This is a genomic window from Methylobacterium sp. C1 (assembly GCF_001854385.1).
GTDB classification, from domain to species: Bacteria; Pseudomonadota; Alphaproteobacteria; order Rhizobiales; family Beijerinckiaceae; genus Methylobacterium; species Methylobacterium radiotolerans.
The window spans coordinates 4,224,563-4,448,138 of record NZ_CP017640.1 but is presented as its reverse complement, the minus strand read 5'-3'; the positions used below and the strand labels follow the sequence as shown (position 1 = coordinate 4,448,138).

Here is a 223,576-nt window from a genome sequence, read left to right as displayed (position 1 = left end):
GAAGAGGAACATGCTGGTGAGCGGCGCCAGCCCCAGCTTCGGGAGCGCCCGGCGCGGGTGGAGCGCCGCGGTGACGGCGATCCGGGCCGGATCGCCGGGCGCGATCTCGAACCGGTAGGCGCCGGCCACGCTCGGGCTGTCGAGGAGCGAGAGCACCGTGAGCGTGCGCGCCTCCGGCTCCGGCTCGCAGATCCAGTGCGCGACGAAGTCGGGAAATTCCTCGCCCTCCGGCGCGCCGGTGCCGATGGCGAGGCCCCGGGCCGAGAGCCCGTATTCCTGGTTGGCCGCGCGCAGGCGGAAGTAGGAAGCGCCCAGGAAGACGAGGAACTCCTCCTGGAAGCCCTTCGGCCGCCAGGCCGGGGTGCCCGGGAAGGCGTAGTGCAGGCGGAAGCCCGCGAAGCCGAGATCCGCCGGGAAGCTCTGGCCGGCGAGCCGCGTGCCCAGGTCGAACAGCTGCGTGTCGTAGGGGATCGGGCGCGCGGGCCCCCGGAGCGGCTGGAGGTGGAGCGCCACGCGCCTGCGCTGCAGGAAGCCGCGGTGGAACAGCTGCGCGCTGAAATGCGCGCCGAGCCGCAGGCTCGCGGCCGGCCGGAAGGTGATCGCCCGGTAGCCGTCGTAATCGAGGGCAGCGAGCGCCGGCGGCAGATCCTCGGGCGGTGCGGCGTAGGGCGCGGCGGCGCGGCGCGCCGCCTCGGCCGAGAGCGTCTCGAAGGTCATCGCGTCGCCCTGCGGCTGAAGCGCCGGCCCGGCCCACGTTCTGGACCCATTCAGATCAGTCGCGCTAGGTAGAACCGTGCCGGCAGCCGCGGCCACGACTGTTCGAAGAACGCGGCGTCGGGAGGGGGGATTGATCCGTTCGGCTTCCGGCGGCCTGGGCTGCCGGGTCGGCTCCGTATCCTCGCCCCGCACATCGGTATCCACGGTCATCGGTTCCCGGCCCCGGACGGCCGGGCGGCCGGCAGCCTTCCACGGTCGAGTTCCTCGCGCCATGTCGTCACGCGTCACCTCCTCCGCCGAGCGGTCGCACCGGAACGCGGCTCCCGCCATACCCGATCCGTCGGAGAGCGCATCCTGTCGCGAGGTCTGGACCGGCGCACCCCGCGGCGCCCTGCGCGCCCGTCGCCTCGCCCTGGCCGTCCCGAGCCTCGCCGCCGCGGGCGGCCTCGCGTGGCTCGCCGCGCTCGCCTACCCGGCGGGCGTCAGCCCGCTGGCCTGGGCGGTCCTGGTGCTGTTCGCCCTGGTGATGGGCTGGCAGGCCTTCGTCGCCTGCCAGTACGTCTACGGGTTCGTCGCGGCCCTCCTGGGGGACCGGGCGAAATCCGCGCTGGAGCGCCGCGCGGAGCAGGCGGCCGCCGTGCCGGCCGAGGTGGGACGCACCGCCGCCGTGGTGGCGATCCACGCCGAGGACGCGGTCGCGGTCTTCGCCCGCCTGCGGGTGATGGCGCGGTCGCTCGCCCGCGCCGAGGCGCGGGGCATCGACATCTTCGTCCTCTCCGACACCCGGGACGGCGCCATCGCCGCCGTCGAGGAGCACGAGTACGCCCGCATCCAGGCCTGGGCGGCGTCCGACCCGGCGCTGCCGCGGATCCGCTACCGGCGCCGGACGGAGAATGTCGGCCGCAAGGCCGGCAACATCGGCGAGTTCTGCCGCACCTACGGCGGCGAGTACGCGTTCATGATCGTGCTGGACGCCGACAGCCTGATGACCGGCGCGGCCATGGGCCGGCTCGTCGGGCTGATGCAGGCGAGCCCGCGCACCGGCCTGATCCAGACCGTCTCGTACGCCGCCGGCCGGGACACGCTCTTCGCCCGCATCCAGCAATTCGCCGTCCGGCTCTACGCGCCGCTGGCCCTGCGCTGCCTGGAGACCTGGCAGGGTCCCGAGGGCAGCTACTGGGGCCACAACGCGATCCTGCGGGTCGAGGCCTTCGCGGAGAACGCGCAGCTCCCGAAGCTCCCGGGCCGGGAGCCGCTCGGCGGCGAGATCCTGTGCCACGACATCGTCGAGGGCGCGCTGATGGTGCGCGCCGGCTGGGAGGTGCGGCTGCTGCCCGAGATGGGCGGCACCTGGGAGGAGATGCCTACCAACCTCGTCGACCTGCTCGGCCGCGAGCGCCGCTGGTGCCAGGGCAATCTCCAGCACCTGCGGGTGCTGCCCTGGGCCGGCCTGCGCGCGGCGAGCCGCTGGCACCTCCTCGTCGGGATCCTCTCCTACGGGGTGCTCCCCCTCTGGATCGCCTTCCTGGGGCTCGCCGCGTGGCAGGCCGCCCGGACCGGCGATCTGGGCCTCCTGGCCTACGGCCTGACCGGGCAGGGCGCCGCCGCCCACGCGCTCGCCGCCCTCAGCGTCGCCGTGCTGGCGCTGCCGAAGCTCCTGAGCCTCGGCCACGTCCTCGCCTCCGCCGAGCGCCGGGCCGCCTTCGGCGGCACGCGGGCGCTGCTCGCGAGCGCCGCCCTGGAGCAGGCGGTGTGGGTGGTCCTGTGGCCGGTCCTGACGCTGTTCACTGCCGGCGCCGTGGTCTCGACCTTCTTCGGCCGGGTGGTCCGCTGGGAGACGCAGGACCGGGACGACCGGCAGGTGTCCTGGGCGGAGGCCTTCCGGCTCCAGGCCGACGCCGTGGTGGTCGGCGCGCTGATGGTGTTCGCCCTGGTCCTCGTCGGGAGCCCGTGGCTCGCCCTCTGGCTGGCGCCGGTCGCCCTGGCGCTGCTCACGAGCCCGGCCCAGAGCGTCTGGACCAGCCGGGCCGATCTCGGCCGCGCCGCCCGTGCCCGGGGCCTGTTCCTGAACGCCGACGACACCGCGCAGGCGCCGGAACTCGCCGAACTCGCCCAGCTGCGCGGCCTGCCCGCCGCGCCGGCCCCGCTCCGCCCGGTCCCGCGCGAGCCGGCCATCTGGCTCGCCGCCGACGAGGCCTGACGCGGCTCCGCGTCGACTGTCCGGGGCGGTGCGGGACGGCCTCCGCGCCGCCCGCGGAACCGGCCGCGGATCCGGGCGGCGAGGGTCTAGACCCGAGCCTGTCATCCCGGTTCTTACGGCCAAGCTGCCACAGTGTTGCCATCGAGTCACGGGCGGGCGGAACCGCCCGGGCGGGGCGGTTTCTGGCTTGGATTTGAGGCGCGAGCGTTTACCCCTTGGCGAGGATCGGCACGGCATCGTGCCGCGGTCTTCGCCGCGTTCCCGCCATAGTCCGCGCCTGCCCCGAGAGGCTTTGATGCGTCGTTTTCTCCCCGCCCTGATCGGGCTTCTCGGCGCGGCCGCCTGCGCCGCGCCGGCTCTGGCCTACGAGATCGACCCGCTGACCCGCCAGCCGCTGAACGACGCGCTCACCGTCCGCGTCCGCCCGCAGGCCGTCGAGACCGTCGCGGTGCCGGTGGCCAACGCCGCGCTGAACCCCGCCGACCCGCTGAACGCCGACGCGGCGGTGCCGCAGATGTCGGCGATCCCGCGCGAGACGGTGGCCTATAACGGTCCCTACGGCGCCGGCACGATCGTCGTCTCCACTGCCGAGCGGCGGCTCTACTACGTGCTGGGCGGCGGTCAGGCCCTGCGCTACGGCGTCGGCGTCGGCCGGCCGGGCTTCACCTGGGGCGGCGTGCAGACCATCACGATGAAGCGCGAGTGGCCGGATTGGCGCCCGCCGGCGACCATGCTGAAGCGCCGGCCCGACCTGCCGCGCTACATGAAGGGCGGTCTCGAGAACCCGCTCGGCGCCCGCGCCATGTATCTCGGCGGCTCGATCTACCGCATCCACGGCTCCAACGAGCCGGAGACGATCGGCACGGCCGTCTCGTCGGGCTGCATCCGCATGACCAACGACGACGTGACGGACCTGTACACCCGCGCCAAGGTCGGCACGAAGGTCATCGTCCAGCGCTGATTGTCCGGGGCTTCCGGGGGAAGGGCCGGCCGCGAGGCCGGCCCTTCCGCGTTCAGGCCGCCGGCAGCGTGACCAGGGCGTCCGGGCGCTTCACCTCGATCTCGATGAACGCGATCGGGTGGTCGGACCCGTTCATCACGTCGTGCCGGATGCCCGCGGGACGCATGTAGGATTGCCCGGCCGCGAGCGCCGTCTCGCTGACCGCCGCGCCGTCGTGGACGCGCAGGATCCCGTCCACCAGCATCACCACGAAATACGGCCAGCCGTGCTCGTGCCAGCCGGTCACGCCGCCGGGCGGGAAGTCCCAGCGCGTGATGCGCACGGCGGCATCGTCCTGCTGGACGGTGGGCGTGGCGGGGATGGTGCAGGCGAAGGCCATGGCGGCTCCAAGATAGGCGGGCGCAGATGCCCGCGCGACGGGATGCAAGCCTCCGGCCTCCACGCCGCGATTCGACCCGCGCCGTCGTCGCGAGCGCAGCGAAGCGAGCCGGGGACGCGCGACCTCCGAGATCGTGGCGCCGCCGGGTCGCTTCGCTCCGCGCGCGATCACGAGGCTCGGGGCCGGACTAAGCTGGAGCGCCTGCCCTCAATGGCAGCCGCACGAGCCCGACCCGCAACCCCCGCCCTGCTTCACCGGGGCGGTGCGCGCGGTCTCACGGTCCAGCCCCCGCTCGGCGAGCTCGCCGAGATAGGTGTTCCAGCGGCTCTCGTACTCGCGGCCGAGGGTGTGCAGATAGCCCCAGCCGTAGATGCCGGTGTCGTGCATGTCGTCGAAGCCGAGCTTCACCGCGTAGTTGCCGACCGGCTCCACCGCCAGGATGGCCACGGCGCGCTTGCCGCCGATCACCTTCCGCTCCAGCGGCGAGTGGCCCTGCACCTCGGCCGAGGGGCTCGACACCCGCAGGTACTCGGCCGGGAGGGCGTAGCGCGCCCCGTCCTCGAAGGCGACGTTGAGCACCCGCCGGTCGGCCGACAGGCGGATCTCGGTCGGCCACAGATCCTCGGTCACGGGCCACACTCCTCACGCAATCTGGGGCTGCGGCGCGGGACCTGCTTGCCCGCGACCGCCGGTGGCATCATATGCCGGACGATGCTCGATGACAGCTCCCTGACGCCACAGGCGTCCGCGGTCGATGCCCACGCCGGGCCGGCGCCGCTGATCGACCCGTTCCAGCGGGCGATCTCGTACCTGCGCATCTCGGTGACGGATCGCTGCGACCTGCGCTGCGCCTACTGCATGTCCGAGCACATGGAGTTCCTGCCCAAGCGCGACCTGCTGACCCTGGAGGAGCTGGACCGGCTCTGCGGCGTGTTCATCGCCCGCGGCGTGCGCAAGCTCCGCATCACCGGCGGCGAGCCGCTCGTGCGCCGCGACATCATGCACCTGTTCCGCCGGCTCTCGCGCCACCTCGATTCGGGGGCGCTGGAGGAGCTGACGCTCACCACCAACGGCACGCAGCTCACCCGCTACGCCGACGAGCTGGCGAGCCTCGGCGTGCGCCGGATCAACGTCTCGCTCGACACCCTCGACCCGGACAAGTTCCGGGAGATCACCCGCCGCGGCGACCTCAAGGTGGTGCTCGACGGCATCGCGGCGGCCCGCGCCGCCGGGATGAAGGTGAAGATCAACGCGGTGGCGCTGCGCGACGTCAACGCCGACGAGATCCCCGACATGATCGCCTGGGCCCACGGGCTCGGCATGGACATGACGCTGATCGAGGTCATGCCGCTCGGCGAGATCGAGGCGGATCGGACCGACCAGTTCCTGCCCCTGTCGGTCGCTCGGCAGCGGCTGGAGACCCGCTACACCCTCACACCCCTCCCCGACCGCACCGGCGGCCCGGCGCGCTACGTCCGCGTCGAGGAGACCGGCGGCAAGCTCGGCTTCATCACGCCGCTGACCCACAATTTCTGCGAGAGCTGCAACCGGGTCCGCCTGACCTGCACGGGCCAGCTCTACATGTGCCTGGGCCAGGAGGATTCGGCCGACCTGCGCGCGGTCCTGCGCGCCTCCCAGGACGATTCGGTGCTGGCCGCGGCGGTGGTCGAGGCGATCACCCGCAAGCCCAAGGGCCACGACTTCGTCATCGAGCGCCAGCGCCCGGCCGCCGTGCCGCGGCACATGAGCGTGACGGGGGGGTAGGCGCCTCGACTGTCCCTGCGAGCGCGGCGAAGCAATCCAGGGCACCGGTCCCTTACGGGCGTAGCGCATCCCTGGGTCGCTTCGCCGCGCTGGCAAAGACGGACGCGCTCACATCTCCTCGTCGGCGTAGCGGGCCGGCTGCCGCCCGCGCTGGCCGGAGCCCCGCCGCGGCGCGCCCGCGCTGATCCCCGCCACCAGGTCGGCGATGTGGCGCAGCGTCTCGACCGCCAGCGCCTTCTCGCCCTCGCCGCGACCCTGCGGGATCAGCGCCTTGGCGAAGCCGAGCTTCTGCGCCTCCTTCAGCCGGGAGCCCGCCTGCGCCACGGGCCGGATCGCCCCCGACAGGCCGATCTCGCCGAAATAGACCGTCTCGGGCGGCAGCACGGCCCCCGACAGCGACGAGACCAGGGCGGCCGCCACCGCGAGGTCCGCCGCCGGCTCGGTGATGCGCAGGCCCCCCGCCACGTTCAGGTAGACGTCGTGGCTCCCGAGCCGGATGCCGCCGTGGGCCTCCAGCACGGCGAGCACCATCGACAGCCGGTTCGGGTCCCAGCCGACCACGGCGCGCCGGGGCATGCCGAGAGAGGATGGGGCGACGAGCGCCTGGATCTCCACCAGAAGCGGCCGCGTCCCCTCCATCCCGGCGAAGACCGCGGTGCCCGCCGCCTGATGGTCGCGGCCGGCCAGGAACAGCGCCGACGGGTTCGGCACCTCGCTGAGCCCCGAATCGGTCATCTCGAACACGCCGATCTCGTCGGTCGGCCCGAACCGGTTCTTCACGGCGCGCAGGATGCGGAAATGGTGGCCCTGGTCGCCCTCGAAGGAGGCGACCGCGTCGACCATGTGCTCCACCACCCGGGGGCCGGCGATCTGCCCGTCCTTGGTGACGTGGCCGACCAGGATCACCGCCGTGCCGGTGGTCTTGGCGAAGCGGATCAGCGCCTGGGCCGAGGAGCGCACCTGCGTGACCGTGCCGGGGGCGGATTCCACCGTCTCGGTCCACATGGTCTGGATCGAGTCGATGATCGCCAGCGCGGGCGGGCGCCCCTGGCTCAGGGTCTCGACGATGTCCTCGACGTTGGTCTCGGCGGCGAGCTGGACCGGGCGGGCGCTCAGGCCCAGCCGCTCGGCCCGCAGGCGCACCTGCCCGACCGCCTCCTCGCCCGAGATGTAGGCGACCCGCTCGCCCGTGCCCGCCATGGCGGCGGAGGCCTGCATCAGCAGGGTCGACTTGCCGATGCCGGGATCGCCGCCGAGCAGGATCACCGAACCGCGCACGAAGCCGCCGCCGGTCACCCGGTCGAGCTCGCCGATCCCCGAGGGGATGCGCGGCGCCTCCTTGGCCTCGCCGGTCAGGCCCTCGAGGGGAAAGACCCGGCCGCGGTTGCGCGACGGCCGGGTCGCGGCGGGACCCGACTGGCCGGGGGCCGAGGGCGCCTCCTCGACGATCGTGTTCCAGCCGTTGCAGGCCTCGCAGCGCCCGCGCCAGCGGTTGTAGACCGCCCCGCAGGACTGGCAGACGAAGGTCTGGTGGATCTTGGCCATTCGAGTCCGCGCGCCGGCCGTCCGGCCTTCCGGTCAGGGGAGGGAGCTACCCTACATAGGTTCGAACATAACGAGAACCCAGTCCCGTGAGGATCTCGTAGCCGATCGTGCCGGCGGCGCGACCGACCGTGTCGATGTCGAGGCGGTCGCCGATCAGTACCGCGGCGGCGCCGCGCCGGGCCGCGGGCGCCGCCGTGACGTCGAGGATGATCAGGTCCATCGAGACGGAGCCCAGGATCGGGCACGGGACGCCCCCGACCAGCGCCTGGCCGCGCCCGCTGATCGACCGGGGGAAGCCGTCGGCGTAACCGAGCGAGAGCGTCGCCAGGCGGCTGGGCGCGGTGGCGGTCCAGCGGCCGTTATAGCCCGCGGTGGCGCCGGCCGCGACGCCGCGCACCTGCGCGATCGTCGCCTCCAGCCGCACCACCGGCCGCATCGGGTTCGCGGCGCCCGGCGTCGGGTTGCCGCCGAACAGGGCGTAGCCCGGCCGCAGGAGGTCGTGCCGGGCCCCGTCGAGGAAGATTCCCGACGAGTTCGCCAGCGAGGCCCGGAGTCCGGGATAGGCGGCCCGAACCCGAGCGAAATCGGCGATCTGCCGGGCGTTGACCGGGTCGTCTGGCGTCTCGGCGCTGACGAAGTGGCTGAGGAGGAGGTCGATCCCGGCCTCCGCGATCCGCGCGTCCCCGGCGAGATCCAGCGCCTCGGGCACCGACAGGCCGAGCCGGTTCATGCCGGTATCGACGTGGAGCGCCGCGGGCGGGCGGTTCCCCGCGAACGCCGCCCAGTCCGACAGCTCCTCGGCGCTGCCGAGCACCGGGCGTAGCCCGTGGGCCGCGAAGGCCGCCGCGGCGCCCAAGGGCAGGCCGTTCAGCACGTAGATCGCGGCCTCCGGCAGGGCGGCCCGGGCGGCGACGCCCTCGGACAGGTGCGCGACGAAGAAGGTCCGGCAGCCCGCGGCCCACAGGGCCGGTCCGACCCGGCCGATGCCGCAACCGTAGGCGTCGGCCTTCACCACGGCGGCGCAGTCGGCGCCGGCGCCGCGGGCGGCCAGGATCCGCCAGTTGGCGGCGATCGCTCCGAGGTCGATCGTGAGCCGGGCGCCGTGAGCGCCGATCTCCGTCACAGGTCCGGTCTCGGCCACGCAGACCGCCTCCATCTGTTCGCCACCGGGGTCGCGGAAGCACAGGCCGGACCCATAGCATCCGGACGGCGCCCGGGGGCAGCACGGGCCGTCGTTTACACCGGACGCGCCCCGGCGCGCGGCGCGGCTGATGCACGGACGGCACAGCCGCGTGATCAGGCGGGCACGCCAGGGTGACGGCCGAGGTCGGGCTTGGTATAAATCCAGCGCGGTCCGGGGGAGCCGCACGGCCGACGCGCTATCCCCGCGGGTACCAAAAAGCTCAACGATGCCGTTTACCGTTCTGGATCTCGCCGTGCTCGGCATCGTCGCGGTCTCCGCGCTGCTCGCGGCCGTGCGTGGTGTGACCCGCGAGGTCCTGGCGATCGTCGCCTGGGTGGCGGCCGCCGCCGTCGCGTGGACGCTGCATCCCATGCTGCTGCCGACCGTGAAGCAGCACGTGAACAGCGACACCGTGGCGCTCGTCGCCTCGATCGCGGCGATCTTCCTCGGCACCCTGATCGTCGTGTCGATCATCACGGTGAAGATCTCCGACGTCGTGCTCGACTCGCGGATCGGCGCGGTCGACCGCTCCCTCGGCTTCCTGTTCGGCGCGGCCCGCGGCTTCCTGATCTGCGTGATCGGCTGGGTGTTCCTGTCCTGGCTGGTGCAGGGCAAGGTGCCGGACTGGGCCGCCCAGGCCCGCACGCGCCCGATGCTGGAGAAGTCCGGCGACGCCCTGGTGGCGCAGCTGCCGGAGAATCCGGAAGGCTTCCTCAAGCAGTTCAAGAAGCCGAAGACCGGCGCGCCGCCCAACGAGTCCGCCGACGCCCCGGCCGAGACCGACGCGGCGCCGCAGCGCCGGACCGAGACCGCGCCGACCCCGACGCGACGCTGATCTGCGGTATTCGCCGTAGGTCTCATCGCGCGGAACGCCTAGATAGCGGTTCCGGTGGTGTACGGATTGCTTCCGCGACGACCGGCGCGCCGGCCCGTCGCCGCCGGGATCTGTGAGTGATCGACAGCCCCATGTCACACGCCGCCGCCTCCACCGACACCTTCGATCTCGATCTCGACGGCGACACGCTGCGCGAGGAATGCGGGGTCTTCGGCATCTTCGGCCATCCGGACGCCTCGGCGATCGTCGCGCTGGGCCTCCACGCCCTGCAGCACCGGGGCCAGGAGGCGGCCGGCATCGTCTCGTTCGACGGCTCGGTGTTCCATTCCGAGCGCCGCCCCGGCCTCGTGGGCGATTCCTTCTCGGACGGCGACACGATCGCGCGCCTCAAGGGCCGCGCCGCCATCGGCCACGTGCGCTACTCGACCACCGGCGGCACGATCCTGCGCAACGTCCAGCCGCTCTTCGCGGAGCTCGCCAGCGGCGGCCTCGCGGTCGCCCACAACGGCAACCTCACCAACGCCCTGTCGATCCGCCGCGACCTCGTGCGCGACGGCGCGATCACGCAGTCGACCTCCGACACCGAGGTGATCCTGCACCTCGCGGCCCGCTCGCGGAAGCCCCGGATCATCGAGCGCTTCATCGACGCCCTGCAGGCGATCCAGGGCGCCTACGCGATCGTGGCGCTGACCAACAAGAAGCTGATCGGCGCCCGCGACCCGCTGGGCATCCGCCCCCTGGTGCTGGGCGAGCTCGACGGCCGCTACATGCTGGCCTCCGAGACCTGCGCGCTCGACATCATCGGCGCCCGGTTCGTGCGCGACATCGAGAACGGCGAGATCGTGGTGATCTCCGAGGAGGGGATCGAGTCGATCCGCTTCGCCGACGCCGTGCCGATGCGGCCCTGCATCTTCGAGTACATCTACTTCGCCCGGCCGGATTCGGTGGTGAACGGCAAGAGCGTCTACGCGGTGCGCAAGGCGATCGGCCGGGAGCTCGCCCGCGAGGCCTCGGTCGCGGCCGACATCGTCGTGCCGGTGCCGGATTCCGGCGTGCCGGCGGCGCTCGGCTTCTCGCAGGAGACCGGGATCCCGTTCGAGATGGGGATCATCCGCAACCACTACGTTGGCCGGACCTTCATCCAGCCGACCCAGTCGGTGCGCGAGCTCGGCGTGCGCATGAAGCACTCGGCCAACCGCGCGGCGATCGAGGGCAAGAGCATCGTCCTCGTGGACGACAGCCTCGTGCGCGGCACGACCTCGGTGAAGATCGTCCGGATGATGCGCGAGGCCGGCGCCGCGGAGGTCCATTTCCGGATCGCGTCGCCGCCGATCACCTACCCGGACTTCTACGGGATCGACACGCCCGAGCGGGAGAAGCTGCTCGCCGCGACCCACGATCTCGAGGCCATGCGCAAGTATATCGACGCCGATTCGCTGGCCTTCCTGTCGATCCCCGGCCTCTACCGGGCGATGGGCGAGGAGGCGCGGAACGCGGCCTGCCCGCAATACACCGACCACTGCTTCACGGGCGACTACCCGACCGGCCTGACCGACCTGTCCATCGCCGGCCCGAAGCGCTTCGCCATGCTGGCCGAGGCCGACTGACAGGATCCGGCCGTTGCGCGCGAACGGGCATCCCCTGTGCGCGGAAATGCGCTAGGTCCTCGCCATGGCTGAGTCTCAGAGAACCCTGGAAGGCCGCGTCGCGGTCGTCACCGGCGCATCGCGCGGCATCGGGCGCGCCGCCGCCCTGGCTTTGGCCGGGGCCGGCGCGCACGTCATCGCGGTGGCCCGGACCGTGGGCGCCCTGGAGGAGCTCGACGACGCGATCCGCGCCGCCGGCTCCAGCGCCACCCTCGTGCCGTTCGACCTCGCCGATTACGACGCGATCGACCGCCTCGGCGCGGCGATCAACGAGCGCTGGAAGCGCCTCGACATCCTGGTCGCCAATGCCGGGATCCTGGGCGCGCTCATGCCGATCGGCCACATCACCCCGAAGATCTGGGGGCAGGTGATGGACGTGAACGTCACCGCCAACTGGCGCCTGATCCGCTCCCTCGACCCGCTGCTGCGCATGTCGGACGCGGGTCGCGCGATCTTCGTCTCGTCGGGAGCGGCCTCGAAATGCCGGCCCTACTGGGGACCCTACTCGGTCTCCAAGGCGGCGCTGGAGGCCCTGGTGCGGACCTACGCGGCCGAGAACGAGACCACGGCGATCCGGGCCATGCTGCTCAATCCGGGCCCCCTGCGGACCGGCATGCGCCGCTCGGCCATGCCGGGCGAGGACCCCGAGACCCTCCGGACGCCCGAGGACCTCGCCCCCCATTTCGTGCGGCTCGCCGCGCCGGACTGGGCCGAGACCGGGAAGCTCTACGATTTCCCCACCGACCGGGTGCTGCGTTTCCGCGCGCCCGAGTAAAGGGGTCCGGGGCCTGCGGCCCCGGCGGGTGGCGGGCGGAGCCCGCCGGGTTTGGGATTTGCGATGATCGACGTCCGCTGCATCTGCGCGATCGGCCTGCGGGGCCAGCTCGGCCTCAACGGCCACCTGCCCTGGGAGGGCAACACCGACCCGCTCTTCGTGGAGGACGTCACGCGCTTCTTCGCCCTGACCATGGGCCACGTGCTGATCGCCGGGCCGAAGACGGTGGCCTCGGTGCCCGAATTCGCCTTCAAGGACCGCACCATCGACGTGATCCGCAGCCACGAGGATCCGGAGGCGGTGCTCAAGCGCTATCCCGGGCGGCGGATCTTCGTCGGCGGCGGGATCGCGGTGTGGAACGTCTACGCGCGGTACATCCAGCACTGGGACATCACGCGCCTGCCCTACGACGGCGAGGCCGACCGCTGGTTCGACCCGGCCTGGCTGGTCGGCGGGCCGCTGCGGACGCCCTGAGCGGCACCTTCCTGCAATCCGGCGCGTTGGCGCGCACGCGTCGCGTTTTCCGGAGACCACGATGAGCGCCCCGAGCTACCGCTTCGGCATCGAGGAGGAGTACTTCCTGGCCGATGCCGAGACCCGCGGGACGCCGCGGGGCGACCTCGCCGCGTTCCACGCGCGGGTGGAGGCGGAGCTGCCCGAGACGGGCCGCGAGCTGGTCGCCGCGCAGGTCGAGCTCTGCACGCCGCCGCTCACCGACGCGGCGGCCGCCCGGGAGAATCTCGGCGGCCAGCGGCGGCAGCTCGCCGGCATCGCCGCCGAGAGCGGCCTGCGGCTGCTGGCCTGCGGCACGCACCCCCTCGCCCGCTGGTCGCGCCAGACCGCCACCGACGGCGCGCGCTACAAGGGCATCCTGTCGGATGTCGGCATCGCGGCGCGGCGGGCGCTGATCTGCGGGATGCACGTCCACGTCGAGGTGCCGGACCCCGAGGCCCGCGTCGACCTGATGAACCGGCTGCTGCCGTTCCAGCCGCTGCTGCTCGCGCTGTCGGCCTCCTCGCCGTTCTGGCAGGGCGAGGCGACGGGCCTGCGGGCCTACCGGCTCAGCGTCTTCGGGGAATTGCCGCGCACCGGCCTGCCGGAACTCTTCGCCGACGCCGCCGCCCACGCGCGGTTCGTCGCCATCATGACCCGGTCGGGCGCGATCGCGGACGCGAGCTTCCTGTGGTGGTCGCTGCGCCCCTCCATCAAGTTCCCGACGCTGGAGCTGCGCATCGCCGACGCCTGCACGCGCCTCGACGATTCGCTCTGCATCGCCGCCCTGTTCCGCTGCCTCGTGCGCCTGTGCGTGCGCCGGCCGGAGCTCCACGCCGGCCTCGACGGCGTCTCGCGGGCGCTGGCCTCGGAGAACCTCTGGCGGGCCCAGCACAGCGGCGTGGCCGCGTCCCTGATCGACGAGGCGCGCGGCGAGGCCGTGCCGTTCGCCGAGGCGCTGGAGGCGATGCTCACGCTCGTCGCCGAGGACGCGGACGCCCTCGGCTGCGCGGCGGACGTGGCCCGCGCCCGGGCGATCGTGGCCGAGGGGACCAGCGCCGACGGGCAGGTCGCGGCCTACGAGGCCGCGCTCACCGCGGGTCAGGACGAGCGCGCCGCGCTGGCGGCCGCGGTGGACTGGATCGCCGACGCGGCGCGCTGAGGGCTGCGCAGGGCTGCCGCATCGCCTCCGTCATCACGAGCGGAGGTTGGATCAGCCCTTGTCGAACGGGTTCTGCGAGGTCCGCAGGGACAGGCGGATCGGCGTGCCCGGCAGGTCGAACGCCTCGCGCAGGCCGTTCACGAGGTAGCGCGTGTAGGATTTCGGCAGGGCGTTGAGCTGGTTGCCGAACAGCGCGAAGTGGGGCGGCCGGCTCTTCACCTGGGTGGCGTAGCGGATCTTGATCCGCCGCCCCGATACCGCGGGGGGCGGGTTGCGGGAGGTCGCCTCGTTCAGCCAGTCGTTGATGCGCGAGGTGGAGACGCGCCGGTCCCAGACCTCGGCGGCCTGCACCACCGCCTGCATCAGCTTGTCGACGCCGTCGCCGGCGAGGCCGGAGAGCGGCACGACCGCGACGCCGCGCACCTGCGGCAGCAGCCGGGTGCAATCCTCGCGCAGCTGCTTGAGCAGGCCCGGCTGGTCGGCGACCAGGTCCCACTTGTTGAGGCCGATCACCAGGGCGCGGCCCTCGCTCTCGACGAGGTCGACGATCGTCAGGTCCTGCTTCTCGAACGGGATCGTCGCGTCGAGGAGCACCACCACGACCTCGGCGAAGCGCACGGCGCGCAACCCGTCCGAGATCGCGAGCTTCTCCAGCTTGTCGTCGATCCGGGCGCGGCGGCGCATCCCGGCCGTGTCGTGCAGCTTGATCCGCCGCCCGCGCCACTCCCAGTCCAGGGAGATCGAGTCCCGGGTGATGCCGGCCTCGGGGCCGACGAGCAGCCGGTCCTCGCCGAGCATGCGGTTGATCAGGGTCGACTTGCCGGCATTCGGGCGGCCGACGATCGCGACCTTCAGGGCCCGGCCGCCGGGGGCGTCGTCCGGATCCTCGTCCGCGTCGCGCTGGGGCAGGGCGCCCTTGAGCGCCTCGTGCAGCTCGCCCAGACCCTCGCCGTGCTCGGCGGAGAACGGGATCGGGTCGCCGAGCCCGAGGGTGAAGGCCTCGTAGGCCCCGGCGAGGCCGGCGCCGCCCTCGGCCTTGTTGGCGATCAGGATCACCGGGCAGCCGGCGCGGCGCACCAGCTCGGCGAAGGGCTGGTCGGCCGGCAGCACGCCGGCGCGGGCGTCGATCACGAACAGCACCACGTCGGCGGCGAGGATCGCCGCCTCGGTCTGCATGCGCATCCGGCCGGTGAGGCTCGCGGCGTCGGCCTCTTCCAGGCCGGCGGTGTCGATCACCCGGAACTCGAGGCCGCCGAACGCGACGTCGCCCTCGCGCCGGTCGCGGGTCACGCCCGGGCGGTCGTCGACCAGCGCGAGCTTCTTGCCCACGAGGCGGTTGAACAGGGTCGACTTGCCGACGTTCGGCCTCCCGACGATCGCGACGGTCGGCATATCCATGGTGGTTCTCGAAACAGTCCGGACGAAGGATCAGCGCGTGATCGGCGGGGGCGGCGCGGCGGGCTCGGGCTTGGCGGCGGTCACCGTCACGGGACCGCCCGCGACGATCGCCGCGTAGACCTCGATCCGCTCGCGCAGGTTCCGCGGCGTGTCGGGATCGGCCACGATCTGGTCGAACCAGCGGCTGGCGTCCTCGTAATCGCCCTTCTTCAGGGCGGCGAGGCCCAGCATCTCGCGGGCGGTGTGGCGGAACGGCGTCCCGGCGGCGAGGCCCTGGAGGTTGGCGAGCGCCGGGTCCGGGTTCGGCCCGTCGAGGCGCAGCAGCGCGGCGCGCAGGCGCGCGAGGTCGCGCAGGCCGTCGCCGAGGCCGGTATCGTCGGCGAGCTTGTCGAACTCCGCCGCCCCGGCCGCCGGATCGCGCTTGCCGGTCTCGGCCGCCGCCCGGAACCGGGCGAGCAGCCGGTAGCCCGCCGGGCCCTGCGCCTCCAGCGTCTCGAAGGCCTTGTCGGCCTCCGCGACCTTGCCGTCCTTGGCGAGGCGGTTGGCGTCGTCGAACTGCACCGAGGCGACCTCGGCCGCCGCGCGCTGCTGGGCCTGCCAGTAGCGCCAGCCCGCCACACCCGCCACCACGAGCACGGCGAGCGCGATGATCACGCCGCTGTAGCGCTTCCAGATCTGGAGGATCCGGTCGCGGCGGTAATCCTCGTCGACCTCGCGAAGGAACTCGTTGTTCTCGGCCATTCTATCCCGGCCCGCATGATTTCAGCGGACCACCTCGTCTCGTTCGGGCCCCGCGCCTAACACACGGGCGCCGGGTTGGCGACAGGCCATGTCTCAGGTGCCGCCGCGGGTGCCGGCTCAGGCCGCGCTGCCCGGCCAGACCGGAACGCCGATCACCGGGTAGTGCAGGTAGCGGGCGAAGACGAACCACGCGGCCGTGCCGACCACCAGGGCCAGGACGTCGTTGCGCCAGCCCAGGGGCGCCGCCGCCGGACCGCCGTGCTGGGCCGCGACCGCCCCGGGGGCGAGGCCCCGGCGCTTGGCGCTGATCCGGGCGGTCACCGCCCAGGCGAGGAAGCCGCCGAACAGGAGCATGGAGCCGAGATCGCCGTTGGCGAGCAGGTGCGCCGTCGCCCAGATCTTCACGGCGAGCAGCATCGGGTGCTTGGCCTTGGCGCGGATATGGCCCGGCAGGTAGGCGGCCGCGAGGCACACGAAGGCGAGCCAGACCAGCGTCAGGGCGAGGTGGCGTGTCCAGACGGGCGGGTCCCAGACCGGGATGTAGCCGGCGAGCCGATAGTCGTGGAAGCCGATCCCGATCAGCACGAGCCCGAGCAGCGACAGGGCGGTGTAGCCGAGCTTGTAGCGGCCCTCGCCGATCCGGCCGACGATCGCGGCGCGCCGGGTGCGGGCCATCGAGAAGGCGTGCGTGCCGAGGAACAGCACCAGCCCGAGGATCAGGAGAACCATGGATGACTTTCGGTCGGGCCGCGCGGGTCCGGTCGGCGGCAAGCACTCTGTAATGGTTCTCAAGCGAATCTCCGCCTGTTTGTCCAGGCGCGGCCGGGACGCAGCCGAGTGGCGACCATGGGTTGGGCGGATCGGATCGCCGGACGAGCGCGCGCCGCGTGCCGCCTCGGAGCCGGAGCGGCCGCGCGGCGGATCCTCCCGGCGCTCCTCCTGGCGCTCCTCCTGGCGCTCTTGCCGCTCCTCCCGCACAGAGCCGCGGCCGCGCCGGAGCCGCCGCTCTCGGCCCTGACCCTGGTCGGGCCGCCCGCGCTCGTCTTCAAGGCGGGGCGCGACGCCTGCGACGGCGCCGACGTGCCCGACGCGCCGGCGCGCGCCTTCCGGGACGCGTCGGGCTCGGTGGCGCTCTACGGGATGCACTACCGCAACCGGGCGCTGCGCGGCCCCGACCTCGGCCATCTCAAGCTCGACTGCGCGGTGGTGCTCGATTCGGGCGAGAAGCCCGATCCCGCGGCCTACGACGACCGCTCCTGGATCACCGCGACCTGGACCGAGGACGGGACCCGCGTGGCCGCGCTCCTCCACCACGAGTACCAGGCGAACGAGCATCCCGGCCGCTGCCCGGCCGCCAACTACATGGCCTGCTGGTACAACACGATCACGGCCGCCGCCTCGACGGATGGCGGCCGCAGCTTCCGGCGGCAGAGCCCGCCCGCCGTGGTCGCCGGGGCGCCGTTCCGGCAGGAGGTCGACCAGGGCCGCCACCGCGGCTTCTTCAACCCGTCGAATATCGTGGCCGACGGGACGTGGCGCTACTTCCTCGCCTCGACGACCGGCTGGACCCGACCGGGCAGCGATCAGGAGGCGGGGGTCTGCCTGTTCCGCAGCGACGACCCGGCCGACCCGACCCGCTGGCGGGCCTGGACCGGCACCGGCTTCACCGCCGCCTTCCCGGATCCCTACCGCGCCGCCCGCCCGAACACGGCCACCTGCCGGCCGGTCGGGCCGTTCCCGGGCCCGGTCGGCGCCGTCGTCCGGCACCGCGGCACGGGCGCCTGGATCGCCGTGTTCATGGCGAAGGCGGGGGAGGGCTTTCCCCGGTCCGGCTTCTACTGGACGACCTCCCGGGACCTGATCACCTGGGACAGCCCGCGCCTGCTCCTCGAGGGCGCGACCCTCTACGAAGACCCCTGCGCGGCGACGGCGCCGCTCCTGGCCTACCCGTCGCTCCTCGACCCGGACGCGCGGGGCCGCAATTTCGACGATGTCGGCGACCGGGCGCTCCTGACCTACGCGAGCCTGCGCACCGAGGGCTGCACGATCACCTCCGACCGCGACCTGCTGCGCCGCCCGGTGGCGATCCGCGTCTGGCCCTGATGCCGCTCGACCGGCGCGTCGCGCGCGACACGTTCCCGAGCCCCGGCCGCATCCGGTCCGGCCGGACCGCGGCGGCCGACGTGGCGGAGGCCGAGGCGACGATCGCCGGGTCCTACCGGGCCCGGCTCTCCTGAGCGGGCTGGCCGAGCGCCACCGTGTAGGACGGGCCGGCCGCGACGGAGCGCCCCGGGACGCCGATCCGCTGCCAGAGCACGGTGCCGAGGGTCACGCTGAGCATCAGCGCGGTCGCGGAGAGCAGGAGCGTGGTCGCCCGGGCGTAGGCGCGACCGGCATGGATCAGCAGGCAGCCGAACGCGAAGATCGCGACGGCCTGGAACAGGTGCTGCACGGGCGACGTCCTCTCTGGCGGCGGACGCGCGGTCCGGGCCGGCCGGGATCGACGCCATCGTGCCCGGGCGGCGTGAAAACGCGGTTAACGTCGGGTATAGCTGGCTCCGCCATCGCCCGCTCGGAGAGGAAGCCGCATGTCGCGTTCGAGGGTCCCGGAGACGGAGAGCCGCCCCGACGGGACGGGGGTGATTCCGTCCCCCGACACAGCAATCCTGGGATCGGGCGCCGTCGGCGCGGGGGCGATCGGGGCGTCGGCCCTGGGCGCGCTGGCCCTCGGGGCCGCGGCCCTCGGCGTCGTGGCGGTCGGCGCCTTCGCGATCGGCCGCCTCTCGGTGGGCCGCGCCCGGGTCGGCGCCCTGGAGGTCGGCTCGCTGGAGATCGACACGCTCACGGTGCGGTCGGTGCGGATGCCGGAGCGCGGCTGAGCCGCGGCGCCGGAGACCGCACCCGGAGACATGCGAGGAGGGGAGCGATGACCGATCGGAAACCGCCCTTCCGGCCCGCGGACGCGGTCGACGCCCTCGGCGAGGTCGAGGGCGATTTCGTCCTGCCGCTCTGCCTGCCCGGATCCAACCTGCTGATCGGCGAGGATCTCGCCATGCTGGTCCTCGACACGATCCACGGGCAGCGGGTCGGCCTGCCGCTGAGCCCGCAGGGCGCGGCCGACCTCCACGCGGTCCTGGGTGAGGCCCTGCGGCTGCTGCAGGCGCGGGACCGCGGCCCCATCCAGTAGGCGCGCGCCGGCGAAAGGCTTCGTTGAGGCGGCCGGGATAGACAGGTCCCGGTTCCTCTCCGTGGCGGCCGATGCGCGCTCCGTTGCTACTCCTGCTGCTGGCCTGCGCCGCCCCCGCGCAGGCCCGGCCCGCCACCTTCCTGGCGGTGCACGCCGTCGGCATGGCCTCGCTGCCGCCCGTCCCGCCCGCGCCCGCGGCCGCACCGGTCGCCGCCGACGCGCGCGCCCGCTTCCTGCCGCTCATCGCCCGCGAGACCGCCGGCACCGGCCTGCCCCTCGCGGTCGCCGACGCCGTCGCGCGGATCGAGAGCGGCTACGATCCCACCGTGGTCGGCAGCGTCGGCGAGGTCGGGCTGATGCAGGTCCGCCCGACCACCGCGGCGATGCTCGGCTTCCGCGGCACGGTCGCCGAGCTGGCGTCGCCGGAGATCAACGTCCGCTACGGCGTCCGCTACCTCGCCGAGGCCTGGCGCCGGGCCGACGGCGACCTCTGCCGCGCGCTGATGAAGTACCGGGCCGGCCACGGCGCCGAGTCGATGTCGCCCCTGTCGCAGCTCTACTGCGCCCGCGCCCAGGCGATCCTCGGCGACCCGGAGGCGCGCGCTGTCCGGGCGAGCGCCCGCGCGGCCGCGCCGGACCGCCTCGCCGCGCGGCCGGCGGGCCCCGTCCACCGGACGCGCGTCGCCGCCGTTCCGGCGAGGCCGCTGTCGTTCTGGGAGGCGCACCGGGCGCGCATCGCCCGGCTCAACGCCGCCGTGGTGGCGCGCTGGCGGGCCCGCGGCTGGTCGGCCGCGCCCAACGGGGCCTCGGGTGAGCCGGCCGGCGGCTAGCGCCGTTCCCGATCGGGTCGGGACGGGGGCGATCGCCGTGTCCGTGCCGAGCGAGGCGCGGGTCCCCTCTCCCGCACGGGAGAGGGACAGGGTGAGGGATGCGACTGATCCGGAAGGACCTGATCCCTCACCCCAACCCTCTCCCGCACGGGAGAGGGGGCCTGGCGCGGCTATCTCAACCGGAGTCATCGTCCTTCCAAATCGTCGCAACACGATCGGGAACGGCCCTGGCGCCGCCTACGCCTCGGGTTCGGCCTCCGGCCCGTCCGACCGGGCGCCGCGGGCGACCTCGCGCATCGCGGCGTCCGGGAGCGGGCGCTGGAGCCGCAGCGCCTCCGCGGTCGGCGCCTCCAGCCAGGTCGCCCACTCCTCCGGCTTCGTGAGCAGGACCGGCATCGCCTTGGGATGGACCGGCCCGACGACGCCGTTCGCCTCCGTGGTCAGGAAGGCGAAGAGCCGGTGCTCCTCGGCGACCCGGTCGGGGTTCTCGCGCTTCGTGCCCCGCACGCCGGTCCAGGGCCGCCAGATCCCCGCGAAGGCGAAGAGCGGCCGGTCCTCGTCGAGGGCGAACCAGACCGGCGTCTTGCGCGGCTTCGTGTCGGCGTACTCGCTGAAGGCGTTGACCGGCACGAGGCAGCGATGGGCGACCCCGAGCCAGGGCCGCCAGTGCGGGCTCGCGACGTTGCGCACGTTGGTGATCGGATGCTCGCCGAACGCCTTGGGCCCCGGCATGCCCCAGCGCATCATCGCGAGGTCCCGGCCGGTCGCGCCGTTCAGGACCACCGGCGCCAGCTGATCGGGAAAGATAGCCGGCAACAGCGGAAGGTTTCCGGTGCGATCCTCCGCGATCCCGAAGGCCCGGCGCAGGTCCGCAGGGCCGGTCCGCAGGCTGTAGAGGTTGCACATGGATGTCCCGGACGGTTGGTGAGCACGGCGCCGGCTCTACACGCGTCCGGGACGCCGCGACCAGCCGGGCGGAGGGAATGCCCCGGCCGGTCCGTGGCCGGGGCGCCGTCGCCTCAGTTCAGGTGGAACACCACCTTCACGCAGCCGTCCTTCTTGTCGCGGAAGGTCTTGTAGAGGTCTGGCCCCTCCGCGAGGTTCTGCGAGCGGTGTGTGATCAGGGAGGTCATGTCGATCTTGCCCTCCTGGATCAGCTTGGTCAGCGGCTCGAGGTAGCGCTTCACGTGGGTCTGGCCGCTCTTGAGGGTCAGGCCCTTCTGGACGATCGAGCCCATGTTGACCGGGATCGGCCCGCCGTAGACGCCGGGCACCGAGACGATCCCGCAGGGTCGGACCGCCTTGATGGCCTCGGCCAGCGCGTAGGGCCGCTCGGTGGCGGTGAGCTTCTCCTGCACCGTCGACAGCATGCCGGTGAGGCCGCCGTGGCCGGCGCTCGCCTCCATGCCGACGCAGTCGATCACGCCGTCGGCGCCCTGGCCCTTGGTGATCTCCTTGATCCGCTCGAACACGTCCTCGTTCATGAAGTCGATGACGTCGGTGGCGCCGGCCTTGCGGGCGAGGGCGATCCGCTCGGGCACGGTCTCGATGGCGATGATCCGCTCGGCTCCCATGATCTTCGCCGACTGGATCGCGAAGATGCCGACAGGGCCGGTGCCCCAGACCGCGATCGTCTCGCCGCCCCGGATCTCGCAGTGCTCCGCGCCCTGCCAGCCGGTCGGCAGGATGTCGGTGAGGAACAGGACGGACTCGTCGTCCATGCCGTCCGGCACCTTCATGGGCGCGACGTCCGCCATGGGCACGCGCACGTACTCGGCCTGACCGCCCGCGTAGCCGCCGGTGAGGTGCGAGTAGCCGAACAGGCCGGCCGTCGTGTAGCCGAACTGCGCGGCCGCCATCTCGGCGTTGCGGTTCGAGCGCTCGCAGACCGAGTAGTTGCCGAGCTTGCACTGGCGGCACGCGCCGCAATTGATGTTGAAGGGCACGACGATCCGGTCGCCCTTCTTGAACTTGGTGAAGCCCTGTCCGACCTCGACGACCTCGCCCATGAACTCGTGGCCGAGGACGTCGCCGCTCTTCATGGTCGGCATCAGGCCGTCCATCAGGTGCAGGTCCGAGCCGCAGATCGCGCAGCTCGTGACCTTGATGATGACGTCGCGGGAATCCTCGATGACCGGATCTGGGACCGTGTCGCAGCGGATGTCGTTGCGGCCGTGCCAGCACAGTGCCTTCATGCGTCGTGTCTCCGGAAGCTCTCGGGGTCGCGGCCAACTCGGCCGTTCTCCCGTAAAGCCCGCTTCGGCACGGCCAAGTTCCGGCGGCGGCGCGCCCCGCCTCGGGGCGAAGGGGTTTACGAATGTTTCACGTGAAACAGACCCGTTTACCGCCGCTTCACGAGTCGCGCGGGCACGGCCAGGGTCAGGCGACGCCGTCGATGCCGATCCGCAGCTGCTCGGGCCCCCGGAGCGACGCGCCCGGCCGGTAGGGCGGCGGATCGACCGCGAGCCGCGGGGCGACGAGGCGGCGGCTGAGCGCAATCAGGGCGATCTCGGCCTCGAGCCGCGCCAGGGGTGCGCCGACGCAGTAGTGCAGGCCCCCGCCGAAGCCGAAATGCTCGATGTCGCCCCGGTCGGGATCGAAACGGTCGGGCGCCGCGAACCGGTCGGGATCGCGGTTCGCGGCCGCGAACATCAGGATGACGGGCGCGCCCTTGGGAATCATCTCGCCGGCCACCGCGATCGCGCCGAGGGCCTTGCGGGTCCGGAAATGCACCGGCGGCTCGTAGCGCAGGACCTCCTCGATCAGCCGCGGGGCCCGCTCGGGATCGGCCTTGAGCCGCTCCAGCTCCGCGGGATGCCGGAGCAGGGTCAGCATGGCGTTGGTGATGAGGTTCACGGTGGTCTCGTGACCCGCGACCAGCAGCAGGACCGCCGTCGACAGCAGGTCGAAGTCGCTCATCTGCTTCCGGCCGTCCGGGCCGGGGGCGGCGAGGCCGCTCAGCATGTCGTCCGCCGGGCGGCGGCGCTTCTCGCGGATGAGGTCGCGCATGTAGGCGGCGATCTCGTCGAAGGCGCCGACGATCTGGCGCCGGGTCCCGTCGTCGTGGCGCGCGTCCGGCTCCACGGCGGTGGCGAGCTGCGTCGCCCAGGCCTGGAACCGCGGCTCGTCCGCGCGCGGCACGCCGAGCAGCTCGCAGATCACCGTCACCGGCAGCGGGTAGGACAGGTCGCTCACGAGGCAGACCTCCCGCCGCTCCCGGCACGCGTCGATCAGGCCGTCCACCTCCCGGGCGATCCGCGGCCGCAGCGCCTGCACCCGCGCGATCGAGAATTCCCGCATCACCAGGCTGCGCAGGCGGTCGTGGTCCGGGGGGTCGCGGAAGATGAACGGGCGGTGCGTGGCGCTGATGCGGTTCTTGATCGGGTTGAGGATCAGGTCCTTGAGCGGGTTGCCGGTGCGGGGCCGCCGGGGCGGCGGCAGGTCCTCGGAGCTGAGCCGCGGGTCGAACAGCAGGCTGCGGATCGCCGCGTGCGTGGAGACGACGTAGCTGCCGTCGCGCTGGCGCGAGACCGGCTGCTGCCGCATCCGTCGATAGAGCGGGTACGGGTCGGCCCGGTTGGCCGGATCCATCACGGCGGCGAACAGCGCGTCGTCAGACATGGACGGTCTCGGCGGAAGGCCGCGCCCGGGCGGCTCGGTGCGGCGGGAAGCCCGGGACCGCCATCTCGACGCGCGGCCGGTCGGTGGCGTCGGTGATCGGCGGGAACGGATCGCCGGCCGTGATCGCCTCCGCGTAGGCCGGCAGCCAGCGGGCCTGATCGAACGAGACGGCCGCGATGCTGCGCCCGGCGCGGCCGTACACGGCGAGGAAGCGCCGGGAGGCCCGCGAACCCTGCACCACCGCCACGGAATCGGCCCCTTCGGGGAGGCCGACCAGCTTGATGTTGATCCCGAACTGGCTCGACCAGAAGGCCGGCAGGTGACCGTAGGGGCGCTGGTCGCCGGGCCCGGCCAGCATGTTGCGCGCGGCGTGGGCGGCCTGCTCGACGGCGTTGCCCCAGTGCTCCACGGCGATCAGGCGGTTGCCGTAGAGCGGGATCGGCCACCGGGCGACGTCGCCCGCGGCGTAGATGTCCGGGCAGGGCACCCCGTCGGCGTCGAGGACCCGGCAGGCCGCGTCGCAGGTCACGCCGCTGGCATCCGCGCGCAGGCCCGCACCCCGCAGCCAGCCCGTCGCCCGGGTCGCCCCCAGGGCGACGATGACCAGGTTGGTCTCGATGGTGCTGCCGTCCGCCAGGCGGGCCCGGGCGATGTGCCCGGACGCGTCGCCCTCGAACGCCCGCACCGTCGCGCCGGGACGGAACGTGGCGCCGGACGCGCGCACGCACTCGGCGATCACGCTGCCGACGAAGGTCCCGAGACCCCGGGCCAGGGGCGCGGCGTTCGGGTCGACCAGGGTCACGGGCAGGCCCAGATCGCACAGGCAGGAGGCCGCCTCGCAGCCGATCAGGCCGCCGCCCACGATCAGCACCTGCCGCGGGCGCGCCACCAGGGCGTCCCGCAGGGCGGCCGCGTCGTCGCGCCCGCGCAGGGTGAAGATGCCGGCGAGCCCGCCACCGGTCTCGGCCGGCCAGGGCCGGGCCTCGGCGCCGGTGGCGATGAGCAGGGACTCGTAGGCGAGCGTCGACCCGTCGGCGAGCCGGAGCGTGCGGGCCGCCCGGTCGAGGGCGACGGCCGGGCTCCCGAGACGCCAGCGGGCGCGGAGCTCGGCCAGTTCTGGCAGCCGGGTCGCGTCGGCGGCGAGCTCCCCGGCGAGCACGTGCTTCGACAGGGGCGGGCGGTCGTAGGGGCGGTGCGGCTCGGCGCCGACCAGGGTGAGCGGCCCGTCGTAGCCGCCCCGCCGCAGCGCCTCGGCACCGCGCAGGCCGGCGAGGGAGGCCCCGACCACGACGATGCCGGCGGGTTCGGGAGTCACGGCGCGCCCCCGTCGTCCGGGCCGGCCTGGAGGCTGATGGCGCGGACCGGGCAGGCCTGCAGCGCCCGCTCGATGGCGCCGCGCCGCTCGGCCGGCGGCGCGGGATCGTAGAACAGGATCTCGTGGCCGCGGAGCGCGAAGGCGTCCGGCGCGGCGTAGCAGCACTGGGCGTAGCCCTGGCAGCGGTTGAGATCCACGACGACCCGGAGCGCCGCGGTGTCGGAGGCCGGCTTCATGCCGACCTCGCGAGCGGGCGCGCGGCCCCGTTATCGGCCTTGCCCCGGGCGCGCGCGAGATCGTCCACCGCGGTCAGGATCGACGCCATGGCGTCCCGCGCCGCGAAGGCGTCCCGCATCGCGCCGGCGCGCGCGCGGAAGTCGGGCTCGTCGAGCACGCGCGCCACCGCGGCGCCGACCGCCTCCGGGGTCGGCGCGTTGGTTCCGAGGTTGATCCCGACGCCGGACCAGCCGATGCGCGCGTTCACCTCCGCCTTGTCCTCCGTCAGGCCGGCCGAGACGATCGGCACCCCGGCGGCGAGCGCCTGCGAGACGCTCCCGTAGCCGCCGTTGGTCACGAGCACGCTCACCCGCGGCAGCAATTCGCGGAACGGCAGGAAGCACGACACCCGGGCATTGGCCGGGACCGGAACCGCCAGCGCGTCCACGGGCCGACCGCCGGTGGTGGCCAGGACCAGCAGATCGTCCCGGTCGGCCAGGGCGGTCAGGGTCGGCTCGACCAGCTCGCCGAGATCCGCGTTGGCCAGCGTGCCCTGGGTGACCAGCACGACGGGCCGGCCCGCCGCGTTCGCCGCCTCCAGCGCCGGCCACCACTCCGGCAGCGGCGCGGGCGGCGTCGGCGGCTGGAGCAGGCCGATGAAGCGCAGGCCCGGCGGCAGGGTGCCGTAATCGTACTCGAAGCCCGGCACGGTCGGCTGCAGGAACAGGTCCGGCAGGATCACGATGGAGTGGGGCAGGGAGGCCGGCAGGGGCGGCAGGCCGAGCGCCGCGAGCTTCGCGTCCGTGTAGGCCCGGACCGGGTTGACGAAGGCCGCATCCATGCCGGCCTTCAGGGTGGCGTAGCGGACCAGGTCGTCCCGGTCGCGGGCCGGTGGCAGGCCGAGGCCCACGGGGGCGTGGTCGGGCCGGTCGAGGAACAGGATGCTGACGTTGACGGTCACGATCGGCGGCCGCGGCGCGCTGTCGAGGAGTAGCGGCAGCGCGCCCAGGAACATGCTGCCGGCCAGGATTACGTCGGGGGCCTCGGCCGCGATCAGCGCCCGCAGGGCGGCGGCCTGGACCGGCATGGGATCCACGAACCGGCGCTCGAACTCGCGGCGATAGCGCTCCGGGCCGGCCGGCAGGTCGGTCTCGCGGTACTCGGCCGCGTGATCGTCGGCGTAGGGCGTGAAGCGCAGGCCCGCCGCCTCGACCTTCGGCCGGAAGGTCGGGTCGGTGAGCACGAGGACGTCGTCGCCCCGGGCGGCCGCCGTCCGCCCGATGGCGAGGAGCGGATTCACGTGGCCGGTGAGCGGCGTCGCGGCGATCAGGATCTTCATCACGGCCTCCTCGAGCGCCGCCGGTCGGGCCGGCGTCGCCCCTGCTCGGGTGCCGACGCCTTCATCCGCGGGCGCCCCGTGGCCCCCGGCGCGCCGGACTCACAGGGGAAATCGCGGCCGGTCCAGCGCAGTTACACAACCGGAGGGTGCTTCGTGCGGCGCCGCACCATGGCATCCGGTTGAAGTCCGACGCAATATCGGAGTGTCACAGGCCACAGCCATCGTGCGTGCCGCCGGCACGCGGCGCGTCCTCCGTCCGGACGATGGCTGACGGCACCCGGCCGCGACGGTCGGGGCGCCGTCAGTCGACCACGACGACCCGGTTCGGCAGCTCGTCGGGGTCGCCCGGACCCGCCGGGAGATGCTCCGCCAGGCAGGCTCCGACGCGCGCGACCGCCGTCGTCAGGCCGTCCTCGATCGCGCCGCGCCCGAGGGCCGGCATCAGCTCGGCGAGGATCCCGTCCCAGGCGGCCGGCGGGATCTCCCGCAGGACGCCGAGGTCGCTGACGATCTCGGCGTGCCGCTCGGCGAGCGACAGGTAGAGCAGGACCCCGGTGCGCCGGCGCGTCAGGCTCAGGCCGCGCGACCAGAAGGCCCGCCGGGCCGCCTCGCGGGCGCGGGCGCGGCGCAGGCGGCGCGGCACCAGGGCCATGCGCAGCCGCTCGTTCTGGCTCGCCACCAGGATCGCCGCCACGACGCCCGCCTGCGCCAGCAGGATCGACGCGGCGGTCCAGGCGGTCAGGGCGATCAGCGGCCAGGGCAGGACCAGCGCCGCGACGAGCGCGGTGAGCAGCACGATCGAGCGGTAGGCGCCGGCGCGCCGGCTCACCATCACGACGATCTCGCCGGAGGTCCCGGCCTCCGCGTGCCCGACCGCGCGGGCGAGCCGGTCCCGCGCCTCCGGAGTCAGCACGGCCGCGCGTCTACCAGTCACCGGAGGCCCCTCCGCCGCCCGACGAGCCGCCGCCGCCGGAAAATCCACCGTCGAAACCGCCCGAGGAGCCGCCCGAGCCGCCGTCCGAGAAGCCGCCGCCCCACCCGCCCGAGCCGGGCCCCGGCAGGATGACGAGGCCGCCGGGCCTCGACCGGCCGCCCCGGCTCATGCGCCACGCGACGAAGAGCACGATCAGGAACAGGGCGACGAAGACCGCCACCTGGGCGGGATCGACCTCGTCGGCCCGCACCTGCGGCTTGCGCTGCCACTCCTGCGCGTCGCCGGCCAGGATCGACAGGATGCCGTCGACGCCGGCGTCGAGGCCGCCGAAATAGTCGCCGGTCTTGAAGCGCGGCGTGATGGCGCCCGCGATGATCACCTTGGACAGGGCGTCGGTCAGCGCCCCCTCCAGGCCGTAGCCGACCTCGATCCGGACCTTCCGCTCGCTCGGCGCCACCAGCAGCAGGACGCCGTTGTCGGTCTTGGCCTGCCCGAGCTTCCAGTCCCGGAACAGGCGGTTGGCGTAGTCCTCGACGGTCGTGCCCTGCAGGTTCGGCACCGTGGCGACGACCACCTGGTCCGAGGTCTTGTCCTCGTGGGCCTTGAGCTTGGCCTCGAGGGTGCCGCGCTGCTCCGGCGTCAGGATGCCGGCCGCGTCGACCACGCGGCCGGTCAGCGCCGGGAAGGTCAGCTCGGCCGCCAGCGCTCCGATCGCGGTGATCGTCAGGCAGGCTGCCAGGACGGCGAGCGACAGGGCGTGCCGCCCCCGGACGGGCATGGCCCGGCACACGGTCCGGCCCATATGCGCCACCCTAGAACTTCACGTTCGGCGGCCGGTCGGCGTTCGGCGTCGCCGTGAAGGTCTCCATCGGCTTGGCGTCGGGATACAGGATCGCCGCGATCCAGCGGCCCGGGATCGTGCGCACCTCGGTGTTGTAGGCCTGCACGGCCGTGATGTAGTCGCGCCGCGCGACCGCGATGCGGTTCTCGGTGCCCTCCAGCTGGGATTGCAGGGCGAGGAAGTTCTGGTTCGACTTGAGGTCGGGGTACTTCTCCACCGTCACCAGCAGGCGTCCGAGCGCGCCCGAGAGCTGGTTCTGGGCGTCCTGGTACTCCTTGAACTTCTGCGGATCGCTGACCGTGGAGGCGTCGACCTTCACGCTGGACGCCTTGGCGCGCGCCTCGGTGACGCCGATCAGCACGTCCTTCTCCTGCTGGGCGTAGCCCTTCACGGTCTCGACGAGGTTGGGGATCAGGTCGGCCCGGCGCTGGTACTGGTTCTGCACCTCGCTCCACGAGGATTTGGCCTGCTCCTGCAGCGTCGGCACCCGGTTGACCGCCCCGCAGCCGGAGAGACCCGCGGCCACCAGGATCACCGAGAGCACGCCGAGGAGGCGCGCCGCGGGCGATGTCCGGCGCACCGCGCCGGCCGTCAGCGTCGTTCCCATATCGTCCCCCATCTGCCGGCCGAGACTCGGCCGCTTGATCACGAGTCCGAGAGATAAGGGCCGGAACCGCTAAGGTAAGGCCCCGGCTCGCCCGGCCTTGAAGGTTTGTGCCGCGGCCCGCTAAGGCGTCGGCAACGGACCGCGCCGGCGGACGTTCGGACCCTCGAGCCGAGGATCGGCGCGGCGCCGCGGAGGCCGGGAATGGATGCAGCACTCGCCGACCATGTCAGGGCCGCCAGCGCCGACGCGCGGCGCCACGCCCGGGCGTACCGGGCGCCGGCCGGCAAGGACGCGCTGCCCTGGTCGGTCATCGAGACGTTCGACGCCCGCGTCCGGGGCCACCTCGCCCGCGATCCGCGGATCGAGGACGAGCGCGACCGCGTCCTGATCGCCGCCGTGAAGCTCGCCGAGACGCCGGTCGAGGAGGGGGACGAGAGCATCGCCGAGGCGCGCGCCCATCTCGTCGACGCGATCGACTACCTGGAGCAGGCGGTGCTGCGGTTCGGCCTCGTCAACCGCGAGGGGGCCAAGGCCGGCCTCGGCACCTACGGCCAGCCGGTCGGCTCCCGCGACTGACGGCCCGCCCGCACCGCGCCGCCGGATGTCCGCCGACCTGCCCGCGGCCGCGACCCTCAGCCGCCTCGACCTGAAGACGCTCCGGCTGTTCGCGGCCATCTGCGCGGAGGGGACGCTGAACGGCGCGGCCCGCCGCGCGGCGATCGCGCCCTCGGCGGTCAGCAAGCGCCTCGCCGAACTGGAGCACGCGCTGGGCTGCACCTTGCTCACCCGCGAGCCGCGCGGCATGCGGCTCACGCCGGCCGGCGAGACCCTGCTGCACCACACGCGCCGGATGCTGGCGAGCGCCGAGCAGATCGCCCTGGAACTCGCCGAGCACGCCCGGGGCGTGCGCGGCTTCGTGCGGGTGCTCGCCAACCTCTCGGCCATCGTGGAGTTCCTGCCCGAGGACCTGCAGGCCTTCCTGGCCGCGCAGGACGGGATCCGGGTCGACCTCGAGGAGCGCCCGAGCGGCGGCGTCGTCGCCGGCGTCGAGGAGGGGTTCGCCGATCTCGGCCTCTGCGCGGACAACACCGACACCCGCGGCCTCACCGCCTACCCGTACCGGAGCGACCGCCTCGTCCTGGTGATGCCGGCCGGGCATCCCCTGAGCGGCCGCGGCGCCGTCGCGCTGGCCGACAGCCTCGACTACGACCATGTCGGGCTGCACGCGGAGAGCTCGATCTACGCCGCCCTGCGCGACGAGGCCCGGCGCCTCGGCCGGCCGCTGCGGCTGCGGATGCACGTGCCGAGCTTCGACGCGATCTGCCGCATGGCGCAGGTCGGCCTGGGGCTCGGCACCGTGCCGGAGCGCGTCTACGCCCTGCTCGGGCCGCCGATGCGCCTCACGGCGGTGCCGCTCACCGATCCCTGGGCCGCGCGCACGCTGCGCCTCGTGGTCCGCCCGGGCGCCCTGCCGCCCGCGGCCGCCCTCCTGCTGGAGCATCTCCGGGCCGCCGGTCGCTGAGCGTGCGTTCTCCGGCGGCGAACGCACGGTGGTGCATGGCGTTTGGACTTGGCCACCGGAAGGGCCCTATCTCCGGGGCAACAAACGATGGAGGAAAGCCGTGTCCGGTCCGCTCAGCGGTATCCGCGTTCTCGAGCTCGGTCAGCTGATCGCCGCGCCCTTCGCGACGCGGCTGATGGCCGAGTTCGGCGCCGAGGTGATCAAGGTCGAGGCCCCGGGCGAGGGCGACCCGCTCCGGAAGTGGCGCAAGATGCACGAGGGCACCTCGCTCTGGTGGTACCTGCAGTCGCGCAACAAGAAGTCGATCGCCGTCAATCTGAAGTCGCCCGAGGGGCTCGACATCGTCAAGCAGCTCGCCGCGAGCGCCGACGTGGTGGTCGAGAACTTCCGTCCCGGCGGCCTGGAGAAGCTCGGCCTCGGCTGGGACGTGCTCTCCGCCCTCAACCCGAACCTCGTGATGGTCCGGATCTCGGGCTACGGCCAGACCGGCCCCTACCGCGACCGGCCCGGCTTCGGGGCCATCGGCGAGTCGATGGGCGGCATCCGCTTCACCACCGGCAGCCCGGATTCCCCGCCGGCCCGGGTCGGCGTCAGCATCGGCGACACCCTGGCCTCGCTCCACGGCGTCATCGGCGCGCTGATGGCCCTGCTGCGCGTGAAGACCGGGCAGGGCGCCGGTCAGGTCATCGACGTCTCCCTCGTCGAGAGCGTGTTCAACGTCATGGAGAGCCTCGTCCCGGAGTACGACCTGCTGGGCGAGGTCCGCACCCGCACCGGCGGCGCCCTGCCGGGCATCACCCCGTCGAACACCTACCCGACGCGGGACGGCGGCTACGTGGTCATCGCCGGCAACAGCGACCCGATCTTCCGCCGCCTGATGACGGCGATCGGCCGTCCCGACCTCGCGGACGACCCGGCCCTGCGCAACAACGAGGGCCGCTCCAAGCAGTCGGCCATGCTGGACGGCACCATCGCCGACTGGTCGAAGACGAAGAGTGTGGAGGAGGCGCTCGCCGTCCTCGACGCCGCCGACGTGCCCGCCGGCCGCATCTACTCGGTCGCCGACATCGTGGCCGATCCGCATTATCAGGCGCGCGACATGATCCTGCAGGCGGAGCTGCCCGGCGGGACGGCCGTGAAGATGCCCGGCATCGTGCCGAAGCTCTCCGACACGCCCGGCGAAGTCCGCTGGCAGGGGCCGGCCCTCGGCGCCCACACCGATTCCGTGCTCGCCGAGCTCGGTCTCGACCCGGCGCGCATCGCCGCGCTGCGCGAGAAGGGAGCCGTGGCATGAGCGGCGACGCGCTGATCGTCCAGGAGGTCGCGACCCGCGACGGCTTCCAGATCGAGCCGGTCTTCGTGCCGACGGCGGAGAAGATCCGCCTGATCGACGCCCTGGCGGAGGCCGGCTTCCGCCGGATCGAGGTCTCCTCCTTCGTCTCGCCGAAGGCGGTGCCGGCCCTCGCCGACGCGGCCGAGGTCTTTTCCGGGATCCGGCGCCGGCCCGGGACCGTCTACGTCGCCCTGGTGCCGAACCCCAAGGGCGCCGAGCGGGCGCTCGCCGCCAGGGTCGACGAGATCAACCTCGTCGCCTCTGTGAGCGAGACCCACAACCGCGCCAACATGGGCATGAGTCCGGCCGACTCGATCGCCGGCTTCGCGCGGATCATGGATTCGGTGCGCGGCGCCCCCGTCAGCACCAACGCCACGGTGGCGACGGCTTTCGGCTGCCCGTTCGAGGGCGACCAGTCCGCCGACACGGTCGTCGCGCAGGTGGAGCGCTACCTGTCGCTGGGCGTCGACGGCGTGACGCTGGCCGACACGACCGGCATGGCCAATCCCCGGCAGGTGAGCCGCCTCGTCGCGCGGGTCCTGCCCCTCGTCGGTCCCGGCCGCCTGACGCTCCACTTCCACAACACCCGCGGCCTCGGCCTCGCCAACGTGCTGGCGGCCTACGACGCGGGCGCCCGCCGCTTCGACGCGGCGCTCGGCGGCCTGGGCGGCTGCCCGTTCGCGCCCGGCGCCACCGGCAACATCTGCACCGAGGACCTCGTCAGCATGGCCCACGAGATGGGCGTGCCGACGGGCCTCGACCTCCCGGCGCTGATCGGCCTGTCGCGGGACCTGCCGCGCCTCGTCGGCCACGACGTGCCCGGCCAAGTCGCCAAGGCCGGACGGCCCTGCGACCTGCATCCGGCCCCCGCCCGGGCGGCCTGAGCCGGAGACGGAGAGGGACGGCCTTACAATGGCCCGCCCCACGCGTCGGACGCGACGCGCTCCCTCTCCCGAACGGGAGAGGGGACCCGCGCCTCGTCCGGCGAAGGCGGCATCGCCGTCGTGTGCCGTGAGCTGCGCCCGAACCTGACTTCGCGGAAAGCCGCCCGTCCGAAGGCGGCACCGCCCAAGACACGTCCCTCAAGAACACACCACGGAGGAAACCATGACCGCAGCCCTGTCCGGGTCGCCGGCCGCCGCCGAGACCGGCGCGGTGACGGAGACCGGCGTCGTCCGCAAGGTCGCGTGGCGGCTCATGCCGCTGATCATGATCTGCTACATGTTCGCGTTCTTCGACCGCATCAACATCAGCTTCGCCAAGTTCCAGCTCCAGAGCGACCTCGGCTTCAGCAACGTCGCCTACGGACTCGGCGCGAGCATGTTCGTGGTCGGCTACGTGATCTTCGAGGTGCCCTCGAACCTGTTCCTCTACCGGGTCGGGGCGCGGCGCTGGATCGCCCGGATCATGATCTCCTGGGGCATCGCCACCGCGCTGATGATCTTCATCCGCAGCGAGTGGCACTTCTACGCCCTGCGCTTCCTGATCGGCGCGATGGAGGCGGGCTTCGCCCCCGGCATCCTCTACTACCTGACCATCTGGTTCCCGGCCTCGCATCGCGGCCGCATCACCTCGTTCATGTTCGTGGCCTCGGCCTTCTCGGGGATCTTCGGCGCGCCGGTGGCGGGCCTGATCCTCGGCGGCCTCAACGGCGTCGGGGGCCTCGCCGGCTGGCAATGGCTGTTCCTGGCCGGCGGCCTGCCCTGCCTCGTGCTCGGAATGCTCGTGCTGACGCGCCTCGACGACCGGATCGCCGACGCCCGCTGGCTGTCCGAGCCCGAGAAGGCGCTCCTGTCGAGCCGGATCGCCCACCACAACCGGGATATCGGCGACCACTCGCTGATCGGGGCGATCAAGCAGCCGGGCTTCCTGCTGATCGCGCTGATCTACTTCCTGCTCCAGATCGGCTCCTACGGGCTGAACTTCTGGGGGCCGGACCTGATCAAGACCGCGAGCGGCGGGCAGGCGGCCTCGGTGGGTTTCCTGACGGCGATTCCCTACATCTGCGGGGCGATCAGCATGGTGGTGATCGGACGCCTGTCCGACGCCTCGGGCGAGCGGCCGAAATTCGTCGCCGGCCTCGCCATCGCGGCGGCGCTCGGCTTCTTCGGCGCCGGCCTGTTCGACAAGCACATCGTGCCGCTGATGTTCGCCCTGGCGCTGCTGGGGGCCGGCATCGTCGCGTCGATCCCGACCTTCTGGACGCTGCCGGCCAAGCTCGTCACCGGCGTCGGCGCGGCCGGCGGGATCGCGCTGATCAACACGCTCGGGCAGTTCGGCGGCATCGTCAGCCCGGTGATGGTCGGCTGGGTGAAGGATCTCACCGGCTCGACGACGCCCGCGCTCTACGGGATCGGCGTGCTCTGCCTCGTCGCCGCCGGGCTGGCGCTCTTCGCCATGCCGGCGAGCCTGCGCCGGAGCGACCGCGCGGCGTGAGACGGCCCGCCGCCCCGGCGTAGCCGGGGTGGCGGATCTCGGGCGGCGGCGCGGGCCGCCAGCGGTCGTCGCGGGGCTTCAGGCCGCGACGGACCTTGAAGCGGCGGGCGGTGTGGGCGTGGCTGGCGATGCCGCGCGCCTCGGCCGAGGCACGGACCGGCCGGCGCGGCGACAGGTCCACCGGGGCGGGTCGAGGTCGGGATCGCCGCGGTCGGCCGCACCACAGGCCCTCGCCCGCGGGACCGCGCCGCTGCCGCGGATCGGCCGGGGCACCTCCCGGGCCATCCGCCCGGCGAGACCGGCGACGCGCAGGTCCAACCCGATCTCCGCCACGGGTGCGGCCCTGTCCGCCGGCGGTCGAGACCGAAGTCCGCATGGACCCGATCCCGCGACAGCCCGCTGGGACCGAGACGCGAGGCCCACCGCGCGCCCGGCGCAGGGACCGGCCGAGGCGGGCGGGACGGCCCGAGCGGGCGCGACGCGGGACCGCCGATGCCGAAGTCGAGTTCGGGCACCGATCTCGGCGGCCGAAAACAGTGAACACATCAGTAACCATGGCCGGAATGCCGTCCGTTGCGCGGTGGAGCAAAAAACCTCGCGCCGTCGGACAAACCGCGGTCCGCTCATATTGTATATTATCTGCAACCTCAAGAAACGGAGAGAAATCAACTTGAGGTAGAAATGTCCCGCCGGCTGAACCGTTGCTCAGCCTTCCTCCGCGCGACACCCGGTGCGAGCCGGCCGCTCGGGGACGAGGCCCGAATGGTGGGACGCCCTCGAACAGCGATGTCTCAGATGGACCACCTTACCGACCACCGTTCAACTTTCATGCTGGAGAAGGTCGGCGCGATCGTCGCGGCCTACGTCTCGCGCAACGCGATCGAGGTCACGGCGCTGCCGGCGCTGATCGACCAAGTGCACGCGGCGATCGCGGTGCTCCGCCGCGCGCCGTCCGATTTCGGCGGGGTCGGGCTGAGCCAGCCGCAGGTCGAAGCGTCGATCCAGGACACGGGCCTGATCAGCTTCATCGACGGCCGGTCCTACCAGACCCTGAAGCGCCACCTCACCGCGCACGGCCTCACCCCCGAGCGCTACCGGGCGAAGTACGGCCTGCCGGCCGACTACCCGATGGTGGCACCGGGCTACGCCGCGCGGCGCTCGGAGATCGCCCGGGCGATCCAGCTCGGCCACAAGGCGGCCTGAGCGATGGCGCCCGACGCTTCCGCGGATCCGGCCCGAACCCGCACGCCGTCCCCGGAGACGGCGCGCGCCAGCGACGCCCTGAGCCGCATCGCCGGCATCCTCGACGTGCCGGTGGCGAGCTTCTACCCGGATGCCGACCGGCCCGACGCGGCCATGACCCAGGCGGCCGACCTCGTGTCGGCGTTCGTGACGATCGACAGTCCGGCGGCGCGCCGGACCTGCCTGGCCTTCGTGCGGGCGATGGCGAGTTCCTGAAGCGTCGGGGGGCGCTGCAGGAAGCCGGAGACCGGGCCGCCTCGTCGGAGGCGGACCGCGGTCTCCGGCCCGCCCGGGCCGAGCCCGCGTCAGAACACGTGGCGCAGGATGAAGAACAGCACGGCCGCGAGGGTGATGGCCGCCGGCAGGGTCAGGACCCAGGCGAGCGCCATGTTGCGCACCGTGGACATCTGGAGTCCCGAGCCGTTGGCCGCCATGGTGCCGGCGACGCCGGAGGACAGGATGTGGGTCGTCGAGACCGGCAGGCCGTAGAGTTCGGCCAGCCCGATCGTGCCGGCGGCGACGATCTCGGCCGAGGCGCCCTGCGCGTAGGTCAGGTGGGTCTTGCCGATCTTCTCGCCCACCGTGACGACGATGCGCTTCCATCCGACCATGGTGCCGAGACCCAGCGCCAGGGCGACGCAGACCTTCACCCAGCCCGGGATGTAGCGCGTGCCGTCGTTCAGCAGGCCCGCGTAGCGTTTCAGGTCCGCCTTGTCGGTCTCCGAGAAGTCGGCCCCGGCGCTCGGCAGCACGCGCACCGCGTCGGCGGCGAGATACATGTCGCTGCGCAGGTTCTGGGTCTGGGCGGCCGGCACCGTCCGGATCGCCCCGTAATTCTTGACGCTGGCGGCGATGTCGTCGGAGAGCGCCGCCAGGGCCGCGTAGACGGGCGGCGTGTTCAGCGCCTTGGTCTTGAGCGCCTCCGTCACCGTCCGGCGCGCGGCGGCGGCGTCCGGAACCGCCGCGCCGGGGGCGCGGGCGGAGAACACCGCGCTCGCCGCCGTCGAGGCCTGCACGAAGGCGGGCGTCGTGTCGTCCGCCATGGTGCGGTTGAGCGCGTAGGCGGTGGGGGCGGCGCCGATCAGGATCAGCATGATCAGGCCCATGCCCTTCTGCCCGTCATTGCCGCCGTGGAAGAACGAGACCAGCGTGCAGGTGAGGATCAGCAGGCCGCGGATCCACAGGGGCGGGGGCGCGTCGCCCTCGGGCGCCTCGTAGAGGTCCCTGCGGCGCACCGTGAATTTCAGGGCGAGCAGCAGCAGCGCCGCGAGCACGAAGCCGCAGACCGGCGAGAACAGCAGCGCCTTGAAGACGTTGAGCGCCTGGGTCCAGTCGACGCCCGCGGTACCGTCGTCGCCGTTCATCAGCTGGTTGGCGAGGCCGACGCCGAGCACCGAGCCGATCAGCGCGTGGGACGACGAGTTCGGCAGCCCGAAGGCCCAGGTCCCGAGGTTCCAGATGATGGCCGCCAGCAGGAGCGCGAAGATCATCGCGTAGCCCGCGTGCGAGCCGACGTTGAGGATCAGCTCGACGGGCAGCAGCGTCACGATCGCGTAGGCCACCGCGCCCGAGGACAGCATCACGCCCAGGAAGTTGAAGGCACCCGACCAGATCACCGCGACGAGCGGCGGCATCGAGTGGGTGTAGATCACCGTGGCGACCGCGTTGGCGGTGTCGTGGAAGCCGTTCACGAACTCGAAGGCGAGGGCGATCAGCAGGGCGAGGCCGAGCAGCGCGAAGGCGCCGTAGGCCAGGGGCGCCTCGCCGACCGCGTTCATGTCGGCGACGAGGCTCACCACCGCGTAGCCGAGGCCCGCCACCAGGACGAGGAGGAACGCGACCACCCCGCCGAGATGCGTCCCGTGGTCGAGGCGCGGACCGCCCGCCCGCCGGCCTCCCACCGCCCCCGACGGCATCACGGCGGAATCGGACATGAACCCTCGCGGAATTCTACGTGGTGGTGAGCCGGGATTAAGATGGAGCGGTGACGGTTGGGTGACGGGCGACGGCAGGCCCGTGACGGCCCGTGACGGCCCGCGACGCGACGCGCCGCGTCGGTGACCGGGACCGGGAGCGCCGGGCGGCGCTGTCACACGCCTGACGCGGTCGAGCCGCTAGCGGACCGGACCGCTCGCCCGATCGCACGAGGGATCCGCATGATTGACGCCACGGTGCCGGCCCTGTCCCTCGGCGCGCTCCTGGCCCTCGTCCAGGCCGGCAGCATCGCCGTCGCGGCCCGGCGCCTCGGCCGGAACCACGGCCCGTCGCAATTCCCCGCCGGCGCGCCCGTCTCCCTGGTCCGGCCGCTGCGCGGGGTCGAGGCGTACAGCGAGGAGATGCTCGTCCGCAGCTTCCGCCTCGACTACCCGGCCTACGAGCTGATCTTCTGCGTGGCCGACCCGGCCGACCCGATCGTGCCGATGGTGGAGCGCCTGATCGAGGCCCACCCGCAGGTGCCGGCCCGCCTGATCAGCGGCGACGAGCGCGTCAGCGCGAACCCGAAGCTCAACAACTGCCTGCGCGGCTGGCGCGCCGCCGCCCACGACTGGGTGGTGCTCGCCGATTCCAACGTGGCCATGCCGCCGGACTACCTCCAGCGGCTCCAGGCGGCGTGGCGCGACGATACCGGCCTCGTCTGCTCCACCCCGGCCGGCGCCCGCCCGGGCAGCTTCATGGCGGAGGTGGAGTGCGCCTTCCTGAACACCCTCCAGGCGCGCTGGCAATACGCCGCCGAGGCCTTCGGCCTGGGCTTCGCGCAGGGCAAGAGCATGCTCTGGCACAAGCCCTTCCTGGAGGCGCAGGGCGGGCTCCAGGCGCTCGCCGCCGAGATCGCGGAGGACGCGGCCGCCACCAAGCTCGTGCGCGCCGCCGGCAAGCGCGTCCACCTCGTGGCGAGCCCGTTCGAGCAGCCGCTCGGCCCGCGCGGCTTCCGGGAGGTCTGGGCGCGGCAGCTGCGCTGGGCGCGCCTGCGCCGCGTGACCTTCCCGCTGTTCTTCGCCCCCGAGATCGGCAGCGGCGTCCTGCTGCCGGCGCTCCTCGTCGCCCTCTGGGCCGGCAGCCTCGCGGGCCTCGCCGGCGCTGCCGGCCTCGCCGCCCTGTGCTATGCCGCCGAGCACCGGCTCGCGGTCCGCGCGGGTTGGCACCGTTCGCCCCGCACGCTGGCGGCCTTCCTGGCGCGCGACGCCCTGATCCCGGCGATCTGGCTCGGCGCCTGGATGCGGAGCGCCATCGTGTGGCGGGGCAACGCCATGGACGTGCGCCCCCGGCGGGCCGCCGGCGCGCGCTCCTACGCGCCGACGGCCTGACCGCCCGGCGATCGGAGGCCCTGACGTGTCGCGCCGCTACGCCCTCTACTGGCTGCCCACCCCGGGATCCCGCCTCGAAGCCTTCGGGCGCGCGGTCCTCGGCACCGACAACGTCTCCGGGCTGCCGGTCGCGCACCCGGAGGGGCTCGGTGATCTCGCGGCGGTCACGGCGGGCGCGCGGGTCTACGGGTTCCACGCCACCCTCAAGGCGCCGCTGCGCCTCGCCCCGTGCGCCGCGGAGGCCGACCTCGTCGCCGCCGCCCGCGACCTCGCGGCCGCGCACCCGCCGGTGGCGGTGGGCCCGCTCCGGGTCGCCGCCCTCGGACCGTTCCTCGCCCTGGTGCCGGAGGCCCCGCCGCCGGAGCTGGGGCTGCTGGCGGCCGAATGCGTCGCCGCCCTGGACCCGTTCCGGGCGCCGCTCACGGAGGCCGAGCGCGCCAAGCGCCGCCCGGAGCGCCTCGACGCGCGCGGCCGCGCGCTCCTCGCGCGCTGGGGCTACCCGTACGTGTTCGAGGCCTTCCGCTTCCACATGACCCTGACCGACGCCCTGCCGGAGGCGGATCGCGATTCCTGGCACCGGCGCCTGTCCGAAGCCTACGGCGCCGCGGGGCCGGAGCCCCTGCGGATCGACGCCGTCAGCCTCCTGATCCAGGACGGGTCGGAGCCGTTCCGGCTCCTGGCGCGCCTGCCCTTCGGAGAAGCCCGTGGTTGACCGCCCCCTCGGCCTCGAACCCGCGCTCGATCCGAGCGCCCGGGTCGTCGACAGCCGCCTCGGCCGCTACACCGAGGTCGGCGCCCGCACCCGGCTCACCGAGACAATCCTCGACGACTATTCCTACATCGGTGAGGACGGCGAGGTGATCTACACCGCGATCGGCAAGTTCTGCTCGATCGCCGCCAGCGTGCGGATCAATCCCGGCAATCACCCGATGGAGCGCGCCTCCCAGGCGCACTTCACCTACCGGGCGCGGGCCTACTGGCCGGACGAATCGGACGAGCCCGCCTTCTTCGACCGGCGCCGGGCGAGCCCGGTGGCGATCGGCCACGATGTCTGGATCGGCCACGGCGCGGTCGTCCTGCCGGGGCGCACGATCGGCACCGGCGCGGTGGTGGGAGCGGGCGCCATCGTCACCCGCGACGTCGAGCCCTACACGATCGTCGTCGGCAATCCCGCCCGGCCGGTCCGGCGCCGCTTCCCCGAGGCGATCGCCGCCCGCCTGATGCGCCTCGCCTGGTGGGACTGGGACCACGAGCGCCTGCGCCGGGCGCTGCCGGATTTCCGCGGCCTGCCGATCGAGGCGTTCCTGGAGCGCTGCGAAGATTAAGTCGGCTATCGAAATAACCGAGATGTTGCGCCGGCAAATATAATCGTTCCGAATACGTCATCCAATCGTCGTGAAACCGGCGTTTACGTGCGGCCACTCCGCGGCGGATGGTTGCATGCTGGTTATCGAGGATCTCACGCGCCAGTACGGCGACCGGCGCGCCGTCGACGGCGTGTCGCTCCGGATCGAGCCCGGCAGCTTCGTCGGGGTGATCGGCCGGTCGGGCGCCGGCAAGTCGACGCTCCTGCGCCTCATCAATCGGCTGGCGGACCCGAGTTCGGGGCGCATCCTCCACGAGGGCCGCGAGGTGACGACCCTGCGCGGCCGTCCCCTGCGGGAATGGCGCACCCGCTGCGCCATGATCTTCCAGCAGTTCAACCTCGTCGGCCGCCTCGACGTGATGACGAACGTGCTGATGGGGCGCCTCAGCCACGTGCCGACCTATCGCTCCCTGCTCCGGCAATGGTCCGCCGAGGACCGGGCCATGGCCCTCGCCGCCCTGGAGAGCTTCGACATGGGCGAGTTCGCCGGCCAGCGGGCCGACGGCCTGTCGGGCGGGCAGCAGCAGCGGGTCGCCATCGCCCGCGCCCTCGTGCAGGAGCCCGAGATCCTGCTCGCCGACGAGCCGGTCGCCTCCCTCGACCCGCGCAACACCCGCCTGGTGATGGACGCGCTGGCCGAGGTGAACCGGCGCTACGGCATCACCGTGCTGTGCAACCTGCACTCCCTCGACCTCGCCCGCGCCTACTGCGACCGCCTCGTCGGCCTCGCGGCCGGGCGGGTCGTGTTCGAGGGCGGCCCCTTCGACCTGACCGAGGACGTGGCACGCCGGCTCTACGGCCTGGAGGCCGGCGAGGTGCTGGACGATTCCGCGCAGCGGGAGGCGGAGCAGCGGGCCGCGATGCCGGGCCGGCCCGGTCTCGTGCCGGCCCGGCCGGTCCGCGAGGCCGCCCTCGGCGCCTGATCCGGGCCCCGGGCCCCAACGAACACCGCCAACGAGCACTGCCAACGAGCACTGCCAACGAGCACCGCTCTGGAAACGCCCGACCGGCCCTTGGCCGGCCGAACCTCGCCGACGCCGCCACGAAGGACGACCCGATGATCACCCGACGCACCCTCGCTGCCGCCGCGGCCCTCGCCCTCCTCGGCCTGCCGGCCGCCGCCCAGGACTGGAAGGCCCAGTATCCGGAGCTGACGCTCGGCGTGATCCCGGCGGAGAACGCCTCGGGCACCGCCGACCGGTGGGCGCCGCTCACCGCCTACCTGACCAAGACGCTCGGCGTGCCGGTGAAGCTGCGGGTGGCGAGCGACTACGCCGCCGTGATCGAGGGCCAGCGGGCCGGCAACATCCAGATCGCGTGGTACGGGCCGGCCTCCTTCGCGCGGGCCGTGATGACCGGCGTGAAGATCGAGCCGATCGTCAACCAGAAGCACGAGACCGGCGCCTCGGGCTACTATTCGGTGGTCTACGTGCTGGCCTCCAGCCCCTACAAGACCGTCGAGGATCTGAAGGGCAAGAACCTCGCACTGGTCGATCCGAACTCGACCTCGGGCAACCAGGCGCCGCGCTTCTTCCTGAAGCGGGCCGGCTACGACGTGGAGAAGTTCTTCGGCAAGACCTTCTACGCCGGCAGCCACGAGAACGCCGTGCTGGCGCTCACCCAGGGCACCGCCGACGCCGCCGCCAACCTGTGGAATTCCGAGACCGACACGATGGTCACCCGCATGGCCGCCAAGGGCATGCTCAAGAAGCCCGACGGCACTCCGATGCAGCAGTCGGACTTCCGCGTCGTGTTCAAGTCCGACTTCCTGCCGGAGGGGCCATTCGCCGTGCTGGCGAGCCTGCCGGACGACCTGAAGGCCAAGATCCGCGACGCCTTCGTGGCCCTGCCGAAGGCCGACAAGGCCGCGTTCGACCGGCTCTCCGACGGCAAGGACCAGGATCTCACGCCGGTGACCCTCAAGGATTACCAGCCGATCATCGACATGCTGCGCTTCAACGACGAGCAGCGCCGGAAGTCCTGATCCGGAGCCGCCCGCCTTGCGCGGTCTGACACCCCTGTCGCCGGAGCGGGCAGCCGCCCTCTCCGGCCTCTACGCGGCGGCGACCGGGGAAGCCCGCCGCCGCACGCTGGCGGGCTTCGCCCTGGTGGCGGCGCTCGCCGTGGTCGCCGGGCTGATCGCCGAGGTGCGGCCGCTGGTCCTCGCCGAGAACATCGGCAAGTTCACCGCCTACATCCAGCAGATCCTGCCGCCGATCGGCCTCGATCACCCGCTGGAGGACGTCCGCGCCTGGTACTGGGGCCTGCCCAAATGGCTGGGCCTGCTGGGCGAGACCCTGCTCATGGCCTATCTCGGGACGCTGCTCGGGGGGCTCGGGGGCTTCGCCCTCAGCTTCGTGGCCGCCGCCAACCTCGTGCGGTCGCGCGCGCTGCGCGTCGGCGCCAAGCGCCTCCTGGAACTGTGCCGCACCGTCCCCGAGGTGGTGTTCGCGCTGATCTTCGTGATCGCCTTCGGCCTCGGCCCGATGGTGGGCGTGCTCGCCATCGCGATCCACACCACGGGGGCGCTGGGCAAGCTGTTCTCCGAGGTGGTCGAGAACATCGACATGCGCCCCGTCGAGGGCCTGTCGGCCTCGGGCGCGACCTGGGTCCAGACGGTGCGCTTCGCGGTGCTGCCGCAGGTCCTGTCGAACTTCGCCTCCTACGCGCTGCTGCGCTTCGAGATCAACGTGCGCGGGGCCGGGGTGATGGGCTTCGTCGGCGCCGGCGGCATCGGCCAGGAATTCCTCGTGGCGATCCGCAACTTCTACTACGCTGACGTGAGCGCGATCCTCGTGCTGATCATCCTGACCGTCTTCTGCATCGACCTCGTCACCGAGCGGGTCCGCCACCGCCTGATCGGCGCGGAGCAGGCCCGATGAGCGCGCGTCCCGAGGCCCTGCGGGCGGCGGCCCGGGCCGACCTCGCCCGCCTGCGCGCGCGCTACCCCGCGCAGTTCCGCACCGACTGGCCGGGGCGGGCGCGGCTCGCCGCCCTGCTCGTCGTCCTGGTGGGGCTCGCGGCGCTCGGCGCCTGGCGCCTCGACTTCTCGGTGGCGCGGATCCTCCACGGTCTCGGGCGGCTCGGCACCTTCGCGGTGCTGATGCTGCCGCCGTCGCCGGAGGGCCAGTTCTGGACCTTCCTGCACGCGCTGGGCGAGACCCTCGGCATCGCCTTCCTGGGCACGCTGACGGCGGCGATCCTCGCCTTCCCGGTGGCGTTCCTGGCGGCGCGGAACGTCGTGCCCAACCCGTTCGCGCGGTTCGCGGTCCGCCGCGGCCTCGACGTGATGCGCTCGGTCGACGTCCTGATCTGGGCGCTGATCTGGATCAACGTCGTCGGCCTCGGCCCGTTCGCGGGGGCGCTCGCGATCGCGTGCTCGGATTTCGGGGCGCTCGGCAAGCTGTTCTCCGAGGCGATCGAGACCTGCGACCGACGCGCCGGCGAGGGCGTCGTCGCCTCGGGCGGCTCGGCGCTCCACCGCATCCGCTTCGGGCTGATCCCCGGGGTGCTGCCGGTGCTGGCGAGCCAGGTCCTGTACTTCTTCGAGTCGAACACCCGCTCGGCGACGATCATCGGCATCGTCGGCGCGGGCGGCATCGGCCAGTACCTCACCGAGCTGATCCGCGTGCTGGAGCTGCAGCAGGTCGCCTTCCTGGTGCTGATGATCCTCGTGACCGTGGCGGCGATCGACTGGATCTCGACCCGTCTGCGCCGGGCGATCATCGGGCCGGCGGCGCGCTGAAGGAGGCCGCGCAGCGGGCGGTCCGTCCCATCCACCCCCTCATCCTGAGGTGCGGCCTGAGGTGCGGCGCGGCCGCCTCGAAGGAGGGCTCGAGCCACCGCGCGCCAGCTGGAGCCCTCCTTCGAGGCCTCCGCTGCGCTCCGGCACCTCGGGATGACAGGATGGCCCGGACGGCTCGTATCGTACGGCGTCCGGTTCGCGCGCTCGGGTGACGGACCCTCGTCGTCATCGCTTCGCTCCGCTCGCGAGGACGCTGTGCCGAGGCCGTCGCGCGGACACCGCATCACCCCCCGATCACCAGCTCCACCCGGTCGGCCGCGAACAGGGTGCGGTTCGCCTGGATCGGCACGCCGGCGGGATCGATGTTGACGCTCGACACCACCAGCACGACCCGCCCCGGCGCGATGTCGAGGCGCTGCGCCTCCGCGGAATCCGCGGGACGGGCCCGGATCCGCGTCGAGAGCCGGGTGTAGTCGTGGACGCCGCAGGTCGCGAAAGCCCGGGTGATCGAGCCCCGCTCGGCGTAGGCCTCGGCGAAGCCCGCGAAGCGCGGCAGCGGCAGCCAGGTCAGCGCCGTCGAGAGCGGGGCGCTGTCCGCCCGGTGGACGGTCAGCAGCTCCAGGATCGGCGCGCCGGGGGCGAGGGCCAGGGAGGCCGCCTGCTCGGGTCCGGCCGGGACCGTGGCCGAGGCGACGAGGTCGCCCCAGGCCTCGCGCCCGGCCCCGGCGACGATCTCGGAGAAGCGTGTCCGCGGCCCGATCGGGTAGGCGAGGGGCGCCTCCTCCACGAAGGTGCCCCGACCCTGGCTGGCGCGCACGAGGCCGCCCTCCGCGAGCGCCGCGAGGGCGCGCCGCACCGTGTGCCGGTTCACCGCGAACCGCGCCGCCAGGGCGGCCTCGGCGGGCAGTTGCTGCCCCGGCGCGTAGCGCCCCGCCGCGATCTCGGCCGTCAGCGCGTCGGCGATCTGCCGCCACGCCGTCAGCCCCTCGCCCCGGACGAGGCCGGCCGCCTGCTCCTGCGCATCCATGCTGTCATCCAAACTTCATTTGTGCGGCGCACGCCAGTTGTCTATACACCTATACAACCGAGCGACGAAGGGATTCGCGATGACGACGACCCCGAGACAGGCCGGATCCGAGGGCGAGACCGCGGCGCGCCAGACGGTCATGGCCCTCTGCGCCGAGGCGAGCCGCGCGGATCTGGAGGCGGCCCTGTCGGGCCTGGATGCGCCCGCGGCCGCGGATCTGCGCGTGCCGGAGACAGGCCTCGTGATGGCTTCGGGCCGGATCGGCGGCGACGGGCGGCCGTTCAACCTCGGCGAGGTCAGCGTGACCCGGGCCGCCATCCGCCTCGCGGACGGCCCGGCCGGCTTCGCCTACCATCTCGGACGCGACCGCACGAAGGCGCGGCTCGCCGCGATCCTCGACGCCCTCTGGCAGGATCCGGGCCGGCGCGCCCGGGTCGAGGCCGCCCTGGAGCCCGCCGCCCGGCGGCTCGCGGAGTCCCGAGCGCGGGCGGCCCGGCGCACGGCCGCCACCCGCGTCGATTTCCTGACCCTCGCCCGCGGAGAGGATTGAGCATGCTCGCCCCCGGCTTCGCCGATCCGGTCCACGACGCGCAGGGCACCTTCCGCGCCGTCATGGACGCGCTCGCCCGTCCCGGACGCGTCCGGGCGCTCGTCGCCGACCTCGCGCCGCCCGCGCCGCTGACGCCGGAACTGGCCGCCGTCGCGCTGACGCTCACCGACGCCGACACGCCGGTCTGGCTCGATCCGGTCCTCGCCGCGGCGCCGGAGGTCGCGGAATTCCTGCGCTTCCACACCGGCGCGCCGCTCACCGGCGACCCGGCCGCGGCCGCCTTCGCGCTGGTCCGCGAGCCCGCGCGGTGCCCGCCGCTGAGCCGGTTCGCCCCCGGCACGCCGGCCTATCCCGACACCGCCACGACGCTGGTGCTCGCCCTCGACGCGGTCGCCGAGGGGGAGGGGCTGCACCTGTCCGGTCCCGGCATCCGGGGCACCGCCCGGATCGCGCCGGCGCCGCTGCCGGACGGCTTCGCGGCGCAACTCGCCGAGAACCGGGCGGCCTTCCCCCTCGGCGTCGACCTGATCCTGACGGCGCCCGGCCGCGTGGCCGGTCTCCCGCGCTCCACGACGGTCACAGAGGCCTGACCCATGTACGTGGCCGTGAAGGGCGGCGAGGCCGCCATCGACAACGCCCACCGGCTCCTCGCCGAGACGCGCCGGGGCGACCCCGCATTGCCCGAACTCTCCGTGGCGCAGATCCGGGAGCAGATGGCGCTGCTCGTCGACCGGGTCATGACCGAGGGCTCGCTCTACGATCCGGACCTCGCGGCGCTGGCGCTGAAGCAGGCGCGGGGCGACATGGTCGAGGCGGTGTTCCTCGTCCGCGCCTACCGGACGACGCTGCCGCGCTTCGGCGCCTCCGCGCCGGTCGACACCGGGGCCATGGCGGTCGAGCGCCGGATCTCCGCGACCTTCAAGGACCTTCCGGGCGGGCAGGTGCTCGGGCCGACCTTCGACTACACCCACCGGCTGGTCGACTTCGCGCTCGCCGCCGAGACCGCGTCCGAGACCGCGTCCGAGCCCGCCGCCGAGGCCGAGCCGCGCCCCGATGCCGGCACCTGCCCGCGGGTCACCGACCTGCTGGCCCGGGACGGCCTGATCGAGCCCTCGCCCCCGGAGGACGGCGCCCCCGCGGGCGACCTCACCCGCGAGCCGGTGGATTATCCCGCCGACCGGGCCCTGCGCCTCCAGGCGCTCGCCCGGGGCGACGAGGGCTTCGTGCTCGGCCTCGCCTACTCGACGCAGCGCGGCTACGGCCGCACCCACCCGTTCGTCGGCGAGATCCGGGTCGGCGAGGTCGCGGTCGAGTTCGTGCCCGAGGAGCTGGGCTTCGCGGTGCCGCTCGGCCGCGTGCGGCTCACCGAGTGCCAGATGGTCAACCAGTTCAAGGGCACGGGGACGGCGCCGCCGCAATTCACCCGCGGCTACGGGCTGAGCTTCGGGCAGAGCGAGCGCAAGGCCATGGCGATGGCGCTCGTGGATCGGGCGCTGCGCGCGGAGGAGCTGGGCGAGCCGGTGGCGAGCCCGGCCCAGGACCAGGAATTCGTCCTGGCCCACTGCGACAGTCTCCAGGCGACCGGCTTCGTCGAGCACCTGAAGCTGCCCCACTACGTCGATTTCCAGGCCGAGCTGGAACTTGTTCGCCGGCTACGCGCCGAGTTCGAGCGCGCGTCCGACGCCGTCGAGATGCAGGAGGCCGCCGAATGAGCGCCGCGATCGCGCACCGCCCGGAGAGCGAACCGGGCTACAACTTCGCCTATCTCGACGAGGGCACGAAGCGGATGATCCGCCGGGCCATCCTCAAGGCCATCGCGGTGCCGGGCTATCAGGTGCCCTTCGCCTCCCGCGAGATGCCGATGCCGTACGGCTGGGGCACCGGCGGCGTGCAGGTCACGGCCGCGATCCTCGGCCGCTCGGACGTGCTCAAGGTCATCGACCAGGGCGCCGACGACACCACCAACGCGGTCTCGATCCGCCGCTTCTTCGCCAAGACCTCCGGGGTGGCCACCACGACCCGCACCGCGGAGGCGACGGTCATCCAGACCCGCCACCGCATCCCCGAGACGCCGCTCACCGAGGGGCAGACGCTGGTCTACCAAGTGCCGATCCCTGAGCCCCTGCGCTTCCTCGAGCCCCGCGAGACCGAGACGCGCCAGCTCCACGCGCTGGCCGAGTACGGCGCCATGCACGTGAAGCTCTACGAGGACATCAGCCGCCACGGCCACATCGCCACCACCTACGCGTACCCGGTGGAGGTGGCGGGCCGCTACGTGATGGACCCGTCGCCGACGCCGAAATTCGACAACCCCAAGATGGACGACTGCCCGGCGCTCCAGCTCTTCGGCGCGGGCCGCGAGCGGCGGATCTACGCGGTGCCGCCCCACACGCGGGTGCGCAGCCTCGACTTCGAGGACCACCCGTTCCGGGTGCAGCACTTCGACCAGCCCTGCGCCCTGTGCGGCGCCGAGGGCGTCTATCTCGACGAGGTGCTGCTCGACGATGCGGGCCGGCGAATGTTCGTCTGCTCGGACACCGACCATTGCGAGGGGCGCCGCGCGGACGGCCATGTCGGCGCGGGGGACGCGGCATGAGTGGCGATGTGAGGCGCGGCATGAGCGAATTCACGGTCCGCCGGGCCGGGAAACCGGACCTGCCCGCGATCCTCGACCTCTACGCCGAGCTGAACGGCGGGCGGGTGACGACCCTGGAGCGGGCCGGGGCGCTGCTCGACCGACTCACGACGGCCTATCCCGATTACGGGCTCTACGTGGCTGAACGCGACGGCGCGGTCGTCGGCACCTTCTGCCTCGTCATCCTCGACAACATCGCCCACTGGGGCACGCCCTCGGCCCTCGTCGAGAGCGTCGTGGTCGCGTCCCGGCACCGCGGCGGCGGTCTCGGCCGGGCGATGATGCGCGCGGCGGCCCGGCTCGCCGAGGCGCGGGGCTGCTACAAGCTCGCCCTGTCGTCGAACGTCGACGCCAAGCCGGCCCACGCCTTCTACGAGAGCCTCGGCTTCGAGCGCTACGGCTACAGCTTCCGCCTCGATCCCCCCTTCCTGCCCGACGCCGCGGAGGCGACCCGATGAGCGAATCCCTGCTGCAGGTCCGCGGCCTGACCAAGCGCTACGGCGCCCGCCTCGCCTGCGCCGACGTGTCGTTCGACCTCGTGCCCGGCGAGGTGCTGGCGATCGTGGGCGAATCCGGGTCCGGCAAGTCGACGCTGCTCTCCCTCATCGCCACCGAGCTGGCGCCCGATTCCGGGACGGTCGCCTACCGGACGCGCGACGGTACGCTGCGCGACCTCGGCACCTTGAGCGAGGCCGGGCGCCGGGCGCTGATGCGCACCGAGTGGGGGTTCGTCCGCCAGGACGCGGCCCAGGGCCTGCGCATGGCGGTCTCGGCCGGCGGCAATGTCGGCGAGCGTCTGATGGGGCTCGGCGAGCGCCACTACGGGCGGATCCGCGCCCAGGCCCTCGACTGGCTCGGCCGGGTCGAGATCGCCGCCGACCGGATCGACGACCCGCCGACGCGCTTCTCCGGCGGCATGCGCCAGCGCCTGCAGATCGCCCGCAACCTCGTCACCGGGCCCCGCCTGGTGCTGATGGACGAGCCGACCTCCGGCCTCGACGTCTCGGTCCAGGCGCGGCTCCTCGACCTGATCCGCCGGCTCTCGGCCGAGCTGGGGCTCGCGGTGATCATCGTCACCCACGACCTCGCGGTGGCGCGGCTCCTCTCGCACCGGATCATGGTCATGCGCGCCGGCCGGGTGATCGAGACCGGCCTCACCGACCGGGTGCTCGACGATCCCGAGCACGCCTACACCCAGCTCCTCGTCGCCTCGGTGCTCGCCGCATGACCGCGCTCCTGACCTTCGAGAACGTCGCCAAGAGCTTCACCCTGCACCTGCGCGGCGGCGTCGTGCTGCCGGTGGTGGGCGGCGTGAGCCTGTCCGTGGAACCCGGCGAGTGCGTGGTGCTCGGCGGCCCGTCCGGCGCGGGGAAATCCTCGCTGCTGAAGATGGCCTACGGCAATTACCGCTGCGACGGCGGCGCGATCCTCGTCCGCGATGGCGCGACGGTCGTGGACGTCGTCCGCGCCGATCCGCGGGCGGTCCTGGCGCTGCGGGCGCGGGTCATCGCCTACGTGTCGCAGTTCCTGCGGGTGATCCCGCGGGTCCCGGCCCTCGACGTCGTCGAGGCTGCCGGCCGCGAGGGCGGATTGTCCGAGGAGGCGGCGCGCGCGCGGGCCGAGACCCTGCTCGCCCGGCTCAACCTGCCCGAGCGGCTCTGGGGCCTGCCGCCCGCGACCTTCTCGGGCGGCGAGCAGCAGCGGGTCAACATCGCCCGGGGCCTGATCGCCGACCGGCCGCTCCTGCTCCTCGACGAGCCCACCGCCTCCCTGGACGCGGAGAACCGCGCCGTCGTGGCCGAGCTCGTCCGCGAGAAGCTCCGGGCGGGGGCCGGCGTGCTCGGCATCTTCCACGACAGCGAGATGCGCGACGCTGTGGCGACCCGGGTGGTCGATGTCACCCGCTTCGCGCCGCGCGCCCGGGCAGCCTGAGGATCTTCACGATGGACGACTTCATCCTCGAGAACGCGACCCTGGTCCTGCCGGACCGGGTGCAGCGCGGCTGGCTCGCCGTGTCGGACGGGGCGATCGCCGAGATCGGCGAGGGGCGCCCGCCCGCGCGCGGCCTCGACCTCGGCGGCGACCACCTGATTCCCGGCCTGATCGAGCTGCACACCGACCATCTGGAGAGTCATTTCGCGCCGCGCCCGAAGGTGCGCTGGCACCCCCTCGGCGCCGTCCTGGCCTACGACGCGCAGATCACCGCCTCGGGAATCACCACCGTGTTCGATTCGCTGCGTGCCGGCAGCGACCCGGACGGCAGCGGCCTCGGCTCCGAGCTGGAGCAGCTCGCCGGCGCCATCGCCGCCGCGCGGGCCGGGGACCTGTTCCGGGCCGAGCACTTCACGCACCTGCGCTGCGAGCTGCCCTCCCTCGACGTGCTCGACACGGTGGCGACCTTCACGGCCCGCTACCCGGTGGGGCTGATCTCGCTGATGGACCACACGCCCGGCCAGCGGCAGTTCCGCGACATGGAGAAGTACTACACCTACGCCACCCGCGGCGGCCGGCCCATGGAGGAGATCCGCGCCAACACCGAGCGCAAGGTCCGCGACGGACGGGCGCTCAACGCGAAGAACCGGCCGGCCCTGGTCCAGTTCGCCCGCGAGATGGGCATCCCGCTCGCGAGCCACGACGACACGACCCTGGCCGACGTCGACCTCGCGGTCGGCGAGGGCGTGCGGCTGGCCGAGTTCCCCACCACCCTGGAGGCGGCCGAGGCCGCGCACCGGCAGGGCCTCACCGTGATGATGGGCGCGCCGAACCTGATCCGCGGCGGCTCGCATTCCGGCAACGTCGCCGCCCTGGCGCTGGCCGAGGCCGGGCACCTCGACATCCTGTCCTCGGACTACGTGCCGGCGAGCCTGCTGATGGCGGCCTTCCTGCTGCCCGAGCAGGCGCCCGCGATCACGCTGCCCGAGGCGCTCGCCACCGTCACGGCCAACCCCGCCCGCGCCACCGGCCTGACCGATCGCGGCGCCCTGGCGCCCGGGCTGCGGGCCGATCTCGTGCGCGTGCAGCGGGCCGAGGGGGTTCCGGTGGTCCGCGAGGTCTGGCGCGCCGGGCGGCGCGTCGCCTGATGCCGGGCTGCCTCGTCCTCGTGGTCGGCCCGAGCGGGGCCGGCAAGGATACGCTGCTCCGGCTCGCCCGGGCGACCCTGGCCGGCGACCCGCGCTACGTCTTCCCGCGCCGCCTCGTCACCCGGCCGCCCTCGGCCGACGAGGACAACGACGAGCTCGACGAGGCCGCCTTCGCCGAGGGCTGCGCGGCCGGGCGCTTCACCCTGAGCTGGCGCGCCCACGGTCTCGGCTACGCGCTGCCGGAGGCGGTCGGCCGGCGGGTCGCGGAAGGCCACGTGGTGGTCTGCAACGTCTCGCGCCGCGTCGTCGCGGGCGCGCGGGAGTCTGGCCGGCGGGTGAGCGTCGTCGAGATCACGGCGCCGCCCGCGATCCTGGCGCGGCGCATCGCCGCCCGCGGCCGCGCGCAGGACGGCGACCTGGCCGCGCGTCTCGCCCGCGAGGGCGGCGTCACCGCGGACCTGACGATCCTCAACACCGGCGCCGCGGACGAGGCGGCCGCGCGGCTGGTCGCGCATCTGCGCGCCTGCTGACGGGGCTAGCGCGCGGCGGTCCGCGCGGACGCGCCGGCCGCACGGTGCGTGAGCCACGAAAAAGGGCGGGCGCCGACACCGGCACCCGCCCTCGCTCGGATCCGCCGGGGAGCCCCCGGCGTCGACTGACTCAGAGGCCGCCGAACTTGTAGTTGAAGCCGGCGCGGACGATGCTGCCCTCGGTGCGGAAGCGCGAGATGTACGCGCCGTTGCCCACGCCCGGGACCGCGCCGACGAGCACGTTCTGGCTGCCGAGGTCGTAGTGCAGGTACTCGGCCTTCACCGTGATGGCGTCGTACTTGATGCCGATGTAACGGCCGAGCGCGAAGGTGTTCAGGAAGCTGTCGGTGGGCAGCGCGAACTCGATGCCGCCGCCGTAGGCGAAGCCGGTCTTGAAGTCGTCGTAGCGGCCGGCGAACTGCAGGCGGCCGCCCGGGGTGTAGAAGTTGGCGTCGTGGAACACGTTGCCGTAGGCGAGGCCGCCCATCCCGTAGACCAGGACGCGGTCGAAGGCGTAGCCGACGCGGCCGGTGAGGGTGCCGAGCCAGTCGAGGCTCTGGCGGAACTGGCTGATGTTCGGCGGGCCGCCGGCGACGTTGCCGGTGCCGAGCACGACCCGGTTCTTGGTGATGTCCGTCCAGTCGATGCTGTTGGCGATACCGACGACGATGCCGGCGCCCGGCGTGAACTGGTAGTTGTAGCCGGCGGTGCCGCCGATGTTGGCGAAGCCGTCCTGCGTGGTCGAGGTCGCGAACGGGCGGCGGCCGAGGGCGACGTTGGTGGCGTTGCCGGGCTGGACGCCGACGGTCGTGATGCGCTCACGGTCGGTGAAGGTGTAGGCCGACTCGAGACCGGCGTAGAAGCCCGTCCAGGTGAAGACCGGCACCGGCGTGAAGACCGGCGGCGGCGCGGCGCGACGCGGCAGGTCGGCGGCGGAGGCGGCCGTCGTGACCAGGGCCGTCGCGGCGGTGGCGAGGAGGAGCTTCTTCATCATGGCGGGGGTCCGAGGTGACGCGTTGTTGTCGCCACTTAAGCTCGGCCGCACGGATCCCGCTATGCCCGCGAAGCCACACTGTGGCGCGAAAGCGGCGCCGATACTGCCTGTGATTGATGTTTCGACGTTCAAGACTCGTCGCCGTGGCTTGACAGCGGGGCCGTCGGCGGGCCCCCGCGCGTCGCGGAGCTTGATCCCTGGCGGCCGACCCTCTAAGCGGACCGCGTTTTTCGCCCCTGTCGGAACTTCGGGGCGGCTGACCAGGATTCGGGGCCCTTGCGTGGTCCCCGCCGCAGGAATGGGAATCATGGGCAAGGAAAAGTTCTCCCGCACCAAGCCGCACTGCAACATTGGCACGATCGGCCACGTCGATCACGGCAAGACGTCTCTGACGGCGGCGATCACGAAGGTTCTGGCCGAGACGGGCGGGGCGACGTTCACGGCCTACGATCAGATCGACAAGGCGCCTGAGGAGAAGGCGCGCGGGATCACGATCTCGACGGCGCACGTGGAGTACGAGACGCAGAACCGTCACTACGCGCACGTCGACTGCCCCGGCCACGCCGACTACGTGAAGAACATGATCACGGGCGCGGCGCAGATGGACGGCGCGATCCTGGTTGTGTCGGCGGCCGACGGCCCGATGCCGCAGACCCGCGAGCACATCCTGCTGGCCCGCCAGGTCGGCGTGCCGGCGCTGGTGGTGTTCCTCAACAAGGTCGACATGGTCGACGACGAGGAGCTGCTGGAGCTGGTCGAGCTCGAGGTGCGCGAGCTGCTGTCGAAGTACGACTTCCCCGGCGACGACATCCCGATCACCAAGGGCTCGGCGCTGATGGCGCTCGAGGACAAGGAGCCGAAGATCGGCAAGGAGGCGGTCCTGGCGCTGATGGCGACCGTGGACGCCTACATCCCGCAGCCGGAGCGTCCGATCGACATGCCGTTCCTGATGCCGATCGAGGACGTGTTCTCGATCTCGGGCCGCGGCACGGTGGTGACGGGTCGCGTCGAGCGCGGCATCGTGAAGGTGGGCGAGGAAGTCGAGATCGTCGGCATCCGGGCGACCACCAAGACGACGGTGACCGGCGTCGAGATGTTCCGCAAGCTGCTCGACCAGGGCCAGGCGGGCGACAACGTCGGCGTGCTGCTGCGCGGCACGAAGCGCGAGGACGTGGAGCGCGGCCAGGTGGTGTGCAAGCCGGGTTCGGTGAAGCCGCACTCGAAGTTCAAGGCCGAGGCGTACATCCTGACCAAGGAGGAGGGCGGCCGCCACACGCCGTTCTTCACCAACTACCGGCCGCAGTTCTACTTCCGGACCACGGACGTGACCGGGATCTGCACGCTCCCCGAGGGCACCGAGATGGTGATGCCGGGCGACAACGTGACCATGGACGTGGCGCTGATCGTGCCGGTGGCCATGGAGGAGAAGCTGCGCTTCGCCATCCGCGAGGGCGGCCGCACCGTCGGCGCCGGCGTCGTCGCCGCCATCAACGACTGAGCCCGCTGCCGGGGCGGCGCGCGCCGCCCCGCCTCTCCGGCGCCGGTCCCCGTCTCGACGGGGGCCGGCGTCGTCGTTTCGGGGGGCAGAGCCGATCGGCGTCGCTTCCCGGCCGCTTCCCTGCCGCTCCCCGCCCCCTTCCCGGCCACTTCCCGCGCGCGACCCCTTGCAAGCCGCGCCGCGATGGGGCATTGGGCGGTGCGCTAGGAGTGTAGCTCAACTGGTCAGAGCGCCGGTCTCCAAAACCGGAGGTTGCGGGTTCGAGTCCCTCCACTCCTGCCAGACATTCAGCCCGATCCCGCGCGGTGGCCCGGTCGACAAGCCGGGGGAGTTGCGCTAGAGCGGGCGCAATCCGAGATCTGAAGCGACCGTCGGTGCGGGCCCATCCGGGTCCTCGGCGCCGACGTTCGCATTCCCGGATGCGGTCTCTGCCTCGGGGCCGAACACGCACAGATACTGGCGCCATGGCATCGAACGAAGCGACCAAGAAGGTGGACCTGGTGCGCGGCGCGGCCCGCGGTCCCGCGAATCCGCCGCCCGCCCGGCCCGCGACCCCCGCCCGCGCGCCGCAGAAGCGCGCCACGCCGGGCGAGTTCTTCGCCCAGGTGCGCGACGAGGCCCGCAAGGTCACGTGGCCGACCCGCCGGGAGACCACGATCACGACGATCATGGTGTTCGTCATGGTCGTGGCCGCGAGCCTGTTCTTCACGGTCGTGGACCAGGCCCTGCGCTTCGTGGTCGGCCTGATCCTGGGCGTCTGAGGGCGGCTCGCCGCCGAACGGGGGTGACCCCGGGGACTTGTCGGAGTTGAACGGAACCGTGTCGAAGCGCTGGTACATCGTCCACGCCTACTCGAACTTCGAGAACAAGGTCGCCCAGTCCATCAAGGACCAGGCGGCCCAGCGCGGGCTGACCGAGCTGTTCGACGAGGTGATGGTCCCGACCGAGAAGGTCGTGGAGGTGCGCCGCGGCCGGAAGGTCGACGCCGAGCGCAAGTTCTTCCCCGGCTACGTGCTGGTGAAGTGCGACCTCACCGACGAGGTCTACCACCTGATCAAGAACACCCCGAAGGTCACGGGCTTCCTCGGCGCCGACAAGTCGAAGCCGGTGCCGATCCCGGACGCCGAGGCCGAGCGGATCAAGGGCCAGGTCGCCGAGGGCGTCGACCGGCCGAAGCCCTCGATCTCCTTCGAGATCGGCGAGACCGTCCGTGTCGCCGACGGCCCGTTCGCCAGCTTCAACGGCACCGTCGAGGAGATCGACGACGCCCGCTCCCGCCTCAAGGTGGCGGTGTCGATCTTCGGCCGCGCCACGCCGGTCGAGCTCGAATACGCCCAGGTCGAGAAGGCCTGAGCCTCCTGATCGCGGCGGCTCTCCGGCCGCCCGCCCGTTCCGGCCGTCGCCCCGCGGCGGCCGCGAAACCGCCGCATCCCGGTGAGGATGCGGCACCATCCGCGGGAGAACCGCCCGGCTTCGCCTCCGGGATCCACGGCTCGCACCGCGACCTGCAACCGTCCGACCCGCCGCGCTTCAGGCCGCGTGGGGGCGGATTCTCATTGGGAGCAGTCCCATGGCGAAGAAGATCACGGGCTACGTGAAGCTTCAGGTCCCGGCCGGCGCCGCCAACCCGTCGCCGCCGATCGGCCCCGCGCTCGGTCAGCGCGGCCTCAACATCATGGAATTCTGCAAGGCCTTCAACGCGAAGACCGCGCAGATGGAGAAGGGCACCCCGATCCCGGTGATCATCACCGCGTATCAGGACCGCTCCTTCACCTTCGAGATGAAGCAGCCCCCGGTCACCTTCTTCCTGAAGAAGGCCGCCGGCCTGAAGCTCGGCAAGAAGCCGGCCTCCGGCTCCAAGACCCCGGGCAAGGGCCCGACGGTCGGCAAGATCTCGGAAGCGCAGCTCCGCGAGATCGCCGAGAAGAAGATGCCCGACCTCAACTGCGACACGGTCGAATCGGCCGTCGCGATGATCCGTGGCTCCGCGCGGGCCATGGGCCTCGAAGTCGTCGCGTAAGGGAGGGCAGCATGGCTAAGGAAGGCAAGCGCATCCGCGCCGCCCGCGAGGGCATCGAGGCGACCAAGCTCTACGCCCTCGACGAGGCGATCAAGCTGGTGAAGGAGCGGGCGACCGCGAAGTTCGACGAGACCGTCGAGGTCTCGATGAACCTCGGCGTCGATCCCCGCCACGCCGACCAGATGGTCCGCGGCGTCTGCAACCTGCCGAACGGCTCCGGCCGGACGGTGCGCGTGGCGGTCTTCGCCCGCGGCGCGAAGGCGGACGACGCCCGCGCGGCCGGTGCCGACATCGTCGGTGCCGAGGATCTCCTCGAGATCGTGCAGGGCGGCAAGATCGAGTTCGATCGCTGCATCGCGACCCCCGACATGATGCCGCTGGTCGGCCGTCTCGGTAAGGTGCTGGGCCCGCGCGGCCTGATGCCGAACCCGAAGGTCGGCACCGTCACCATGGACGTGAAGGGCGCCGTCGCCGGCGCCAAGGGCGGCTCGGTCGAGTTCCGCGTCGAGAAGGCCGGCATCGTCCACGCCGGCGTCGGCAAGGTCTCGTTCGACGCCGACAAGCTCGTCGAGAACATCAAGGCCTTCGCGGACGCCGTCGCCAAGGCGAAGCCCGCGGGCGCCAAGGGCACCTACGTCCAGCGCATCGCCGTCACCTCGACGATGGGCCCGGGCGTGAAGGTCGAGCCGAACACCGTTCTGACCGCCTGAGGCGAGGCACAGCGTCCACGCTGCGGAGCGCCCGGCCGGGAACGGCCGGGCGTTCTCCGTTCGTGGGGGGGCTCGCACCGGATCCCGGAGCGGGTCCCGCCGAGACCCCCCGCCGCCCCGGAGCGGGGCGGTGTCGCACCGCGCGTATCCCCGTCGCGGGTACGAAGGGCGCCGGCGCGATACGGCCCGGGCCTCGGCAGGAAGACAAGCCGCGGTGGCCGCCACCGGGCCCGCGCTCCTCACGCCATTCTTAACCGCCGAGGGGGGCGCCAACGGCCGCGGCTGTGCTAGATAGGGCGCCATGCGATGCACCCTGACGGTCACCTCCAAGCGACGCATCCTGTGCGTCTTTCCCGCCTACACGCCGTCCTTCGGGACATTCTCCCACGCCTACCCGCTGATGGGCGGGGTGAAGGCGTTCATGCCGCCGCAGGGGCTGCTGCTGATCGCGGCCTACATGCCCGAGGCGTGGGAATGCCGGTTCATCGATGAGAATATCCGCCGCGCCGGCCCGGCCGACTTCGCCTGGGCCGACGCGGTCTTCGTCTCCGGGATGCACATCCAGGAGCCGCAAATCCACGACATCCGCGACCGCGCCCGCGCCGCCGGCAAGGTCACGGTGCTGGGCGGCCCCTCGGTCTCGGGCGCCCCGGAGAAGTACGGCGACTTCGACTACCTCCATATCGGCGAGATCGGCGACGCCACCGACCAGCTCGTCGCGCGCCTCGACGGCGACGTCACCCCACCGCCCGACCAGGTGGTGCTGGAGACGAAGGACCGCCTCGCGCTCGCCGACTTCCCGGCCCCGGCCTACGAGCACGCGCCGCTCAAGCGCTACCTGATCGGCTCGCTGCAGTTCTCCTCGGGCTGCCCCTACCGCTGCGAGTTCTGCGACATCCCGCAGCTCTACGGCCGCCAGCCCCGCCTGAAGAGTCCCGAGCAGATGTGCGCCGAACTCGACGCCATCGTCAGCCAGCCGGGCCATCCGGCGGTGGTCTACTTCGTCGACGACAATTTCATCGGCAACCGCAAGGCGACGCGCGAGATGCTGCCGCACCTCGTCGCGTGGCAGAAGAAGAACAACTACCCGCTCCAGTTCGCCTGCGAGGCGACGCTGAACATGGCCAAGCAGCCCGAGATCCTCGAGCTGATGCGGCAGGCCAACTTCATGACGGTGTTCGTCGGCATCGAGACGCCGGAGGCGGAGGCGCTCAAGGGCATCGACAAGACCCACAACGCCGCCGTGCCGATGTACGAGGCGATCGAGACCCTCAATTCCTACGGCCTGGAGGTGACCTCCGGCATCATCCTCGGTCTCGACTCCGACACCGACAAGTCCGAGCAGAACCTGATCGACTTCATCGACCGCTCGGCCATCCCTGTCCTGACCATCAACCTGCTCCAGGCGCTGCCCAAGACCCCGCTCTGGGACCGGCTGGAGCGCGAGGGTCGGCTGCTGCACGACGCCAGCCTCGAGTCGAACGTGCTGTTCAAGCGGCCCCACGATTCGGTGGTGAGCAGCTGGCGCCGGGCGATCGCGCACGCCTACGAGCCCGAGAAGATCTTCGAGCGGTTCAAGCACCAGTGCGCGGTGACCTACCCGAACCGGATCACCACGCCGACGGCCGGCAAGCTGACCTTCACCAACCTGCGCCGCGGCCTGATCCTGGGCTTCAACATCATCACCCGGGTCGGGATCTTCTCCGACTACCGCAAGCCGTTCTGGAGCGCGGCCGGCTACGCGCTGAAGCGCGGGCAGATCGAGGCGGTGTTCAACATGGGCTTCGTGGCCCACCACCTGATCCGCTTCACCCGCGAGGCCCTGCGCGGCGAGCACAACGCCTCGTTCTACGCCGCGAAGGCCGCGGAGGCGAAGGCCGCCCGCGACCGGAGCTGGTGGGAGGCGGCGCGGCGCAAGCTCGTGCCGGAGCGCGAGGCGGCGTAGCCCGGGTCCCGGGCCCGTCGGAGCGATGCAGCAGCGGCAGGGCTCCCGAGCAAGTCCTTGCCTGCGGCGGAAAAGTCGCGTTCCGGCCCTTGGCAGGCGGCTTGCTAGGCTCTATACACCGCGCCTCACGCATTTCATCCTCACGGAAGGAGAACGGCCGATCGGCCGGTTTCCGCTCGAAATGTCGCCCGGGCAACCGGGTGGCACTGGCCGGAAGGATCCCAGGGGCGACGAGCCCCGCGGAGCCTTGTCCGGCCATGTCCTGTCCGAGACTGCAGGTGCCGGTTCGCCGGCTTAATCCGCCAGCCTGCACAGACGGGGAAGACCGAATTCGTAAAGCCTCGCCCGGCCCCGGCCGCGGAGGGGTGTCGGTTTGAACCAACTCGCCCGAGGCGGCCCGGAAGGGTGCGCGCGGGGACAGGGCCGCGAAGCGTCGTTCGGACGTTCCCGGTCTTCCTTAAGGCCGAGACCACGTCCGGGCGGCATGTGCAACCGGCGGACCCGAGACCGGGTTCCGCCAACCGGAGAGAGCCCAGTGGACCGGACAGCTAAAGCTGATCTCGTCTCGACGCTCAACGGCGTGTTCAATGAGAGCGCCGTCGTCGTCGTGGCCCACTACAAGGGCCTCACGGTCGCCGACATGCAGAAGCTGCGCGCGCAGATGAAGCAGGCCGGCGCCACCGTGAAGGTCGCCAAGAACAGCCTCGCCGGCATCGCACTCGATGGCACGGACGTCGCCTCCATCAAGCCGCTCCTGAAGGGCCCGACCCTGCTCGCCTATTCCGGCGATCCGGTCGCTGCCGCGAAGGTCGCGGTCGATTTCGCCAAGGCTAACGACAAGCTCGTGATCCTCGGCGGCGCGATGGGGAAGACCGCCCTGAACCCGGACGGCGTGAAGGCGCTCGCCTCGCTCCCGTCCCTCGACGAACTGCGCGCCAAGATCGTGGGCCTCGTGCAGGCGCCCGCGACGAAGATCGCTCAGGTCGTCAACGCGCCGGCTTCCAAGCTCGCCCGCGTGTTCGGGGCCTATGCCAAGAAGGACGAGGCCGCCTGAGGCCCTTCAAAATCCATCCATTCAAACCGATATCTGAGAGGAATTCAAAATGGCTGATCTCGCCAAGCTCGTCGACGACCTGTCCTCGCTGACCGTGCTCGAGGCCGCTGACCTGGCCAAGATGCTCGAGGAGAAGTGGGGCGTCTCGGCCGCCGCTGCCGTCGCCGTCGCCGCCGGCCCGGCCGCCGGTGGTGCCGCCGCCGCCGTCGAGGAGCAGACCGAGTTCACGGTCGTCCTCGCCTCCGCGGGCGACAAGAAGATCGAGGTCATCAAGGAGGTCCGCGCGATCACCGGCCTCGGCCTCAAGGAGGCCAAGGACCTGGTCGAGGGCGCGCCGAAGCCGGTCAAGGAAGGCGTCGCCAAGGACGAGGCCGAGAAGCTCAAGGCCCAGCTCGAGAAGGCCGGCGCCAAGATCGAGCTCAAGTAAGTCGACGATGGGCCGGTCCCGGCCCATCACCCCACGGAGGCTCCGCGCGAGCCTGTCGTGACCGGAGCCCGCGGGTCAGCGCCCGCGGGCTTTAGGCCGCTTCGGCGGATGGTCCCGCGAGGGACCGGCAAGAGATTCGGATCGGTGGCGCGGCTCGGCGGGGCGCGCGTCACGGCCCGGTGCGGGAGGTCCCTTTCGGGAACGCTTCCCCGGGCGCGAGGCACGCGGGTAGGAGCGAGGTCACATGGCCAACACGCTGGTCGGTCGCAAGCGCATTCGGAAGTTCTTCGGCAAGATCAAGGAAGTTGCCGAGATGCCGAACCTCATCGAGGTTCAGAAGGCGTCCTACGACCAGTTCCTGATGGTCGACGAGCCCGAGGGCGGGCGCGCCGACGAGGGGCTGCAGAGCGTGTTCAAGTCGGTGTTCCCGATCTCCGACTTCGCCTCCACGGCGCTCCTGGAGTTCGTGCGCTACACCTTCGAGGCGCCCAAGTACGACGTGGACGAGTGCCGCCAGCGCGGCATCACCTTCGCGGCGCCGCTGAAGGTCACGCTGCGCCTCATCGTGTTCGATGTCGATCCCGACACCCAGGCCAAGTCGGTCAAGGACATCAAGGAGCAGGACGTCTACATGGGCGACATGCCCCTGATGACGGAGAACGGCACCTTCATCGTCAACGGCACCGAGCGCGTCATCGTCTCGCAGATGCACCGCTCGCCGGGCGTGTTCTTCGACCACGACAAGGGCAAGACCCACTCCTCGGGCAAGCTCCTGTTCGCCGCCCGCATCATCCCGTACCGGGGCTCCTGGCTCGACGTCGAGTTCGACGCCAAGGACATCGTGCACGTCCGCATCGACCGGAAGCGCAAGCTGCCGGCGACGTCGCTGCTCTACGCGCTCGGCCTCGACGGCGAGGAGATCCTGTCGACCTTCTACAACAAGGTCGTCTACGACCGGGACGGCGCCGACTGGCGCGTGCCGTTCGACGCCGAGCGCATGAAGGGCATGAAGGCCACCGTCGACCTGATCGACGCCGATTCCGGCGAGGTCGTGCTCGAGGCCGGCAAGAAGCTCAACGCCCGCAACGCCCGCCAGATCACCGAGAAGGGCACCAAGTTCCTCAAGGCGACCGACGAGGATCTCGTCGGCCAGTACGTCGCCGAGGACCTCGTCAACGCCCAGACCGGTGAGATCTGGGCCGAGGCCGGCGAGGAGGTCACCGACAAGCTCCTGAAGAGCCTGGAGGAGGTCGGGATCACCGAGCTGCCGGTGCTCGACATCGACCACGTCAACATCGGCCCGTACATCCGCAACACGCTGGCGGTGGACAAGAATTCCAACCGCGAGGGCGCGCTGTTCGACATCTACCGGGTCATGCGCCCGGGCGAGCCGCCGACCCTCGAGACCGCCGAGGCGATGTTCCACTCGCTGTTCTTCGATTCCGAGCGCTACGACCTCTCGGCGGTCGGCCGCGTGAAGATGAACATGCGTCTCGACCTCGACGCCGCCGACACCGTGCGCACGCTCCGCAAGGAGGACATGCTGGCGGTGGTCAAGGCGCTCGTGGAGCTGCGCGACGGCAAGGGCGAGGTCGACGACATCGACCACCTCGGCAACCGCCGCGTCCGCTCGGTGGGCGAGCTCATGGAGAACCAGTACCGCCTGGGCCTCCTGCGCATGGAGCGCGCCATCCGCGAGCGCATGAGCCAGGTCGACATCGACACGGTCATGCCGCAGGACCTGATCAACGCGAAGCCCGCGGCCGCGGCCGTGCGCGAGTTCTTCGGCTCGTCGCAGCTGTCGCAGTTCATGGACCAGACCAACCCGCTGTCCGAGGTGACGCACAAGCGCCGCCTCTCGGCCCTCGGCCCGGGCGGTCTGACCCGCGAGCGCGCCGGCTTCGAGGTGCGCGACGTGCACCCGACGCACTACGGCCGCATCTGCCCGATCGAGACGCCGGAAGGCCCGAACATCGGCCTGATCAACTCGCTCGCGACCTTCGCGCGGGTGAACAAGTACGGCTTCATCGAGACCCCGTTCCGGCGCGTGCGCGACGGCGTGGTCACCGACGAGGTCGCCTACCTCTCGGCCATGGAGGAGGCGAAGTACTACGTCGCCCAGGCGAACGCCCAGATGGACGAGAACCGCAAGCTCACGGAGGACCTCGTGGTCTGCCGCCGGGCCGGCGAGGTGATCGTCGTGGGTCCCGAGCGCGTCGACCTCATGGACGTGTCGCCGAAGCAGCTCGTCTCGGTGGCCGCGGCGCTGATCCCGTTCCTCGAGAACGACGACGCCAACCGCGCGCTCATGGGCTCGAACATGCAGCGCCAGGCGGTGCCGCTGGTCCGCGCCGACGCCCCGTTCGTGGGCACCGGCATGGAGGCGGTGGTCGCCCGGGATTCCGGCGCCGCCATCGCGGCCCGCCGGGCCGGCATCATCGATCAGGTGGACGCCACCCGTATCGTCATCCGCGCCACCGAGGAGGCCGACGCCAACAAGCCCGGCGTCGACATCTACCGCCTGCAGAAGTTCCAGCGCTCCAACCAGTCGACCTGCATCACGCAGAAGCCGCTGGTCCGCGTCGGCGAGTTCGTGAAGAAGGGCGAGATCATCGCCGACGGTCCCTCGACCGAGTTCGGCGAGCTGGCGCTCGGCCGGAACGTGCTCGTCGCGTTCATGCCGTGGAACGGCTACAACTTCGAGGACTCGATCCTGCTCTCCGAGCGGATCGTGAAGGATGACGTGTTCACCTCGATCCACATCGAGGAGTTCGAGGTGATGGCCCGCGACACCAAGCTCGGGCCGGAGGAGATCACCCGCGACATCCCGAACGTCTCCGAGGAGGCGCTCAAGAACCTCGACGAGGCCGGCATCGTCTACATCGGTGCCGAGGTGAATGCCGGCGACATCCTCGTCGGCAAGATCACCCCGAAGGGCGAGAGCCCGATGACGCCGGAGGAGAAGCTGCTCCGCGCCATCTTCGGCGAGAAGGCCTCGGACGTGCGCGACACCTCGCTGCGGGTGCCGCCGGGCGTCACCGGCACGATCGTCGAGGTCCGGGTGTTCAACCGCCACGGCGTCGACAAGGACGAGCGCGCCCAGGCGATCGAGCGCGAGGAGATCGAGCGGCTCGCCAAGGACCGCGACGACGAGCAGGCGATCCTCGACCGCAACACCTACGCCCGCCTGGCGGACGTGCTGATCGGTCAGGCGCCGGTGGCCGGCCCGAAGGGCTTCAAGAAGGACACCACGCTCACCCGCGAGCTGATCAACGACTACCCGCGCTCGCAGTGGTGGCAGTTCGCCGTCATCGACGACCGTCTCATGACCGAGATGGAGGCGATGCAGAAGCAGTACGACGAGTCGAAGAAGCGCCTCGAGCAGCGCTTCCTCGACAAGGTCGAGAAGCTGCAGCGCGGCGACGAGCTGCCCCCCGGCGTCATGAAGATGGTCAAGGTCTTCGTGGCGGTGAAGCGCAAGATCCAGCCGGGCGACAAGATGGCCGGCCGTCACGGCAACAAGGGTGTCGTGTCGCGGATCGTGCCGATCGAGGACATGCCGTTCCTGGAGGACGGGACGCACGCCGACATCGTGCTCAACCCGCTGGGCGTGCCCTCGCGCATGAACGTCGGGCAGATCCTGGAGACGCACCTGGGCTGGGCGGCTGCGGGCCTGGGTCGCAAGGTGTCGAAGGCGGTGGATGCCTATCTGAAGACCCAGGACATCGCGCCGCTGCGGGAGGAGATGAAGGCGATCTACTCCCCCGGCGAGCTCGACGGCCTGACGGACGAGGAGCTGGCCGAGGCCGGCAACAACGTCCGCCGCGGCGTGCCGATGGCCACCCCGGTCTTCAACGGCGCCAAGGAGGCCGACATCGAGCAGATGCTGGAGATGGCCGGGCTGGACCGCTCGGCGCAGTCGACGCTCTACGACGGGCGCACCGGCGAGCCCTTCGACCGCAAGGTCACCATGGGCTACATCTACATGCTGAAGCTCCACCACCTCGTGGACGACAAGATCCACGCGCGCTCGATCGGCCCGTACTCGCTCGTCACCCAGCAGCCGCTGGGCGGCAAGGCGCAGTTCGGCGGCCAGCGCTTCGGCGAGATGGAGGTCTGGGCGCTCGAGGCCTACGGCGCGGCCTACACGCTGCAGGAGATGCTCACGGTGAAGTCGGACGACGTGGCCGGCCGCACCAAGGTCTACGAGGCGATCGTCCGCGGCGACGACACGTTCGAGGCCGGCATCCCCGAGTCGTTCAACGTGCTCGTCAAGGAGATGCGCTCGCTCGGCCTCAACGTCGAGCTCACCTCCTCCAAGAAGGCGGCCAACGACCAGCTGGAGCCGCCGGCGGACGCGGCCGAGTAAGAGAGAACCACACCTCCCGTGGCGGCGGGTCACCGCCGCCACGGTCGAGCGGGGAGGGGAGGGGCCTTCCGAGGTTGGACGACGGTGAGCAGCGCCCGCGCGGGGCGCGGCGCCGGATCTTTTTCAGGACGCGGTGGCCCGGCGCGGGGCTGCCGGCGTCAACAAGGAGCGGATCATGAACCAAGAGGTCATGAACCTTTTCAACCAGCAGGCCCAGCCGGTCAGCTTCGACCAGATCAAGATCTCGATCTCGTCCCCGGAGAAGATCCTCTCCTGGTCGTACGGCGAGATCAAGAAGCCCGAGACCATCAACTACCGGACCTTCAAGCCCGAGCGCGACGGCCTGTTCTGCGCGCGCATCTTCGGACCGATCAAGGACTACGAGTGCTTGTGCGGCAAGTACAAGCGCATGAAGTACAAGGGCGTCATCTGCGAGAAGTGCGGCGTCGAGGTCACCCTCGCGCGCGTCCGGCGCGACCGCATGGGCCACATCGAGCTGGCCGCCCCCGTCGCGCACATCTGGTTCCTGAAGTCGCTGCCGAGCCGCATCGGCCTGCTGCTCGACATGGCGCTCAAGGACCTCGAGCGGATCCTGTACTTCGAGTCGTACTGCGTCATCGAGCCGGGCCTCACCCCCCTGAAGGAGCGTCAGCTCCTGTCGGAGGAGGAGTACCTGCGCGCGCAGGAGGAGTACGGCGAGGATAGCTTCACGGCCATGATCGGCGCCGAGGCCATCCGGCGCATCCTGCAGGAGCTCGACCTCGACAAGATCGCCAACGACCTGCGCGAGGAGATCGCGGTCACCACCTCGGAGCTGAAGCCCAAGAAGCTCCTGAAGCGGCTCAAGATCATCGAGGCCTTCCAGATGTCCGGCAACAAGCCGGAATGGATGATCCTGACGGTCGTGCCGGTGATCCCGCCGGACCTGCGCCCGCTGGTCCCGCTGGACGGCGGCCGCTTCGCGACCTCCGACCTCAACGATCTGTACCGCCGCGTCATCAACCGCAACAACCGCCTGAAGCGGCTGATCGAGCTGCGCGCGCCCGACATCATCATCCGCAACGAGAAGCGGATGCTGCAGGAGGCGGTCGACGCCCTGTTCGACAACGGCCGCCGCGGCCGCGTCATCACGGGCGCCAACAAGCGCCCGCTGAAGTCGCTCGCCGACATGCTGAAGGGCAAGCAGGGCCGGTTCCGCCAGAACCTGCTCGGCAAGCGCGTCGACTACTCGGGCCGCTCGGTCATCGTGGTCGGCCCGGAGCTGAAGCTGCACCAGTGCGGCCTGCCCAAGAAGATGGCGCTGGAGCTGTTCAAGCCGTTCATCTACGCGCGGCTCGACGCCAAGGGGTTCTCGGCCACCGTCAAGCAGGCCAAGAAGCTCGTCGAGAAGGAGAAGCCGGAGGTCTGGGACATCCTCGATGAGGTGATCCGCGAGCATCCGGTGATGCTGAACCGCGCGCCGACGCTGCACCGCCTCGGCATCCAGGCCTTCGAGCCGAAGCTGATCGAGGGCAAGGCGATCCAGCTGCACCCGCTGGTCTGCGCCGCGTTCAACGCCGACTTCGACGGCGACCAGATGGCCGTGCACGTCCCGCTGTCGCTCGAGGCGCAGCTGGAAGCGCGCGTCCTGATGATGTCGACCAACAACATCCTGCACCCGGCCAACGGTCAGCCGATCATCGTGCCGTCGCAGGACATCGTGCTCGGCCTGTACTACCTGTCGATCGTGGCCGAGGGCGCGCCGGGCGAGTACAAGCCCGACAACGCCAAGAACCCGATGCAGGGCGTCTACGGCGACATGGGCGAGCTCGAGCACGCCCTGGCCGCCAAGGCCGTGTCGCTGCACTCGAAGATCAAGTGGCGCTGGACCGGCATCGGCCCGGACGGCGAGCCCCTGACCAAGACCTACGAGACCACCCCCGGCCGCGTGATCCTCTCCGGCGCCCTGCCGAAGCACGCCAAGGTGCCCTTCGACGTCGTCAACAAGCTGATGACCAAGAAGGAGATCTCGGCGATGATCGACACCGTCTACCGCCACTGCGGTCAGAAGGAGTCGGTGATCTTCTGTGACCGGATCATGGCGCTCGGCTTCAACCACGCGTTCAAGGCCGGCATTTCGTTCGGCAAGGACGACATGGTCGTGCCGGAGAACAAGTGGTCGATCGTCGACACGACCCGCGCGCTCGTGAAGGATTACGAGCAGCAGTACAACGACGGCCTGATCACCCAGGGCGAGAAGTACAACAAGGTGGTCGACGCCTGGGCCAAGTGCTCGGACAAGCTGGCCGCCGAGATGATGGGCCGCATCTCCAGCGTCCAGAAGGACGAGAAGGGTGCGGACAAGCAGGTCAACTCGATCTACATGATGAGCCACTCGGGTGCCCGTGGCTCGCCTGCCCAGATGAAGCAGCTCGCGGCGATGCGCGGCCTCATGGCCAAGCCGTCGGGCGAGATCATCGAGACCCCGATCATCTCGAACTTCAAGGAAGGCCTGGACGTGCTGGAGTACTTCAACTCCACGCACGGTGCCCGTAAGGGCCTCGCCGACACCGCGCTGAAGACCGCCAACTCCGGCTACCTGACCCGCCGCCTCGTCGACGTGGCGCAGGACGCGGTCATCCGCGAGGTGGATTGCGGCACGACGAGCGGCATCAAGATGCGCGCCATCGTGGATGCCGGCCAGGTCGTGGCGACGCTCGCCACCCGCATCCTCGGCCGCGCCACGGCGGAGGATCTGGTGGCCGCCGACGGCACGGTGATCGTCAAGACCGGCGAGACCATCGAGGAGCGGCACCTGCCGGCGATCAACGCCGCCGGCATCCAGGAGGTGAAGATCCGCTCGGTGCTGGTCTGCGCCACCAAGAGCGGCGTCTGCGCCACCTGCTACGGGCGCGACCTCGCCCGCGGCACGCCCGTCAACATGGGCGAGGCCGTCGGCGTCATCGCGGCGCAGTCGATCGGCGAGCCGGGCACGCAGCTCACGATGCGCACCTTCCACATCGGTGGTGCGGCCCAGATCGCCGACTCGTCCTTCATCGAGTCGAGCTTCGAGGGCACGATCAAGATCCGCAACCGGGCCGTGGCCAAGAACACGGACGGGGATCTGATCGCCACCGGCCGCAACGTGGCGGTCGTCATCGTCGGGTCGGACGGGGTCGAGCGGGCGGTTCACCGCCTGCAGTACGGCGCCAAGCTCCGGGTCGACGAGGGTGACAAGATCAAGCGCGGGCAGCGGATCGCCGAGTGGGATCCCTACACCCGTCCGATCCTCACCGAGGTGGACGGCATCGTGGCCTACGAGGATCTGGTCGACGGCCAGTCCATGACCGAGACCACCGACGAGTCGACCGGCATCGCCAAGCGCGTCGTGGTCGACTGGCGCGGCTCGGCCCGGACCTCGGACCTGAAGCCCGCGATGGTCGTGGTCGACCGGGACGGCAAGGCGCTCAAGCTGCCGCGCGGCTCGGACGCCCGCTACTTCCTGCCGGTCGACGCCATCATCGGCTTCGACCCGGGCGCGACGGTCAAGGCCGGCGACATCCTCGCCCGCGTCTCGACCGACTCGGCCAAGACCCGCGACATCACCGGCGGTCTGCCGCGGGTGGCGGAGCTGTTCGAGGCGCGGCGCCCGAAGGACGCGGCGATCATCGCTGAGAAGTCGGGCACCATCGCGTTCGGCCGCGACTACAAGAACAAGCGTCGGCTCACGCTGACGCCGCATGACGGCTCGGAGGCGGTCGAGTACCTGATCCCGAAGGGCAAGCACATCCACCTGCAGGACGGGGACGTGGTCGAGCTCGGCGATTACATCGTTGACGGAAACCCGGCGCCGCACGACATCCTGGCGATCAAGGGCGTGGAGGAACTCGCGGCCTACCTCGTCAACGAGATCCAGGAGGTCTACCGGCTGCAGGGCGTGTCGATCAACGACAAGCACATCGAGGTGATCGTCCGTCAGATGCTGCAGAAGGTCGAGGTGACCGACGGCGGCGACTCGGACATCCTCTCGGGCGACCAGATCGATCGCACGGAGCTGACCGACTACAACGAGAAGCTGCTCGCCGAGGGCAAGAAGCCGATCCAGGGCGTCCCGGTCCTGCTCGGCATCACCAAGGCGTCGCTGCAGACGAAGTCGTTCATCTCGGCGGCCTCGTTCCAGGAGACCACCCGCGTCCTCACCGAGGCGGCGGTCAACGGAAAGGTCGACACGCTGGAAGGCCTGAAGGAGAACGTCATCGTCGGCTCGCTCATCCCGGCCGGCACGGGCTCGATGGTGGCGGACATCCGCTCCATCGCCCGCCGCCGCGACGCGATGATCCTGCAGCAGAAGCAGGCCGAGAGCGGCGCGATGCCGGTCGAGGAGCTTCCGCCGGCCGCTGCCGAGTAAGATCACGGGTCGGACTGAGACGAGAGAGGGCGGCCTGCGGGCCGCCCTTTCCTTTTGTGGCGCGCCTTTCTCGGCGCGGCCGACTTTGCGGGCGCCGCGAAGCGATCCAGGGCGGCACCGCGCGTCCCGACGTCCCGCTGCCCTGGGCCCCATCGCTCCGCCCAGGGTGACGGTGAGGGCCGCGTCGACGGCAGCCGCCAACCCGAGCGCGGATCGAGACACCCGCAACCGTGCGGCCTTAACGGCGGCTCAACCATACCGCGCGATAAATCCCGTGCGGCCGCAGAAACACCCTGGAAACGGGGAGGATCGGGCCGGTTCGGGTGCGTGAGTGCGGGTCTGGCGTCGTGGGCACGAGACGAGGACGGGAATCGAGCCTGCGCTGGCTCTCGGCGGCCCTGACGCCCTGGATGGTCGGGCTGGGCCTCCTGGTGTCGTTCACCGCCGATGCCGGCACGGAGAATGCCATCGGGGCGAGCCGGCTCGGCGTGATCGACGCCGGCACGGTCCCGCCGCTGCCGCCCGGCACCGTGCTGATCGGATCGGCGCTGCGCCGCCTCGGGGACGAGCCGCCGCAGGCCGTCTTCAAGACCGGCGCGCACGTCTTCCCGGTGGTGCAGCGGGCCGGCAAGGGCGACCCCGCCCGGCCGCCGGCCGAGAGCTTCGCCCGCCGGGCGGCCAACCTGCGCGAGGCCGGCGGCGCCCTGGTCTTCGGCGACGTCACCGGCAGCGTCACCGGCGTGCTGACGCAGGGCTCCGCCGTCTGGGATCCGGAGTCCGAGCCGGAGGCCGCCTTCGTCCCCGTGCCGGATCTCGGCCTCACCACCGGCAGCGGCACCGCCGCCTCCACGGGAGAGGGGACGGCCGACCTCACCGAGGACGGCGGCCCCGAGCGCTTCGACGGCTCGACTCCGCCGGTGCCCCGCGCCATCGCGCTGTCCTCCACGACGCCGGCACCCGCGGACGCCATCCCGGTCGAGATCGCCGCGGCGAGCCTCGCGCTCCCCGATTTCGCGATCCGCACCGAGCGCCCGGACAATGCCCAGCCGGTGCCCGAGGACGCGCGCCGGCGCTACGCCGACCTGATCGACCCGAACGCCCTCGACAAGGAGCAGCGCTGCCTCTCGGAGGCGGTCTATTTCGAGGCCCGGAGCGAGCCCGAGGCCGGCCAGGCCGCCGTCGCCCAGGTGGTGCTCAACCGGGTGAAGAGCGGCCTCTACCCGGCGAGCGTCTGCGGCGTCGTCTACCAGAACCGGCACCACTACATGGGCTGCCAGTTCTCCTTCGCCTGCGAGGGCAAGTCCCTGCGCATCACCGACGCCGGCGCCTGGGAGAGCGCCACCCGCATCGCCCGCTCGGTGATCGAGGGCCGGACCTACCTCGCCGAGGTCGGCGCCGCGACCCACTACCACGCCGACTACGTGCGCCCGGGCTGGGCCCGCCGCCTGCGCAAGATGGACGTGATCGGCCGGCACATCTTCTACCAGCTCCGGGCCGGCCAGACCTGACCCCGGCCGGATCCGGCTTCGTAAGAGAGACTGTGGAAGATCCGAACAATCCTACCTAGGTAGGCGACGCCTAAGCAGTCGAAACCAAGGGTTAATTTTACCTTCGTTCCCGATAATGCTTGCGCGCCGGGCAACGAGTCTGGCCTCTGGTACGTCGAGACGAGCGCCGCGTCCGCGCCGCGTCTCGTAGTAATGCGTATCAGAGGACTCCCATGACCGCGCCGGTCGCTCGCACCGCTCTCCTCGCCGCCGCCCTCGGCGGCGCGCTCCTCGCTGCACCCGCCCAGGCCGGCGGCTGCTACGGCTCCGAATGCTATCGCCGCGTCGTCACGCCGCCGGTCTACGACACCGTGCAGGAGAACGTGCTGGTGCGTCCGCCCCGCACGGTCTACCGCACCACGCCGCCGGTCTACGACACGGTGTCGGAGCGCGTGATGGTCTCGCCCGGCGGCCGCTACTGGCAGACCAGCCGCGGCCCCGGCGGCGAGCTGATCGGCTGCTGGGTGACCGCGCCGCCGCGCTTCGCCGTCCGCACCCGGACCGTGCTGATCCGCCCGGCGCAGACGATCCCCGAGACGATCCCGCCGGAATACGCCAGCGTCAGCCGCCGCGTCCTCGTGGCGCCCGCCCGGGCCGGCTGGGCGCCGATCGGCGGCGGCTACGGCTACCGGCCCGCGGCCTACGGTGGCCCGCTGGTCGGCTCGATCCCGGACGCTCTCGGCATCACCGGGGCCAGTTCGTCGGATATCGGCGTCGGTCTCGGCTTCTACACGGGCAGCCGGTACGAGGGATACTGAGCCGGCAGCGACCGCCGTCGCCTTGATTCCGGGCGGCCCGGCCACACCTCACCGCGCAGCACGGGAGGTGACGATGGGGACGTTCAAGGCCTGGGTGGTCGAGAAGAACGAGGCCGGCCAGAGCCTCGCCTTCAGGGATTTCGACGACGCCGACCTGATGGACGGCGACGTCACCGTGCGGGTGACGCACTCGACCCTGAACTACAAGGACGGCCTCGCGCTCACCGGCAAGTCGCCGGTGGTGCGCCGCTTCCCGATGATCCCCGGCATCGACTTCTCGGGCATCGTCGAGACCTCGGACCATCCGGAGTACCGGCCGGGCGACGCGGTCGTGCTCACCGGCTGGGGCGTCGGCGAGACGCATCTCGGCGCCTACGCGCAGCGCGCCCGGGTCAGGGGCGACTGGCTGGTGCCGCTGCCCCGGGGACTCACGGCCGAGCAGGCCATGGCGGTGGGCACCGCCGGCTACACGGCGATGCTGTGCTGCATGGCGCTGGACGCCCACGGCGTGAGGCCCGAGCACGGCCCGGTCATCGTCACCGGCGCCTCGGGCGGCGTCGGCTCCGTCGCGGTGGCGCTCCTCGCCCGGGCGGGCTGGCACGTGATCGCCTCCACCGGCCGGGACGGCGAGTCCGACTACCTGAGAGGGCTCGGCGCCGCCGAGATCCTCGACCGGGCCGAACTGTCCAAGCCCGGAAAGCCGCTGGGCAAGGAGCGCTGGGCCGCGGGCGTCGACGCCGTGGGCTCCACGACCCTCGCCAACGTCCTCGCCATGACCCGAGCGGACGGCGCCGTCGCGGCCTGCGGGCTGGCGCAGGGCATGGACCTGCCGACCTCGGTGGCACCCTTCATCCTCCGCGGCGTCTCGCTGCTCGGCATCAACAGCGTGACGACCCCGCAGAAGAAGCGGCGCGAGGCCTGGGCGCGCCTCGCCCGGGAACTCGACCTCGGCAAGCTCGCCGCCATGACCAGCAGGGTCCGTCTGGAGGAGGTCGGCCGGCTCGGCGACGAGATCCTGGCCGGCAAGGTCCGGGGCCGGACCGTGGTGACGGTGGCGTAGGGCCGGCGCCCGTCAGGCGGCTTTCCGGGCCTGCAGCAGGTAGCTCATCGGCAGGAGCCGGTCGGCGGCGAGCACGTCGCAGGCCGTCGTGCTGATGTTGTCCGGAAACTCCCGGAACCGCTCGATCGCGAGGCCCGCACCGATCAGGGTCTCGATCAGCGCCCCGAGGGGGTGGGCGAACCAGTAATGCGGTCCGACCCGCGGGGCCGGGCCGTCCCCGTACACGATGGCGTCCTCGCCCACGAACGGCGCCGTGCGGAAATAGGAGTGCCGAATCAGGAGCGGCTGCTCCGCCCGCGGCTCGAACATGTTCACGACGGGATGCTCCTCGTGGATGAGGATCCGGCCGCCCGACCGCAGGAGGCGCGCCGCCACGGCGAGGAAGCGCGGCAGGTCGGGCATCCAGCCCAGCACGCCGATGGTGATCACCGCGAGGTCGTAGGCCCCGTCGTGCTCCGCGTCGATCGCGTGCACGTCGCCCGCGACGAAGCGGCAGTCGCGCCCGGCGATGCGGGCGAGGTCCCTGGCCTGGGCGAGGAACGCCTCCGACTGGTCGAAGCCGGTCGCCGACCGGGCGCCGAGATTCATCAGCGACACCGTCTCCCGGCCGTTGTTGCAGCAGAGTTGCGCGACTGAGGCCCCGGCGAGCCCGACCGCCCGCAGGGCCGCCTCCATCGGGGGATCGAAGCAGGAGAAGCCGGGATCCTGCGCGAAGTGCTGCGTCAGCCGATGCCACGACGGGTCGCTCCGGTGCAGGGGCGCCGAGGCATCCCAGGCCTGGCGGTTGGCGGCGACGACCTCGGCGGCGGACAGGGACGACATCGTTGGCTCCGCGTGAATCGCCGGAGAATCTAGCGAGCGGTGCCCGGGTCGCGCCACGGCGAAAACACCGGGCGGGCCGAGCACCCGTCGCGGGAACCTTTGCCGTACCTCGCGTGTTGGCGTCTTCATGAGCGTCGCATTCGTCAAAGAGCCCGAGGGTGGGGAAGCGTTCGAGAATCTGCCGGATCGGCCGATCTCGCCGCACACGAACTTCGTCACGCCGGAGGGCCTCGCGCAGATCGAGGCGGAGGTCGCGCGCCTCGAGAAGGAGGTCGCCTCGCTGGATCCCGCCGACAAGGCGGAGGATTCCCGCATCGGGCGCGACCTGCGCTACTGGGCGGCCCGGAAGAACACCGCGCAGCTCGTGGAGCCCAAGGGCGGCGACACCGTGCAGTTCGGGTCCACCGTCACGGTGGTCCGCGAGGACGAGTCCGGCAAGGAGAGCCGACAGACCTTCCGGATCGTCGGCGAGGACGAGGCCGACCCGCACAAGGGCTCGATCTCGTACGTGGCGCCCCTCGCCCGGGCGATCACCGGCAAGACGATCGGCGACGTGGTCGAGGTGAACGGCCACGAGGTCGAGGTGCTCGAGATCCGCTGAGCCGGATCAGCGGCCCTCGAAGCGCGCCCGCAGCGGCAGCAGCGCCTCGGCGACGTGCTCCATGAAGGCCCGGACACGCGCCGCGTGGCGCAGGTCCGGATGCGTCAGGATCCAGAGGTCCGCCCCGAGTTCGGGGTGCGGCCCGGACAGGCGGCGCAGCGCCGGGTTCACGTCGGCCGTGAAGCAGGGGAGCGGGCCGATGCCGAGGCCGGCCTCGACCGCCGCCTCCAGGCCCGGCACCGCGTTGATCCGCAGGCGGACACGGTCGGACGGCGCCCGCGCCTCCACGAACCGCGTGAGCGAGCCCCCCGCCACCAGCGGCCCCGGGCTGATCCAGGCCTCCCGGGCCAGGTCGCCGTAGGCGCGATCGGCGCGGCCGTAGACCGCCCACGCGGTGAGGGCCAGTCGACGCCCGACCAGGGTCTCGCTCGGTTCCCGGCTGATCCGGATCGCCACGTCGGCGTCGCGCCGGGAGAGGTTGAGGGTCGCCTCCGCGAGGATGAGCTCGATCCGGATCTCCGGGTAGCGCTCCGCGAAGCTCGCCAGCATCGGCATCAGCAGCTCGGCGGCGAAGCCCGCCGGTGCGGTCACCCGCAGCTCGCCGGACGGCGTCTCGCCCTGTCCCGCCACCGCGCGGGCGAACCGCGTCACGTCCGCCTCGATGCGCCCGGCCGCGTCGACCATCGCCTGCCCGGCCGCGGTCGGCACGTAGCCCGTGCGCAGCCGCTCGAACAGGCGCGTGCCGAGCCGCGCCTCCAGGGCGGCGAGACGCCGGAATGCCGTCGAGTGGTTGATACCGAGCTCGGCCGACGCCGCGGTCAGGCCGCCCCGGTCGGCCACCGCCTTCACGAACCGGAAATCGTCCCAGTCGAGCTCCACGCCGGATCCTTGCATCTGCGCAAGGTTAGTCTTGCATGTCGGGGCATTCTTGCAAGACGGCAAATGCGCGATGCAGGGGCCAGCCGCCGGCCGACGATTCGGCCGGACGTCCGACAGGCAGGAGAGACCACACATGGCGAAGGTTCTGGTGCTGTACTACTCGACCTACGGTCACGTGGAGCAGATGGCCTACGCCGTCGCCGAGGGCGCCCGCGAGACGGGGGCCGAGGTCGTCGTGAAGCGCGTGCCCGAGCTGGTGCCGGAGGAGGTCGCCCGGCAGAACCACTTCAAGCTGGATCAGGCGGCGCCGGTCGCGACCGTCGCCGAGCTCGCCGACTACGACGCGATCATCTTCGGCACGCCGACCCGCTACGGCAACATGGCCTCGCAGATGAAGCAGTTCATCGACCAGACCGGCGGGCTCTGGATGAAGGGCGCGCTCGTCGGCAAGGTCGGCTCGGTCTTCACCTCCACGGCCTCGCAGCACGGTGGCCAGGAGACGACGCTGACGAGCTTCCACACGGTCCTGTTCCACCATGGCATGGTTGTGGTCGGCCTGCCCTACAGCTTCCAGGGACAGGCGGGCGTCGAGGCGGTGAAGGGCAACACGCCCTACGGCGCCAGCACGATCGCGGACGGCGACGGGTCGCGCCAGCCGAGCGCCGTCGAGCTGGAGGGCGCGCGGTTCCAGGGGCGCCACGTGGCCGGCATCGCGGCCAAGCTGGCCCGGGACTGAGGAGCCAAGAAAAAAGGCTCGGATTGCTCCGAGCCTGAAAGGAAAAAGGCCATTGGGGGCTGAGAAGGCCTTCGTGATCAGTAAACGGGTCAGGCCGAACTCTGTTCCGCTGCCGGCGAAAATTTCTCCGCCGTCAGCGGGGCGCCGCCGCCCGGGCGAGGCGATCCCGGATCGCCTCGCCGAGGCCGTCCTCGGGGATCGGCGCCACCGCGATGGTCTCGGCCCCCGAGGCGTCGAGGTCGCGCAGGGCGCCGAACAGCCGGGCAGCGGCCTCCGCGGGATCGCCCGCCGGGCTCAGGTTGAGACTGGCCCGCGCGGTCTCGTGACCGGCCGGGGGGCGGGGCCCGAACAGCAGGGCCGCCTCGCCGGGCTCGACCCGCACCGCGTCGAGGCGGACCCGCGCCCGCGGCGCGTAGTGCGAGGCGAGCATGCCCGGGCCCGCCGGCCGGTCGGCATCCGCCGCCTCGGGCGCCTCCGGATCGAGACCGAGCACGTCGCGGAGCGCCGCCCGGGTGATACCGCCGGGCCGCAGCAGCCGCGGCGGGCCGCCGAGGCAGGCCACCACCGTCGATTCGACGCCAACCGGCGTGTCACCGCCGTCGAGCACCGCGGAGATCCGGCCGGCGAGATCGTCGAGGACGTGGGCGGCCCGGGTCGGGCTCACCCGCCCCGACCGGTTGGCCGAGGGCGCCGCGACCGGCCGCCCGACCTCCGCCAGGAGGTCCCGCGCGAGCGGGTGCGCCGGGACCCGTAGCGCGAGGCTCGGCAGGCCGGCGCGGGCGAGATCGCAGACCCGCGTGCCCGTGTGCGCCGGGACCACCAGGGTCAGGGGGCCGGGCCAGAAGGCCTCCGCGAGGCGGCGCGCCGGCGCGTCGAAGACCCCCTCCGCCAGGGCCGCCGCCGCGTCGGGCAGGTGCGAGATCAGCGGGTTGAAGCGCGGCCGCGCCTTGGCGGCGAAGATGCCCGTCACCGCGGCGGGGTCGGTGGCGTCCGCCCCGAGCCCGTAGACGGTCTCGGTGGGGAAGGCGACGAGACGGCCCGCCCGCAGGAGGGCGGCGGCCTCCGCGAGGCCGGCCGCGTCGGCGGGAAGCCGCCGGGTCGCGGACGGGACCGTTGACCCGGGATCATTCATGCGGGAAGCCGTCTCCGAGGTCATGGCCGCGCGAGCCCCGCGCGCCTATCCTCGCCCCGCCCTAGCGCCGGTGCGCGGGCGCGGTCAAACCCGCCCCGGACCGAACGAGCGGGCGGGCCGCCACACGGGAGGATCGTATGAGTTACCGCGCCCCGGTCCCCGAGATGCTCTTCACGCTGCGGCACGTGGCCGGGCTCGACGCGGTCGATCCCGACGACGCCGAGGCGATCCTGACCGAGGCCGGCCGGATCGCCGCCGGCGTGATCGCGCCGCTCAACCGGGTCGGCGACCGGCACGGCACCCCCTTCGCGGACGGGCAGGTCACCACGCCGCCGGGCTGGCGCGAGGCGTACCGCACCTTCACGGAGGGCGGCTGGAACGGGCTCTCGGCCGAGGCCGATCACGGCGGCCAGGGCCTGCCGAAGCTGATCGAGGCCGCCTGCACCGAGATGTGGAACGGTGCCAACCTCGCCTTCGGCCTCTGCCCGCTCCTGACCCAGGGCGGCATCGAGGCGCTCGCCGCCCACGGCTCCGACGACCTGAAGGCGCGCTACCTCGAGAAGCTGGTCTCGGGCGCGTGGCCCGCCACCATGAACCTGACCGAGCCGCAGGCGGGCTCCGACCTCGCCCTGCTGCGCACCCGGGCCGTGCCGGCGGGCGACGGCACCTACCGGATCACCGGCAACAAGATCTACATCACCTACGGCGAGCACGACCTCGCCGACAACATCGTCCACCTCGTCCTGGCCCGGCTGCCCGACGCGCCCGCCGGCACGCGGGGCATCTCGCTGTTCCTCGTGCCGAAGGTGCTGCCGGACGGGACCCGCAACGACCTGCGCTGCTCCGGCATCGAGCACAAGCTCGGCATCCACGCCTCGCCGACCTGCTCCATGGCGTTCGGCGACCAGGGCGGCGCGACCGGCTGGCTGATCGGCCAGGAGAACAAGGGGCTGGCCTGCATGTTCACGATGATGAACGCGGCCCGGCTCAATGTCGGCCTGCAGGGCGTCGGCGTCGCCGAGGCCGCGACCCAGCGCGCGCTCGCCTACGCGCAGGAGCGCCGCCAGGGCAAGGCCGTCGGCGCCGCCGAGGCGACGAGCCCGATCGCCGCCCATCCGGACGTGCAGCGCATGCTGCTCACCATGAAGGCCTCGACGGCGGCCGCCCGCGCCATCTGCTACCTCACCGCCGCGGCCCTCGACGCCGCGAAGGGGCCGGAGGGGCAGGCCGCCCTGGACCGCGCCTCGCTGCTGACCCCGGTGGCGAAGGCCTTCGCCACCGACCTCGCCAACGAGGTGACCTCGCTCGGCGTGCAGGTCCACGGCGGCATGGGCTTCGTGGAGGAGACCGGGGCGGCGCAGCTCATGCGCGACGCCCGGATCCTCGGCATCTACGAGGGGACCAACGGCATCCAGGCCATCGACCTCACCGCCCGCAAGCTGCCGCTGAACGGCGGGGGCACCGCGCGGTCGCAGATCGCCTGGATTCGCCGGGCCGCGGAGGGGCTGCTCAAGGCCGGCGACCCGGCCTTCGGCCACATGGCGGCGCGGCTGCGCGACGGGATCGGCAGCCTCGACCGGGCGACGAGCCACCAGCTCGCCGCGCTGAGCTCGAACCGCCCCGAGGCGGCGCTCGCCGGCGCGACGCCGTACCTGCGCCTGTTCGGCCTGACGCTGGGCGCCGCCTGCCTCGCGCGCAGCGCGCTCGCCGCGAGCGCCGCCCGGAAGGCGGGCGAGACGGACCCGGCGCACGCGGCCCGCATCGCGCTCGCCCGGTTCTACGCCGAGAACCTCCTGGTGGCCGCGTCCGGCCTGGAGCAGGCGGTGGTCGAGGGCGGCGCCTTCACGGACGACGCCGCCCTGGCGCTGGCGGTTTGAGGAGCGGACCATGGCCGAACCCGTCACGATCGACGACCTCGCGGGCGGCGTCCGCCTGATCACCCTGAACCGTCCGGAGAAGAAGAACGCCCTCACGGGCGCCATGTACGACGCGATGCGCGCGGGCCTGGCGGAGGCCGACGCGTCGGACGCGGTCGGCGCCGTGGTCTTCGCCGGGCAGCCCGGCATGTTCAGCGCCGGCAACGACCTCGCCGACTTCATGGGGCATGCCGGTGATGGATTCAGCACCTCGCCGGCGCTGGCCTTCATCCGCCAGCTCGCCCGCACCCGCACCCCGATGGTGGCGGCGGTCGACGGGATCGCGGTCGGCATCGGCGCGACCCTCTGCCTGCACTGCGACCTCGTCTACGCGAGCCCGGCGGCGCGCCTGCGCATGCCCTTCGTCGAGCTCGGCCTCGTGCCGGAGGCGGCGTCGAGCTACCTGCTGCCCCTGCGGGTCGGCCGGCTCAGGGCCACCGAGCTGCTGCTCCTGTCGCGGCCGCTCGAGGCCGACGAGGCGCAGGCGCTGGGTCTCGTCAACGCGGTGCTGCCGGCCGACATGCTGGTCGAGCAGGCGATCGCGCAGGCGGCGCGCCTCGCCGCCCTGCCGCGCGGGGCGCTGACGGCGTCCCGGGCGCTGATCCGGGGTGACCAGGCGCAGGTCGAGGCGGCCCTGGAGGCCGAGGCCAAGGCCTTCGACGCCCAGCTGCGCTCGCCCGAATCCCAGGAGCGGCTCGCCGCCTTCCTGTCGCGGTCGAAGCCCGCCGCCTCGGCGTGAGCCCGCTCGACCTCTCCGAGAAGATCTGCCTCGTCGCGGGCGCGTCGCGGGGTGTCGGCCGGGGACTCGCCCGGGCGCTGGGCGAGGCGGGGGCCACGGTGATCGTCACGGCCCGCTCCAGCGAGACCGGCCCGCGCACCGAGATGCGCGCGGAGGCGATCGAGGACACGGCCCGCGCGGTCGACGCGGCCGGCGGGCGCGGGCACCATTACCTGTGCGACCACCGCTCCGAGCGCGCCACCGACGCGCTGATGCACTGGGCGCTCCGCCGGTTCGGGCGGATCGACGTCGCGGCCTGCAGCGTGTGGAGCGGCAACGAGGGCTACGACGGCGAGCGCTACCCGGACGGCGCCGGCTGGGGCACGCCGTTCTGGCGCCGCTCGGCGGAGCCGTATCTCGGCCTCCTCGAGGCCGGGCCCCTGCCGGCCCTGCTGCTCGCCCGCGCGGTCGCCCCCGCCATGGTGGCGGCGCGGGCCGGGCTGCTGGCGCTCGTCTCCTTCGGGACCGAGGATTACCTCGGCGACGTGTTCTACGATTCCGCCAAGGCCGCGACCAACCGGCTGACCCTGGCCTTCGCGCGGGAGCTCGCGCCCCACGGCGTCACCGCCCTCGGCCTCTCGCCGGGCTTCGTCGCCACCGAGCGGGCGCGCGACCTCGGCCACGCGCAGCACGCCACCGAGAGCCCGCTCTATGCCGGCCGGGCGCTGGCGGCGCTCGCCGCCGACCCCGGCATCGCCGCGCGGGCGGGCGCCGTGCTGCATGCCGGCGACCTCGCGCGGGTCTACGGCTTCACCGACGCCGACGGGACGCGGCCGGAGCGGTTCCGCGTCGGGCCGTGACGGTTCCGGCTGGACCTGTCGCCCGAATGGCGCAGCCCCGCGGCAAACGGGCCGGATCTGCCCCATGACCCGCCGGCGGGGTTGATTCACCGGGTCCGGGCGCGCGTCCTGTCGGGATCGGCGGCTCCGATTGCTGCGGGAGCGAAAAACGGCCTTAATTCGCCCGCAGGTCAGGGGTCGATCCTGTGCCCGTTCCGATCTCCGGTCGGGCCGGGACCGCGCGTGTGAACGAGGGAAACTGGCATGTCGGAAGCGAACACGGCCCCGCGCGTGCTGATGGTGTTCCCGAAGTTCTACGAGAACTCCATGTGGAACTTCAAAGAGGCCATGGAGCTGCAGGGCGCCCGCGCGCCCGCGCCGCCGCTCGGCCTGATCACGCTGGCTGCGATGCTGCCGCCGGCCTGGCAGGTGACGCTGGTCAACCGCAACTGCGAAGAGCTGACGGACGCGCAGATCCAGGCGGCCGACCTCGTGATGACCGGCGGCATGCTGCCCCAGGAGCCGGACTGCCTCGTGGTCATCGACCGCTGCGTGGCGCTCGGAACCCCGGTCTGCGTCGGCGGCCCGGCCCCGACCTCGACGCCGGAGGTCTACGACAAGGCCGACTTCCTGGTGCTGGGCGAGGCCGAGGGCATCCTCGACAAGTTCGTGGCCGCCTGGGAGGCGGGCGAGCGCCGCGGCCGGCTCACGGCCGAGAAGTTCAAGGCCGACGTCACCAAGAGCCCGATCCCGCGCTTCGACCTGCTGACCTTCAGCCACTACCTCTATATCGGCGTCCAGTTCTCGCGCGGCTGCCCGTTCACCTGCGAGTTCTGCGACATCATCGAGCTCTACGGCCGCGCCCCGCGGACCAAGACCACGCCGCAGATGCTGGCCGAGCTCGACCGGCTCTACGGCCTCGGCTACCGCGGCCATGTCGACTTCGTCGACGACAACCTGATCGGCAACAAGAAGGCGATCAAGCTGTTCCTGCCGCACCTGATCCAGTGGCAGGAAGCGCACGGCTACCCGTTCAAGTTCTCCACCGAGGCCTCGCTGAACCTCGCGGACGACGACGAACTGCTCGGGATGATGCGGGACGCGAACTTCTTCGCCCTGTTCACCGGGATCGAGACGCCCGACGAGGCGACGCTGATCCAGACGCAGAAGAAGCAGAACACCAAGCGCTCGATCGCCGACAGCGTGCACAAGCTCTACGAGCACGGCATGTTCGTCACGGCCGGCTTCATCGTCGGCTTCGACACCGAGAAGGACAGCATCAGCAAGGCGATGTCGCTGTGCATCGGCCAGACCGGCATCCCGATCGCCATGGTCGGCCTGCTGTTCGCGCTGCCGAACACGCAGCTCTCGCGCCGCCTGCGCAAGGAGGGCCGCCTCTACGAGAACTACGCGGCGACCACGGCCGACCAGGGCGACCAGTGCACGCAGGGCATCAACTTCGTGACCCTGCGCCCGCAGCGCGACGTGCTCGCCGACTACCGCGACGTCCTCCAGGAGATTTACGACCCGCCGAACTTCTTCGACCGGGTGCGGGTGGTGGCGCGGCGGGTGAAGCGGCCGAGATTCGCCGCGCAGAAGCTCAACTGGCGCCACGTCGCCCACGATCTCTACTCGCTGCTGCGCGTGTGCTGGCGGATGACCGTGCGGCGTCCGGAACTCGCCAAGCACTTCTGGAGCGTGTTCCTGGAGACCGCCCGCCGCAACCCGGCCGCCCTGGAGGCCGTGGTCACCAACATGGTGATCTACCTGCACGTCTACCCGTTCTCGCGCTACGTCATCCGCGAGATCAACGGCCGGATCGCCGACCTCGACGCCGGCCGCTGGGTGCAGCCGCCCGTCCTGGCGCCCGAGGCCGAGACCTGCAAGGCGCCGCCGGTCGGCAAGGTGGTGGCCAAGGCCGAGGTCAAGCACCTCGCGGCCGTGGCCTGACGGGTCGCCCGTTCAGCGCATCCCGCCGGCGCCCTCATCCTGTGGGGCCGGAGCGCAGCGGAGGCCTCGAAGGAGGGCTCCAGCAGCCGCCCCGATCCCTGGAGCCCTCCGTCGAGGCCGCTGACGCGGCACCTCAGGATGGGGATGGTTCGTGGGATGTGATGCCGCCGCGCTTGCGGGCTTGGCCGATCATCGCTAGCTGACCCGCCGCGAGGCCACGTCCTCCCCCCGTCGCGCGGGGCACAAGTCCGGGACGGCCCGGCCCTTTCCGGAGGGCCGCCATGGCCTGGATCTATCTCGTCATCGCGGGCCTGCTGGAGGTCGTCTGGGCCTTCGCGATGAAGCAGTCGGACGGCTTCACGCGCGTCTGGCCGACCGCCATCATGGCCGTATCGATGGCCGGCAGCGTCGGCTTCCTGGCGCTGGCCATGCGCACGCTGCCGCTGGGAACCGCCTACACGGTCTGGACCGGCATCGGCGCGGTCGGCGCCTTCCTGGTCGGCATTGCCGTCCTCGGGGAGCAGGCGAGCGCCGGCCGCATCCTCGCCGCCGGCCTGATCGGCTCCGGGCTCGTCCTGATGAAGCTGTCGAGCCCCGGCTGAGCGTCAGGCGGCGCGCACCGTGTGCAGGAAGGCGTCGATCTCCCGGCGCAGCTCGGCGGCTTCCTCCGAGAGGCTCGACGCCGAGGCCAGCATCCGCGTGGCGGCCGTGCCCGTGTCGTCGGCCGCCCGCGCCACCGCGTCGATCGTGCCGGTGACGGCGCCGGTCCCGGACGCCGCCTCGGCGACGTTCCGGGCGATCTCCCGGGTGGCCGCGCCCTGCTGCTCGACGGCGGCCGCGATCGAGGTCGCCACTCCGTCGATCTCGCGGATGCGCGCCGCGATCCCGTCGATCGCGTCCACGGTCTGCCCGGTCGCCCCCTGGATCCGGCCGACCTGACCGGCGATCTCCTCGGTGGCCCGAGCGGTCTGGGCGGCGAGCTGCTTCACCTCGCTGGCGACCACCGCGAAGCCGCGCCCCGCGTCGCCGGCGCGGGCCGCCTCGATCGTGGCGTTGAGCGCCAGCAGGTTCGTCTGGCCGGCGATGTCGGTGATGAGGCGCACGACGTCGCCGATCCGGCCCGCGGCATTGCTCAGCTCCTGCACGAGGCCGGCCGTGTCGCCGGCCTGGACCACCGCGCTCCGGGCGAGTTCGGCCGACCCGTCGACCTGGCGGCCGATCTCCTGCACCGAGGCGCCGAGTTCCTCCGCGGCCGCCGCGACCGTGCCGACGTGCTGGGCGGCCTCCTGCGCGGCCCCCGCCACCGTGGCCGAGCGCTCGGCCGTGTGCGTCGCCGTGCCGCTCATCGCCTCGGCATCGGCCCGCAGGCCGAGGGCGGCGTCCGCCACCCGGGCCAGCACGCCGCCGACTGCGGCCTCGAAGGACTCGGCCATGGCGTGGACCGCGCGCCGGCGCTGCACCTCGGCGCCCTCGCGCGCCAGGGCGGTCTCGCGCTCCAGGGCGCGGGTGTGGATCAGGTTGTCCTTGAAGACCTGCACGGCCGCGGCCATCGCGCCGATCTCGTCGCGGCGTCCCGTATGCGGGACCGGCACGGTCTCGTCGCCCTCGGCGAGGCGGCCCATCGCCCCGGTCATGCGCTGGATCGGCCGCGCGATCCCGAACAGGGCGAACAGCATCGCGGCCGCCGCGACCGCGAGGCCGACCACGGTGGCGATCATGGCGATCAGCTTGGCCCGCGTCGCCGCCTGCACTGTCTGGGTGACGTTGGCCACGGTCTGGCCCCGGGCCGCCGCGATCGACTCGGTCAGGCTGGCCACCGCGGCGTCGTTCTGCGCGCCCGTCGCGGGGTCCAGCACGAGCGCGAGGGCGCCCGGCTGATCGCCCGCGATCATCAGCTCGACCACCTGCAGCTGGACGTTCTGGTAGGCGTTCCACGCGTTGGTGAAGCGCTCGTAGATCGCGCGGGCCTCCGGGCTCGTCAGGCGCTCCTGATAGGCCTGCCGGAGCCCGGACAAGTCGCCGAGGGCGTCGGTCAGCGCCGCCTGGTTCCTGTCGAGGGCCGCCGCGTCGGGCGAGGCCACCGCGAGTCGGTAGAGCCGCAGGCGCGCGTCCCGCACGGCCGTTCCGATGGCCTCCGCCTGGTTCTGCGCCGGCAGGGCCTGCTCCGAGATGGCCGCGGCGTTCCGCTCGATCTCCGACAGGCTCACGACGCTGGCGATCCCCTGGCCGACGGCGGCGAGGGCGAGCAGGCCGATGGCACCGGCGAGGACCGTCTTGAGGGAGAAGCGCATGGGAGATTCCGTCCTCGCGGCCGCGCCGCGCCTTCAGGCCCCACCATGCTCCCGCAGAGGTCTTAAAATTCTATCGGCTCTAGACCAGCATTTGTTGTCAGAGCCACTTCTTCCAACGGAAGAAGAAGTAGGGGAATACGGCGGCCACGACCATCATGATCAGCGCCATCGGGTATCCGAATGCGAAATCTAGTTCCGGTATGGACTTAAAATTCATGCCGTAGATCGACGCGATCAGGGTCGGCGGCATGAAGACGACGGCCATGACCGAGAACAGCTTGATGATGTTGTTCTGCTCGAGGTTGACGAGCCCGAGGGTCGCGTCGAGCAGGAACTGGATCTTCGTCGACAGGAAGGTCGCGTGCTCCTCCAGGGACTGGAGATCCCGCAGGGTCGAGCGCACATCCTCGCGCAGGTCGCGCGGGGCCTTGTTGGTCCGGTAGGTCGCCGACAGCGAGAGCAGGATCCGCTCCATGGAGACGAGACTTTCCCGCTGCTTGGAGATGAGATCGCCGTGCCGGCCGAGGGCGCGCAACGTGTCCTGCAGCGCTGTGTTGCGCGCGGAGGGGTCCTCCTGCACTTCGAAGATCTTGCCCGACAGGCGGTCGATGCGCTCGCCCTGGAGCTGCAGCACGTCGGCGGCCCGGTCGATCACCGCCTCGATCAGCCCGGCCAGGATCGACTCGCCCGAGGGCGTCGACGCGCCGCCGTTGCCCATCGAGCGCCCGGCGCGCTGCGTGTACATGCGGAAGGCCTGCGGCTCCTCGTGGCGCACGGTCACCAGCCGGTTGCCGCGCAGGATGAAGGTGATGCCGGCCAGCCCCGGCTCCTCGGCGTCGCTGACCTTCGAGAGCACCCGGCCGGTCATGTAGCGGGCGCCGTCCTCGACGTAGAGCAGCTCCGAGGGCTCGATGTCCTTCATCTCCTCGCGGGTCGGCACCTCGATGCCCGCGAACGACTCGACCTTCAGTTCCTCCTCGCGGCTCGGGCGGATCAGGTCGAGCCAGACCGTGTCCTCGGGGATCGTGTCCTGGAGATCGATGACGCGGCGCTCAAGCAGCGTGGCTCCGGCGCCGACGGCGGGCTGGTGGATGAAGATCACGTACGGGTCTCGGATGCGGGTCGGTCACGGGACAGCGCGGGGCCGCAGCCCGCATCCGGCACCACGGTGGCCGATGCAAGCTGTGCCGCGGATGTGGCGCTGTTTTCTGACGCTTCCGTGACGCCCCGCGCCCGCCCCGCGGGTGGACCGGCGCGCGGCACGTCGCGCGCGCATTCACGGTGTGCCGGGTCGGAGGCCGGGCACCGGGCTCCGACCCGGCGGTCGGCGCCGGTCCGATCTCAGTTGCAGCCGTCGCAGATGCTGCCTTCGATCTTGTCGGTCAGGGCGCGCTCGCGCCGCCGCTGCTCGCGGGTCGGCACTTCGCCGGGGCCGAGGGACGTGCCGGGCGGCTTGGTCACGCCGAGGCTGTTGGTGTTCGGCGCCGTGATGGTCGAGGCCGGGCCGCTGCCGGTCCCGGTCTGGTCGGGCGCCAGCGTCTGCGCCGCGAGCGGGGTGGCGAGGGCGAGGCTCAGTGCGCCGAGCGTCGCGGGGCGAAGGATTCCGCGGATCATGATAGCTCTCCGGTCGCCGGGAGAACGTGAAACTTGACCGCAGGTTGCTTGGCTTAGCGCCGCCGTGCCGGCTCGCGCCGGAACACCCCGACCATCTCGACATGGCCCGAATGGCGGAACTGATCGACCGGCGTCACGGTCTCCAGCCGGTACCCGCCGGCGACCAGGGTCGCCGCGTCCCGCGCGAAGGTTCCGGCATCGCAGGCGACGCCGATCACGAGGGGAACGCGCGCCGCGGCGATCTGGCGGGCCTGGGCCTCCGCGCCGGCCCGGGGCGGGTCGAACACCACCGCGTCGAAGGGATCGAGTTCGGTGGGGAGCAGGGGCCGCCGGAACAGGTCGCGGCGCTCGCTGGTGATCCTGCGCAGGCCCGATGCGGCGCGCGCGGCGCGGTCGAGGCCCGCGAGGGCGGCGGCGTCGGACTCGACCGCGTGGACCGCGGCCGTCCGGGCGATCGCCAGGGTCAGCGGCCCGCAGCCCGCGAACAGGTCGGCGACGCGCCGGACGCGGGGTCCCAGGGCCGCCAGGGTCAGGTCGCAGAGCGTCGCCTGCCCGGCCGCGGTCGCCTGCAGGAAGCCGCCGGGGGCCGGGTAGAGGCGCGCGGCGCCGGAGGTGCCGCCGGCGGGATCGCCCGCCGTGACCGAGACCGGCTCGGCCTCCATCAGGCGCTCGCCGTGCAGCGACAGCCGGGCGAGGCCGAGCTCGCCGGCGATCCGCACCAGCGCGGCGCCGACGCCGGCGCTCACCGGTCCGTGGCCGCGCAGGTCGACGTCCAGGCCCTGGTCGGTGGCCGTCACGGCCACGTCGAGGGGCTTGCGCCCGTGGCCCAGCGGGGCGGCGAGGCGGCGCGCGACCTCGGGGGCCGGGTGCAGCGCCGGCACGGTGATCGGGCAATGGTCGATCGGCACCAGCGCGTGGCTGCGCGCCGCCATCAGCCCGGCCTCGGCCCGGCCGCCGATCTCCCGCACATGCAGGGTGAGGCGGCGGCGTCCCGCCCCGTGGGCGTCGAGGGTCGGGCCTGGCGTGACGTCGAGGCGCGCCTGGGACAGGGCCTGGGCGACGAGGTCGCGCTTCCAGGCGAGTTCCGCGGGCCGCGCGAGGTGCTGAGTGCGGCAGCCGCCGCAGCGCATGTAGTACGGGCAGAACGGCTCGACCCGGTCGGGCGAGGCCTGCGCGACGCCGAGCAGGACGCCGCGCCGCGCCTCCCGGCGGATCTCCGCGCGCTCCCCGGGCAGCGTGTAGGGTACCAGAGTCCCGTCCTCGGCGATCCCGTCGCCGCGGGCGCCGAGCGCCCGGATCGTGACCGTCTCGCTATCCGCTGGCTCGCTCACGGGAACCTCGCACCGATCAGGAACTCGGCATTGCCGTCGCCGCCCGGCACCGGCGAGTCGATCAGGCCCAGGATCGTGGCCCCGAGCCCCTCCAGGGTTTCGCGGACGGCCGCGCAGACCTCCGCGTGGACTGCCGGGTCGCGCACGAGGCCGCCGCGGCCGACCCGGGCGCGGCCGGCCTCGAATTGCGGCTTGATCAGCGCGACGATCGCCGATGCCGGCCTCAGCAGGACCGGGAGGACCGGCAGCACGAGGCGCAGGCCGATGAAGCTCACGTCCACGCTCGCGAGGTCGGGCGGCGGGACGAGGGTGTCCGCGCCGAGGCCGCGAATGTCGGTGCCCTCGCGGTTGGTCACGCGCGGGTCCCCGGCGAGGCGCGGATGGAGTTGGCCCCGGCCCACGTCGAGGGCGTGGACGTGGCGCGCGCCGCGGGCGAGCAGCACGTCGGTGAAGCCGCCCGTCGAGGCGCCGACGTCGAGGGCGACCCGGCCGGCCGGATCGACGCCGAACGCGTCCAGCGCGGCGGCGAGCTTGAGGCCGCCGCGGGAGGCGTAGGGATGCTCGGGTTCCGCCTCGACCCGGGCCCCGGGGGCGATCGAGTCCGAGGGGCGCGCGAGCGGCCGCCCGTCGACCCGCACGAGTCCGGCACGGATCGCCGCCTGGGCGCGGGCCCGGCTCTCGAAATGGCCGTGCTCCACGAGATACAGGTCGGCGCGTCGCGGACCAGGGGCGTCCACGGGGTCGTCCGCGGGGGCCGCGCGGTCCGGGCTGGTCCGGTCTCGGGTCATCGGGGCTTCGTGCGGTTCCGGCAGGTCTGCGGCGGAGGTTTCGGGCCGCCGCCCTGTCGAAGGCCGGCGCGCTCCCTAACTAGACCGGGCCGGAAAGGAGAGCCACCGCATGACCCGCACCCTGCCGCTGCTCGCATTGCTCGGGACCGCCGCCGCCGGCGGCGCCCTGGCGCAGGAGCCTCCCAAGGAGGCGGCCAAACCGGCAGAGACCTACACGGCGCCGATCAAGAACGCGAAGGGCGACCCGATCGGAACGCTGGCGATCCGCGACGGGGCGAATACCCTGGTCCTGCGCGTGACGATCCAGCCCGGCGGACTGCCGCCCGGCTGGCACGGGATGCATTTCCACGCCGTGGGCGACTGCTCGGACCCGAAGTTCATGAACTCCAAGGCCCACGTGAACCACGACCAGAGCAAGCACGGGCTGCTCAACGCGGAGGGGCCCGACGAGGGCGACCTGCCGAACCTCTACGCGGCGCAGGACGGCTCGGCCAACGCCGAGGTCTCGAGCGAGACCCCGCTGAACGGCGAGGGCGGTCTGAAGGACGGCGACGGCGCGGCGCTGATCATCCACGCCAACGAGGACGACCACAACACCCAGCCGATCGGCGGTGCCGGCGACCGCATCGCCTGCGGGGTGATCAAGTAGCCGTCGCGGAGGGGGACGGCACGGCCGGCGGGATCGGCCGCGGCCGGCCGTCCTCGTCGATGGCCACGAAGGTGAAGGTGGCCTGCGTGACCCGCTCGCGGACCTGGGTGCAGAACCGCCGCGCCCAGGCCTCGACCTCGATCTTCATTGAGGTCCGGCCGACATGCGAGACCCGGGTGTAGACGCACAGCACGTCGCCGACCCGGACTGGCCGGATGAAGGTCATCGATTCCAGCGCCACGGTGACCACCCGGCCCTGGGCCCGGTCGACGCCCGCGATGCCGCCGGCCTGATCCATCTGCGAGAGCACCCAGCCGCCGAAGATGTCGCCGTTGGCGTTGGTGTCGGCCGGCATCGCGATGGTGCGGACCGTGAGGTCGCCCTTCGGCAGATCGACTTCCGCGGGCGACGGCGCGCTTCCGGCCGGTGAGAGTGCGACGTGCTGCATGCCGTCCATCCGCCCCCGCGCGCCGTCAGGACATCAGGCCGGCGAGCTTGAGCCCCGCCGCCAGCAGAACGGCGACCGCACTCAGGATGCATTCGAGCGGGATGGATTGCCAGAGGTCCGGCGTCGCCGCCGCGGGCTCGGCGGGTTGCGCAATATCGTTCATCGGGCTTCCTCTCGGGCGCGCCGATCTGCCGTCGACGGTCCCGTTCCCGGCACGATAAAGCAAGGCTCGCGCTCGCGCACCCCGAATCGAGGCGTGAGAAAGCCCGGCGGCTCGATGGAACCGCCGGGCCGGTCAGGTCGGAGAGCCGATCAGTAGTAGAACCGACGGCGCCAGTAGGGACGACGGTAGTAGGGGCGCGGGCCGTAGTAGAACCGGCGGCCGTAGTACGGGCGGCGCCAGTAGGGGCGCGGGCCGTAGAAGCGGCGACGGTAGTAGTACTGGGCCTTCTCGGCCACCGCCGGCGCGGCTTCGGCCGGCAGAGCCAGCCCCGGGCCGATGGGCGCGGCGGACGCGCCCTCAGGCGCCGCGGCCGCGAAGCCCAGCACCAGCAGGGCCGCGAGCAGGAATTTCCTCAGCACGGTCTCGACTCCCTTCGTATGGTTACGTCCTGGTCGACGAACCGCACGGGAAGCGAGGGCCCTCCGCCCGGTCCGAACCGCTGCAACGCACGGGCGAGCGGAAGCGTTGCAGCTTAACCGCTGCGACGTTTCGGACAGGGTTGACCGCGGGTTGAGACGCGCGGTCAGGCGATCTTCGTCGTCATGTCCTCGATGCGCGCCTCGGCGCTCTGGCGCACCAGGGCGATGCCGTGCTCGCAATCCTCGCGGCGGACATAGCCCTCGCCCGACTCGGCGATCACCTCGCCGTTGCGCGCCCGCAGGCGCCAGCGCCACTCGCCCTTGGCGTCCCGGTAGAGTTCGAACCGCATGCTGCAGGCCCCCGCTTCGTCCGCCCTTCAGATGGGTGCGGGCGCGCGCAAGGGAAGGCGCGGCCATGACGGCTCAGGGGCGCGGGATCATCCCGCGGCCCGCGCGATCGGCGCCCCGCGATTCGAATTAGAACTTTTCTTCCTCTCGTTGTACGCTTCTCCCGCCGGGAGCCGGGACGCCTGAACAATAACGGGACGCCCGCGGCCGATGAGGGAGAGAGCATGAACGAGATCGTCCAGCCCGAGGCCTACTCGGAGGTCTTCTACGGCGCCTGCCCGCACGATTGCCCCGACACCTGCTCGATGCTCTTCGAGGTGAAGGGCGGCGAGCTCCTGAGCGTGCGCGGCAACCCGGACCACCCGATGACCCGCGGCGGTCTCTGCGTGAAGCTGAAGGATTACGAGAAGCGCCACTACCACCCGGACCGGGTGCTCTACCCGATGAAGCGCGTCGGCCCGAAGGGCTCCAAGCAGTTCGAGCGGATCACCTGGGACGAGGCGCTCGACACGATCGTCGACCGCTGGACGGCGATCATCGACCGGTACGGGCCGCAGGCCATCGCGCCCTACAGCTACCTCGGCAACCAGGGCCTCGTGCACGGTCTGAACGGCGGCGACGCCTTCTTCAACCGCCTGGGCGCCACCGTGACCGAGCGGACGTTCTGCGGCGAGGGCTCGTGCACGGCCTGGCTCCTCACCGTCGGGCCGACGGCCGGCCTCGATCCCGAGAGCTACATCCACTCCAAGTACATCGTGATCTGGGCCTGCAACTCGGTCAGCACCAATCTGCACCACTGGGCGATCGTGAAGGACGCCCAGAAGAAGGGCGCGAAGGTCGTCGTCATCGACGCCTACGCCTCGCGCACCGCGAAGGCCGCGGACTGGCACATCGCGCCGAGGCCGGGTACCGACGGCGCGCTCGCCATGGCGCTGATCAACTCCATCATCGCGCAGGGCCTCGTCGACCAGGACTACGTCGACAACCACACGATCGGCTTCGCCGACCTGAAGGAGCGGGCGGCCCCGCGCACGCCGGAATGGGCCGCGGAGATCACCGGCGTCCCGGCCGAGGATATCCGCAAGCTCGCCTACGAGATGGCGACCGAGCAGCCGGTGGGCATCCGCATGGGCGTGGCGCTGGAGCGGCACTACGGCGGCGGCCAGACCATCCGGGCGGTGACCTGCATCCCGGCGCTCACCGGCGCGTGGCGCCACGTCGGCGGCGGCGTCACCCAGTTCCCGGTCTGGGAGCATCCCTACAAGTTCGACGTGATGTGCCGGCCCGACCTGATCCCGGAAGGGACCCGGGTCGTCTCGAACCTCCAGATCGGCCGGGCGCTGACCGGCGAGCTGAAGCTCGACCCGCCGATCATGTCGATGATGTGCTGGAACTCGAACCCGGTCACGCAGGCGCCCGAGACCGACAAGATCGTCGAGGGCCTGATGCGCGAGGACCTGTTCATGGTCTCGGCCGAGCACTTCATCTCCGACACGGCCGCCTACGCCGACATCCTCCTGCCGGCCGCGATGGGCGCCGAGATGGAGGACATGATCCTGTCCTGGGGCCACCTCTACCTGACCTACAACACCAAGTGCGCGGAGGCGCCCGGCGAGGCGATCCCCAACAACGAGATCTTCCGCCGCCTAGCCGCCCGGCTCGGCTTCGAGGAGGAGAACTTCAAGTGGACCGACGCGGAGTGCCTAGAGCACTACGTCGACTGGTCGTCGCCGGCCTGCGCGGGCATCGACCTCCAGTACATGCGCGCGCACGGTTTCGCCCGGCTCAAGGTCGGAACGCCGGACGACCGCGCTCCGCACCGCGACGGCAACTTCCCGACCGATACCGGCAAGTGCATGCTCAAGATCGAGGGCGCCACGAACTTCGTCGCGCCGCCGTTCCGGCAGATGTACGAGGGCTTCCAGCCGGGCGAGCCCCTCGACCCGCTGCCCGATTACGTCGGCGCGCGGGAATCGCACGCGAACGATCCCGAGCTGGCCAAGCGCTACCCGCTCAACATCGTCTCGCCCAAGAGCCACTACTTCCTGAATTCCTGCTACGCCAACATGGAGGACAAGCAGAAGGGTCAGGGCGAGCAGTTCGTGATGATCAGCCCGGCCGACGCGTCGGCCCGCGGCATCGTCGACGGCGACCGCGTCCAGGTCGCCAACGCCCGCGGCGCCTTCAAGGGCGTCGCGCGCGTGACCGACGACGTCACGCACGGCGTCGTGGTGGCGACGCTGGGCTACTGGCGCCAGCTCAACGAGGGGACGGTGAACAGCATCTCGTCGGCGGCCTTCACCGACATGGGCCACGCGCCGTCGTTCTCCGACAACCTCGTCGAGGTCTCGCGGGCGAACTGATCGGCGCGGCGCGGCGACCCGCTCCCGGTCGCCGCGCTCGCACGGTCGCCCGGTCAGCCGGCGGCGCTGTCGGCGCTCCGCCGCCGGCGGGGCCGCGCCGCCGGCCGGATGTCCCCTCCGGCTGCCGGCAGGCCCCAGCCCTTCACCAGGGCGTAGACCGCCGGGATGACGATCAGGGTCAGGAGGGTCGACGAGACCATTCCGCCGATCATCGGCACCGCGATCCGCTGCATCACCTCCGAGCCTGCCCCCTGGCTCCAGAGGATCGGCAGCAGTCCCGCCATGATCGCCACGACCGTCATCATCTTGGGCCGCACCCGCTCGACCGCGCCGACCATGATGGCCGCCCGCAGATCCGCGCGGGTCAGGGGCCGCCCCGCCCGGTCGCACGCGGCCCGCGCCGCGTCGAGGGCGTGGTCGAGATAGACCAGCATGATCACCCCGGTCTCGGCGGCGACGCCGGCCAGCGCGATGAAGCCCACCGCCACCGCAACCGACAGGTTGAAGCCCATCCACCAGAGCAGCCAGACCCCGCCGACCAGCGCGAAGGGCAGGGACAGCATGACGATGAGGGTCTCGGTGAGCCGCCGGAAGTTCAGGTAGAGGAGCAGGAACACGAGCAGCAGCGTCAGCGGGACGACGATCGCGAGGCGCGCCTCGGCCCGTTCCAGGGATTCGTACTGTCCGCTCCACTGGAGGGTGGTGCCGGCCGGCAGCGTCACCGCGTCGGCCACGGCCTGCCGCGCCGCCGCGACGTAGCCGCCGAGGTCCCGGCCGGCGATGTCGACGTAGATGTAGACCGCGAGCTGTCCGTTCTCGGTGCGGATCGCCGTCGGCCCGCGGGCCAGCGCCACGGCCGCGACCTCGCGCAGGGGCACGGTCCCGCCCGCCGGAAGCGGCACCTGCACCGTGTCGGCGATGGCGGCCGGGTCCGAGCGGAAGGCCCGCGGGTAGCGGACATTGACCGTGTAGCGCTCGCGGCCCTCGACGGTCTCGGTGACGCTCTGGCCGCCGAGCGCGGTGGCGATCACGTCCTGGACGTCCCCGACCCGCAGGCCGTAGCGCCCGAGCGCCTCCCGGTCCGGGGTGATGTCGAGGAAGTAGCCGCCGATCACCCGCTCGGCGTAGGCGCTCGACGTGCCGGCCACGGTCCGGAGCGCGCTCTCGACCTGCCGGGCCACCCCCTCCATCGCCGTGAGGTCGGTGCCCAGCACCTTCACGCCCACCGGCGTGCGGATGCCGGTCGCCAGCATGTCGATGCGGGCGCGGATCGGCTGCGTCCAGGCGTTCGACACGCCCGGGAACTGCAGCGCCGCGTCCATCTCGGCCTTGAGGCCGGCGAGCGTGACTCCCGGCCGCCACTCCGCCTTCGGCTTCAGGGCGATGACCGTCTCGAACATCTCCATCGGCGCCGGGTCGGTCGCCGTGGCCGCCCGGCCGGCCTTGCCGTAGACGGAGGCCACCTCCGGGAAGCTCTTGATGATCCGGTCCTGGGTGGCGAGCAGCGCGCCGGCCTGCGTCACCGAGATCCCCGGCAGCGTCGTCGGCATGTAGAGCAGGCTGCCCTCGTCGAGGTCCGGCATGAACTCCGAGCCGAGCTGCCGGGCCGGCCACGCGGTCGCGGCCAGGAGGCCGGCGGCGAGCAGGATCGTCGGGACCCGGGCCCGCAGCACGGCGGCGATCACCGGACGGTAGGTCCCGACGAGGAGCCGGTTCAGCGGGTTGCGGTGCTCGGGGACGATCCGCCCGCGCACGCACAGCACCATCAGGGCCGGCACCAGCGTCACCGACAGCAGGGCGGCCGCCGCCATCGCGAAGGTCTTGGTGTAGGCGAGCGGCCCGAACAGGCGGCCCTCCTGGCTCTCCAGGGTGAAGATCGGCAGGAAGCTGACCGTGATCACCAGGAGCGAGAAGAACAGGGACGGCCCGACCTCGGCGGCCGCCGCGATCAGGATCGCGACCCGGTCGCTCCCGGGGGGCGCCCGCTCCAGGTGCTTGTGGGCGTTCTCGATCATCACGATGGCGGCGTCGATCATGGCGCCGACCGCGATGGCGATGCCGCCCAGGCTCATGATGTTGGCGCCGAGGCCCAGGGCCTTCATGCCGGCGAGCGCCATCAGGATCCCCACCGGCAGCATCAGGATGGCGACGAGGGCGCTGCGCACGTGCAGCAGGAACACGACGCAGACCAGGGAGACGACGAGGCTCTCCTCCACCAGGGTGTGCCGGAGGGTGTCGATGGCGGCCTCGATCAGCCGGGAGCGGTCGTAGACCGGCAGGATCTCGGTGCCGGCCGGGAGGCTCCGGGCCACCTCGGCGAGCTTCGCCTTCACGCTGTCGATGACCGACAGGGCGTTGGCGCCGAAGCGCTGGATCACGATGCCGCCGGCGACCTCGCCGTCGCCGTTCATCTCGGCGATGCCGCGCCGCTCGTCGGGCCCGAGCTCGACGCGGGCCACGTCCCGCACCCGCAGCGGCGTGCCCGCCGCACTCTTCAGGACGATGTTCTCGATGTCGGCGACGCCGCGCAGGTAGCCGCGGCCCCGCACCATGAACTCGAACTCGGAGAGCTCGACCGTGCGGCCGCCGACATCGGCGTTGCTCGACCGGATCGCGTCCCGGAGCGCCGCGAGGGTGATGCCCTGGGCGCGCAGCCGGTTCGGGTCGACGACCACGTTGTACTGCTTCACGAAGCCGCCGACGCCCGCGACCTCCGCGACGCCCTCCGCGCGCGAGGCCGCGAAGCGGATCACCCAGTCCTGCAGCGAGCGGAGTTCCGCCAGCGTCCGCTCCCGCGCGACCACGACGTACTGGTAGACCCAGCCGACGCCGGTGGCGTCGGGGCCCAGCGTCGGCGTCACGCCTTGCGGCAGGCGGCGCGCCGCGCCGCTGAGGTATTCCAGCACCCGGGAGCGGCCCCAGTACGGGTCGGTGCCGTCCTCGAAGATGACGTAGACGAAGGAGACGCCGAAGAACGAGAAGCCCCGCACCACCTTGGCCCGCGGCACCGTCAGCATGGCAGTGGTGAGCGGGTAGGTGACCTGGTCCTCCACCACCTGCGGCGCCTGGCCGGGATACTCGGTGTAGACGATGGCCTGCACGTCCGAGAGGTCGGGGATGGCGTCCAGCGGCAGCGTCCGGAGGGCCACGAGGCCGGCGCCGACCGCCAGCGCTGTCCCGACCAGCACCAGGACCAGGTTGCGGGCCGACCAGTCTATGAGGCGGGCGATCACGGGGCATCTCCCGCACGGGCGGCCTGCCGATCGTCCCGCGGCGGGGCGAGGCTCTGGAGTGCCGCCTTCAGGTTGCTCTCGGCGTCGATCAGGAAGTTCGCCGCCGTGACCACCCGGTCGCCGGCCGCGAGGCCGGCGCGGATCTCGGTGAAGCCCTCGCCCCGCGCGCCGAGGGTCACGGCCCGCGGCTCGAAGCGGCCCTCGCCGCGCTCGAGCAGCACGACCTGGCGCGTGCCGGTGTCGAGGACGGCGTCGTCCGGGACCGCCACCACCGGCTCGGCGCTCCCCGTCGCGATCGCGACGTCGGCGTACATGTCCGGCAGGAGCGTGCCGTCCGGATTCGGCAGCTCGATCCGCACCCGGGTGGCGCGGGTCTCGGGATTCACCTGCGGGTAGATCACCGCCACCCGGCCGGTGACGGTCCGGCCCGGCGCGGAGCGCGGGCGCACGGTCGCGACCTGGCCGACGCGGATCCCCGCGAGGTCGCGCTCGGGCACGTCGGCCAGCACCCACAGCACCGCGATGTCGGCGATCCGGAACAGCGTGTCGCCGGCCGCGGCCTTCATGCCCTCCACGGCGTTCCGCTGCAGGACGAGGCCGTCCCGGGGCGAGGCCCACGTGATGGCCATCGGCACCGTGCGGGTGCGCTCCATCGCGTCGATGACGTCCGCGGAGACGTTGAGGTTCTGCAGCCGCCGGCGAGCGCCGTCGAAGCCGGGATTGGCGATGAGCTGGGCCGCGGCCGCGTTGATCTCCGGCGAGTAGACGTGGACCAGGGGCTGGCCGCGGCGGACCCGGTCCCCGGTCGTGACGCTCTCGACCCGGTCGACATAGGCGTCGGAGCGCGTCGCCACGACGGTGACGCGGCGCTCGTCGAGGGCCAGCGTGCCGGGCACGCGCACCGGCTGCGCCACCACCCGCCGCTCGGCGGTCGCGATCCGCACGCCGGTGCGCTGGATCCGGCCGGCCGGGACCGTCACGACCGGGCCGCCCGCCTCCGCGTCGGCGTAGACGGGGATGTAGTCCATCCCCATCGAGTCCTTCTTCGGCACCGGCGACGTGTCCGGCAGGCCCATCGGGTTGCGGTAGTAGAGGATCGCGCGCGTGCCGGAATCGGGCCGGTGGCCGGCGGCCTCCGCGCCGGCCGTGTCGGGGCCGGGAACGTCGTCCGGGAGATCGAAGCGGACGTCCTCGCTGGCGCGCACCGGCCGGAACTCGCGCCCGTCCGCGGTCATCATCGGCGCCAGCGAGTAGACCGGCTTCCCGTCCGGATCCCGGTAGTAGACCACCGGGCCGGTCGCCGCCGCATTCGGCGCCGGGACGGACGGGGCCGGGACGGACGGGGCCGGACCGCTCGGCCGCCACGCGGCGAACCGCGTCCGGGCGGCCGCGACCAGCGCCGGCACGGGGTCGCCCCCGTGCCCCGCGCCGTAGCCGATACCCCCCGCCGCGAGCGCGGCGAGGGCCCCGGCGAACCAGGCGGTGCGGCTCACTTGGCGGCCTGGACGATCAGCTGGTCGTCGACCGTGCCGGTCTCACCCTGGACCTTCGCGGCGAGCGACAGGCGCCAGCGGCCCTGCATCGAGAGCTTGGCCTTGAAGCGGTAGATCCCGGGCTCGGTGGACGGCAGCTGCTCGACCTTGGTGGCCATCTCCTCCATGGCGTCGGGCGCCATGTCGAGGCGCTTGGCGAAGACCACGGCGTCGGGCACCGGCTTGCCGGTCCGCCGGTCGACGAGCCGGACGGCGAGGATCGCCTCGCCGACCTTGGCGTCGGGCTGTACGAGTTCGAAGCGGTAATCCTTGACGTCGGCGCGCGCCGGCAGGGCCGGGACCGACAGGACGGCGCCGAGCAGCGCGGCCGCGGCGGCGCGCGCGAGGGGAAGCTTGATCACGGGTTTTGTCTCCTGAACGCGATGGGAGGTGCGCGCGGACGCGCGTCACCGTGCCGGCGCGCGCGCCGGCGGCATCGGGTTCAGGCCCGGGGAGGCTCGGGCAGCGGGGCTCCCGGCCGGCTGGCGAAGGCCGCGGCCTCGGGCCAGCGGGTGCTCAGACCGCGCGCGGTCGGTACGGGGAGGGCGATCGCGGCCGGGAGGAGCGAGGCCAGGCCCGCCAGGCAGAGCGCCATCAGCGGGCAACCCTTGACACAGTCGGGTTTGGCCGGCTTCGGGCAGCACGGCATGGCGTCCATGTCCGCGATCGTGCCGGAATCGCCGGACTCCGCGGCGGCCACCTCCGGCGCGCCGGCGTGGTGGTGGTTCATGTGGCCGTGGGCCGGCGCCGCCATCGGCGCGTGCGCGCCCGCGATGGCCGCGGGCGCGGTCACCGGCGTCAGGGCGAGGCTGATCACCGCGAGGAGCGGTAACAGGCGCCGAAGGGCCGACCAGGGGTTCACGGCGTCAGGATGCCAAATTCCGGGCGGGAGCGGAAGTGCGGGCTCGACCCGCGATGAGGGCGCGCCGCTCCATCGGCGGGTGATCGCCTGAGCGCTCACCGGAAACGAGGCCGCCCGGGACGTTTCCGTCCCGGGCGGCGTGATCGTCACTCAGGAACGGGGCGCCCGCTCCAGCCAGCCGATGCTGCGCCCCTCGCCGCCACCGCCGCCGCTGCGCGGACGGGCCTCGGCGCGCTGGGGACGCCCGTCTCGGTTCGGGCGGCCCTGGTTCGGGCGCTCGCCCTGCGGGCGGGCGGGCCGGTCCGCGCGTGCGTCGCGGCCGTCCTGGGGCCGACCCTGCCGGGGTGCGCCCTGGCCTGGACCGCCGAAGCCGCGGCCGCCCTCGGGCCGGCCCTGCTGGGGACGCCCCTGCTGCGGACGGCCCTGCTGCTGCCGGGGCCGCTGGCCCTGGCGGCCGCCGCCGGGGCGCTGCTGCGGACGCTCGGGCCGGCGCTCCTCCTCCCGGGCGATCTCGGCCGCCTCCTGGCGAGACGGCGGGGTGAAGCCCTCGGGGAAGCCCGCCACAGGGACCTTCTGCCGGGTCACGCGCTCGATGTCGCGCAGGTAGGCCTTCTCCTCGTCGTTGCAGAACGAGATGGCGAGGCCGTCGGCGCCGGCGCGGGCGGTGCGGCCGATCCGGTGGACGTAGCTCTCCGGCACGTTCGGCAGGTCGAAATTGACCACGTGGCTCACGCCCTCGACGTCGATGCCGCGGGCGGCGATGTCGGTGGCGACCAGGACCCGGCAGGAGCCGTCCTTGAAGGCGGCCAGCGCCCGCTCGCGCTGCGGCTGGCTCTTGTTGCCGTGGATCGCGGCCGCCGCGATGCCGACCTTGTCGAGCCCGCGCACGACCCGGTCCGCCCCGTGCTTGGTGCGGGTGAAGACGAGCACGCGCTCGATCGCCGGATCGCGCAGGATGTGACCGAGCAGCGCCTGCTTGGCGCCGGTATGGACGAAGATCACCTCCTGCTCGACCCGTTCGGCCGTGGTGGCAACGGGGGTCACCGCGACCTGGACCGGGTCGGTCAGGTACTGCGCCGCGAGGCCGGCGATGTTCTTCGGCATGGTGGCCGAGAAGAACAGGCTCTGGCGCTTCTCGGGCAGCATCTTCACGATGCGCTTGAGGGCGTGGATGAAGCCGAGGTCGAGCATCTGGTCGGCCTCGTCGAGGACGAGGATCTCGACGCCCTCCAGGGTCAGCGAGCGGCGGTCGACGAGGTCGATCAGCCGGCCCGGGGTCGCGACGAGGATGTCGACGCCCGGCGCCAGCGCGCGCTCCTGGCGGCTGATGGTGACGCCGCCGAACACCACCGTCGTGGTGTAGGACAGGTGCCGGCCGTAATCGGTGAACGATTCGGCGATCTGGTTGGCGAGCTCGCGGGTCGGCGAGAGCACCAGCACCCGGCAGCCGCGGCGCGGGGCGCGGCGGTCCGAGAGCGAGAGGCGGTGCAGGATCGGCAGCGCGAAGGCCGCGGTCTTGCCGGTGCCGGTCTGGGCAATGCCGCAGAGGTCGCGGCCCTCCATGGCCGGCGGGATCGCCTGGGCCTGGATCGGGGTCGGCGCGACGTAGCCGGCCTCGCTGAGCGCCCGCAGCACGGGCTGGGCGAGGCCGAAATCGGTGAATTGGGTCAAGGATGTATCCGATGCAGCAGGGCCGGCCGGGCGCCTCGCGCCTCGCGCGCGGTGCCGTGTTGGAGCCGGTCCGTTGGCAGGGGGCAGCCCGCGTGATGGGGCGGCCCGGGTGCATGCACGTTATGAAGAGGGGGGCCGGATCACGCCGGGTGGCGCCCGATCCGTCACGCAGCCCCCTCAAGCGGGCCATGACGGCCGCTGACGCTGCGCCGCCGATATGCGTGTGTGCGGCTGCGAAGTCAATGCAGGGCCGGGTTGCGGCCCGGTCAGGCCGAGCGCCGCGCGGTCCGGTACAGGGCCGCCGTCGCGCCGGCGAACAGCGCGAGGCCGGCGAGCAGCGCGGGGCCCTGCGCCTCCGAGCCGGGCAGCGCCAGGGGCGCGTCGCTGCCCGACAGGTAGACGATCAGCGCGAAGGTGACGCCCCACAGGCTCTCGCCGACGATCAGGCCGGTCGCGGTGAGCGTGCCCATGCGCAGGGCCAGCTCCGGATCGGGCCGCCCCCGGGCCCAGCGGTCGTAGAACGTGCCGATCGCGGCGCCCGCCACCAGCGGCAGGACCAGCTTCATCGGCAGGTAGATCCCGAGGGCGACGGCCAGCGGCGGCAGGCGCAGGACATTCAGGCGCCCGAGAGCCGCGTCCAGGCCGACGAGGCCGAGGCCGGCGACGGCGCCCCAGGCCAGCATCCGCCAGTTGGCATCGCCGGTCAGGACGCCCCGGGCCAGTGCCGAGATCAGCCCGGCCTGCGGTGCCGCGAGGGCGTTCGGGCCCGCCCCGGGCGCGCCCGCGAAGCCGAAGCTGGTGCCGAGGAGGTTCAGCACCGGCGGGATGATGACGGAGCCGAAGGCCACGCCGATGACCAGGGCGACCTGCTGCTTCCAGGGCGTCGCGCCGACGAGCTGCCCGGTCTTGAGATCCTGCAGGTTGTCGTTGGCGATGGTGGCGACGCCGAACACGATCCCGGTGACCGCCAGGGCGTAGGCGACCAGCGCCCGGGTGCCCTCCGGATCGGTCCCGCGGCCGAACAGCCCCAGGAGAAGGGCCGCGCTCGCCAGCACGGCGAGGATTCCGACGCCCGACAGGGGAGAGTTCGAGGCGCCGATCAGCCCGGCCATGTAGCCAGTCACGGCGGCGACGCAGAGGCCGACCGCGAGGATGAACAGCAGGGCGCCGGCGATCAGCGGGAGGGCCTCGCCTTCCAGCGGCGTCCCGGCCAGCACGGTCCACAGCAGCCAGCCGATCGGCGCGAGCAGGGCCAGGGAGACCAGCACCACTGCGGCGACCGGCAGGTCGCGCTCCGCGACGGCGAGCGCCGCGCCGGCCGCGCGGGCGCGCCCGGCCGCCAGCGCCGAGCGGATGCCGCCGAGTACCGGAGCGGCGATCCGCACCAGGGTCCAGACCGCCGCGACGCCCATCACGCCGGCGCCGAAGAAGCGCACGTCCTGGCGGAACACCGCGCCGACCCAGGCCTCCAGGCCGGCGCCCGGCATCGGCTGCGCGGCGGTCAGCAGCGGGATGAGGCCGCCCCAGGCGATCGCCAGCCCCAGGGCCATCGCGGCCCCGACCGAGGGCCCGACGAGGTGGCCGACGCCGATCAGTGCGAAGGACAGGTTGCCGGCGATCCCGGTGGCGCCCGCGCCGACCCGGAACCACGTGCCGGCGCAGTCGAGGACGAGCCGGGTCTGGGCCAGCGCCGCGAAGGCCGCCGAGACGAGGCCGTTCCACGCGAGGAGCCGCAGGCCGCGGGCGCTGTCGGCTTCCCCGGCACGGCTGCCGGAGCCCACCGCCAGCACCTCGGCGGCGGCCCGGCCCTCGGGAAAGGGCAGGTCGGCCTCGACCACGAGGGCGCGGCGCAGGGGCACGGAGAACATCACGCCGAGGATCCCGCCCGTCGCGGTGATGCCCGCGGTGGTGAGCCACGGAAAGCCCTGCCACCAGCCGATCATCACCAGACCGGGCAGCACGAAGATGATCGCCGACAGGGTGCCGGCCGCGGAAGCGACGGTCTGGACGATGTTGTTCTCCAAGACCGTGGCGCCGGGCAGGCGCCGCAGGATCGCCATGGAGATGACGGCGGCGGGGATCGAGGTGGCGAAGGTCAGGCCGACCTTGAGGCCGAGATAGACGTTGGCGGCGGTGAAGATCAGCGTGATCGCGCCGCCCAGCACGATGCCGCGCAGCGTCAGTTCGGCGGGCTGGGGAACGCTGGACATGCGGACCGGACCCGGTTGCGGGACCGGACCAGTCTAGGAACAGGACCGGAGAAAAGACAGCCGCCGCACCACGATCAGCCGCCGGTATCCGAAGCCGCGCGGCGGGCAAAGCCGCGTCCCGGTCAAGGATCCCGGCCGCGCCGCAGCCCGGCATTGCCTGGCTGTCCGTCGCCGTCCGGCGGCGGTGCGCCCGACGCGCCGAGGATTTCCCGAGAACCCGGTTCGACCACCGGTCCACGCTGGTGCCGTCTTCCGGACGTTGCCGGGCCGTGCCTTTCTCGGCGCCGTGACTGATGAAGGCCTCTGTTTTTCGCGGAAAGACCTAATTTTTTCAGGATTGACAGTATTGATGTCTCGTTCGATCGTGAGAATGTATAGAAATATACTTAGCGATCGGATCGAATGACCGCTGCGCGGCCGACCGATATCGCGGCGGCGACTCCAGACGTTGCCCATGCAGACTGTGTTCTCGACGGAAGGGCTACACCCGAGGAACGGGTTCAGGCTGTGGCGGGACCTCCTCGGGGAGCGGCTCGTGCCGATCGAGGTCGAGCGCCTCGACGACGGACCGTTCCGGGGCAAGCTCGACATCGCCGAGATCGGCGCGCTGCACGTCTCCCGCCTGACGCAGAGCGCGCTGAAGTGCGAGACGACGCCCAGCGCGGCCCGGCGCCACGACAGGGCCGGGATGGTCGTGGTGCTGTTCAAGCTCGCGGGCCTGTCGACGAGCGTTCAGGACGGCCGGGAGGCGGTGCAGCGGCCCGGCGACATGCTGGTGCTCGACCACCGCGCCTCCGTACTGACGACCCAGAGGGACAGCCAAGCCCTGTTCCTGGAGCTGCCACGGGAGCGCCTGGAGGGCGCGCTCGGCTCGACGCGGCTCTACACTGGCCTGTCGGTCGGGGCGGAACTCGCCTCGGCCACGCTGGCGACCCGCTTCATCCAGGAGTTGATCCGGGTGCGTCACCAGCTCACGCCCGACGCCGCCGAGCGCATGTCGGCGATCGGAGTCGACCTGATCGTGGCGAGCCTCGCCGAGCGGCTCGCGCAGGACGTGCCCCGGCCCATCCACGGCAGCGTCGTCGTTCAGCGCGCCAAGGCGTATGTCGAAGCTCATCTGGGCGACCCGGGCCTCGACCCGCCGCAGCTCGCGGCCGTCATGGGCGTCTCGCTGCGCCGCCTCCAGGAGCTGTTCCACGAGCGCGGCCAGCACATCTCAGACTGGATCTGGGAACGCCGGCTGGCGGCGGCCAAGCGCCTGGCGGACCCGGCCTGCCTGCAGCTGTCGATCGGGATGCTCGCCTATGGCTGCGGATTCACGAGCCAAGCGCACTTCTCCCGCCGGTTCAAGGATTGCCACGGCCTGACGCCGCGCGAGTACAGGGATGCGGCCGTGCTGCGGGCCTCCGGCGCTCCGTCGGTTCGCTGACCGCGACGGTGGACGGCCTCGGCCGATCCTGCCCCGCCCCGGCGCGCGGGCCGGCCTCGCGACTCCGCCGATCCGGCGAAGGCGCCGCCGCGCGAGCGGGACTTCAGCCCCGACCCTGCGGGTCCGTTCAGATGATGCTGCGTCGTGATCGGCGGCGTACCGCCCTGTCTTGCACCACATCCGGGCTGCCGCAGATCCGGGCAACCGAAACAGTGTGGTGCGGCCAAGAGGACTCGAACCTCCACCCCTCGCGGGACTAGCACCTCAAGCTAGCGCGTCTACCAATTCCGCCATGGCCGCATCGGACGCGAAGATCGGTCCGGTTGCCCGACCGTCGCACCCCGCGGGAGAACCCGGGGCCGCTTTCGTGTCGCGCGGCGCAGCGGATAACAGATCGTCCGGCCGCCGACAAGCGCACTCACGGGGAATCGTAGCCGCCCTCCAAGAATGGCGCCGCACCGTCGCCGATGCTGACGCCCGGCTCGACGATCGAGGCCGCCTTGCGGATCAGCTCGGTCACCTCCACGGAGATGCGGTCGCCCGTCACCACGATCTGCCCGCGCGCGATCGGGTGGTCGTTGGCCAGGATCTCGACCATGTCGCTGTCGCTGGCCTCCAGCTCGATCACGGCGCCGCGGCCCATGCGCAGAAGCATGTGCAGCGGCATGCGGGCGCGGCCCAGCACCACCGTCAGATCGACCTTCAGGGTCTCGAAGACCGCCACCGCCCGCCATCCCGTCTCGCCGCCGGTCCGGTCCGGGCAAGCCTTCGCAGCAAGCCCTTGCAACCGCCGGCCGCGGGTGTTGAAGGCTTCGACCATCGACGCAGGATGGTGAACTCTTGGTAAACGCGCCCCGCCTCACGGTCAGCCCGCACGCGTTCCCGAAGCGGCCCGGCACCGACCCGGTCGCCGGCCCGGTGGGCTGGCGCGTGAGCGACGCGCCGGTGGAGTACGCGGCCGCCCTCGCCTGGATGGAGGCGCGCGCGGAGGCGATCGCCCGCGGCGCGGCGCCCGAATGCGTCTGGCTGCTGGAGCACCCACCGCTCTACACCGCGGGCACGTCGGCCCGGCCCGAGGATCTCGTGGCGCCGGACCGCTTCCCGGTCCACGCGACGGGGCGGGGCGGGCAGTACACCTATCACGGCCCCGGCCAGCGGGTGGCCTACGTGATGCTCGACCTCGACCGGCGCAGCCGCGACCTGCGCGCCTACGTGGCGAGCCTGGAGGCGTGGCTGATCGAGACCCTGGCCGCCTTCAACGTCCGCGCCGAGCGCCGCGAGGACCGGGTCGGGGTCTGGGTGCGCCGACCCGAGAAGGGGCCCGGCGTCGAGGACAAGATCGCGGCGATCGGCATCCGGGTCCGCCGCTGGGTCAGCTTCCACGGCGTCAGCCTGAACGTGGAGCCCGACCTCGCGCATTTCGACGGCATCGTGCCGTGCGGCGTCCGGGAGCACGGCGTGACGAGTCTGGTCGATCTGGGCCTGCCGGTGAGCATGGCCGAGGTCGACATGCAGCTCCGCGCCGCCTTCGAGGACATTTTCGGTGCGACCGCGATCGAGGCGGATTTCTGATCGGGCGCGCCGCCGAAGCCTCCGGCCGCGCCGATCAGAAATCCGCGTGCAGCCGCGAGGCGAAGAAGTGTGCCGGGCCGCGGTCGCGGTTGTATCCGGGATTGTCGATGAACTGGTAGTCGAAGGTCAGGGTGACGAACTTCGTGAGGTTCAGGGCGTAGTAGGTCTCCAGCGCGCGCTCGGTGCCGTAGTTGAGGCGCCCGTCCCCGACCAGCAGGCCGAGATAGCCGGCCGCGAAGGCGGCCCGGTGCGACGGCGAGAGCCCGTTCATCGCGGCGCCGATTCCGACCGTGTCGTCGGGCCGGTCCCAGGCCTTGCCCTTCAGCGACAGGCCTCCGGAGAAGCTCTGGTCGATGTCGGTGAAGGAGATGTTCTCGGTGCGCCCGTCGTTCAGGCTCGCCCGGGCGAACAGCCCGAGTTCGGGCGTCAGCGCCTGCTCCAGGTTGATGTAGCCGCCGGTCTTGCGGCGGGGCCGCCGGGTCGCCGCGACGGCGTCGTTGATGTCGTCGAACAGGCCGAGCTGCGTCAGGGTGACCACATCGCGGTTGTTGGCCGAGACGCCGACATTCGAGAACAGCCCGATGCGGATCTTGCCGGGCTGCTCCAGCCACGGGAGGACGTGGCGCTCCTCGAACTCGACGTTCAGCCCGGCGCGCCGGAACACCCGCGGGTCGAGCACGTCGCTCGACGGCTCCTTGGGCACCTGCGTGTAGGCGGCGCGGATCGCGAATTCCGGCCGGTTGTACTCGGCGTAGACGCCCTGCGTGAAGCCCGGGAGATTGGCCGGGAAGTCCCAGGCCGACGAGCCCCAGAGCGACCAGTTGAAGAAGTCCACGCGCGGATCGTGCGCGTAGATGTTGCCGTCGAAGAAGTCGCCCAGCGCGAACTTGCCGGCGATCAGCGTGATCCGCTCGGCGTCGTAGCGGGTGGCCACCTGGTTCGGGCCGTCCGGCACCTCCACGGTCTCGCCGCCCAGCCCGAAGGTCTGCTTCACGTAGTAGCGATTCGAGCGCAGCTTCGGGAAGGGGGCGCCGGCCTTCTGCGCCTCGCCGTTGACGAAGCCGGCGACGCCCAGCGTCCGCGACAGGCCGAAGCCCTGGCTGAACTCGGGGTTGTAGTAGACCTCGGTGCTGTCGGTGAGCTTGAGCCCGAGGAAGATCGTGGCCGTGGTGGTCTGCCGGGCCTGGTGGGGGATCAGGCTCTGCGCGCCCTCGTAGGGCGAGCGGAAGCCGGGCACGCCCTGCGCGATCAGCGTCGTCTGGCCGTGCAGCGAGAAGCGGCCGGTATCGCCGTTGTCGGGGTCGTGCGGGGCGGTCTCGTCCGGGTCCGGCGGGACCTTCAGGCCGTCCGGGAACCACATCAGCCGCGCGAACAGCTGGTTGGAGTTGAAGCTCGCCCGGGTCGTGACCGGCCCGCCCGCGTCGCCGGGCACAGCGCCCAGCGGGAAGCGCCGGCTGCCGCCGAGATCGATGTAGCGGTAGTCGATCCCCAGGGCGAGGCTGTCGGTGATGGCGTACTGCACGCCCGCGCCGAGGGTGAAGCCGACATAGTCGAGGTCCCGCCGCGCCGCGGTCTGCCCGCCCGCGTCGAGGTCCGGATAGTTCGCCAGGATGCGCGCGTTCGCCCCCGCGAGCCCGAAGGTGCCGTAGATCAGGTAGCGGTCGAAGCTGTAGCCCAGCCGGGCACGGAGGGCGCCGTAGAGGTCGGTCTTGGCGCGCACGATGTTGAAGGCCGGCGTCGTGTCCGCGTAGCCGAAGCCCGCGATGGTCGAGGGGACTGGCCGCTTCAGATTCGCCGCGTCGAGACTGGCCTCGATGCCGTAGACCCACGGCCCGGCCTGCCAGTTCCAGCCGCCGAACAGGCCGCCGGTTGCCGTCGTGGCGTTCTTGCCCTGATCGCTGCGGCCGGTGGAATCGCCGCTCTTGAACGGCGGGACCGGCCGGCCTCCGATCGTCGTGGGGCCGAAACTGTAGGCACCGTAGGAGCCGCCTGCGCTCCCCTCCAGGCCGACATAGCCTCCTGACCAGTCGGTGTAGGCCGGCGCCTGGGCGGTTGGGCGCGGGGCGAACAGGTCGGCCGCCGGTGCCGCGACGGGCGCGAGGAGGGGCGCGGTCAGGACGAGCGCTGCGGTGCGGACCAGGGGCACGGAACGGGTTCTCATCCGACTCACAGAAAAGTATAGCACTTGCTTAAACGGGATCCGGTGTCGCGCAAGCCGCACCGCGCAGTCCAGTCACAGGGCGTCGCGCAGATCGTGGCCGTCCCGCCCCACATTCTCGGTTCGCTGCATGGCACTGGCATGACGAGCCTGGCTGAGCCGGCTCCGTCAAGATCCAGTGCAAGATTTTGGGGCGAACATCTGCGTGAGATCGCGTAGTGAGCGTGTCGATCTCTCGGGAAGACGTGTGAATACGGTCGTGCCGACTCGACGACGTCCCAGATTAGAATTGTTATTATTTGATGCTCGTGCGATTCCGGTTTGAACTTCGGGCGGGGTGGATTATGTGCGGTCGCATGCACGCGTCGCACATCATCCCGGTTCTCCGCGGCCTCGCCGCGGCCTCACTCCTCGCGTTCGCGGGCGCCGCGACGGCCAAGGAGGTGCCGATCGGGCCGCACGTGACGCGGAACGGCCTCGAGGTCGCCGCCGTCTATCTCCAGCCGATCGAGATGGATCCGCCCGGCATGATGCGCGAGGCCGCCAAGTCGGACATCCACCTCGAGACCGATATCCGCGCCGCCAAGGACAACCGCAACGGCTTCGCCGAGGGGGACTGGGTTCCGGCGCTCGACGTCCGGTTCGAGGCGGTGAAGCTCGACGGCGACAAGCCCACCGACCAGACGGTGTCGGGCATGCTGATGCCGATGGTGGCCAATGACGGGCCGCATTACGGCGACAACGTCAAGCTGTTCGGCCCCGGTCGTTACCGTCTCAAGGTCACCGTCGCGCCCCCGGGCAAGGACAGCCATTTCGGCCGCCACGTCGACAAGGAGACGGGTGTCGGCCCCTGGTTCGAGCCCTTCGAGATCACCCAGGACTTCACCTTCGCGGGCGTCGGCAAGAAGGGCGCCTACTGAGAGTGCTGGAGCTGACCGTGTCCCGCTTGCCGCGCTCCCTCGTCCGAGCCATCCCGCTGCTGCTGGTCGCCGCCGCGTCGGCCTCCGCGCCGGCGCGGGCCGACGACATGCCGGTCATCAAGGTGGAGATGCGCGACGGCGTGATCATCCCGACGGTGATCGAGGTTCCGGCCAACACCCGGTTCAAGCTCGAGATCTCGAATACCGGCCAGACGCCGGTGGAGTTCGAGAGCACGGAACTCCGGCGCGAGAAGGCGCTGGCCGCGGGCTCGACCTCGGCGATCGTGTTCCGCACCCTCGATGCCGGCACCTACCAGGTGTTCGACGATTTCCACCCGGAAGCGAAGGCGACCATGGTGGCCAAATGAGCGCGTCCACGACAGCGCCCGGCTCCCTGGCCCTGGCCGGCGTCACGCCGCGCCGGTCCGCGGTCGACGCGCGGCTCGCGCGGTTCGGCGACGTGCTGCGCCGGTACGGCTGGATCATCCGGTCCGTGCAGTGGCTGATCGTCGCCGTCTACGCGGTGCTGGTGATCGTCCCGGCCCTGCTGCCGCTGCCCGACAATGCCGCCCACATCTGGACCAACCTGACGCTGGCCGCCCAGTTCGCCTTCTGGGGGATCTGGTGGCCGTTCGTGCTGGTCAGCATGGTGCTGGTCGGGCGGGCCTGGTGCGGCGTGCTCTGCCCGGAGGGCGCGCTGAGCGAGTTCGCGAGCCGCTGGAGCCGCGGCTACGCCGTGCCGCGCTGGATCACCTGGCAGGGCTGGCCGTTCGTGGCCTTCGCGGGCACCACCGTCTACGGCCAGATGACCAGCGTCTACGGCTACCCGAAGCCGGTGCTCGCGGTGCTGGGCGGCTCGACGCTGGCGGCGATCGTGGTCGGCCTGCTGTACGGGCGCAACAAGCGGGTCTGGTGCCGCTACCTCTGCCCGGTCAACGGCGTCTTCGCGGTGCTGTCGAAGCTCGCGCCGGTGAGCTTCCAGGTCGACCGCGCCGCCTGGGCGGCCTCGCCCAAGCCGGTCGGCGGCACCGAGGCTTTCAACTGCGCGCCCCTCGTGCCGGTGAAGACCATGCGCGGCGCGGGCGCTTGCCACATGTGCGGGCGCTGCAGCGGCCATCGCGGCGCCGTGCACCTCGCCCTGCGCTCGCCCAACCACGAGATCGTCCACGTGGCCGGCGCGGAGCCGAGCCTCGACCAGACCATGCTGATCCTGTTCGGCATGCTGGCGCTGGCGGTGGGCGCCTTCCAGTGGTCCTCGAGCCCCTGGTACGTCGATGCCAAGCAGTGGGCGGCCACGTGGCTCATCGAGCGCGGAACGACGTGGCCGCTGGAGTACTCGGCGCCCTGGTTCGTGCTGACGAACTATCCCGACCGCAACGACGTCATGACGCTCCTCGACGGCGGGCTGCTGCTGGCCTACATCGGCGCCGCCACCGTCGTGCTCGGGCTCGCCCTGTCGGGGATCGTGGCGCTCGCGACCCTGAGCCTCGGGGGCTGGTCGCTCCGGCGCTTCCACCACCTGACCCAGACGCTGATCCCGGTGGCGGGCTGCGGCGTCTTCCTGGGCTTGTCGGCGCTCACCGTGACGTTCCTGCGCGGCGACGGCATCGTGATCCCCTACGTGGCGGAGATCCGCGCGGGCCTGCTGGCCGGCGCGAGCCTGTGGAGCGTCTGGCTGGCCTGGCGGGTGGCGGGTCTCGACGCCGGCGGCCTGCGCCGGGTGGCGGCCTCGGCCTGCATCGCCGGCGCGGCCGCCCTCTCGGTGGCCAACTGGGTGCTCCTGTTCTGGATCTGGTAGCGCGCGGTTCGCGCGCCTCGCGTCACACGACCTCACAACTTCTGGAGACCGCCATGATCGGCGCCTTCGTCATCGCCTTCCGCGAAGTCATCGAGGCGGGCCTCATCATCTCCATCGTGCTGGCGGCGACCCGCGGCATTCCGGGCCGGATGCGCTGGGTCCTGCTCGGCATCGTCGGCGGCCTCGCGGGCGCCGCGCTGGTGGCCCTGTTCGCCGAGAAGATCTCCGACGCCTTCGAGGGTAGCGGGCAGGACATCCTGAACGCCGCGGTCCTGATCGTCGCCGTGCTGCTGCTGATCTGGCACAACACCTGGATGAGCAAGCACGGCAAGGAGCTGGCCGGCGAGTTGCGCGCCGCCGGTGCGGCCGTGCGCTCGGGCGAGCGGGAGGCGGCGGCCCTGTCGATCGTGATCGGCGCCGCGATCCTGCGCGAGGGGGCCGAGCTGGTCCTGTTCCTCTACGGCCTCGTGGCCTCGGGCACCTCGGGCGCGGACATCCAGTTCGGGGCGGTCGCCGGCATCGGTGCGGGCGCGCTCCTCTCGGCCGTGACCTATCTCGGGCTCGCCTCGATCCCGAGCCGCTACGTCTTCTCGGTGACCAGTGTCCTGATCATCTTCCTCGCGGCCGGCCTCGCCGCGCAGGCGGCGCAGTTCCTGGCCAATGCCGGTGTGGTGGACGTCCTCGGCCACACCCTCTGGAACAGCTCCGCCGTGATCGCCGAGAATTCCTGGCCGGGCCGCGTCCTGCACGCGCTGGTCGGCTACACCGACCGGCCGACCGCCCTCCAGGGGCTGGTCTACATCGCCACCATCGCGGTCATGGTCGGCCTGATGCAGTGGAGCGCCACCGACAAGCGCCGCGCGGTGCGGGCGGCGTAGGGAACGTCAAGCGACCTCCGCCGCACCGACCGTCGGCGCGGCGGAGGAAACCGTGTGGCCGTCCTCAGCTCTGCGCAGTCCACTTGGTGGGATCGGCCGGTTTCTCCCGGTATATCGTGCCGGCGAAATCGACGTGCAGCTCCGTTGCCGCCCCGTCGGGTCGGCGACCCAGGACCTCGAAATGCTTCGGCTTGCGCCGGGGCGCGTCCATGACCGCCCAGCCCGCGGAGGCGACCGCCGCGAGAGCGCGCGCGGGATCGGCCGAGGCCTCCGCCCGCGCCTCCGCCCGTTTCGGCCCGTGTGGGTGGTGGGGCTTCTTGTGATGGATCTCCACAGGATCCCGGCCCTCCGCCGAGATCCGCGTGACCTTGATCTCGGAGGGACGGCGTTCGCCCTCGAGAGTCACCCGCAGCCCGTGCGCGATCGGGAAGGCGGCCACGCCTTTCGGGCCGAGGTCAGCGAGATGGGTCTCACCGTCGGCCTCGACGGTGAAGCGATGGGCGAAGACGTGCCCGACGGTGCCCGAGAAGGCGGTGGTGTCGTGAAGCGGCATGATTTTCTCCGTAGAGCGCCCAACCGCAGGCGCATTCGATATATCGAAATCGATCACGGAGCATTCAAGGCGACGCGTGACCAGCCCCGAGCGGACGGGCCGCCGGGCCGGTTCGGGAGGCTGCCTCTCAGGAACCCGTCGCGACCGCCCGGGCCGGGTCGGCGCCCCATTCCGACCAGGAGCCGTCGTAGAGGCCCCGGGCGGGGCGGCCCATGGTCTCCAGCGCCAGCGCGATGATCGCCGCGGTCACGCCGGAGCCGCAGGTGGTCACGATCGGCCGGTCCGGATCGACGCCGTTCTCGGCGAAGACGGCCTGCAGCTCCTCGGGGCTCTTCATCCGGCCATCGCGCTGGAGGGCCGCGTAGTGCAGGTTGCGGGCGCCGGGCATGTGCCCCGGCCGGACACCGGGGCGGGGCTCCGGCTCCTCGCCGCGGAACCGCGTGCCCGAGCGGGCATCGACCACCTGCGCCGAGCCGGTCTCGAGGGCCCGGGCGACGTCGTCCGCGTCCGCCACGGCGCCGTGGTCGAGGCGAGCGGTGAAGTGCCGGCGCTCGTGCGGGCGCGGCTCGCCCTCCTCGGTCGGGTAGCCCGCCGCCACCCAGGCCGGCAGGCCGCCGTCCAGGACCAGCGCGTCGCGCACGCCGAAGGCCTTGAGCATCCACCAGACCCGCGGGGCCGAGAACAGCCCCTGTCCGTCGTAGACCACGATCTGCATGCCGTCGCCGATACCGAGCGCGCGCATCCGCGCCGCGAACACCTCGGGCCGCGGGAGCATGTGCGGCAGGTTCGACTCGGTGTCGCTCATGGCGTCGAGATCGAAGCGGCGGGCGCCGGGGATGTGGGCCGCGCGGAACTCGGCCTCGGGATCGCGGCCCGCGGCCGGGAGGTACCAGGAGGTGTCGAGCACGACGATGTCGGGGGCCGCGAGGCGGTCGTGCAGCCATTCGGGTGACACGAGGGGCGCTTGGGCCATGGTCGGCGGATCCGGCTCTGTTCGCGTTGCGGGCTCACAGAACCACAGGTCGCAGCGCGTTGCACGTCCGGGCCGCCGCGGGGCGGCGGCGTTCGAGCGGATTCGTCAGCCGCGCCGATGCCGGCCGATGCCAATCGAGCGCGCGTGGGAACACGGAGCTACGCATCCTGCACCGTGGTCCGATGCATCCAGCGCAGGCTGGTCTTGTTTTAAAGAGCCGTAACCCCAGTTACGACACCATGATGACGCCAATCGCGTCGGCCGTACGGCCGGCATCGTGTTGGCCGCCCCGGACGCTCCGCTCGCGGACGCGAAACGGGGCCGTCGCCTGAACGAGATGCGTTCAAACCTTCCCTGTCTGCCCGGGCGCCCGACCCACCGTGCAGGATGCTTATTGAGCCGATCGATACCATGAATCAACTCGTCCGCATGTCCCAGATCGGCGACGCCGAGACCGTCGAGGAGCCCTCGGCCGACCTGCGCGTGCCCTTCGCTCAGTCCGGCGCCTTCGTGTGCAAGTACATCATCGGTGAGCCGAACGACCGCGCCGTCTGCTGCGGCGCCCCCGTGTCCGACGGCAAGAGCTGGTGCGCCTATCACCGCCGCATCGTGTTCGAGCCGACCCGCCCCGGCCGCATCCGCTGAGGCCGGTCCTGCCGTATCCCCTGTCGTATCCCCTGGACCATGCCGGCCGTCACTGCGTCCGCATGATCTGGATGACCGCCGGGGTGATGATGACCACGAACAGCACGGGCAGGAAGAACAGGATCATCGGGACGGTGAGCTTCGGCGGAAGCCCGGCCGCCTTCTTCTCGGCCTCGTTCATGCGCATGTCGCGGCTCTCCTGGCTCAGCACGCGCAGCGCCTGACCCACCGGCGTGCCGTAACGCTCAGCCTGGATCAGCGCCGTGGCCACGGATTTCACCGGCTCGAGCCCGGTGCGCATCACGAGGTTCTCGTAGGCCTGGCGCCGGTCGGGCAGGAACGACATCTCGGCGGTCATCAGCGCGAGTTCCTCGGCCAGCACGACCGAGGACGTGGCGATCTCGGTGCTCACCTTCCGGAACGCGTTCTCGATCGCCATGCCGGATTCCACGCAGATCAGCGTGAGGTCGAGGGCGTCGGGCCACGCCTTGCGGATCTCGGTCTGGCGCTTCTTGGCGGTATTTACCAGGAACAGCTCCGGCGCCTTGATGCCCATGTAGGCCGCGCCGATCACTAGCCCGAACCGCATGAGGTACGAGGCGTCGAGCACCTCCAGCACGAACAGGTAGAACAGGGCCGCGATCACCGCGACCACCGGCACGACGAGGCGGAAGAACAGGAACGCCGTCTCCGCCCCCTGGCCGCGATAGCCCGCCTGCATCAGCTTGCGCTTGGCGGTGTCCGTGCCGAGCCAGCGGCGCAGCTGGTACCGCTCGACGATGGACTTCATGTAGGCCTTCGGCTCCGTGCGCAGCGTCGCCCGGTTGCCGGTCCGCTCCGCGCTCAGCCGCTCGCGCCGCCGGATCTGCTCTCGCTCGTCGCTGACGAGCTTCATCCGCTTGCCGAGCCGGTCGGTCTCCAGGAAGGGCTGCGCCACCGCGTAGGCGGTCGCGGCCGCCGCGACGGCGGCCAGGACCGTGCCCATGAAGCGCGGATCGAACAGCTTCTCGGCGATGGCGTCGATCATCGGGCGGGATCCGGAAGACGGCGCACCGCGCCTAGAACTCGAAGGCGATCATCTTCTTGATCGTGAAGATGCCGATGGACATCCAGATCGCCGCGCCGACCAGGGCGATCTTGCCCGTATCGGTGGTCCAGAGCAGCGAGATGTAGTCGGGGCTGGTGAGGGCGGTGATGCCCGCCACCGCGAAGGGCAGGCAGGCGATGATCGAGGCCGAGGCCTTGGCCTCCATGCTCATCGCCTGGACCTTGCCGCGCATCTTGGCGCGGTCGCGCAGCACCGTGGACAGGTTGTTCAGCGCCTCGGAGAGGTTGCCGCCCGATTGCTGCTGGATGTTGATCACGATGGCGAAGAAGTTCACCTCGGCGGTGGGCACCCGCTCGAACAGGCGGGTGCAGGCCTCGCCGAGGGACAGGCCCATCGCCTGGGTCTCGACCACGGTCCGGAACTCGCTGCGCACCGGCTCCTCGGCCTCGCGCGAGACCATGCGGAAGCAGTCGCCCACCGGGATGCCGGTGCGGATGCCGCGGACCACCACGTCGACGGCGTTGGGCAGCTCCTTGTTGAATTTCGCGATGCGCTTGAGCCGCAGGTGGCGCAGCAGATAGGCCGGGAGGCCGAAGCCGCCCGCGAAGGCGGCGCCGAGCGCCGCCAGGGCGTTGTCGGTGATGACGAAGAGCAGGAGGCCGAAGACGACGCCGCTCAGGGCCGACATCCCGTAGAAGGTCTGCTTCGTCCATCCGAGGCCCGCGCGGGCGAGCTTCAGCTCGACGCTGGCCTTCGAGGCGCCCTTGGCCTTCGCCTCGATCTCGCTCAGCGTCTTGGCGACCTGCTCGCGTCGGTTGACCGCCACGCCCCGGGTCGCCGCTCCCGAGGCCGAGACGCTGATCGACTTCAGGCGCTTGTTGGCCCGGCGCTCGCCGCCGAGCAGGGGCAGGACCGCCACGTAGGCGACGGCGGCGACCGCGATGCCGACGAGGCCGGCGGCGATCGGCAGGTTGGAGGCGTCCGCCATCGGCTCAGTTCCGGTCGATGACCTCGGCAGCGTCGAGCGCCTCGCCGAGTCGCTGTTCCAGGCCGTAGTAGCGGGCGCGCTCCCAGAATTTCGGCCGGCCGACGCCGGTCGAGCGGTGGCGCCCGATCAGCTTGCCGTTCGCGTCCTCGCCGACGATGTCGTAGAGGAACACGTCCTGCGTGGTGATGACGTCGCCCTCCATGCCGAGAACCTCGGTGATGTGGGTGATGCGCCGGGAGCCGTCGCGCAGGCGCATGGCCTGGATCACGACGTCGATCGAGCCGCAGATCATCTCGCGCAGGGTCCGCGAGGGCAGCGAGAAGCCGCCCATCGAGATCATCGACTCGATACGCGACAGGCACTCGCGCGGGCTGTTGGCGTGGAGCGTGCCCATCGAGCCGTCGTGGCCGGTGTTCATCGCCTGGAGCAGGTCGAAGGCCTCCGGTCCGCGCACCTCACCGACGATGATCCGCTCGGGACGCATGCGCAGGCAGTTCTTCACGAGGTCGCGCATGGTGACCTGGCCCTGGCCCTCCATGTTGGGCGGCCGCGTCTCCAGGCGCACCACGTGGGGCTGCTGGAGCTGCAGCTCGGCCGCGTCCTCGCAGGTGATGACCCGCTCGTCGTGCTCGATGAAGGCCGTGAGGCAGTTGAGCAGCGTCGTCTTGCCCGAGCCGGTGCCGCCCGAGATGACCACGTTGCAGCGCGACTGGCCGATGATCTTCAGGACCTCGGCGCCCTCGGGCGAGATCGCCCCGAAGCGCACGAGCTGCTCCAGGGTCAGCTTGTCCTTCTTGAACTTGCGGATGGTGAGCGCCGGGCCGTCGATCGCCAGGGGCGGCGCGATGACGTTGACGCGGGATCCGTCCGGCAGGCGCGCGTCGCAGATCGGCGAGGCGTCGTCGACGCGGCGCCCGACCTGGCTGACGATCCGCTGACAGATGTTCATCAGCTGCTGGTTGTCGCGGAACCGCACACTGGTCAGCTGGATCTTGCCCCCGACCTCGATGAAGGTCCGGTGGGCGCCGTTGACCATGATGTCGGCGATATCGTCGCGGGCGAGCAGCGGCTCCAGGGGACCGTAGCCCAGCACGTCGTTGCAGATGTCGTCGAGCAGCTCCTCCTGCTCGGAGATCGACAGGACGATGTTCTTGAGCCCGATGATCTCCGTGACGATGTCGCGGATCTCCTCGCGCGCGGTCTCGGCGTCGAGGCGCGAGAGCTGCGTCAGGTCGATCGCCTCGATCAGGGCGCCGAAGATCAGGCTCTTCGTGCGGTAGTAATCCTCCGAGCGCGCGGTCTCGACGACGACCGGGGCCGCCGGTGCCGGGCGCGAGGCCGCCGCCGGCGCGTCGCGCAGCACAGGCGTGGCCGGCGCCGGGATCCGCGCCTGCGGGATCGGCGGGGGCGCCGCCGACGCGCCGCCGGATTGACGCCTACCGAACATGGGTCAGATCCCCGACGCTGACCCGCGGCGCCTGCCGGGCGAAGGATCGCGTCCCCATCAGGATGCCTTGCGGCCGGAAAGCTTGGCGAGCAGCGGCTCCAGCAGGCTCGGACGGCCGCGCCGGCTCTCGGGGCGCCCGAGGGTCATGGCCGCCAGATCGTTGAACAGCTCCGCCACCTTCGAGCCCGCCTGGATCTCGGCGATCATCTGGCCATTGTTGGCCGCCGTGCCGAACAGGGTCGGCTCGAACGGGATCGTCAGGGCGACCGGAGCCTCCAGGGCCTTGGCGAACTCGGCGGTGCCGATCTCGGGCCGCTTGGGCACGCCGACGCCGTTCAGCACGATGCGGGGCGGCTGGTCGTTCGGGCGGCCGTGCTTCAGCGCGCCGAGGAGGTTCTTGGCGTTGCGCAGGCAGGCGAGGTCGGGCCCGGCCACGATCAGGATCTCGTCGGCCGCCGTGAGAACCCGCTTCGACCACGCGTTCCACTGGTGCGGGATGTCCAGGACCACGCAGGGCACGCTCGCCCGCATGTGCTCGATCAGAGTGTCGAAGGCCGGCTCGGACAGGTCGATGGTCCGGTCCAGGCTGGCCGGGGCCGAGAGCAGGCTCAGGTTGTCGCTGCACTTGGACAGCAGCCGCTCGACCAGGGCGGAATCCAGGCGCTCGGGCGCGAACACCGCCTCGGCGATGCCCTGGGGCGGATCCTGGTTGAAGTTGAGCGAGGCGGTGCCGAAGGCGATGTCGAGATCGGCGATCACCGTCTGGACGCCCTGACTCCGGGCCACGGACCACGCGAAATTGTGCGCCACGGTCGAGGCGCCGATGCCGCCCTTGACGCCGTAGACCGCCACGGTCCGTCCCACAGGCTTCACGCCCGGGGCCGTGAACAGGTCGGAGATCGCCGCGATGAGCGTCAGGGGCTCGACCGGCGCCATCAGATAGTCGGACACCCCGCGCTGGATCAGCTGCCGGTAGAGCATCACGTCATTGACGTGGCCGATCACCAGGACGCGGGTGCCCTCGTCGCAGACCTCGGCCAGGGCGTCGAGGCACTCGATCGGCTTCGAGCGCGCGCCCTGGACCTCGATGAGGATGACGTTGGGCGTCGGCGCGTGCCGGTAGGCCTCGATCGCGGCGGCCCCGCCGCCCATCCGCACCTTGACCTGCGCCTTCTGCATGCGCCGGTCGAGGGCCGCGCCCTCGATCATCGCCGCGGTCTCGCCGGTCTCGCAGAATGCCTGGATGGTGATCCGGGGCACCGGGGCGATCGTGCGCTCGGTCGTCTCGGACAGCTCTGCCATGACGGCGCTTTCGGGTTCGCGTGCGGGGCGCGGCGTTGCGGTCGGCGGCGGGGCTGCCCATCCCCGACGCCGGCTGTCTCAGTTCGTGACCTGGGACTTCACGGCGGTCTGCCCATCTTGCCGCCATGTGGTTGACGGATCCTTGCCATCCCGCAACTGGCCAATGTCCCGGACCCGCTTGACCGTGTCGATGCGGCCCTCGGGCCGGCCGCGCACGAGGTCGACCGGGTCGGCGACCTGGGCGGCTACGTTGGACTGCGTGGCGCAGCCCAGGTTCCAGCTCGGCCGGTTGTTGTAGTCGATCGCGAAATTGCTGGTCCCGAGGTCCTGGGGCCAGAGGCCGCAGGCGTCGGCCACCTTGGCCTGCATGCGCTGGAAGCTCAGACGGATCGGCGAGGCGAGGGTCGGCGCGGCCACCGCGTAGCCGGTGACGGTGATCTCGCGGCCGTTGACGCCGTTCTGCGTGCCGAGCCGGCCCAGCACCGACGCGGTCCGCTCCACGGCGACGATCTGGTCGGCCGGGACGCCCTGGGGCACCTGCATCAGCAGGCTTCCGCGGCCGTAGCGCCGGTATTCCAGCATGAAGGCGTCGACATCGGTCGCCTGGCGCGGGTCCAGATGACCCGTGCCGGTGGGGAACACGTCGAGGCTGCGGGTCCCGTCGGTCAGCACGATCGGGTGGCGCGCGCGGTAATCCGTTATGTCGATGCCGCCGGTCGTGGCGGGATCGCTCTTGCAGGCCGCCGCGAGGGTGCCCAGCGCGCAGGCGGCGAGCACGCTCGCGGCGCGGCGGGGCAGGGCGGGCGTGTGACGTCCGGTCATGGGTCCGATCCTGGGGGCGCGGCGGGGCTGCGGGGCGCTACTCGACGATGAAGCCGACGCGGCCGCGGTAGGCGCGGCCGAGCGGCGCCGCGGCGGTCGCGCCGGGCGGGGCGACCTTGCCGTAGATGCGGTTGATCTGGCCGAGCAGCACCGTCTGCCCGTCGCTGGCGTCGACGAAGTTGTCGTCGGGCCGGCTGACCTGCTTCGGCTCCATCGGCCGGGCGATGTAGGGCGTGCACATGATCATCAGCTCGGTCTCCTGGCGCTGGTAATCGCGGGAGCGGAACAGCGCGCCGAGGATCGGGAGGTTGATCAGGCCGGGCAGGCCGGCGATCGCCTGCTTGTTGAACTGCTGGAGCAGGCCGGCGGTCATCATCACGCCGCCGGAGGGCAGCTCGACGGTGGTCTCTGAGCGGCGCACCCGGGTGCCCGGCACCGCGACCGAGGTGTTGCCGATGACGTAGCTGAAGCTCTGTTGGGTATCGATCTCGGTCACGTCCGTGGCGACGCGGATCGAGATCCGGTTGTCGGCCAGCACCGTCGGGGTGAACGACAGGGCGACGCCGTAGGGCTTGTAGGTGATGCCGGGCGAGCAGACGCCGCCGACCGCGCAGGTCGCCGAGGCCGGGACCGCGAACTCGCCGCCGGCCAGGAACTTGGCGGCCTCGCCCGAGATGGCGGTCAGCGTCGGCTCGGCCAGGATGCGCGAGACGCCGGCCTGCTCGAACGCCTTCAGGGTCGCCTGGAGCGAGAAGCCGCCCCCCTGCACGGAGGCCTGGATCAGGTTTCCGCTCGGCGTGTTCGTGTTGATCGGGAAGGGCAGGTTGTTGGTGATCACGTTCGGGTTCATCGCCGGAACCTGCGTGGCCGCCGCGGTCCCGCCGTTCACGAGCGTCTGCCCCAGGTTCCCGACCGGGTTCAGCGCCGCCCAGTTGCCGGTCATGTTGATGCCGAACTGCTTCACGACGTTGCGGGACACTTCGACCACGGTGACGCGGAGCATCACCTGATCCTTGTTGCGGATCGTGAGATTGTTGATCACCGCGCCCCGCGACCCGGCGGCGACACCGCCGCTGGCCGCCCCGGCCGGCCCGGCGGCCCCGCCGCCGCCCAGGCCCACGAAGGCGTTGGCGATGTCGATCGCCTGCTGCGCGTCCGACGAGGAGTTGACCGCCCCCGACAGGAGCACCGAGGCACCCGAGGAGCGCACGTCGAAGCGCCCGCCCGGGATGCTCTGGCTGAGCAGCTCGCGCAGGGTCCCGAGGTTGAGGTCCCGCGCCACCGTCACGTCGAGGGCGGCGATCTGGCGGCCCTCGGCATCCATGATGAAGATCGAGGTCGCGCCGTCGGCCATGCCGATCACGAAGACCTTGCGGGTCGAGCGCACCACCGCGTTGGCCACCGCGGGGTTGGCCACGAACACCTCCTTGGCGTCCCGCGGCAGATCGACGATGACGGAGCGGCCGGCGGTCAGCTCGACCCGCCGGGTGGTGTTGGCTTCCGCGGCCCCGACCGTCAGGACCGGTGCGGGACCGAAGGTCTGGCGGTCCTGGGCGGAGGCCGGCCCGCTCAGGGCGGCCAACAGGGCGAGGGCGCCGGCCGAGCGGCGGCGCGGGCCGCGGTCGGAGCGCCGCGGCGGGCGGGCGTCGGGCAGCGAAGCGGGCGGAGGAGCGATCATGGCGGTCACGGCGTCTGCTGCCGCGCGACGCCGAAGCGCACCACGGTCAGGGCGGGTTCGGGCATCTGCGCGGCGGACGCGTCGGCCAGCGGCGTGGCTTCGGGCGGCCGCCCGGCATCGGCGAGGCTGCGCAGGGAGAGGGTCAGGGCGCCGACCTTCTGGGCGAGGGCCAGGGTCTCGGCCTGCGCGGGCGTGACGGCCAGCGTCGCGGTCTCGCCGGTGACGACGTTGGTGCCGTTCTTCTCCTGGACCAGCTGACCGATCGCCAGGACGCGGATGTCGGTCAGGATCGTCTGGGAGAGCTGCACGTCGCTGTTGTTGGCCCGCGAATTGGACTCGTCGCGGAAGGTGCGGATCACGTCGACGCGGTCGTTCGGCAGGATGAAGCCGCCGGCCGAGTTGGTGCCGCGGCTGTCGGTGACGATGGCGACCGCGCGCATGCCGGGCGGCAGGATCGCCGCCATGAAGCCGCTCTCCGGGCGCACCAGCTTCTGGGCGCGGATCGGCTCGCCCGTCAGGAAGCCCGAGCGCACGGACGCGCCCACGGTCTCCTCGAGGGCCTTGGGGTTGATCTTGCGGGTCATGTAGCCGTTGGCCACGGCGCCGTCCGGCCAGGGCTGCCAGCGCAGGTCCGCGGCCCGGAGCACCTGGCCCATGGGCATGTCGATGGCGGCCACGAGCACGTCGGTCGTCGGCTGCGGCGGCGCCTCGGCCGCCGGCGGCGGTGGCGGCGGTGGCGGGTCGCCGCCGCTCATCAGGAAGGCCGCCCCGGTCCCCGCCGCGAGGGCGATACCGAGGACGGCGAAACGGGCTGGGTTCATCGCATCGCCACGCGCCGGAGACGGCCGGATTGCCGTCCATGACCGGAACCTGCGCGGGGATTCGTGTAATTATGGTTAAGGTATTATAACCTCTGCCGTTGTCGCCGGTCCGGAAACGGGGCGACCGGAACCGCGTCACAATCCGCGGAATCCTTCAGCCTCCGCTCGACCTCGGCCGTGGCGCAGCGCCGGGTCGTCCCCTATCGTGCCGCCGGAACCGCCTCAGAAGCGGGCACTCGGGCGAACCGGGGGGAGACATGATCAGGACAATCGGCGGCGCGGTGCTGGCGACCGCCCTCGCGGGGACCGCGCTCGGCTCCGCCCCGGCGGCCGCGCAGGGAAGCTTCTCGGACAACGCGATACGGATCGGCATCCTCAACGACCAGTCCGGCCTCTACGCCGAGTACGGCGGCCAGGGCTCGGTCGAGGCCGCCCGCATGGCGGTGGAGGACATGGGCGGCAAGATCGGCAGCGTGCCGATCGAGATCCTCACGGCCGACCATCAGAACAAGCCCGACATCGCCTCGGCGATCGCCCGGCAATGGTACGACCGCGACGGGGTCGACGCGATCATGGAGCTGACCACCTCCTCGGTGGCGCTGGCGGTCCAGGGCCTGTCCAAGGAGAAGAAGAAGATCACCATCACCACCGGGGCGGCGACCAGCGACCTCACCGGCAAGGCCTGCACGCCGTACGGCTACCACTGGGCGTTCGACACGCGGGCGCTGGCGGTGGGCACTGGCGGCGCGCTGACCCGGGCGGGCGGCAACACGTGGTTCTTCCTCACCGCCGACTACGCCTTCGGCTCGGCGCTGGAGGCCGACACCAGCAAGGTGGTGATCGCCAACGGCGGCAAGGTGCTGGGCAGCGTCCGGCACCCGCTCTCGAACCAGGACTTCTCGTCCTTCCTGCTCCAGGCGCAGGGCTCGAAGGCCAAGGTGATCGGGCTCGCCAATGCCGGCCTCGACACCTCGAACGCGATCAAGCAGGCGGCCGAGTACGGCATCGTCGAGGGCGGGCAGAAGCTCGCGGCCCTGCTGTTCACCCTCTCGGAGGTGCACGGGCTCGGACTCAAGGTCGCCCAGGGCCTGACGCTCACCGAGGGCTGGTACTGGGACGCCAACGACGAGACCCGCGCCTTCGGCCAGCGCTACATGAAGCGCACCGGCCGGATGCCCAACATGATCCAGGCCGGCACCTACTCGGCGGTCCTGTCCTACCTGAAGGCCGTCAAGGCGGCCGGCACCGACGAGACCGACGCGGTCAACGCCAAGCTCAAGGAACTGCCGGTGGACGACGTCTTCGCCCATGGCGGGATCGTGCAGCCGAACGGCCGCATGGTCCACGACATGTACCTGTTCGAGGTGAAGAAGCCGGCCGAGTCGAAGGGTCCGTGGGACCTCTACAAGCTGATCTCGACCATCCCCGGCAAGGAGGCCTTCGCCACCCCGGCCGAGAGCGGCTGCCCGCTGACGGCGGCGAAGTAGGGACGAGGGAGGGGCGCAGATGCCCCTCCGTCATCGCGAGCGCAGCGAGGCGACTGAGCGCTACGCGGCCTCGGAGAGCGTGGCGCTGCTCAGGCGTCTCGCTCCGCTCGCGGAGACGACGGCGCTCGCGGGCCGCCGATAGGACGCCGTCGTCAGCCCGCCCAGACGCGCCGGTACAGCGCCACGATCTCGTCGGCGGTGGGCTCCACCGGGTTGTTGGCCGGGGAGCCGGAGGCCAGCGCCTGGGCCGCCATGGTGGGCAGCAGCGCCTCCCAGCGGGCCGGGTCGATCCCGTATTCCCGCGGCCCCGGCACGTCGAGGTCGTCGTTCAGTGCCTCGAGCTCGGCCACCAGGGCCGACACCGCCGAGCGATCGTCGGTGTCGGGGCCGGCGATCTTCATGGCGCGGGCACAGGCGGCGTACCGGTCGACGGCGGCCGGGGCCGAGAAGGCCGTCACCGCCGGCAGCAGCATCGCGTTCGAGAGCCCGTGCGCCACGTGGAAATGCGCGCCGATCGGCCGGCTCATGCCGTGGACCAGCGCCACCGAGGCGTTCGAGAACGCGATGCCCGCCTGGGTGGCGCCGAGCATCATCGCCTCGCGCGCCGCCCGGTCGCCGGGATCGGTCCAGACCCGGCGCAGGTTCGGGGCGATCAGCCGCATCGCCTGCAGCGCCAGCCCGTCCGAGAACAGGTTCGACTTGCGCGAGACGTAGGCCTCGATCGCGTGGGTCAGGGCGTCGATGCCGGTGTCCGCCGTGAGCCGCTTCGGCTTGGTGAGCGTCAGCTCGTAATCGACCAGGGCCGCGACCGGCAGGTAGGCGAGGCCGATGCAGAGCATCTTCTCGTCCGAGGCCTCGTCGGTCACGATGGTGAAGCGGGTCGCCTCCGAGCCGGTGCCGGCGGTGGTCGGGATCGCCACGATCGGCAGGCCGGACTCGTCCTGCTGGCGGGGCGCCTTGTAGTCGCGCATGTGGCCGCCGTGGCGGGCGAGCACCGCCACCGCCTTGGCGGTGTCCATCGGGCTGCCGCCGCCGAAGCCGACCACGCAGTCGAAGTCGCCCGCCTGGAGGGCCGCCAGCGCCGCCTCCACGGAGGCGACGGTCGGGTCCGGCACGGTCTCGGAGAAGATCGTGGCACGCGCGCCCGCCGCGGTGAGCCGCTCGAGCAGCGTGTCGGTGCGGCCGCTGCCGGCGAGGTAGGGGTCGGTGACCACGAAGGGGCGCGACAGGCCGAGCTGGCCGAGCACCTCCGGCAGGAGCCGCGAGGCGCCGGCGCCGACGCGCATCAGCCGGGGCAGGGCGATCGAGGCGACCATTCTGTTGCTTCTCCCTCCCGGCGCCTCTGCTGGTCCGCCGGGACGGCGATCTTAGGACCTGCGCGCGCCGGGCGAAACTGCCGGCGCTTACACTGCCGGCCCGGCGAACAGCGCGGCGGCGGCCTCCACCTCGCCCGCGATGAAGCCCGCCACCGCGCGGATATGGGCCGCCTTCCGGTGATCCTCGTGGATGTGCATGTGGAACGAGCGTGTCAGGGCTACCGCCCCGGGCAGCACCGGCACGAGACCCGGATGGGCCGCCGCGATGAAGGCCGGCAGGACGCAGAGGCCCGCGCCGCCGAGCGTCGCGTGGACCTGGGCCAGGAGGTTGGTGGAGCGCAGCCGCGCGGAGACCGGCGGCCCCAGGGCGCCGAGATAGTTCAGCTCGCGCGTGAACAGCATGTCCTCGATGTAGCCGACGAAGGGATGCCCCGAGAGGTCCCCGACCTCCGCGATCGGCGCGGCCCCCGCGAGGTAGGATTCGGCCGCGTAGACGAGCAGCCGGTAATCGGTCAGCCGGCGCGCCACCACCCGCGCCTGCTGCGGGCCCGAGAGGCTGATGACGATGTCGGCCTCGCGCTTCGACAGGCTGAAGATCCGGGCGGTCGCCATGATCTCGACCTCCAGCCCCGGGTGGCGGGCGGTGAGCCGGTGCATCCGGGGTGCGAGGAACACGCTGCCGAACCCGTCCGGCGCGCCGATCCGGACCGTGCCGGAGACCGTCTGGGCGGCCTCCGTGGCGGCGCTCGCCGACAGGAACGCGCTCTCCATGGCCTCCGCGACGCCCAGCAGGTTCGCGCCGTCCTCGGTGAGCGCGTAGCCGAGGTTGCTGCGGTGGAACAGCCGGGCGCCGAGCCCTTCCTCCAGGGCACGGATCCGGCGCCCGACCGTGGTGTGCTCGGTGCCGGTGCGGGCCCCGGCAGCGCTCAGCGTTCCCGTCCGCGCCACCGCGAGGAAGAAGCGGAGGTCGTCCCAGTTGGGCCCCGTCCTGGCCATGGCCGCACCCTCGCTGTGCATCGATGCACGACGACTGTAAGCGCATCCGGCTTTATCGCTCAAGCGATCCTGATAGGGTGCGCCAAAATCGAACGCCACATCACAGGGAGGCGCGCGTGCGCACGATCGGGCATTACATCGGCGGCCGGAACGTCGGCGGCGAGAGCGGACGGTTCGCGGACGTCTTCCATCCCTCGACCGGCGAGGTCCAGGCCAAGGTCGCCCTGGCCAGCAAGGCGGAGCTCCGCGCCGCCGTCGAGAACGCCAAGGCGGCGCAGCCGGCGTGGGCGGCGACCAACCCGCAGAAGCGGGCCCGCGTGATGATGCGCTTCCTGGAGCTGATCCGCGCCGAGAACGACTCGCTCGCCGAACTCCTCGCCTCCGAGCACGGCAAGACCGTGCCGGACGCCAAGGGCGACATCCAGCGCGGCGTCGAGGTCGTGGAGTTCGCCTGCGGCATCCCGCACCTGCTCAAGGGCGAGTACACGGAAGGGGCCGGGCCCGGCATCGACGTCTACTCCCTGCGCCAGCCGCTCGGCGTGGTCGCCGGCATCACGCCGTTCAACTTCCCGGCCATGATCCCGCTGTGGAAATGCGCCCCGGCGATCGCCTGCGGCAACGCCTTCATCCTGAAGCCGTCCGAGCGCGACCCGAGCGTGCCGATCCGCATCGCCGAGATCTTCCTGGAGGCGGGCCTCCCGCCGGGCATCCTCAACGTCGTCAACGGCGACAAGGAGGCGGTCGACGCGATCCTCGACGACGAGGACATCAAGGCGGTGGGCTTCGTCGGCTCCTCGCACATCGCCGAGTACATCTACGTCCGCGCCGCCGAGACGGGGAAGCGCGCCCAGTGCTTCGGCGGCGCCAAGAACCACATGATCATCATGCCGGACGCCGACATGGGCCAAGCGGTCGACGCGCTGATCGGCGCCGGCTACGGCTCGGCGGGCGAGCGCTGCATGGCGATCTCGGTGGCGGTGCCGGTGGGCGAGCAGACCGCCGACCGGCTGATGGAGAAGCTGATCCCGCGGGTCGAGTCGCTCAAGATCGGTCCCTCGCATGACGGCTCGGCCGATTACGGCCCGCTCGTCACCGCCGAGGCGGTGGAGCGGGTGAAGAGCTACATCGACAAGGGCGTCGCCGAGGGCGCGCAGCTCGCGGTCGACGGCCGCGGCTTCAAGCTCCAGGGCTACGAGAACGGCTTCTACATGGGCGGCTCGCTGTTCGACCGCGTGACGCCCGACATGACGATCTACAAGGAGGAGATCTTCGGCCCCGTGCTCTCGGTGGTGCGGGCCAAGGATTACGAGGAGGCGCTGGCGCTGCCCTCGACCCACCAGTACGGCAACGGCGTCGCGATCTTCACCCAGGACGGCGACGCGGCCCGCGACTTCACCGCCCGGGTCAACGTCGGCATGGTCGGCGTGAACGTGCCGATCCCGGTCCCGATCGCCTACCACACCTTCGGTGGCTGGAAGCGCTCGGGCTTCGGCGACCTGAACCAGCACGGGCCGGACTCGATCCGGTTCTACACCAAGACCAAGACCGTGACGCAGCGCTGGCCGAGCGGCATCAAGAGCGGGGCGGAGTTCTCCATCCCGACGATGCGGTAGAGCGCGGCGGTTCGAGGTCGGGGGCGCGGGTCCCCTCTCCCGTGCGGGAGTGGGACGGGGTCAGGGGCGAGAACTCTCCGGACAGACCTGATCCCTCACCCCAACCCTCTCCCGAACGGGAGAGGGTGCACGCCGCGCCCCACGCGCCGGAGGTGCAGGCCCCGCGCGGTTGCGCGGTGAATCGGAGGGAGTGTCCATGAGTTTCGGGCTCGACGAGGACCGGACCGCGATCCGCGAGATGGCCCTCGGCTTCGCGGCCGAGCACATCGCGCCGCACGCCCTCGACTGGGACCGGGACAAGACCTTCCCGGTCGAGACCCTGCGGGCGGCCGCCGCCCTCGGCATGGCGGGCATCTACGTCCGCGAGGATGTCGGCGGGTCCGGCCTGTCGCGCCTCGACGCGACGCTGATCTTCGAGGCGCTCAGCGCCGGCTGCCCGACCGTGGCGGCGTTCCTCTCGATCCACAACATGTGCGCCTGGATGATCGACGCCTACGGCGACGACGACCAGCGCCGGCGCTGGCTGCCGTCGCTCATGGGCATGGAGCGGATCGCCAGCTACTGCCTCACCGAGCCGGGCTCCGGCTCCGACGCCGCGGCTTTGCGCACCCGCGCCGAGCGGGACGGCGACCATTACGTGCTCTCCGGCGAGAAGCAGTTCATCTCCGGCGCCGGCGCCAGCGACCTCTACGTCTGCATGGTCCGCACCGGCGAGGCGGGCCCTTCGGGCATCTCGGCGATCGTGGTGGAGAAGGGCACGCCCGGCCTCTCCTTCGGGGCCGACGAGCGCAAGATGGGCTGGAACGCCCAGCCGACCCGGGCCGTCCGCTTCGACGGCTGCCGCGTGCCGGTGGGCAACCGCCTCGGCGCGGAGGGCCAGGGCTTCAAGATCGCCATGAGCGGCCTCGACGGCGGCCGGCTCAACATCGCCGCCTGCTCGCTCGGCGGCGCGCAGGCGGCCCTCGACAAGGCGCTCGCCTACATGGGCGACCGGCGCGCGTTCGGGGCCAGGCTCACCGACTTCCAGGCGCTGCAGTTCCGGCTCGCCGACATGGCGACCAGCCTGGAAGTGTCGCGCACCTTCCTGCGCCACGCGGCCGCCGCGCTCGACGCCAAGGACCCGTCCGCGACCCAGCTCTGCGCCATGGCCAAGCGCCACGTCACCGACGCGGCCTTCGAGGTGGCCAACCAAGCGCTGCAACTGCACGGCGGCTATGGCTACCTCGCCGAGTACGGCGTGGAGAAGATCGTCCGGGACCTGCGCGTGCACCAGATCCTCGAAGGGACCAACGAGATCATGCGGCTGATCATCGCCCGCGGGCTGACCGGGGGGCGCCGATGAGCGACGTGATCGTCGAGCGGGTCGGCGCGCTGGGGCGCCTTCGGCTCAACCGGCCGAAGGCCCTGAACGCCTTGACGCATGGCATGGTGGGCGAGATCGACCGGGCGCTCGACCAGTTCTCGGCGGATCCCGGAATCGCCGCGGTGCTGCTCACCGGCGAGGGCGAGCGCGGCCTCTGCGCCGGCGGCGACCTGCGCTCCCTCTACGACAATCCCGGCACCGCCTTCGCCGAGACCTTCTGGCGCGACGAGTACAGGCTCGATTCCCGCATCGCCGCCTACGAGAAGCCGTTCGTGGCGGTGATGGACGGCATCACCATGGGCGGGGGTGTCGGGCTCGCGGGCCACGCATCGCACCGGATCGTCACCGAGCGCTCCCGCGTCGCCATGCCGGAAACCGGCATCGGCTACCTGCCGGATGTCGGCGGGACGTGGCTGCTGCCGCGCGCGCCCGGCGAGATCGGCACCTATCTCGGCCTGACCGGCGAGCCGGTCGGCGCCGCCGACGCGATCTTCTGCCGCCTGGCCGACGTCATGGTCCCGTCCGCGAGGCTGCCCAACCTCATCGACGACCTCCTGGCGCTCGATCCGGATGCCGGGCAGGAGGGCGTGCGGGACGTGATCGCCCGGTCCGCGCAGGACCCCGGCCCGGCGCCCCTGGCCGCGCACCGCGCGGTGATCGACCGCTGCTTTTCCTTCGACATGGTCGACGAGATCCTCTCGGCCCTCGAGGCGGACGGCTCCGACTTCGCCGCCACGACCCGGGCAACGCTGTTGACCAAGGCGCCGTCGAGCCTCGTCCTGACGCTGTGCCTCCTGCGCCTCGGCCGCGGCGCGCCGAACCTGGAGGCCTGCCTGGAGCGCGAGTTCCACGCCTCGCTGGCGCTGCTGGCGGAGGGCGACTTCCGCGAGGGCATCCGCGCCGCGGTGATCGACAAGGACAAGAGCCCGCGCTGGACCCCGCCGACCCTCGACGCGGTCGACCCGGCGCGGATCGCCCGCTGGCTGGAGAAGCGGGCGGCGCCGGTTTTTTCGGACGCGCGCACGGGGCCGGTGTGATGACGCGTCGCACGTTCCCACCCAAACCCTCGTCCTGAGCCGACGAAGCGTAGGCTTCGAAGGAGGGCTCCAGGAGCCGCTGTGATCCCTGGAGCCCTCCTTCGAGGCCCGCTTCGTCGGCTCAGGACGAGGACGCGGGTGGGAGACGCGAGGGACAACAATCAAGGGAGGACGGGATGGCACAGACCATCGGGTTCATCGGTCTCGGCAACATGGGCGGGCCCATGGCGGCCAACCTCGTGAAGGCGGGTCACGCGGTGCGCGGCTTCGATCTCGTACCGGCCTCGCTGGAGGCGGCGCGCGCCGAGGGGATCGCGGTCGCGGGCTCGGCCCTGGAGGCGGCCGAAGGGGCGGATGTCGTGGTCACCATGCTGCCGGCCGGGCGGCACGTGGTCGAGGTCTGGACGCAGCTCGTCGAGGCGCTGCCCGCCGGCACGCTGCTGATCGATTCCTCCACGGTGGATGTCGAGAGCGCCCGCAAGGCCCACGCCCTCGCCGCGGCGCGCGGCTGCCTGTCGGTGGACGCGCCGGTCTCCGGCGGGACCGGCGGCGCGAAGGCCGGAACGCTCACGTTCATGGCCGGCGGCGCCGAGGCCGCCTTCGACCGGGCGGAGCCGCTGCTGAAGGCGATGGGCAAGAACGTGTTCCATTGCGGCGATGCCGGCGCCGGGCAGGCGGCCAAGATCTGCAACAACATGATCCTCGGCATCTCGATGATCGGCGTCAGCGAGGCGTTCGCGCTCGGCGAGAAGCTCGGCCTGTCGCACCAGGCGCTCTACGACGTCGCCTCGGTCTCCTCGGGCCAGTGCTGGTCGCTGACCACCTACTGCCCGGTGCCGGGCCCGGTGCCGGCCTCGCCGGCCAACAACGGCTACAAGCCGGGCTTCGCCGCGGCGCTGATGCTCAAGGACCTCCGGCTCGCCCAGGCCGCCGCCATCGCCGCGGGGGCGGCGACGCCGCTGGGCGCCGAGGCCGCGCAGATCTACGGTCTGTTCGAGGGCGCGGGCCACGGGGGAGAGGACTTTTCCGCGATCATCCGTATGCTCCGCGGGCAGGGAGGCGAGTCGTGAGCGAGCCGTACGAGACGATCCTGACGGAGACGCGCGGGCGCGTCCTGCTGATCACCCTCAACCGGCCGAAGGCGCTGAACGCCCTCAACGCGCAGCTGACCCGGGAGGTGATCCGGGCAGCGACCGAGGCGGATGCCGATCCGGGGATCGGCTGCATCGTCGTCACCGGCTCGGCCAAGGCCTTCGCGGCCGGCGCCGACATCAAGGAGATGCAGCACGCCACCTACGCGGAGATGTACGCGGGCGACCGGTTCGCCGACTGGGAGCGCTTCGTCGCCGTGCGCAAGCCGATCATCGCCGCGGTCGCAGGCTACGCGCTCGGCGGCGGCTGCGAGCTCGCCATGATGTGCGACATCATCCTGGCGGCCGACACGGCGCAGTTCGGCCAGCCCGAGATCAAGCTCGGGGTGATGCCGGGGATCGGCGGCAGCCAGCGGCTGACCCGCTTCGTCGGCAAGGCCAAGGCCATGGAGATGTGCCTGACCGGCCGGATGATGGACGCCGCCGAGGCGGAGCGCGCCGGTCTCGTGTCGCGGGTGATCGCGGCCGACCAGCTCCTCGACGAGGCGCTGAAGGCGGCCGAGACCATCGCGTCGATGTCGCTGCCGATCGCCATGATGACCAAGGAGGCGGTCAACCGGTCCTACGAGACCACGCTGACCGAGGGGATCCGGTTCGAGCGGCGGGTGTTCCACGCCATGTTCGCCACCAAGGACCAGAAGGAGGGCATGGCCGCCTTCGTGGAGAAGCGGCCGCCCCGGTTCGAGAACACCTGAACGCGGCCCGCCCCGGCGGGAGGGGCGGGGAGCGAGACCATAAGACAGGGAGGGGAACGACCATGCCGAGCTTCCGGGAGGCCCGCGACCTTCTGCTGGCCCATCGCACCGACTACGCCGCCGCCGTCTCGGCCTTCGCGTGGCCGGATCCGGTGCCGTTCAACTGGGCGCTCGACTGGTTCGACGCCGTCCTCGCCGGACCCGAGAGCCGCGACCGCGCCGCCCTGCGGATCGTCGAGGCCGGCAGCGGGGCCGAGCAGAGCCTGACCTTCGGGGAACTCGCCCGCCGCTCCGGCCAGGTGGCCAACCACCTGCGGCAGCTCGGCCTGAAGCGCGGTGACCACCTGCTCCTGCTGCTCGGCAACGTGCCGGCCCTGTGGGAGACCATGCTGGCCGCGATGAAGCTCGGCGCCGTGGTCATCCCGGCGACCACGCTGCTCACGGCCGACGAGCTCGCCGACCGCCTCGCTCGCGGGCGCCCGCGGGCGATCGTGGCCGGCCCGGAGCAGATCGCGCGGTTCGCCGGCCTCGACACGGGTGGCGCCGTCCGCCTCGTCACCGGGGCTCCGACGGAGGGCTGGGCGGCCTACGACGACGCGTTCGAGGCGTCCGAGACCTTCGCGCCCGACGGGCCCACCGGCGCCGACGACCCGCTGCTCCTCTACTTCACCTCCGGCACCACGGCGAAGCCGAAGCTGGTGCGCCACAGCCACCGCTCCTACCCGGTGGGAGCCCTCTCGACGATGTACTGGCTCGGGCTCCAGCCGGGGGACGTGCACTGCAACGTCTCCTCGCCGGGCTGGGCGAAGCACGCGTGGTCCTCGTTCTTCGCGCCCTGGAATGCCGGGGCGACGATCCTGGTGATCAACCAGGCGCCGTTCAACGCGGCCGCACTGCTGGCGCAGCTGGAGCGCACCGGCGCCACCACGCTCTGCGCGCCTCCGACCGTCTGGCGGATGATCATCCAGGAGGACCTGACCGGGAAGCGCCTCGCCCTGCGCGAGGTCTGCGCGGCGGGCGAGCCCCTGAACCCCGAGGTGATCGAGCGCGTGAAGACCGCCTGGGGCCTCACGATCCGCGACGGTTACGGCCAGACCGAGACCACGGCGCTCATGGCCAACACGCCGGGCCAGCCGGTCGTGCCCGGGGCGCTGGGCCGACCCCTGCCGGGCTACCGGGTCCGCGTCCTCGACCTCGACGGCCAGCCGGCCTCCGAGGGCGAGGTCTGCCTCGAACTCGGGGCCCACCGCCCCGCCGGCCTGATGCAGGGCTACGACGACGGCCAGGGCAACCTGTCGGGCGCCGCCGGCGACCTCTACCACACCGGCGACGTCGCCTTCGTGGACGAGCAGGGCTGCTACACGTTCGTGGGCCGGGCCGACGACGTGTTCAAGTCGTCGGGCTACCGGATCAGCCCCTTCGAGCTGGAGAGCGTGCTGATCGAGCACCCGGCCGTGGCCGAGGCGGCGGTGGTGCCGGTGCCCGACCCGATGCGCCACACCATCCCGAAGGCCTACGTGTCCCTGGTGGCTGGAGCCATCCCGGGGCCCGAGACGGCGCTCGACATCTTCCGCTTCACCAATGCCCGGCTCGCGACCTTCAAGCGCCTGCGCGGGCTCGAATTCGTCACCGATCTGCCCAAGACGATCTCGGGCAAGATCCGGCGGGTGCAGCTGCGCCGCCTGGAGCACGAGGGCATCACCGAGGATCCGCACCGGGGCCGCGCCTACACGCAGGCGGACTTCCCGGAGCTGAAGGGCGAGGCCGAGCGCAAGCTCGACCAGACGGCGGGGTGAGCGATTCCGCCCCGTGATCGCGGGCGCGGCGAGGCGACCCAGGGCAGCGCGAGATCGGTCGGCGCGGCGTGGCCCCGGATCGCTTCGCTGCGCTCGCGATGACGGCGGCGGCGCGCCTGAAGGCTCGGGTCTACGGGCGACGAAACCTCAAGGTTTCCGGTTTCCGAAGCTGAAGCCGCCGATTTACTGGGGTTCTCAAGTCTCCCGTCGACGCTGTCGCGCCTGACTGGGCCCGCACCGGCAAATCGATAAAATTGCGCGCATCCGCTTCAGCGCCGCGGAGGCTCTGCGGCGCAATCCTGTCCTCAACAACGGGGACGGGTTCGATGGGCGCGGGGCTTCTCAGGACGGTTCGGGGGATGCTGGTCGGAGCGGCGACGCTGCTTAGCCTCGCCGCCCCGGCTCAGGCGCAGACGCTGGCGAGCCTGCCGACCGAGGCCGGTGCCAAGGTCCTGGGCGACGCCAAGCCGATCGCGGCCTGGGTGACGTTCTGCCAGACCTACGCGGCGGAGTGCGTGCTGGACCGGGGCGAGCCGGCCCGGATCAGCCTGACGCCCGCCACCTGGGCGACGATCGTGTCGGTGAACCGGCGGGTCAACAAGGCGGTCGAGCCGATGACCGACCAGGACCACCTGCACGTGGCCGACCGCTGGGACCTGGCCGAGGACGGCATCGGCGACTGCGAGGACTTCCAGCTGCTCAAGCGCCACATGCTGGCCGAGGCCGGGCTGCCGCGCCGCGCGATGCGCATGACCGTGGTGATCGACGAGAAGGGCGAGGGCCACGCCGTGCTGACGCTCATCACCGACCGGGGCGACCTCGTCCTCGACAACAAGACCAACGCCATCCTGCCCTGGCACAAGACCGGCTACGTCTTCATCAAGCGCGAGAGCCAGGACGCCGTCGCCTGGGTCTCCCTCGGCGGCGTCACCTCCCCGGTCACCACCGCCAACCGGTGAAGCGGCCTCAGGCCGCCCGGCTCAGGGAGGGCTGGGCGAGGCTCGCCACGTAGGACTCGACCCGGCCGATGAAGGCCGCGAGATGCGGGGCGACGCCCCGGAGGCTGGCCAGATCCCGCACCAGGATGTCCCGCGACAGCGCCCTGTCGCCCTCGCTCGGGGCGTCGGCGAGATAGGAATCGACCGCGTGCTCCGCGATATTGATCGCGCCGGCCCGACCATCCTCGGCGAGCGCTCTGATCACCTGCTGGATGGCGGGCTGCATTGCGGGTCCTTTCCTGGGGCGCGGCCCCGTCCGCGACGGGCTGGCCGGCTTCATGCGCTTCGATCGGGCCCGCCGCGAATCCCCTGCGCGAGCCGTTCTGAGAAGCCGGCAAAGCTGACTTGAATCAAGGCCTTCCGCGAGGGCGCAGAGCGGCCATTCGCTCAGCGCATGCTTCCTCGGGGAGCTCTGCGGATGCAACACTCTCTTAAATCGGAACCGATAGGGCTCGCGGCGCGTTGCCTGTCTCACCCTGACCCATTGTGCGCCGCACGTCGCCGTGTCACCCTTCCGTCATCATCGGGCGGCGGGGGCTTGAACCATGCGGCACGCGGATGGCGGTATCTCGTGTCAGGTCTTCGGCCCGCTGCGATGGCGCGGCTGGACGCACGCCGCGTGCCGGTCGCGGCAGGTGGCGAGTTTCGCCCTGCTGGGCACGATCCTCACGATGGGCGGTGCCACGACCCACGCCCATGCCCGGCTGGTCCTGCCGGATCAGGTGAGCGCCGCCGAACCGACCGGTCCGGTACGGGCGATCGCCGGCTGGACGGATTTCTGCACCCGCACACCCCAGGAATGCACGGTCGACACGGCCGAGCCGGCCGAGATCCCGCTGACCGTGGCGGTGTGGCGGACCCTCCAGAGCGTCAACCGCCGCGTGAACGCGCGCATCCGGCCGATCACCGATCAGGCGCACTGGGGCGTCGTCGACCGCTGGGACTTCCCGGATGACGGGTTCGGCGATTGCGAGGATTACCAGCTGCTGAAGCGGCGGATGCTGGTGGAGCGCGGCCTGCCGCGGCGCGCCCTGTTGATGACCGTGGTGATCGACGAGACCAACGAGGGCCACGCCGTGCTGACGGTCCGGACCGACCGTGGCGATTTCGTCCTCGACAACAAGACCGACGCGATCCGCTCCTGGCGCCGCACCGGCTACAACTTCATCAAGCGGGCCGGCCAGGACGGCGCGGCCTGGGTGTCCCTGGAGGGCAAGGACGGCACCGCGCAGGTGGCCACCGCCGAGCCCTGAACCCGGTCAGGCGCCGACCAGCATCGCGGCGAGGTCGAGGGCGACACGGCCCGAGAGCAGGCTCCAGCCGCACGCGATGACGGTCGCCAGCATCACGAACGGGATCGGGCGCCGCTCGATCCGCCGGCCGCGCACCGTGTTGCGCAGGATGATGAACGGCGCCGAGAAGGCGAGCATCGGCAGCGCGGCCACCGCCGGCAGACCGCCGCGCTCCAGCAGGCTGAAGCTCGCCCGCCGCGCCGCGAACAGCTCGAAAGCGCTGGCGATCAGGCCGGACAGCGCCAGTCCGATGCACAGGGTCCGGATCGACTCGAGGGCGGCGGGCGTGAGGACCATTATTCGCGCTCCTGATACAGGTTGAGCGCACTGTACTCACGCCGTTTACCGCTTGTTAAGCACGAGCCTTCGTTAGCGTTAATCCGTGCACAGGTGCGGGCCGGCGGGATCCGGCCCGGGACGTTGGAGGCGCCGAGGCGCGGCGCCTCAGGCCTCTTCCTCGAGATCGATGTCGAGGATCGCCATCCGGAAGACGAAGGAATCGTCGCCGTCCTCCTTGTCGTCGGCGATCACGCCGATCGACTCCTCGCCGATGAACACCTCGGCGGAGTCGCCGGTCTTCATCGCCATGAGGCGGATATTGTTGTTCGCGAACTTGCGGCGCAGATAGTCCTGAAGCTTCGCGGTCTCGGCTTTGGTCACGCTGGTCGATCTCCCCTGGCGGCGCTGGCGCCGCGGATGGGCCGAGGGCTTGCCACGCCGCGGGCGGAGCGGCAAGCGCGACCACTCCGGGTCAGATCCCGTCGCCCAGGTGGATGAACTGGTCGAGGGCGACGAGCTGGTCCATCGCCCGGGCCGGATCGTCGCAGCCGGCGGTACCGACCACGCGCGCCGGCACACCGACGACCGTCGTGTTCGGCGGCACCGGCCGCAGCACCACAGAGCCCGCCGCCACCCGGGCGCAGGCCCCGACCTCGATGTTGCCCAGGATCTTGGCGCCGGCGCCGATCATCACGCCGCGGCGGATCTTGGGGTGGCGGTCGCCGCGCTGCTTGCCGGTACCGCCCAAGGTCACGGCGTGGAGGATCGACACGTCGTCCTCGATCACCGCGGTCGAGCCGACCACGAGGCCGGTGGCGTGGTCGAGGAAGACGCCCCGGCCGATCCGCGCGGCCGGATGGATGTCGCACTGGAACACCTCCGAGACCCGGCTCTGGAGGTAGAGGGCGAGGTCGCGCCGGCCGCGGTTCCAGACATGGTGGGCGAGGCGGTAGGCCTGCAGCGCGTGGAAGCCCTTGAAGTACAGGACCGGCTCCAGTGCCCGGAGCGTCGCCGGATCCCGGTCGATCACCGCGCCGATATCGGCGCGGAACGCCTGCCCGATCCCCGGATCCGCCGTGATCGCCTCGTGGAAGGCGTGGGCGACGAGTTCGGCCGGCAGCGACGGGTGCCCGAGCCGGGCCGCGACCCGGTGGGAGACCGCGCCTTCCAGGGTGGCGTGGTTCAGGATCGTCGCGACGATGAAGGAGGCGAGCTGCGGCTCGGTCCGCAGGACGTCCTCCGCCTCGTCCCGCAGCCGCGACCAGACCGGGTCGACGACCGCGAGGTCATGCGAGGGGTGATTGAAGGCAGGACTGGCGCTCATGGGCGGATGCTCACGTCCGGGACTTCGCAGGGTTAGCCGATCGCGCGTGCGGCGGGGCCGGTCCAGCGCCCGCGCGGACGGGCGGATCTCCCGCCCGGGGCGGAGGTGGGCCGCAGGGGCGCCGGACCGCGGGTTCTGCCCTAGCGTGGTGCGCTGCACCGCGGCGATCAAGGGCCGGCGCGGCCCTGAGGTCGCATCGGTCGCATGGCTGTCAGCGACCGGCGGCGGGTCAGTCCGCCAGCGGCACGGGCTGCCCGAACCGCGCCTCGATCGCCGCCGTCAGGCGGTCCAGCATCGTCTGGACCGGGATGTTGGAGGTGTCCACCGTGGCCGGGGCCCGGGCGTAGAGCGGCTCGCGGCTCGCCAGCACGGCGCGCAGCTCCTGCATCGCGGAGGCGTGATCACCGGTTGTGGCGAGGTGCCCCTGCTCGCGGACGCGGCTCATGTGCTCCTCCGGCCGGGCGCGCAGCCAGATCGTGTAGAACGCCTGCAGGAGCAGATCGTATGTGAGCGGTTCCGCGACGATGCCGCCGCTGGTCGCGAGGATCAGCGGCCCGGGATGCTCCGTGAGGCGCCGCAGGGCCGCCTGCTCCAGCCGGCGATAGCCCTCCTGGCCGTAGATCGCGAAGATCTCCTGGACCGAGAGGGCGTTCTCGCGCTCGATCTCGGCGTTGAGCTCCACGAAGGTCCAGCCGAGGCGCTCCGCCGCGAGCTTGCCGAGGGTCGACTTGCCGGCGCCGCGCAGGCCGATCAGCGCCACGCGCGGCCGGTTGCTCGATTCGGGCCGGCTGCCGCCGGAGAGCGCCTCCTTGGCGGCGACGATCTGCGCCGGGCTCGCCTGCGCGAGGAGGTCGCGCACCACCGGCCAGTCGGGCAGCGCGTCGTTGCCGGTGATCAGGTCGTCGAGCCGCACGCCCATGGCGTTGGCCACCCGCCGCAGCAGGATGATCGACACGTTGCCCTGGCCACCCTCCAGCTGCGCGATGTAGCGCTCGGACAGGCCCGAGGTCTGCGACAGGACCTTGCGCGACAGCCCGCGCACGGTGCGCGCGTGTCTGACGCGCCGCCCGAGGTCCGTGAGAAAGAGAGATTCCTGTTCTACCACGCCGGTCATGGCGCCGTCCGCTTTCCTGCCAGCTCGAAAGCAGAGTCCGTGCCCTGCATGCCTGCCGCTTCGAGATCCATCGCGCTTTGACGTTCCGCCGGACAGGATACTGCCCGAACGTGCGCGCGTGGACCGGCGTTTCCTGCCCTGAGATCTGTCGTGCGCCACCCGCGTACGGCCGCTGTCTTGCGGCGCCGGTCCGTACCGTAGCGATCCAACCACGTTGCTGGCGTGGCGCCTATGTGTTGCGGATCGACCCGATGGTCAAGCCTTGGGCATGATCCTTGTGTGGGCAGAGGGCCCGGCCGGCCGGCGGTTTCCCGGTGCGCGGCCGGTTCGGAAGGGCGCGCTACTCGACCGGCAGGGCCGTGGCCTCCTGCACCGGCGCGGCGGCCGGCGCGCGCCGCGGTGTGGCGGCGGCGAGCATCTGGAGCGACGGCCGGCGCGGCGGCAGCGGCACCTCGACGGCCTCGACCGCGGCCTCGGTGGTCGGCGCCGGAGCGGCCGCGGGGGTCATCGCAGCGGGGTGGCCTCGGGCTGCGGAGAGAGCCGGAGCTCCGCGATCTGCGCCGGCGCGGCCGCCGCGACGGCGCTGCCCAGGGCCGCGGGCGGCGCGGCGGTAGCGGCACCTCCACGGCGGGCGCCGCGGCGGCCTGCGCGGTGCCCGGGGCCGGGCCCGGAGCCGCGGCGGCCGGGTCGATGGACAGGCTGGCGAGCTCGATCGCCGCGCCGGCCAGGGCGGCGGGCCGGCGCGGCGGCAGCGGTACCTCGACGGTCTCGGTCGGAACCTCCGCCACCGCGGCGGCGGTGGGTGCGTAGGCCAGGGCGGCGGCAGCGGGGTTGTTCCGGGTGTCGGCGACGCCGCCGCCGAACAGGCTCGCCAGGGCGCTGGCCGACGCTGCCACCGGCGCGACCACCGAGGCGACTTCGGTGGAGATGCCCTGGCGCTTGGCGGCGTAGTAGTAGCCGCGGTTGTAGTACTGGTAGGCTTGGCTGACGTTGCCCTTGGCCGTGCGGTAGGCGCCCGCCAGATAGGCCACGCCGTAGCGCAGGTTGGTCTCCGGATCGTACAGGCCGGCGGCGTCGCCGGTGTAGCCCAGGCTGCGCGCGGTCGCGTGCTTGATCTGCATGAGGCCGAGGGCGCTGCCGCCCTTGGCCCGCGGGTTGTAGTTGCTCTCGCGCTTCACCACGGCGTGCACGAAGCTCGCCGGAACGCCGTTCGCCTTGGCCTGCTGCTCGATCAGCGCGTCGATATTGTCGCGCGCGCCCTGCCCGAAGGCGGCGGCGGGCGCGACCGCGAGGACGGCGGCCAGGATGAGGCGATGCATTCCGAGACCCGGTGCTGCTTGTTCTGTGGTCAAGCTAGGTCACGGGGAAATGAGGCCGGAAAGCGGCCCCGGTTCGGCAGCCTGTGGGCGACCGGGGCGACGGGCCCGCTTGTGATCCGCGCGCCACAGGGCGGCGCGCGGACGCGGTCGGCCGGTCAGGGGAGGATGAGGCGCTCGACCGCGCGGGCGAACCCGTCGGCGTCGTTGCTGTCCGTGACCGCGCTCGCGGCCGCCTGGACGCTCGCCTCGGCATTGCCCATCGCCACCGCGTAGCCGCTCTGCGCGAACATCGGGCGGTCGTTCCCGGCATCGCCGAAGGTGGCGATCCGCTCGCGCGGGATGGCGAGGTGCGCGCTCATCCAGGCGACGAAGCGACCCTTGTCGAGATCGGGCGGAGTCACGTCGAGATAGTAGGCCTGCGAGCGGTGGACGGTGGCCCGGCCTGCCAGTGCCGCGGCGATGCGCGTCTCGCAGGCCGCGAGGTGGGCGTGGTCGCGGCTGACGCCGACGATCTTGGCGGCCGATCCCGTGAGCGTGCCGAGATCCGCCACGACCCGGGGCTCCGCGCCGATCGTGCGGCGCTCCAGGTCGGTGTAGGGACCGTCCGGGTCGCGCAGGCACCACGCGCCGTCGGCGAAGACCCACACATCCAGCCCCTCGGCCAGGAGCCGGTCGAGGGCCGACCGGGCCGCCGCCTCGGGAATGGTCCGCTCCTCGATGATCGACAGGTCTGGCCGGACGACGCTCGCGCCGTTGAAGGCCCCCATCGGCAGGTCGAGGCCGAGTTCCGCCACGAGGCTCCGCAGGCCGATCGGGGGCCGCGCCGAGGCGATGCTGAAGCCGATCCCGGCCGCGCGCAGGCGGCGCACGGCCGCCACCGTCGCCGCGGTCAGGCGCTTGTCGCCGGTCACCAGGGTGCCGTCGACGTCGGAGATCACCAGCGCGATCCCCGCGGCCTTGCCGGCTTCTGCTGTCATCGCGTCACTCCCTGCCCGGATCCCGGCGCGCCGCGGCGGCGAGTTCCGCCACGACCCGGTCGGCAATCGCCTCGGGCGGCTCGAGGATCCCGATGGTGATCGGGTGCTCGTCGGCCCCCGGGACCTCGAGGGTCGCGAACTGGCTGTCGAGGAGGACCGGCGACATGAAATGGCCCTGGCGCTCCGCGAGGCGCCGGGCGATCAGGGCCTTGTCGCCGTCGAGGTAGACGAGGCGAACGCGCCGGCTGCCCCGGGTCAGGACGTCCCGGTACGCGCGCCTGAGGGCCGAGCAGACGACCACGCCGGACTCGCCGGCGTCGAGGCGCTGCTGGATCCAGGTCGCGATCCGGGCGAGCCAGGGCGCGCGGTCCGCGTCGTCGAGGGCGTGGCCCGCGCGCATCTTCGCCACATGCTCCGGTGTGTGGAAGCTGTCGCCGTCCACGAAGATCCAGCCGAGCTTCTCGGCGATCAGCGCCGCCACGGTACTCTTCCCGGACCCCGAGACACCCATGACCACGAGCACTTGAGCGGCCGTCCGGGCATCGGGCGTCGGCTGTGATTGGGACGTCATCCGGATCACCGTGCCTCCGAGGTGCGCCGGGGGCGCCGCGCGTCGCAATCATGCGGAGCGGGCGCGAGGAAGGGAAGATCGCCGCGCCCGACGGCGCCGCCGCGGCCGCAGGAACCGGGGCGCGGCCGGCCGCGTTGATGCCCCAGAACGCGAACAATCAGGGAACATCAGTCGCATGGCCACCACCACCGCGAAGGCGACCTCGAAGGCGGGCCGGGATTCCGGAGCGCGCCAGGACGCGCCGGAGAACCCCAAGACCGACCCGAAGGACGTGTCGAACCAGATCAAGGATCCGGACCAGTGGACGACCGGCGGCGAGCCGATGACCGGCGCGCAGGCCTCCTATCTGAAGACGCTGTCGGAGGAGGCGAAGGAGCCGAAGGCGTTCGACCCCGACCTCGACAAGGCCGAGGCCTCGAAGCGGATCGACGACCTGCGCCATAAGGCCGGCCACGCCTGAGCCGTCACGGGCGCGCCCTCGCGGGCGCCCCGTCACCGTGCCGGGCGGTGCCTATCCCGCCCGGACTCGGCCCGATCCCCTGTTTCGAACACTTCGTTAAGCCGGCGGCAATCGGGCTCGGGTACCAGCGTTCGGAGCGCGTGATGTCACGCGGACAGTGGGACTGGAAGGCGCGTTCGACCATGGAAGAGCCGGGCGGCGACGGAGCGGGGCTGCGCGCTGTGCGATCCTGGGCGGCGTCCGCCCCGTCGGGTCGGATCCGGGCCGCGGCCGCACGGTTCGCCCGCGACCTCCGCGGATCCACCGCGACGGAGTACGCCCTGCTCGGTGGCCTGATCTTCATCGTCGCGGTGGGCAGCATCCGCTACTACGTATCCCGCGTCAGCGCCGTCTACGGCGACATCACCGCGGCGGTGACCCAGGGGCAGTGACGGGCAGCGAGCGGATCGCGCCCGGTCCGGCCGGCCCTGGGCGTCGATCGGCAGATCCGTTACCGCCGACAGCGTCCGGATTTGTGTCCCGATATTTCGGCCGCGGGCGATACGCCCGGCATTTGTCGTTCCAGTGCCCCGAAAAAGCTGTGCTTAACGAGGATGACTTAGCAGTCTCGGCCGTGGCGGGCGGAGTGTGGCTCACCCGCTACGGACACCTGGGCCGCTATGGGCTAGGCACGGGCTCGGCAATACCGATGGGCAACATCTGGATGCGCAAACTTCCCCTCGTCCTGCTCGCCGTCACGGCGATGTCGGGCTGCACGTACCTGCCCGCGGCGGGTCCGACGGCGAGCGCGATCCAGGCCGGGGCTGAGGTCGCCACGGCCGACGGGGGCCTGCTCGCCCGCTACGAGATCATCGACGTCACTCCCTCCGTGGTCGAGGCCCTGCGCGGCCGGCCGTTGGACAGCCTGCTCGCCTCCTTCGGCGACCACCGCCCCTCCTCCGAGCCGGTCATCGGCATCGGCGACATGGTCTCGGTCTCCATCTGGGAAGCCGGGTCCGGCGGCCTGTTCTCCGGGCCCCTCGTCGCCGACCGCTTCTCCGCAGGTTCCAAGTCCGCCCTCATCCCCGAGCAGCCCGTCGGGCGCGACGGCGCCATCTCGGTGCCCTACGCCGGCCGCATCAAGGTCGCCGGCCGCCGCACCCAGGACGTCCAGGCGCTCATCGAGAACGAGCTCGCCGGCAAGGCCATCCAGCCGCAGGTGCTGGTCTCGGTCACACGCCCGATCTCCCAGGCCGTCACCGTCACCGGCGAGGGCGCCGCCGGCGCCCGCCTGCCGCTCTCGGGCCACGGCGACCGCATCCTCGACGTCATCGCCGCCGCCGGCGGCAACCGCGCGCCGGTCAACGAGACCTTCGTGCGGCTCTCGCGCGGGCCGGTGACCGCGACCGTGCCGCTGACCACGGTGGTGTCGAACCCGCGTGAGAACATCTACCTGCGGCCCAACGACGTGCTGACCCTGGTGCGCGACCCGCAGACCTTCATCGCGGTGGGCGCGCTGGGCAACAGCACCGAGCTGCCGTTCCAGGCCGACGGGATCACGCTGGCGCAGGCGCTGGCCAAGGCGCGCGGCCTGTCGGACTTCGCCGCCGACCCGGCCGGCACCTTCATCTTCCGGTTCGAGCCGGCCAGCGTCGTGCGTCGTCTCAGCCCCGGCTCGAAGCTGCTCGGCACGCCTCTGGTGCCGGTGGTCTACCGGATCGACATGCGCGACCCCAACAGCCTGTTCGTGTCGCAGGCGTTCCGGATGCGCAACCGCGACCTGATCTACGTGTCGAACGCGCCCTTCACCGAGGTCCAGAAGGTCCTCACCGCCTTCAACGGCGTCACCGGACCGGTCGCCTCCGCGGCGACGGCCTACGCCTACGCCAAGTAGGCACCGGAATCAGGCACCGGGTCGCCCAGAGGACCGCCGCGGAAAAAAATCGCGTTTCGGCGCGTCCTCGCGTATGGGCACTGGGTGCGGGGCGGGATCGAGGCTACGGAGCCGCATCCGCCGTCGCGCCGACGTGTCGCGCAAGGATGCCCAGAAGAGCCCGATGAAGATCGGACGTTTCGTCCCCGCCCGCGGGCCGCTCCGGCCCGCGCTGATCGCCCTGAGCCTGTGTCTCGCGCTCCTGCCGGCCTCCCGCGCGGCGGCCGACGTGGTGATCGGCGTGGCGGTTCCGCGGTCTGGCCCCTACGTGGCGGTCGGCGAGCAGGTCCTGCGCGGCGTTGAGGCCGCGGCCCGGGACGCCAACGCCATGGGCGGCCTCGACGGCCAGCCCGTGACCCTGGACGTGCAGGACGATGCCTGCGACTCGAACACCGCGATGGCGGTGGCCAACCACTTCGTCCGGTCCAACGTCCGGCTCGTCGTCGGCCATGTCTGCTCGAACGCCTCCATCGCGGCCTCCGACATCTACGCGCAGAACGGGGTGGTGATGATCACCGCGGCCTCGGTGGCGGCGCGGCTCACCGACCGGGGATTGCCGAACATCTTCCGGGTCTGCGGCCGCGACGACGATCAGGCCCGCCTGTCCGCCGCCGTGCTGGCCGAGCGGTTCCGCGACCGGAAGATCGCGCTGATCCAGGACCAGACGCCGGCGGCCCGCAGCCTCGCCGCCGCCACCAAGGACAACCTCAACCGCATCGGCGTGAACGAGGCGCTGTTCCTGTCGTTCTCGCCGAGCGACGCCGACGACGCCGCCCTGGCCGACCGCCTCAAGAGCGCGGGGATCGAGGTCGTCTACTACGGCGGCGACGCCGCCGAGATGGGCCGCCTCGTGAAGATCGCGGCGGACCGGGGCTTCCGCCCCCAATGGTTCGGCACCTCGGCGATCGCCACGCCGGACTTCGCCAAGATCGCCGGGTCCGCGAGCAACGGCGTTCTGATGACCTTCTACCTCGACCCGAGCCGGCAGCCCGCCGCCGCGGCCGTCGTGAAGGCCTTCAAGGCCGAGGGCGTCGATCCCACCGGCTCCACGATCTACGGGTACGCGGCCATGCAGGCCCTGGTGGCGGCCGGCAACTTCGCCCACTCCACCGAGCCGAGGCCCATCGCGCAGGCGCTGCACACCGAGCGCTTCGATCTCGTGCTCGGCACCGTCGGCTTCGACGCCAAGGGCGACGTCACCGCGCAGGGCTACGTGCTCTACGTATGGAAGGACGGGAGCTTCACGCCGGCCGGCAAGTGAGGGGTGGGCTCCTCATCACAGGGCCTGCGCGGCGTCGACCTCCGCGCCGCGGCCGAGCCCGCGCAGCAGCTCGGCGAGATGCGGGCGGACCCGCAACTGCAGGGCGTGCAGCCGCCGCACCGCCGCGCTGAGTTCCCCGTCCCGGTCCAGCATCGCGTCGGCGAAGCCGATCATGCGCGCGTTCGGCCAGGCCGGCTCGCGCAGGGCGTGGAGGCGCTCCACCAGGGCGGCGGCGGGCGCGTCCGGCTCGGCCTGCGCGAACAGGGTCAGCAGCGCCGCGGTGGAGCGCGACAGGCCGTAATGGCAGTGGACCAGGAGATGGCCGGCGCCATCGAGGGACCGCCCGAAATCGAGGATCGCCGCGACGTGCTCCGGTTCCGGCGGGACGAGGCCCTCGCCCGGACCGAGGCAGTCGTGGAACCGGAGGGTCGTGCGGGCGTGGGCGCCGTAGGCGGTGAAGGCCGCGGGCTCCGACGTGCCGGGATCGAGCAGCGACAGGACGTGGCTCACGCCGCGCGCGCTGTGGCCGGCCAGCTCCTCCAGGCCGCAGACGGTGTGCAGGGTGACGGCGGGCTCGGTGCGCATCCCGGGCGCCTAGCACGGGCGCGGGCCGGTTTCGAGGCGCGACGGAACTGCCCCGGCCGCCCGCGGCTTTCGAGAACCGGCACGCACGTGCTACCTGCGACCCCCGATCCGGCCCGGCCGGGCCGGACCTGATCGGACGAGATGCCGTTGGACGAACCTCACCTCGCGCGATCCCCCGCGGCCGGGACGCGGCGCCGCAGCGTGCTGACCGCCGGCCTCGGCGCGGCCGCGGCGCTCACCGGTCCGCTCGCCGCGCCGGCCCGGGCCGAATCCGCCCCGGAGCTGCGCTGGCGGCTGTCCTCCGCCTACGCCAAGACCCTCGACATCCTGTACGGTGCGCCCGAGGCGCTCAGCCGGATCGTCGCGGAGGCCACCGACGGGCGCTTCCAGATCCAGGTTCAGGGGCCCGGCGAGCCGGTCCCGGCCGAGGGCCTGCTCGACGCCGTGGCCGCCGGCACCGTCGAGATGGGCCACGGGCCGGCGACCCTCGGCATGGCCAAGGATCCGACCTTCGCGCTGGCGACTGCGGTGCCCTTCGGCCTCAATGCCCGGGGCGCCGCCGCGTGGTGGCAGGCGGGCGGCGCCGCCGAACTGTTCGCCGAGGTCTTCGCCAAGGCCGGGCTGGTCTGCCTGCCGGGCGGCAACACCGGCGCCCAGATGGGCGGCTGGTTCCGCCGCGAGATCAAGAGCCTCTCCGACCTGCAGGGGCTGAAGTTCCGGATCGGCGGCATGGGCGGGCAAGTGCTCGCCAAGTTCGGCGTGCAGCCGCAGGCGGTCCCGGGTCCCGAGATCTACGCGGCCCTGGAGAGCAAGAAGCTCGACGCCGCCGAGTGGATCGGCCCCTACGACGACGAGCGGCTCGGCCTGCAGAAGGTCGCGCCGATCTACCACTATCCCGGCTTCTGGGAGGGTGGCGCCATGCTGCACTTCTGGTTCAACGCCGAGAAGTGGAAGGCGCTGCCGAAATCCTACCAGGGGATCCTCCGGGCCGCGGCCGCCGAGGTCGGCGCCGACGTCCAGGCGAAGTACGACGCCCGCAACCCGCAGGCCCTGCGCCGGCTGGTGGCCGGCGGCGCGCAGCTGCGGCCGTTCCCCCAGGACGTCATGGAGGCCGCCCTCAAGAACGCCAACGACGTCTACGCCGAGATGGCCGCCAAGAACGCCGATTTCCGCCGCGTCTACGAGGCGATGCGGACCTTCCGCAACGAGGAGTACCTCTGGTTCCAGGTGGCGGAGTACACCTACGACAACTTCATGATCCGCGCCCGGGCGCGGGGCTGAGGCGCGCGCCGCCGCGGGAGGCCGGCTCGGCGCCGCGGGTCCGTCAAAGATGGGGACGTCGGGGGCGCGCCCGATTGCAACGCGATCGGGAACGGCCTTAGCGTCCGGCACGGCATCCGCGAGGGGAGGGCTGCATGTTCGGGACGCTGCGGGTCGGATTGGCGCTGCTCGGGGCGGCCCTGCCGCTCCAGGCCTTCGCACAGTCGGCCGCCAACCTGTCGGCCCTGCGCGGGCTGGTCCCGGTGGCCCGGCTGCAGGCCACGCCCGACGGCAAGGCGGCGCTGGACGCGAACCTGCGGGTCACCGGCGACATCCAGACCGGCGAGCTCAAGCAGCCGACGCTCCTGCCGTTCCCCGAGCAGCAGCAGCTCGCCCTGCGGGACTGCTTCATCACCGACGGCAACGCCGCCAACCTCGCCGACGGCCTCGGCACCACGCTCGCCCAGGCCTACCACGCCAAGGCGACCTACAGCGACTACAAGACCTTCACGAGCATCGCGCCGGCGGTCGCCAACCTGATCGGCTACACCAACAACGTGACCAAGTCGGATTCGAATTCCGGCAAGTACTTCTTCGCCAACGCCACCACGAACGGCAAGCATCCGGTCTCCGAGGAGGCCGCCGCGATCCTGTCGAACGGCGCGGTCACCGACGTGTTCGGCAAGGCCTATGACCGGCCGGCCGGGAGCCCCGGCGCCGACCGCTACGGCAATTCGCGGCCGTTCCAGACCCTGCCGCGCCTCCTCACTTATCGTGGCAAGGACTATTTCGGCGATGCGTCCGACAGCCTCGACTGGCTGCGCGGCCCCTCGCAGGACCTCGTGAACAGCCCGTCCTACCCGAGCGGTCACACCACCTACGGCTACACCGAGTCCATGGTGCTCGCGCTCCTCGTGCCCGAGCGCTACCAGCAGATGGTCGCCCGCGCCGCCGAGTACGGCAACGACCGGATCATCGTCGGCGCCCACTACGCCATGGACGTGCTGGGCGGCCGGGCGACCTCGCTGCACGCCCTCGCGCACCTGCTCGCCAACGATCCGGCCTATGTCGGCCAGATCCGGAAGAATCCGGCCGTCCTCGACAAGGCGTCCGCCGAGGCCGACAAGACGGTCGGCGTGACGGATTACCGGGCGCTCCTGACGGAGGCGCGCGCGGCGATGACGGAGGCGCTGAAGGCCGGCTGCGGCGACACGGTGGCGGCCTGCGCGGCGAAGGATACGGGCCGGTTCAAGGACGCGGCCGCCAACGCAGCCTTCTACGCGGCGACCCAGACCTACGGCCTGCCGGTGGTCCATCCGGACACCGCCGGCCGGCGGGAGGATGTGGGCAAGGTCGCGCCGGAGGCCGGCCACCTGCTGACCGCGGCGTTCCCGGCGCTGACGCTGGACGAGGCCAACGCGATCCTCACCGAGACGCAGGGCCCGGGCGGCGGCTTCCTCGACGACGGCTCGGAGTTCGGCGTCTACGCGCGCCTCGACCTCTACACGGCGGCCGGCAAGGCCGCCGCGCTGGCGGCCAGCCGGGCGGGGGCCGGCGCGACGCGCTGACGCGCCCCCACGCGGCGACCGACGGCCCCCGTGCGGCGGCTCGCAGGCGGGAAGGATTGCCCGCCGAGGCGGCCGGACGGGGCGGCGTCGCCCGATCCCGCGCGGGCCGAGGCGCCCAACGTGCGGATCGGCGCGCGCCTTCGCGCCGTCTGAGAGGGGGCGGGCCTCCGCATCCTCCGGACAGAAAAAAGGCCACTCCCGAAGGAGCGGCCCGAAGTCTAGGGAGGAAACGCCCAAGAAGGGCTGCGAGAGGGCGACGCCATCGCCTTCCCGCGCTGCACAATCTGCGCTCCCGGATGGAAAATTCAAGAGCATCAGGACAGCAGGGCTGTCCTTTCGTGCGTCCGCGCACGCATCCCCGCCGGCCTGTGTTGAAAATGTCGCAGACTGTCGCGCGCGAGCGAAACCTGCATTGCCCCGGCAGGGCGCGATCGATCCTCCCGCAAGTCCCTGATGAGACGGTGTTCTGGCGGATCGAGCCGGAGTTCGGCCCGCATTCTCGACTGCGGCTTTTCATCCGCCCCGTCCGGACGGACGAAATTCCCGCCCGCTCTACCTTCTCCAGCCAAGGTTCGGCGCGACGCGCCAAGCAAGGGGCAGGTGAGTATGGCGATCCAGGGTGAGCGGGTCCGGATCCTCAACGATGTCGAGCCGGGCGGAGACGGCGCCTACGTCCTGTATCTCCTGCAGCAGGCCAATCGGGCGACGTTCAATCCGGCCCTTGAACTCGCCATCGAGGAGGCGAACCGCCTCGACCTGCCGGTCGTCGCCTGCTTCGGCCTGCTCGACGGCGCCAGCGGCTTTCCCGAAGCCAATGCCCGCCACTACGCCTTCCTGCTCCAGGGTCTCGCGGATGCGAAGGCGGGCCTGGAGAAGCGCGGGGTCGGCTTCGTCATGCGCAAGTGCTCGCCCGCCGAGATCGCCATCGCCCTCGCCGAGGACGCCGCGCTCCTCGTGCTCGACCGCGGCTACCTCGCGATCCAGAAGGGCTGGTACCGGGAGATCGCCGCGGCGGTGAAGACGCGGATCGTCCAGGTCGAGGGCGACGTCGTCGTGCCGGTCGAGACGGCCTCGCCGAAGCACGAGTACGCCGCCCGGACGCTGCGGCCGAAGCTGAACCGGCTGTGGGACCCGTTCCTCGCGCCGCTGAAGCCCCGCAGGGTGAAGCACTCCGCCGATCGGCTGACGCTGAAGAGCGCGATCGACGTCTCCGATCCGGAGGCGGTACTCGCCGGGATGACCCTCGACCGGGAGGTCGGCCCGGTGAGGCGCTTCACCGGCGGCGAGACGCAGGCCCGCAAGCGCCTGAAGGCGTTCCTGAAAGACGGGTTCTCGGGCTACGGCGCGGGGCGCAACATGCCGGAGGCGGCCGCCGCCTCGCACATGAGCCCGTACCTGCATTTCGGGCAGATCTCGCCGGTGGAGATCGCCCTGGCGGTGCGGGAAGCCAAGGTCGGCGATTCCGACGACCGCGGCGCCTACCTGGAGGAGCTGATCGTCCGGCGCGAGCTCGCCATGAACCACGTCTACTACACGGAGGGCTACGACGATTACGACAGGGCGGTGCCGGACTGGGCGCGCAAGACCCTGGCGGAGCACGCGAGGGACGAGCGCCCCCACGCCTACTCGGAAGCGCAGCTCGCCGCCGGCGAGACCCACGACCGCTACTGGAACGCCGCGATGCGCGAGATGCGCGAGACCGGCTACATGCACAACCAGCTGCGGATGTACTGGGGCAAGAAGATCCTCGAATGGTCCCCGTCCCCCCGGGAGGGCTTCGCCCGGACGCTCCGGCTGAACAACCGCTACTTCCTCGACGGGCGCGATCCGAATTCCTTCACCAACGTCGCCTGGGTGTACGGTCTGCACGACCGGCCCTGGCAGAAGCGCAAGATCTTCGGCACGGTCCGCTATCAGAGCGAGAACTCGCTCAAGAAGTTCGACGCCAAGGCGTATGTGCGGGCGGTTGAGAGGCTCTGCGCCGCGGAGGTCTGAGGCGGGACCGACGCGTCCGTGCGCTGCCGCACGGGCGCCGCGACGCGCGCGAAATCGTTACGGGATGACCGAAGCCGTCGGCAAGGTATCGCGACGCTCGCGGGTGCGGAGGCGAAGTCGTTCGCGCGCACAGGTTTGTGAAGAAACGCTTTCCGGGCTTCGGATGTTTCGAGCGCACTTCCGGCTCATCGCAAACAGCCGGATCGCATCCGGTGAGAACTCGGTCGGACCGGGGCCGGATCATCGCTCTGCTCGCGACTGAAAGGAGGACGACGATGCGGATGAAGCTGGCAGGCGCAGCACTCCTCGCACTCGGAACCTTGACCGCCACGGCCGGGACGGCGGAAGCCGCCCAGGGCTGCGGCCCGGGCTTCCACCGGGGCTGGTATGGCTGGTGCAAGCCGAATTGGCGCCCCTACGCGTACCGCCCGGTCTACTACGCCCGGCCGGTGGTCTACGGCTGGCACCGGCCCTGGGGCTGGCGCCACCGGTGGGGCTGGCGCCACGCGGGCTGGCACCGCCCCTGGGGCTGGCACCACCACGGCGGCTGGCATCGGGCCGCTTGGCACCACAGGTGGTGATCGGGTGAGCGGCGGGGCCGGCACGCGGGTGCCGGCCTCCGGCCGTCCCGCGAAGGGGGTCTTTCCTTGACCGTTGCGCTATAGCGTCCGCTCCGACTGCGCGGACGAGGTGCTCTTTCATGGTCGAGAAGCGGGACGAGGTGCGGGAAACGACGGATGCCCCGCCCCCGCAACGGTCGCGCTACCGACGCTCGATCATGCGCCTGCGGTCGGCCTCGATGGAGGCTTACCCACTCTGGCGCGGGCGGCTGCTCTTCCTCGTGGGCGGGATCGGCGTCGGCCTCGCCGCCGTGCTGATGGCCAAGGGCGCCGACCTCGCGCAGGACGGGTTCCGGCGGCTCACGGCGCCGTCGCCGCTGATCGCCCTGGTGCTGACGCCCGCGGGCTTCGCCCTCGCGGCGCTCCTCGCCCTCACGGTCTTCCCGAACTCGCAGGGCTCGGGCATCCCGCAGGTGATCGCCGCCCGCCACGCCCGGGATGCCGGCTTCCGCTACTCGCTGATCTCGCCGCGCGTGGCCTTCGGCAAGGTGCTGGTCCTGTTCCTGGGCCTGTTCTGCGGTGCCTCGGCGGGCCGCGAGGGGCCGACCGTGCAGGTCGGCGCCGCGATCATGGCCGCCTTCGGCCGCCTGACCCCCGAGCGCCTGCCCGGGCTCCTCCTCGCGGGCGGCGCCGCCGGCGTCGCGGCGGCCTTCAACACGCCGCTCGCCGGCATCGTGTTCGGCATCGAGGAACTGGGACGCGCCTACGAGGCGCGCTCCTCCGGCCTGATCGTGGCCGGGATCGTGGCCGCGGGCCTGACCTCGCTCGGGCTCCTCGGCAACTATACCTATTTCGGGACGACCGACGCCGCCCTGCCGCTGGCGGCCGGCTGGATCGTCCCGCTCGTCGCCGTCGTCGGCGGCCTCGCGGGCGGCCTGTTCAGCCGCTTGGTGATCCTGTTCGCCCGCGGCCTGCCCGGCGCGGCCGGACGGGCGATCCGGAAGCGGCCCGTGATCTTCGCGGCGGCCTGCGGGCTGTGCGTCGCCCTGTGCGGCCTCGCCTCCGGGGGCGCGGCCTACGGGACCGGCTACGAGGAGGCCAAGGCCATCCTCCACGGCGACGCGGCGGCCGGCTGGACCTACGCGCCCCTGAAATTCGCCGCCACCGTGCTGAGCTCGATCAGCGGCATCCCGGGCGGCCTGTTCGCGCCGTCCCTGGCGGTCGGGGCCGGCCTCGGCGGCACGGTCCACGGCCTCCTGCCGGGCATGCCCGTGGGCGCCGTCGTGCTGATCGGGATGGTGGCCTACCTGACCGGCGTGCTGCAGGCGCCGATCACCAGCTTCGTCATCGTCACCGAGATGACCCAGAACCACGCGATGGTAATCCCCCTGATGGTCGCGGCCCTGCTGGCCGACGCGGCCTCGAAGGCGATCTGCCGGGGCGGCCTCTACCACACCCTGGCGGAGATCATGCTCGAGCGCGCCGACGTGCCGGCGCAGCCCGTGGCGAAGACCGGCTGACCGCGCCGCGACCCGCGCGACCGAGCGCGGGTAAGAATAAAAGCGGACCGGGCCGGAATCCGCGGAACGGTCTCGCTTGGCGCCGGTTGAGGCAGCAGCATCAGGCCCCGCGCCGGGGCGCAGCCGGAGTGACGCCATGACCCTTCTGAAATGGGCCCTCATCTGCTTCGTGATCTCGCTGATCGCCGGCGGTCTCGGCTTCACCGGCATCGCCTCCGGCGCCGGCTCGCTGGCCCGCATCCTGTTCGGCCTGTTCCTGCTCATCGCCATCGTGATCGTGGTCATCGCTTTCGCGGTCGGCCAGGCGGTGTTCTGAGGCCGGCGCGGTGCGCGGCACGGTCTGCCTCGTCACCGGGGCGACCGGCGGCATCGGCTACGAGACGGCCCTCGGCCTCGCGCGCCTCGGCGCGCGGGTCGCCATCGTCGGGCGGGACCCCGGGAAGCTGCAGGCCTGCGCCGACCGAATCCGCGCCGCGGTGCCCGGCGCCGCCGTGGAGCCGCACCGCGCGGATCTGTCCGCGCAGGCCGAGATCCGCCGGCTCGCCGGGGCCCTGCGGTCGGCCTATCCGCGCCTCGACGTTCTAGTGAACAATGCCGGCGCGATCTTCGACCGGCGCACCCTGACCGTCGACGGGATCGAGCGCACCTGGGCGCTCGACCATCTCGGCTACGTGCTCCTGACCCTCGAACTGCTCGACACGCTGAAGGAGTCGGCGGCGACGGGCGGGAAGCCGCGGATCGTCAACGTCGCCTCCGCGGCCCACTACCGGGGGCACATCGACTTCGACGACGTCGAGGGCGCCCGGCGGTACCGGGCGATGGGCGCGTATGCCCAGGCCAAGCTCGGGAACGTGCTGTTCACCTACGCGCTGGCCCGACGGCTGCGGGGCAGCGGCATCACGGTGAACGCCGTCCATCCGGGGGTGGTCAATACCGGCTTCGCCAAGAACACCGGCGGGCTGCTCGGCGCGGCCTGGGCGCTGATGCGGCCGTTCCTGATCACGCCCGAGAAGGGCGCGCGGACCTCCCTCCGCGTGGCCAGCGATCCGGGCCTGGACGGGGTCACCGGCCGATACTTCTCCCACGGGCGACCGAAGGTCTCCTCGGCCGAGAGCCGCGACGAGGCCGTCCAGGAGCGGCTCTGGGCGCTGAGCCTCCGGCAGGTGGGCCGGAGCGACTGACGCCCGACCGTTTCGCGGCGCCGGTCTCAGGCGACCGGCGGGTCGAGCAGCACCCAGAGCCGTCCGATCCTGCCGTCCACGATCTCGGCGACGTCCGTCCCGGTGACCGCGATCGGCCCGCCCTCCGGGCCGGCTTCCCAGCGCAGCGATCCCATTCCGTGGTGCCCGACAGCCCTGCCGACGGGCCTGAAGCGGAAGGTCGGCCCGAACCGGTCCAGGAGCGCCCCGGCGACCGCGCCGATGGCCGCCCGCCCGCGCACGACATTGTCCGGCTCGAACAGGATCGGCTCGGCCACGTAGAGCTGGTCCAGGGCGGCCGCCCGCACGACGGCGTCCCGCTCGTTGAAGACCCGTTCCAGGTTGGCACGCAGCAGCCGGTCGTGGTCGGGCTCCGCCGCCGGTACGGCCGCCGTGATGTCGGACATCGCGCTTCTCCTTCGACGTGGGCGATCGGCCGCTCAGATCAGGCGGCCGCCGCCGTCGATGTGGAGGGTCTCGCCGTTCATGAAGCCGTTGCCCATCAGGAAGACGACGGCTGCGCCGGCCTCCTCGGCGGTGCCGAGGCGTCGCTGCGGCAGCCTCTCGGTGAGCCCGGCCACGTAGGCGTCGCGGTGGGCGCCGAGCGTGCGGGCCAGGAGCGGGGTGTCGGTGGTGCCCGGCGAGAGCGCGTTCACCCGCACCGGTGCGAGTTCGAGGGCAAGGCCGCGGGCGAAGGCCTCCATCGCGGCCGACGCCGCCGCCAGCACGGCGGTCCCCTGGGCGCTCGGGCGGTCCGCCAGGGCGCCGGAAATGAGCGTGACCGATCCGTCGCCGGCCAGCCGGTCGCCGAGGGCGCGCAGGGCGTGAACCGCGGCCCAGATCCGCTCGTCGAAGGCCCGCTTCAAGTGGTCGACCTCGGCCTCGCGGATCTTGCCGGCCACGAAGGTGCCGGCCAGGAGCGCGAGGTGATCGACGCGGGGAATATCGGCCAGGGCGGCCGCGACTGCGTCGGGCCGCGTCACGTCCGCGGCGCGCCAGCCGGCGAAGCCGTTCTCCGCCGCGACGCGCTCGGCGCCCGCCGCGTCGCGGCCGACCACGATGACCGCCGCACCCGCGGCCTTGGCCTGGCGGGCGGCCGCCAGGCCGATGCCCGATGTGCCGCCGAAGACCACGACGCTGCGGTCCTGGAGGGTGCTGCTCAGGGCGGGAAACATGGCGGGAAACCTTGCCGCTCGGCGCCAGGGTGGCGGCGAGGGACACAAGATTGGAGCGGCGCCTTCGCCTTGATAATCGGGCCGCAATTCGTTTCAGTCATGCCGTCATGGAACAGATCGGCCTCGACCGGCTGACGGGCATCGTCGCTTTCGCCCGCTCCGCCTCCCTCGGCAGCTACTCGGCGGCCGCCCGGTCCCTCGGCATCTCGCCCTCGGCGGTGAGCAAGAGCGTGCAGCGGCTGGAGGCGCGGCTCGGCGTGAGCCTCTTCACCCGCACGACGCGCTCGCTGACACTGACGCCCGAGGGGCGCGACCTGCAGGAGCGGGCGCTGCGACTCCTGCGCGAGGCCGAGGCGATCGAGCAGGCCGCGGTCGCGGCGCGCTCCGAGCCTGCCGGCACCCTGAAGGTGGCGGCATCGATCCCGGTCGGTGTGCACCTGCTCGGGCCGGCCCTGCCGCGGTTCCGCGCCCGCCATCCGAAGCTGTCGGTCGACCTGCGCCTGAGCGACCGCTTCGTGGACCTGATCGAGGAGGGCATCGACGTCGCGATCCGAGTCGGCGAACTCGCGGATTCCCGGCTGGTCTCGCGGCGCCTCGCCCCGCACCGGCTCGGCGCCTTCGCCGCGCCCGTCTACCTGGCGCGGCGCGGCACGCCGCGGCACCCGGACGACCTCGCCCACCACGACTGCGTGAACTTCCGCTTCCAGAGCACGGGCCAGGCGCTGCGCTGGCCGTTCCAGGTCGGCGGCCGCCGGATCGAGTTCACGCCGCATGCCGGCATCGTCGCGGATTTCAGCGACGCCGTCGCGGCGGTGCTGGTGGCCGGCGGCGGCATCGGCATCTCGCCGACCTACATCGCCGCGCCGCACGTCGCCCGGGGGGCGCTCGTGCCGGTCCTGCAGGATTTCGCGGTCGACCGCTCGGTCTTCACGGCGCTGTGGCCGGAGAGCCGGCGCGGCAATCCGAACGTGAAGGCGTTCCTCGCCTTCCTCGACGAGGTGTTTCCGTCGCCGGCCCCCTGGGACGGCGTGCGCCCGCCGCCGCCGATGCGCGGGGAGGATGCCTGACAGAGATCCGCACTCGCCGGCGAGGCGGGCGTGCTCAGGCCGCCGCCCGCACCGAATGATCGCCCTGCTGCTGGATCTCGATGAACACCCGGGTCACGTCGGGGCTGCGCGCCTTCAGCGCCCGGTCGAGGCGCGTGACGAGGCTCTCGACCTCGCCGGCGCTGAGATCGTCGGTCATGTCGATGCTGAGATTGACCAGGATGTCGGAGGGGCCGAGGTGCTGGGTCAGCACCTCGTTGACGTGGAGAACGCCCGGCTCGGCGCGGACCAGCTCCGAGATGGCCACGACGACCTCGGGATCGGCCGCCTCGCCGATCAGCAATCCGTGGGTCTCGACCATCAGGAACGCCGCCATGCCGATGAGCACGAGGCCGATGCCGACCGACGCCCAGCCGTCCAGGCTCGGCATCTCCAGAAGGTGGGACAGGGCCACACCGGCGAGCGCGATCAGCAGGCCGATCAGGGCGGCGGTGTCCTCCGCGAGCACCGTGAACAGGGTCGGATCCTTGCTACGCCGGATCGCCCGCACGGCCGAGTGCTTGCCCTTCTCGGCCCAGAACTGGCGCATCGCCACGAAGAAGGACGTGCCTTCCGCCGCGATGGCGAAGCCCAGGATCGCGACGTTCACCCAGAGGCCGGGCAGCCGGTAGCCGAACAGCTCGGCATCCACGTCCGGCTCGGGATGGCGGACCCGCTCGATCCCCTCGTAGACGGCGAACAGACCGCCGCCGAGGAAGATCATCAGCGCCACCACGAAGGCGTAGAAGTAGATCTCGCGACCGTAGCCGAACGGGTGGCGGGCATCGGCCGGGCGCTTGGCCCGCTTCATGCCGACGAGGAGCAGCACCTGGTTCGCCGTGTCGACCACCGAGTGCACGCCCTCGGCGAGCATGGCGGTCGAGCCTGTCAGCGCCCCGCCCACGAACTTCGCCGCCGCGATGGCGAGGTTGGCGCCCGCCGCCGCGTAGATCGCTCCCGTGCTCTCGTGCGCCATCCGGAACTCCCTGCGCGGTCTGTGGGACGCCGGGCCGTCGGACCCCGGCACGGCGCCGCCGCCGCGGCGATGCAAGCGTCGCGGCGGGCCGGTTGTTCCCGTGTGGACGCGGGCGGGTACCCCGTGCAACCTGCGGCCGCTCAAGGAGTCCCGGAGGCAGCATGGCCGACGCCCGCTACGATCCCGACAACATCTTCGCCAAGATCCTGCGCGGCGAGATCCCCTGCCACCGCGTCTACGAGGACGCCCACACCCTGGCCTTCATGGACGTGATGCCCCAGGGCGAGGGCCACACGCTGGTGATCCCGAAGGCGCCGGCCCGCGGCCTGCTCGACGCCGACCCGGACTCGCTCGCCGCGCTGATGGCGAGCGTCCAGAAGGTCGCCCGCGCCGTGAAGGCCGCCTTCCGGGCCGAGGGTCTGACCCTGTTCCAGTTCAACGAGCCGGCCGGCGGCCAGACCGTGTTCCACCTGCACGTCCACGTCATCCCGCGGCGCGAGGGCGTGCCGCTGAAGCGCCACGAGGGCGGGATGGCCGACAACGCGGTCCTCGCCGAGCACGCCGCGCGCATCCGCGCGGCGCTCGAGTCTCAGGCCTGACGCTCAGGCCCGGGACTCAGGCCGCGCTCGCCGAATCGCCCGACTGGGCCATGCTGGCGAGCAGCCGGCGCAGGGCGGCGTTCTCGGTCTCGAGCTCGCTGATGCGCTTCAGCAACAGGGTCACGGAGGCGTCCGTCGCAGCCGGATCGGGCGAGGCCGGCGCGGTGCCGGCCCGGGCCGGCACCTCGAAGGTCACGCCGATGCCGTCCTCACGGCGCCAGCGCAGGGTGGCCCGGTAGGTCCGGTCCTTCTGGGGGATGTAGAGATCGAACGCGTCCGGGAGCGTGGTGGCCTCGCTCATCACGAGGCGCGCGCCGGTGGGGGACATGTCGCGCACCAGGCAGTCGAGGCTCGACGACCCGTTGTTGAAGACGACGCGCCCCTTGAGGAAGACCCTCTGGCGCGTCTCTCGGCGGTGCTCCGACATGCGGGCGGCTCCGGACAGCTGACGGTTCCGCGAAACCTGCACGCCAGCCCTTAAGGAATCTTGGTCGCGATCGCCGAGTCGAGGCCCGCTACAGGGCTCGAGACCGATGACGGGCCGCCGCCACGATTCCGGGAAAGGGAGTCCGCGTCCCGGGCCGGTCCGACTTACGCCCGATGACTTCAGTAATGTCGTCTCCGCGCCGATCATCCCGCCGGCGTCCCGCGCGCCGTGACGGGCGGGGTGGGGGCCTGTCGGGGCTCCCGGGAGCGGAGGCCGTCGGATCGCGCGTGATCGGTCCGGACGCGCGGCTCCGCCCGCGCGCCAGGGTTGAGCCCCGGGGCGTCCCGCCGGAGACGACGCGCGACGGCCGCATCCTGCTCAGGCGATGAAGCGCCGGTCCACGGTCTGGAACAGGTAGAAGCCGTTGAAGCGCACTGCGGTGTCGGCGGCCCGCCCGTCGAAGTCGAGGGGTTGCCGGCTGCCGTCGCAGAGCTTGCCGCCGAAGGTCCAGCGACCCGCGCCGATGAAGGGCGGGACCGTGCTGGCTTCCGGCACCGCGCAGCAGAGGCCCTCCTCGCCCTTGAGCTGGAACAGGTTGTAGCTTCGCATCCGAAGTCCTCCGCCTGGCCGCCCTCGAAGCCAATTTTCCCAATACAAGATCTTGCATTGCGAAGAATCGGCTTGACCGTGCTCATAATGGCACAATCGGTCGAGTTTGTGACGGTCAAGTTTCAGGGACGTTTCGGTTCAACTCGTCGATCCAGATCCGCGCCGACCCGTCGGAGGGCGCGCGCCAGTCGCCCCGGGGCGACAGGGAGCCGCCGGCCGAGACCTTCGGCCCGTTCGGGAGCGCCGAGCGCTTGAACTGGCTGAAGCCGAAGTAGCGGGTCAGGAACACCCCGAGCCAGCGGCGGATCTCCGGGAGATCGTAGGCGACCCGCTTGGTCTCCGGGAAGTCCGGCGCCCAGGTGCCGCGCTCCCGGTCGCCCCAGGCGTGGAGCGCCAGGAAGGCGATCTTCGAGGGCCGGAACCCGTAGCGCAGCGTGTAGAACAGGTTGAAATCCTGCAGCGCGTAGGGGCCGATCGTGCCCTCCGTGCTCTGCGGGCTGTCGTCCTGGTCCACCGGCACGAGCTCGGGGGAGATCTCGGTGTCGAGGACGGCCTGGAGGGTGCGGGCCTCGGCCGCGCCGACCTCGCCGTTGCCGATCACCCAGCGGATCAGGTGCTGGATCAGCGTCTTGGGCACGCCGGCATTGACGGCGTAGTGGCTCATCTGGTCGCCGACGCCGTAGGTGCACCAGCCGAGTGCCAGCTCCGACAGGTCGCCAGTGCCGACCACGATGCCGCCCGCGTGGTTGGCGAGCCGGAACAGGTAGTCGGTGCGCAGGCCCGCCTGCACGTTCTCGAAGGTGACGTCGTAGACCGCCTCGCCCCTGGCGAATGGGTGGTTCATGTCGGCGAGCATCTGCTTGGCGGCCGGGCGGATGTCGATCTCGGCCGCCGTGCAGCCCAGCGCCTTCATGAGCGCGTGGGCGTTGGTCTTGGTCGCGTTCGAGGTGGCGAAGCCCGGCAGCGTGTAGGCCAGGATGTCCGAGCGCGGGTAGCCGAGGCGGTCGAACGCCTTGGCGATCACGATCAGCGCGTGGGTCGAATCGAGGCCGCCCGAGACGCCGATGATGGCCTTGCGGGTGCCGGTGGCCTCCAGGCGCTTGGCGAGGCCGGCGACCTGGATGTTGTAGGCCTCGTAGCAATCCTGCGCGAGGCGCGACGGGTCGGCCGGCACGAACGGAAAGCGCTCGATCCGCCGGATCAGGCCGAGATCGGCCTCCGGCGGGCCGACCCGGAACGGCACCCGGCGATAGGGCAGGGTGTGGCCGCGCGCGTCGTCGTCGAAGCTGCCCGCCTGCAGGCGCTCCTGGGCGATCAGGTCGAGGTCGATGTCGACCAGCGTCGTCACCGGCTTCTCGGGGAAGCGCTCGCCCTCCGCGAGGCGCACGCCCAGCTCGTCGATGCTGGTCTGGCCGTCCCAGGACAGGTCGGTGGTCGATTCGCCCTGGCCGGCCGCCGCGTAGACGTACGCGCAGGCGCCCCGCATCGAGGCCGCCCGGGAGAGGAGCGCCCGCGACTCGGCCCGGCCGACGGTGATCGGGCTGCCCGAGAGATTCGCCAGCACGGTGGCGCCGGCGAGCGCCGCGCGCATGCCGGGGGGCTCCGGCACCCACAGATCCTCGCAGATCTCCACCCCGACCACGAGGCCCGGCAGGTCCTCGGCGGGGAACAGCAGGTCGGTGCCGAACGGCGCGTCCCGACCGGCGACCCGGACGGTCTCGCCGGCGATCCCGGCGCCCGAGGCGAAGTGGCGCTTCTCGTAGAATTCCCGGTAGTTCGGCAGGAATGTCTTCGGGACGACGCCGAGCAGGCCGCCGCCCTGGATGGCGAGCGCGCAGTTGTAGACGCGGTGTCGCCAGCGCAGGGGCGCGCCGACGAGCAGCAGCGGCCGGAGATTGGCCGATTCGGCGATCACCCGGGCTGCGGCGGCCTCGACCGCGTCGAGCAGCGTCTGCTGCAAGAGCAGGTCCTCGATCGCGTAGGCCGAGAGGCCGAGCTCGGTGAAGACCGCCAGCGCCGCCCCCGAATCGTGGCAGGTCCGGGCGAGGTCGAGGATGACGTCGGCGTTGCGCTCGGGCTCGGCCGGATGGCTGCGGCCGGTGCAGGCCGCGACCCGGGCGAAACCGTGGCGATAGAGGGAGCGGAAGCGCGCCGGCGATTCGGAGGTGGCTGGAGACACGGGCACCTGTCCGGATGAGGGGTGGCTGCGGGTCATATAGGGGATGCGGACTGTCGGGGGCGCGGAGCCTGCCCGCACTCTAGCCCGTTCTCGACGTCATCCCGAGAGACCGCGCCGCGGCGCCTCGGGGACCAGATCTCGATTTCCGGTACATCGCGCGACGTTCCCTCGTGATTCCGCGGCCAAACCGGCCCCGGAGGCGGTGACGGCGCGGTCGCGGCGACGCGGGGTCCGGCCGGATGGCCGGGCCGATCGCCCCGCATGGTTTCCGCGCCGCGGCCGGTGGCAAGCCTCCATTAACGACGAATGGCCTAACTCAGGAACAGCCGCCGCGCGTCGGCGGATCCCTGTTTCGAGTATCGTCTGAGAACCCATGCGCGCATCGGGACGGCCTCCGTACTCCCACCGTGACCCCGCCCGCCCTGTCCGCGGCGGCGACCGCTCGGGCCTCTCCCTGGGAGCCCTGGCGCACCGGCTGATGGCGCTCCGCGCGAGCCTCACCCGCCGCCTCTCCGGCTCTCCCGCCGGCCTGCCCGCCCGCCCGTCCTACGGCGCGCCCGGGCGCCGGGCGGAGCCGAGCTGGCTCACCCCGCCGGGCGCGATGGTCGGCCGCGAGGGCTCCGAGCGCGCCGCGCGCGCCGCGGCGCCCGAGCCGCACTGGCCGGCCCAGGTCTTCGACGACCGGGCGAGCCTCGACGTCCTGGACGGTCCGGCCCTCGAGAGCCGGATCGACCGCAGCGCCTCCTCGCCGGGCGTGCTGGTGCGCCAGCCGCGCCGTCCCGCCGCCATCGCCCCCGACTACGCGCCGGCCGCAGCTCCAGCCGCTGGACATGTCGCCGGTCACGTCGCGGCCCCGGTCCACGCGTCGGCTCCGGCCGCCGCCCCCTCGGCCGTGCGCTACACCCGCACCCCCGATTCGGTCCTGCAGGAGCGCCGCCAGCGCGCCCTGGAGGCCGAGCGCGTCGCCCTGGAGCGCGCCCGCGCCGAGGCGCAGGCCGCCGCTCTCGCCCTGGAGACCGAGCGGGCCGCCCGCGAGGAGGCCGAGCGGGAGCGGATCGAGCGCGCGCGGGTCGCCGCCGAGGAGGCCGAGCGTGCCGCGCCCGTGCCGGCGCTGCCCGAAGCCTCGGCGCCGGACGCGGAGCCGGTGCCCCTGTGGCGCCAGCCCTTCGTCGCGCCGCCGGGCGTCCGCTTCTTCCGCACGCCGGACCGCCGCCCGGTCCGGCCCGCGGTCGAGCTGACCGCCTCCACGGCGGCGATCGCTCCGGTCGCGGCCGCGCCGGTCGCCGCCGCGCTGGTCGAGACGGTCGCCGAGGCCCCGGCCCGCGACTGGTCGGACCTGCCGGACTGGTCCGAGGTCCAGCCCTGGTTCGACGGCGGCGACTGGTCGTCCGTCGATGCCTGGTCGGCCCTGGAGGCGCCGCCCGCCGAGGTCGCGCCGACCCCGGCCGCCGTCGCGGCGCCGGCGGCGTCCGACGAGCGCTTCGTCTCGATGCCGCTCGACGTCTCGCACCTGCGGTCGCTGCCGCCGCGGCCGGTCTACGTGCTCGATCGGCTCGTCCGGTTCGACCAGCCGCCGCGCCCGGCCGACGGGCAGGATAACGGGACGGAGGCCGGACCGCGGATGGAGGAGGCCGCCACGATTCGGAGCGCCTTCCTGCCGCCCGTCGCGCCGACGGCCGCGTCCGGCCTGTCCCTGGTCTTCGGCCCGGGCAGCGCCGCGGCCGAGCCTCCGGCCACGCCGGTGTCCGAGGCGCCCCGCCGCGCGCCGGCTCTCAGCGCCATGGCGGCCCGGGCGGCGATCCGCGCGGCCGGTCAGCCGAGCGTCGTCCCGCCGGCGCCACCGGCCCAGCCCGAACCCGCTCCCGCCCCGGTCTCTGCCGCTTCGGTCGCCGCGCGCGCCGAGGTGGAGCGCGTGGTGATCCCGATGACGCCGCGTCCGGTCCTGCTCCGCGGCAAGCTGGCGCCGCAGCCGGAGCCGGTCGAGGCGGACGTCGAGGCCGAGGCCGAGCCGGCCGCGGCTGCCGTCGAGGCGGTCGAGGTCCCGGCGCTGCCGGCCCCCGCGCCGGCGTCGGTCCCCCTGGTGGCGCCCCGTGCGCACCTGATCCCCGCCGGCCGCCACCTCGAGATCGCGCCGATCGAGAACGCCGATTACGAGCTGCCGTCGCTCGAACTGCTCGCCCTGCCGGCGCCGGGCGGCAGCGAGGAGGTCGACGCCGACGTGCTGGAGCAGAACGCCCTCAACCTGCAGCAGACGGTCCAGGATTTCGGCGTGCGCGGCGACATCCTGGCGGTGCGGCCGGGCCCGGTCGTCACCCTCTACGAGCTCGAGCCCGCCCCCGGCACCAAGTCCAGCCGCGTGATCGGCCTGTCGGACGACATCGCCCGGTCGATGTCGGCGGTCTCGGCCCGCGTCGCGGTCGTGCCCGGCCGGAACGTCATCGGCATCGAGCTGCCGAACGAGACCCGCGAGACGGTGTACCTGCGCGAGCTCCTCTCGTCGGCCGACTTCGCCGAGAGCAAGCACAAGCTGGCGTTGTGCCTCGGCAAGAACATCGGCGGCGAGCCGATCATCGCCGACCTCGCGCGCATGCCGCACCTGCTGGTGGCCGGCACCACCGGCTCGGGCAAGTCGGTGGCGATCAACACCATGATCCTCAGCCTGCTCTACCGGCTCAAGCCGGAGGAGTGCCGCCTGATCATGGTCGACCCGAAGATGCTGGAGCTGTCGGTCTACGACGGCATCCCGCACCTGCTCTCCCCCGTGGTCATCGATCCGAAGAAGGCGGTCATCGCCCTCAAGTGGGCCGTGCGCGAGATGGAGGAGCGCTACAAGAAGATGGCCAAGATCGCCGTCCGGAACATCGACGGCTACAACGCCCGCATGAAGGAGGCCCGCGACAGGGGCGAGACCATCACGCGCACGATCCAGACCGGCTTCGACCGCCACACCGGCGAGGCGGTGTACGAGGACGAGGCGATGGACCTGGCGCCGCTGCCGTACATCGTGATCGTGGTCGACGAGATGGCCGACCTGATGATGGTGGCCGGCAAGGACATCGAGGGGGCGATCCAGCGTCTGGCGCAGATGGCGCGGGCGGCGGGCATCCACCTGATCATGGCCACGCAGCGGCCGTCGGTGGACGTGATCACCGGCACGATCAAGGCGAACTTCCCGACCCGGATCAGCTTCCAGGTGACGAGCAAGATCGACAGCCGCACGATCCTGGGCGAGATGGGCGCCGAGCAGCTTCTGGGCCAGGGCGACATGCTGTTCATGGCCGGCGGCGGGCGCACGACGCGCGTGCACGGGCCGTTCTGCTCGGACAGCGAGGTCGAGAGCGTGGTCGCCCACCTCAAGCGCCAGGGCCGCCCCAGCTACCTCGACGCCGTCACCGCCGACGACACCCCCGAGGAGCCCGCCAAGGAGGGCGGCCGGTCCGGCCGGGGCTCCAAGGCCGCCGCGGCCGACAAGGCCGAGCGGTCCGACGAGCCCGAGGAGGAGGCCCCCGTCTTCGACATCGGCGCCTTCGCGGCGGCGACCGGCGGCGAGTCCGACGACCTCTACAAGCAGGCGATCGAGGTCGTGCTGCGCGACCAGAAGGCGTCGACGAGCTACATCCAGCGCCGCCTGCAGATCGGCTACAACCGCGCCGCCTCCATCATGGAGCGGATGGAGATCGAGGGCATCGTCGGCCCGGCCAACCACGCCGGCAAGCGCGAGATCCTGGTCGCCGGGGCGACGCACAGCTCGGCCGGGATGTACGACGACGAGTGACAGGCTCCGTCCCGGGCCGCCCCCCTGCGCGGCGGCCCGGGCGTCGCATCTTCGCCACAGGCCGGGGTTCTACAGGGCCTGCGAAACCCGCCCCGTCCTCGCGAGCGGAGCGACGCAACCCAGGGCAGCGCGACGTCGACGCGCGCGGCGCACCTGGATTGCTTCGCTCCGCTCGCGAGGGCGAAGGGGCACCGAGACGTCTGCGGCAGCCCGCCAACTTATGTTCCGCCCCGTTTGCCGCCGGAGCTTGCCCGCGGTGCCCCAGGAGATTCTGCCGATGATCGGCCGCCGCATCCGCACAGCCGGCTCCGTGATCGCCGCCGGGCTGTGGCTCGCGACCGCCAACCCGGCCCACGCGCAGGTCGGCGCCTTCATCGACAGCCTGTTCGGCCACAAGGAGGAGCCCGCTCCACAACCGGAAGCCGCCCCGGCGGCGCCGGCGCCGGCCAAGAAGCCCGCGCCCAAGGCCAAGGAGGCGAGCAAGGAGGCGAAGCCCGGCAGCGCCAAGTCCGGCAAGGGTGGCGACAAGGCGAGCGACAAGGCGGACCACAAGGCGCCCGAGCCGAAGGTCGCGGCGGTGGGCGCCCCGGCGGCGATCGTCACCGGCGACTCGGCCGATCCCGCCACGCTGCTGGCGCAGGCCAACGCCTACTTCAACGGCATCAACACCCTGTCGGGCAACTTCGTGCAGATCGGCGCCGATGGCCGCCGGATCGGCGGCAAGCTGACGCTCGCCAAGCCCGGCCGTCTGCGCTTCGACTACGACCAGCCCTCGCCCCTGGAGGTGGTCGCCGACGGGACCTCGGTGGCGGTGCGCGACCGCAAGCTCAACACCCAGGACCTCTACTTCATCGCCCAGACGCCGCTGAAATTCCTCCTGCGCGAGAAGATCGACCTCGCCCGCGATCTCACCGTCACCGACGTGGCGAGCGATCCGGGCAGCGTCCGCATCAGCCTGGAGGACCGCGCCACCCTGGGCGGCACCTCGAAGATCCAGCTGTTCTTCGATGCCGAGATGAAGACCCTGTCGCAGTGGCGGATCACCGACCCGCAGGGCTACGTCACCACGGTGACGCTCTCGAACCTGCAGAAGGGCAAGAGCGTCGACGGCAGCCTGTTCTTCATCAATTACGGGCGCTCCGAGGACAAGGCGATGCAGCAGCAGATCCAGCAATCGCAGAAGTGACGGGGGCGCCCCTCAGGAGGCGCCGAGCCCGGCCGCGCCGCCGGGCCGCCACCGGTTCAACTCCCGATCGATCGCGCCTTCCGTCCCGTGCAGGAACTCCGCGGTCGGCAGGCCGGGAGCCAGGGCGGCGAGGTAGCTCACCACCACCGTGCCGGACCGGGTCGCCGCGCCCCCGGGCCAGAACAGGCCGGAGTTGAGCGCCACCGGCACCACCGGCAGGCCGAGCCGGCCGTAGAGCAACTCGACGCCGCGCTTGAAGCGCAGCGGCTCGCCGATCGCGCCGCGGGTGCCCTCGGGGAAGATCAGCACCGACCGGCCCGCCGCGACCGCCTCCCGACCGCCGTCGATCATGGTGCGCAGGGCCTGGGTGCCCCTGGCCCGGTCGATGACGATCATCGGCGAGCGCCGGAGGAACCAGCCGACCACCGGGATCGCCAGCAGTTCCCGCTTCGCGACGATCGCCACGTCCGGCACCAGGACCAGGAAGGCCAGGGTCTCCCAGGTCGACTGGTGGTTGGCGACGATCAGGCAGGGCTCGTCCGGCAGGTGCTGGCGGCCCTCCTCGACGTAGCGCAGCCCGACGATCCGCCGCAGCCCGCCCAGGATCCCGCGCGCCCAGAGCCGCGTCGCCCGGCGGATCGGCCGCTGCGGCGATCCGGACAGGAGGAAGATCGCCAGCGGCGCGAGGAACAGGGTCGTCCAGGCGGCCCAGTAGACGGCGAACAGGAGCGAGCGGGCATGTGCCATGGCGGGCCTCGACGAGGGGCCCGGGACAGGGCAGGGCCCGGGCATAGCGCCTGCCGGTCGATCGCGCACGGCCTTTCGCCCGGCAAACGGTGAGCGGACTGTCGCGGGCCGCGAAATCGGCTATCGGAGCGCAACGCCGTCAGAACCCCAGCGCCGCTCGTGCAACTCACCGTCACCACCTGGAACATCAACTCGGTGCGCCTGCGCATCGATCTGGTTCTGCGCTTCCTCGCGGAGCACAAACCGGACGTGCTCTGTCTGCAGGAGACCAAGTGCCCGGACGACGCCTTCCCGCTGAAGGCCCTGCGCGGCTCGGGCTACGAGCACGTGATGTTCGCCGGCCAGAAGGGCTACAACGGCGTCGCGATCCTCTCGCGCTTCCCCCTGCACACCCGCTCGGTGATGGGCTTCTGCGAGCGCCAGGACGCCCGCCACATCTCGGCGGTGCTGGGGCCGGAGGCCGGGGCGGCCTCGGGCATCGTGCTGCACGACTTCTACGTCCCGGCCGGCGGCGACGTGCCGGACCGCGACCTCAATCCGAAATTCGCCCACAAGCTCGACTTCCTGTCCGAACTGCGCGCCTGGGGTGGGAAGCGCGTCTCCGGGCCGGCGATCCTCGTGGGCGACCTCAACGTCGCGCCCCTGGAGCACGATGTCTGGTCGCACAAGCAGCTCCTCGACGTGGTGAGCCACACGCCGGTGGAGACCGAGGCGCTGGAGGTCCTGCGCGGTGAGGCGGGCTGGATCGACGCGGCGCGCCACCTCACCCCGGAGCCGGAGAAGATCTACACGTGGTGGAGCTACCGCTCCCCCGACTGGTCGGCCGCCAACAAAGGTCGGCGGCTGGACCATGCCTGGGTGTCGCCGGACCTCGCCGGGACCGTCCGGAAGGTCGAGGTCCTGCGCGAGGCGAGGGCCTGGGAGCGCCCCTCGGACCACGCCCCGGTGACCCTGACCCTGGAGCTGTGACCGGGCGCGGAACTGCGGCGCGGTCCGAGCATTGCCCGCTCACGAACCCGTGACGCGAGCGAGCCCCGATGCGCAAGATCCTGATCGCTTTCCTCCTCCCCAAGGTCGTGTCCTACCTGCGCCGCCGCTACGGCGGCCCGCACGCCACCCGCAATCGGGCCTTCTGAGACCGCCCGATCAGGGCGACCGCCTGTGACCCCCGGGCGCAGGCGGTGGCCGCCGCGAAGGCCCTAGATTCTGCGGATCCCCCGCCGAGGAGCCGCACACGATGACCCAGGACCCGCGCGAGGCCGGCCCCCGGCCGCCCTTCCCCGGCGACCAGCAGCAGCCCCGCCCCGGCCTCACTACGAAGATGTCGCCGCGCCCCGACCACGGCGAGGAGAGCTACGTCGGCAAGGGCCTGCTCACCGGCCAGGTGGCGCTGATCACCGGCGGCGACTCCGGGATCGGCCGGGCGGTGGCGATCGCCTACGCCCGCGAGGGCGCCGACGTGGCGATCTCCTACCTCGAGGTCGAGCAGGAGGATGCCGAGGACACGAGGGCCTGGGTGGAGAAGGCCGGCCGCCGCTGCCTGCTGCTCCCCGGCGACATCCGCGACGCGGCCCAGTGCCGGGATCTCGTGGCGCGCACCGTCGAGGCCTTCGGGCGACTCGACATCCTCGTGAACAACGCCGCCGCGCAGGTGGTGAACGAGGGCCTCGACGATCTGGCGGCGCCCGACATCGAGGGCTCGTTCCGCGCCAACGTCTTCGCCATGTACTACCTCGCCCAGGCGGCGGTGCCGCACATGAAGCCGGGCGGGGCGATCGTGAACAGCACCAGCGTGCAGGCCAAGGTGGCCGATCCCAGCATGCTGATCTACGCCGCCACCAAGGGCGCGATCGCGAGCCTGACCATCGGCCTGTCGAACCTGCTGGCGCCGAAGGGGATCCGGGTGAACTGCGTCGCCCCCGGGCCGGTCTGGACGCCGATCCAGCCGATCGTGAAGAGCCCGGATCAGATCGAGCAGCTCGGCGCGCAGACGCCGCTCGGCCGTGCCGGCCAGCCCGCGGAACTGGCCCCGGCCTACGTGCTGCTCGCCTCCCGCGAGGGCAGCTACATGTCCGGGGCGCTGGTGCCGGTCACCGGCGGCATGCCGATGCTCTGACGCGGGCGCGGCGATCCGGGCGAGCGCCGCCGCGGAGGGAGGGACGCCGCTCGAAGCCACGAGGACGCCGTCCGTCCGCCTCAGCCGGTGGCGTATTCCAGCTCCGGCGCGAGGACCGCGTCGCTGTCGGGGTGCACCGTGACGGGGATCGTCTTGGCGGCCGGCGTCTTGCTGCCGATCGCGTAGTGCCAGATCGGCATCAGGACATTGCACTCGGGGTAGTAGCCGCCGATGCAGCCGATCGGGATGTCGTAGGCCACGACCAGCAGGCCCGAGAGCTTGCGGTCGACGCCGTCATCGGCGACCGTCCGGAGCGTGACGGGCTGGCCGATCTTGAGGCCCCGCCGGTCGATGTCCGAGCGGTTCATCAGCACCACCTTCCGGGTGTTCTTGATGCCCCGGAAGCGGTCGTAATAGCCGTAGACCGTGGTGTTGAACTGGTCGTTGCTGCGCAGCGTCATCAGCCGCAGGGTGTCGTGGCCGACATCGGGCATGTCGGCGTCCTCGTCGAGCCCGGTCGGGGTGACGAAGTTGGCCCGTCCCGATTCCGTGCGCCACTCGCGCCGGTTCGCCGGCAGGTCGCGCTGGAAGCCGCCGGGCTCCCACATGCGCCGCTCGTAGTCCCAGAACGAGTCCGGCAGCGTCTCGCCGATCTCGCGGCGGATCTCGGCGAAATCCTCGCTGTACGCCGCCCAGCGCACCCGCGGGTTCGGATCGAGGACGCGCTGCGCCAGCTCGCAGATCAGGCGGATCTCGCTGATCAGGTGCGGCGAGGCCGGACGGCGCAGGCCGCGATTGCCGTGCACGCAGGCCGAGGTGTCCTCCATCGAGAGCACCTGCTGGCCCTTGGAGGTCTCGACGATCTCCAGGCGGCCGGTGACCGGGAGGACGTAGCTGATCGCGCCCGGCAGCAGCGCGGTCCGGTTGAGCTTGGTGATGACGTTGACGGTCAGGGGGATCCGGCGCCACGCCGGCTCCATCTGGCCGTGGTCGGGGATGGCGCGGGCGAAGTTGCCGCCGAGCATGACGAAGGCGCTGACCTCGTCCCGCAGGATCGCTTCGCAGGCCTCGACGGTGTTGTAGCCCGGCTCGCGGGGCGGCGCGAAGGCGAATTGCTGGCCCAGCCGGTCGAGGTCGAACAGCTCGGGCTTCTCGGTGATCCCCATCGTGCGCTGGCCCTGCACGTTGGAATGGCCCCGGATCGGGCAGATCCCGGCGCCGGAGCGGCCGATATTGCCGCGCATCAGCAGCAGGTTCACCAGCATCTGGACGGTCTCGACCCCGGCCCGGTGCTGGGTGAGCCCCATGCCGTAGACGCCGATGGTCGCCTTCGCGTGGCTGTAGACGTGGGCGGTCGATTCCATGTCGGCCCGGTGCAGGCCGGAGCGGCGCTCCAGCTCGTCCCAGTCCTGAGCGCGCAGCCAGGTGGCGAAGGCGTCGAAGCCGTGGGTGTTGTCGTGGATGAAGGCCTCGTCGAGAACGGCGTCGCCGCCCCGGGCCCGGGCCGCGTCGTGCAGGGCGAGGACCGCCTTGCAGATGCCCGCGATGGCGGCGAGATCGCCCCCCGCCTTCACCTGATGGTACTGCGAGCTGATCCGCGTCGCCTTGCCGGTGAGCATCTCGGTAGGCGATTGCGGGTTCAGGAACCGCTCCAGGCCGCGCTCGCGCAGCGGGTTGTAGGTGATGATCGGGACGCCGCGCCGGCTCGCCTCCTGCAGCGGGTGCAGCATCCGCGGCGCGTTGCTGCCGGGATTCTGGCCGAAGAACATGATGCAGTCGGAATGGGCGAAGTCGTCGAGCGACACGGAGCCCACGGCCTGGCCGATGCTCACCGGCAGCGCCACCGAGGTCGTCTCGTGGCACATGTTGGACGAGTCCGGCAGGTTGTTGTTGCCGTAGAGCCGGGCGAAGAGCTGGTAGAGGTAGCTCGCCTCGTTCGACAGGCGGCCCGAGCTGTAGAACACGGTGCCCTTCTGCCGGTCCGGGACGGCCCTGAGCTCGCGGGCGATCTCCTCGACGGCGTGGCCCCAGGAGACCGGCACGTACTTGTCGGTGGCCGGGTCGTAGCGCAGCGGATGGGTGAGGCGACCGGTCTGCTCCAGATGGTAATCGTCCCAGTCCAGCAGCTCCGTGACCGTATGGGTGGCGAAGAAGTCCGGCGTGCAGCGGTGGGCGGTGAGTTCCCAGGCCACGGCCTTCACGCCGTTCTCGCAGTACTCGAAGGGCAGCGGGCTCGCGGGCTTCACCCAGGCGCAGCTGTTGCACTGGTAGCCGTCGACCTTGTTGTGCCGGCTGAGCGCGATCGGCCCACTCGCCAGCACGCCCTCGCGCCGCAGGATGGTGCCGACCGACAGGGCGGAGCCCCACCCGCCGGCGGGCAGGCGGTAGGGCTTGAATTCGGGCTTGTCCAAGGGGGGCGATCTCCGAACCGTGCCGCCGGGAAACAGCGGGCACATCGCGACGTTCCCCGTTGAAACCGCGGGCGTCACCCTTTGTTCGCGAGATTATCTTGATCCTAACGGAGGTTAGTGTGGCGGTCGGTCGGGACTATCTCTTGAGAAAGCCTTCGGGTCCGTCGAGTCCGAAGCTGTTCCTCGACACGCAGGTCGTGCCGCTCGCCGTCAATATCGCGGGAAGCTTGGAGGTGGCGCTGGACCGCGCGGCGGCGCGCACGGGCGTCCGGCCCGCGCTGATCCTGGCGGGCGCGACCGGCCTGATCGGTCTCGGTCTGGTCCGCCTGCTCACCCGTCGGGGCGCGGCGAAGGGCCGATTCGAGCGGATGTGAGCGGAGGAGCCGGGATGCCGGTCATCGCCGGGCGGATGTTCGGGGAGACCCTCGACGGCGCGCGCGCGATCAATCAGACCTTAACCGCGGATCGGTTCTCAACGGCGGGACGGCCCCGAAGGCCTCCGGGTCCGGCACGCGGCGACGGCGCCGCTGCGGACCCGAACGCCGCCCCGCGCCATCCGGGCGCCGCCGATCCCGACGGAGACGACCATGAGCGACGCCCAGGCCCGGACCGCGCTGGTGACGGGGGCTGCCCGCGGCATCGGCCTCGCCACCGCGACCCGCTTCCTCGCCGACGGCTGGAACGTCGCCCTGCTCGACATCGACGGCCCGGGCGTGACGGCGGCGACCGAGCGGCTCGGCCGCCCCGAAGCCACGCTCGCGGTGACGGCCGATGTCTCCGACCCGGAGGCGGTGGCGGCGGCGATCCGGCAGGTCGCCGACCGGTTCGGCCGCCTCGACGCCCTGGTCAACAATGCTGGCATCGCGATCTTCAAGCCGCTGACGGAGACCACCTTCGCCGACTGGTCGCGGGTGCTGGCGGTCAACCTGTCCGGCCCGTTCCTGTGCACGCAGGCGGCGGTCCCGCTCCTGTCCGAGCGCGGCGGGGCCGTCGTGAACATCACGTCGATCTCGGGCCTGCGCGCCTCGACGCTTCGGACCGCCTACGGCACCAGCAAGGCGGGCCTCGCGCAGCTCACCAAGCAGCAGGCCGCCGAGCTGGCGCAGTACGGGATCCGCGTGAACGCCGTCGCCCCGGGCCCCGTGGACACCGCGATGGCCAAGGCGGTGCACAGCCCCGAGATCCGGGCGGATTACCACGACGCCGTCCCGCTCGGTCGCTACGGGCTGGAGACGGAACTCGCGGAGGCGATCGTGTTCCTCTGCTCGGAGCGCGCCTCCTACATCACCGGTCAGCAGCTCGCCGTCGACGGCGGTTTCGAGTCGACCGGCATCGGCCTGAAGACGCTGCGCGGCGCGCGCAACACGTGAGGGCACCGGCCCGATCCGCCAAGTTCGGACAGGGTTCGTTAACCCTGCCGCCGTAGCCCGGATGCTTGGTCAACAGGCGCGAGCACCATGCCGAGACTCGGCTCCATGATCGTCGACGGTCTAGCGTTCCTCCTCGTGGCGATCGCCCTCGCGGCGGTCGTCGCCGGCTACGAGCGGAACCTGCCGGATCCGTCGGCGGCACCCGCGCTGGTCGCCGCGGGCGCCCCCACGTGGACCGACCCGGAGACGATGGGCTCGATCGCGCCGGCCGCGGGCACGGTCGTCCTCTGGGCGGACGCGCAGCCTGCGCTCGCCACGCCCGAGTCGGACCGCGCCGCCGGCGGCGCCTGGGTGAGCCCGCCCCGCCGCTGAGGCGACGGGCCGATCGGCTCGCCGGGCTCTCAGGAAGGCCGGTCGGAGCGGCACCGGAGCGCCCAGGTCGCGATCACAACTGATCGTTAACTATGGTTGCTGAACCTTCCACCGCACAGCGAAGCGGAGAGGCATCCATGGCGCGCGACGGCAACCGACCCCACCCCAGCGCCCTCGCGCGCTACCCGGTTCCGATCGAGCTGATCTCGGCCCTGTTCCGCGCCGACGATGCCGAGCGCGACCGGCTGCTCGCGCCGATGCCGGCCTACGGCCGCGCCCGGATCGCCGCCTACTGCGCCGACCACGCGCGGCTCGAGGCGCTCGGCCTGAAGGTCGCGCGGTCCTGCGACGAGGCCACGCTCGTCCGGGCCGCGGGCGAAACGGTCGGCGCCGATCTGTTCGCGCGCTCGCGGGCGCCCGCACCGGCGCCGATCCAGCTCCAGGCCGCCTGATCGACCTCCGCGTTCCGACCCGTCCGGTCGAAGCCGTCGGGTTGATGAATGCCCGGGCCTGTCCCGGTTCACAGCCGCCGGCGCATCCTCCTGTCATCGGCCCGGTGCGTCCGGGACGCATGTTCAGGAGATCGTGTCATGATGCGCTCCAAGATGCTCGGCCTCGTCGCGATGGCCGCGGCGGGCCTCGCGACCGCCACGGCGGCGAACGCGGCGCCGTTCGGCTACGGCCCGCCCGAGGCCGGCGCGGTGATCGAGCGCGTGGCCGGCGGCTGCGGTCCGGGCTTCCACCCCAATCCCTGGGGCCATTGCCGGCCCAACGATCGCGGCTGGGGCTGGGGCGGCCCGCGCGGACCCTACGGTGGCCGGCCCGGCTACGGCGGCTACGACCGCGGCTACGGTGGCTACGACGGTCCGCGCCGGTCCTACGGCGGCTGGTGATCCGCACCGGCGACCCTCGAACCGGTCGCCGCGTCTCGAGCTCGGCCCGCCGCGCGCCTCCGGATCCGCGGCCGGCCGGTGCTGGACCAGTGCTCGGCCACCGACTTGTCCCCCCGGAACGGACAAAGCCATATTCACGACGGCATAGAGCCGTATTAATCTCTTTCGGGACGCAACATAGTGTCCCGGAGATTCTTCGTCATGAGTCGCTATGTATTTGCATCCCTGATGATCGCCGGCGTGGTGGCCGGCGCCTCGCCGGCCGCGGCGCTCTCCGCGAAGGATTGCTCGGTCAAGTACCAGGCCGCCAAGCAGGCGGGCACGCTGAACGGCCAGAAGTGGAACGACTTCCGCAAGGCCGAGTGCGGTGCGGCGGCCGACAACGCCCCGACGACCGCGCCGAATCCGGTCTCGCCCACCGCGGCGACGACCGCGCCGGCCGCCCCGCCGGCGGCTCCGCGCGCCGGGACGACGTCCGCCGCCGCGGCGTCGGCCACGTTCCCCCGCGCCGTTGATCCGAGATACGCCAGGGAATCGGCCGGCAAGGCCCGGATGCACACTTGCCTCGACAGCTACAACGCCGCGAAGGCCGCCGGCACGCTGGGCGGCATGAAGTGGATCGAGAAGGGCGGCGGCTACTATTCGGCCTGCAACCGGCAGCTCAAGGGCTGAGCGGCGGCGTTCCGGGGCACCGGAGGCGGGCGACCCGGAACCTGCGCCGGCGCGCGATCCGAGCGCGTCGGCGGATCCGGATCCCGGGCTCCGCCGCGCGGCCCCGGGACGATGCATCGATACGGCCGGGCCGTTCCGGCCCGGAGGTTCGACTCACCCGAGCGGGCGGCCCGCCCAGGTGAGGGAGGGCGCTGCCCCTGGACCGGACACGATCCTAGAACGGGATGTCGTCGTCGAGGTCGTAGCCGCCGCGGCTGCCGCCGCCGCCGCCCGAGGAGGCCGGGGCCGGACGCCGCTCGCCGCCCTGGGCGCGGCCGCCGCCGAAATCGCCGCCGCGATCACCGCCCCGGCCACCGCCGAAGTCGCCGCCGCGGCTGATCTGGCCGCCACCCTCGTCCTCGCCGGCGAAGTCGCCGCCGCCGCCGCGCCCGTCGAGGATCGTCATCTCGCCGCGGAAGCGCTGGAGCACCACCTCGGTCGTGTACTTCTCGACGCCGGAATTGTCGGTCCACTTCCGGGTCTGGAGCTGACCCTCGATGTAGACCTTCGATCCCTTGCGCAGGTACTGCTCGGCCACCCGGGCGAGGTTGTCGTTGTAGATCACGACCGAGTGCCACTCGGTCTTCTCCTTGCGCTCGCCGGTCGCCTTGTCCTTCCAGGACTCCGACGTTGCGAGCCGCAGGTTGCAGACCGGGTCGCCCGAACCGAGGCGGCGCATCTCGGGATCGCGCCCGAGGTTGCCCACCAGAATCACCTTGTTGACGCTGCCCGCCATCGCTCTCTCCTAGTCGTACGGATCTCACAGGGCACCAGCCCGGCGGCGCGCGAACCATGCGCCCGGGCTTCCGGAGCGGCAACCGGCGGGTCAGGCTTGTGCCCGCTTTCCGCAGCGCCGACGGATCTTCTTGTTCTATCTCTGTTCCATTCGGGCGGCAAGGCTCTGTCAGGACACCCGGACCACGAGCTTGCCGAAATTCCGGCCTTTCAACAGGCCGATGAACGCCTCCGGAGCGTTCTCCAGCCCCTCGACCACGTCCTCGCGGTAGCGGACGCGCCCGTCCTGGATCCACCCGGCGACCTCCTTGCGGAACGTCTCCGCCTGCTCGGCGAAGTCCCAGACGATGAAGCCCTGGATGTGCAGCCGGTTGGTCAGGACCGAGCGCATCAGGCCGGGCAGGCGGTCCGGGCCGGGGGGCACCTCGGTGGCGTTGTAGGCGGAGACGAGGCCGCAGACCGGGATCCGCGCGAACGGATTCAGCAGCGGCAGAACGGCCGCGAAGACCGCGCCGCCGACATTCTCGAAGTACACGTCGATGCCCTTCGGGCAGGCTGCGGCGAGCGTGCCCGGCAGGTCGGATCCGCGGTGGTCGATGGCCGCGTCGAAGCCGAGCTCCTCCGTGAGGTAGCGGCACTTCTCGGGACCGCCCGCGATCCCGACGGCGCGGGCGCCGTGGATCTTGGCGATCTGGCCGACCAGGGAGCCGACGGGGCCGGCGGCGGCCGCCACCACGACGGTCTCGCCGAACTTCGGCCGGCCGATGTTGAGGAGGCCGGTATAGGCGGTCATGCCCGGCATCCCGAGCACGCCGAGCGCCGTCGAGGGCGGAGCGGCGGCGGGGTCGACCTTGCGCGACCCCTTGGCGTCGGTGACGCAGTACTCCTGCCAGCCCGCGAAGGCCGTCAGCAGGTCGCCCACGGCGTGATCCGGGTGGTTGGAGGCGACCACCTCACCGACGGTTTCGGCGGTGATCGGCGCGCCGATCTCGACCGGCGCCGCGTAGGATTTCGCGTCGCTCATCCGGCCGCGCATGTAGGGGTCCAGGGACAGCCAGCGGGTGCGCAGCAGGACCTGGCCGGGTCCGGGCTGCGGCACCGGCACCTCTTCCAGGCGGAAATTCTCGGGCCGCGGCTCGCCGTGCGGGCGCGAGGCCAGGACGATGCGGCGGTTCATGGCGGTGGTCATGGCGGACTCCCGGAAACTGGCTCCCGCTCCGATCTGGGGCGCCGGGCCCGGGAGGCAAAGGCGCCGCCGTGATCGCGCGGACGAGTCGCGCGTTGTCCCGACTCGGGAGCGCGGAGCGTCGGCATGCGGGAGACGGCACTGGGACTCGGACTGGCAGCCACGACAGCCATGGCGGCGGCGGCTGCCCCGGCCGGGCCCCTCGACGGCTATCGCGACCGGGCGCGGGTCCTGGTCCTGTCGGCGCCCGAGGCCGGGGACGCTCAGCTCCGGGCGCAGCGGGCGGCGCTGGCCTCGGTCCGCGCCGGTGTCGCCGAGCGCGACCTCGTGGTGCTGGAAGCGGTCGGTTCCGGGGCGGAGGCGCGAACCCTGCGCGAGCGCCTCGGCCTCCCCGCGGACAGCTTCCGCGCGGTCCTGATCGGCAAGGACGGGGGCGCCAAGATCACCGCAGCGGCGCCGATCGCGCCGCAGAGGCTGTTCGCCACGATCGACGCGATGCCGATGCGCCGGACCGAGATGCGCGAGCGCCGCTAGGGCCTCGGCCGGGGCCCGATCCCCTGTGCACGGCGGGGCCGCGGACACCATCGGTTAAGCCTACCGGCCTATCACCGAAACGTGTCGACGGCCGTGTACCGGCCGTCCGTTGAGGCCCGCCAGGACGCTCGGACGAGACGCTCGAATCGATGACCCGACAACAAGTCGCCACCGCCATCCGCCGCCTCGTCGACCTGCAGGTCGAGGATATCGAGCGCGCGGTCCGCGACGGCCACAAGACCATCGCGCTGAACGAGCTGGCGGATCTGAACCGCCAGCTCAAGGCCTTCGCGGCCGCACTCAGGAAGGCGCCGGCCCGGATCTGAGCCGGGCCCCGCGCTACCAGCGCGGCCCGCCCCAGCGGCGGGGTGGGATGTCCTCCGGGGGCGGAGGCGGCGGCCCGCGGTCGACGACCGGCTCGTCGCAGACCCGCACCCGCCGCAGCACCGGCTCCCCGTCCGGACCGAAGCGCCGCCGCACGAATTCCCGGCACGCTTCCGGGTACGCTTCCGGGGACGCTTCGGGGGGCACAGCGGTGAAGCGGGGCCCTCGAACTTCGGGCTCGGGCCTCGGGCCCGGAGGAGGCGGGGGCGGCGGTGGCCGGCGCTCCGGCTCGTCCTCCTGAGCGGGGCCGCCGTAGCCGTGCGGCGGCGGGTACGGGCCGTCGAAATCGGCGGCCAGGGCCGGGCCGGCGGCGAGGAGCAGGGCGCAGAAACCGGTTCGGACGAGGAGTCGACGAGCGGGCACGGTGGCCTCGGCGTGGGCGGGCGCGCGGGGATCGCGGCCATCATCGCCGGAGGGTGCGACCGGGCGCCTGAACCGCCCCCGAGTCGCCGTGTCGGCTGACGTTCAGCCGGCTACTTCTGCATCGCGTTCACTTCGCACTGGGCGTAGTCCGCGCTCGCCTTCACGTAGGCGTTGAGCTTCTGCAGGTAGGCCTCGGCGATCGGCCGGAAGGCCTGCGCCTGCAGGTTATAGGCCTTGATCGCGTCGTTGTAGCTGTAGGCCTCCCAGCCCGGGCAGCCCTCCTTGGCGTCGAGGCAGGCGGGCTTCGGCGGCAGCGCCGGCTTGGCCGGGCGCGCGGAGGCCGGCGGCGGCTCGGGCGGCGTGCAGGCCGCGGCGGCCGGCGCGGCGGCCAAGGGCGGCGCGGCGGGCGCGGCCTTGGCGGCCGGCTTCGCGGGCGGGGTTGCGGGGGGCGTCGCGAAGGCGAGGCTCGGCGCGAGCAAGCCCGCGATCAGGAGAGGCGTGCCGCGCATGGCGTCTCGAAAGCTCCGCTGGGCCCGGGGCCGCCGGCGGCGGAGGACCGGGAGCGGGTTCTGCGGCATCACGCCGGCGGCGACAAGGGCTCCCGGACAGGCTCCCGCACGGCACTCCGGACAGCGTCCCGGCGGGGCGTGGGGCCCGGTTGCCCGCGCGATGCCGGGCCGGCGGTGCGGGCCTGCGGGCCGCGCGCGAGCGCCACGAGCGGGAACGACAGGCCGACGGCCAGCACCCACCAGGCCGGCCGGATCGGGCCGGAGAAGTCCAGGTTGGCGGCGAGGACGAGGTTGGCCGGAACACCGCTGGCGAGGCCGTACCAGGCGGCTTCCAGCCCGGCGGTCGCGAGCCCGGCGACGATCGCCAGGAGGAGGAGCGACCAGGGCCGCTCCGGCCACCGGAAGCGCCGCATCACACGCCAGCCCATCAGCAGCAGGAACAGGCCGGCCGAGAAGACCGGGTCGGTGACATCGATCTTTGACTGCAGGAAGTAGTGGACCAGGGCCGCCACGGCGATCGTGTAGGTGAGGCGGTGCAGGCGGTTCCAGTTCGGGCCGAGATTGCGGATCGCCGCGTCCGTGGAGGTCAACCCCAAGGCGATCAAGCCGACCAGGGCTACGAAGCCGATCGTCAGATAGAGCCGGAGCGCGATCTCCGAGATCACCTTGGTGAGGATCAGATTCTGGTCGACGGCGTAGAGGGTGAGGTGGGCCACCGCGTAGGCCATGACGGTGACGCCGAGCATGCGCCGCACGACGATGACCTTCGGCCAGTCCGCGAGGCGCCGCAGCGGCGAGATCGCCAGCGAGAAGAGCAGGAAGCGCACGGCCCACTCGCCGGTGGCGTGGATCAGGGCGGTGATCGGCTTCGCCCCGAGGGCGTCGAGCCGGTAGGCGGCCGCGAGGTAGAGCGCGGGCGCGACGCAGCCCGCGAACACCGCGAGCTTCAGCCAGGAGAGACGGCCGGCCCGGTCGAGCCAGGGGAGCGGGATGCCGAGGTGAGCGGCCAAGCGATCGATCATGGGTCCGAACGGAAGCTTCGCGGTGGACGACGGCGCCGCGCCGGCGGAACGGGCCACCGGCGGGAACGGCTGCCCGGGCCATCGGTGCCGTCACGGGTCGGTTCGCCGCGGGCGGGCGCAGGTTACAGGGCGGCGTTGACCTGTGTTGTGGTTGACCGCGCCGTTCCCGCGGCGAGATAGCGGGACGACGGAGGTTGGAAGGATCCCATGCAGTACCGCACGCTCGGCCGCTCCGGCCTCAAGGTCTCGCCGATCTGCCTCGGCACGATGATGTTCGGCGGCCCCACCGACGAGGCCACGGCCGGCCGCGTCGTCGCCAGCGCCCGGGAGGCCGGGATCAACTTCATCGACACGGCCAACGTCTACACGGAGGGCCGGTCGGAGGAGATCACCGGCCGGGCGATCAAGGCCGAGCGCGACGCCTGGGTCCTGGCCACCAAGGTCGCCAACCCGACCGGGCCCGGCGTCAACGACCGCGGCCTCTCGCGGGTCCACGTGATGAGGGCCGCCGAGGACAGCCTGCGCCGCCTCGGCACGGATGTCATCGACGTCTACTACCTCCACAAGGAGGACCACGACACGCCGCTCGCCGAGACGGTCCGGGCGATCGCCGACCTCGTGCGGGCGGGCAAGATCCGCCATTTCGGCGTCTCGAATCACCGGTCCTGGCGGGTCGCCGAGATCTGCCGGCTCTGCGACGAGGCCGGGATCGACCGGCCGGTGGTGAGCCAGCCCTACTACAACGCCTTCAACCGGATGCCCGAGACCGAGCACCTGCCGGCCTGCGCGCATTTCGGGCTCGGCGTCGTGCCCTACTCGCCGCTCGCCCGCGGCGTGCTCACCGGCAAGTACGATCCCGACACGCCGCCGCCGGCCGAGTCCCGCGCCGGCCGCCAGGACGCCCGGATGATGCAGACCGAGTGGCGCCCGGAATCCCTGCGCATCGCCCGGACCCTGAAGGAGCACGCCGAGGCCCGCGGCATCACGGCCGGCCAGTTCGCCACCGCCTGGGTGCTGAACAACCGCCTCGTCACCGGTGTCATCGCCGGGCCGCGGACGGAGGCGCAGTGGCAGGAATATCTCGGCGCCCTCGACTACGCCTTCACGCCGGAGGACGAGGCCCTCGTCGACGGATTCGTCGCCGCCGGCCACCCGACCACGCCGGGCTACAACGATCCGGCCTATCCGCTCGAGGGGCGTGTGCCGAGGAGCGGCTGAAGCGCGGCCGATCTCTAGCCAATCCCCTCATCCTGAGGTGCGAGCGCAGCGAGCCTCGAAGGCGACTTCCGGGGCTCTCAGCGGTATCTGGAATCCTCCTTCGAGGCCTCCGCAGCGCTCCGGCACCTCAGGATGCGGCCAGGATCGGGAAGGACAGGGTGGCGCCGTGCGACGGATCCGCCTTGCGCTCCGGGCGCGGGACCGCTATCTAGCTCTCAACAGTTCTGATGGCAGTCGAGAGGCTGCGGTTCGGGAGTGGGCCCCACCGGGTCCGCTCTTTTTTTTCGCCGCACACCCTCTCGCCGCACGAGGCCCCACGCCGCGGGCGGCCAGGCAGGACGCCGCGAAGGTTGCGCGCTGAACATCCATGTCGTCCGAGATTGAAGCGGATCTGTCCGAGAAGCGCCTCGTCCGCGAGGCCGGGGTCGCCGCGCGCGTCGCGCAGGCGATCGAGGGGCCGCTCGCGGGCCTCGGCTTCCGGCTGGTCCGGGTGAGGATGTCCAACGTCAACGGCTGCACCGTGCAGATCATGGCGGAGCGGCCGGACGGCACCTTCACGATCGACGATTGCGAGGCGGTGAGCCGCGCGATCTCGCCGATCCTCGACGTCGACGATCCGGTGGGCGGCGCCTACAACCTCGAAGTGTCCTCGCCCGGCATCGACCGGCCGCTGGTCCGGGTCTCGGACTTCGCCCGCTGGGCGGGCTACGAGGCGAAGGTCGAGCTGAGCCCGCCGCTGGACGGGCGCAAGCGGTTCCGCGGCATCCTGGGCGCGCCCGATCCGACGGGGACGACCGTCCCGATCGACCTGCCCGACGTGAAGGAAGGGCTGCCGAGCCGCATCGACCTGCCGCTGAAGGACCTCGCCGAGGCCCATCTCGTCCTCACCGACGAGCTGATCCGCGAATCGCTCCGCCGCGGCGGGCCGCCCGCCGCGGACGAGGCCGACGAGGCCGAAGAGGCCGAGGACGAAGAGGTCGCCGCGGAGAGCGCGTCGTCGCCTGCGCGGGCGCCCTTCCAGCCAAAGGGGCCCCGGAAGGCCAGCCCCGCGGCCAAGCCCCAGAAACAGGCCCGAACCGGCCCCAAGAAGCCGGTCGTGACCAAGGCGTCCCGGCTCAAGGACCGCGATTCCCTGCACTGAGACCCCCGCGTCGGCTGCCCGGCGGCCGGCCCGAAGATTTGACGGAAGAGAAGGACCGACACCGATGGCCGTCGTCAGCGCCAACAGGCTCGAACTCCTCCAGATCGCCGACGCGGTCGCCCGCGAGAAGGTGATCGACCGCTCCATCGTGATCGACGCGATGGAGGAGGCGATCGCCAAGGCCGCCCGCTCCCGCTACGGCGCCGAGACCGACGTTCACGCCGAGATCGACCCGAAGACCGGGGCGCTCCGCCTCTCGCGCCACCTCCTGGTCGTCGATCAGGTGGAGAACGACGCCCGCGAGATCACCCTCGACCAGGCCCGCCGCTACAACCCGGGCGCGCTGGTCGGCGACGTGATCTCCGACACCCTGCCGCCCTTCGATTTCGGCCGCGTCGCCGCCCAGTCGGCCAAGCAGGTCATCGTCCAGAAGGTCCGCGACGCCGAGCGCGCCCGCCAGTTCGACGAGTACAAGGACCGCATCGGCGAGATCCTCAACGGCATCGTGAAGCGCGTCGAGTACGGCAACGTCATCGTCGATCTCGGCCGCGGCGAGGGCATCGTCCGACGGGACGAGATGATCCCGCGCGAGACCTTCCGGCCGGGCGACCGCATCCGCTCCTACCTGTTCGACGTGCGCTCGGAAGTGCGCGGGCCGCAGATCTTCCTGTCGCGCTCGCACCCGCAGTTCATGGCCAAGCTGTTCGGCCAGGAAGTGCCGGAGATCTACGACGGCATCGTCGAGGTGAAGGCGGTGGCCCGCGATCCGGGCTCGCGCGCCAAGATCGCGGTGATCTCCCGCGACGGCAGCATCGACCCCGTCGGCGCCTGCGTGGGCATGCGCGGCTCGCGCGTTCAGGCCGTCGTCGGCGAGCTCCAGGGCGAGAAGATCGACATCATCCCGTGGTCGGAGGATGAGGCGACCTTCATCGTCAACGCCCTCCAGCCCGCCGAGGTGGTGAAGGTGGTGCTCGACGAGGAGGCCGACCGCATCGAGGTGGTGGTGCCGGACGACCAGCTCTCGCTGGCGATCGGCCGCCGGGGCCAGAACGTGCGCCTCGCCTCGCAGCTCACCGGCTGGGACATCGACATCCTGACTGAGGCCGAGGAATCGGAGCGCCGCCAGAAGGAGTTCGCCGAGCGGACCCAGGTGTTCATGGAGGCGCTCGACGTCGACGAGACGGTCGGCCAGCTGCTCGCGGCGGAAGGCTTCCGCAACGTCGAGGAGATCGCCTACGTCGACATCCAGGAGCTCTCCGGCATCCAGGGGCTCGACGAGGAGACTGGGACCGAGATCCAGGCCCGCGCCCAGGACCACCTCGCCCGGATCGAGCAGGCGCACGACGCCCGCCGCACCGAGCTCGGCGTGTCCGACGAGCTGCGCGAGATCGAGGGCATCACCACGCCCATGATGGTCGCGCTCGGCGAGAACGACGTGAAGACCGTCGAGGACTTGGCGGGCTGCGCCACCGACGACCTCGTCGGCTACACCGAGGGCCGCGGTCCCGACGCCGTGCGCCACGCCGGCTACCTCGACGGGTTCGACTTGTCCCGCGCCGAGGCCGAGGCCCTGATCATGGCCGCCCGCCTGAAGGCCGGCTGGATCGAGGCTCTGCCGGAGCCGGAGACCGAGGAAGGGGCCGAGGAGGGTGCCGAGGCGGCCGAGGGCGAAGAGACCGCCCCCGCGCAGGCCGAGGCCTGAGCCGAGAGCCGGCGGAGGCGCGATGGTCGCGGTCGACACGACCCCGCCCGAGGACGGGCTGGAGGCCGGGGGGCTCGATGCCGGCCCCGGCCGCCGCTTGCCCGAGCGGACCTGCATCGTCACGCGCGTCGCGCAGGCGCCGGACGCGATGATCCGGTTCGTGCGCGGGCCGGACGGCAGCGTCGTGCCCGACCTGCGTGCCAAGCTGCCGGGCCGCGGCGCCTGGGTCAGCGCCCGCCGCGAGGCGGTCGCCACCGCGGTGCGCAAGAACCTGTTCGCGCGGGCGTTCAAGGGGCCGACACCGGCCGCACCCGACCTGCCGGACCGGATCGTCGCGGGACTCCGGGAGGACCTGCGGCAGGCCATCGCCATGGCCAACAAGGCGGGCTGCGTGGTCGCGGGCTTCTCGAAGGTCGAGGCGGCGATCGGCGGCCAGCCCGGCGCCATCGCGGTGATTCACGCCGCCGAGGCGAGTCCGGACGGCCGGCGGAAGATCGCGTCGGCCTTGCACAGGCGCCACGGTGACGCCATGTCAAGGATCCCGATCATCGATGACCTGTCCGAGGACGAATTGGACATGGCCTTAGGTCGGGATCATGTGATACACGCTGCGCTCGTCGCAGGAGCCGGAGCCGCCGGCTGCCTGTCGCGTTGGCGTCGGCTACGCTCCTTCGAGGGCGCCGCCGCGGCGACCGGGGAGCCCGATCCAGCCCGAATCGGCGGGGTCGACGAAGCCTCACGTTGACGACGCAGGACTATTTTGACCGGCGCCACCGGGTGTCGGTTCACGGGACGATGGAAACCCTCAGGGTTCAGGCTGAATGAGCGATACGAACAACCCGGGCGACAAGACTCTGAATCGGACTTCCCCGAAGCCGCTCTCCCTCAAGCGGCCGATCGAGGCGGGCACCGTGCGTCAGAGCTTCTCCCATGGCCGCTCCAAGCAGGTCGTGGTCGAGACGGTGAAGCGCCGCGTCATCGGTGCGGCACCGGCCGCCCCCGCCCGTGAGCCTGCGCCCGCACCGCGCCCGGCGGCCCCCGCACCGACGGCGCAGCCGCCGCGTCCGGCGCAGCGCGCCGCCTCGGGCGTCGTTCCTGCGCACCCTGAGCGAGCAGGAGAGCGCCGCCCGCGCGCCGCCCTCGCCGACGCCCAGCGCCGCGAGCCGAGGCGTCGGAAGGCCGGGCGGAAGCCGAGGCGCGCCGCCGCGAGGCCGAGGGCAGGCCCGCCGCGAGCGCGAGCCGCGAGGCCCGCCGTCGCGAGGACGAGGAGCGCAAAGCCGCGGCTGCGGCCGCCGCCGCCGCGGCGGCTGAGGCCGCCAAGGCCGCCGAGGCGCAGGCCGCTGCGCCCGCACCCGCCGCTGCCTGCACCTGTCGCGACGCCGGCCCGCCCGGCCGAGGCGCCGGCCCAGCCGGCCGCCGCCCGTCCCGCCGCGGCGCCCGCGCGCCTGCGGCCGCCGGCCGCCAACCCGAGGCGGCCCGTCCGGCCGCCGCGCGTCCGGCGGCGCCCGCTGCGGCTCCGGCCGCGCCGCGCCCGCCGCTGACGCCCGCGCCTCCCCGGGCGAGCCGCGCAAGACCATCACGGCCGATTCGCGCAAGCCACGCGACCTCAACTTCATGGCCCGTCCGACGGTCCGGCCCCGGCGCCCGAGCCCGAGAAGAGCGCGACGCCGGCGACCGCCGCGCGTCCCGCCGGCGCGGCGGCCGCGGCGCGCCCCGCCGGTCGCGGCGCCCAGACCAACGAGGACGAGTCCGAGACCAAGCGGGTGATCCGCCGTCCCGGCATGCCGCTCAAGATCATCGCGCCGCCGAAGACCCCGAAATCTCCGGGCGGCGACCGGAACCGCGGCCGCCTGACCATCGCCAACGCGACCTCGGGCGAGGAAGAGCGCACGCGCTCCGTCGCCTCGTTCCGCCGCCGCCAGCAGCGGATGAGCGGCCGCGGCCACGTGGAGCAGAAGGAGAAGCTGTCCCGCGAGGTGACAATCCCCGAGACGATCACCATCCAGGAACTCGCCAACCGCATGTCGGAGCGGGCCGTGGACGTGATCCGTCTGCTGATGAAGCAGGGCCAGATCCACAAGATCACCGACGTGATCGACTCGGACACCGCCCAGCTCATCGCCGAGGAGCTCGGCCACACGGTGCGCCGCGTCGCCGAGTCCGACGTCGAGGAGGGCCTGTCTTCCGACGAGCCGGATCTGGAGGAGGATCTCGATCCCCGTCCGCCGGTGGTCACCATCATGGGACACGTCGACCACGGCAAGACGTCGCTGCTCGACGCGATCCGCAAGGCGAACGTGGTCGAGGGCGAGGCCGGCGGCATCACCCAGCACATCGGCGCCTATCAGGTCGCGTCGCCGTCCGGCGACATGATCACCTTCATCGACACGCCCGGCCACGCGGCGTTCACGTCGATGCGCGCCCGCGGCGCCAAGGTCACCGACATCGTGGTGATCGTGGTCGCGGCCGATGACGGCGTGATGCCCCAGACCATTGAGGCCATCCAGCACGCCAAGGCGGCGGGTGTCCCGATGATCATCGCGGTCAACAAGATCGACAAGCCGGATGCCAAGCCGGAGCGGGTCCGGACGGAGCTGCTGCAGCACGACATCCAGGTCGAGTCGATGGGCGGTGAGACCCTCGAGTTCGAGGTCTCGGCCAAGACCGGCGCCGGCCTGCCGCAGCTTCTGGAGGGTATCCAGATCCAGGCCGAGATCATGAATCTGCGCGCGAACGAGAAGCGCGACGGCGAGGGCACGGTCATCGAGGCCCAGCTCGACCGCGGCCGCGGCCCTGTGGCTACGGTTCTGGTCCAGCGCGGCACCCTGTTCACCGGCGACATCGTCGTGGCGGGCGCTGAGTGGGGCCGTGTGCGCGCCCTGATCGACGATCTGGGCGAGAACGTGCAGTACGCCGGCCCCTCGGTTCCGGTCGAGGTGCTGGGCTTCAACGGCACGCCGGACGCCGGCGACCGTGTGATCGTGGTGCCGAGCGAGGCCCGCGCCCGCGAGGTCACCGAGTACCGCGCCCGTCAGAAGCGCGAGCGCCAGAACGCGCGGACCGGCGGTGCCAACCGCTCGCTGGTCGACATGATGCGCGACCTCAAGGAAGGTGCCGGCCGCAAGGAGCTGCCGGTCGTCATCAAGGGCGACGTGCAGGGCTCGGTCGAGGCGATCTCGGGCGCGCTGGAGAAGCTCGGCAACGACGAGGTCGCGGCCCGCATCCTTCTGGCCGGTGTCGGCGGCATCACCGAGTCGGACATCACCCTGGCGCAGGCCTCGAAGGCGGTCGTCATCGGCTTCAACGTGCGCGCCCACAAGGAGGCCCGCGAGGCCGCCGAGCGGGCCGGCATCGAGATCCGGTACTACAACATCATCTACGACCTCGTGGACGACATCAAAGCCACGCTGTCGGGGATGCTGCCGCCGACGCTGCGCGAGGAGCGTCTGGGCGAGGCCACGATCCAGGAGGTCTTCGAGGTCTCGAAGGTCGGCAAGGTCGCGGGTTGCCGCGTCACCGACGGCATCGTGGAGCGGGGCGCCCATGTCCGCCTGATCCGCGACAGCGTCGTGATCCACGAGGGCAAGCTCAAGACGCTCAAGCGGTTCAAGGACGACGCGAAGGAAGTCACCTCCGGCCAGGAGTGCGGCATGGCCTTCGAGAACTTCGAGAACATGCGCGCGGGCGACGTGATCGAGTGCTACCGGGTCGAGGAGATCCGCCGCACCCTCTGACGCTCCGGACTCATCCGGACAGGGCGGCCGCGGCACCTGCCGCGGCCGTCTTTTCTTTTTCAGGACGTGCGCCGACCGCTCCGGCGGGCCGGCCCGAGACAGAATGGCTCAGAAACCGACCTCCACCGGCCCCTCGCAGCGCCAGCAGCGCGTGGCCGAACTCGTGCGGCACGCGCTCGCCGAGGTGCTCCAGCGGGGCGACATCCAGGATCCGGTGCTCGGCACGCATGTCGTGACCGTGCCGGAGGTGCGGATGTCGCCGGACCTGAAGCTCGCTACCGCCTACGTGATGCCGCTCGGCGGCCTCGACGAGGCGCCTGTGATCGCCGCTCTGGAGCGCCACCGGAAGGTGCTGCGCCAGGCGGTGGCCCGACGGGTGAACCTGAAATTCGCGCCGGAGCTGCGGTTCCGGCGGGACGAGACCTTCGACGAGGCGGCGCGCATCGACAGGCTGCTGCGGGACGAGCGGGTCCAGCGCGACCTCGACTCCGCGCCCGAGGACGACGAACCGGAGACCGGGACGGGGCATTGAGTCCCGATACCAAGCAGAAAGGGACGGGGCATCGACCCCGGGGGACACGCGGACATGACGGTTTCCATGGAAGATTTGCCGCCGGCCGAGCGCCAGGCTCCCCTGCCGAGCGCTGAGCGCCGCGGGCCGGAGGGGCGCCGTCCTCAGCGCGGGCCGCGTCCCGACCGGCCGAAGCGCCGGGACGTCTCGGGCTGGGTGATCCTCGACAAGCATGTCGGCATGACTTCGACGCACGCGGTCGCGGTGGTGAAGCGCGCCTTCAACGCCAAGAAGGCCGGCCATGCCGGCACCCTCGACCCGCTGGCCTCCGGCATCCTGCCGATCGCCCTCGGCGAGGCGACCAAGACCGTCCCGTTCGTGATGGACGGCCGCAAGGCCTACCGGTTCACCGTCCAGTGGGGCATCGAGACCGACACCGACGATGCCGAGGGGCGCCCCGTCGCGACGAGCGATGCCCGCCCGGACCGGGCGGCGGTCGAGGCGGCGCTGCCGGCCTTCGTGGGGGCGATCGAGCAGGTCCCGCCGCGCTACTCCGCCATCAAGATCCAGGGCGAGCGTGCCTACGACCTCGCCCGCGAAGGCGAGACCGTGGAGCTGGTCGCCCGGCCGGTGCAGATCGACCGGCTCGCGGTGGTCGAGCACGACGGCGAGCGCACTGTGATCGAGGCCGAGTGCGGCAAGGGCACCTACGTGCGGGCGCTGGCCCGCGACCTCGGGCGGATGCTCGGCTGCTACGGCCACGTAGCCGCCCTGCGCCGGACCCGCGTCGGGCCCTTCTCGGAGGCCGAGGCCTGCGCGGTCTCGGCCCTGACCGACGGCAGCCCCGAGGCCGCCCTCGCCTACCTGCGCCCCGTGGAGACGGCCCTCGACTCCATCCCGGAGGTCGCGGTGTCGCGCGATCTGGGCCTGCGCCTGATGCGGGGGCAGCCGGTCATCCTGCGGGGCCGCGACGCCCCCGTCGAGGGCAAGGCCTTCGCGACCTGCGCCGGCATCCTGGTCGCCGTGGGCGAAGTGGAGCGCGGCGAGCTGATCCCGCACCGGGTCTTCCACCTCGGCGGGACGGCCCCCGGCCGCAGCGCCTGACATCCCGGCTCCGCGCCGCCCGGGCGGGCCGGCGCGGGGCTCCGGCCGGTGCAGGTCGGGCTGAGACGTGAGCGCGCAGGCGGAACGAACCTGAGCCGTGACGCTTTGGCCCCGGCGGACGGTCCGGGATGCTGATGCGCGAACTCGACTACGACGTGGCGGTGATTGGTGCCGGGACCGCCGGCATCGCGGCCCATCGCGCCGCGACGGCGGCTGGGGCGCGTTCGGTGCTGATCGAGCGCGGGCCCGGCGGGACGACCTGCGCGCGGGTCGGCTGCATGCCCTCGAAGCTCCTGATCGCCGCGGGCGCTGCCGCCCACGCGGCGCGCACCGCGGACCTGTTCGGCATCCGGGTTCCGGAGGTCGCGGTGGACGGGCCCGCCGTGCTGCGGCGCCTCCGCGCGGAGCGCGACCGGTTCGTCGGCAGTGTCCTCGACGGCCTCGACGATCTCCCCGACGGCGAGCGCCTCGACGGCACGGCCCGGTTCGAGGACGACCGTACCCTCCTGGTCGACGACGCGACCCGGATCCGCTTCCGGGCGGCGGTCATCGCCACGGGATCGAGCCCGATCGTCCCCGGGCCTCTGCGCGGCCTCGGCGCGCTCGTCCTCACCACCGACATCCTCTTCGAGATCCCCGACCTCCCGGCTTCGCTGGCGGTCCTCGGTGCCGGAGCCGTCGGAATCGAGATCGCGCAGGCGATGGCGCGGCTCGGCGTCGCCGTCACGGTGATCGACGCGGGCGACACCGTCGCCGGCCTGACCGAGCCCGACCTCGCCGGGCAGGCCGCCGCGATCTTCGGCGCGGAGCTGGATCTCCACCTCGGCGCCGAGCTTCGGAAGGCCGTTCCGGAAGGCGACGGCGTGTGTCTCCACTGGACCGACCGCGCCGGCCGCGAGCGGACCACGCGGGCGGCGCGGGTGCTGGCCGCCGCCGGCCGTTCTCCCAATCTGGAGGCCCTCCGGCTCGAGGCGACCGGTCTATGCCTCGAGCCCGAAGGCATGCCGGCTTTCGACCGGCGCAGCCTCGTCTGCGCGGGGGCACCGATCCTGATCGCGGGCGACGTCGACGGCTGGAGGCCGGTGCTGCACGAGGCGAGCCGCCAGGGTGGGATCGCGGGCGCCAACGCGGCAGCCCTCGCGGCGGGCCGCCCGGTCGCGACCCCGGAGCCGTGGACGCGCCTCGCGATGGTCTTCACCCATCCCCAGGCGGCGGTGATCGGCGCGCCCTACGATCCGGAGGACGATCGACGGATTGTCGGCGCCCTGGATTTCTCGGATCAGGGGCGCGCCCGCGTGGAGGGGTTGAACCGCGGCGGCATGCGGATCTGGGCCGATCGGTCCGGGCGACTGCTCGGCGGCGAGATGCTCGGGCCGGCGGTGGAACACCTTGCGCACCTGCTCACCTACGCCGTCGCCGACGAGAAAACGGCCCAGGCCGTGCATGACCGGCCGGTATATCATCCTACGGTTGAAGAAGGGCTTACTAGTATTATGTCTAAGATGATACAGAGAAGCTGAGGCGTTGATCTTGCCGATATCACAAGCATTGCGCTCGGCCATTTCGGTCGCCATACCCCGCTGAATACGCCGGTTTCGTTCCTGATGCCGCCCAGTCAGATCCCCGATACGGACGTCGATCTCGACGCCATCGCGCCGGAGGCGCTCGACCGCCTGGACCAGGGGGTGATCGGCCTCGACCCGGCCGGCACCGTCGTGGCCTTCAGCGAGGGCGCGAGCGCGATCTCCGGGCTGTCGCGCGAGGCCGTCCTCGGGCGCGACTATTTCCGCGACGTGATGCCCGGCACGAACGTGCCGAGCTTCCGCGGCCGGTTCCTGGCGGGCGCGCGCCGCGGTGCCCTCGACGAGACCTTCGACTACGTCTTCGGCCGGCTGCCGCAGCCGCTCCGGGCCCGGATCCACATGCGTCACGGCCAGATCGGCGGCCTGCGCCCCGTGACGTGGCTGACCATCGATCCCGTCGAGAGCCTCGGGGCCGACCTGTCGCGCGAGGCGGTCCTGGCGGCGATCGGCCAGCGGGTGCGCGCCGAGCCCGTGGATGCCAGCATCTGCGAGCGCGAGCCGATCCACATTCCGGGCTCGATCCAGCCCAACGCCGTGATGCTCGCGGCCGATGCCGGAACTCTCCTGGTCGCGGCCTACTCGGCCAATGTCGGCGAGATCATCGATCCGATCGAGCCGCCGCTGGCGGGCCGGCCCCTGGCGGACGTGCTGCCGGCAGAGTTCGTCGCGGCGATCCGCGCCCGGCTCGCGAGCGGGACCCTCGACGACGGCGCCTCCATGCGCCGGACCCTGACCATCCCGGACCGCGGCGCCGCCTACCACGCCGTCGCCCACGCCCATGCCGGCCGCGTCATCGTCGAGCTCGAGCTGGAGCCGGATTCGGCCGACGATTTCGCCACGGCGAGCCAAGTCGACACCGAACTCGCCGTGGGGCGCCTGCGCGAGGCCGGAACCCTGGCGGAGGCCGCCCGGATCGCGGCCCTCGAGATCCGCGCCCTCACCGGGTTCGAGGCGGTGCTGGTCTACCGCTTCGACGTGGACTGGAACGGCGAGGCCGTGGCGGAGGACAAGGTGCCCGGCTGGTCGCGCAGCCTGCTGGGCCTGCGCTTTCCCGCCTCCGACATTCCCGCCCAGGCCCGGGCCCTCTACACCAAGGCCAAGAGCCGCTTCGTCATCGACCGCGACAGCGTCCCGGTCGGGCTGGTCGCGGCGCCCGGGGCCGGAAACGGCCCGATCGACCTGACCTTCGCCCAGCACCGCACGCTCTCGCCGATCCACCTGGAGTACCAGCGCAACCTCGGCGTGAACGGCTCGATGTCGATCTCGATCATGGTCGAGGGACGGCTCTGGGGCCTGATGATCGGTCACCATCGCCGCCCGCACTACGTCACGCCGGAGACGCGCGCGGCCGCCACGGTGCTCACCGACGCCTTCGCCATGCGGGTGGAGGAAATCGAGTCGCGCCGGCTCTGGGCCGAGCGGCAGGCGCATCTCGACGTCGAGGGACGCCTCGTGCGCGGCCTGACCCGATCCGACGACTTCGTCGCCGCCCTGACCGCCGGGACGACGACGCTGCTCGACCTGTTCAGCGCCACCGGCGCCGGCATCGTCTCCGGCGAGCGGGTCACGCTGATCGGACGGACGCCGCCGGCCGAGATGGTGGCGGCGATCGCGGGCTGGCTGCGGGCGCGCGTGCCGGAGGGCGAGGTCGTCTACAGCAGCGACAGCTTCAGCGCCGACTATCCGGAGACCGGGCCGCATCGCGAGATCGCCAGCGGCCTGCTCTCGGCCTTCGTGGACGATTCGCGCGAGAACCTGCTGGTGTGGTTCCGGCCCGAGGTGCCCAGCACGGTCACGTGGGGCGGCGACCCGCGCAAGCCCGTCCTCGCCGGAAGCGGTCCCGTGGCGGTGCTGCCCCGCCGCTCGTTCGAGCGCTGGGTCGAGGAGCGCACCGGCTTCGCCGCGCCCTTCGCGGAATGGCAGGTCCAGCTCGCCGGCTCCCTGGCCGAGGCGGTCGAGGGCGTCGTGTTGCGCCAGCGGCGCAAGATCGACGAACTCACCGGCCTGCTCGCCGAGAAGGAGCGCCTGCTCGAGCAGAAGGATCTCCTCACGCGGGAGATCGACCACCGGGTCAAGAACTCCCTGCAGATCGTCTCGGCCTTCCTGCAGATGCAGCGGCGCCAGATCGCCGACGGCGAGGCCCGGCAGGCCTTCGCCGACACCTCCGCGCGGGTGATGAGCGTCGCGCGGGTGCACGACAGCCTGTACCAGGCGGATCGGTTCGACGAGGTCGATCTCGGCCAGACCATCGAGAGCCTGTGCAACGACCTCGCGGGGCTGGCCGGCGACGGGCACGCGGTCGACATGTCGGCGGAGCCCGGCCTGATGGTGCCCTACCGCAAGGCGGTGGCGCTCTCGCTGATCGCCACGGAACTCGTCACCAACGCCTTCAAGTACGCGGCGAACCCGGCCGGCGGCGGCCGTGTCGAGGTCAGCGTCTCGGCCTCCGGCCCCGGCGAGGTCCAGCTGCGCGTCTGCGACGACGGGGCCGGCCTGCCCGACGACTGGGCCGACGCCAAGGCGCGGAGCAAGGGCTCGGGCCTCGGCATGAAACTGATCCGGGCGATGCTCGACCAGATCAACGCCAAGCTCACCGTCGCCAACAATCCCGGCGCCTGCTTCACGATCACCGCGTGAGGTCCCGCGACGGCCTGCACGCGCGGCTGCGCGCCGCGACCGATCCGGCCCACCGGGCGCTGGAGGTGTCCCTCGACTGGCAGGCGCGGGTGGCGACGCTCGACGGCTACCGGGACCTGCTGGGGCGCCTCTACGGCTTCCACGCGGTCTGGGAGGCGGCCATCGGATCGGGACTCGCCGACGAGCCGTTCCTGGCGCCGCGGCGCCGTCTCGCGCTCCTCGCGGCCGATCTCGACCATCTCGGCCTCCGTCCGGACGCGGTCGCGGCGCTCCCGCGGCCGGCCGCTCCGGCTCTCCACGGGCCGGCCGCCGCCACGGGCGCGCTCTACGTGCTGGAGGGATCGACCCTCGGCGGGCAGCTGATCGGCCGGCACATCGCCGGCCTGCACGGATTCTCCGGCGCGGGGCTCGCCTATTACCGGGCGCACGGGCCCGCCGCGGGGGCGATGTGGGCCGCCTTCCGCGCGCGCCTGGACGCGTTCGGCGACGACCCGGCCGCGGAGGCCGCGCTCACCGGCGCGGCCGTGTCGACCTTCGCGGCGATGCGCGCGTGGCTCTGCCCGGTCCCGGACCTGCCGGCCGCTGCCTGAGCCGTTCGGGCGCCGCCGAGGGCGTCGCGCTCTCCCCCGGATGGACCATCAGCCGCGACGCCGCGGAAGTCGCGACGGGCGGGACTCGGCATGCCGGAACGCATGGACGCGGGCCGGCGCGGCGTTTGACGGCACCGGCCGGGACGGGCGTCAATGCCGCCCGCCGTCCCGACTGAGAGGTCCGTCCCGCAATGCTCGCCTTCGCGCTCTCCGCCCTGCTCGCCGTGCTGGCGGGCGCCGGCCTCGTCCTGCAGCAGATCCTGAACGCGAATCTGCGCGCGGGCCTCGACTCGGCGTCCTGGGCGGGCGTCTCCAGCTACGCGGTCGGTCTCGCCTGCATGGCGCTCCTCGCCGCCGCCCTGCGCGACCCGGTGCCGACCGCCGGCGCGGCGGAGCGGATCCCGTGGTGGACCTGGAGCGGCGGCCTGTTCGGCGCGGTGTTCATCGGCCTCGCGATCCTGCTCGTCCCGAAGCTCGGCGCCGCGACCTTCTTCGCCCTCCTGGTCACGGGCCAGATGCTCGCCTCGGTGCTGTTCGACCACGCCGGCCTGCTCGGCCTCGCGCAGCGGCCCGTCGACCTGCCGCGCCTCCTCGGGATCGCGCTCCTGATCGGCGGCGTCGTGCTGATCCGTCGCTAGGGCCGGATCACGGCGTCTCGGCCAGCAGGCCCTCGACGAAGGGGGCGAGTCCGGTGCGGCGCGCCCGCCGGAGACGCTCGGCCGCCAGGATCCCCTGGAGGGCCCGGAAGGCGTTCTGCAGGTCGTCGTTGACGATGACGTAGTCGTACTCGACCCAGCGCTGGATCTCCGTCCGGGCGTTGGCGAGACGCTTCTCGATCGTCTCGGCGGAATCCTCCGCCCGGCGCTCCAGGCGCTGGCGCAGCTCGGCCATGCTGGGCGGCAGGATGAAGACCGTCACCACGTCCTGGGCGAGCTTGGAGCGAACCTGCCGCGTGCCCTGGTAGTCGATGTCGAAGATCATGTCCCGGCCGGAGCCGAGCACCTTCTCCACTGGCCGCCGGGGCGTGCCGTAGAAGTTGCCGTGGACCTCGGCCCATTCGAGCAGGTCGTCGCGGTTGCGCAGGTCGTCGAACGCCTCGCGATCGATGAAGTGGTAGTGCCGCCCGTCGATCTCCGAGGGCCGCCGCCCCCGCGTGGTCACCGAGATCGACAGGTCGAGCGCCCAGCTCGGATCCTGCGCGATCGCCCGCGTCAGGGTGGTCTTCCCCGCCCCGGAGGGCGAGGAGAGGATCAGGATCAACCCGCGCCGCGCGATCGAGTCGGAGACGTTCCCGGCCGCCTCGGTCATGCGCGTGGCTCCCCGACGTTTCGCATCCGCATCCTCACGTCCCGATCCGGCATCGTGCCCGGCATCACTCGATGTTCTGCACCTGCTCGCGGAACTGCTCGACCACGGCCTTCAGGTCGAGTCCGATCCGCGACAGGCTTATATCGTTGGCCTTGGCGCACAGGGTGTTGGCCTCGCGGCCGAATTCCTGGGCCAGGAAGTCCAGCCGCCGGCCGATCGCCCCGCCGGCCGCCAGCAGGTCCCGGGCGCTCGCCACGTGGGCGCGGAGCCGGTCCAGCTCCTCGCGGACATCCGCCTTGCCGGCGAGCAGCATCGCCTCCTGGTGCAGGCGGTCCGGGTCGAGGCCGCTGCCGCCGAGGGCCGCGACGGCCGCCTCCAGGCGCGCCCGCACGGCCTCGGGCTGGCGGGCCGGATTCTCCTCGGCCGCCTGGGTCAGCGCGGCGATCCGCTCGACCTGGCCGGTGACGACCTGCTCGAGCTGGCGCCCCTCGGCGCGGCGGGCCTCGACGAGATCCGCGACCAGCTGGACCACGCCCGCGGCCAGATCCCGGGCGAGAGTGTCGGTGTCGGCCGCCTCGTCCTCGACCTCGATCACGCCGCGCACGCCGAGCAGCCCGTCCATCGTGGCGGGGGCCACGCCCTCGGGGACCGGCACCCGGGCCACCGCCTGGGCGAGGCTCGCCAGGAGCGTCTCGTTGATCCGCACCCGCGCGGTCGTCTCCGGCTTGGTGAGGGTCAGCGTCAGCTGGCACTGTCCGCGGGTCAGGGTCTTCTGCAGGGCGGTGCGGGCGGTCTCGCCGAGCCCGTCGTAGCCGGCCGGCACGCGGGTGCGCACGTCGAGGCCGCGCCCGTTGACGCTGCGGACCTCCCAGGCCCAGTGCACCGGTCCGGCACTGCCCGCCGTCCGGGCGAAACCGGTCATGCTCGCGATCTGGGCCACGCCGACCCCCGTCTCCTCGAAGATCGGGGCCTGTAGCACGGATCTCTCCGAGGGGAAGAGGCCGGTCGCCGCCGTCGCGCCGCGACCGGCACCGCGCGACCCGTGCAAGGCGACCGCAGGCTCGGCCCTGTAGGGCGGTGCGGCCGGGACGCGCCGGGATCCTTGCCCGGCCGGGGATGGCTGTCCGCGACCGTGACCGCGGCCGCGCGCCCGTCGTCATCGCCCGGTCGGGCTCGCCACGTTTCCGCTGTCGTGTCGCGCGGCCGACGTTGCATTTGGCAGTGAAGGTGTGCTCGAAATCTCGCACGTTTGCACATGACCTCGGATGGCGCATGCCGCGATCAGTATTGGGGTGGGCCGCGCTCAAGCCGTTCGGGATGTCCGCGCTGGGCGTCGGCATCTGGGAGGATGCGCCGCACGAGGGCTGGGTGCGCGGCGATGCGACGATGGCGCGGATCTTCGGCCTGAGCGAGGCCGAGGCGGCGGAGGGGATCTCCTGGGAGCAGCTCTCCGCGATCTTCCACCCCGAGGATCTCGCCCGGGATCAGAGCGAGCGCCGCCGCGTGCGCGAGGAAGGCGGCCTCTTCGCCTGGGAGCACCGCATCGTGCCCGCCCCGGGGCTCGTGCGCTGGGTCCTGGCGCGCGGCCGGTTCGAGCGGCGCCCGGACGGGCACGTCTACGGCCGCGGCATCGTGATCGACATCACCGACAGCCGGATCGACGGCCCGCTCGAGCCGCCGGCCGGCTTTCTCGGCGCCCCGGCCGAGCAGGGTACCGCGGTCGAGCGGATGGCGGATTACGCGATGCGCCTGTGGGAAATGGTCGGCGATCTCGGGCCCGACGAGGCGGCTCGGGTTCAGCCGCTGCTCGAGGCCCTGCTGTATGAGCTGGGACGCCAGATCGCGGCCTCCCTGTCGGGCAGCCCTCCGGACGTGGCGCGGCGTCCTCGGAATCCGAAGGCGCACTGAGGCCGGCGCGACGGCGTCGCGGCCGGCGCCGCTGCCTAGCGGCGGCCCCGGGGCGCCGGTGCCGGCTCGCTCAGGGTCGGGACCGTCTTGGGCGAGCCCAGGTCGTAGGTGCGGTTCTTGAGCGGGTCGAGGCGCGTGCCCTCGGAGGCGTCGAAGGCGCGCGTGCCCGGCGTGCCGGTATCCAGGGCGAAGGCCGCGTTGGTGTTGATCCCGTTGCCCGCGGGGGCGCCGCCCGGCGCGTAGGCCGAGGCGCGGCCGGGCGTCGCCGGATCGGGGCCCGGCTCGACCTTGTCGACGGCGTCCGGCGGCGCCTGCCGGCTCTTCTCCACCGCCCGCCAGCGGGCGACGTTGCGCTGGTGCGCCTCGAGGGAATCGGCGAAGGCGTGGCCGCCGGTGCCGTCCGCCACGAAGTACAGATCCTTGGTCCGGGACGGGTTGGCCACCGCCTCCAGGGCGGCGCGGCCGGGATTGGCGATCGGGCCCGGCGGCAGGCCCTCGATCACGTAGGTGTTGTAGGGGGTCGGCCGGTCGATCTCGGAGCGCAGGATGCCGCGGCCGAGGGTGCCGCGCCCGCCCACGAGCCCGTAGACGATCGTGGGGTCGGATTGCAGCTTCATCCGCTTGTTGAGGCGGTTGATGAAGACGCCGGCCACCCGGGGCCGCTCGTCGGCGCGGCCGGTCTCCTTCTCGACGATCGACGCGAGGGTGACCATCTCGGCCGGGGTCCGCACCGGCACGTCGGCGCTGCGCCGCAGCCAGATCTGGTTCAGGACCTCGCGCTGCTTGGCCTTCATCAGGTTGACGATCTGCTGCCGGGTGGCGCCGCGCTCGAACTTGTAGGTGTCCGGCAGGAGCGAGCCCTCCGGGGGAATCTCGTTGATCTCGCCGGCGAGCACGTCGTTGTCGTTGAGGCGGTTGACGATCTGCTCGGAGGTCAGGCCCTCCGGGAAGGTGATGGCGTGCTGGACCTGCCGGCCCGTGGCGATCGTGTCGAGCGCGTCGGAGATGCTCGCGTGCGCCTTGAAGACGTACTCGCCGGCCCGCAGCGCCGGCCGGCCGCCGAAGCGGGCGGCGAACTCGAACAGGCCGGTATGGTCGATCACGCCCTCGCGCTTGAGGGTCTCGGCGATCTCGGCCGTTCCGCTGTGGGTCGGGATGACCACGACCTTGTCGGCCGCGAGCGGTCCCGGCTCGCGCACCTGCCGCTGGAACAGCGTGATCCCGATCATCGCCGCGATGGCGATGACGACCGCGAAGGTGAGGGCGCCGCTGATCAGGCCCACGAGCCCGCTCCGCTCGCGCTCGGGCTTCTCCGGCGGCGGGGGCGCGACCGTCGGCTTGATCGCCTCGCCGGGCGAGCGCGGCGACAGCCGCTGCGGCAGGGCGGGCTCGTCCGTCGGATCCTGCGCGGTGGTCTCGGGCGCGGGCGTCTTTGAGCGGCGGAAGAACATCGGGATCCTGTCTGGGCCCGCGCGACCCGTCACGCGTCGCGGGCCGGGATCGGCTGCCCGCAACCGGGTGCGCACGTCGAGGGCTCTAACCCTAGTCGGGTTTGTGGCGAAATTGCCGTTCCGCGGCGCGATAGGCGCCGGCCGGCGCGCTCAGCCCGGGGGCTGGCAGGTGGCGCAGAAGAAGGTCGAGCGGTTGGCCTGCACGATGCGGGTGATCGCGCCGGCGCATCCCGGCCGGCTGCAGGGCAGGCCGACCCGGTCGTAGACCCGGAAGGCGTGCTGGAAGGCGCCCGCGCTGCCGTCCGTGTGGGCGTAGTCGCGCAGGGTCGAGCCGCCGGCCTTCACGGCCTCCTCGAGGACCTGCACGATCGCCTTGGCCAGGGCGTTGGCCTCGGGCGTCGGGCGCCCGTCCGGCCGGGCGAGGCTCCCGGCCGGGGCCTCCGGATGCAGGCGCGCCCGGTGCAGCGCCTCGCACACGTAGATGTTGCCGAGGCCCGCGATCAGGCGCTGGTCGAGCAGGGCGGCCTTCAGCGGCGCGATCTTGTGCCGGAAGAGCCGCGCGATCACCGCCCCGGTCAGTCCGTCGAGGGGTTCCACGCCCATCCGGGCGAAGTGGCGGCAGGCCGCGAGCTCCGCGCTCGGGACCAGATCCATGAAGCCGAAGCGGCGGGCGTCGTTGTAGGTCACCGTGGCGCCGGTGCTCATCGCCATCACCACGTGGTCGTGCTTGGGCGTGCCCTGGGCGCCCTCGAGGTAGAAATCCCCCGGCGACAGGTTGCTGCCGTCGGGCAGGGCCACGTCGAAGCGGCCGCTCATGCCGAGATGCATGACCAGCGTCTCGCCGGAATCGAGCGCGGCGGTGAGGTACTTCGCCCGGCGCGCGAGGCCCGTGACGGTCCGGCCCTCGAGGCGGGCGGCGAAGCGCTCGGGGAAGGGGAAGCGCAGGTTGGCCCGGCGCAGGGTGACGCGGCTGAAGCGCGCGCCGACCAGGGCGGGCGCCAATCCCCGCCGCACGGTCTCGACCTCGGGAAGCTCCGGCATCTCTCTCGCGGCTTTCGCGTGCGCGGCGCCCGGTGCGCCGGCCCCGGATATCGGCGGGATCGGCCCGGGCCGCAACCGCGCGGAACCGGCGCGGTTTGCCGCGCGGCCCCTGACGAGGCCCGCCCTACCGGCGGCGCAGGCGAACGTAGAGCGCGCCGCCGCCGCCGTGGTGGCGGGCAGCCTCCTCGAAGCCGAGGACGATGCCGCGCAGATCCGGCCCCCGCAGCCAGTGCGGCACGCTGCGGCGGAGCACGCCCCGTTCGGAGAAGGCGTCCGCGTAGCCCGGCCCGCCCTTGCCGGTGACGACCAGCACGTAGGAATGCCCGGCGGCCCGGGCGCGGAGCAGGAATCCCGTCAGCGCGGCGTGGGCCTCGGCCTGCACCATCCCGTGCAGGTCGATCCGCGCCTCGATCGCGAGCCGTCCCCGGCGCAGGCCGAGCTTGGCGGTCCGCTCCAGCCCCGCGGTCGGCGCGTGCCGCTGCGGGGGGGCTTGGTACGGCAGCGCGGTGGCCGGGCGCGGCGGCTCGGGCGCCGGCTTCGGCGGATGCTTCGGCCGCGGCGTCTTGGCGGCCGGCGGCGCGCTGGGCTTCAGGATCGGAGCCGAGAGGGCCGGCATGGTGGCGGTCGGGCCCGGCCCTGGCGGAGGCGCTTCGGGCATCGGGGCTGCGCGGCCCGGCAACGGGGTCACCAGCTTGGCGATCGCGTCCCAGAGCCGGGCCTCGCCCGCGGTGAGGCGGCGCCCGCGGCGCGGGGCCCTCACGGCGCGGCTCCGGATGCACCGCCGCGACGCGGCAGCAGGACCACGAAACCCACGGCGTCGCGGAGGTTTCCGGCGACCGCCCCGGCCTCCGGACCGGTGCCGACGAAGAGGTCGCCGCGGGCGGGGCCGACGATCGCCGAGCCGGTATCGGCGGCGACGACGAGGCGCCCGGCCGTGTCCGGCGCGCCGGCTTCCGCCTCCGCGGGGAGCGGACCCGCGAGCCAGAACGGCAGGCCGTAGCGCCAGAGGGTCGAATCCACCGCCAGGCTGCGGCCCGGACTGAGCGGGGCGTTCGCGGCGCCCGGCGGCCCGAGGGCCGGGTCGGCGACCGGGGCGAGGCGGAAGAAGATGTAGGAGGCGTTGGCGCGGATCAGGCGCTTGGCGGTCTCGGGATGGGCGCGCAGCCAGCCGGTCCAGCGGGCGAGCGTCAGTCCTTCCAGGGGCAGGTGGCCCTCCTGGACGATCAGCTTGGCCACCGCCGTGTACGGGCGGCCGTTGCGGCCGTCGTAGAGCACCCGGACCGCGCGCCCGTCCGGCAGCCGGACGCGCCCGGAACCCTGGACCTGCAGGACCAGCAGGTCGACCGGGTCGCGCAGCCACAGGATCGGCTTCGCGCGCGCGCCGAGGGCACCGTCCTCGATCGCGGCGCGGTCGGGGTAGGGGGCGAACCCGTCCGCCGTGGCCCGGGCGGCGCGCAGGCCGGGATCGAGCCCCGGGCGGGTCTCGCCGGGGCCGAGGGAGATCAGGTCGTCGGGGCGGGCGAGCACCGGCGTCGGGAAGTCCGGGCCCGGCTCGAGGGAGCCCGTGAGTTCCGGCTCGAAATAGCCGGTCAGGAAGCCGGGTCGGTCCGCGCCGGGCCGCGCGACGCGGAACGCCGCGAACCGGTCCCGGAAGAAGGCGGCCGCGTCCGGCACGGGGTCGGCGGCGGCCGCGCAGGCCTCGGCGAGGGCCGCCGGATCCCCCGCGACGCCGTCGGGCTGGGGCAGGGCGGGCGGCGGAGCCGCGCAGACCCGGCGGAAGGCGGCGAGCGCCGCGTCCGCCCGCGCGCCGGGGAAGCCCGGCAGGTCGGCCGCGGCGACGGGGATCAGCGCCGCGTCGCCGACCGCCGCCGGCGCGGCGGACACGGCCTGGCTCAGGAGGGACGCGAGGAGGGCGGCCGGGACTGCTCCGGACCGGGCGCGGGGGATCGGCACGGCGAGATCGTCACGGCACGCCGGTCACGGGCTCAGGCGCCGGCCTCGGTGGCCACGAGCTGCCAGTTCGGATCCCGCGAGCCGAGCGTGCGGGCGAAGGTCCAGACATCCGGCACCTCGACCACCGTCTCGGCGCTGCCGTCCACCACCTTGCCGTCGGCGTTGCGGGTGGCGGTGATCAGGTTCGACAGGAAGCGCACGGTGACGTGCGCCACGCGGTTGCGCACCTCGACGGCTACGATCTCGGCCTTGTCGATCGACACGAAGGTGGTCTCCAGCGTCTGCCGGTTGCGCTCGCGCTCCGCGATCGCCCGCTCGAACGCCTCGCCGACCTCCTTCGACAGCAGGCCGCGCAGGGTCTTCCGGTCACCCTTGGCGAACGCGATCATGATGGCTTCGTAGGCGGATTTCGCGCCCTCGATGAAGGCGCGGGGATCGAAGCTGGGCTCGGCCTGGATGCAGGCCTCCAGGCCGCGGGCGACCTCGGATCCCGGCTCGGCGATGCCCCGCCAGTCCCGCGGCGCGGCGGCGGGCGGCGGCGCCGCCTGGACCCGGTCGGCACCGGGCAGGCGCACGACGTTGTCGCCGTCGGAGCGCGCCTGCGGCTCGGTGCGGCTGCGGTCGACCGGCTTGAACGGGGAGCGCTCCGCCCCCGTCTTCTGGCCGAGCACGGAGCGCAGACGCCAGATCACGAAGACGGCCAGCGCGAGGAAGATGATCGTCGTAACGTCGAAACTGTCCTGCATCACCGATCCGATGGTGGCCGCGGCGAGACCCTGTGCCCCTTGCTCAGGTCACGCGCGGTGCGGCGCCGGCTAAGCGCGCAGAGGTCTGGCCGACTCATATCCGACCAACGCGTCGGGAGCGAGCCGGTTGTGTCGGCCGGACGATCGAACCCACGCGTCAATTGCGATACCGGCCGATATGGGTCGCGGGGGCCGCGGGCGCCAGCGCCGCGCCCGCTCGCTCGCTTGTCCAGGCTCGGCCCGCGTGTTAGCGGCCCTGCCGTTTGGGCAGTTCCGCGGCGTGATCCAGCCGCTCCCGCCGCGACAACAACCCGCGCCGGCCCTGCCGGTCGATCGAGAAGGATGATCCGCATGGCCGATTCCCCGGCAGCGAACGGCAACGGCGGCGGCATGCCGCAGGGCGATGTGCCGACCATCAATGCCCTGGCGCAGTACACGAAGGATCTCTCCTTCGAGAACCCGAACGCGCCGCGCTCGCTCCAGCCCAAGGAGGGCCAGGGGCCGCAGATCAACATCCAGGTGAACGTCAACGCGCAGCAGCTCTCCGAGACCGATTTCGAGGTCGAGCTGAAGCTCGAGGGCGACGCCAAGATCCAGAACGAGGTGCTGTTCGCCTTCGAGGTGACCTATGCCGGCGTGTTCCGGCTCCTCAACATCCCGGCCGACCAGATCCATCCGGCGGTGATGATCGAGTGCCCGCGCCTGCTCTTCCCCTTCGCCCGCCAGATCGTGGCCGAGGCGGTGCGCAACGGCGGCTTCCCGCCGCTGTACATCGATCCGATCGATTTCGTCGGCCTCTACCGGCAGAAGGTGATGGAGCAGCAGGGCGCCCAGGGCCCGCTCGCTTCCTGAGTCAGGACGCGCCGGCGGCCGCTCAGCGGCCGCCGGGACCGCGATAGGCGCCCGTCAGCGCGCGCAGGGCCGCCGCTCGCCGCCCGGCCGGGCGGCGAGCGCCTCGGCGTCCGGGTGACGCTGCCGAGATCGACCACGCGTGTCGGATCCCAGCCACGGACCCGACGATCTCGGGATCCGGCGCCGCGACCGCCCCGTCATCGTCCAGATCCGCGCCAACGCCGCGCAGGGCACGGCGCAGAAGCGCGCCCCCTGCGCCGCGGTGAGCCGCAATCTCTCCCGCGACCCCGGCGTGGCACCGGCGGACGTCTTCATCAACTCCGTCGAGGTCAGCGCGGAGGCCCGATCGCTCGGGAACGGGCCGATGCAGGACGGGCCCCGGAGCCGTGAGGCCGGCGCGGCGAAGCCGCCGCGGGCGCGGTGCGGCGATGGCGGCCACGATCCGGGCTTGACCGTTCCGGGGGCGGAGTACAGGTCCGGGGCCCGAAACGGCTCCAGGATCGCATGGCCCCCACCGCAAACCTCGCCCTGATCAACCTGTTCATCGGAGACATCCAGGGCGGCCTCGGACCCTTCCTCGGGACCTGGCTGGCGCAGTCGGCCTCGTGGAGCCCGGCCCGGGTCGGGTTCGTCATCACGCTGGTCGGATTCGGCACGCTGTTCCTGAGCGGTCCGTTCGGCGCCCTGGTTGACCGGTTCCCGCGCCCGCGCCTGCTGATCGCGCTGGCCTGCGGGGCGATCCTGGTGGGGACGCTGCTGCTCCTGCCGGCCCGCAGCTTCCCGGCGGTGCTGGGCGCGCAGCTCCTCGCCGCGGCCGGCGGCACGCTGCTGCTGCCGGCCGTCGCGGCGCTGACCCTGGGCATCGTCGGGAAGGACCGGTTCCCCGCGCAGCAGGGGCGCAACCAGGCCTTCAATCACATCGGCATCCTGATCGCGGCGGGCGGCATCAGCCTCGGCACCGGCTATTTCGGGCCCGCGATCGCCTTCTGGGTGCTCGGCGGCATGGCGCTGGCGGCGATCGTCGCGACGGTGACGACGCCGGCCGGAGCCTGGAACCGCCGCCGCGCCGTCGGCTGGAAGGAGGACGATGCCGACGAGCCGGAGCGCAGCGGCATCCGCCAAGTCCTGGGGAACCGCCGCCTGCTGGTGCTGACCGTGGCGCTGACCCTGTTCAATCTCGGGAACGGCGGCATGCTCTCGCTGCTCGGCCAGAAGCTGGTCGCGACCGCCTCCGACGCGACGACCTGGACGGCCCGCTACGTCATGGTGGCCCAGCTGGTGATGGTCCCGGTGGCGCTGTTCGCCGGATCGCTCGCCGACAGACGCGGCCGCCGCCAGCTGCTCATGGTCGCCTTCGCGGTCCTGCCGGTGCGGGCGCTCCTGTCCGGCCTGATCGACGATCCGGTCTGGCTGATCGCCGCCGAGGTGCTGGACGGCGTCGCCTCGGGCATCGTCGGGGTGGCGGTGCCGGTGGTGGTCGCCGACCTGACCTGGGGATCCGGCCGGACGCAGACGGCCCTCGGGAGCGTCAACGCCGTGCAGGGCGTCGGCGGGGCGCTGTCGGGCTGGTACGGCGGCCTGTCCTACGGGCTGTTCGGCTGGACCGGCGCCTTCCTGGCCCTCGGCGTGCCGGCGCTCGTCGCCCTCGCGCTGGTGATCTGGCTCGACGCGACGCCCGAACCCGGCCGACGCCGCCGCCGGCGGGAGCGGCGCGGCGCCGCCGTTCAGGGAGCCTGAATCGGCCGCGCCGTCGCGGCCTCGCGTCCGGACGGCGGGGCGCCGAACGACTGATGTCTGACATGCGGGAGCCCGGCCCCAGGGCCGGGCTTCGGGGCAGCGACGCGGCCGAGGGTCAGCCGATATGCGGGCTGCCCGTGGCGGCGGGGAAGCGGTCGGCCAGGGCGCGGCGCAGCTTCTCCAGGGCCCGGTTCTCGATCTGGCGGACGCGCTCCTTGGAGATGCCGAGCCGCTGGCCGAGGGCCTCCAGGGTCGCCTGATCCTCGGCGAGGCGTCGCTCGCGCAGGATGCGCAGCTCGCGCTCCGACAGGACCGTCAGGGCCTGCTGGAGCCAGCTCAACCGACGCTCGCCGTCGACCGTGGCGCTCACGGTCTCGTCCGGCAGGTCGGCGCCGTCGACGAGGAAGTCCATCCGCTCGGAGGAGGCGTCGCTGTCCTCGCCCACGGGCGCGTTGAGCGACATGTCGGGCCCGGACAGGCGCGCGTCCATCAGGGCGACGTCGTCGCGGGAGACACCGATGGCGCTGGCGATGCGGCGGTGGATCTCGTCGCCGACATGCTCCTCGGTGGACTGCATCAGCCGGGCGCGCAGCCGGCGCAGGTTGAAGAACAGGGCTTTCTGCGCGGAGGACGTGCCGCCGCGCACGATCGACCAGTTGCGCAGGATGTAGTCCTGGATCGAGGCGCGGATCCACCACGTCGCGTAGGTCGAGAAGCGGACGTCCCGCTCGGGCTCGAACCGGGCCGCGGCCTCCATCAGGCCGACATGCCCTTCCTGGACGAGATCGGCCATGGGCAGGCCGTAGTGACGAAAACGCCCCGCCAGGGCGATGACGAGGCGCATATGGGCCGAGATCAGACGGTGGAGGGCCCGCTCGTCGCGCTCGTCCTTCCAGCGGACGGCGAGGCCGCGCTCTTCTTCCCGGGCCAGGAAGGGTGCCTCCATGGCAGTCCGTATGAACTGCCGTCGAATTCCCGCGATCTCAGCCATCCGCCTGCCTCTTGTTGTCGAGTGCTGTTGCGGCGTCGAGCCAATAGCCCGACGCGCAGGCGCCACCGGGGGGCGACGCCAGGCAACCGACAACGGAAGGCAAAACGCGAAAGTTCCGTCCCGATGCCCCACAATGCGACAGTCGGGCGGCCACGAAATCGTGTTCTGTCCCGATCAGATGGGATCCGGCCCCGCGCCGTCCAGGCCGCAAGTCCCGAAACGACCGCGTTCAGCGCTTCGGTCCGGCCCGCCAGGCACAAAAAACCCGGCCACCTGGGCCGGGTTCGATACCGTTCGCGGAGAAAGGCGCCTCAGGCGGCCTCCTCCTGGATGTCGTCGCCCTCGCTGTCCCCGTCGGCCTCGGCCTCGGGCTCCGCCTCGCTCTTGGCGCGGCGGGGCGACTTGGCGAGGCTCTGCTCGATCAGCTTCAGGGCCTCGGTCTCGGTGATGCGGTTCACCGACGAGATCTCGCGCACGATCCGGTCCAGCGCGGCCTCGTAGAGCTGACGCTCGGAGTAGGACTGCTCCGGCTGGGCCTCGGACCGGAACAGGTCGCGCACGACCTCGGTGACGGCGAGCAGGTCGCCCGAGTTGATCTTGGCCTCGTATTCCTGCGCGCGGCGCGACCACATGGTGCGCTTGATCCGGGCGCGGCCGGTCAGCAGGTCGAGGGCCTTCTTCACCAGTTCCGGCTCGGCGAGCTTGCGCATGCCGACGCTGTTGGCCTTCGCGGTGGGGACGCGCAGGACCATCTTGTCCTTCTCGAACGATACGACGAACAGCTCAAGCTTGTAGCCGGCGATCTCCTGCTCCTCGATCGCGGTGATGCGACCGACGCCGTGGGCCGGATACACGACAGCCTCGCCGGTCTTGAAGCCCTGCCGGCCTGCGGTCGTCGTCTTCTTGGCTGTGGTCATGCGAGAAGGGCCTCCACTGGCGCGCAGCGTTCGGCGCCGCGCGAAACCGTGTTCTTCCGGGCGGGACACCCGGTCTGCCTCGCCGCTCCCGGACCCGGCGCCGAGCGCACGAATCCGGACGTTCCCCGGCGCGGCCGTGCGAACGCCTGGCCCGTCCGCCGAAGTCTCCTTCAGCGGTCGGGCGCGTACTACTCCTAACCCACGAAATTCGAAGGCGTTTCGGCCGGAGGGAGCACGTCAGGCGCGAGCGACGGCAGGCAGATTGTCTACCACAATCCGGCGCGCAGATCAAAGCATCCCTGAAGACGCACGCGCGGACCGAGCGCGGCGCCAAAGAGTTTTACACTGGTGCGGCGGGACAGGAATGACCTGGCCGCGTATCAGGGCTTCGTATGACGCAGCCCCGCCGCGCGGTTCAGCGGCGAGACGGGCTCGGCAGATCTTCCTGCGATCTGGAGAGCGAGCCGCGGGCCGACGCCAGAACCTCCGAGGCCGGGCTTCAGTCGCCCGAGCCGGGGTTAGGCGAGAAATGCGCCTCGAGCTTCCCGGTCTTGCCGTCCCACTCCTTGGCGTCGGCCGGGGCTTCCTTCTTCTGCGTGATGTTCGGCCAGCTCTTGGCGTAGTCGGCGTTCAGCTTCAGCCACGTGTCGAGGTTCGACTCCGTGTCGGGCTTGATCGCCTCGGCCGGGCATTCCGGCTCGCAGACGCCGCAGTCGATGCACTCGTCCGGGTGGATGACGAGCATGTTCTCGCCTTCGTAGAAGCAGTCCACCGGACAGACCTCGACGCAGTCCGTGTACTTGCACTTGATGCAATTGTCGGTGACGACGTAGGTCATCGGATGTCTTCGTCCTAAAACTCGACTTGGCCCGGGCGGAGCCTGGAGACGGCCCGCGCGCCCGGAGGGTGCTGCGAGGGGAACGCCGGTGAGACACGGCACGGAGCCGGGCCTCGGAGGCCCACGGCTCTAGACGCTGCCTCCCGGACTGACAAGCGTGCGGGCGCCGCATGGGTTCGTGCCGGGTCGCTCGCGCGGCCGCTGTGGCCCGGCCTCATCACTCGGATGGCCCCTCCGGGCCGGCCTCGACCGACAGGGCACCGCCCGACAGGTCGTCGTAGAGCAGCCGCGCCTCCGGCGCCGGGCCGCGGCGCAGGCCGAGACCGAGCACCCGCACCGCCAGCGTCGCGTGCGGCGCGGCCACCGTCACCACGTCGCCGACGCCGATGGCCTTCGCGGGGTTCTCGGCCCGGCTGCCGTTCACCCGCACGAAGCCGTCGGAAGCCAGCCGCGCCGCGAGCGACCGGGTCCGCGCGAACCGCGCGAACCACAGCCACTTGTCGAGGCGCTGCCGGTCCTCGCGCATCCGCCGCGGGTCAGCGCTTCCCGCCGTCGCCGGCCTCGAGCTGCGCCTTCAGGGCCGCGAGCTTGGCGAACGGCGAATCCGGATCGGGCGCCCGCTCGCGCCGCGGCGGCCGCTGGTCGGGCCGCGGGCCGGAATGGCGCTGCTCCGCGCTGCGCTGGTCGTCGCGGCGCTCCGGCCGCCCACCCTCGAACCGGTCGCGGCGCGGGCCGCGATCCCGGCCGGGACGCGGGCCGTCGCCCTCGGCCCGGCGCTGCTCGGGCCGGCCGCCCTCGGGCCGACCCTGTCCCGGGTGCTGGCCCTGCTGGCTGCCGTCACGGCCCCGGCCGCCCCCGCGAGGGCGGTTCTGCGGGCGCTGGTGAGCCGGGCGCTGGTGGCGCTGCAGGCGCCAGACCTCGATCTGCGGGATCTCGGCGGCACCCTCGCCCTCGGCACCCGAGGCGTCCGCCGTGTCGGCCGCGGCGGGCTGCGGCTCGGCGGCGGTCTCGGGCGCGGTCTCCTCGGCGGATGCGGCCGGGGGCTCGGCGATGGACTCGGCGACCCCGTCGGCCGGCTGCTCCGCCCCGGCGTGGGGCGCGTCGGTCGCGGAAGCCTCGGTCGCGGAGGCCTCGGTCGCGGGCGACGCGGCAGCCTCCTCGACGGGCGCGCCGGCCGCGTCGTCCGGAACCGCGCCCACGGCGGGCGCCGCCTCGGCTTCGGCGGCCGGGGCTTCCTCGGCCGCGGGGGCGTTGTCGGCGGTCTCGCCCTCGGCGTCCGGAACCTCGTCGCCGACCGGCTCGGCGGCGTCCGCCTGCGCGGCGACGGCCTCCTCGGAGGATGCCTCGGCGGCGACGGCCGGTGCCGCCGGCGCGGTGGCGGCGGCGGGGACGAGCGGCACCGTGATGGCCGGGCCGGGGCGCGCTTCGGCCGTGTAGCCGAGCGACTTCAGGATCGAGGCGAAATCCTCGCCCGAGCAGCCGACCAGCGAGGTCATGCCGACGGTGGCCACGAAGCCGTCGCCGTCGGCCGTGCCGTCCGGCGGTGCGCCCGGGGTGGTGCCGGGCCGGTAGGCGATCGCCGGGCGGATCAGGTCGGCGAGCCGCTCCAGGATATCGACGCGCACCGCCCGCTCGCCGCTGACCCGGAAGCCGGCGGCGCGGTAAAGGCCCTTGGCGATCTCGCGATCGACCTTGATCGAGGTGCGGCCGGAGCCGGCGAGATGCGCGATCTCGTCGAGTCCGCGCTGGTCGAGGCCGCCGTTGCGCAGGGCCCAGAGCTGGGCCGCGAGCGTGCGGGGCGCCGGCTTCAGCAGGGCCGGCAGGAAGATGTGGTAGGCGCCGAAGCGGACGCCGTGGCGGCGCAGGGCCCCGCGGCCGTCCTGGTCGAGGCTGCGCATCTCGTGCGCCACCTTCGAGCGCTCCAGGACGCCGAGCGCCTCGACCACCTGGTAGCCGATCCCCTTGGCGAGGCCGGTGAGGTCGGCCGCGGTCTCGATCTCCATGAGCGGGCCGAGCAGCCGCACGATGTAGGCCTTCAGCCACGCGTCGAGGCGGCCCTCGACCTTCTCGCGATGCGCGCCGGTCAGGCTGTCGTCCGCCAGCAGACGGATCTGCGGGGCGAACAGCTTCTCGCCGGGCGTGAGCTTGGCGACGGGCGCGCCGGTCCAGCGGATCGTGCCGTCGTGCGAGAGCACGAGGGTCGAATCGGCGGCCGCGGCGAATCGCTCGGCCCGCGCCTCGATCTCGCCCGCGAGCGCCTTCTCGGCGGCGCTCCTCAGTGTCTTTGCCTCGTGCCCCTCGGCGCTGGCATCGGGAACGAACAGGAATCCGTGAAGGTGGCCGACATGCTGACCCTCGACGGTGACGTCACCGTCGGCGGTGATCTGGGCTTCGAGCATCGTGTTCTCTCTCAGGCGCCGCATCAGGACGCTTGTGCGCCGGTCGACGAAGCGGCTCGCGAGGCGTTCGTGCAGGGCGTCGGACAGCCTGTCCTCTACCCGACGCGTCTCGCCCTGCCAATGTTCTGGGTCGCGCAGCCAGTCGGGACGGTTCGCCACGAAGGTCCAGGTGCGCCCCTGCGCGATCCGGCGGGACAGCGTGTCGATGTCGCCGTCGGTCCGGTCGATCATCGCGACCTGCTCGGCGAACCACGTGTCGGGGATGCGGCCCGCCATGCCCTTCATGAGGAACCGGTAGAGCTGGGCCACGAGGTCGGCGTGCACCTGCGGGTGGACCTTGCGGTAGTCCGGGACGCCGCAGACGTCCCACAGGCGGCGCACCGCGGCGGCGCTGCGCGCCATGTCGCGGATGTCGTCCTCCTTCATGAGGATCTCGAGGGCCTGCTGATCCTCGCCCATCGGGGCGCGGGTCAGGCCCGATTCGCGCGGGTGCTCGTCGAGGCTCGCCTGCAGGCCGTCCAGGCTGCCGAAGGTGAGATCCGGGTTGCGCCACTGCAGGATGCGCAGGGGATCGAAGTCGTGGCTCTCCAGCCGCTCCACCAGCTCGGCCTCGAACGGCGGGCAGCGGCCGGTGGAGCCGAAGGTGCCGTCCGAGAGGTGGCGCCCCGCGCGCCCCGCGATCTGGCCCATCTCGGCGGGCGTGAGCTTGCGGAAGCGGGTGCCGTCGTACTTCCAGTTGGCCGCGAACGCGACGTGATCGACGTCGAGATTGAGGCCCATCCCGACCGCGTCGGTGGCCACGAGGTAGTCGACGTCGCCCGCCTGGTACATCTCGACCTGGGCGTTGCGGGTCCGCGGCGACAGGGCACCGAGCACCACCGCGGCGCCCCCGCGCTGGCGGCGGATCAGCTCGGCGATCGCGTAGACCTCCTCGGCCGAGAACGCCACGATGGCGGTGCGCCGGGGCAGCCGCGACAGCCGCTTCTCCCCCGCGAAGGTGAGCTGCGAGAGCCGCGGCCTGGTCGTGGTGTGGACGTTGGGGATCAGGTCCTGGACCAGCGGCAGCATGGTCGAGGAGCCGATCAGCAGGGTCTCCTCCCGGCCGCGGACGTAGAGCAGGCGGTCGGTGAAGACGTGGCCGCGATCCATGTCGGCGGCGAGCTGGATCTCGTCGATGGCCACGAACGCCACGTCGAGGTCCCGCGGCATCGCCTCGATGGTGCAGATCCAGTAGCGCGGCCGGTCCGGCTTGATCTTCTCCTCGCCGGTGACGAGGGCGACCTTCTCGGGGCCCACCTTCGCGACGACGCGCAGGTAGACCTCCCGGGCGAGCAGCCGCAGGGGCAGCCCGATCATGCCGGTCGGGTGCGCGAGCATCCGCTCGATGGCGAGATGCGTCTTGCCGGTGTTGGTCGGCCCGAGGACCGCGGTGACGCCGCGGGCGCGGGCCTCGCGGGACAGCGAGCGACTGGACGTGGGGCGGAGCAGCGCGTCGATGGTCGGCGGTTCCTTCGAGCGGGAAGGCCGTCGCGGCGCCGTCGCGGCGCGGGCGGGGAGGCGGGTCCGACCGGCCGGCCGCGTCGGGGACGTTAGGGCCGGTACGGTCCTCCCCCATATGGGATGCCGCCGCCGCCAGGTCCAATCTGCGGCGTGATCATCGGGTAGATATCGATCTGCGTCGTCGGGGTGCCCGGCTGCGGCGCGAGGTCGGCGCAGAGCGTGTCGGGAGTCGCGACGAGGGGACCGCGGCGGGGCGGCCTGTTCTCGACGACTTCGGCCGACGAGAAGGCGTCACCGCCGCAGCCCTGATCGGCGGATCCGGCGCTCAGGGTCTGTGCGGCGGCCGGGCCTGCGAGCGCGGCCAGGGCGAGGGCGATTCGGAGGGCAGGCGAGCACATCCGGGCATTATCGCCGGGAACGTGAAGATTCCCTCCACCCGCGCGGCTGCGGACCTCGCCGCGTGCGTCCCCACCGGCACGGCGAGCCGGGAGAGCGGTGAGGGCCGGCTCCGCGCCTCCCAGGGGCGTTTCGCGGACCGCGCGGAATCCGGGAGCAACCCAGACGTCGATCAGTCGACACCCTCGACGAGCACCACCTCGCCGATTCCCGCCGGCCGGCGCTTGGCCACCGCGGCCTGGTACTCGGGCGAGAAGTAGTAGCTGCGCGCCGCCTCGTAGGACTCGAATTCCAGCACGACGTTGCGCGGACGGCCCTCGCCCTCCAGCGCCTCGCACCGGCCGCCGCGCACCAGCGGCTTGCAGCCGTAGCGGCGCATCGCCTCGGAGGCCATGGCGGCGTAGTCCTTGTAGGTGTCCGGATCGGTGACCGTCATCCGGACGATGATGTAGCCCTTGGGCACTGCTGACCTCCCCGCGCGGCTGCCGCGCCGCGCCGAGGTGCCGGGAAACCGGCCGCCGGTCAAACGCCTGGGTGGCGGCGCTACTGCCCGGCCAAGCTCGCCTGCGCGACGCTGTTGCCGGCCACGCCGGTGCCGGCGGCGCCGGCCGTGCCGGTGGTCGTCGGCGTGCCGCTCTGGCTCCAGCGCGTGGCCTCGATGATGTTGGTGCCGATCGTGGTGAGCACCGAGATGCGCAGCGGGATCAGGACGCGCGTCCCCTCGACGGGGGCGAGCCAGACCGACATCTCGCGGTTCTCCTCCATGAACTTCACCCCCGGCCGGTCCGGGCGGTGGCCGGCGACCGCCTGGTAGCGGGCATTGCAGACGAGTACCGGGCCGGCATAGCCGGGCTTCTGCACCGGGCGGGTCTCGGCGTAGCTCAGCACGACGTTGAAGCGGGTGGCGCCGTCGAAGACCGGCAGGGTCCGGTTGCAATTCTCCGGGTCGAGGGGCTCGCCGCGCCCCTGGGTCGGCATCAGCAGGGCGCTCACCGGGTCGATGATGCCGCGCTTGTTGGCCGGTGTGACCGGAACGCGGTCCTGCATGTCGATCAACGGCGGCGTGATCTCGGCCTGGACGACGTTGCCGTGCGCCAGGGCCATGCGCACCGCGATGCCGGAACTCGCCGTCTGAGTGGCGATGGCGAAGGCGCCGGGCTGCGGCGCGGCCGAGAAGCTGCCCGAGGCCCGGGCGGAGCCCTTCCCGCCGGTGATCGCCCCGACGAGGCCGGTGAGCACCGCCGACACGTCCATCATGTAGCGGTCGCGGTCGAACGAGCCGGCGAGGCGCGCCGTGCCGATCGGGAGGCCGGCGAGGTTGATGCCGTAATCGACCGCCACGGTCGCGGCGGCGGGCGCGGCCCGCTTGGCCCGCGACACCCGCGCGCCGGCATCGGTCGGGGCCGCGAGGACCGCGACCGCGAGGAGGCTGCCCGCGAGCCGCCCGACAGCGTGCTTCGTCGACGGCTCGGTCAACGGCTTGATCATCCGACGGACTGGCGTGGCGCTCATGATCCGGATCGCATCCCAGGGCGGGCGGGCCAAGACACTCGCTCGAACGCGCCCTCTCGAACACACCCGCTCGCCAGCGTCCTCTGCGACGCACGGAGCGGGGAGAGGCGCCTTCCTGCAGGTGGAAGAAGGCTATATCCCGGCATCGTGGTTAACAGACCGTTGGGCGTCGGGCGCGGCTCCGGCACCCGTCGGCACCTTGACGCACCGCGCCTTCGTCGCCTATAGGCTCGCGCCTTCAACAGGACTCCGCCGGACCTGGAACACGCAACGGGCGCCGCCCGCTGCGACGAAGATCGCGCCGGCCGCGATCGGGTCTCTACCGGGCGGAACGAGACGGGATCGTTTTTTATCATGGCGCGCCGCTGCGAACTCACCGGCAAGGCCGTTCAGGTCGGCCACCTCGTGAGCCACTCGAACCGCAAGACCAAGTGCCGGTTCCTGCCGAACCTGTGCAACGTCACCCTTCAGTCCGACGCGCTGGGCAAGCGTGTCCGCCTGCGGGTCACCGCGCACGCCCTGCGCTCGGTGGAGCACCGCGGCGGCCTCGACGCCTTCCTGATCAAGGCCGGCGAGGGCGACCTGTCGCAGACCGCGCGCCTCCTGAAGCGCGAGATCCACAAGAAGCTCGCCGAGACCCCGGCCGCCGCGGCCTGAGTCGTCGGGCTTCACCGTTCCTGACCGGATGGTTTCAACCGCCGTGACCCTCGGGGCCGCGGCGGTTTCCGCTTGCGCGACAGGCAGACTGATCCGGACAGTCCCATGCAGACCGTCTCCGGTCGATGCCTCCGACGCCGCCGTCATCGCGGGCGGAGCGAAGCAGACCAGTGGCGCTGCGCCCACCGGGGTCGGGGCGCCCTGGATCACTGCGCTTCGCTCGCGGTGACGGTCGGGACGCGTCAGTCGCGGCGCTCGGGCGCCTCGGGATGAGGCCCCGGATCGGACGGCCCGAGAGCCAGAGCAGCGGCTAGGTCGGACCGGCGATCAGCGCCGCCCGCCCGCCGCGCGCAGCATGCGGCCGGTCGGCGCCGCGCCGTCCTCCTCGAACAGCTCGGCCAGCTTCTCGGTCATCGCCCCGCCGAGCTCCTCGGCGTCGATGATCGTCACGGCGCGGCGGTAGTAGCGGGTCACGTCGTGGCCGATGCCGATGGCGAGGAGCTCCACGGGCGAGCGCGTCTCGATCTCCTCGATCATCCAGCGCAGGTGCCGCTCGAGGTAGTTGCCGGCATTCACCGACAGGGTCGAGTCGTCCACCGGCGCGCCGTCGGAGATCACCATCAGGATCTTGCGCTGCTCCGGCCGCCCGAGCAGGCGCTTGTGCGCCCAGTCGAGCGCCTCGCCGTCGATGTTCTCCTTGAGCAGCCCCTCGCGCATCATCAGCCCGAGGTTCTTGCGCGCGCGCCGCCAGGGCGCGTCGGCCGACTTGTAGACGATGTGGCGCAGGTCGTTCAGGCGCCCGGGATTCGGCGGCTTGCCGGCGGCGAGCCACGCCTCGCGGCTCTGGCCGCCCTTCCAGGCCCGGGTGGTGAAGCCCAGGATCTCCACCTTCACGCCGCAGCGCTCCAGCGTCCGCGCCAGGATGTCGGCACAGGTCGCCGCCACGGTGATCGGCCGGCCGCGCATGGAGCCCGAATTGTCGAGGAGCAGCGTCACCACCGTGTCGCGGAAATTCGTGTCCTTCTCCTGCTTGAAGGAGAGCGGCTGGTAGGGGTCGATGACCACGCGGACCAGCCGCGCCGGGTCGAGCTGACCCTCCTCCAGGTCGAAATCCCAGGCGCGGTTCTGCTGGGCGAGCAATCGCCGCTGCAGCCGGTTCGCGAGCCGGCCGACCACGCCCTGCAGATGCGAGAGCTGCTTGTCGAGGTAGGAGCGCAGGCGCGACAGCTCGTCGGCGTCGCACAGCTCCTCGGCGTGGATGACCTCGTCGAACCGCGGATTGAACACCCGGTACTCGGGCCCGCGCGCCTCGTTGCCCTGCCGCTGCGGCGGGCGCGAGGCCTCCGACGCCTCCTCCGACTCCGCGTCCTCGGCCTCCTCGGGCAACTCACCGGACGGCGCGTCGGCGGATTCCTGCGCACCCTCCTCGATCTCGTCGGAGGCCTCCTCGGAGGTCTCGATCTCGGCGCGCTCGCCCTGGCTCTTCTCCTCCGAATCGCCCTCGCTGGGGTTCTGCTCGTCGTCCTGGGCGTCGTTCTCGTCGTCGTTCTCGTCGTCCTCGGCGTCGAACGGCGTCTCGTCCGACATGTCGAGGGAGGTGAGGAGCTCGCGCACCGAGCGGGCGAACTTGCGCTGGTCCTCGATCGAGCCGAGTAACCCGTCGAGGTTCGGGCCGGCCTTGGCCTCGATGTGCTCCCGCCACAGATCGACGATCTTGGTGGCGGCCTCGGGCGGCTTCTGGCCGGTCAGGCGCTCGCGCACCATCAGGGCGACGGCGTCCTCCATCGGGGCGTCGGCCCGGTCGGTGATGGTCTCGTACTTGCCGCCCCGGTGATAGCGGTCCTCCAGCATCGCCGAGATGTTGCTGGCGACGCCCGCCATCCGGCGCGAGCCGATCGCCTCCACGCGCGCCTGCTCCACCGCGTCGTAGACCGCCCGGGCGGCGCTGTTCTCGGGGGCGAGGCGGCGGTGGACGGCGACGTCGTGGCAGCCGAGCCGCAGCGCCATGGCGTCGGCGTTGCCGCGCAGCACCGCGACGTCCTGCGCCGAGAGCTTGCGCGGGGGCTCGGGCAGGCGGGCCTTGTCGCCGGTCAGCGCCGGCCGGTCGGTGGCGTAGGTGACCTCGACCTCGGAGCGCCGGGCGATGGCGCGCAGGCACCCGGCCACCGAGCGCTTCAGGGGCTCGGCCACGGGTTCGCGGCGCTCGCCGGGTTTGCGGTTGGAGATGGACATCAGCGCTACCGGTCGTCCTCGAACGCGAAGGGGCGGTTCAGGATCTCATCCCAGCTGTAGGGACAGTCCGCGGGCAGGGTTTTGGGCGAGCGCTTCATCTGCCGGGCTGCCCCGAGGCGACCGAGCCGGAAGCTGTCGTGCCGAATCTCATTGAGGCTCGACTTCAGGCCCGGGCTCTTCCGCAGTTGGATCGTGGCGCGCTCCCGATGCTCGGCGATGCTGAGTGCCCAACTGCGGCTTCGCCGTTCCGGCTGATGGTCCCACTTCAGCATGTGAAGGATAATGATTTCGACCGCACTCTGGAGCCGGTAATACTCGCTCAGGCCCACGTCGCTCAGCTCCTCGGCGATGTTGTCGAGGTCGAGCGCGTCCACCCGGCCGGCGCGGAGCAGGGCCACCTGCTCCTGAACCCAGGTGTAGAGATCGTCCGCGTGGCGCGTCCGTCCCCGGGCATGCGCAGTCGCCGGGGCGTCCTCGCGCGCGGGGGCCGGATGCGCCATCGCGTCCTCCATGCGGGTCAGCTCAGCGCGACGTTCACCGCGCTCTCGGGCAGCTCCTTGCCGAAGGCGCGCTGGTAGAACTCGGCCACCAGCGTCCGCTCCAGCTCGTCGCACTTGTTGAGGAAGGTCACCCGGAACGCGAAGCCGATATCCTTGAAGATGTCGGCGTTCTCGGCCCAGGTGATCACCGTGCGCGGGCTCATGACGGTCGAGAGGTCGCCGTTCATGAAGGCGTTGCGGGTCAGGTCCGCCACGCGCACCATCCGGTTGACGATGTCGCGGCCCTGGTCGCCCCGGTAATGGGTCGCCTTCGAGAGCACGATGTCGACCTCGCGGTCGTGCGGCAGGTAGTTGAGCGTGGTGACGATCGACCAGCGGTCCATCTGGCCCTGGTTGATCTGCTGGGTGCCGTGATAGAGGCCCGACGTGTCGCCCAGGCCCACCGTGTTGGCGGTGGCGAACAGCCGGAAGGCCGGGTGCGGGCGGATCACGCGCTTCTGGTCGAGCAGCGTCAGCCGGCCCGAGAGCTCCAGCACGCGCTGGATCACGAACATCACGTCCGGGCGGCCGGCATCGTACTCGTCGAACACGAGGGCGACGTTGTTCTGCAGCGCCCAGGGCAGGATGCCGTCCTGGAAGGCGGTGACCTGCTTGCCGTCCTGCAGGACGATGGCGTCCTTGCCGACGAGGTCGATGCGCGAGACGTGGCTGTCGAGGTTGATCCGGATGCACGGCCAGTTCAGCCGGGCGGCCACCTGCTCGATGTGGGTCGACTTGCCGGTGCCGTGATAGCCGGTGACCATCACGCGACGGTTGCGGGCGAAGCCGGCCAGGATCGCCAGCGTCGTCTCCCGGTCGAAGATGTAGTCCGGGTCGGCATCCGGCACGTGCTCCTCGGGCTCGGCGAAGGCCGGGACCTTGAGGTCGAGGTCGATGCCGAAGACATCGCGGACGGAGACGGTGCGATCGGGCAGCGCGGCGGGCGTAGCGTCAGAGAGCATTCGGAACCTCGTGAGGCGCGGGCGCTCCACTCCCAAACAGTGAAGCATCCGCGCGGAAGAACGTCGAGCCGGGCCTCCGCGGCGGGGCGGAGCCATCCTTAGACGGCGGCGCGCTCGCGCGCCACCGACCGGCATGGATCCCATATAGGGTCGCCCCGCGCGGTTTGCCCTATCCTGGCTGCGAACCGGCGTGCATCGTTCGTGCCGCTCAGCAGAGACCCGCCGCGCGGAGCACGTCGTGGGCGCGGATGATGTCGCGCAGGCGCTCCTCGAACGACCGGTCGCCGCCGTTGGCGTCGGGGTGGAAGCGCTTCACCAGCACCTTGTACTGCGCCTTGATGGCGGCCGAGTCCGCCCCCTCCTCGAGGCCCATCACGTCGAGGGCGCGGCGCACCGTCGCCGAGTGTTTGGGCTTGCGCGGCTCCTCGGGCTGGCGGGCGCGCCGGCGCGCGTCGCCGACGCCCTCGCCGCGCAGGATGCCGAGCGGATCGACGTAGGCCCAGTCGCGGGCCGGCTCATTCTCCGGCTTGGCCTGACCGGTCCGGTTCACGCCCATCGCCCAGGTCGGACGATGCCCGATGATCGCGTCCTTCTGGTAGGCCTGCACGGCGGCGTCGTTCATGCCGTCGAAGTAATTGTAGGTGGCGTTGTAGGCGCGGACATGGTCGATGCAGAAGCGCCAGTACTGGCCCTCGGCCTTCCGCCCCTTCGGTGCCCTGTAGAGGCCCGGATGGGTGCAGCCCGGACTCTCGCAGACGGCCTCGGCCGCGGCCTTCGGCTCGTCGCAGGACGGTTTGATCCGGATGCTGTCGAACAGGCGCGAGTTGAGATCCATGACGGGCCGATTATGAGGGGGCGGACCTGAGACACAAGGGCACCGGGCCTGATGACGCATGCGCGGGATCGGGCTTGACGGCGCCCACGGACACGACGCGAGGGCACGATGGCGGACGGTGCGGGCGCGGGCGGCACCCTGCGGGACTGGATAGAGGCGCGGCTGCGGGAGCAGCTCGCGCCGGCGCGGCTCGACGTGATCGACGAGTCGCATCTGCATGCCGGCCACGCCGGAGCGCGGCCGGGGGGCGAGACCCATTACCGGCTCGACATCGTCGCGTCGGCGTTCGAGGGCAAGAGCCGCGTCGAGCGGCACCGCTTGGTGAACGCGCTGCTCGACGACGCGTTCAAGCGGGGCCTGCACGCCCTGGCGCTGCGCGCCCGCACGCCGGCCGAGGCGGCCTGAGCCGACGCGCGGCGACCGGCGGCGCGGCCCGGGTCGCTCCGTCCGGGAGGTTGCCGGAGATCGCTCCGACGGGGCGCGGTGAGCGGGGCGGGAACCACAGGACAGATATGGTGATGGAGCCGCCGATCCGCATCCGCCCGCGCGCCGTCATCGCGCTGCCGGGGAGGCCGCCATGCCCCTGCGGGTGACGCCGCGCATCGCCATCGACGAGGACGAGATCGAGCTGTCCTTCATGCGCGCCTCGGGCGCCGGCGGACAGAACGTCAACAAGGTCGAGACCGCCGTCCAGCTCCGCTGGGCGGCGCTGGCGTCCCCCGCCATCGACGAGCGGGTGAAGGCCAATCTCGCGCGGCTCGCCGGGCGGCGGATGACCAAGGACGGCGTCCTCGTCCTCGCGGGGCAGCGGCACCGGACACAGGAGCGCAACCGGGCCGACGTGCTGCAGCGGCTGGTCGATCTCGTGGCGGAGGCGGCCAAGCCGCCGCCGCCGATCCGCCGGCCCACGAAGCCGACCCGGGGCTCGCAGGAGCGGCGCATCGGCGCGAAGAAGAGCCGCGCCGCGATCAAGCAGGGCCGGGGCAGCATCCGGGATTCCGACGGCTGACCCCACCTGCCCCGGTCGGGTCTCAGTGGATCGCGTCGATGACCTCGGCCTTCGGGCTGGCATCGGGTGCCGGGGACGATCCGGCGACCAGGGTGCTGCCCGGCTTGGCGACGGTGAGGGCGATCGCGATCAGGGCCAGGATGGCGGCCAGAGCCGCCGGGAACAGGAAGGCCGATTCGCCGTAGCGCATGTCGAGCAGGCCACCCACGACCGCGCCGGTGCTCAGTCCGGCCCAGAGCGGCGCCTGGATCCAGAAGGAGGGCGCCACCGTGCCGAGCAGCAGGTTGGCGCAGCCCGTGCCGAAACGCACCACGGCGCCCGTGACGTAGGTGAGCGCCAGGGAGCGGCCGCCCTCGTCCTGCAGCGTCGCGTTCTGGAGGCCCAGCGCCAGGACGATCGGGTAGGCGTGCAGCGGGTAGGCGAAGGTACCCCAGGGCATCAGCAGGCCGCCGGCGAGCAGCAGGGCCTGGAGCGTGAGCAGCACGGCGAGGCGCCAGCGCCCGACCCAGGCGGCGATCAGCGTCCCCAGGAAGGCGCCGAAGCAGAACATGCAGATGGTGCTGGCGACGCGGCTGACATTCTCCCAGTCGCCGTTGGCCACCGCCACGCCGAAGCGGGTGGTGTTGCCCGACATGAACGACATGAAGAGCTGCGAGAATTCCAGGAAGCCGATGGAGTCGGCGCAGCCCGCGAGCGCCGCCAGGGCGATCGCGAAGGGAATTCGGGTTCGCGGGTCGGCGGGAAACGACTTGTCGGCTGGAGGCTCAGGTTTCCGCTCCGGTGCTGCACCGCCTGTCCGACTTCCGTATTCCGCCATGCTGATCCCCCGATCGAGCCGCCGCGCCCAGTCGCGGTCGACTGACAATGGACGAATAGCGGAGCGGTTTCATGCCGATGTGCGCCGCAACACAACGACGCGCCCCGGTACCGGCCGTCCTCCCTCCCGCCGGACTTCCGCGGGCCTCGCCGCCAGCCGTTCCAAGCCGGACACGGCGGCCATCGCCGCCAGATGGGCATCCGCGTGGGCGTAGCGGCCGTCCTCGCCCAGGACGGAGCCGGGGCCGTCGTGGGATTGCACCGTGAAGGCACCGAGGCCGCCGGGCCGCAGGACCCGCCCCACGCCCGCCAGGAACGACGCCAGGTCCGCGACGTAGATCAGGACGTCCGCGGCGAGGCAGAGGTCGGCCGAGGCCTCCGGCAGGTCGGCCAGGGCGGCGGCGACGTCGCCCTCGACGAGGCGCTCGTAGAGCGGCCGACCCCGCGCCGTCTTGGTCCGCGCCAGCGCCAGCATCCCGGGGGAGAGGTCGATCCCGGTGAGATAATCGACTCGGTCGCGCACGACCTCGCCCATCAGCCCCGTGCCGCAGCCGAGATCGAGGGCGACCGCGAAGCGCTCCGGAACGCGCGGCAGGGCGTCGCGGACGAGCTGCGGGCCGACATAGCCGAGGCCCTCCACGAGGTGGCGCTCGAAGCGCGGCGCGTAGTCGTCGAACAGGGCGCGGACATAGGCCGGCGACAGGACCGGGAGGGTGTCGCCGCCGCCCAGGCGGACGAGATGCGCGCGCACGCCCAGCCGGTCCTCGGGATCGATGTCGAGGGCGCGGGCGTAGGCCTGCGCCGCCGCGTCGCGCAGGGCCGGATCGGTGCCGGAGGCGGCCAGACCCGCGCGCGCCCGGCCCAGCAGGAGCCAGGCCGGCGCGTAGCGCGGGGCGCGCTCCAGGGCCTGCTCGGCGAGGTCGGCGGCGCCCGCGTGGTCGCCGTCGGCGAGGCAGGCCTCGGCGTAGCGGTAGCGGCGATCGGCGAGGAGGTCGCCGGAACTGAGCTGCGAGGCCATGCGTCTGCCGATTCGGGGGCGCCTATATACCGGGGCCACCGGCGGACTCCACCGGCAGCACGGACCCGATGCCGATACGCGCCAGCGATCTCCTCACCCTGACCCGCGAGGGTCTCTACTGCCCCCTCGGGCGCTTCCACGTCGATCCGACCTGGCCGGTGGAGCGCGCGCTCATCACCCACGGGCACGCCGACCACGCCCGCGCGGGCCACGGCCACGTGCTGGCGACGCCCGAGACCCTGCGAATCATGGCGGTGCGCTACGGCGCGGATTTCTGCCGCCAGCGGCAGGAGGCGCCGCTCGGGGCGGCGCTCCGCGTCGGCGACGTCACCGTGCGCTTCGCCCCGGCCGGCCACGTGCTCGGCTCGGCGCAGATCGCCATCGAGCGGGACGGCGTCCGCGTCGTGGTCTCGGGCGACTACAAGCGCGCGCCGGACCCGACCTGCCTGCCGTTCGAGGTCGTGCCCTGCGACGTGTTCATCACCGAGGCGACCTTCGGCCTGCCGGTCTTCACCCACCCCGACACGCGGGGCGAGGTCCGCAAGCTCCTCGAATCGGTCAGACTGTTCCCGGAGCGCGCCCACATCGTGGGGGCCTACGCGCTCGGCAAGGCGCAGCGGGTGATGGCGCTCCTGCGCGAGGAGGGCTGGGACCGCCCGATCCACCTGCACGGCGCCATGGAGAAGCTCACCACGCTGTACAAGGAGGAGGGCGTGCCGCTGGGCGACACGCCCAAGGTCGTGGCCGCCGAGCGCAAGGACCTGCACGGGGCGATCGTTCTCTGCCCGCCCTCGTCGATCCAGGACCTGTGGTCCCGCAAATTCCCCGACCCGGTGACCTGCTTCGCCTCGGGCTGGATGCGGGTGCGCGCCCGCGCCCGCCAGAAGGGCGTCGAGCTGCCGCTGGTGATCTCCGACCATTCCGACTGGCCTGACCTGTGCCGCACCATCCGCGACACCGGCGCCGGGGAGGTCTGGGTGACGCACGGGCAGGAGGACGCGCTGGTCCACTGGTGCGGGACGCAGGGCATCCGGGCGAAGCCGCTCCACCTGCTCGGCTACGGCGATGACGGCGAGGTCGAGGGGACCTCGGAGGCGAGCTCTGAGGCGGAGGCGGCCGCGTGAACGAGTTCGCCCATCTCCTCGACCGCCTCGCCTACGAGCCGCGCCGCAACGCGAAGCTGCGCATGCTCCAGGACTACTTCGCGCGCACGCCCGACCCCGAGCGCGGCTACGCGCTGGGCGCCATGACCGGCACGCTGAGCTTCCGCGAGGCCAAGCCGGCCCTGATCCGCGGGCTGGTGGAGGAACGGATCGACCCGGTGCTGTTCCGGCTCTCGCACAACTACGTGGGCGACCTCGCGGAGACGACGGCGCTGATCTGGCCGGGACCGACGGAGGCGCCGCGGGAGCCGGGCCCCGGCCACAACAATCCGCCGCCCCACGTCCCGACCCTGGCCGAGGTCGTGGAGACCCTCGCGACCATCCCCAAGCGCGAGCTGCCCCGCCATCTCGCGGACTGGCTCGACGCCCTCGACGAGACCGGGCGCTGGGCGCTCCTGAAGCTCGTCACCGGCAACCTGCGGGTCGGCGTGTCGGCGCGACTCGCCAAGACGGCGGTCGGCGCGCTGGGCGGCCACGACGCCGACGCCGTCGAGGAGGTCTGGCACGGCCTGACCCCGCCCTTCGAGACTCTGTTCGCCTGGGTCGAGGGCCGGGCCGAGCGGCCCGAGACCCTGAACCCCGCGCCGTTCCGGCCGCCGATGCTGTCGCACCCGATCGAGGAGGAGGCCGACCTCGAGAAGCTGGAGGCCGAGGCCTTCTCGGCCGAGTGGAAGTGGGACGGCATCCGCGTCCAGCTCGTCGGCGGTCTCGATCGGGCCGGCCAGCAGGTTGGGAAGGTCTATTCCCGCACCGGCGAGGACATCACCGGGGCGTTCCCGGACCTCGCCGAGGCCATCACCTTCGCGGGCGCCCTCGACGGCGAGCTGCTGATTCTCCGCGAGCGGCGGGTGCAGAGCTTCAACGTGCTGCAGCAGCGCCTGAACCGGAAGGCCGTGACGGGCAAGCTCCTTGAGGAGTTCCCGGCCCACGTGCGGGCCTACGACCTCCTCACCCTGGAGGGCGACGATCTGCGCGGGGAGCCGTTCGCAACACGGCGGCAGAAGCTGGAGGCGCTGGTCACGCGCCTCGACCACGCGCGGATCGACATCTCGCCGCTCGTGCCCTTCGCGGATTGGGAGGCCCTGGCGGCCGCCCGGGCGGATCCGGCCTCGGTGGGCGCCGGCGCGGATGCCGACGCCATCGAGGGCGTGATGCTCAAGCGCCTCAACAGCCCCTACCTGCCGGGACGCCCCAAGGGGCCGTGGTGGAAGTGGAAGCGCGAGCCGCACATCGTCGACGCCGTGATGATGTATGCCCAGCGCGGGCACGGGAAGCGCTCGTCCTTCTACTCGGACTACACGTTCGGGGTCTGGCGGGAGGCGCCCGAGGGCGGCGACGAGCTGGTGCCGGTGGGCAAGGCCTATCACGGCTTCACCGACGCCGAGCTCGCCAAGCTCGACCGCTACGTCCGCAACAACACCACCAAGCGCTTCGGCCCGGTGCGCGAGGTCGCCCACGGCCGCGAGGCCGGGCTCGTCCTCGAGATCGCCTTCGAGGGCGTGCAGCGCTCGACCCGGCACAAGTCGGGCGTGGCCATGCGCTTCCCCCGGGTCAGCCGCATCCGCTGGGACAAGCCGCCCGCGGAGGCCGACCGGATCGACGTGCTCGAACGGATCCTCACCCGGGGCGAGCGCGAGATCGCGCCGGGCGCGACGCTGATGGAGAAGACCGCATGAGGCAGGGACACGGCAGGATCGGGCCGGTCGAGGCGCTGGCCTCCGGCCCGGTGGCGCGCCACGCCAGCGGCCGCCTCACCGTCGCGACCCCGGGGCCGGGCTTCACGGATTTCACCGCGGCGGTGGCCGAGTTCGTGCGCGGCAGCGGCGTCCGGGACGGGCTCGTCACGGTGTTCTGCCGGCACACCTCGGCCTCGCTGACCATCCAGGAGAATGCCGACCCCGACGTCCAGACCGACCTGATGACCGCGCTGGACGGGTTCGCGCCGCGGCAGGCCGGCTACGTCCACGGCGCCGAGGGGCCGGACGACATGCCGGCCCATATCCGCACCCTGGTCACCGATTCGGCCCTGACCATCCCGCTGGTCGGCGGGGCGCTGGCGCTCGGCACGTGGCAGGGGATCTACCTGATCGAGCACCGCGACCGGCCGCACCGACGGGAGATCGTGCTGAGCGTCCTCGGGGCGTGACCGCTCCGCCGGCGTCGCGCGAGCGGCGCGCCGACCCAGCAACACGCGGTCACACACCGTCGGTTAACCATATCGGGCTCTTATCGGCCTCCGTCGGATCGGGGACCGTGCCGCTCCGGCGAACGGAGACCCCGATGGGCCTTTTCACTGCGCTCTCGAACTCGATTTCCGGCGCCTCGGCGCAGTCGCTGGCCCTGAACAACATCTCGGGGAACATCGCCAACACCCAGACGGTGGGCTTCAAGTCCACCGAGACGCGGTTCGCCGACATGCTGGCCGAGACCGGCGACAGCACGCAGCTGGCCGGGGGCGTGCTGCCGAGCACGCGCAACAGCCTCAACATCCAGGGCACGATGCAGTCGACCGGCGTGTCGACCAACCTCGCGATCTCGGGCAACGGCTACTTCATCGTCAAGAAGAACACCGGGACGCCGGACAGCCCGGCCTTCGGCGGCGATACCGGCTACACCCGGCGCGGCGACTTCGCGCCGGACGCCAGCGGCTACCTCTCCAACGGCGCGGGCTACTACCTGTTCGCCGGCCCCTCGGCGACGACCCCCGTGCAGGTCCCGACCGGCGCCAGCACCCTGGCGAGCCTCGCGGTCTCGCCCGCCGGCACCCTCACGGGCACGGCCGCGGACGG

Annotated in this window: 216 protein-coding genes, 2 tRNA genes and 1 pseudogene (2 of these 219 cut by a window edge); 123 read left to right on the top strand and 96 right to left on the bottom strand. The window is 72.1% G+C overall.

Annotated features, from left to right (window positions below):
- Positions 1–717: the 5' portion of a glucan biosynthesis protein gene (locus tag BKE41_RS20580; protein ID WP_071000039.1), read on the bottom strand. It extends 798 nt beyond the left edge of the window; only the first 717 of its 1,515 coding nucleotides appear in the window; the start codon lies at positions 715–717; the stop codon falls past the left edge of the window.
- A gap of 271 nt (positions 718–988) precedes the next feature.
- Between BKE41_RS20580 and mdoH the strand changes: the two genes are divergently transcribed.
- Together mdoH and BKE41_RS20570 are read left to right on the top strand one after the other, a co-directional pair.
- Complete coding sequence (gene mdoH / locus BKE41_RS20575) at positions 989–2,917, top strand: glucans biosynthesis glucosyltransferase MdoH (protein WP_071000038.1); 1,929 nt, start codon at positions 989–991, stop codon at positions 2,915–2,917.
- 295 nt (positions 2,918–3,212) lie between these two features.
- A complete protein-coding gene (locus BKE41_RS20570; RefSeq protein WP_012320832.1) occupies positions 3,213–3,878 on the top strand; it encodes a L,D-transpeptidase in 666 nt (221 codons plus the stop codon).
- Between the two features lie 52 nt (positions 3,879–3,930).
- Here the strand turns inward: BKE41_RS20570 and BKE41_RS20565 are convergent, their stop codons facing one another.
- Both BKE41_RS20565 and BKE41_RS20560 read right to left on the bottom strand, forming a co-directional pair.
- The gene (locus BKE41_RS20565; RefSeq protein ID WP_012320831.1) at positions 3,931–4,257 is read right to left on the bottom strand and encodes a cupin domain-containing protein; all 327 of its coding nucleotides are present in this window, start codon (positions 4,255–4,257) and stop codon (positions 3,931–3,933) included.
- A gap of 207 nt (positions 4,258–4,464) precedes the next feature.
- Positions 4,465–4,887, bottom strand: a complete 423-nt coding sequence (locus BKE41_RS20560; protein ID WP_012320830.1) for a DUF971 domain-containing protein — start codon at positions 4,885–4,887, stop codon at positions 4,465–4,467.
- An 81-nt stretch (positions 4,888–4,968) separates the two neighbouring features.
- Between BKE41_RS20560 and moaA the strand changes: the two genes are divergently transcribed.
- Positions 4,969–6,021 carry a GTP 3',8-cyclase MoaA gene (moaA, locus tag BKE41_RS20555; RefSeq protein ID WP_029360710.1) on the top strand — a complete coding sequence of 351 codons (1,053 nt, stop codon included), beginning with the start codon at positions 4,969–4,971 and terminating at the stop codon, positions 6,019–6,021.
- A 108-nt stretch (positions 6,022–6,129) separates the two neighbouring features.
- Here moaA and radA read toward each other — a convergent pair whose 3' ends face one another.
- On the bottom strand, positions 6,130–7,566 hold the full coding sequence (radA, locus tag BKE41_RS20550) for a DNA repair protein RadA (RefSeq protein ID WP_024829073.1): 1,437 nt from the start codon (positions 7,564–7,566) through the stop codon (positions 6,130–6,132).
- A gap of 46 nt (positions 7,567–7,612) precedes the next feature.
- Positions 7,613–8,722, bottom strand: coding sequence for an alanine racemase (gene alr / locus BKE41_RS20545; protein ID WP_147021438.1), 1,110 nt, complete (start codon positions 8,720–8,722; stop codon positions 7,613–7,615).
- A 253-nt stretch (positions 8,723–8,975) separates the two neighbouring features.
- Here alr and BKE41_RS20540 point away from each other — a divergent pair, with 253 nt between their 5' ends.
- From BKE41_RS20540 to BKE41_RS20520, 5 genes are all read left to right on the top strand, one after another.
- Positions 8,976–9,584, top strand: coding sequence for a CvpA family protein (locus tag BKE41_RS20540; protein WP_012320826.1), 609 nt, complete (start codon positions 8,976–8,978; stop codon positions 9,582–9,584).
- 131 nt (positions 9,585–9,715) lie between these two features.
- Positions 9,716–11,191 (top strand): amidophosphoribosyltransferase, encoded by a 1,476-nt coding sequence (gene purF / locus BKE41_RS20535; protein WP_071000729.1) that lies wholly within the window; start codon positions 9,716–9,718, stop codon positions 11,189–11,191.
- Positions 11,192–11,255: 64 nt separating this feature from the next.
- Positions 11,256–12,005, top strand: coding sequence for an SDR family NAD(P)-dependent oxidoreductase (locus BKE41_RS20530; RefSeq protein ID WP_012320824.1), 750 nt, complete (start codon positions 11,256–11,258; stop codon positions 12,003–12,005).
- A 63-nt stretch (positions 12,006–12,068) separates the two neighbouring features.
- Positions 12,069–12,479: a dihydrofolate reductase gene (locus BKE41_RS20525; RefSeq protein ID WP_024829075.1), complete on the top strand. Its 411-nt coding sequence runs from the start codon at positions 12,069–12,071 to the stop codon at positions 12,477–12,479.
- A 61-nt stretch (positions 12,480–12,540) separates the two neighbouring features.
- Positions 12,541–13,659, top strand: a complete 1,119-nt coding sequence (locus BKE41_RS20520) for a carboxylate-amine ligase (protein ID WP_053620813.1) — start codon at positions 12,541–12,543, stop codon at positions 13,657–13,659.
- A gap of 51 nt (positions 13,660–13,710) precedes the next feature.
- Here BKE41_RS20520 and der read toward each other — a convergent pair whose 3' ends face one another.
- The 3 genes from der to BKE41_RS20505 all read right to left on the bottom strand — a co-directional run bounded on the left by der (position 13,711) and on the right by BKE41_RS20505 (position 16,527).
- A complete protein-coding gene (der, locus tag BKE41_RS20515) occupies positions 13,711–15,057 on the bottom strand; it encodes a ribosome biogenesis GTPase Der (protein WP_071000037.1) in 1,347 nt (448 codons plus the stop codon).
- Between the two features lie 30 nt (positions 15,058–15,087).
- Positions 15,088–15,798 (bottom strand): tetratricopeptide repeat protein, encoded by a 711-nt coding sequence (locus BKE41_RS20510; RefSeq protein ID WP_024829077.1) that lies wholly within the window; start codon positions 15,796–15,798, stop codon positions 15,088–15,090.
- Between the two features lie 117 nt (positions 15,799–15,915).
- Positions 15,916–16,527 (bottom strand): NnrU family protein, encoded by a 612-nt coding sequence (locus tag BKE41_RS20505; protein WP_029360714.1) that lies wholly within the window; start codon positions 16,525–16,527, stop codon positions 15,916–15,918.
- A 117-nt stretch (positions 16,528–16,644) separates the two neighbouring features.
- Here BKE41_RS20505 and BKE41_RS20500 point away from each other — a divergent pair, with 117 nt between their 5' ends.
- Together BKE41_RS20500 and BKE41_RS32470 are read left to right on the top strand one after the other, a co-directional pair.
- The gene (locus tag BKE41_RS20500; protein WP_245295819.1) at positions 16,645–17,901 is read left to right on the top strand and encodes a hypothetical protein; all 1,257 of its coding nucleotides are present in this window, start codon (positions 16,645–16,647) and stop codon (positions 17,899–17,901) included.
- Positions 17,901–18,035 carry a hypothetical protein gene (locus BKE41_RS32470; protein WP_268821199.1) on the top strand — a complete coding sequence of 45 codons (135 nt, stop codon included), beginning with the start codon at positions 17,901–17,903 and terminating at the stop codon, positions 18,033–18,035. Before BKE41_RS20500 ends, BKE41_RS32470 begins: the two co-directional genes overlap by 1 nt.
- On the opposite strand, the gene BKE41_RS20495 is transcribed toward BKE41_RS32470, so the two are convergent.
- Positions 18,014–18,250 (bottom strand): hypothetical protein, encoded by a 237-nt coding sequence (locus tag BKE41_RS20495; RefSeq protein WP_012320817.1) that lies wholly within the window; start codon positions 18,248–18,250, stop codon positions 18,014–18,016. The genes BKE41_RS32470 and BKE41_RS20495 overlap by 22 nt on opposite strands.
- A gap of 136 nt (positions 18,251–18,386) precedes the next feature.
- Here BKE41_RS20495 and BKE41_RS20490 point away from each other — a divergent pair, with 136 nt between their 5' ends.
- From BKE41_RS20490 to BKE41_RS20480, 3 genes are all read left to right on the top strand, one after another.
- Positions 18,387–18,677 (top strand): hypothetical protein, encoded by a 291-nt coding sequence (locus BKE41_RS20490; protein ID WP_012320816.1) that lies wholly within the window; start codon positions 18,387–18,389, stop codon positions 18,675–18,677.
- A 47-nt stretch (positions 18,678–18,724) separates the two neighbouring features.
- A complete protein-coding gene (locus BKE41_RS20485; protein WP_012320815.1) occupies positions 18,725–18,985 on the top strand; it encodes a hypothetical protein in 261 nt (86 codons plus the stop codon).
- Between the two features lie 71 nt (positions 18,986–19,056).
- A complete protein-coding gene (locus tag BKE41_RS20480) occupies positions 19,057–19,815 on the top strand; it encodes a transglycosylase SLT domain-containing protein (RefSeq protein WP_071000036.1) in 759 nt (252 codons plus the stop codon).
- Positions 19,816–20,052: 237 nt separating this feature from the next.
- On the opposite strand, the gene BKE41_RS20475 is transcribed toward BKE41_RS20480, so the two are convergent.
- The 9 genes from BKE41_RS20475 to BKE41_RS20435 form a co-directional block, all read right to left on the bottom strand.
- Entirely contained in the window at positions 20,053–20,721 is a 669-nt protein-coding gene (locus tag BKE41_RS20475; RefSeq protein ID WP_012320813.1) for an SOS response-associated peptidase, read from the bottom strand.
- 113 nt (positions 20,722–20,834) lie between these two features.
- Positions 20,835–22,010 (bottom strand): zinc-dependent alcohol dehydrogenase, encoded by a 1,176-nt coding sequence (locus tag BKE41_RS20470; RefSeq protein WP_012320812.1) that lies wholly within the window; start codon positions 22,008–22,010, stop codon positions 20,835–20,837.
- Between the two features lie 184 nt (positions 22,011–22,194).
- Complete coding sequence (locus tag BKE41_RS20465; RefSeq protein WP_071000035.1) at positions 22,195–23,436, bottom strand: cytochrome P450; 1,242 nt, start codon at positions 23,434–23,436, stop codon at positions 22,195–22,197.
- Positions 23,429–24,751: an FAD-dependent oxidoreductase gene (locus BKE41_RS20460; RefSeq protein WP_071000034.1), complete on the bottom strand. Its 1,323-nt coding sequence runs from the start codon at positions 24,749–24,751 to the stop codon at positions 23,429–23,431. Before BKE41_RS20460 ends, BKE41_RS20465 begins: the two co-directional genes overlap by 8 nt.
- The gene (locus BKE41_RS20455) at positions 24,748–24,987 is read right to left on the bottom strand and encodes a ferredoxin (RefSeq protein ID WP_012320809.1); all 240 of its coding nucleotides are present in this window, start codon (positions 24,985–24,987) and stop codon (positions 24,748–24,750) included. The genes BKE41_RS20460 and BKE41_RS20455 overlap by 4 nt, the downstream gene beginning before the upstream one ends.
- The gene (locus BKE41_RS20450) at positions 24,984–26,306 is read right to left on the bottom strand and encodes a glycosyltransferase (protein ID WP_058621153.1); all 1,323 of its coding nucleotides are present in this window, start codon (positions 26,304–26,306) and stop codon (positions 24,984–24,986) included. The genes BKE41_RS20455 and BKE41_RS20450 overlap by 4 nt, the downstream gene beginning before the upstream one ends.
- A gap of 301 nt (positions 26,307–26,607) precedes the next feature.
- Positions 26,608–27,240, bottom strand: a complete 633-nt coding sequence (locus tag BKE41_RS20445) for a TPM domain-containing protein (protein ID WP_029361370.1) — start codon at positions 27,238–27,240, stop codon at positions 26,608–26,610.
- The gene (locus BKE41_RS20440; RefSeq protein WP_059409932.1) at positions 27,230–28,018 is read right to left on the bottom strand and encodes a TPM domain-containing protein; all 789 of its coding nucleotides are present in this window, start codon (positions 28,016–28,018) and stop codon (positions 27,230–27,232) included. The genes BKE41_RS20445 and BKE41_RS20440 overlap by 11 nt, the downstream gene beginning before the upstream one ends.
- A 34-nt stretch (positions 28,019–28,052) precedes the next feature.
- Positions 28,053–28,688 carry a LemA family protein gene (locus tag BKE41_RS20435; RefSeq protein ID WP_012320805.1) on the bottom strand — a complete coding sequence of 212 codons (636 nt, stop codon included), beginning with the start codon at positions 28,686–28,688 and terminating at the stop codon, positions 28,053–28,055.
- A 201-nt stretch (positions 28,689–28,889) separates the two neighbouring features.
- Here BKE41_RS20435 and BKE41_RS20430 point away from each other — a divergent pair, with 201 nt between their 5' ends.
- From BKE41_RS20430 to BKE41_RS20400, 7 genes are all read left to right on the top strand, one after another.
- Positions 28,890–29,264, top strand: a complete 375-nt coding sequence (locus tag BKE41_RS20430; protein WP_012320804.1) for a hypothetical protein — start codon at positions 28,890–28,892, stop codon at positions 29,262–29,264.
- Between the two features lie 25 nt (positions 29,265–29,289).
- Positions 29,290–30,210: a LysR substrate-binding domain-containing protein gene (locus BKE41_RS20425; RefSeq protein WP_012320803.1), complete on the top strand. Its 921-nt coding sequence runs from the start codon at positions 29,290–29,292 to the stop codon at positions 30,208–30,210.
- A 100-nt stretch (positions 30,211–30,310) separates the two neighbouring features.
- A complete protein-coding gene (locus BKE41_RS20420; RefSeq protein ID WP_012320802.1) occupies positions 30,311–31,504 on the top strand; it encodes a CaiB/BaiF CoA-transferase family protein in 1,194 nt (397 codons plus the stop codon).
- Positions 31,501–32,427, top strand: coding sequence for a hydroxymethylglutaryl-CoA lyase (locus tag BKE41_RS20415; RefSeq protein WP_071000033.1), 927 nt, complete (start codon positions 31,501–31,503; stop codon positions 32,425–32,427). Before BKE41_RS20420 ends, BKE41_RS20415 begins: the two co-directional genes overlap by 4 nt.
- Before the next feature lie 223 nt (positions 32,428–32,650).
- Positions 32,651–33,979, top strand: a complete 1,329-nt coding sequence (locus tag BKE41_RS20410) for an MFS transporter (protein WP_012320800.1) — start codon at positions 32,651–32,653, stop codon at positions 33,977–33,979.
- 795 nt (positions 33,980–34,774) lie between these two features.
- A complete protein-coding gene (locus BKE41_RS20405; RefSeq protein ID WP_024829089.1) occupies positions 34,775–35,182 on the top strand; it encodes a MucR family transcriptional regulator in 408 nt (135 codons plus the stop codon).
- A 3-nt stretch (positions 35,183–35,185) separates the two neighbouring features.
- Positions 35,186–35,437: a hypothetical protein gene (locus tag BKE41_RS20400; RefSeq protein ID WP_012320798.1), complete on the top strand. Its 252-nt coding sequence runs from the start codon at positions 35,186–35,188 to the stop codon at positions 35,435–35,437.
- Between the two features lie 89 nt (positions 35,438–35,526).
- Here BKE41_RS20400 and BKE41_RS20395 read toward each other — a convergent pair whose 3' ends face one another.
- Positions 35,527–37,155 (bottom strand): inorganic phosphate transporter, encoded by a 1,629-nt coding sequence (locus tag BKE41_RS20395; protein WP_071000032.1) that lies wholly within the window; start codon positions 37,153–37,155, stop codon positions 35,527–35,529.
- Positions 37,156–37,377: 222 nt separating this feature from the next.
- Between BKE41_RS20395 and BKE41_RS20390 the strand changes: the two genes are divergently transcribed.
- The 7 genes from BKE41_RS20390 (at position 37,378) to phnE (BKE41_RS20360) (ending at position 43,637) form a co-directional block, all read left to right on the top strand.
- The gene (locus BKE41_RS20390; RefSeq protein ID WP_071000031.1) at positions 37,378–38,526 is read left to right on the top strand and encodes a ceramide glucosyltransferase; all 1,149 of its coding nucleotides are present in this window, start codon (positions 37,378–37,380) and stop codon (positions 38,524–38,526) included.
- A 25-nt stretch (positions 38,527–38,551) separates the two neighbouring features.
- Positions 38,552–39,238: a DUF1045 domain-containing protein gene (locus BKE41_RS20385; RefSeq protein ID WP_071000030.1), complete on the top strand. Its 687-nt coding sequence runs from the start codon at positions 38,552–38,554 to the stop codon at positions 39,236–39,238.
- Complete coding sequence (locus BKE41_RS20380; protein ID WP_024829092.1) at positions 39,231–39,851, top strand: chloramphenicol acetyltransferase; 621 nt, start codon at positions 39,231–39,233, stop codon at positions 39,849–39,851. Before BKE41_RS20385 ends, BKE41_RS20380 begins: the two co-directional genes overlap by 8 nt.
- Before the next feature lie 115 nt (positions 39,852–39,966).
- Positions 39,967–40,815 (top strand): phosphonate ABC transporter ATP-binding protein, encoded by an 849-nt coding sequence (phnC, locus tag BKE41_RS20375; RefSeq protein WP_012320794.1) that lies wholly within the window; start codon positions 39,967–39,969, stop codon positions 40,813–40,815.
- Between the two features lie 134 nt (positions 40,816–40,949).
- Positions 40,950–41,876: a phosphonate ABC transporter substrate-binding protein gene (phnD, locus tag BKE41_RS20370; protein WP_012320793.1), complete on the top strand. Its 927-nt coding sequence runs from the start codon at positions 40,950–40,952 to the stop codon at positions 41,874–41,876.
- Between the two features lie 16 nt (positions 41,877–41,892).
- Positions 41,893–42,774: a phosphonate ABC transporter, permease protein PhnE gene (gene phnE, locus BKE41_RS20365; RefSeq protein WP_024829094.1), complete on the top strand. Its 882-nt coding sequence runs from the start codon at positions 41,893–41,895 to the stop codon at positions 42,772–42,774.
- Entirely contained in the window at positions 42,771–43,637 is an 867-nt protein-coding gene (phnE, locus tag BKE41_RS20360; RefSeq protein ID WP_012320791.1) for a phosphonate ABC transporter, permease protein PhnE, read from the top strand. Before phnE (BKE41_RS20365) ends, phnE (BKE41_RS20360) begins: the two co-directional genes overlap by 4 nt.
- Before the next feature lie 283 nt (positions 43,638–43,920).
- Here the strand turns inward: phnE (BKE41_RS20360) and phnF are convergent, their stop codons facing one another.
- Positions 43,921–44,664 (bottom strand): phosphonate metabolism transcriptional regulator PhnF, encoded by a 744-nt coding sequence (phnF, locus tag BKE41_RS20355; RefSeq protein WP_012320790.1) that lies wholly within the window; start codon positions 44,662–44,664, stop codon positions 43,921–43,923.
- Between the two features lie 79 nt (positions 44,665–44,743).
- Here phnF and phnG point away from each other — a divergent pair, with 79 nt between their 5' ends.
- From phnG to phnN, 9 genes are read left to right on the top strand one after another with little or no spacing between them, the layout of a single operon-like run.
- A complete protein-coding gene (gene phnG / locus BKE41_RS20350; RefSeq protein WP_083374389.1) occupies positions 44,744–45,214 on the top strand; it encodes a phosphonate C-P lyase system protein PhnG in 471 nt (156 codons plus the stop codon).
- 2 nt (positions 45,215–45,216) lie between these two features.
- Positions 45,217–45,804 (top strand): phosphonate C-P lyase system protein PhnH, encoded by a 588-nt coding sequence (gene phnH / locus BKE41_RS20345; protein WP_029361091.1) that lies wholly within the window; start codon positions 45,217–45,219, stop codon positions 45,802–45,804.
- A gap of 3 nt (positions 45,805–45,807) precedes the next feature.
- On the top strand, positions 45,808–46,926 hold the full coding sequence (locus BKE41_RS20340; RefSeq protein ID WP_071000029.1) for a carbon-phosphorus lyase complex subunit PhnI: 1,119 nt from the start codon (positions 45,808–45,810) through the stop codon (positions 46,924–46,926).
- Complete coding sequence (locus tag BKE41_RS20335; RefSeq protein WP_012320786.1) at positions 46,923–47,810, top strand: alpha-D-ribose 1-methylphosphonate 5-phosphate C-P-lyase PhnJ; 888 nt, start codon at positions 46,923–46,925, stop codon at positions 47,808–47,810. Before BKE41_RS20340 ends, BKE41_RS20335 begins: the two co-directional genes overlap by 4 nt.
- A gap of 20 nt (positions 47,811–47,830) precedes the next feature.
- On the top strand, positions 47,831–48,307 hold the full coding sequence (locus tag BKE41_RS20330) for a GNAT family N-acetyltransferase (RefSeq protein ID WP_071000028.1): 477 nt from the start codon (positions 47,831–47,833) through the stop codon (positions 48,305–48,307).
- Positions 48,304–49,077: a phosphonate C-P lyase system protein PhnK gene (gene phnK, locus BKE41_RS20325; RefSeq protein ID WP_024829099.1), complete on the top strand. Its 774-nt coding sequence runs from the start codon at positions 48,304–48,306 to the stop codon at positions 49,075–49,077. The genes BKE41_RS20330 and phnK overlap by 4 nt, the downstream gene beginning before the upstream one ends.
- On the top strand, positions 49,074–49,781 hold the full coding sequence (phnL, locus tag BKE41_RS20320) for a phosphonate C-P lyase system protein PhnL (protein ID WP_012320783.1): 708 nt from the start codon (positions 49,074–49,076) through the stop codon (positions 49,779–49,781). The genes phnK and phnL overlap by 4 nt, the downstream gene beginning before the upstream one ends.
- Before the next feature lie 11 nt (positions 49,782–49,792).
- Positions 49,793–50,929, top strand: coding sequence for an alpha-D-ribose 1-methylphosphonate 5-triphosphate diphosphatase (locus BKE41_RS20315; RefSeq protein ID WP_012320782.1), 1,137 nt, complete (start codon positions 49,793–49,795; stop codon positions 50,927–50,929).
- Positions 50,929–51,459 (top strand): phosphonate metabolism protein/1,5-bisphosphokinase (PRPP-forming) PhnN, encoded by a 531-nt coding sequence (gene phnN / locus BKE41_RS20310; RefSeq protein ID WP_199825804.1) that lies wholly within the window; start codon positions 50,929–50,931, stop codon positions 51,457–51,459. The genes BKE41_RS20315 and phnN overlap by 1 nt, the downstream gene beginning before the upstream one ends.
- A gap of 130 nt (positions 51,460–51,589) precedes the next feature.
- On the opposite strand, the gene BKE41_RS20305 is transcribed toward phnN, so the two are convergent.
- Positions 51,590–52,453 (bottom strand): porin, encoded by an 864-nt coding sequence (locus tag BKE41_RS20305; RefSeq protein WP_012320780.1) that lies wholly within the window; start codon positions 52,451–52,453, stop codon positions 51,590–51,592.
- Positions 52,454–52,760: 307 nt separating this feature from the next.
- Here BKE41_RS20305 and tuf point away from each other — a divergent pair, with 307 nt between their 5' ends.
- The 14 genes from tuf to BKE41_RS20235 all read left to right on the top strand — a co-directional run bounded on the left by tuf (position 52,761) and on the right by BKE41_RS20235 (position 72,228).
- Positions 52,761–53,951: an elongation factor Tu gene (gene tuf / locus BKE41_RS20300; protein ID WP_012319185.1), complete on the top strand. Its 1,191-nt coding sequence runs from the start codon at positions 52,761–52,763 to the stop codon at positions 53,949–53,951.
- A 205-nt stretch (positions 53,952–54,156) separates the two neighbouring features.
- Positions 54,157–54,233, top strand: a tRNA-Trp gene (locus BKE41_RS20295).
- A 182-nt stretch (positions 54,234–54,415) separates the two neighbouring features.
- Positions 54,416–54,712, top strand: a complete 297-nt coding sequence (gene secE, locus BKE41_RS20290; RefSeq protein ID WP_012320779.1) for a preprotein translocase subunit SecE — start codon at positions 54,416–54,418, stop codon at positions 54,710–54,712.
- A gap of 58 nt (positions 54,713–54,770) precedes the next feature.
- Positions 54,771–55,304, top strand: coding sequence for a transcription termination/antitermination protein NusG (gene nusG, locus BKE41_RS20285; RefSeq protein WP_012320778.1), 534 nt, complete (start codon positions 54,771–54,773; stop codon positions 55,302–55,304).
- 217 nt (positions 55,305–55,521) lie between these two features.
- Positions 55,522–55,971, top strand: a complete 450-nt coding sequence (rplK, locus tag BKE41_RS20280; protein ID WP_012320777.1) for a 50S ribosomal protein L11 — start codon at positions 55,522–55,524, stop codon at positions 55,969–55,971.
- Between the two features lie 11 nt (positions 55,972–55,982).
- Positions 55,983–56,681, top strand: coding sequence for a 50S ribosomal protein L1 (rplA, locus tag BKE41_RS20275; RefSeq protein WP_012320776.1), 699 nt, complete (start codon positions 55,983–55,985; stop codon positions 56,679–56,681).
- Positions 56,682–56,982: 301 nt separating this feature from the next.
- Entirely contained in the window at positions 56,983–58,626 is a 1,644-nt protein-coding gene (locus tag BKE41_RS20270) for a B12-binding domain-containing radical SAM protein (RefSeq protein WP_012320775.1), read from the top strand.
- Between the two features lie 535 nt (positions 58,627–59,161).
- Positions 59,162–59,680, top strand: coding sequence for a 50S ribosomal protein L10 (gene rplJ, locus BKE41_RS20265; RefSeq protein ID WP_012320774.1), 519 nt, complete (start codon positions 59,162–59,164; stop codon positions 59,678–59,680).
- Positions 59,681–59,729: 49 nt separating this feature from the next.
- Positions 59,730–60,107 (top strand): 50S ribosomal protein L7/L12, encoded by a 378-nt coding sequence (gene rplL / locus BKE41_RS20260; RefSeq protein ID WP_012320773.1) that lies wholly within the window; start codon positions 59,730–59,732, stop codon positions 60,105–60,107.
- A 244-nt stretch (positions 60,108–60,351) separates the two neighbouring features.
- A complete protein-coding gene (gene rpoB, locus BKE41_RS20255) occupies positions 60,352–64,476 on the top strand; it encodes a DNA-directed RNA polymerase subunit beta (protein ID WP_012320772.1) in 4,125 nt (1,374 codons plus the stop codon).
- A 175-nt stretch (positions 64,477–64,651) separates the two neighbouring features.
- The gene (rpoC, locus tag BKE41_RS20250; RefSeq protein ID WP_012320771.1) at positions 64,652–68,863 is read left to right on the top strand and encodes a DNA-directed RNA polymerase subunit beta'; all 4,212 of its coding nucleotides are present in this window, start codon (positions 64,652–64,654) and stop codon (positions 68,861–68,863) included.
- Positions 68,864–69,273: 410 nt separating this feature from the next.
- Complete coding sequence (locus tag BKE41_RS20245) at positions 69,274–70,371, top strand: cell wall hydrolase (protein ID WP_012320770.1); 1,098 nt, start codon at positions 69,274–69,276, stop codon at positions 70,369–70,371.
- A 212-nt stretch (positions 70,372–70,583) separates the two neighbouring features.
- Positions 70,584–71,168, top strand: a complete 585-nt coding sequence (locus BKE41_RS20240; protein ID WP_024829101.1) for a hypothetical protein — start codon at positions 70,584–70,586, stop codon at positions 71,166–71,168.
- 73 nt (positions 71,169–71,241) lie between these two features.
- Positions 71,242–72,228, top strand: a complete 987-nt coding sequence (locus BKE41_RS20235; RefSeq protein WP_012320768.1) for an MDR family oxidoreductase — start codon at positions 71,242–71,244, stop codon at positions 72,226–72,228.
- 12 nt (positions 72,229–72,240) lie between these two features.
- Here the strand turns inward: BKE41_RS20235 and BKE41_RS20230 are convergent, their stop codons facing one another.
- The gene (locus BKE41_RS20230; RefSeq protein WP_024829102.1) at positions 72,241–73,050 is read right to left on the bottom strand and encodes a class I SAM-dependent methyltransferase; all 810 of its coding nucleotides are present in this window, start codon (positions 73,048–73,050) and stop codon (positions 72,241–72,243) included.
- A gap of 127 nt (positions 73,051–73,177) precedes the next feature.
- Here BKE41_RS20230 and greA point away from each other — a divergent pair, with 127 nt between their 5' ends.
- Positions 73,178–73,651, top strand: coding sequence for a transcription elongation factor GreA (greA, locus tag BKE41_RS20225; protein ID WP_024829103.1), 474 nt, complete (start codon positions 73,178–73,180; stop codon positions 73,649–73,651).
- A 6-nt stretch (positions 73,652–73,657) separates the two neighbouring features.
- On the opposite strand, the gene BKE41_RS20220 is transcribed toward greA, so the two are convergent.
- A complete protein-coding gene (locus tag BKE41_RS20220; RefSeq protein WP_058607308.1) occupies positions 73,658–74,530 on the bottom strand; it encodes a LysR family transcriptional regulator in 873 nt (290 codons plus the stop codon).
- Between the two features lie 133 nt (positions 74,531–74,663).
- Here BKE41_RS20220 and wrbA point away from each other — a divergent pair, with 133 nt between their 5' ends.
- The gene (gene wrbA / locus BKE41_RS20215) at positions 74,664–75,266 is read left to right on the top strand and encodes an NAD(P)H:quinone oxidoreductase (protein ID WP_012320764.1); all 603 of its coding nucleotides are present in this window, start codon (positions 74,664–74,666) and stop codon (positions 75,264–75,266) included.
- A gap of 133 nt (positions 75,267–75,399) precedes the next feature.
- On the opposite strand, the gene BKE41_RS20210 is transcribed toward wrbA, so the two are convergent.
- Positions 75,400–76,398, bottom strand: a complete 999-nt coding sequence (locus tag BKE41_RS20210) for an L-threonylcarbamoyladenylate synthase (protein ID WP_024829105.1) — start codon at positions 76,396–76,398, stop codon at positions 75,400–75,402.
- Between the two features lie 137 nt (positions 76,399–76,535).
- On the opposite strand from BKE41_RS20210, the gene BKE41_RS20205 reads away from it, so the two are divergent.
- The 5 genes from BKE41_RS20205 to BKE41_RS20185 all read left to right on the top strand — a co-directional run bounded on the left by BKE41_RS20205 (position 76,536) and on the right by BKE41_RS20185 (position 82,423).
- Entirely contained in the window at positions 76,536–78,275 is a 1,740-nt protein-coding gene (locus BKE41_RS20205) for an acyl-CoA dehydrogenase (protein ID WP_043074301.1), read from the top strand.
- 10 nt (positions 78,276–78,285) lie between these two features.
- The gene (locus BKE41_RS20200) at positions 78,286–79,053 is read left to right on the top strand and encodes an enoyl-CoA hydratase-related protein (RefSeq protein WP_043074300.1); all 768 of its coding nucleotides are present in this window, start codon (positions 78,286–78,288) and stop codon (positions 79,051–79,053) included.
- On the top strand, positions 79,050–79,892 hold the full coding sequence (locus BKE41_RS20195) for an SDR family NAD(P)-dependent oxidoreductase (protein WP_071000027.1): 843 nt from the start codon (positions 79,050–79,052) through the stop codon (positions 79,890–79,892). The genes BKE41_RS20200 and BKE41_RS20195 overlap by 4 nt, the downstream gene beginning before the upstream one ends.
- Positions 79,893–80,135: 243 nt before the next feature.
- Entirely contained in the window at positions 80,136–81,821 is a 1,686-nt protein-coding gene (locus BKE41_RS20190; RefSeq protein WP_012320759.1) for a B12-binding domain-containing radical SAM protein, read from the top strand.
- A 281-nt stretch (positions 81,822–82,102) separates the two neighbouring features.
- Positions 82,103–82,423: a multidrug efflux SMR transporter gene (locus BKE41_RS20185; protein ID WP_012320758.1), complete on the top strand. Its 321-nt coding sequence runs from the start codon at positions 82,103–82,105 to the stop codon at positions 82,421–82,423.
- A gap of 3 nt (positions 82,424–82,426) precedes the next feature.
- Here BKE41_RS20185 and BKE41_RS20180 read toward each other — a convergent pair whose 3' ends face one another.
- The 5 genes from BKE41_RS20180 to BKE41_RS20160 form a co-directional block, all read right to left on the bottom strand.
- Positions 82,427–84,112: a methyl-accepting chemotaxis protein gene (locus BKE41_RS20180; RefSeq protein WP_012320757.1), complete on the bottom strand. Its 1,686-nt coding sequence runs from the start codon at positions 84,110–84,112 to the stop codon at positions 82,427–82,429.
- 97 nt (positions 84,113–84,209) lie between these two features.
- Positions 84,210–85,214, bottom strand: coding sequence for a magnesium transporter CorA family protein (locus BKE41_RS20175; protein ID WP_012320756.1), 1,005 nt, complete (start codon positions 85,212–85,214; stop codon positions 84,210–84,212).
- Positions 85,215–85,453: 239 nt separating this feature from the next.
- Positions 85,454–85,726 (bottom strand): hypothetical protein, encoded by a 273-nt coding sequence (locus BKE41_RS20170; protein ID WP_024829109.1) that lies wholly within the window; start codon positions 85,724–85,726, stop codon positions 85,454–85,456.
- 53 nt (positions 85,727–85,779) lie between these two features.
- The gene (locus BKE41_RS20165) at positions 85,780–87,057 is read right to left on the bottom strand and encodes a class I SAM-dependent RNA methyltransferase (protein WP_071000026.1); all 1,278 of its coding nucleotides are present in this window, start codon (positions 87,055–87,057) and stop codon (positions 85,780–85,782) included.
- Positions 87,054–87,845, bottom strand: a complete 792-nt coding sequence (locus tag BKE41_RS20160; RefSeq protein ID WP_199825803.1) for a TlyA family RNA methyltransferase — start codon at positions 87,843–87,845, stop codon at positions 87,054–87,056. Before BKE41_RS20160 ends, BKE41_RS20165 begins: the two co-directional genes overlap by 4 nt.
- 109 nt (positions 87,846–87,954) lie before the next feature.
- Here BKE41_RS20160 and BKE41_RS20155 point away from each other — a divergent pair, with 109 nt between their 5' ends.
- On the top strand, positions 87,955–88,494 hold the full coding sequence (locus BKE41_RS20155) for a superoxide dismutase family protein (protein ID WP_012320752.1): 540 nt from the start codon (positions 87,955–87,957) through the stop codon (positions 88,492–88,494).
- Here BKE41_RS20155 and BKE41_RS20150 read toward each other — a convergent pair.
- From BKE41_RS20150 to BKE41_RS20140, 4 genes are all read right to left on the bottom strand, one after another.
- Positions 88,487–88,942 (bottom strand): hotdog domain-containing protein, encoded by a 456-nt coding sequence (locus tag BKE41_RS20150; RefSeq protein WP_012320751.1) that lies wholly within the window; start codon positions 88,940–88,942, stop codon positions 88,487–88,489. The two genes, BKE41_RS20155 and BKE41_RS20150, sit on opposite strands and share 8 nt — an antisense overlap.
- A gap of 25 nt (positions 88,943–88,967) precedes the next feature.
- Complete coding sequence (locus BKE41_RS31710) at positions 88,968–89,105, bottom strand: hypothetical protein (RefSeq protein WP_012320750.1); 138 nt, start codon at positions 89,103–89,105, stop codon at positions 88,968–88,970.
- A gap of 149 nt (positions 89,106–89,254) precedes the next feature.
- On the bottom strand, positions 89,255–89,524 hold the full coding sequence (locus BKE41_RS20145; protein ID WP_012320749.1) for a hypothetical protein: 270 nt from the start codon (positions 89,522–89,524) through the stop codon (positions 89,255–89,257).
- Between the two features lie 164 nt (positions 89,525–89,688).
- Positions 89,689–89,874, bottom strand: coding sequence for a DUF1508 domain-containing protein (locus BKE41_RS20140; protein WP_012320748.1), 186 nt, complete (start codon positions 89,872–89,874; stop codon positions 89,689–89,691).
- 222 nt (positions 89,875–90,096) lie between these two features.
- On the opposite strand from BKE41_RS20140, the gene BKE41_RS20135 reads away from it, so the two are divergent.
- On the top strand, positions 90,097–92,235 hold the full coding sequence (locus BKE41_RS20135; RefSeq protein ID WP_024829112.1) for a molybdopterin oxidoreductase family protein: 2,139 nt from the start codon (positions 90,097–90,099) through the stop codon (positions 92,233–92,235).
- 53 nt (positions 92,236–92,288) lie between these two features.
- On the opposite strand, the gene BKE41_RS20130 is transcribed toward BKE41_RS20135, so the two are convergent.
- From BKE41_RS20130 to BKE41_RS20105, 6 genes are all read right to left on the bottom strand, one after another.
- The gene (locus tag BKE41_RS20130; protein ID WP_012320746.1) at positions 92,289–95,468 is read right to left on the bottom strand and encodes a CusA/CzcA family heavy metal efflux RND transporter; all 3,180 of its coding nucleotides are present in this window, start codon (positions 95,466–95,468) and stop codon (positions 92,289–92,291) included.
- Entirely contained in the window at positions 95,465–96,961 is a 1,497-nt protein-coding gene (locus tag BKE41_RS20125; protein WP_071000025.1) for an efflux RND transporter periplasmic adaptor subunit, read from the bottom strand. Before BKE41_RS20125 ends, BKE41_RS20130 begins: the two co-directional genes overlap by 4 nt.
- Positions 96,958–97,362, bottom strand: coding sequence for a FixH family protein (locus BKE41_RS20120; RefSeq protein WP_012320744.1), 405 nt, complete (start codon positions 97,360–97,362; stop codon positions 96,958–96,960). The genes BKE41_RS20125 and BKE41_RS20120 overlap by 4 nt, the downstream gene beginning before the upstream one ends.
- Positions 97,363–97,442: 80 nt before the next feature.
- A complete protein-coding gene (locus BKE41_RS20115) occupies positions 97,443–97,862 on the bottom strand; it encodes a hypothetical protein (RefSeq protein ID WP_029359312.1) in 420 nt (139 codons plus the stop codon).
- Between the two features lie 150 nt (positions 97,863–98,012).
- Positions 98,013–99,533, bottom strand: coding sequence for a DEAD/DEAH box helicase (locus BKE41_RS20110; protein ID WP_012320742.1), 1,521 nt, complete (start codon positions 99,531–99,533; stop codon positions 98,013–98,015).
- A 266-nt stretch (positions 99,534–99,799) separates the two neighbouring features.
- Entirely contained in the window at positions 99,800–101,743 is a 1,944-nt protein-coding gene (locus tag BKE41_RS20105) for an oligopeptide transporter, OPT family (protein ID WP_029359314.1), read from the bottom strand.
- Between the two features lie 454 nt (positions 101,744–102,197).
- On the opposite strand from BKE41_RS20105, the gene BKE41_RS20100 reads away from it, so the two are divergent.
- Complete coding sequence (locus BKE41_RS20100; RefSeq protein ID WP_029359315.1) at positions 102,198–103,172, top strand: helix-turn-helix domain-containing protein; 975 nt, start codon at positions 102,198–102,200, stop codon at positions 103,170–103,172.
- A gap of 215 nt (positions 103,173–103,387) precedes the next feature.
- On the opposite strand, the gene BKE41_RS20095 is transcribed toward BKE41_RS20100, so the two are convergent.
- Positions 103,388–103,472 (bottom strand) — tRNA-Leu (locus BKE41_RS20095).
- A 118-nt stretch (positions 103,473–103,590) separates the two neighbouring features.
- The gene (locus tag BKE41_RS20090; RefSeq protein ID WP_020095633.1) at positions 103,591–103,896 is read right to left on the bottom strand and encodes a FliM/FliN family flagellar motor switch protein; all 306 of its coding nucleotides are present in this window, start codon (positions 103,894–103,896) and stop codon (positions 103,591–103,593) included.
- 116 nt (positions 103,897–104,012) lie between these two features.
- On the opposite strand from BKE41_RS20090, the gene lipB reads away from it, so the two are divergent.
- On the top strand, positions 104,013–104,744 hold the full coding sequence (lipB, locus tag BKE41_RS20085; RefSeq protein WP_012320738.1) for a lipoyl(octanoyl) transferase LipB: 732 nt from the start codon (positions 104,013–104,015) through the stop codon (positions 104,742–104,744).
- A gap of 34 nt (positions 104,745–104,778) precedes the next feature.
- Here lipB and BKE41_RS20080 read toward each other — a convergent pair whose 3' ends face one another.
- Complete coding sequence (locus BKE41_RS20080) at positions 104,779–106,905, bottom strand: carbohydrate porin (RefSeq protein WP_071000024.1); 2,127 nt, start codon at positions 106,903–106,905, stop codon at positions 104,779–104,781.
- Positions 106,906–107,258: 353 nt separating this feature from the next.
- Between BKE41_RS20080 and BKE41_RS20075 the strand changes: the two genes are divergently transcribed.
- Genes BKE41_RS20075 through BKE41_RS20060 form a run of 4 tightly spaced genes read left to right on the top strand, consistent with a single transcriptional unit; the run spans position 107,259 to position 110,498 of the window.
- The gene (locus BKE41_RS20075; protein ID WP_041372370.1) at positions 107,259–107,822 is read left to right on the top strand and encodes an iron transporter; all 564 of its coding nucleotides are present in this window, start codon (positions 107,259–107,261) and stop codon (positions 107,820–107,822) included.
- 17 nt (positions 107,823–107,839) lie between these two features.
- Positions 107,840–108,190 carry a cupredoxin domain-containing protein gene (locus tag BKE41_RS20070; RefSeq protein ID WP_071000725.1) on the top strand — a complete coding sequence of 117 codons (351 nt, stop codon included), beginning with the start codon at positions 107,840–107,842 and terminating at the stop codon, positions 108,188–108,190.
- Positions 108,187–109,620 carry a 4Fe-4S binding protein gene (locus BKE41_RS20065; RefSeq protein ID WP_071000023.1) on the top strand — a complete coding sequence of 478 codons (1,434 nt, stop codon included), beginning with the start codon at positions 108,187–108,189 and terminating at the stop codon, positions 109,618–109,620. Before BKE41_RS20070 ends, BKE41_RS20065 begins: the two co-directional genes overlap by 4 nt.
- A 53-nt stretch (positions 109,621–109,673) precedes the next feature.
- Positions 109,674–110,498: an FTR1 family protein gene (locus BKE41_RS20060; protein WP_043074292.1), complete on the top strand. Its 825-nt coding sequence runs from the start codon at positions 109,674–109,676 to the stop codon at positions 110,496–110,498.
- 64 nt (positions 110,499–110,562) lie between these two features.
- Here BKE41_RS20060 and BKE41_RS20055 read toward each other — a convergent pair whose 3' ends face one another.
- Together BKE41_RS20055 and sseA are read right to left on the bottom strand one after the other, a co-directional pair.
- The gene (locus BKE41_RS20055) at positions 110,563–111,108 is read right to left on the bottom strand and encodes a hypothetical protein (RefSeq protein ID WP_245295818.1); all 546 of its coding nucleotides are present in this window, start codon (positions 111,106–111,108) and stop codon (positions 110,563–110,565) included.
- Between the two features lie 70 nt (positions 111,109–111,178).
- A complete protein-coding gene (sseA, locus tag BKE41_RS20050; protein WP_024829120.1) occupies positions 111,179–112,024 on the bottom strand; it encodes a 3-mercaptopyruvate sulfurtransferase in 846 nt (281 codons plus the stop codon).
- Between the two features lie 411 nt (positions 112,025–112,435).
- On the opposite strand from sseA, the gene BKE41_RS20045 reads away from it, so the two are divergent.
- Positions 112,436–112,669 carry a GcrA family cell cycle regulator gene (locus tag BKE41_RS20045; protein ID WP_020095642.1) on the top strand — a complete coding sequence of 78 codons (234 nt, stop codon included), beginning with the start codon at positions 112,436–112,438 and terminating at the stop codon, positions 112,667–112,669.
- 49 nt (positions 112,670–112,718) lie between these two features.
- Here BKE41_RS20045 and BKE41_RS20040 read toward each other — a convergent pair whose 3' ends face one another.
- The 7 genes from BKE41_RS20040 to cpaB all read right to left on the bottom strand — a co-directional run bounded on the left by BKE41_RS20040 (position 112,719) and on the right by cpaB (position 120,775).
- The gene (locus BKE41_RS20040; protein ID WP_012320729.1) at positions 112,719–113,696 is read right to left on the bottom strand and encodes a type II secretion system F family protein; all 978 of its coding nucleotides are present in this window, start codon (positions 113,694–113,696) and stop codon (positions 112,719–112,721) included.
- A gap of 31 nt (positions 113,697–113,727) precedes the next feature.
- On the bottom strand, positions 113,728–114,705 hold the full coding sequence (locus tag BKE41_RS20035; protein WP_012320728.1) for a type II secretion system F family protein: 978 nt from the start codon (positions 114,703–114,705) through the stop codon (positions 113,728–113,730).
- 4 nt (positions 114,706–114,709) lie between these two features.
- A complete protein-coding gene (locus BKE41_RS20030; protein WP_012320727.1) occupies positions 114,710–116,152 on the bottom strand; it encodes a CpaF family protein in 1,443 nt (480 codons plus the stop codon).
- 57 nt (positions 116,153–116,209) lie between these two features.
- Positions 116,210–117,454, bottom strand: a complete 1,245-nt coding sequence (locus BKE41_RS20025; protein ID WP_012320726.1) for an AAA family ATPase — start codon at positions 117,452–117,454, stop codon at positions 116,210–116,212.
- 78 nt (positions 117,455–117,532) lie between these two features.
- The gene (locus tag BKE41_RS20020; protein ID WP_029359322.1) at positions 117,533–118,276 is read right to left on the bottom strand and encodes a CpaD family pilus assembly protein; all 744 of its coding nucleotides are present in this window, start codon (positions 118,274–118,276) and stop codon (positions 117,533–117,535) included.
- A gap of 37 nt (positions 118,277–118,313) precedes the next feature.
- On the bottom strand, positions 118,314–119,954 hold the full coding sequence (locus BKE41_RS20015; protein WP_029359323.1) for a type II and III secretion system protein family protein: 1,641 nt from the start codon (positions 119,952–119,954) through the stop codon (positions 118,314–118,316).
- A 5-nt stretch (positions 119,955–119,959) separates the two neighbouring features.
- Complete coding sequence (cpaB, locus tag BKE41_RS20010) at positions 119,960–120,775, bottom strand: Flp pilus assembly protein CpaB (protein ID WP_024829123.1); 816 nt, start codon at positions 120,773–120,775, stop codon at positions 119,960–119,962.
- Positions 120,776–121,056: 281 nt separating this feature from the next.
- On the opposite strand from cpaB, the gene BKE41_RS20005 reads away from it, so the two are divergent.
- Positions 121,057–122,262 (top strand): ABC transporter substrate-binding protein, encoded by a 1,206-nt coding sequence (locus BKE41_RS20005; RefSeq protein ID WP_085985359.1) that lies wholly within the window; start codon positions 121,057–121,059, stop codon positions 122,260–122,262.
- A 19-nt stretch (positions 122,263–122,281) separates the two neighbouring features.
- Complete coding sequence (locus BKE41_RS32465) at positions 122,282–122,404, top strand: hypothetical protein (RefSeq protein ID WP_012320721.1); 123 nt, start codon at positions 122,282–122,284, stop codon at positions 122,402–122,404.
- A 10-nt stretch (positions 122,405–122,414) separates the two neighbouring features.
- On the opposite strand, the gene BKE41_RS20000 is transcribed toward BKE41_RS32465, so the two are convergent.
- Positions 122,415–123,578: an iron-containing alcohol dehydrogenase gene (locus BKE41_RS20000; RefSeq protein WP_012320720.1), complete on the bottom strand. Its 1,164-nt coding sequence runs from the start codon at positions 123,576–123,578 to the stop codon at positions 122,415–122,417.
- A gap of 87 nt (positions 123,579–123,665) precedes the next feature.
- On the bottom strand, positions 123,666–124,574 hold the full coding sequence (locus BKE41_RS19995; protein ID WP_053621447.1) for a LysR family transcriptional regulator: 909 nt from the start codon (positions 124,572–124,574) through the stop codon (positions 123,666–123,668).
- 116 nt (positions 124,575–124,690) lie between these two features.
- On the opposite strand from BKE41_RS19995, the gene BKE41_RS19990 reads away from it, so the two are divergent.
- The 7 genes from BKE41_RS19990 to BKE41_RS19960 all read left to right on the top strand — a co-directional run bounded on the left by BKE41_RS19990 (position 124,691) and on the right by BKE41_RS19960 (position 133,188).
- Entirely contained in the window at positions 124,691–126,187 is a 1,497-nt protein-coding gene (locus BKE41_RS19990) for a CoA-acylating methylmalonate-semialdehyde dehydrogenase (protein ID WP_012320718.1), read from the top strand.
- A gap of 196 nt (positions 126,188–126,383) precedes the next feature.
- Positions 126,384–127,529, top strand: a complete 1,146-nt coding sequence (locus BKE41_RS19985; RefSeq protein ID WP_012320717.1) for an isobutyryl-CoA dehydrogenase — start codon at positions 126,384–126,386, stop codon at positions 127,527–127,529.
- Positions 127,526–128,587, top strand: coding sequence for an enoyl-CoA hydratase/isomerase family protein (locus tag BKE41_RS19980; protein WP_024829126.1), 1,062 nt, complete (start codon positions 127,526–127,528; stop codon positions 128,585–128,587). Before BKE41_RS19985 ends, BKE41_RS19980 begins: the two co-directional genes overlap by 4 nt.
- A 176-nt stretch (positions 128,588–128,763) precedes the next feature.
- The gene (gene mmsB / locus BKE41_RS19975; protein ID WP_024829127.1) at positions 128,764–129,657 is read left to right on the top strand and encodes a 3-hydroxyisobutyrate dehydrogenase; all 894 of its coding nucleotides are present in this window, start codon (positions 128,764–128,766) and stop codon (positions 129,655–129,657) included.
- Complete coding sequence (locus BKE41_RS19970) at positions 129,654–130,433, top strand: enoyl-CoA hydratase (RefSeq protein WP_024829128.1); 780 nt, start codon at positions 129,654–129,656, stop codon at positions 130,431–130,433. Before mmsB ends, BKE41_RS19970 begins: the two co-directional genes overlap by 4 nt.
- Positions 130,434–130,495: 62 nt before the next feature.
- Positions 130,496–132,229, top strand: a complete 1,734-nt coding sequence (locus tag BKE41_RS19965; protein WP_029359330.1) for an AMP-binding protein — start codon at positions 130,496–130,498, stop codon at positions 132,227–132,229.
- Positions 132,230–132,588: 359 nt separating this feature from the next.
- Positions 132,589–133,188: a transglutaminase-like cysteine peptidase gene (locus BKE41_RS19960; RefSeq protein ID WP_199825802.1), complete on the top strand. Its 600-nt coding sequence runs from the start codon at positions 132,589–132,591 to the stop codon at positions 133,186–133,188.
- Positions 133,189–133,195: 7 nt separating this feature from the next.
- Here the strand turns inward: BKE41_RS19960 and BKE41_RS19955 are convergent, their stop codons facing one another.
- Entirely contained in the window at positions 133,196–133,453 is a 258-nt protein-coding gene (locus BKE41_RS19955; RefSeq protein ID WP_012320711.1) for a hypothetical protein, read from the bottom strand.
- A 319-nt stretch (positions 133,454–133,772) separates the two neighbouring features.
- Between BKE41_RS19955 and BKE41_RS19950 the strand changes: the two genes are divergently transcribed.
- Positions 133,773–134,480: a transglutaminase-like cysteine peptidase gene (locus BKE41_RS19950; protein ID WP_012320710.1), complete on the top strand. Its 708-nt coding sequence runs from the start codon at positions 133,773–133,775 to the stop codon at positions 134,478–134,480.
- 6 nt (positions 134,481–134,486) lie between these two features.
- Here the strand turns inward: BKE41_RS19950 and BKE41_RS19945 are convergent, their stop codons facing one another.
- The 7 genes from BKE41_RS19945 to BKE41_RS19915 form a co-directional block, all read right to left on the bottom strand.
- Complete coding sequence (locus BKE41_RS19945; protein ID WP_012320709.1) at positions 134,487–134,816, bottom strand: hypothetical protein; 330 nt, start codon at positions 134,814–134,816, stop codon at positions 134,487–134,489.
- Between the two features lie 147 nt (positions 134,817–134,963).
- Positions 134,964–135,179 (bottom strand): DUF3126 family protein, encoded by a 216-nt coding sequence (locus BKE41_RS19940; RefSeq protein WP_012320708.1) that lies wholly within the window; start codon positions 135,177–135,179, stop codon positions 134,964–134,966.
- Between the two features lie 91 nt (positions 135,180–135,270).
- On the bottom strand, positions 135,271–136,122 hold the full coding sequence (gene cysE / locus BKE41_RS19935; protein WP_012320707.1) for a serine O-acetyltransferase: 852 nt from the start codon (positions 136,120–136,122) through the stop codon (positions 135,271–135,273).
- Between the two features lie 229 nt (positions 136,123–136,351).
- Entirely contained in the window at positions 136,352–137,236 is an 885-nt protein-coding gene (locus tag BKE41_RS19930; RefSeq protein WP_012320706.1) for a helix-turn-helix transcriptional regulator, read from the bottom strand.
- Positions 137,233–138,555 (bottom strand): transglycosylase SLT domain-containing protein, encoded by a 1,323-nt coding sequence (locus BKE41_RS32205; protein ID WP_245295817.1) that lies wholly within the window; start codon positions 138,553–138,555, stop codon positions 137,233–137,235. Before BKE41_RS32205 ends, BKE41_RS19930 begins: the two co-directional genes overlap by 4 nt.
- A 155-nt stretch (positions 138,556–138,710) precedes the next feature.
- Positions 138,711–139,532: a Cof-type HAD-IIB family hydrolase gene (locus BKE41_RS19920; protein WP_053622660.1), complete on the bottom strand. Its 822-nt coding sequence runs from the start codon at positions 139,530–139,532 to the stop codon at positions 138,711–138,713.
- A gap of 4 nt (positions 139,533–139,536) precedes the next feature.
- On the bottom strand, positions 139,537–140,103 hold the full coding sequence (locus BKE41_RS19915) for a gluconokinase (protein WP_024829134.1): 567 nt from the start codon (positions 140,101–140,103) through the stop codon (positions 139,537–139,539).
- 175 nt (positions 140,104–140,278) lie between these two features.
- Between BKE41_RS19915 and BKE41_RS19910 the strand changes: the two genes are divergently transcribed.
- The 4 genes from BKE41_RS19910 to BKE41_RS19895 all read left to right on the top strand — a co-directional run bounded on the left by BKE41_RS19910 (position 140,279) and on the right by BKE41_RS19895 (position 143,736).
- Positions 140,279–140,563: a DUF3072 domain-containing protein gene (locus tag BKE41_RS19910; protein WP_012320702.1), complete on the top strand. Its 285-nt coding sequence runs from the start codon at positions 140,279–140,281 to the stop codon at positions 140,561–140,563.
- Between the two features lie 143 nt (positions 140,564–140,706).
- A complete protein-coding gene (locus BKE41_RS19905) occupies positions 140,707–140,994 on the top strand; it encodes a hypothetical protein (RefSeq protein WP_071000021.1) in 288 nt (95 codons plus the stop codon).
- A gap of 272 nt (positions 140,995–141,266) precedes the next feature.
- A complete protein-coding gene (locus tag BKE41_RS19900; RefSeq protein WP_024829136.1) occupies positions 141,267–142,436 on the top strand; it encodes a polysaccharide biosynthesis/export family protein in 1,170 nt (389 codons plus the stop codon).
- 163 nt (positions 142,437–142,599) lie between these two features.
- Positions 142,600–143,736 carry a branched-chain amino acid ABC transporter substrate-binding protein gene (locus BKE41_RS19895; protein WP_012320699.1) on the top strand — a complete coding sequence of 379 codons (1,137 nt, stop codon included), beginning with the start codon at positions 142,600–142,602 and terminating at the stop codon, positions 143,734–143,736.
- 15 nt (positions 143,737–143,751) lie between these two features.
- Here BKE41_RS19895 and BKE41_RS19890 read toward each other — a convergent pair whose 3' ends face one another.
- On the bottom strand, positions 143,752–144,321 hold the full coding sequence (locus BKE41_RS19890; RefSeq protein ID WP_071000020.1) for a protein-tyrosine-phosphatase: 570 nt from the start codon (positions 144,319–144,321) through the stop codon (positions 143,752–143,754).
- A gap of 147 nt (positions 144,322–144,468) precedes the next feature.
- Between BKE41_RS19890 and BKE41_RS19885 the strand changes: the two genes are divergently transcribed.
- From BKE41_RS19885 to BKE41_RS19860, 7 genes are all read left to right on the top strand, one after another.
- Positions 144,469–145,602 carry an ABC transporter substrate-binding protein gene (locus BKE41_RS19885; RefSeq protein ID WP_244413111.1) on the top strand — a complete coding sequence of 378 codons (1,134 nt, stop codon included), beginning with the start codon at positions 144,469–144,471 and terminating at the stop codon, positions 145,600–145,602.
- Between the two features lie 134 nt (positions 145,603–145,736).
- Entirely contained in the window at positions 145,737–147,149 is a 1,413-nt protein-coding gene (locus BKE41_RS19880; RefSeq protein WP_024829137.1) for a phosphatase PAP2 family protein, read from the top strand.
- 606 nt (positions 147,150–147,755) lie between these two features.
- Positions 147,756–149,144, top strand: a complete 1,389-nt coding sequence (locus BKE41_RS19875) for a deoxyribodipyrimidine photo-lyase (protein WP_012320695.1) — start codon at positions 147,756–147,758, stop codon at positions 149,142–149,144.
- A gap of 281 nt (positions 149,145–149,425) precedes the next feature.
- Positions 149,426–149,725 (top strand): hypothetical protein, encoded by a 300-nt coding sequence (locus tag BKE41_RS30415; RefSeq protein ID WP_085985358.1) that lies wholly within the window; start codon positions 149,426–149,428, stop codon positions 149,723–149,725.
- A 119-nt stretch (positions 149,726–149,844) separates the two neighbouring features.
- Positions 149,845–151,224: a chloride channel protein gene (locus tag BKE41_RS19870; protein ID WP_012320693.1), complete on the top strand. Its 1,380-nt coding sequence runs from the start codon at positions 149,845–149,847 to the stop codon at positions 151,222–151,224.
- A 136-nt stretch (positions 151,225–151,360) separates the two neighbouring features.
- Positions 151,361–151,540 (top strand): DUF1328 domain-containing protein, encoded by a 180-nt coding sequence (locus BKE41_RS19865; RefSeq protein WP_010685332.1) that lies wholly within the window; start codon positions 151,361–151,363, stop codon positions 151,538–151,540.
- A 10-nt stretch (positions 151,541–151,550) separates the two neighbouring features.
- Positions 151,551–152,405 carry an SDR family oxidoreductase gene (locus tag BKE41_RS19860; protein ID WP_071000019.1) on the top strand — a complete coding sequence of 285 codons (855 nt, stop codon included), beginning with the start codon at positions 151,551–151,553 and terminating at the stop codon, positions 152,403–152,405.
- Between the two features lie 26 nt (positions 152,406–152,431).
- On the opposite strand, the gene BKE41_RS19855 is transcribed toward BKE41_RS19860, so the two are convergent.
- Positions 152,432–152,830, bottom strand: a complete 399-nt coding sequence (locus tag BKE41_RS19855) for a nuclear transport factor 2 family protein (RefSeq protein WP_029361192.1) — start codon at positions 152,828–152,830, stop codon at positions 152,432–152,434.
- Positions 152,831–152,863: 33 nt separating this feature from the next.
- On the bottom strand, positions 152,864–153,598 hold the full coding sequence (locus BKE41_RS19850) for an SDR family oxidoreductase (protein WP_071000018.1): 735 nt from the start codon (positions 153,596–153,598) through the stop codon (positions 152,864–152,866).
- A 107-nt stretch (positions 153,599–153,705) separates the two neighbouring features.
- Here BKE41_RS19850 and BKE41_RS19845 point away from each other — a divergent pair, with 107 nt between their 5' ends.
- Positions 153,706–154,665: a LysR family transcriptional regulator gene (locus tag BKE41_RS19845; protein ID WP_071000017.1), complete on the top strand. Its 960-nt coding sequence runs from the start codon at positions 153,706–153,708 to the stop codon at positions 154,663–154,665.
- A 34-nt stretch (positions 154,666–154,699) separates the two neighbouring features.
- On the opposite strand, the gene BKE41_RS19840 is transcribed toward BKE41_RS19845, so the two are convergent.
- Positions 154,700–155,659 carry a cation diffusion facilitator family transporter gene (locus BKE41_RS19840; RefSeq protein ID WP_071000016.1) on the bottom strand — a complete coding sequence of 320 codons (960 nt, stop codon included), beginning with the start codon at positions 155,657–155,659 and terminating at the stop codon, positions 154,700–154,702.
- 161 nt (positions 155,660–155,820) lie between these two features.
- On the opposite strand from BKE41_RS19840, the gene BKE41_RS19835 reads away from it, so the two are divergent.
- A complete protein-coding gene (locus tag BKE41_RS19835; RefSeq protein WP_024829143.1) occupies positions 155,821–156,258 on the top strand; it encodes an HIT family protein in 438 nt (145 codons plus the stop codon).
- Between the two features lie 16 nt (positions 156,259–156,274).
- On the opposite strand, the gene BKE41_RS19830 is transcribed toward BKE41_RS19835, so the two are convergent.
- The 3 genes from BKE41_RS19830 to BKE41_RS19820 all read right to left on the bottom strand — a co-directional run bounded on the left by BKE41_RS19830 (position 156,275) and on the right by BKE41_RS19820 (position 159,509).
- Positions 156,275–156,685, bottom strand: coding sequence for a PilZ domain-containing protein (locus BKE41_RS19830; RefSeq protein ID WP_012320686.1), 411 nt, complete (start codon positions 156,683–156,685; stop codon positions 156,275–156,277).
- 378 nt (positions 156,686–157,063) lie between these two features.
- Entirely contained in the window at positions 157,064–157,294 is a 231-nt protein-coding gene (locus tag BKE41_RS19825; protein ID WP_012320685.1) for a hypothetical protein, read from the bottom strand.
- 115 nt (positions 157,295–157,409) lie between these two features.
- On the bottom strand, positions 157,410–159,509 hold the full coding sequence (locus BKE41_RS19820; RefSeq protein WP_071000015.1) for an NAD(+) synthase: 2,100 nt from the start codon (positions 159,507–159,509) through the stop codon (positions 157,410–157,412).
- A gap of 442 nt (positions 159,510–159,951) precedes the next feature.
- On the opposite strand from BKE41_RS19820, the gene BKE41_RS19815 reads away from it, so the two are divergent.
- Positions 159,952–163,248, top strand: a complete 3,297-nt coding sequence (locus tag BKE41_RS19815) for a DNA translocase FtsK (protein ID WP_071000014.1) — start codon at positions 159,952–159,954, stop codon at positions 163,246–163,248.
- 277 nt (positions 163,249–163,525) lie between these two features.
- Positions 163,526–164,434, top strand: coding sequence for an outer-membrane lipoprotein carrier protein LolA (locus tag BKE41_RS19810; RefSeq protein WP_024829146.1), 909 nt, complete (start codon positions 163,526–163,528; stop codon positions 164,432–164,434).
- Between the two features lie 12 nt (positions 164,435–164,446).
- Here the strand turns inward: BKE41_RS19810 and BKE41_RS19805 are convergent, their stop codons facing one another.
- Entirely contained in the window at positions 164,447–165,181 is a 735-nt protein-coding gene (locus BKE41_RS19805) for a lysophospholipid acyltransferase family protein (RefSeq protein ID WP_043074271.1), read from the bottom strand.
- A gap of 159 nt (positions 165,182–165,340) precedes the next feature.
- On the opposite strand from BKE41_RS19805, the gene xth reads away from it, so the two are divergent.
- Both xth and BKE41_RS19795 read left to right on the top strand, forming a co-directional pair.
- Positions 165,341–166,150, top strand: coding sequence for an exodeoxyribonuclease III (gene xth / locus BKE41_RS19800; RefSeq protein ID WP_029361258.1), 810 nt, complete (start codon positions 165,341–165,343; stop codon positions 166,148–166,150).
- A 268-nt stretch (positions 166,151–166,418) separates the two neighbouring features.
- Positions 166,419–167,297, top strand: a complete 879-nt coding sequence (locus BKE41_RS19795; RefSeq protein WP_029361257.1) for an SDR family oxidoreductase — start codon at positions 166,419–166,421, stop codon at positions 167,295–167,297.
- 80 nt (positions 167,298–167,377) lie between these two features.
- Here BKE41_RS19795 and BKE41_RS19790 read toward each other — a convergent pair whose 3' ends face one another.
- On the bottom strand, positions 167,378–169,753 hold the full coding sequence (locus tag BKE41_RS19790) for an FdhF/YdeP family oxidoreductase (protein WP_071000013.1): 2,376 nt from the start codon (positions 169,751–169,753) through the stop codon (positions 167,378–167,380).
- A 98-nt stretch (positions 169,754–169,851) separates the two neighbouring features.
- Between BKE41_RS19790 and BKE41_RS19785 the strand changes: the two genes are divergently transcribed.
- From BKE41_RS19785 to BKE41_RS19760, 6 genes are all read left to right on the top strand, one after another.
- Entirely contained in the window at positions 169,852–170,082 is a 231-nt protein-coding gene (locus tag BKE41_RS19785) for a hypothetical protein (protein ID WP_245295816.1), read from the top strand.
- Positions 170,083–170,295: 213 nt separating this feature from the next.
- Positions 170,296–171,078, top strand: a complete 783-nt coding sequence (locus BKE41_RS19780) for an SDR family oxidoreductase (RefSeq protein WP_071000012.1) — start codon at positions 170,296–170,298, stop codon at positions 171,076–171,078.
- A 105-nt stretch (positions 171,079–171,183) separates the two neighbouring features.
- A complete protein-coding gene (locus BKE41_RS19775) occupies positions 171,184–171,450 on the top strand; it encodes a hypothetical protein (RefSeq protein ID WP_071000011.1) in 267 nt (88 codons plus the stop codon).
- A 137-nt stretch (positions 171,451–171,587) separates the two neighbouring features.
- Positions 171,588–171,902, top strand: coding sequence for a hypothetical protein (locus BKE41_RS19770; RefSeq protein ID WP_012320674.1), 315 nt, complete (start codon positions 171,588–171,590; stop codon positions 171,900–171,902).
- A gap of 138 nt (positions 171,903–172,040) precedes the next feature.
- Complete coding sequence (locus BKE41_RS19765; RefSeq protein ID WP_012320673.1) at positions 172,041–172,343, top strand: hypothetical protein; 303 nt, start codon at positions 172,041–172,043, stop codon at positions 172,341–172,343.
- A 201-nt stretch (positions 172,344–172,544) separates the two neighbouring features.
- Positions 172,545–173,015 (top strand): hypothetical protein, encoded by a 471-nt coding sequence (locus BKE41_RS19760; protein ID WP_029361256.1) that lies wholly within the window; start codon positions 172,545–172,547, stop codon positions 173,013–173,015.
- Positions 173,016–173,229: 214 nt separating this feature from the next.
- On the opposite strand, the gene ssb is transcribed toward BKE41_RS19760, so the two are convergent.
- Both ssb and BKE41_RS19750 read right to left on the bottom strand, forming a co-directional pair.
- Positions 173,230–173,790 (bottom strand): single-stranded DNA-binding protein, encoded by a 561-nt coding sequence (gene ssb, locus BKE41_RS19755; RefSeq protein WP_012320671.1) that lies wholly within the window; start codon positions 173,788–173,790, stop codon positions 173,230–173,232.
- A 168-nt stretch (positions 173,791–173,958) separates the two neighbouring features.
- Entirely contained in the window at positions 173,959–174,978 is a 1,020-nt protein-coding gene (locus BKE41_RS19750; protein WP_012320670.1) for an NADP-dependent oxidoreductase, read from the bottom strand.
- 123 nt (positions 174,979–175,101) lie between these two features.
- On the opposite strand from BKE41_RS19750, the gene BKE41_RS19745 reads away from it, so the two are divergent.
- On the top strand, positions 175,102–175,509 hold the full coding sequence (locus tag BKE41_RS19745; protein WP_012320669.1) for a DUF4174 domain-containing protein: 408 nt from the start codon (positions 175,102–175,104) through the stop codon (positions 175,507–175,509).
- 149 nt (positions 175,510–175,658) lie between these two features.
- On the top strand, positions 175,659–175,835 hold the full coding sequence (locus tag BKE41_RS31705; RefSeq protein WP_012320668.1) for a hypothetical protein: 177 nt from the start codon (positions 175,659–175,661) through the stop codon (positions 175,833–175,835).
- Between the two features lie 13 nt (positions 175,836–175,848).
- Here the strand turns inward: BKE41_RS31705 and BKE41_RS31240 are convergent, their stop codons facing one another.
- The 3 genes from BKE41_RS31240 to BKE41_RS19735 form a co-directional block, all read right to left on the bottom strand.
- Entirely contained in the window at positions 175,849–176,256 is a 408-nt protein-coding gene (locus BKE41_RS31240; protein WP_159392762.1) for a hypothetical protein, read from the bottom strand.
- Between the two features lie 110 nt (positions 176,257–176,366).
- Positions 176,367–176,765 carry a hypothetical protein gene (locus BKE41_RS19740; RefSeq protein WP_245295815.1) on the bottom strand — a complete coding sequence of 133 codons (399 nt, stop codon included), beginning with the start codon at positions 176,763–176,765 and terminating at the stop codon, positions 176,367–176,369.
- Between the two features lie 68 nt (positions 176,766–176,833).
- Complete coding sequence (locus BKE41_RS19735) at positions 176,834–177,787, bottom strand: protein-methionine-sulfoxide reductase heme-binding subunit MsrQ (protein WP_071000010.1); 954 nt, start codon at positions 177,785–177,787, stop codon at positions 176,834–176,836.
- Between the two features lie 207 nt (positions 177,788–177,994).
- Here BKE41_RS19735 and BKE41_RS19730 point away from each other — a divergent pair, with 207 nt between their 5' ends.
- The 11 genes and pseudogenes from BKE41_RS19730 to BKE41_RS19680 all read left to right on the top strand — a co-directional run bounded on the left by BKE41_RS19730 (position 177,995) and on the right by BKE41_RS19680 (position 192,645).
- Positions 177,995–179,005 (top strand): aldo/keto reductase, encoded by a 1,011-nt coding sequence (locus BKE41_RS19730; protein ID WP_071000009.1) that lies wholly within the window; start codon positions 177,995–177,997, stop codon positions 179,003–179,005.
- A 367-nt stretch (positions 179,006–179,372) separates the two neighbouring features.
- Entirely contained in the window at positions 179,373–180,146 is a 774-nt protein-coding gene (rimP, locus tag BKE41_RS19725) for a ribosome maturation factor RimP (protein WP_012320664.1), read from the top strand.
- A gap of 64 nt (positions 180,147–180,210) precedes the next feature.
- On the top strand, positions 180,211–181,848 hold the full coding sequence (gene nusA, locus BKE41_RS19720; RefSeq protein ID WP_012320663.1) for a transcription termination factor NusA: 1,638 nt from the start codon (positions 180,211–180,213) through the stop codon (positions 181,846–181,848).
- A 22-nt stretch (positions 181,849–181,870) separates the two neighbouring features.
- Positions 181,871–182,593, top strand: a complete 723-nt coding sequence (locus tag BKE41_RS19715) for an RNA-binding protein (protein WP_071000008.1) — start codon at positions 181,871–181,873, stop codon at positions 182,591–182,593.
- A 76-nt stretch (positions 182,594–182,669) separates the two neighbouring features.
- Positions 182,670–185,582, top strand: a pseudogene (gene infB / locus BKE41_RS19710) (translation initiation factor IF-2).
- Between the two features lie 103 nt (positions 185,583–185,685).
- The gene (gene rbfA / locus BKE41_RS19705) at positions 185,686–186,114 is read left to right on the top strand and encodes a 30S ribosome-binding factor RbfA (protein WP_012320660.1); all 429 of its coding nucleotides are present in this window, start codon (positions 185,686–185,688) and stop codon (positions 186,112–186,114) included.
- Between the two features lie 66 nt (positions 186,115–186,180).
- Positions 186,181–187,197 (top strand): tRNA pseudouridine(55) synthase TruB, encoded by a 1,017-nt coding sequence (gene truB, locus BKE41_RS19700; RefSeq protein ID WP_071000007.1) that lies wholly within the window; start codon positions 186,181–186,183, stop codon positions 187,195–187,197.
- A gap of 134 nt (positions 187,198–187,331) precedes the next feature.
- Positions 187,332–188,717 carry a dihydrolipoyl dehydrogenase gene (locus BKE41_RS19695; protein ID WP_071000723.1) on the top strand — a complete coding sequence of 462 codons (1,386 nt, stop codon included), beginning with the start codon at positions 187,332–187,334 and terminating at the stop codon, positions 188,715–188,717.
- A gap of 84 nt (positions 188,718–188,801) precedes the next feature.
- Positions 188,802–191,417, top strand: coding sequence for a histidine kinase dimerization/phosphoacceptor domain -containing protein (locus tag BKE41_RS19690; protein ID WP_012320657.1), 2,616 nt, complete (start codon positions 188,802–188,804; stop codon positions 191,415–191,417).
- Positions 191,414–192,007 (top strand): biliverdin-producing heme oxygenase, encoded by a 594-nt coding sequence (locus tag BKE41_RS19685; RefSeq protein WP_012320656.1) that lies wholly within the window; start codon positions 191,414–191,416, stop codon positions 192,005–192,007. The genes BKE41_RS19690 and BKE41_RS19685 overlap by 4 nt, the downstream gene beginning before the upstream one ends.
- Before the next feature lie 191 nt (positions 192,008–192,198).
- Positions 192,199–192,645, top strand: coding sequence for a DMT family transporter (locus BKE41_RS19680; RefSeq protein WP_012320655.1), 447 nt, complete (start codon positions 192,199–192,201; stop codon positions 192,643–192,645).
- Positions 192,646–192,652: 7 nt separating this feature from the next.
- On the opposite strand, the gene gmk is transcribed toward BKE41_RS19680, so the two are convergent.
- Both gmk and BKE41_RS19670 read right to left on the bottom strand, forming a co-directional pair.
- Positions 192,653–193,315: a guanylate kinase gene (gene gmk / locus BKE41_RS19675; protein ID WP_012320654.1), complete on the bottom strand. Its 663-nt coding sequence runs from the start codon at positions 193,313–193,315 to the stop codon at positions 192,653–192,655.
- 64 nt (positions 193,316–193,379) lie between these two features.
- A complete protein-coding gene (locus BKE41_RS19670) occupies positions 193,380–194,237 on the bottom strand; it encodes a YicC/YloC family endoribonuclease (RefSeq protein ID WP_041372727.1) in 858 nt (285 codons plus the stop codon).
- Positions 194,238–194,431: 194 nt separating this feature from the next.
- Between BKE41_RS19670 and BKE41_RS19665 the strand changes: the two genes are divergently transcribed.
- Positions 194,432–195,223: a PAS domain-containing protein gene (locus BKE41_RS19665; protein WP_245295814.1), complete on the top strand. Its 792-nt coding sequence runs from the start codon at positions 194,432–194,434 to the stop codon at positions 195,221–195,223.
- A gap of 35 nt (positions 195,224–195,258) precedes the next feature.
- On the opposite strand, the gene mltG is transcribed toward BKE41_RS19665, so the two are convergent.
- The 5 genes from mltG to BKE41_RS19640 all read right to left on the bottom strand — a co-directional run bounded on the left by mltG (position 195,259) and on the right by BKE41_RS19640 (position 200,414).
- Positions 195,259–196,674, bottom strand: a complete 1,416-nt coding sequence (mltG, locus tag BKE41_RS19660; RefSeq protein WP_012320651.1) for an endolytic transglycosylase MltG — start codon at positions 196,672–196,674, stop codon at positions 195,259–195,261.
- A 150-nt stretch (positions 196,675–196,824) separates the two neighbouring features.
- A complete protein-coding gene (gene mutM, locus BKE41_RS19655) occupies positions 196,825–197,715 on the bottom strand; it encodes a bifunctional DNA-formamidopyrimidine glycosylase/DNA-(apurinic or apyrimidinic site) lyase (protein WP_012320650.1) in 891 nt (296 codons plus the stop codon).
- A 124-nt stretch (positions 197,716–197,839) separates the two neighbouring features.
- The gene (locus tag BKE41_RS19650; RefSeq protein ID WP_029361227.1) at positions 197,840–198,475 is read right to left on the bottom strand and encodes a Smr/MutS family protein; all 636 of its coding nucleotides are present in this window, start codon (positions 198,473–198,475) and stop codon (positions 197,840–197,842) included.
- A complete protein-coding gene (locus tag BKE41_RS19645; RefSeq protein WP_071000006.1) occupies positions 198,472–199,668 on the bottom strand; it encodes an MltA domain-containing protein in 1,197 nt (398 codons plus the stop codon). The genes BKE41_RS19650 and BKE41_RS19645 overlap by 4 nt, the downstream gene beginning before the upstream one ends.
- Positions 199,669–199,700: 32 nt before the next feature.
- Positions 199,701–200,414, bottom strand: coding sequence for a Tim44/TimA family putative adaptor protein (locus BKE41_RS19640; protein WP_012320647.1), 714 nt, complete (start codon positions 200,412–200,414; stop codon positions 199,701–199,703).
- A gap of 351 nt (positions 200,415–200,765) precedes the next feature.
- Here BKE41_RS19640 and secB point away from each other — a divergent pair, with 351 nt between their 5' ends.
- The 3 genes from secB (at position 200,766) to BKE41_RS19625 (ending at position 203,003) form a co-directional block, all read left to right on the top strand.
- Complete coding sequence (gene secB, locus BKE41_RS19635; RefSeq protein WP_012320646.1) at positions 200,766–201,266, top strand: protein-export chaperone SecB; 501 nt, start codon at positions 200,766–200,768, stop codon at positions 201,264–201,266.
- Between the two features lie 139 nt (positions 201,267–201,405).
- Positions 201,406–201,798 carry a tautomerase family protein gene (locus BKE41_RS30410; RefSeq protein ID WP_083374387.1) on the top strand — a complete coding sequence of 131 codons (393 nt, stop codon included), beginning with the start codon at positions 201,406–201,408 and terminating at the stop codon, positions 201,796–201,798.
- The gene (locus BKE41_RS19625; RefSeq protein ID WP_012320645.1) at positions 201,771–203,003 is read left to right on the top strand and encodes an MFS transporter; all 1,233 of its coding nucleotides are present in this window, start codon (positions 201,771–201,773) and stop codon (positions 203,001–203,003) included. The genes BKE41_RS30410 and BKE41_RS19625 overlap by 28 nt, the downstream gene beginning before the upstream one ends.
- A 115-nt stretch (positions 203,004–203,118) precedes the next feature.
- Here the strand turns inward: BKE41_RS19625 and BKE41_RS19620 are convergent, their stop codons facing one another.
- The 8 genes from BKE41_RS19620 to BKE41_RS19585 form a co-directional block, all read right to left on the bottom strand.
- Entirely contained in the window at positions 203,119–203,994 is an 876-nt protein-coding gene (locus BKE41_RS19620) for an RNA polymerase factor sigma-32 (RefSeq protein WP_012320644.1), read from the bottom strand.
- A gap of 311 nt (positions 203,995–204,305) precedes the next feature.
- Positions 204,306–204,911, bottom strand: coding sequence for a CarD family transcriptional regulator (locus BKE41_RS19615; protein WP_012320643.1), 606 nt, complete (start codon positions 204,909–204,911; stop codon positions 204,306–204,308).
- Positions 204,912–205,410: 499 nt separating this feature from the next.
- Entirely contained in the window at positions 205,411–205,749 is a 339-nt protein-coding gene (gene fdxA / locus BKE41_RS19610; RefSeq protein ID WP_012320642.1) for a ferredoxin FdxA, read from the bottom strand.
- A 217-nt stretch (positions 205,750–205,966) separates the two neighbouring features.
- Positions 205,967–206,275, bottom strand: coding sequence for an RNA-binding S4 domain-containing protein (locus BKE41_RS19605; protein WP_012320641.1), 309 nt, complete (start codon positions 206,273–206,275; stop codon positions 205,967–205,969).
- Between the two features lie 10 nt (positions 206,276–206,285).
- Complete coding sequence (locus BKE41_RS19600; protein ID WP_071000005.1) at positions 206,286–209,525, bottom strand: helicase-related protein; 3,240 nt, start codon at positions 209,523–209,525, stop codon at positions 206,286–206,288.
- Positions 209,526–209,737: 212 nt separating this feature from the next.
- On the bottom strand, positions 209,738–210,046 hold the full coding sequence (locus tag BKE41_RS19595) for a hypothetical protein (protein ID WP_024829166.1): 309 nt from the start codon (positions 210,044–210,046) through the stop codon (positions 209,738–209,740).
- Between the two features lie 170 nt (positions 210,047–210,216).
- Positions 210,217–210,507 (bottom strand): DUF1330 domain-containing protein, encoded by a 291-nt coding sequence (locus BKE41_RS19590; protein ID WP_012320638.1) that lies wholly within the window; start codon positions 210,505–210,507, stop codon positions 210,217–210,219.
- A gap of 80 nt (positions 210,508–210,587) precedes the next feature.
- A complete protein-coding gene (locus BKE41_RS19585; RefSeq protein ID WP_245295813.1) occupies positions 210,588–211,556 on the bottom strand; it encodes a DUF3108 domain-containing protein in 969 nt (322 codons plus the stop codon).
- A gap of 354 nt (positions 211,557–211,910) precedes the next feature.
- Between BKE41_RS19585 and rpmB the strand changes: the two genes are divergently transcribed.
- The gene (gene rpmB, locus BKE41_RS19580; protein ID WP_012320636.1) at positions 211,911–212,213 is read left to right on the top strand and encodes a 50S ribosomal protein L28; all 303 of its coding nucleotides are present in this window, start codon (positions 211,911–211,913) and stop codon (positions 212,211–212,213) included.
- 327 nt (positions 212,214–212,540) lie between these two features.
- Here rpmB and cobT read toward each other — a convergent pair whose 3' ends face one another.
- The 4 genes from cobT to BKE41_RS19560 all read right to left on the bottom strand — a co-directional run bounded on the left by cobT (position 212,541) and on the right by BKE41_RS19560 (position 216,781).
- Positions 212,541–214,445, bottom strand: coding sequence for a cobaltochelatase subunit CobT (cobT, locus tag BKE41_RS19575; protein ID WP_024829168.1), 1,905 nt, complete (start codon positions 214,443–214,445; stop codon positions 212,541–212,543).
- 5 nt (positions 214,446–214,450) lie between these two features.
- Positions 214,451–214,957, bottom strand: a complete 507-nt coding sequence (locus tag BKE41_RS19570; protein ID WP_106427843.1) for a DUF29 domain-containing protein — start codon at positions 214,955–214,957, stop codon at positions 214,451–214,453.
- A gap of 5 nt (positions 214,958–214,962) precedes the next feature.
- Positions 214,963–215,946: a cobaltochelatase subunit CobS gene (cobS, locus tag BKE41_RS19565; protein WP_071000004.1), complete on the bottom strand. Its 984-nt coding sequence runs from the start codon at positions 215,944–215,946 to the stop codon at positions 214,963–214,965.
- A 208-nt stretch (positions 215,947–216,154) separates the two neighbouring features.
- Positions 216,155–216,781, bottom strand: coding sequence for a DnaJ domain-containing protein (locus BKE41_RS19560; protein ID WP_012320632.1), 627 nt, complete (start codon positions 216,779–216,781; stop codon positions 216,155–216,157).
- Positions 216,782–216,889: 108 nt separating this feature from the next.
- On the opposite strand from BKE41_RS19560, the gene BKE41_RS19555 reads away from it, so the two are divergent.
- On the top strand, positions 216,890–217,186 hold the full coding sequence (locus BKE41_RS19555) for a BolA family protein (protein ID WP_071000003.1): 297 nt from the start codon (positions 216,890–216,892) through the stop codon (positions 217,184–217,186).
- Between the two features lie 172 nt (positions 217,187–217,358).
- Positions 217,359–217,790, top strand: a complete 432-nt coding sequence (gene arfB, locus BKE41_RS19550) for an alternative ribosome rescue aminoacyl-tRNA hydrolase ArfB (protein ID WP_012320630.1) — start codon at positions 217,359–217,361, stop codon at positions 217,788–217,790.
- 22 nt (positions 217,791–217,812) lie between these two features.
- On the opposite strand, the gene BKE41_RS19545 is transcribed toward arfB, so the two are convergent.
- On the bottom strand, positions 217,813–218,607 hold the full coding sequence (locus BKE41_RS19545) for a YoaK family protein (RefSeq protein WP_012320629.1): 795 nt from the start codon (positions 218,605–218,607) through the stop codon (positions 217,813–217,815).
- A 69-nt stretch (positions 218,608–218,676) separates the two neighbouring features.
- Positions 218,677–219,624, bottom strand: coding sequence for a methyltransferase domain-containing protein (locus BKE41_RS19540; RefSeq protein WP_071000002.1), 948 nt, complete (start codon positions 219,622–219,624; stop codon positions 218,677–218,679).
- 68 nt (positions 219,625–219,692) lie between these two features.
- On the opposite strand from BKE41_RS19540, the gene BKE41_RS19535 reads away from it, so the two are divergent.
- The 4 genes from BKE41_RS19535 to BKE41_RS19520 all read left to right on the top strand — a co-directional run.
- The gene (locus tag BKE41_RS19535) at positions 219,693–220,748 is read left to right on the top strand and encodes a ligase-associated DNA damage response exonuclease (RefSeq protein ID WP_012320627.1); all 1,056 of its coding nucleotides are present in this window, start codon (positions 219,693–219,695) and stop codon (positions 220,746–220,748) included.
- Positions 220,745–222,463 carry a cisplatin damage response ATP-dependent DNA ligase gene (locus BKE41_RS19530; RefSeq protein WP_071000001.1) on the top strand — a complete coding sequence of 573 codons (1,719 nt, stop codon included), beginning with the start codon at positions 220,745–220,747 and terminating at the stop codon, positions 222,461–222,463. The genes BKE41_RS19535 and BKE41_RS19530 overlap by 4 nt, the downstream gene beginning before the upstream one ends.
- A complete protein-coding gene (locus BKE41_RS19525) occupies positions 222,460–222,933 on the top strand; it encodes a secondary thiamine-phosphate synthase enzyme YjbQ (RefSeq protein ID WP_071000000.1) in 474 nt (157 codons plus the stop codon). The genes BKE41_RS19530 and BKE41_RS19525 overlap by 4 nt, the downstream gene beginning before the upstream one ends.
- Positions 222,934–223,067: 134 nt before the next feature.
- Positions 223,068–223,576, top strand: partial view of a flagellar hook basal-body protein gene (locus tag BKE41_RS19520; RefSeq protein ID WP_012320624.1) — the 5' portion only. It continues 283 nt past the right edge of the window; the window shows 509 of its 792 coding nt (coding positions 1–509); it begins with the start codon at positions 223,068–223,070; its stop codon lies beyond the right edge, outside the window.

Coding starts and splice junctions, on each gene's coding strand:
- mdoH (WP_071000038.1), top strand. CDS start 989: ATGTCGTCACGCGTCACCTCCTCCGCCGAGCGGTCGCACCGGAACGCG.
- BKE41_RS20570 (WP_012320832.1), top strand. CDS start 3,213: ATGCGTCGTTTTCTCCCCGCCCTGATCGGGCTTCTCGGCGCGGCCGCC.
- BKE41_RS20565 (WP_012320831.1), bottom strand. CDS start 4,257: ATGGCCTTCGCCTGCACCATCCCCGCCACGCCCACCGTCCAGCAGGAC.
- moaA (WP_029360710.1), top strand. CDS start 4,969: ATGCTCGATGACAGCTCCCTGACGCCACAGGCGTCCGCGGTCGATGCC.
- radA (WP_024829073.1), bottom strand. CDS start 7,566: ATGGCCAAGATCCACCAGACCTTCGTCTGCCAGTCCTGCGGGGCGGTC.
- alr (WP_147021438.1), bottom strand. CDS start 8,722: ATGGAGGCGGTCTGCGTGGCCGAGACCGGACCTGTGACGGAGATCGGC.
- BKE41_RS20540 (WP_012320826.1), top strand. CDS start 8,976: ATGCCGTTTACCGTTCTGGATCTCGCCGTGCTCGGCATCGTCGCGGTC.
- purF (WP_071000729.1), top strand. CDS start 9,716: ATGTCACACGCCGCCGCCTCCACCGACACCTTCGATCTCGATCTCGAC.
- BKE41_RS20530 (WP_012320824.1), top strand. CDS start 11,256: ATGGCTGAGTCTCAGAGAACCCTGGAAGGCCGCGTCGCGGTCGTCACC.
- BKE41_RS20525 (WP_024829075.1), top strand. CDS start 12,069: ATGATCGACGTCCGCTGCATCTGCGCGATCGGCCTGCGGGGCCAGCTC.
- BKE41_RS20520 (WP_053620813.1), top strand. CDS start 12,541: ATGAGCGCCCCGAGCTACCGCTTCGGCATCGAGGAGGAGTACTTCCTG.
- der (WP_071000037.1), bottom strand. CDS start 15,057: ATGGATATGCCGACCGTCGCGATCGTCGGGAGGCCGAACGTCGGCAAG.
- BKE41_RS20510 (WP_024829077.1), bottom strand. CDS start 15,798: ATGGCCGAGAACAACGAGTTCCTTCGCGAGGTCGACGAGGATTACCGC.
- BKE41_RS20505 (WP_029360714.1), bottom strand. CDS start 16,527: ATGGTTCTCCTGATCCTCGGGCTGGTGCTGTTCCTCGGCACGCACGCC.
- BKE41_RS20500 (WP_245295819.1), top strand. CDS start 16,645: ATGGGTTGGGCGGATCGGATCGCCGGACGAGCGCGCGCCGCGTGCCGC.
- BKE41_RS32470 (WP_268821199.1), top strand. CDS start 17,901: ATGCCGCTCGACCGGCGCGTCGCGCGCGACACGTTCCCGAGCCCCGGC.
- BKE41_RS20490 (WP_012320816.1), top strand. CDS start 18,387: ATGTCGCGTTCGAGGGTCCCGGAGACGGAGAGCCGCCCCGACGGGACG.
- BKE41_RS20485 (WP_012320815.1), top strand. CDS start 18,725: ATGACCGATCGGAAACCGCCCTTCCGGCCCGCGGACGCGGTCGACGCC.
- BKE41_RS20480 (WP_071000036.1), top strand. CDS start 19,057: ATGCGCGCTCCGTTGCTACTCCTGCTGCTGGCCTGCGCCGCCCCCGCG.
- BKE41_RS20475 (WP_012320813.1), bottom strand. CDS start 20,721: ATGTGCAACCTCTACAGCCTGCGGACCGGCCCTGCGGACCTGCGCCGG.
- BKE41_RS20470 (WP_012320812.1), bottom strand. CDS start 22,010: ATGAAGGCACTGTGCTGGCACGGCCGCAACGACATCCGCTGCGACACG.
- BKE41_RS20465 (WP_071000035.1), bottom strand. CDS start 23,436: ATGTCTGACGACGCGCTGTTCGCCGCCGTGATGGATCCGGCCAACCGG.
- BKE41_RS20455 (WP_012320809.1), bottom strand. CDS start 24,987: ATGAAGCCGGCCTCCGACACCGCGGCGCTCCGGGTCGTCGTGGATCTC.
- BKE41_RS20450 (WP_058621153.1), bottom strand. CDS start 26,306: ATGAAGATCCTGATCGCCGCGACGCCGCTCACCGGCCACGTGAATCCG.
- BKE41_RS20440 (WP_059409932.1), bottom strand. CDS start 28,018: ATGCCCGTCCGGGGGCGGCACGCCCTGTCGCTCGCCGTCCTGGCAGCC.
- BKE41_RS20435 (WP_012320805.1), bottom strand. CDS start 28,688: ATGGGAACGACGCTGACGGCCGGCGCGGTGCGCCGGACATCGCCCGCG.
- BKE41_RS20430 (WP_012320804.1), top strand. CDS start 28,890: ATGGATGCAGCACTCGCCGACCATGTCAGGGCCGCCAGCGCCGACGCG.
- BKE41_RS20425 (WP_012320803.1), top strand. CDS start 29,290: ATGTCCGCCGACCTGCCCGCGGCCGCGACCCTCAGCCGCCTCGACCTG.
- BKE41_RS20415 (WP_071000033.1), top strand. CDS start 31,501: ATGAGCGGCGACGCGCTGATCGTCCAGGAGGTCGCGACCCGCGACGGC.
- BKE41_RS20410 (WP_012320800.1), top strand. CDS start 32,651: ATGACCGCAGCCCTGTCCGGGTCGCCGGCCGCCGCCGAGACCGGCGCG.
- BKE41_RS20405 (WP_024829089.1), top strand. CDS start 34,775: ATGGACCACCTTACCGACCACCGTTCAACTTTCATGCTGGAGAAGGTC.
- BKE41_RS20400 (WP_012320798.1), top strand. CDS start 35,186: ATGGCGCCCGACGCTTCCGCGGATCCGGCCCGAACCCGCACGCCGTCC.
- BKE41_RS20395 (WP_071000032.1), bottom strand. CDS start 37,155: ATGTCCGATTCCGCCGTGATGCCGTCGGGGGCGGTGGGAGGCCGGCGG.
- BKE41_RS20390 (WP_071000031.1), top strand. CDS start 37,378: ATGATTGACGCCACGGTGCCGGCCCTGTCCCTCGGCGCGCTCCTGGCC.
- phnC (WP_012320794.1), top strand. CDS start 39,967: ATGCTGGTTATCGAGGATCTCACGCGCCAGTACGGCGACCGGCGCGCC.
- phnD (WP_012320793.1), top strand. CDS start 40,950: ATGATCACCCGACGCACCCTCGCTGCCGCCGCGGCCCTCGCCCTCCTC.
- phnE (WP_012320791.1), top strand. CDS start 42,771: ATGAGCGCGCGTCCCGAGGCCCTGCGGGCGGCGGCCCGGGCCGACCTC.
- phnF (WP_012320790.1), bottom strand. CDS start 44,664: ATGGATGCGCAGGAGCAGGCGGCCGGCCTCGTCCGGGGCGAGGGGCTG.
- phnG (WP_083374389.1), top strand. CDS start 44,744: ATGACGACGACCCCGAGACAGGCCGGATCCGAGGGCGAGACCGCGGCG.
- phnH (WP_029361091.1), top strand. CDS start 45,217: ATGCTCGCCCCCGGCTTCGCCGATCCGGTCCACGACGCGCAGGGCACC.
- BKE41_RS20340 (WP_071000029.1), top strand. CDS start 45,808: ATGTACGTGGCCGTGAAGGGCGGCGAGGCCGCCATCGACAACGCCCAC.
- BKE41_RS20335 (WP_012320786.1), top strand. CDS start 46,923: ATGAGCGCCGCGATCGCGCACCGCCCGGAGAGCGAACCGGGCTACAAC.
- BKE41_RS20330 (WP_071000028.1), top strand. CDS start 47,831: ATGAGCGAATTCACGGTCCGCCGGGCCGGGAAACCGGACCTGCCCGCG.
- phnK (WP_024829099.1), top strand. CDS start 48,304: ATGAGCGAATCCCTGCTGCAGGTCCGCGGCCTGACCAAGCGCTACGGC.
- phnL (WP_012320783.1), top strand. CDS start 49,074: ATGACCGCGCTCCTGACCTTCGAGAACGTCGCCAAGAGCTTCACCCTG.
- BKE41_RS20315 (WP_012320782.1), top strand. CDS start 49,793: ATGGACGACTTCATCCTCGAGAACGCGACCCTGGTCCTGCCGGACCGG.
- phnN (WP_199825804.1), top strand. CDS start 50,929: ATGCCGGGCTGCCTCGTCCTCGTGGTCGGCCCGAGCGGGGCCGGCAAG.
- BKE41_RS20305 (WP_012320780.1), bottom strand. CDS start 52,453: ATGATGAAGAAGCTCCTCCTCGCCACCGCCGCGACGGCCCTGGTCACG.
- tuf (WP_012319185.1), top strand. CDS start 52,761: ATGGGCAAGGAAAAGTTCTCCCGCACCAAGCCGCACTGCAACATTGGC.
- secE (WP_012320779.1), top strand. CDS start 54,416: ATGGCATCGAACGAAGCGACCAAGAAGGTGGACCTGGTGCGCGGCGCG.
- rplK (WP_012320777.1), top strand. CDS start 55,522: ATGGCGAAGAAGATCACGGGCTACGTGAAGCTTCAGGTCCCGGCCGGC.
- rplA (WP_012320776.1), top strand. CDS start 55,983: ATGGCTAAGGAAGGCAAGCGCATCCGCGCCGCCCGCGAGGGCATCGAG.
- BKE41_RS20270 (WP_012320775.1), top strand. CDS start 56,983: ATGCGATGCACCCTGACGGTCACCTCCAAGCGACGCATCCTGTGCGTC.
- rplL (WP_012320773.1), top strand. CDS start 59,730: ATGGCTGATCTCGCCAAGCTCGTCGACGACCTGTCCTCGCTGACCGTG.
- rpoB (WP_012320772.1), top strand. CDS start 60,352: ATGGCCAACACGCTGGTCGGTCGCAAGCGCATTCGGAAGTTCTTCGGC.
- rpoC (WP_012320771.1), top strand. CDS start 64,652: ATGAACCAAGAGGTCATGAACCTTTTCAACCAGCAGGCCCAGCCGGTC.
- BKE41_RS20245 (WP_012320770.1), top strand. CDS start 69,274: ATGGTCGGGCTGGGCCTCCTGGTGTCGTTCACCGCCGATGCCGGCACG.
- BKE41_RS20240 (WP_024829101.1), top strand. CDS start 70,584: ATGACCGCGCCGGTCGCTCGCACCGCTCTCCTCGCCGCCGCCCTCGGC.
- BKE41_RS20235 (WP_012320768.1), top strand. CDS start 71,242: ATGGGGACGTTCAAGGCCTGGGTGGTCGAGAAGAACGAGGCCGGCCAG.
- BKE41_RS20230 (WP_024829102.1), bottom strand. CDS start 73,050: ATGTCGTCCCTGTCCGCCGCCGAGGTCGTCGCCGCCAACCGCCAGGCC.
- greA (WP_024829103.1), top strand. CDS start 73,178: ATGAGCGTCGCATTCGTCAAAGAGCCCGAGGGTGGGGAAGCGTTCGAG.
- wrbA (WP_012320764.1), top strand. CDS start 74,664: ATGGCGAAGGTTCTGGTGCTGTACTACTCGACCTACGGTCACGTGGAG.
- BKE41_RS20210 (WP_024829105.1), bottom strand. CDS start 76,398: ATGAATGATCCCGGGTCAACGGTCCCGTCCGCGACCCGGCGGCTTCCC.
- BKE41_RS20205 (WP_043074301.1), top strand. CDS start 76,536: ATGAGTTACCGCGCCCCGGTCCCCGAGATGCTCTTCACGCTGCGGCAC.
- BKE41_RS20200 (WP_043074300.1), top strand. CDS start 78,286: ATGGCCGAACCCGTCACGATCGACGACCTCGCGGGCGGCGTCCGCCTG.
- BKE41_RS20190 (WP_012320759.1), top strand. CDS start 80,136: ATGTCGGAAGCGAACACGGCCCCGCGCGTGCTGATGGTGTTCCCGAAG.
- BKE41_RS20185 (WP_012320758.1), top strand. CDS start 82,103: ATGGCCTGGATCTATCTCGTCATCGCGGGCCTGCTGGAGGTCGTCTGG.
- BKE41_RS20180 (WP_012320757.1), bottom strand. CDS start 84,112: ATGCGCTTCTCCCTCAAGACGGTCCTCGCCGGTGCCATCGGCCTGCTC.
- BKE41_RS20170 (WP_024829109.1), bottom strand. CDS start 85,726: ATGATCCGCGGAATCCTTCGCCCCGCGACGCTCGGCGCACTGAGCCTC.
- BKE41_RS20160 (WP_199825803.1), bottom strand. CDS start 87,845: ATGACCCGAGACCGGACCAGCCCGGACCGCGCGGCCCCCGCGGACGAC.
- BKE41_RS20155 (WP_012320752.1), top strand. CDS start 87,955: ATGACCCGCACCCTGCCGCTGCTCGCATTGCTCGGGACCGCCGCCGCC.
- BKE41_RS20150 (WP_012320751.1), bottom strand. CDS start 88,942: ATGCAGCACGTCGCACTCTCACCGGCCGGAAGCGCGCCGTCGCCCGCG.
- BKE41_RS31710 (WP_012320750.1), bottom strand. CDS start 89,105: ATGAACGATATTGCGCAACCCGCCGAGCCCGCGGCGGCGACGCCGGAC.
- BKE41_RS20140 (WP_012320748.1), bottom strand. CDS start 89,874: ATGCGGTTCGAACTCTACCGGGACGCCAAGGGCGAGTGGCGCTGGCGC.
- BKE41_RS20135 (WP_024829112.1), top strand. CDS start 90,097: ATGAACGAGATCGTCCAGCCCGAGGCCTACTCGGAGGTCTTCTACGGC.
- BKE41_RS20105 (WP_029359314.1), bottom strand. CDS start 101,743: ATGTCCAGCGTTCCCCAGCCCGCCGAACTGACGCTGCGCGGCATCGTG.
- BKE41_RS20100 (WP_029359315.1), top strand. CDS start 102,198: ATGCAGACTGTGTTCTCGACGGAAGGGCTACACCCGAGGAACGGGTTC.
- BKE41_RS20080 (WP_071000024.1), bottom strand. CDS start 106,905: ATGAGAACCCGTTCCGTGCCCCTGGTCCGCACCGCAGCGCTCGTCCTG.
- BKE41_RS20075 (WP_041372370.1), top strand. CDS start 107,259: ATGCACGCGTCGCACATCATCCCGGTTCTCCGCGGCCTCGCCGCGGCC.
- BKE41_RS20065 (WP_071000023.1), top strand. CDS start 108,187: ATGAGCGCGTCCACGACAGCGCCCGGCTCCCTGGCCCTGGCCGGCGTC.
- BKE41_RS20060 (WP_043074292.1), top strand. CDS start 109,674: ATGATCGGCGCCTTCGTCATCGCCTTCCGCGAAGTCATCGAGGCGGGC.
- sseA (WP_024829120.1), bottom strand. CDS start 112,024: ATGGCCCAAGCGCCCCTCGTGTCACCCGAATGGCTGCACGACCGCCTC.
- BKE41_RS20045 (WP_020095642.1), top strand. CDS start 112,436: ATGAATCAACTCGTCCGCATGTCCCAGATCGGCGACGCCGAGACCGTC.
- BKE41_RS20040 (WP_012320729.1), bottom strand. CDS start 113,696: ATGATCGACGCCATCGCCGAGAAGCTGTTCGATCCGCGCTTCATGGGC.
- BKE41_RS20035 (WP_012320728.1), bottom strand. CDS start 114,705: ATGGCGGACGCCTCCAACCTGCCGATCGCCGCCGGCCTCGTCGGCATC.
- BKE41_RS20030 (WP_012320727.1), bottom strand. CDS start 116,152: ATGTTCGGTAGGCGTCAATCCGGCGGCGCGTCGGCGGCGCCCCCGCCG.
- BKE41_RS20025 (WP_012320726.1), bottom strand. CDS start 117,454: ATGGCAGAGCTGTCCGAGACGACCGAGCGCACGATCGCCCCGGTGCCC.
- BKE41_RS20020 (WP_029359322.1), bottom strand. CDS start 118,276: ATGACCGGACGTCACACGCCCGCCCTGCCCCGCCGCGCCGCGAGCGTG.
- BKE41_RS20015 (WP_029359323.1), bottom strand. CDS start 119,954: ATGATCGCTCCTCCGCCCGCTTCGCTGCCCGACGCCCGCCCGCCGCGG.
- cpaB (WP_024829123.1), bottom strand. CDS start 120,775: ATGAACCCAGCCCGTTTCGCCGTCCTCGGTATCGCCCTCGCGGCGGGG.
- BKE41_RS32465 (WP_012320721.1), top strand. CDS start 122,282: ATGCCCCTCCGTCATCGCGAGCGCAGCGAGGCGACTGAGCGCTACGCG.
- BKE41_RS20000 (WP_012320720.1), bottom strand. CDS start 123,578: ATGGTCGCCTCGATCGCCCTGCCCCGGCTGATGCGCGTCGGCGCCGGC.
- BKE41_RS19995 (WP_053621447.1), bottom strand. CDS start 124,574: ATGGCCAGGACGGGGCCCAACTGGGACGACCTCCGCTTCTTCCTCGCG.
- BKE41_RS19985 (WP_012320717.1), top strand. CDS start 126,384: ATGAGTTTCGGGCTCGACGAGGACCGGACCGCGATCCGCGAGATGGCC.
- BKE41_RS19980 (WP_024829126.1), top strand. CDS start 127,526: ATGAGCGACGTGATCGTCGAGCGGGTCGGCGCGCTGGGGCGCCTTCGG.
- mmsB (WP_024829127.1), top strand. CDS start 128,764: ATGGCACAGACCATCGGGTTCATCGGTCTCGGCAACATGGGCGGGCCC.
- BKE41_RS19965 (WP_029359330.1), top strand. CDS start 130,496: ATGCCGAGCTTCCGGGAGGCCCGCGACCTTCTGCTGGCCCATCGCACC.
- BKE41_RS19960 (WP_199825802.1), top strand. CDS start 132,589: ATGCTGGTCGGAGCGGCGACGCTGCTTAGCCTCGCCGCCCCGGCTCAG.
- BKE41_RS19955 (WP_012320711.1), bottom strand. CDS start 133,453: ATGCAGCCCGCCATCCAGCAGGTGATCAGAGCGCTCGCCGAGGATGGT.
- BKE41_RS19950 (WP_012320710.1), top strand. CDS start 133,773: ATGCGGCACGCGGATGGCGGTATCTCGTGTCAGGTCTTCGGCCCGCTG.
- BKE41_RS19945 (WP_012320709.1), bottom strand. CDS start 134,816: ATGGTCCTCACGCCCGCCGCCCTCGAGTCGATCCGGACCCTGTGCATC.
- cysE (WP_012320707.1), bottom strand. CDS start 136,122: ATGAGCGCCAGTCCTGCCTTCAATCACCCCTCGCATGACCTCGCGGTC.
- BKE41_RS19930 (WP_012320706.1), bottom strand. CDS start 137,236: ATGACCGGCGTGGTAGAACAGGAATCTCTCTTTCTCACGGACCTCGGG.
- BKE41_RS32205 (WP_245295817.1), bottom strand. CDS start 138,555: ATGCATCGCCTCATCCTGGCCGCCGTCCTCGCGGTCGCGCCCGCCGCC.
- BKE41_RS19920 (WP_053622660.1), bottom strand. CDS start 139,532: ATGACAGCAGAAGCCGGCAAGGCCGCGGGGATCGCGCTGGTGATCTCC.
- BKE41_RS19915 (WP_024829134.1), bottom strand. CDS start 140,103: ATGACGTCCCAATCACAGCCGACGCCCGATGCCCGGACGGCCGCTCAA.
- BKE41_RS19910 (WP_012320702.1), top strand. CDS start 140,279: ATGGCCACCACCACCGCGAAGGCGACCTCGAAGGCGGGCCGGGATTCC.
- BKE41_RS19905 (WP_071000021.1), top strand. CDS start 140,707: ATGTCACGCGGACAGTGGGACTGGAAGGCGCGTTCGACCATGGAAGAG.
- BKE41_RS19900 (WP_024829136.1), top strand. CDS start 141,267: ATGCGCAAACTTCCCCTCGTCCTGCTCGCCGTCACGGCGATGTCGGGC.
- BKE41_RS19895 (WP_012320699.1), top strand. CDS start 142,600: ATGAAGATCGGACGTTTCGTCCCCGCCCGCGGGCCGCTCCGGCCCGCG.
- BKE41_RS19890 (WP_071000020.1), bottom strand. CDS start 144,321: ATGCGCACCGAGCCCGCCGTCACCCTGCACACCGTCTGCGGCCTGGAG.
- BKE41_RS19880 (WP_024829137.1), top strand. CDS start 145,737: ATGTTCGGGACGCTGCGGGTCGGATTGGCGCTGCTCGGGGCGGCCCTG.
- BKE41_RS19875 (WP_012320695.1), top strand. CDS start 147,756: ATGGCGATCCAGGGTGAGCGGGTCCGGATCCTCAACGATGTCGAGCCG.
- BKE41_RS30415 (WP_085985358.1), top strand. CDS start 149,426: ATGAAGCTGGCAGGCGCAGCACTCCTCGCACTCGGAACCTTGACCGCC.
- BKE41_RS19870 (WP_012320693.1), top strand. CDS start 149,845: ATGGTCGAGAAGCGGGACGAGGTGCGGGAAACGACGGATGCCCCGCCC.
- BKE41_RS19865 (WP_010685332.1), top strand. CDS start 151,361: ATGACCCTTCTGAAATGGGCCCTCATCTGCTTCGTGATCTCGCTGATC.
- BKE41_RS19855 (WP_029361192.1), bottom strand. CDS start 152,830: ATGTCCGACATCACGGCGGCCGTACCGGCGGCGGAGCCCGACCACGAC.
- BKE41_RS19850 (WP_071000018.1), bottom strand. CDS start 153,598: ATGTTTCCCGCCCTGAGCAGCACCCTCCAGGACCGCAGCGTCGTGGTC.
- BKE41_RS19845 (WP_071000017.1), top strand. CDS start 153,706: ATGGAACAGATCGGCCTCGACCGGCTGACGGGCATCGTCGCTTTCGCC.
- BKE41_RS19840 (WP_071000016.1), bottom strand. CDS start 155,659: ATGGCGCACGAGAGCACGGGAGCGATCTACGCGGCGGCGGGCGCCAAC.
- BKE41_RS19835 (WP_024829143.1), top strand. CDS start 155,821: ATGGCCGACGCCCGCTACGATCCCGACAACATCTTCGCCAAGATCCTG.
- BKE41_RS19830 (WP_012320686.1), bottom strand. CDS start 156,685: ATGTCGGAGCACCGCCGAGAGACGCGCCAGAGGGTCTTCCTCAAGGGG.
- BKE41_RS19825 (WP_012320685.1), bottom strand. CDS start 157,294: ATGCGAAGCTACAACCTGTTCCAGCTCAAGGGCGAGGAGGGCCTCTGC.
- BKE41_RS19820 (WP_071000015.1), bottom strand. CDS start 159,509: ATGACCCGCAGCCACCCCTCATCCGGACAGGTGCCCGTGTCTCCAGCC.
- BKE41_RS19815 (WP_071000014.1), top strand. CDS start 159,952: ATGGCGCTCCGCGCGAGCCTCACCCGCCGCCTCTCCGGCTCTCCCGCC.
- BKE41_RS19810 (WP_024829146.1), top strand. CDS start 163,526: ATGATCGGCCGCCGCATCCGCACAGCCGGCTCCGTGATCGCCGCCGGG.
- BKE41_RS19805 (WP_043074271.1), bottom strand. CDS start 165,181: ATGGCACATGCCCGCTCGCTCCTGTTCGCCGTCTACTGGGCCGCCTGG.
- BKE41_RS19795 (WP_029361257.1), top strand. CDS start 166,419: ATGACCCAGGACCCGCGCGAGGCCGGCCCCCGGCCGCCCTTCCCCGGC.
- BKE41_RS19790 (WP_071000013.1), bottom strand. CDS start 169,753: ATGTGCCCGCTGTTTCCCGGCGGCACGGTTCGGAGATCGCCCCCCTTG.
- BKE41_RS19780 (WP_071000012.1), top strand. CDS start 170,296: ATGAGCGACGCCCAGGCCCGGACCGCGCTGGTGACGGGGGCTGCCCGC.
- BKE41_RS19775 (WP_071000011.1), top strand. CDS start 171,184: ATGATCGTCGACGGTCTAGCGTTCCTCCTCGTGGCGATCGCCCTCGCG.
- BKE41_RS19770 (WP_012320674.1), top strand. CDS start 171,588: ATGGCGCGCGACGGCAACCGACCCCACCCCAGCGCCCTCGCGCGCTAC.
- BKE41_RS19765 (WP_012320673.1), top strand. CDS start 172,041: ATGATGCGCTCCAAGATGCTCGGCCTCGTCGCGATGGCCGCGGCGGGC.
- BKE41_RS19760 (WP_029361256.1), top strand. CDS start 172,545: ATGAGTCGCTATGTATTTGCATCCCTGATGATCGCCGGCGTGGTGGCC.
- ssb (WP_012320671.1), bottom strand. CDS start 173,790: ATGGCGGGCAGCGTCAACAAGGTGATTCTGGTGGGCAACCTCGGGCGC.
- BKE41_RS19750 (WP_012320670.1), bottom strand. CDS start 174,978: ATGACCACCGCCATGAACCGCCGCATCGTCCTGGCCTCGCGCCCGCAC.
- BKE41_RS19745 (WP_012320669.1), top strand. CDS start 175,102: ATGCGGGAGACGGCACTGGGACTCGGACTGGCAGCCACGACAGCCATG.
- BKE41_RS31705 (WP_012320668.1), top strand. CDS start 175,659: ATGACCCGACAACAAGTCGCCACCGCCATCCGCCGCCTCGTCGACCTG.
- BKE41_RS19740 (WP_245295815.1), bottom strand. CDS start 176,765: ATGCGCGGCACGCCTCTCCTGATCGCGGGCTTGCTCGCGCCGAGCCTC.
- BKE41_RS19735 (WP_071000010.1), bottom strand. CDS start 177,787: ATGATCGATCGCTTGGCCGCTCACCTCGGCATCCCGCTCCCCTGGCTC.
- BKE41_RS19730 (WP_071000009.1), top strand. CDS start 177,995: ATGCAGTACCGCACGCTCGGCCGCTCCGGCCTCAAGGTCTCGCCGATC.
- rimP (WP_012320664.1), top strand. CDS start 179,373: ATGTCGTCCGAGATTGAAGCGGATCTGTCCGAGAAGCGCCTCGTCCGC.
- nusA (WP_012320663.1), top strand. CDS start 180,211: ATGGCCGTCGTCAGCGCCAACAGGCTCGAACTCCTCCAGATCGCCGAC.
- BKE41_RS19715 (WP_071000008.1), top strand. CDS start 181,871: ATGGTCGCGGTCGACACGACCCCGCCCGAGGACGGGCTGGAGGCCGGG.
- rbfA (WP_012320660.1), top strand. CDS start 185,686: ATGGCTCAGAAACCGACCTCCACCGGCCCCTCGCAGCGCCAGCAGCGC.
- truB (WP_071000007.1), top strand. CDS start 186,181: ATGGAAGATTTGCCGCCGGCCGAGCGCCAGGCTCCCCTGCCGAGCGCT.
- BKE41_RS19695 (WP_071000723.1), top strand. CDS start 187,332: ATGCGCGAACTCGACTACGACGTGGCGGTGATTGGTGCCGGGACCGCC.
- BKE41_RS19690 (WP_012320657.1), top strand. CDS start 188,802: ATGCCGCCCAGTCAGATCCCCGATACGGACGTCGATCTCGACGCCATC.
- BKE41_RS19680 (WP_012320655.1), top strand. CDS start 192,199: ATGCTCGCCTTCGCGCTCTCCGCCCTGCTCGCCGTGCTGGCGGGCGCC.
- gmk (WP_012320654.1), bottom strand. CDS start 193,315: ATGACCGAGGCGGCCGGGAACGTCTCCGACTCGATCGCGCGGCGCGGG.
- BKE41_RS19670 (WP_041372727.1), bottom strand. CDS start 194,237: ATGACCGGTTTCGCCCGGACGGCGGGCAGTGCCGGACCGGTGCACTGG.
- BKE41_RS19665 (WP_245295814.1), top strand. CDS start 194,432: ATGGCTGTCCGCGACCGTGACCGCGGCCGCGCGCCCGTCGTCATCGCC.
- mltG (WP_012320651.1), bottom strand. CDS start 196,674: ATGTTCTTCCGCCGCTCAAAGACGCCCGCGCCCGAGACCACCGCGCAG.
- mutM (WP_012320650.1), bottom strand. CDS start 197,715: ATGCCGGAGCTTCCCGAGGTCGAGACCGTGCGGCGGGGATTGGCGCCC.
- BKE41_RS19640 (WP_012320647.1), bottom strand. CDS start 200,414: ATGCAGGACAGTTTCGACGTTACGACGATCATCTTCCTCGCGCTGGCC.
- secB (WP_012320646.1), top strand. CDS start 200,766: ATGGCCGATTCCCCGGCAGCGAACGGCAACGGCGGCGGCATGCCGCAG.
- BKE41_RS19625 (WP_012320645.1), top strand. CDS start 201,771: ATGGCCCCCACCGCAAACCTCGCCCTGATCAACCTGTTCATCGGAGAC.
- BKE41_RS19620 (WP_012320644.1), bottom strand. CDS start 203,994: ATGGCTGAGATCGCGGGAATTCGACGGCAGTTCATACGGACTGCCATG.
- BKE41_RS19615 (WP_012320643.1), bottom strand. CDS start 204,911: ATGACCACAGCCAAGAAGACGACGACCGCAGGCCGGCAGGGCTTCAAG.
- fdxA (WP_012320642.1), bottom strand. CDS start 205,749: ATGACCTACGTCGTCACCGACAATTGCATCAAGTGCAAGTACACGGAC.
- BKE41_RS19605 (WP_012320641.1), bottom strand. CDS start 206,275: ATGCGCGAGGACCGGCAGCGCCTCGACAAGTGGCTGTGGTTCGCGCGG.
- BKE41_RS19600 (WP_071000005.1), bottom strand. CDS start 209,525: ATGCTCGCGCACCCGACCGGCATGATCGGGCTGCCCCTGCGGCTGCTC.
- BKE41_RS19595 (WP_024829166.1), bottom strand. CDS start 210,046: ATGTGCTCGCCTGCCCTCCGAATCGCCCTCGCCCTGGCCGCGCTCGCA.
- BKE41_RS19585 (WP_245295813.1), bottom strand. CDS start 211,556: ATGAGCGCCACGCCAGTCCGTCGGATGATCAAGCCGTTGACCGAGCCG.
- rpmB (WP_012320636.1), top strand. CDS start 211,911: ATGGCGCGCCGCTGCGAACTCACCGGCAAGGCCGTTCAGGTCGGCCAC.
- cobT (WP_024829168.1), bottom strand. CDS start 214,445: ATGTCCATCTCCAACCGCAAACCCGGCGAGCGCCGCGAACCCGTGGCC.
- BKE41_RS19570 (WP_106427843.1), bottom strand. CDS start 214,957: ATGGAGGACGCGATGGCGCATCCGGCCCCCGCGCGCGAGGACGCCCCG.
- cobS (WP_071000004.1), bottom strand. CDS start 215,946: ATGCTCTCTGACGCTACGCCCGCCGCGCTGCCCGATCGCACCGTCTCC.
- BKE41_RS19560 (WP_012320632.1), bottom strand. CDS start 216,781: ATGGATCTCAACTCGCGCCTGTTCGACAGCATCCGGATCAAACCGTCC.
- BKE41_RS19555 (WP_071000003.1), top strand. CDS start 216,890: ATGGCGGACGGTGCGGGCGCGGGCGGCACCCTGCGGGACTGGATAGAG.
- arfB (WP_012320630.1), top strand. CDS start 217,359: ATGCCCCTGCGGGTGACGCCGCGCATCGCCATCGACGAGGACGAGATC.
- BKE41_RS19545 (WP_012320629.1), bottom strand. CDS start 218,607: ATGGCGGAATACGGAAGTCGGACAGGCGGTGCAGCACCGGAGCGGAAA.
- BKE41_RS19540 (WP_071000002.1), bottom strand. CDS start 219,624: ATGGCCTCGCAGCTCAGTTCCGGCGACCTCCTCGCCGATCGCCGCTAC.
- BKE41_RS19535 (WP_012320627.1), top strand. CDS start 219,693: ATGCCGATACGCGCCAGCGATCTCCTCACCCTGACCCGCGAGGGTCTC.
- BKE41_RS19525 (WP_071000000.1), top strand. CDS start 222,460: ATGAGGCAGGGACACGGCAGGATCGGGCCGGTCGAGGCGCTGGCCTCC.